General features: G+C 54.6%; 220 protein-coding genes, 7 tRNA genes, 2 pseudogenes and 1 other annotated feature (2 of these 230 running past the window's edge). Of the genes and pseudogenes, 136 read left to right on the top strand and 93 right to left on the bottom strand.

Translation table 11 applies throughout. The features are described 5' to 3' along the window. The 23 genes from fcl to ugd form a co-directional block, all read left to right on the top strand. Window positions 1-930 carry the 3' portion of a GDP-L-fucose synthase gene (gene fcl / locus SP99_RS14790; RefSeq protein WP_047959053.1) on the top strand. Its footprint begins 36 nt before the window's first position, so 930 of the gene's 966 nt are visible here — the last part of the coding sequence; its start codon lies off the left edge, out of view; its stop codon occupies window positions 928-930. A 2-nt stretch (window positions 931-932) separates the two neighbouring features. Beyond that, a complete protein-coding gene (locus tag SP99_RS14785; protein ID WP_095441738.1) occupies window positions 933-1,412 on the top strand; it encodes a GDP-mannose mannosyl hydrolase in 480 nt (159 codons plus the stop codon). Further along, window positions 1,409-2,632: a colanic acid biosynthesis fucosyltransferase WcaI gene (wcaI, locus tag SP99_RS14780; protein ID WP_047959052.1), complete on the top strand. Its 1,224-nt coding sequence runs from the start codon at window positions 1,409-1,411 to the stop codon at window positions 2,630-2,632. The genes SP99_RS14785 and wcaI overlap by 4 nt, the downstream gene beginning before the upstream one ends. Before the next feature lie 3 nt (window positions 2,633-2,635). Then, window positions 2,636-4,072, top strand: a complete 1,437-nt coding sequence (gene cpsB / locus SP99_RS14775) for a mannose-1-phosphate guanyltransferase (protein WP_025758735.1) — start codon at window positions 2,636-2,638, stop codon at window positions 4,070-4,072. 109 nt (window positions 4,073-4,181) lie between these two features. Next, window positions 4,182-5,552 (top strand): colanic acid biosynthesis phosphomannomutase CpsG, encoded by a 1,371-nt coding sequence (gene cpsG / locus SP99_RS14770; RefSeq protein WP_045285624.1) that lies wholly within the window; start codon window positions 4,182-4,184, stop codon window positions 5,550-5,552. A gap of 123 nt (window positions 5,553-5,675) precedes the next feature. Next, a complete protein-coding gene (gene wcaJ / locus SP99_RS14765; RefSeq protein WP_025758738.1) occupies window positions 5,676-7,070 on the top strand; it encodes an undecaprenyl-phosphate glucose phosphotransferase in 1,395 nt (464 codons plus the stop codon). Between the two features lies 1 nt (window position 7,071). Beyond that, on the top strand, window positions 7,072-8,550 hold the full coding sequence (gene wzxC / locus SP99_RS14760) for a colanic acid undecaprenyl disphosphate flippase WzxC (RefSeq protein WP_047959051.1): 1,479 nt from the start codon (window positions 7,072-7,074) through the stop codon (window positions 8,548-8,550). A gap of 17 nt (window positions 8,551-8,567) precedes the next feature. After that, window positions 8,568-9,848, top strand: a complete 1,281-nt coding sequence (gene wcaK, locus SP99_RS14755) for a colanic acid biosynthesis pyruvyl transferase WcaK (RefSeq protein WP_047959050.1) — start codon at window positions 8,568-8,570, stop codon at window positions 9,846-9,848. Beyond that, entirely contained in the window at window positions 9,845-11,065 is a 1,221-nt protein-coding gene (gene wcaL, locus SP99_RS14750; protein WP_047959049.1) for a colanic acid biosynthesis glycosyltransferase WcaL, read from the top strand. The genes wcaK and wcaL overlap by 4 nt, the downstream gene beginning before the upstream one ends. A 12-nt stretch (window positions 11,066-11,077) precedes the next feature. Continuing rightward, window positions 11,078-12,469, top strand: coding sequence for a colanic acid biosynthesis protein WcaM (gene wcaM / locus SP99_RS14745; protein WP_047959048.1), 1,392 nt, complete (start codon window positions 11,078-11,080; stop codon window positions 12,467-12,469). Between the two features lie 176 nt (window positions 12,470-12,645). Further along, entirely contained in the window at window positions 12,646-13,542 is an 897-nt protein-coding gene (gene galF / locus SP99_RS14740; RefSeq protein WP_013097865.1) for a GalU regulator GalF, read from the top strand. Between the two features lie 350 nt (window positions 13,543-13,892). Continuing rightward, window positions 13,893-14,966: a dTDP-glucose 4,6-dehydratase gene (rfbB, locus tag SP99_RS14735; RefSeq protein WP_047959047.1), complete on the top strand. Its 1,074-nt coding sequence runs from the start codon at window positions 13,893-13,895 to the stop codon at window positions 14,964-14,966. Further along, on the top strand, window positions 14,967-15,833 hold the full coding sequence (gene rfbA, locus SP99_RS14730) for a glucose-1-phosphate thymidylyltransferase RfbA (RefSeq protein WP_047959046.1): 867 nt from the start codon (window positions 14,967-14,969) through the stop codon (window positions 15,831-15,833). Window positions 15,834-15,839: 6 nt separating this feature from the next. After that, a complete protein-coding gene (locus SP99_RS14725; protein ID WP_047959045.1) occupies window positions 15,840-17,267 on the top strand; it encodes a lipopolysaccharide biosynthesis protein in 1,428 nt (475 codons plus the stop codon). Between the two features lie 10 nt (window positions 17,268-17,277). Continuing rightward, window positions 17,278-18,378 carry a dTDP-4-amino-4,6-dideoxy-D-glucose aminotransferase VioA gene (gene vioA, locus SP99_RS14720; RefSeq protein WP_047959044.1) on the top strand — a complete coding sequence of 367 codons (1,101 nt, stop codon included), beginning with the start codon at window positions 17,278-17,280 and terminating at the stop codon, window positions 18,376-18,378. Between the two features lie 2 nt (window positions 18,379-18,380). Continuing rightward, window positions 18,381-18,944 carry an acyltransferase gene (locus tag SP99_RS14715; protein ID WP_047959043.1) on the top strand — a complete coding sequence of 188 codons (564 nt, stop codon included), beginning with the start codon at window positions 18,381-18,383 and terminating at the stop codon, window positions 18,942-18,944. 18 nt (window positions 18,945-18,962) lie between these two features. After that, window positions 18,963-19,970 (top strand): glycosyltransferase family 2 protein, encoded by a 1,008-nt coding sequence (locus tag SP99_RS23200; protein WP_082137915.1) that lies wholly within the window; start codon window positions 18,963-18,965, stop codon window positions 19,968-19,970. A 14-nt stretch (window positions 19,971-19,984) separates the two neighbouring features. Beyond that, a complete protein-coding gene (locus SP99_RS14705; protein WP_047959042.1) occupies window positions 19,985-21,070 on the top strand; it encodes a glycosyltransferase in 1,086 nt (361 codons plus the stop codon). Between the two features lie 5 nt (window positions 21,071-21,075). Next, window positions 21,076-22,347 carry an oligosaccharide repeat unit polymerase gene (gene wzy, locus SP99_RS14700; protein WP_047959041.1) on the top strand — a complete coding sequence of 424 codons (1,272 nt, stop codon included), beginning with the start codon at window positions 21,076-21,078 and terminating at the stop codon, window positions 22,345-22,347. 4 nt (window positions 22,348-22,351) lie between these two features. Further along, window positions 22,352-23,164 carry a glycosyltransferase gene (locus tag SP99_RS14695; RefSeq protein ID WP_047959040.1) on the top strand — a complete coding sequence of 271 codons (813 nt, stop codon included), beginning with the start codon at window positions 22,352-22,354 and terminating at the stop codon, window positions 23,162-23,164. A gap of 35 nt (window positions 23,165-23,199) precedes the next feature. After that, a complete protein-coding gene (locus SP99_RS14690; RefSeq protein ID WP_047959039.1) occupies window positions 23,200-24,081 on the top strand; it encodes a glycosyltransferase family 2 protein in 882 nt (293 codons plus the stop codon). A gap of 136 nt (window positions 24,082-24,217) precedes the next feature. Next, on the top strand, window positions 24,218-25,624 hold the full coding sequence (gene gndA, locus SP99_RS14685) for an NADP-dependent phosphogluconate dehydrogenase (RefSeq protein WP_025759323.1): 1,407 nt from the start codon (window positions 24,218-24,220) through the stop codon (window positions 25,622-25,624). Between the two features lie 253 nt (window positions 25,625-25,877). Further along, entirely contained in the window at window positions 25,878-27,044 is a 1,167-nt protein-coding gene (gene ugd, locus SP99_RS14680; RefSeq protein ID WP_047959038.1) for a UDP-glucose 6-dehydrogenase, read from the top strand. Between the two features lie 51 nt (window positions 27,045-27,095). Here ugd and SP99_RS14675 read toward each other — a convergent pair whose 3' ends face one another. Beyond that, a complete protein-coding gene (locus SP99_RS14675; protein ID WP_047959037.1) occupies window positions 27,096-28,100 on the bottom strand; it encodes an NAD-dependent epimerase in 1,005 nt (334 codons plus the stop codon). A 193-nt stretch (window positions 28,101-28,293) separates the two neighbouring features. Between SP99_RS14675 and wzzB the strand changes: the two genes are divergently transcribed. Then, entirely contained in the window at window positions 28,294-29,265 is a 972-nt protein-coding gene (wzzB, locus tag SP99_RS14670) for an LPS O-antigen chain length determinant protein WzzB (RefSeq protein ID WP_047959036.1), read from the top strand. A 53-nt stretch (window positions 29,266-29,318) separates the two neighbouring features. Here the strand turns inward: wzzB and hisIE are convergent, their stop codons facing one another. The 9 genes from hisIE to hisL form a co-directional block, all read right to left on the bottom strand. After that, window positions 29,319-29,930: a bifunctional phosphoribosyl-AMP cyclohydrolase/phosphoribosyl-ATP diphosphatase HisIE gene (hisIE, locus tag SP99_RS14665; RefSeq protein WP_047959035.1), complete on the bottom strand. Its 612-nt coding sequence runs from the start codon at window positions 29,928-29,930 to the stop codon at window positions 29,319-29,321. Beyond that, a complete protein-coding gene (gene hisF, locus SP99_RS14660) occupies window positions 29,924-30,700 on the bottom strand; it encodes an imidazole glycerol phosphate synthase subunit HisF (protein ID WP_023330862.1) in 777 nt (258 codons plus the stop codon). Before hisF ends, hisIE begins: the two co-directional genes overlap by 7 nt. Next, the gene (hisA, locus tag SP99_RS14655) at window positions 30,682-31,419 is read right to left on the bottom strand and encodes a 1-(5-phosphoribosyl)-5-[(5-phosphoribosylamino)methylideneamino]imidazole-4-carboxamide isomerase (protein WP_047959034.1); all 738 of its coding nucleotides are present in this window, start codon (window positions 31,417-31,419) and stop codon (window positions 30,682-30,684) included. Before hisA ends, hisF begins: the two co-directional genes overlap by 19 nt. Next, entirely contained in the window at window positions 31,419-32,009 is a 591-nt protein-coding gene (hisH, locus tag SP99_RS14650) for an imidazole glycerol phosphate synthase subunit HisH (RefSeq protein WP_047959033.1), read from the bottom strand. Before hisH ends, hisA begins: the two co-directional genes overlap by 1 nt. Continuing rightward, window positions 32,009-33,076 (bottom strand): bifunctional histidinol-phosphatase/imidazoleglycerol-phosphate dehydratase HisB, encoded by a 1,068-nt coding sequence (gene hisB, locus SP99_RS14645; protein ID WP_047959032.1) that lies wholly within the window; start codon window positions 33,074-33,076, stop codon window positions 32,009-32,011. Before hisB ends, hisH begins: the two co-directional genes overlap by 1 nt. Further along, the gene (gene hisC / locus SP99_RS14640; protein ID WP_025759309.1) at window positions 33,073-34,134 is read right to left on the bottom strand and encodes a histidinol-phosphate transaminase; all 1,062 of its coding nucleotides are present in this window, start codon (window positions 34,132-34,134) and stop codon (window positions 33,073-33,075) included. The genes hisB and hisC overlap by 4 nt, the downstream gene beginning before the upstream one ends. After that, window positions 34,131-35,435: a histidinol dehydrogenase gene (gene hisD / locus SP99_RS14635; protein WP_025759308.1), complete on the bottom strand. Its 1,305-nt coding sequence runs from the start codon at window positions 35,433-35,435 to the stop codon at window positions 34,131-34,133. Before hisD ends, hisC begins: the two co-directional genes overlap by 4 nt. 5 nt (window positions 35,436-35,440) lie before the next feature. Then, window positions 35,441-36,340: an ATP phosphoribosyltransferase gene (gene hisG, locus SP99_RS14630; protein WP_000886595.1), complete on the bottom strand. Its 900-nt coding sequence runs from the start codon at window positions 36,338-36,340 to the stop codon at window positions 35,441-35,443. Between the two features lie 45 nt (window positions 36,341-36,385). After that, window positions 36,386-36,509: a sequence feature (His leader region), on the bottom strand. Beyond that, entirely contained in the window at window positions 36,485-36,535 is a 51-nt protein-coding gene (hisL, locus tag SP99_RS24715; RefSeq protein WP_001364200.1) for a his operon leader peptide, read from the bottom strand. (Overlaps the previous feature by 25 nt.) A gap of 175 nt (window positions 36,536-36,710) precedes the next feature. On the opposite strand from hisL, the gene SP99_RS14625 reads away from it, so the two are divergent. From SP99_RS14625 to plaP, 4 genes are all read left to right on the top strand, one after another. Beyond that, complete coding sequence (locus tag SP99_RS14625; RefSeq protein WP_047959031.1) at window positions 36,711-37,535, top strand: SDR family oxidoreductase; 825 nt, start codon at window positions 36,711-36,713, stop codon at window positions 37,533-37,535. A gap of 41 nt (window positions 37,536-37,576) precedes the next feature. Then, window positions 37,577-38,506, top strand: a complete 930-nt coding sequence (locus SP99_RS14620) for a LysR substrate-binding domain-containing protein (protein ID WP_047959030.1) — start codon at window positions 37,577-37,579, stop codon at window positions 38,504-38,506. Window positions 38,507-38,725: 219 nt separating this feature from the next. Further along, window positions 38,726-38,788 (top strand): membrane protein YoeI, encoded by a 63-nt coding sequence (gene yoeI / locus SP99_RS24710; RefSeq protein ID WP_099458931.1) that lies wholly within the window; start codon window positions 38,726-38,728, stop codon window positions 38,786-38,788. Next, on the top strand, window positions 38,778-40,136 hold the full coding sequence (gene plaP, locus SP99_RS14615; RefSeq protein ID WP_014832589.1) for a putrescine/proton symporter PlaP: 1,359 nt from the start codon (window positions 38,778-38,780) through the stop codon (window positions 40,134-40,136). Before yoeI ends, plaP begins: the two co-directional genes overlap by 11 nt. 123 nt (window positions 40,137-40,259) lie before the next feature. On the opposite strand, the gene sbcB is transcribed toward plaP, so the two are convergent. Further along, entirely contained in the window at window positions 40,260-41,696 is a 1,437-nt protein-coding gene (gene sbcB, locus SP99_RS14610) for an exodeoxyribonuclease I (RefSeq protein ID WP_442855372.1), read from the bottom strand. A gap of 198 nt (window positions 41,697-41,894) precedes the next feature. On the opposite strand from sbcB, the gene dacD reads away from it, so the two are divergent. From dacD to SP99_RS14590, 4 genes are all read left to right on the top strand, one after another. Next, window positions 41,895-43,061, top strand: a complete 1,167-nt coding sequence (dacD, locus tag SP99_RS14605; RefSeq protein WP_025759302.1) for a serine-type D-Ala-D-Ala carboxypeptidase DacD — start codon at window positions 41,895-41,897, stop codon at window positions 43,059-43,061. A 119-nt stretch (window positions 43,062-43,180) separates the two neighbouring features. Further along, on the top strand, window positions 43,181-43,654 hold the full coding sequence (sbmC, locus tag SP99_RS14600; RefSeq protein WP_025759300.1) for a DNA gyrase inhibitor SbmC: 474 nt from the start codon (window positions 43,181-43,183) through the stop codon (window positions 43,652-43,654). 92 nt (window positions 43,655-43,746) lie between these two features. Beyond that, complete coding sequence (locus tag SP99_RS14595) at window positions 43,747-44,805, top strand: FUSC family protein (RefSeq protein ID WP_025759299.1); 1,059 nt, start codon at window positions 43,747-43,749, stop codon at window positions 44,803-44,805. Between the two features lie 158 nt (window positions 44,806-44,963). After that, entirely contained in the window at window positions 44,964-45,299 is a 336-nt protein-coding gene (locus SP99_RS14590; protein WP_008499467.1) for a DUF496 family protein, read from the top strand. A gap of 47 nt (window positions 45,300-45,346) precedes the next feature. Here SP99_RS14590 and SP99_RS14585 read toward each other — a convergent pair whose 3' ends face one another. Together SP99_RS14585 and SP99_RS14580 are read right to left on the bottom strand one after the other, a co-directional pair. Continuing rightward, on the bottom strand, window positions 45,347-45,682 hold the full coding sequence (locus tag SP99_RS14585) for a gamma-glutamylcyclotransferase family protein (protein WP_047959028.1): 336 nt from the start codon (window positions 45,680-45,682) through the stop codon (window positions 45,347-45,349). 53 nt (window positions 45,683-45,735) lie between these two features. Beyond that, window positions 45,736-45,811 (bottom strand) — tRNA-Asn (locus SP99_RS14580). A 161-nt stretch (window positions 45,812-45,972) separates the two neighbouring features. On the opposite strand from SP99_RS14580, the gene emmdR reads away from it, so the two are divergent. Then, window positions 45,973-47,427 carry a multidrug efflux MATE transporter EmmdR gene (gene emmdR / locus SP99_RS14575; protein WP_120262340.1) on the top strand — a complete coding sequence of 485 codons (1,455 nt, stop codon included), beginning with the start codon at window positions 45,973-45,975 and terminating at the stop codon, window positions 47,425-47,427. Between the two features lie 103 nt (window positions 47,428-47,530). After that, window positions 47,531-47,606, top strand: a tRNA-Asn gene (locus SP99_RS14570). 142 nt (window positions 47,607-47,748) lie between these two features. Here SP99_RS14570 and SP99_RS14565 read toward each other — a convergent pair. From SP99_RS14565 to shiA, 3 genes are all read right to left on the bottom strand, one after another. Then, window positions 47,749-49,515: an aminopeptidase P family protein gene (locus SP99_RS14565; protein ID WP_047959027.1), complete on the bottom strand. Its 1,767-nt coding sequence runs from the start codon at window positions 49,513-49,515 to the stop codon at window positions 47,749-47,751. Between the two features lie 18 nt (window positions 49,516-49,533). Next, entirely contained in the window at window positions 49,534-50,988 is a 1,455-nt protein-coding gene (locus SP99_RS14560; RefSeq protein WP_047959026.1) for an AMP nucleosidase, read from the bottom strand. A 73-nt stretch (window positions 50,989-51,061) separates the two neighbouring features. After that, on the bottom strand, window positions 51,062-52,375 hold the full coding sequence (gene shiA / locus SP99_RS14555) for a shikimate transporter (protein WP_047959025.1): 1,314 nt from the start codon (window positions 52,373-52,375) through the stop codon (window positions 51,062-51,064). A 191-nt stretch (window positions 52,376-52,566) separates the two neighbouring features. On the opposite strand from shiA, the gene ldtA reads away from it, so the two are divergent. Further along, window positions 52,567-53,466, top strand: a complete 900-nt coding sequence (ldtA, locus tag SP99_RS14550; protein WP_047959024.1) for a L,D-transpeptidase — start codon at window positions 52,567-52,569, stop codon at window positions 53,464-53,466. A gap of 145 nt (window positions 53,467-53,611) precedes the next feature. Here the strand turns inward: ldtA and SP99_RS14545 are convergent. After that, window positions 53,612-53,687, bottom strand: a tRNA-Asn gene (locus tag SP99_RS14545). A 320-nt stretch (window positions 53,688-54,007) separates the two neighbouring features. Here SP99_RS14545 and nac point away from each other — a divergent pair. From nac to SP99_RS14480, 13 genes are all read left to right on the top strand, one after another. Then, a complete protein-coding gene (gene nac, locus SP99_RS14540) occupies window positions 54,008-54,925 on the top strand; it encodes a nitrogen assimilation transcriptional regulator NAC (protein WP_045286298.1) in 918 nt (305 codons plus the stop codon). A 96-nt stretch (window positions 54,926-55,021) separates the two neighbouring features. Further along, window positions 55,022-55,972, top strand: coding sequence for an HTH-type transcriptional regulator Cbl (gene cbl / locus SP99_RS14535; protein WP_025759285.1), 951 nt, complete (start codon window positions 55,022-55,024; stop codon window positions 55,970-55,972). Window positions 55,973-56,446: 474 nt separating this feature from the next. Continuing rightward, the gene (locus SP99_RS14530; RefSeq protein WP_047959023.1) at window positions 56,447-56,887 is read left to right on the top strand and encodes a RidA family protein; all 441 of its coding nucleotides are present in this window, start codon (window positions 56,447-56,449) and stop codon (window positions 56,885-56,887) included. After that, on the top strand, window positions 56,880-58,070 hold the full coding sequence (locus SP99_RS14525) for an MFS transporter (RefSeq protein ID WP_047959022.1): 1,191 nt from the start codon (window positions 56,880-56,882) through the stop codon (window positions 58,068-58,070). The genes SP99_RS14530 and SP99_RS14525 overlap by 8 nt, the downstream gene beginning before the upstream one ends. 48 nt (window positions 58,071-58,118) lie before the next feature. Next, window positions 58,119-59,369 carry a cation:proton antiporter gene (locus SP99_RS14520; protein WP_053060158.1) on the top strand — a complete coding sequence of 417 codons (1,251 nt, stop codon included), beginning with the start codon at window positions 58,119-58,121 and terminating at the stop codon, window positions 59,367-59,369. A 4-nt stretch (window positions 59,370-59,373) separates the two neighbouring features. Next, window positions 59,374-59,637 carry an acyl carrier protein gene (locus tag SP99_RS14515; RefSeq protein WP_014884442.1) on the top strand — a complete coding sequence of 88 codons (264 nt, stop codon included), beginning with the start codon at window positions 59,374-59,376 and terminating at the stop codon, window positions 59,635-59,637. 2 nt (window positions 59,638-59,639) lie between these two features. Continuing rightward, window positions 59,640-61,085 carry a class I adenylate-forming enzyme family protein gene (locus tag SP99_RS14510; protein ID WP_053060157.1) on the top strand — a complete coding sequence of 482 codons (1,446 nt, stop codon included), beginning with the start codon at window positions 59,640-59,642 and terminating at the stop codon, window positions 61,083-61,085. 9 nt (window positions 61,086-61,094) lie between these two features. Beyond that, on the top strand, window positions 61,095-61,778 hold the full coding sequence (locus SP99_RS14505) for a hypothetical protein (protein WP_047959021.1): 684 nt from the start codon (window positions 61,095-61,097) through the stop codon (window positions 61,776-61,778). Between the two features lie 57 nt (window positions 61,779-61,835). Further along, window positions 61,836-62,951, top strand: a complete 1,116-nt coding sequence (locus tag SP99_RS14500; protein WP_047959020.1) for a beta-ketoacyl synthase N-terminal-like domain-containing protein — start codon at window positions 61,836-61,838, stop codon at window positions 62,949-62,951. A gap of 15 nt (window positions 62,952-62,966) precedes the next feature. Continuing rightward, on the top strand, window positions 62,967-63,455 hold the full coding sequence (locus SP99_RS14495; RefSeq protein WP_047959019.1) for a hypothetical protein: 489 nt from the start codon (window positions 62,967-62,969) through the stop codon (window positions 63,453-63,455). 19 nt (window positions 63,456-63,474) lie between these two features. Next, entirely contained in the window at window positions 63,475-65,166 is a 1,692-nt protein-coding gene (locus SP99_RS14490; protein ID WP_047959018.1) for an NAD(P)/FAD-dependent oxidoreductase, read from the top strand. A 42-nt stretch (window positions 65,167-65,208) separates the two neighbouring features. Continuing rightward, complete coding sequence (locus SP99_RS14485) at window positions 65,209-66,534, top strand: aminotransferase class III-fold pyridoxal phosphate-dependent enzyme (protein WP_047959017.1); 1,326 nt, start codon at window positions 65,209-65,211, stop codon at window positions 66,532-66,534. Beyond that, complete coding sequence (locus tag SP99_RS14480; protein ID WP_047959016.1) at window positions 66,521-67,015, top strand: flavin reductase family protein; 495 nt, start codon at window positions 66,521-66,523, stop codon at window positions 67,013-67,015. Before SP99_RS14485 ends, SP99_RS14480 begins: the two co-directional genes overlap by 14 nt. Before the next feature lie 42 nt (window positions 67,016-67,057). On the opposite strand, the gene SP99_RS14475 is transcribed toward SP99_RS14480, so the two are convergent. Further along, on the bottom strand, window positions 67,058-67,666 hold the full coding sequence (locus SP99_RS14475; RefSeq protein ID WP_047959015.1) for a glutathione S-transferase family protein: 609 nt from the start codon (window positions 67,664-67,666) through the stop codon (window positions 67,058-67,060). Between the two features lie 170 nt (window positions 67,667-67,836). Between SP99_RS14475 and SP99_RS14470 the strand changes: the two genes are divergently transcribed. Further along, window positions 67,837-68,730, top strand: coding sequence for a LysR substrate-binding domain-containing protein (locus SP99_RS14470; protein ID WP_047959014.1), 894 nt, complete (start codon window positions 67,837-67,839; stop codon window positions 68,728-68,730). Window positions 68,731-68,801: 71 nt separating this feature from the next. Here SP99_RS14470 and SP99_RS14465 read toward each other — a convergent pair whose 3' ends face one another. After that, window positions 68,802-69,734 carry a LysR family transcriptional regulator gene (locus SP99_RS14465; RefSeq protein ID WP_047959013.1) on the bottom strand — a complete coding sequence of 311 codons (933 nt, stop codon included), beginning with the start codon at window positions 69,732-69,734 and terminating at the stop codon, window positions 68,802-68,804. A 141-nt stretch (window positions 69,735-69,875) separates the two neighbouring features. Here SP99_RS14465 and SP99_RS14460 point away from each other — a divergent pair, with 141 nt between their 5' ends. Continuing rightward, a complete protein-coding gene (locus SP99_RS14460) occupies window positions 69,876-70,265 on the top strand; it encodes a RidA family protein (protein ID WP_047959012.1) in 390 nt (129 codons plus the stop codon). A gap of 83 nt (window positions 70,266-70,348) precedes the next feature. On the opposite strand, the gene SP99_RS14455 is transcribed toward SP99_RS14460, so the two are convergent. The 6 genes from SP99_RS14455 to SP99_RS14430 form a co-directional block, all read right to left on the bottom strand. Beyond that, window positions 70,349-70,424: transfer RNA gene (locus SP99_RS14455), tRNA-Asn, on the bottom strand. A gap of 167 nt (window positions 70,425-70,591) precedes the next feature. Next, window positions 70,592-72,781 carry a TonB-dependent siderophore receptor gene (locus tag SP99_RS14450; RefSeq protein WP_047959011.1) on the bottom strand — a complete coding sequence of 730 codons (2,190 nt, stop codon included), beginning with the start codon at window positions 72,779-72,781 and terminating at the stop codon, window positions 70,592-70,594. 26 nt (window positions 72,782-72,807) lie between these two features. Continuing rightward, window positions 72,808-74,133 (bottom strand): lysine N(6)-hydroxylase/L-ornithine N(5)-oxygenase family protein, encoded by a 1,326-nt coding sequence (locus tag SP99_RS14445; RefSeq protein WP_047959010.1) that lies wholly within the window; start codon window positions 74,131-74,133, stop codon window positions 72,808-72,810. Beyond that, the gene (gene iucC / locus SP99_RS14440; RefSeq protein WP_082137913.1) at window positions 74,130-75,872 is read right to left on the bottom strand and encodes an IucA/IucC family protein; all 1,743 of its coding nucleotides are present in this window, start codon (window positions 75,870-75,872) and stop codon (window positions 74,130-74,132) included. The genes SP99_RS14445 and iucC overlap by 4 nt, the downstream gene beginning before the upstream one ends. Beyond that, the gene (locus SP99_RS14435; protein WP_047959009.1) at window positions 75,869-76,816 is read right to left on the bottom strand and encodes a GNAT family N-acetyltransferase; all 948 of its coding nucleotides are present in this window, start codon (window positions 76,814-76,816) and stop codon (window positions 75,869-75,871) included. Before SP99_RS14435 ends, iucC begins: the two co-directional genes overlap by 4 nt. Then, a complete protein-coding gene (locus tag SP99_RS14430; protein WP_047959008.1) occupies window positions 76,816-78,558 on the bottom strand; it encodes an IucA/IucC family protein in 1,743 nt (580 codons plus the stop codon). Before SP99_RS14430 ends, SP99_RS14435 begins: the two co-directional genes overlap by 1 nt. Before the next feature lie 138 nt (window positions 78,559-78,696). Between SP99_RS14430 and SP99_RS14425 the strand changes: the two genes are divergently transcribed. Further along, the gene (locus SP99_RS14425; protein ID WP_047959007.1) at window positions 78,697-79,908 is read left to right on the top strand and encodes an MFS transporter; all 1,212 of its coding nucleotides are present in this window, start codon (window positions 78,697-78,699) and stop codon (window positions 79,906-79,908) included. Here SP99_RS14425 and mtfA read toward each other — a convergent pair. Both mtfA and SP99_RS14415 read right to left on the bottom strand, forming a co-directional pair. Then, window positions 79,905-80,702, bottom strand: a complete 798-nt coding sequence (gene mtfA, locus SP99_RS14420; RefSeq protein ID WP_047959006.1) for a DgsA anti-repressor MtfA — start codon at window positions 80,700-80,702, stop codon at window positions 79,905-79,907. The two genes, SP99_RS14425 and mtfA, sit on opposite strands and share 4 nt — an antisense overlap. Before the next feature lie 212 nt (window positions 80,703-80,914). Next, window positions 80,915-81,097, bottom strand: coding sequence for a hypothetical protein (locus SP99_RS14415; RefSeq protein WP_141237563.1), 183 nt, complete (start codon window positions 81,095-81,097; stop codon window positions 80,915-80,917). Between the two features lie 124 nt (window positions 81,098-81,221). Between SP99_RS14415 and SP99_RS14410 the strand changes: the two genes are divergently transcribed. Then, window positions 81,222-82,121 (top strand): L-proline-binding transcription factor PsrA, encoded by a 900-nt coding sequence (locus SP99_RS14410; protein WP_047959004.1) that lies wholly within the window; start codon window positions 81,222-81,224, stop codon window positions 82,119-82,121. Here the strand turns inward: SP99_RS14410 and SP99_RS14405 are convergent. The 4 genes from SP99_RS14405 to SP99_RS14390 form a co-directional block, all read right to left on the bottom strand. Next, the gene (locus SP99_RS14405) at window positions 82,096-82,887 is read right to left on the bottom strand and encodes a substrate-binding domain-containing protein (protein ID WP_047959003.1); all 792 of its coding nucleotides are present in this window, start codon (window positions 82,885-82,887) and stop codon (window positions 82,096-82,098) included. The genes SP99_RS14410 and SP99_RS14405 overlap by 26 nt on opposite strands. Window position 82,888: 1 nt before the next feature. Then, window positions 82,889-84,187, bottom strand: coding sequence for an MFS transporter (locus SP99_RS14400; protein ID WP_047959002.1), 1,299 nt, complete (start codon window positions 84,185-84,187; stop codon window positions 82,889-82,891). A 272-nt stretch (window positions 84,188-84,459) separates the two neighbouring features. After that, window positions 84,460-86,109, bottom strand: a complete 1,650-nt coding sequence (gene fumA, locus SP99_RS14395; RefSeq protein ID WP_047959001.1) for a class I fumarate hydratase FumA — start codon at window positions 86,107-86,109, stop codon at window positions 84,460-84,462. A 53-nt stretch (window positions 86,110-86,162) separates the two neighbouring features. After that, the gene (locus SP99_RS14390; RefSeq protein WP_014884418.1) at window positions 86,163-87,671 is read right to left on the bottom strand and encodes an anion permease; all 1,509 of its coding nucleotides are present in this window, start codon (window positions 87,669-87,671) and stop codon (window positions 86,163-86,165) included. Window positions 87,672-88,281: 610 nt separating this feature from the next. On the opposite strand from SP99_RS14390, the gene SP99_RS14385 reads away from it, so the two are divergent. Both SP99_RS14385 and SP99_RS14380 read left to right on the top strand, forming a co-directional pair. Next, entirely contained in the window at window positions 88,282-91,062 is a 2,781-nt protein-coding gene (locus SP99_RS14385; protein ID WP_047959000.1) for a flavocytochrome c, read from the top strand. An 88-nt stretch (window positions 91,063-91,150) separates the two neighbouring features. Then, complete coding sequence (locus tag SP99_RS14380; RefSeq protein WP_047958999.1) at window positions 91,151-92,113, top strand: FAD:protein FMN transferase; 963 nt, start codon at window positions 91,151-91,153, stop codon at window positions 92,111-92,113. Here the strand turns inward: SP99_RS14380 and dcuR are convergent. Both dcuR and SP99_RS14370 read right to left on the bottom strand, forming a co-directional pair. Continuing rightward, window positions 92,094-92,813, bottom strand: a complete 720-nt coding sequence (dcuR, locus tag SP99_RS14375) for a two-component system response regulator DcuR (RefSeq protein ID WP_025759484.1) — start codon at window positions 92,811-92,813, stop codon at window positions 92,094-92,096. The genes SP99_RS14380 and dcuR overlap by 20 nt on opposite strands. Then, window positions 92,810-94,426, bottom strand: a complete 1,617-nt coding sequence (locus tag SP99_RS14370; RefSeq protein ID WP_047958998.1) for a sensor histidine kinase — start codon at window positions 94,424-94,426, stop codon at window positions 92,810-92,812. Before SP99_RS14370 ends, dcuR begins: the two co-directional genes overlap by 4 nt. Window positions 94,427-94,591: 165 nt before the next feature. Between SP99_RS14370 and SP99_RS14365 the strand changes: the two genes are divergently transcribed. Next, complete coding sequence (locus SP99_RS14365; protein WP_047958997.1) at window positions 94,592-95,455, top strand: N-acetylmuramic acid 6-phosphate etherase; 864 nt, start codon at window positions 94,592-94,594, stop codon at window positions 95,453-95,455. A 52-nt stretch (window positions 95,456-95,507) separates the two neighbouring features. Here SP99_RS14365 and ompC read toward each other — a convergent pair whose 3' ends face one another. Then, the gene (gene ompC, locus SP99_RS14360; RefSeq protein WP_047958996.1) at window positions 95,508-96,662 is read right to left on the bottom strand and encodes a porin OmpC; all 1,155 of its coding nucleotides are present in this window, start codon (window positions 96,660-96,662) and stop codon (window positions 95,508-95,510) included. Between the two features lie 285 nt (window positions 96,663-96,947). On the opposite strand from ompC, the gene SP99_RS14355 reads away from it, so the two are divergent. The 3 genes from SP99_RS14355 (at window position 96,948) to SP99_RS14345 (ending at window position 99,598) form a co-directional block, all read left to right on the top strand. Then, complete coding sequence (locus SP99_RS14355; RefSeq protein WP_047958995.1) at window positions 96,948-97,649, top strand: phosphohydrolase; 702 nt, start codon at window positions 96,948-96,950, stop codon at window positions 97,647-97,649. Window positions 97,650-97,710: 61 nt separating this feature from the next. Next, window positions 97,711-99,126: a DNA cytosine methyltransferase gene (locus SP99_RS14350; RefSeq protein WP_047958994.1), complete on the top strand. Its 1,416-nt coding sequence runs from the start codon at window positions 97,711-97,713 to the stop codon at window positions 99,124-99,126. After that, window positions 99,107-99,598 carry a very short patch repair endonuclease gene (locus SP99_RS14345; protein WP_047958993.1) on the top strand — a complete coding sequence of 164 codons (492 nt, stop codon included), beginning with the start codon at window positions 99,107-99,109 and terminating at the stop codon, window positions 99,596-99,598. Before SP99_RS14350 ends, SP99_RS14345 begins: the two co-directional genes overlap by 20 nt. Here the strand turns inward: SP99_RS14345 and yedA are convergent. After that, complete coding sequence (gene yedA, locus SP99_RS14340; protein ID WP_025759478.1) at window positions 99,570-100,484, bottom strand: drug/metabolite exporter YedA; 915 nt, start codon at window positions 100,482-100,484, stop codon at window positions 99,570-99,572. The genes SP99_RS14345 and yedA overlap by 29 nt on opposite strands. A 178-nt stretch (window positions 100,485-100,662) precedes the next feature. Here yedA and SP99_RS14335 point away from each other — a divergent pair, with 178 nt between their 5' ends. The 3 genes from SP99_RS14335 to dgcQ all read left to right on the top strand — a co-directional run bounded on the left by SP99_RS14335 (window position 100,663) and on the right by dgcQ (window position 103,603). Then, window positions 100,663-101,574 (top strand): DUF808 domain-containing protein, encoded by a 912-nt coding sequence (locus tag SP99_RS14335; RefSeq protein ID WP_025759476.1) that lies wholly within the window; start codon window positions 100,663-100,665, stop codon window positions 101,572-101,574. A gap of 78 nt (window positions 101,575-101,652) precedes the next feature. After that, window positions 101,653-101,835 carry a YodC family protein gene (locus SP99_RS14330; RefSeq protein ID WP_025759475.1) on the top strand — a complete coding sequence of 61 codons (183 nt, stop codon included), beginning with the start codon at window positions 101,653-101,655 and terminating at the stop codon, window positions 101,833-101,835. A gap of 67 nt (window positions 101,836-101,902) precedes the next feature. Further along, window positions 101,903-103,603 (top strand): cellulose biosynthesis regulator diguanylate cyclase DgcQ, encoded by a 1,701-nt coding sequence (gene dgcQ, locus SP99_RS14325; protein WP_047958992.1) that lies wholly within the window; start codon window positions 101,903-101,905, stop codon window positions 103,601-103,603. Here the strand turns inward: dgcQ and SP99_RS14320 are convergent. Together SP99_RS14320 and yodD are read right to left on the bottom strand one after the other, a co-directional pair. Further along, a complete protein-coding gene (locus SP99_RS14320; protein WP_047958991.1) occupies window positions 103,588-104,388 on the bottom strand; it encodes a mannosyl-3-phosphoglycerate phosphatase-related protein in 801 nt (266 codons plus the stop codon). The genes dgcQ and SP99_RS14320 overlap by 16 nt on opposite strands. A gap of 301 nt (window positions 104,389-104,689) precedes the next feature. Beyond that, window positions 104,690-104,917: a YodD family peroxide/acid resistance protein gene (yodD, locus tag SP99_RS14315; protein WP_013097742.1), complete on the bottom strand. Its 228-nt coding sequence runs from the start codon at window positions 104,915-104,917 to the stop codon at window positions 104,690-104,692. 136 nt (window positions 104,918-105,053) lie between these two features. Here yodD and dsrB point away from each other — a divergent pair, with 136 nt between their 5' ends. After that, window positions 105,054-105,242 (top strand): protein DsrB, encoded by a 189-nt coding sequence (gene dsrB, locus SP99_RS24920; protein ID WP_008500312.1) that lies wholly within the window; start codon window positions 105,054-105,056, stop codon window positions 105,240-105,242. A 107-nt stretch (window positions 105,243-105,349) separates the two neighbouring features. On the opposite strand, the gene rcsA is transcribed toward dsrB, so the two are convergent. The 14 genes and pseudogenes from rcsA to fliF form a co-directional block, all read right to left on the bottom strand. Then, on the bottom strand, window positions 105,350-105,973 hold the full coding sequence (gene rcsA / locus SP99_RS14305) for a transcriptional regulator RcsA (RefSeq protein ID WP_013097740.1): 624 nt from the start codon (window positions 105,971-105,973) through the stop codon (window positions 105,350-105,352). Window positions 105,974-106,260: 287 nt separating this feature from the next. Further along, window positions 106,261-107,053, bottom strand: a pseudogene (gene fliR, locus SP99_RS14300) (flagellar biosynthetic protein FliR); the annotation flags it as partial. A 7-nt stretch (window positions 107,054-107,060) separates the two neighbouring features. After that, window positions 107,061-107,330, bottom strand: a complete 270-nt coding sequence (gene fliQ, locus SP99_RS14295) for a flagellar biosynthesis protein FliQ (protein WP_008500315.1) — start codon at window positions 107,328-107,330, stop codon at window positions 107,061-107,063. Window positions 107,331-107,339: 9 nt separating this feature from the next. Further along, window positions 107,340-108,077: a flagellar type III secretion system pore protein FliP gene (gene fliP, locus SP99_RS14290; RefSeq protein WP_008500316.1), complete on the bottom strand. Its 738-nt coding sequence runs from the start codon at window positions 108,075-108,077 to the stop codon at window positions 107,340-107,342. Next, the gene (gene fliO, locus SP99_RS14285) at window positions 108,077-108,451 is read right to left on the bottom strand and encodes a flagellar biosynthetic protein FliO (protein ID WP_025913352.1); all 375 of its coding nucleotides are present in this window, start codon (window positions 108,449-108,451) and stop codon (window positions 108,077-108,079) included. Before fliO ends, fliP begins: the two co-directional genes overlap by 1 nt. Window positions 108,452-108,453: 2 nt before the next feature. Beyond that, window positions 108,454-108,867 (bottom strand): flagellar motor switch protein FliN, encoded by a 414-nt coding sequence (fliN, locus tag SP99_RS14280; protein ID WP_025759467.1) that lies wholly within the window; start codon window positions 108,865-108,867, stop codon window positions 108,454-108,456. Continuing rightward, window positions 108,864-109,868 carry a flagellar motor switch protein FliM gene (fliM, locus tag SP99_RS14275; protein ID WP_008500320.1) on the bottom strand — a complete coding sequence of 335 codons (1,005 nt, stop codon included), beginning with the start codon at window positions 109,866-109,868 and terminating at the stop codon, window positions 108,864-108,866. The genes fliN and fliM overlap by 4 nt, the downstream gene beginning before the upstream one ends. Before the next feature lie 4 nt (window positions 109,869-109,872). After that, window positions 109,873-110,343: a flagellar basal body-associated protein FliL gene (fliL, locus tag SP99_RS14270; RefSeq protein WP_021241388.1), complete on the bottom strand. Its 471-nt coding sequence runs from the start codon at window positions 110,341-110,343 to the stop codon at window positions 109,873-109,875. Between the two features lie 106 nt (window positions 110,344-110,449). After that, window positions 110,450-111,682, bottom strand: coding sequence for a flagellar hook length control protein FliK (gene fliK, locus SP99_RS14265; protein ID WP_047958990.1), 1,233 nt, complete (start codon window positions 111,680-111,682; stop codon window positions 110,450-110,452). After that, entirely contained in the window at window positions 111,679-112,122 is a 444-nt protein-coding gene (gene fliJ / locus SP99_RS14260; protein ID WP_014170734.1) for a flagellar export protein FliJ, read from the bottom strand. Before fliJ ends, fliK begins: the two co-directional genes overlap by 4 nt. A 21-nt stretch (window positions 112,123-112,143) precedes the next feature. Continuing rightward, the gene (gene fliI / locus SP99_RS14255) at window positions 112,144-113,514 is read right to left on the bottom strand and encodes a flagellar protein export ATPase FliI (RefSeq protein ID WP_045285403.1); all 1,371 of its coding nucleotides are present in this window, start codon (window positions 113,512-113,514) and stop codon (window positions 112,144-112,146) included. Continuing rightward, entirely contained in the window at window positions 113,514-114,221 is a 708-nt protein-coding gene (gene fliH / locus SP99_RS14250) for a flagellar assembly protein FliH (RefSeq protein ID WP_025759464.1), read from the bottom strand. The genes fliI and fliH overlap by 1 nt, the downstream gene beginning before the upstream one ends. Next, a complete protein-coding gene (gene fliG, locus SP99_RS14245) occupies window positions 114,214-115,212 on the bottom strand; it encodes a flagellar motor switch protein FliG (RefSeq protein ID WP_008500327.1) in 999 nt (332 codons plus the stop codon). The genes fliH and fliG overlap by 8 nt, the downstream gene beginning before the upstream one ends. Then, window positions 115,205-116,881: a flagellar basal-body MS-ring/collar protein FliF gene (gene fliF, locus SP99_RS14240; RefSeq protein ID WP_047958989.1), complete on the bottom strand. Its 1,677-nt coding sequence runs from the start codon at window positions 116,879-116,881 to the stop codon at window positions 115,205-115,207. Before fliF ends, fliG begins: the two co-directional genes overlap by 8 nt. Window positions 116,882-117,109: 228 nt before the next feature. Between fliF and fliE the strand changes: the two genes are divergently transcribed. After that, a complete protein-coding gene (fliE, locus tag SP99_RS14235) occupies window positions 117,110-117,424 on the top strand; it encodes a flagellar hook-basal body complex protein FliE (RefSeq protein WP_028019587.1) in 315 nt (104 codons plus the stop codon). 74 nt (window positions 117,425-117,498) lie between these two features. Beyond that, window positions 117,499-117,912: a lipoprotein YedD gene (gene yedD, locus SP99_RS14230; protein ID WP_047958988.1), complete on the top strand. Its 414-nt coding sequence runs from the start codon at window positions 117,499-117,501 to the stop codon at window positions 117,910-117,912. Window positions 117,913-118,523: 611 nt separating this feature from the next. Here yedD and amyA read toward each other — a convergent pair. The 4 genes from amyA to fliD are packed head-to-tail and all read right to left on the bottom strand — an operon-like array spanning window position 118,524 to window position 122,294. After that, entirely contained in the window at window positions 118,524-120,011 is a 1,488-nt protein-coding gene (gene amyA / locus SP99_RS14225) for an alpha-amylase (RefSeq protein ID WP_047959830.1), read from the bottom strand. A 52-nt stretch (window positions 120,012-120,063) separates the two neighbouring features. Continuing rightward, window positions 120,064-120,438: a flagella biosynthesis regulatory protein FliT gene (gene fliT, locus SP99_RS14220; protein WP_045285399.1), complete on the bottom strand. Its 375-nt coding sequence runs from the start codon at window positions 120,436-120,438 to the stop codon at window positions 120,064-120,066. Between the two features lie 5 nt (window positions 120,439-120,443). Beyond that, a complete protein-coding gene (fliS, locus tag SP99_RS14215; protein ID WP_045285398.1) occupies window positions 120,444-120,848 on the bottom strand; it encodes a flagellar export chaperone FliS in 405 nt (134 codons plus the stop codon). 21 nt (window positions 120,849-120,869) lie between these two features. Beyond that, window positions 120,870-122,294, bottom strand: a complete 1,425-nt coding sequence (fliD, locus tag SP99_RS14210) for a flagellar filament capping protein FliD (RefSeq protein WP_045285397.1) — start codon at window positions 122,292-122,294, stop codon at window positions 120,870-120,872. Between the two features lie 401 nt (window positions 122,295-122,695). Here fliD and SP99_RS14200 point away from each other — a divergent pair, with 401 nt between their 5' ends. The 9 genes from SP99_RS14200 (at window position 122,696) to sdiA (ending at window position 130,606) form a co-directional block, all read left to right on the top strand. Then, the gene (locus tag SP99_RS14200) at window positions 122,696-123,520 is read left to right on the top strand and encodes a flagellin N-terminal helical domain-containing protein (RefSeq protein WP_047362882.1); all 825 of its coding nucleotides are present in this window, start codon (window positions 122,696-122,698) and stop codon (window positions 123,518-123,520) included. A 62-nt stretch (window positions 123,521-123,582) separates the two neighbouring features. After that, on the top strand, window positions 123,583-124,788 hold the full coding sequence (gene fliB / locus SP99_RS14195) for a flagellin lysine-N-methylase (protein ID WP_047958986.1): 1,206 nt from the start codon (window positions 123,583-123,585) through the stop codon (window positions 124,786-124,788). A 129-nt stretch (window positions 124,789-124,917) separates the two neighbouring features. Then, window positions 124,918-125,637, top strand: coding sequence for an RNA polymerase sigma factor FliA (locus tag SP99_RS14190; protein ID WP_025759917.1), 720 nt, complete (start codon window positions 124,918-124,920; stop codon window positions 125,635-125,637). A 54-nt stretch (window positions 125,638-125,691) separates the two neighbouring features. Next, the gene (gene fliZ, locus SP99_RS14185) at window positions 125,692-126,243 is read left to right on the top strand and encodes a flagella biosynthesis regulatory protein FliZ (protein WP_025759916.1); all 552 of its coding nucleotides are present in this window, start codon (window positions 125,692-125,694) and stop codon (window positions 126,241-126,243) included. An 86-nt stretch (window positions 126,244-126,329) separates the two neighbouring features. Next, window positions 126,330-127,130 carry a cystine ABC transporter substrate-binding protein gene (gene tcyJ / locus SP99_RS14180; RefSeq protein ID WP_023336163.1) on the top strand — a complete coding sequence of 267 codons (801 nt, stop codon included), beginning with the start codon at window positions 126,330-126,332 and terminating at the stop codon, window positions 127,128-127,130. A gap of 106 nt (window positions 127,131-127,236) precedes the next feature. After that, window positions 127,237-128,223: a D-cysteine desulfhydrase gene (gene dcyD, locus SP99_RS14175; protein ID WP_047958985.1), complete on the top strand. Its 987-nt coding sequence runs from the start codon at window positions 127,237-127,239 to the stop codon at window positions 128,221-128,223. Window positions 128,224-128,244: 21 nt separating this feature from the next. Next, window positions 128,245-128,913 (top strand): cystine ABC transporter permease, encoded by a 669-nt coding sequence (gene tcyL, locus SP99_RS14170; protein WP_025759914.1) that lies wholly within the window; start codon window positions 128,245-128,247, stop codon window positions 128,911-128,913. Continuing rightward, complete coding sequence (gene tcyN / locus SP99_RS14165; RefSeq protein WP_045285389.1) at window positions 128,910-129,662, top strand: L-cystine ABC transporter ATP-binding protein TcyN; 753 nt, start codon at window positions 128,910-128,912, stop codon at window positions 129,660-129,662. The genes tcyL and tcyN overlap by 4 nt, the downstream gene beginning before the upstream one ends. Before the next feature lie 221 nt (window positions 129,663-129,883). Then, a complete protein-coding gene (gene sdiA, locus SP99_RS14160) occupies window positions 129,884-130,606 on the top strand; it encodes a quorum-sensing transcriptional regulator SdiA (RefSeq protein ID WP_025759910.1) in 723 nt (240 codons plus the stop codon). 66 nt (window positions 130,607-130,672) lie between these two features. Here the strand turns inward: sdiA and SP99_RS14155 are convergent, their stop codons facing one another. Together SP99_RS14155 and SP99_RS25375 are read right to left on the bottom strand one after the other, a co-directional pair. Continuing rightward, window positions 130,673-130,897, bottom strand: coding sequence for a DUF2594 family protein (locus SP99_RS14155; protein ID WP_008500345.1), 225 nt, complete (start codon window positions 130,895-130,897; stop codon window positions 130,673-130,675). 25 nt (window positions 130,898-130,922) lie between these two features. Beyond that, window positions 130,923-130,991 (bottom strand): annotated as a pseudogene (locus SP99_RS25375) (hypothetical protein); the annotation flags it as partial. Between the two features lie 372 nt (window positions 130,992-131,363). On the opposite strand from SP99_RS25375, the gene uvrY reads away from it, so the two are divergent. The 6 genes from uvrY (at window position 131,364) to SP99_RS14125 (ending at window position 134,901) form a co-directional block, all read left to right on the top strand. After that, window positions 131,364-132,020 carry a UvrY/SirA/GacA family response regulator transcription factor gene (gene uvrY, locus SP99_RS14150; RefSeq protein ID WP_013096026.1) on the top strand — a complete coding sequence of 219 codons (657 nt, stop codon included), beginning with the start codon at window positions 131,364-131,366 and terminating at the stop codon, window positions 132,018-132,020. Beyond that, window positions 132,017-133,849 (top strand): excinuclease ABC subunit UvrC, encoded by a 1,833-nt coding sequence (gene uvrC, locus SP99_RS14145; protein WP_047958984.1) that lies wholly within the window; start codon window positions 132,017-132,019, stop codon window positions 133,847-133,849. Before uvrY ends, uvrC begins: the two co-directional genes overlap by 4 nt. Window positions 133,850-133,905: 56 nt before the next feature. Beyond that, on the top strand, window positions 133,906-134,454 hold the full coding sequence (pgsA, locus tag SP99_RS14140; RefSeq protein ID WP_008500348.1) for a CDP-diacylglycerol--glycerol-3-phosphate 3-phosphatidyltransferase: 549 nt from the start codon (window positions 133,906-133,908) through the stop codon (window positions 134,452-134,454). Window positions 134,455-134,606: 152 nt separating this feature from the next. Then, window positions 134,607-134,682 (top strand) — tRNA-Gly (locus SP99_RS14135). A gap of 46 nt (window positions 134,683-134,728) precedes the next feature. Beyond that, window positions 134,729-134,802: transfer RNA gene (locus SP99_RS14130), tRNA-Cys, on the top strand. A 12-nt stretch (window positions 134,803-134,814) separates the two neighbouring features. After that, window positions 134,815-134,901, top strand: a tRNA-Leu gene (locus SP99_RS14125). A gap of 233 nt (window positions 134,902-135,134) precedes the next feature. Here the strand turns inward: SP99_RS14125 and SP99_RS14120 are convergent. The 5 genes from SP99_RS14120 to SP99_RS14100 all read right to left on the bottom strand — a co-directional run bounded on the left by SP99_RS14120 (window position 135,135) and on the right by SP99_RS14100 (window position 140,141). After that, entirely contained in the window at window positions 135,135-135,851 is a 717-nt protein-coding gene (locus SP99_RS14120) for an ABC transporter ATP-binding protein (protein WP_045285642.1), read from the bottom strand. Continuing rightward, window positions 135,848-136,723: an ABC transporter ATP-binding protein gene (locus SP99_RS14115; RefSeq protein WP_047958983.1), complete on the bottom strand. Its 876-nt coding sequence runs from the start codon at window positions 136,721-136,723 to the stop codon at window positions 135,848-135,850. The genes SP99_RS14120 and SP99_RS14115 overlap by 4 nt, the downstream gene beginning before the upstream one ends. Next, window positions 136,720-137,994 carry a high-affinity branched-chain amino acid ABC transporter permease LivM gene (gene livM, locus SP99_RS14110; RefSeq protein ID WP_059385032.1) on the bottom strand — a complete coding sequence of 425 codons (1,275 nt, stop codon included), beginning with the start codon at window positions 137,992-137,994 and terminating at the stop codon, window positions 136,720-136,722. The genes SP99_RS14115 and livM overlap by 4 nt, the downstream gene beginning before the upstream one ends. Before the next feature lie 11 nt (window positions 137,995-138,005). Beyond that, the gene (locus tag SP99_RS14105) at window positions 138,006-138,920 is read right to left on the bottom strand and encodes an ABC transporter permease subunit (RefSeq protein WP_047958981.1); all 915 of its coding nucleotides are present in this window, start codon (window positions 138,918-138,920) and stop codon (window positions 138,006-138,008) included. Between the two features lie 99 nt (window positions 138,921-139,019). Beyond that, window positions 139,020-140,141, bottom strand: a complete 1,122-nt coding sequence (locus SP99_RS14100) for a branched-chain amino acid ABC transporter substrate-binding protein (RefSeq protein WP_023312277.1) — start codon at window positions 140,139-140,141, stop codon at window positions 139,020-139,022. 425 nt (window positions 140,142-140,566) lie between these two features. Here SP99_RS14100 and SP99_RS14095 point away from each other — a divergent pair, with 425 nt between their 5' ends. Further along, a complete protein-coding gene (locus SP99_RS14095; RefSeq protein ID WP_047958980.1) occupies window positions 140,567-141,235 on the top strand; it encodes a YecA/YgfB family protein in 669 nt (222 codons plus the stop codon). A 32-nt stretch (window positions 141,236-141,267) separates the two neighbouring features. Here the strand turns inward: SP99_RS14095 and tyrP are convergent, their stop codons facing one another. After that, a complete protein-coding gene (gene tyrP, locus SP99_RS14090) occupies window positions 141,268-142,419 on the bottom strand; it encodes a tyrosine transporter TyrP (RefSeq protein WP_263575168.1) in 1,152 nt (383 codons plus the stop codon). A gap of 289 nt (window positions 142,420-142,708) precedes the next feature. On the opposite strand from tyrP, the gene SP99_RS14085 reads away from it, so the two are divergent. After that, complete coding sequence (locus SP99_RS14085) at window positions 142,709-143,050, top strand: hypothetical protein (protein ID WP_047958978.1); 342 nt, start codon at window positions 142,709-142,711, stop codon at window positions 143,048-143,050. Between the two features lie 36 nt (window positions 143,051-143,086). On the opposite strand, the gene ftnA is transcribed toward SP99_RS14085, so the two are convergent. Then, entirely contained in the window at window positions 143,087-143,584 is a 498-nt protein-coding gene (gene ftnA / locus SP99_RS14080; RefSeq protein ID WP_025760175.1) for a non-heme ferritin, read from the bottom strand. A 202-nt stretch (window positions 143,585-143,786) separates the two neighbouring features. Next, window positions 143,787-144,125 (bottom strand): YecR family lipoprotein, encoded by a 339-nt coding sequence (yecR, locus tag SP99_RS14075; protein WP_025760176.1) that lies wholly within the window; start codon window positions 144,123-144,125, stop codon window positions 143,787-143,789. A 225-nt stretch (window positions 144,126-144,350) separates the two neighbouring features. Between yecR and azuC the strand changes: the two genes are divergently transcribed. Further along, entirely contained in the window at window positions 144,351-144,434 is an 84-nt protein-coding gene (azuC, locus tag SP99_RS24705; RefSeq protein WP_088244265.1) for a stress response protein AzuC, read from the top strand. 97 nt (window positions 144,435-144,531) lie between these two features. Continuing rightward, window positions 144,532-144,783 carry a DUF2766 family protein gene (locus SP99_RS14070; RefSeq protein WP_014832436.1) on the top strand — a complete coding sequence of 84 codons (252 nt, stop codon included), beginning with the start codon at window positions 144,532-144,534 and terminating at the stop codon, window positions 144,781-144,783. Window positions 144,784-144,824: 41 nt separating this feature from the next. On the opposite strand, the gene SP99_RS14065 is transcribed toward SP99_RS14070, so the two are convergent. Together SP99_RS14065 and SP99_RS14060 are read right to left on the bottom strand one after the other, a co-directional pair. Continuing rightward, window positions 144,825-146,168 carry an anaerobic C4-dicarboxylate transporter gene (locus SP99_RS14065; protein ID WP_025760177.1) on the bottom strand — a complete coding sequence of 448 codons (1,344 nt, stop codon included), beginning with the start codon at window positions 146,166-146,168 and terminating at the stop codon, window positions 144,825-144,827. 156 nt (window positions 146,169-146,324) lie between these two features. Continuing rightward, on the bottom strand, window positions 146,325-146,828 hold the full coding sequence (locus SP99_RS14060) for a non-heme ferritin-like protein (RefSeq protein ID WP_047958977.1): 504 nt from the start codon (window positions 146,826-146,828) through the stop codon (window positions 146,325-146,327). Between the two features lie 787 nt (window positions 146,829-147,615). Between SP99_RS14060 and araF the strand changes: the two genes are divergently transcribed. The 5 genes from araF (at window position 147,616) to otsA (ending at window position 153,571) form a co-directional block, all read left to right on the top strand. Next, window positions 147,616-148,605, top strand: coding sequence for an arabinose ABC transporter substrate-binding protein AraF (gene araF, locus SP99_RS14055; protein ID WP_047958976.1), 990 nt, complete (start codon window positions 147,616-147,618; stop codon window positions 148,603-148,605). A 71-nt stretch (window positions 148,606-148,676) separates the two neighbouring features. Then, window positions 148,677-150,191 (top strand): L-arabinose ABC transporter ATP-binding protein AraG, encoded by a 1,515-nt coding sequence (gene araG, locus SP99_RS14050; protein WP_025760331.1) that lies wholly within the window; start codon window positions 148,677-148,679, stop codon window positions 150,189-150,191. An 11-nt stretch (window positions 150,192-150,202) separates the two neighbouring features. After that, the gene (araH, locus tag SP99_RS14045; RefSeq protein WP_173651692.1) at window positions 150,203-151,192 is read left to right on the top strand and encodes an L-arabinose ABC transporter permease AraH; all 990 of its coding nucleotides are present in this window, start codon (window positions 150,203-150,205) and stop codon (window positions 151,190-151,192) included. Window positions 151,193-151,368: 176 nt separating this feature from the next. Next, on the top strand, window positions 151,369-152,172 hold the full coding sequence (gene otsB / locus SP99_RS14040; RefSeq protein ID WP_045285648.1) for a trehalose-phosphatase: 804 nt from the start codon (window positions 151,369-151,371) through the stop codon (window positions 152,170-152,172). Continuing rightward, on the top strand, window positions 152,147-153,571 hold the full coding sequence (gene otsA, locus SP99_RS14035) for an alpha,alpha-trehalose-phosphate synthase (protein WP_047958975.1): 1,425 nt from the start codon (window positions 152,147-152,149) through the stop codon (window positions 153,569-153,571). Before otsB ends, otsA begins: the two co-directional genes overlap by 26 nt. A 15-nt stretch (window positions 153,572-153,586) precedes the next feature. On the opposite strand, the gene uspC is transcribed toward otsA, so the two are convergent. Then, window positions 153,587-154,015 carry a universal stress protein UspC gene (gene uspC, locus SP99_RS14030; RefSeq protein WP_025760335.1) on the bottom strand — a complete coding sequence of 143 codons (429 nt, stop codon included), beginning with the start codon at window positions 154,013-154,015 and terminating at the stop codon, window positions 153,587-153,589. A gap of 795 nt (window positions 154,016-154,810) precedes the next feature. Between uspC and flhD the strand changes: the two genes are divergently transcribed. The 6 genes from flhD (at window position 154,811) to cheW (ending at window position 160,243) form a co-directional block, all read left to right on the top strand. Then, window positions 154,811-155,161: a flagellar transcriptional regulator FlhD gene (gene flhD / locus SP99_RS14025; protein ID WP_025760368.1), complete on the top strand. Its 351-nt coding sequence runs from the start codon at window positions 154,811-154,813 to the stop codon at window positions 155,159-155,161. Window positions 155,162-155,163: 2 nt separating this feature from the next. Next, window positions 155,164-155,742, top strand: coding sequence for a flagellar transcriptional regulator FlhC (gene flhC / locus SP99_RS14020; protein WP_013096051.1), 579 nt, complete (start codon window positions 155,164-155,166; stop codon window positions 155,740-155,742). Between the two features lie 123 nt (window positions 155,743-155,865). Beyond that, the gene (gene motA, locus SP99_RS14015; RefSeq protein ID WP_008500417.1) at window positions 155,866-156,753 is read left to right on the top strand and encodes a flagellar motor stator protein MotA; all 888 of its coding nucleotides are present in this window, start codon (window positions 155,866-155,868) and stop codon (window positions 156,751-156,753) included. Continuing rightward, window positions 156,750-157,679, top strand: a complete 930-nt coding sequence (motB, locus tag SP99_RS14010) for a flagellar motor protein MotB (protein ID WP_025760369.1) — start codon at window positions 156,750-156,752, stop codon at window positions 157,677-157,679. The genes motA and motB overlap by 4 nt, the downstream gene beginning before the upstream one ends. A gap of 4 nt (window positions 157,680-157,683) precedes the next feature. Next, complete coding sequence (gene cheA, locus SP99_RS14005) at window positions 157,684-159,720, top strand: chemotaxis protein CheA (protein ID WP_047958974.1); 2,037 nt, start codon at window positions 157,684-157,686, stop codon at window positions 159,718-159,720. A gap of 19 nt (window positions 159,721-159,739) precedes the next feature. Next, the gene (gene cheW, locus SP99_RS14000) at window positions 159,740-160,243 is read left to right on the top strand and encodes a chemotaxis protein CheW (protein WP_014884351.1); all 504 of its coding nucleotides are present in this window, start codon (window positions 159,740-159,742) and stop codon (window positions 160,241-160,243) included. Between the two features lie 539 nt (window positions 160,244-160,782). On the opposite strand, the gene SP99_RS13995 is transcribed toward cheW, so the two are convergent. Then, window positions 160,783-162,042 carry a dicarboxylate/amino acid:cation symporter gene (locus tag SP99_RS13995; protein ID WP_047958973.1) on the bottom strand — a complete coding sequence of 420 codons (1,260 nt, stop codon included), beginning with the start codon at window positions 162,040-162,042 and terminating at the stop codon, window positions 160,783-160,785. Between the two features lie 429 nt (window positions 162,043-162,471). On the opposite strand from SP99_RS13995, the gene SP99_RS13990 reads away from it, so the two are divergent. The 14 genes from SP99_RS13990 (at window position 162,472) to flhE (ending at window position 177,851) form a co-directional block, all read left to right on the top strand. Continuing rightward, window positions 162,472-163,044, top strand: a complete 573-nt coding sequence (locus SP99_RS13990) for a Csu type fimbrial protein (protein ID WP_025756944.1) — start codon at window positions 162,472-162,474, stop codon at window positions 163,042-163,044. A 12-nt stretch (window positions 163,045-163,056) separates the two neighbouring features. Continuing rightward, on the top strand, window positions 163,057-163,605 hold the full coding sequence (locus SP99_RS13985; protein ID WP_047958972.1) for a Csu type fimbrial protein: 549 nt from the start codon (window positions 163,057-163,059) through the stop codon (window positions 163,603-163,605). 16 nt (window positions 163,606-163,621) lie between these two features. Then, window positions 163,622-164,377 carry a fimbrial biogenesis chaperone gene (locus SP99_RS13980; protein ID WP_047958971.1) on the top strand — a complete coding sequence of 252 codons (756 nt, stop codon included), beginning with the start codon at window positions 163,622-163,624 and terminating at the stop codon, window positions 164,375-164,377. After that, window positions 164,353-166,737, top strand: coding sequence for a fimbria/pilus outer membrane usher protein (locus SP99_RS13975; RefSeq protein WP_047958970.1), 2,385 nt, complete (start codon window positions 164,353-164,355; stop codon window positions 166,735-166,737). The genes SP99_RS13980 and SP99_RS13975 overlap by 25 nt, the downstream gene beginning before the upstream one ends. After that, window positions 166,734-167,699 (top strand): Csu type fimbrial protein, encoded by a 966-nt coding sequence (locus SP99_RS13970; protein ID WP_047958969.1) that lies wholly within the window; start codon window positions 166,734-166,736, stop codon window positions 167,697-167,699. The genes SP99_RS13975 and SP99_RS13970 overlap by 4 nt, the downstream gene beginning before the upstream one ends. An 85-nt stretch (window positions 167,700-167,784) precedes the next feature. Further along, window positions 167,785-169,452: a methyl-accepting chemotaxis protein II gene (tar, locus tag SP99_RS13965; RefSeq protein WP_025756939.1), complete on the top strand. Its 1,668-nt coding sequence runs from the start codon at window positions 167,785-167,787 to the stop codon at window positions 169,450-169,452. Between the two features lie 44 nt (window positions 169,453-169,496). Continuing rightward, a complete protein-coding gene (tap, locus tag SP99_RS13960; protein ID WP_047958968.1) occupies window positions 169,497-171,098 on the top strand; it encodes a methyl-accepting chemotaxis protein IV in 1,602 nt (533 codons plus the stop codon). A 19-nt stretch (window positions 171,099-171,117) separates the two neighbouring features. Beyond that, window positions 171,118-171,984 (top strand): protein-glutamate O-methyltransferase CheR, encoded by an 867-nt coding sequence (gene cheR / locus SP99_RS13955; protein WP_008500429.1) that lies wholly within the window; start codon window positions 171,118-171,120, stop codon window positions 171,982-171,984. Continuing rightward, window positions 171,981-173,030: a protein-glutamate methylesterase/protein-glutamine glutaminase gene (locus SP99_RS13950; RefSeq protein ID WP_014884341.1), complete on the top strand. Its 1,050-nt coding sequence runs from the start codon at window positions 171,981-171,983 to the stop codon at window positions 173,028-173,030. The genes cheR and SP99_RS13950 overlap by 4 nt, the downstream gene beginning before the upstream one ends. A gap of 17 nt (window positions 173,031-173,047) precedes the next feature. After that, a complete protein-coding gene (gene cheY, locus SP99_RS13945; RefSeq protein ID WP_008500431.1) occupies window positions 173,048-173,437 on the top strand; it encodes a chemotaxis response regulator CheY in 390 nt (129 codons plus the stop codon). 10 nt (window positions 173,438-173,447) lie between these two features. Next, entirely contained in the window at window positions 173,448-174,092 is a 645-nt protein-coding gene (gene cheZ / locus SP99_RS13940) for a protein phosphatase CheZ (RefSeq protein WP_008500432.1), read from the top strand. Window positions 174,093-174,239: 147 nt separating this feature from the next. Then, window positions 174,240-175,388, top strand: a complete 1,149-nt coding sequence (gene flhB / locus SP99_RS13935; RefSeq protein WP_025756937.1) for a flagellar biosynthesis protein FlhB — start codon at window positions 174,240-174,242, stop codon at window positions 175,386-175,388. Further along, window positions 175,381-177,459, top strand: a complete 2,079-nt coding sequence (gene flhA / locus SP99_RS13930) for a flagellar biosynthesis protein FlhA (RefSeq protein WP_045285655.1) — start codon at window positions 175,381-175,383, stop codon at window positions 177,457-177,459. The genes flhB and flhA overlap by 8 nt, the downstream gene beginning before the upstream one ends. Then, a complete protein-coding gene (gene flhE / locus SP99_RS13925) occupies window positions 177,459-177,851 on the top strand; it encodes a flagellar protein FlhE (protein ID WP_047958967.1) in 393 nt (130 codons plus the stop codon). Before flhA ends, flhE begins: the two co-directional genes overlap by 1 nt. A 54-nt stretch (window positions 177,852-177,905) precedes the next feature. Here the strand turns inward: flhE and argS are convergent, their stop codons facing one another. Beyond that, window positions 177,906-179,639 (bottom strand): arginine--tRNA ligase, encoded by a 1,734-nt coding sequence (argS, locus tag SP99_RS13920; RefSeq protein WP_047958966.1) that lies wholly within the window; start codon window positions 179,637-179,639, stop codon window positions 177,906-177,908. Between the two features lie 239 nt (window positions 179,640-179,878). On the opposite strand from argS, the gene SP99_RS13915 reads away from it, so the two are divergent. Both SP99_RS13915 and cutC read left to right on the top strand, forming a co-directional pair. Then, complete coding sequence (locus SP99_RS13915; protein WP_047958965.1) at window positions 179,879-180,439, top strand: VOC family protein; 561 nt, start codon at window positions 179,879-179,881, stop codon at window positions 180,437-180,439. A 78-nt stretch (window positions 180,440-180,517) separates the two neighbouring features. Beyond that, entirely contained in the window at window positions 180,518-181,261 is a 744-nt protein-coding gene (gene cutC, locus SP99_RS13910) for a copper homeostasis protein CutC (protein WP_047958964.1), read from the top strand. Between the two features lie 145 nt (window positions 181,262-181,406). Here the strand turns inward: cutC and cmoB are convergent, their stop codons facing one another. From cmoB to SP99_RS13885, 5 genes are read right to left on the bottom strand one after another with little or no spacing between them, the layout of a single operon-like run. Further along, entirely contained in the window at window positions 181,407-182,378 is a 972-nt protein-coding gene (gene cmoB, locus SP99_RS13905; protein WP_025756932.1) for a tRNA 5-methoxyuridine(34)/uridine 5-oxyacetic acid(34) synthase CmoB, read from the bottom strand. After that, the gene (gene cmoA, locus SP99_RS13900) at window positions 182,375-183,118 is read right to left on the bottom strand and encodes a carboxy-S-adenosyl-L-methionine synthase CmoA (RefSeq protein ID WP_025756931.1); all 744 of its coding nucleotides are present in this window, start codon (window positions 183,116-183,118) and stop codon (window positions 182,375-182,377) included. The genes cmoB and cmoA overlap by 4 nt, the downstream gene beginning before the upstream one ends. A 40-nt stretch (window positions 183,119-183,158) precedes the next feature. Next, window positions 183,159-183,554, bottom strand: coding sequence for an MAPEG family protein (locus SP99_RS13895; protein ID WP_025756930.1), 396 nt, complete (start codon window positions 183,552-183,554; stop codon window positions 183,159-183,161). A gap of 51 nt (window positions 183,555-183,605) precedes the next feature. After that, window positions 183,606-184,424, bottom strand: a complete 819-nt coding sequence (locus tag SP99_RS13890) for a DUF72 domain-containing protein (RefSeq protein ID WP_047958963.1) — start codon at window positions 184,422-184,424, stop codon at window positions 183,606-183,608. Continuing rightward, the gene (locus SP99_RS13885; protein ID WP_047958962.1) at window positions 184,421-184,987 is read right to left on the bottom strand and encodes a hydrolase; all 567 of its coding nucleotides are present in this window, start codon (window positions 184,985-184,987) and stop codon (window positions 184,421-184,423) included. The genes SP99_RS13890 and SP99_RS13885 overlap by 4 nt, the downstream gene beginning before the upstream one ends. A 263-nt stretch (window positions 184,988-185,250) precedes the next feature. Between SP99_RS13885 and aspS the strand changes: the two genes are divergently transcribed. The 6 genes from aspS (at window position 185,251) to ruvB (ending at window position 190,506) form a co-directional block, all read left to right on the top strand. Then, entirely contained in the window at window positions 185,251-187,023 is a 1,773-nt protein-coding gene (aspS, locus tag SP99_RS13880; protein ID WP_045286368.1) for an aspartate--tRNA ligase, read from the top strand. Between the two features lies 1 nt (window position 187,024). After that, the gene (gene nudB / locus SP99_RS13875; RefSeq protein WP_025756926.1) at window positions 187,025-187,468 is read left to right on the top strand and encodes a dihydroneopterin triphosphate diphosphatase; all 444 of its coding nucleotides are present in this window, start codon (window positions 187,025-187,027) and stop codon (window positions 187,466-187,468) included. Between the two features lie 27 nt (window positions 187,469-187,495). Next, a complete protein-coding gene (locus tag SP99_RS13870) occupies window positions 187,496-188,236 on the top strand; it encodes a YebC/PmpR family DNA-binding transcriptional regulator (RefSeq protein WP_045286369.1) in 741 nt (246 codons plus the stop codon). A gap of 34 nt (window positions 188,237-188,270) precedes the next feature. Next, window positions 188,271-188,792 carry a crossover junction endodeoxyribonuclease RuvC gene (gene ruvC / locus SP99_RS13865; protein WP_014832404.1) on the top strand — a complete coding sequence of 174 codons (522 nt, stop codon included), beginning with the start codon at window positions 188,271-188,273 and terminating at the stop codon, window positions 188,790-188,792. 80 nt (window positions 188,793-188,872) lie between these two features. Continuing rightward, entirely contained in the window at window positions 188,873-189,487 is a 615-nt protein-coding gene (gene ruvA, locus SP99_RS13860; protein WP_025756925.1) for a Holliday junction branch migration protein RuvA, read from the top strand. 8 nt (window positions 189,488-189,495) lie between these two features. After that, window positions 189,496-190,506, top strand: coding sequence for a Holliday junction branch migration DNA helicase RuvB (gene ruvB / locus SP99_RS13855; RefSeq protein ID WP_025756924.1), 1,011 nt, complete (start codon window positions 189,496-189,498; stop codon window positions 190,504-190,506). Window positions 190,507-190,565: 59 nt separating this feature from the next. Here ruvB and znuB read toward each other — a convergent pair whose 3' ends face one another. Then, complete coding sequence (gene znuB, locus SP99_RS13850; protein WP_047958961.1) at window positions 190,566-191,351, bottom strand: zinc ABC transporter permease subunit ZnuB; 786 nt, start codon at window positions 191,349-191,351, stop codon at window positions 190,566-190,568. Beyond that, window positions 191,348-192,103 carry a zinc ABC transporter ATP-binding protein ZnuC gene (gene znuC, locus SP99_RS13845; protein ID WP_047958960.1) on the bottom strand — a complete coding sequence of 252 codons (756 nt, stop codon included), beginning with the start codon at window positions 192,101-192,103 and terminating at the stop codon, window positions 191,348-191,350. Before znuC ends, znuB begins: the two co-directional genes overlap by 4 nt. 77 nt (window positions 192,104-192,180) lie before the next feature. Here znuC and znuA point away from each other — a divergent pair, with 77 nt between their 5' ends. From znuA to lpxM, 3 genes are all read left to right on the top strand, one after another. Next, window positions 192,181-193,125, top strand: coding sequence for a zinc ABC transporter substrate-binding protein ZnuA (znuA, locus tag SP99_RS13840; RefSeq protein WP_047959829.1), 945 nt, complete (start codon window positions 192,181-192,183; stop codon window positions 193,123-193,125). Window positions 193,126-193,140: 15 nt separating this feature from the next. Continuing rightward, the gene (mepM, locus tag SP99_RS13835) at window positions 193,141-194,460 is read left to right on the top strand and encodes a murein DD-endopeptidase MepM (RefSeq protein WP_025756921.1); all 1,320 of its coding nucleotides are present in this window, start codon (window positions 193,141-193,143) and stop codon (window positions 194,458-194,460) included. Window positions 194,461-194,581: 121 nt separating this feature from the next. After that, window positions 194,582-195,553: a lauroyl-Kdo(2)-lipid IV(A) myristoyltransferase gene (gene lpxM / locus SP99_RS13830; RefSeq protein ID WP_047958959.1), complete on the top strand. Its 972-nt coding sequence runs from the start codon at window positions 194,582-194,584 to the stop codon at window positions 195,551-195,553. 84 nt (window positions 195,554-195,637) lie between these two features. On the opposite strand, the gene SP99_RS13825 is transcribed toward lpxM, so the two are convergent. The 3 genes from SP99_RS13825 to SP99_RS13815 form a co-directional block, all read right to left on the bottom strand. Then, window positions 195,638-196,780 carry an IS481 family transposase gene (locus tag SP99_RS13825; RefSeq protein ID WP_047958958.1) on the bottom strand — a complete coding sequence of 381 codons (1,143 nt, stop codon included), beginning with the start codon at window positions 196,778-196,780 and terminating at the stop codon, window positions 195,638-195,640. Between the two features lie 124 nt (window positions 196,781-196,904). Then, window positions 196,905-198,347, bottom strand: a complete 1,443-nt coding sequence (gene pyk, locus SP99_RS13820; RefSeq protein ID WP_020883399.1) for a pyruvate kinase — start codon at window positions 198,345-198,347, stop codon at window positions 196,905-196,907. A gap of 137 nt (window positions 198,348-198,484) precedes the next feature. Then, entirely contained in the window at window positions 198,485-199,354 is an 870-nt protein-coding gene (locus tag SP99_RS13815; protein ID WP_025756918.1) for a MurR/RpiR family transcriptional regulator, read from the bottom strand. Between the two features lie 356 nt (window positions 199,355-199,710). Here SP99_RS13815 and zwf point away from each other — a divergent pair, with 356 nt between their 5' ends. The 3 genes from zwf to SP99_RS13800 all read left to right on the top strand — a co-directional run bounded on the left by zwf (window position 199,711) and on the right by SP99_RS13800 (window position 203,913). Next, window positions 199,711-201,186 carry a glucose-6-phosphate dehydrogenase gene (gene zwf / locus SP99_RS13810; protein ID WP_028013613.1) on the top strand — a complete coding sequence of 492 codons (1,476 nt, stop codon included), beginning with the start codon at window positions 199,711-199,713 and terminating at the stop codon, window positions 201,184-201,186. Between the two features lie 234 nt (window positions 201,187-201,420). Next, entirely contained in the window at window positions 201,421-203,232 is a 1,812-nt protein-coding gene (gene edd / locus SP99_RS13805; RefSeq protein WP_047958957.1) for a phosphogluconate dehydratase, read from the top strand. 39 nt (window positions 203,233-203,271) lie between these two features. Further along, window positions 203,272-203,913: a bifunctional 4-hydroxy-2-oxoglutarate aldolase/2-dehydro-3-deoxy-phosphogluconate aldolase gene (locus SP99_RS13800; RefSeq protein WP_025756915.1), complete on the top strand. Its 642-nt coding sequence runs from the start codon at window positions 203,272-203,274 to the stop codon at window positions 203,911-203,913. A gap of 42 nt (window positions 203,914-203,955) precedes the next feature. On the opposite strand, the gene purT is transcribed toward SP99_RS13800, so the two are convergent. Then, window positions 203,956-205,134 (bottom strand): formate-dependent phosphoribosylglycinamide formyltransferase, encoded by a 1,179-nt coding sequence (purT, locus tag SP99_RS13795; RefSeq protein WP_047958956.1) that lies wholly within the window; start codon window positions 205,132-205,134, stop codon window positions 203,956-203,958. Window positions 205,135-205,305: 171 nt separating this feature from the next. On the opposite strand from purT, the gene SP99_RS13790 reads away from it, so the two are divergent. Together SP99_RS13790 and ptrB are read left to right on the top strand one after the other, a co-directional pair. Then, window positions 205,306-205,956 carry a tellurite resistance TerB family protein gene (locus tag SP99_RS13790; protein ID WP_047958955.1) on the top strand — a complete coding sequence of 217 codons (651 nt, stop codon included), beginning with the start codon at window positions 205,306-205,308 and terminating at the stop codon, window positions 205,954-205,956. An 84-nt stretch (window positions 205,957-206,040) separates the two neighbouring features. Continuing rightward, window positions 206,041-208,101 (top strand): oligopeptidase B, encoded by a 2,061-nt coding sequence (ptrB, locus tag SP99_RS13785; RefSeq protein ID WP_047958954.1) that lies wholly within the window; start codon window positions 206,041-206,043, stop codon window positions 208,099-208,101. Here the strand turns inward: ptrB and exoX are convergent. From exoX to SP99_RS13770, 3 genes are all read right to left on the bottom strand, one after another. Then, window positions 208,098-208,760, bottom strand: coding sequence for an exodeoxyribonuclease X (gene exoX, locus SP99_RS13780; protein WP_025756911.1), 663 nt, complete (start codon window positions 208,758-208,760; stop codon window positions 208,098-208,100). The two genes, ptrB and exoX, sit on opposite strands and share 4 nt — an antisense overlap. Before the next feature lie 24 nt (window positions 208,761-208,784). Further along, a complete protein-coding gene (locus tag SP99_RS13775) occupies window positions 208,785-209,435 on the bottom strand; it encodes a carbon-nitrogen hydrolase family protein (protein WP_047958953.1) in 651 nt (216 codons plus the stop codon). A gap of 110 nt (window positions 209,436-209,545) precedes the next feature. Beyond that, entirely contained in the window at window positions 209,546-209,776 is a 231-nt protein-coding gene (locus tag SP99_RS13770; protein WP_013096102.1) for a DNA polymerase III subunit theta, read from the bottom strand. A 137-nt stretch (window positions 209,777-209,913) separates the two neighbouring features. On the opposite strand from SP99_RS13770, the gene yobA reads away from it, so the two are divergent. The 3 genes from yobA to SP99_RS13755 are packed head-to-tail and all read left to right on the top strand — an operon-like array spanning window position 209,914 to window position 211,511. Then, window positions 209,914-210,285: a CopC domain-containing protein YobA gene (gene yobA / locus SP99_RS13765; protein WP_025756909.1), complete on the top strand. Its 372-nt coding sequence runs from the start codon at window positions 209,914-209,916 to the stop codon at window positions 210,283-210,285. 1 nt (window position 210,286) lies between these two features. Continuing rightward, the gene (gene copD, locus SP99_RS13760; RefSeq protein WP_047958952.1) at window positions 210,287-211,156 is read left to right on the top strand and encodes a copper homeostasis membrane protein CopD; all 870 of its coding nucleotides are present in this window, start codon (window positions 210,287-210,289) and stop codon (window positions 211,154-211,156) included. Window positions 211,157-211,172: 16 nt separating this feature from the next. Continuing rightward, on the top strand, window positions 211,173-211,511 hold the full coding sequence (locus tag SP99_RS13755) for a YebY family protein (protein ID WP_047958951.1): 339 nt from the start codon (window positions 211,173-211,175) through the stop codon (window positions 211,509-211,511). Window positions 211,512-211,660: 149 nt separating this feature from the next. Here SP99_RS13755 and SP99_RS24700 read toward each other — a convergent pair whose 3' ends face one another. The 3 genes from SP99_RS24700 to SP99_RS13745 form a co-directional block, all read right to left on the bottom strand. Continuing rightward, window positions 211,661-211,819 carry a hypothetical protein gene (locus SP99_RS24700; protein ID WP_156167801.1) on the bottom strand — a complete coding sequence of 53 codons (159 nt, stop codon included), beginning with the start codon at window positions 211,817-211,819 and terminating at the stop codon, window positions 211,661-211,663. 343 nt (window positions 211,820-212,162) lie between these two features. Further along, the gene (locus SP99_RS13750) at window positions 212,163-213,170 is read right to left on the bottom strand and encodes an acyltransferase family protein (RefSeq protein WP_047958950.1); all 1,008 of its coding nucleotides are present in this window, start codon (window positions 213,168-213,170) and stop codon (window positions 212,163-212,165) included. Between the two features lie 297 nt (window positions 213,171-213,467). After that, window positions 213,468-214,409, bottom strand: a complete 942-nt coding sequence (locus SP99_RS13745) for a VirK/YbjX family protein (protein ID WP_047958949.1) — start codon at window positions 214,407-214,409, stop codon at window positions 213,468-213,470. 167 nt (window positions 214,410-214,576) lie between these two features. Here SP99_RS13745 and pphA point away from each other — a divergent pair, with 167 nt between their 5' ends. After that, the gene (gene pphA, locus SP99_RS13740) at window positions 214,577-215,221 is read left to right on the top strand and encodes a protein-serine/threonine phosphatase (protein WP_047958948.1); all 645 of its coding nucleotides are present in this window, start codon (window positions 214,577-214,579) and stop codon (window positions 215,219-215,221) included. A 34-nt stretch (window positions 215,222-215,255) separates the two neighbouring features. Here pphA and SP99_RS13735 read toward each other — a convergent pair whose 3' ends face one another. The 4 genes from SP99_RS13735 to yebS all read right to left on the bottom strand — a co-directional run bounded on the left by SP99_RS13735 (window position 215,256) and on the right by yebS (window position 221,006). Next, window positions 215,256-215,495, bottom strand: coding sequence for a YebV family protein (locus SP99_RS13735; RefSeq protein WP_008500472.1), 240 nt, complete (start codon window positions 215,493-215,495; stop codon window positions 215,256-215,258). A gap of 105 nt (window positions 215,496-215,600) precedes the next feature. After that, complete coding sequence (gene rsmF / locus SP99_RS13730; protein WP_047958947.1) at window positions 215,601-217,043, bottom strand: 16S rRNA (cytosine(1407)-C(5))-methyltransferase RsmF; 1,443 nt, start codon at window positions 217,041-217,043, stop codon at window positions 215,601-215,603. Between the two features lie 77 nt (window positions 217,044-217,120). Further along, a complete protein-coding gene (locus tag SP99_RS13725) occupies window positions 217,121-219,754 on the bottom strand; it encodes a PqiB family protein (protein WP_047958946.1) in 2,634 nt (877 codons plus the stop codon). Then, a complete protein-coding gene (yebS, locus tag SP99_RS13720) occupies window positions 219,723-221,006 on the bottom strand; it encodes a membrane integrity lipid transport subunit YebS (RefSeq protein ID WP_047958945.1) in 1,284 nt (427 codons plus the stop codon). Before yebS ends, SP99_RS13725 begins: the two co-directional genes overlap by 32 nt. 132 nt (window positions 221,007-221,138) lie before the next feature. Between yebS and SP99_RS13715 the strand changes: the two genes are divergently transcribed. From SP99_RS13715 to htpX, 4 genes are all read left to right on the top strand, one after another. Continuing rightward, window positions 221,139-221,636 (top strand): GAF domain-containing protein, encoded by a 498-nt coding sequence (locus SP99_RS13715; protein ID WP_008500476.1) that lies wholly within the window; start codon window positions 221,139-221,141, stop codon window positions 221,634-221,636. 96 nt (window positions 221,637-221,732) lie between these two features. Next, window positions 221,733-222,419 (top strand): RNA chaperone ProQ, encoded by a 687-nt coding sequence (gene proQ / locus SP99_RS13710; RefSeq protein WP_025756901.1) that lies wholly within the window; start codon window positions 221,733-221,735, stop codon window positions 222,417-222,419. Window positions 222,420-222,438: 19 nt separating this feature from the next. Further along, window positions 222,439-224,487, top strand: a complete 2,049-nt coding sequence (prc, locus tag SP99_RS13705) for a carboxy terminal-processing peptidase (RefSeq protein ID WP_047958944.1) — start codon at window positions 222,439-222,441, stop codon at window positions 224,485-224,487. A gap of 193 nt (window positions 224,488-224,680) precedes the next feature. Next, window positions 224,681-225,562, top strand: a complete 882-nt coding sequence (htpX, locus tag SP99_RS13700; RefSeq protein WP_014884290.1) for a protease HtpX — start codon at window positions 224,681-224,683, stop codon at window positions 225,560-225,562. 49 nt (window positions 225,563-225,611) lie between these two features. On the opposite strand, the gene SP99_RS13695 is transcribed toward htpX, so the two are convergent. Beyond that, the gene (locus tag SP99_RS13695; RefSeq protein ID WP_047958943.1) at window positions 225,612-226,985 is read right to left on the bottom strand and encodes an MFS transporter; all 1,374 of its coding nucleotides are present in this window, start codon (window positions 226,983-226,985) and stop codon (window positions 225,612-225,614) included. Between the two features lie 178 nt (window positions 226,986-227,163). Between SP99_RS13695 and kdgR the strand changes: the two genes are divergently transcribed. After that, window positions 227,164-227,955: a DNA-binding transcriptional regulator KdgR gene (kdgR, locus tag SP99_RS13690; protein WP_025756898.1), complete on the top strand. Its 792-nt coding sequence runs from the start codon at window positions 227,164-227,166 to the stop codon at window positions 227,953-227,955. Between the two features lie 67 nt (window positions 227,956-228,022). Here the strand turns inward: kdgR and SP99_RS13685 are convergent, their stop codons facing one another. After that, window positions 228,023-228,262 carry a YobH family protein gene (locus SP99_RS13685; RefSeq protein WP_025756897.1) on the bottom strand — a complete coding sequence of 80 codons (240 nt, stop codon included), beginning with the start codon at window positions 228,260-228,262 and terminating at the stop codon, window positions 228,023-228,025. 160 nt (window positions 228,263-228,422) lie between these two features. Here SP99_RS13685 and mgrB point away from each other — a divergent pair, with 160 nt between their 5' ends. The 3 genes from mgrB to SP99_RS13670 form a co-directional block, all read left to right on the top strand. Continuing rightward, the gene (gene mgrB / locus SP99_RS13680; protein ID WP_006175995.1) at window positions 228,423-228,566 is read left to right on the top strand and encodes a PhoP/PhoQ regulatory lipoprotein MgrB; all 144 of its coding nucleotides are present in this window, start codon (window positions 228,423-228,425) and stop codon (window positions 228,564-228,566) included. 74 nt (window positions 228,567-228,640) lie between these two features. After that, on the top strand, window positions 228,641-228,931 hold the full coding sequence (locus tag SP99_RS13675; protein WP_047958942.1) for a YebO family protein: 291 nt from the start codon (window positions 228,641-228,643) through the stop codon (window positions 228,929-228,931). Window positions 228,932-228,954: 23 nt separating this feature from the next. After that, window positions 228,955-229,500, top strand: the 5' portion of a protein-coding gene (locus SP99_RS13670; protein ID WP_047959828.1) for an MBL fold hydrolase. Its footprint extends 444 nt past the window's final position; 546 of the gene's 990 nt are visible here — the first part of the coding sequence; the start codon lies at window positions 228,955-228,957; its stop codon lies beyond the right edge, outside the window.

Here is a 229,500-nt window from a genome sequence, read left to right as displayed (position 1 = left end):
GGAATGGTGGGTTCCGCGATTGTTCGACAGCTGGAGCAGCGCGGTGACGTCGAGGTGATTGTCCGCACGCGTGACGAGCTGAACCTGCTCGACAGCCGTGCGGTACAGGACTTCTTTGCCAGCGAACGCATTGACCAGGTGTATCTGGCGGCGGCGAAGGTGGGCGGCATTGTTGCCAACAACACCTACCCGGCGGATTTCATCTACGAAAACATGATGATTGAGAGCAACATCATTCACGCGGCGCATCTGCACAACGTGAATAAGCTGCTGTTCCTCGGCTCATCCTGTATTTACCCGAAAATGGCGAAGCAGCCGATCGCCGAAAGCGAGCTGCTGCAGGGCACACTGGAAGCGACCAACGAGCCGTACGCGATTGCCAAGATTGCCGGGATCAAGCTGTGCGAGTCCTACAACCGTCAGTACAACCGTGACTATCGTTCGGTGATGCCGACCAACCTGTACGGACCACACGACAACTTCCACCCGAGCAACTCGCATGTGATCCCGGCGCTGCTGCGTCGTTTCCACGAGGCGACTGCCGAGAACGCACCGGACGTGGTGGTGTGGGGCAGCGGCACGCCGATGCGTGAATTCCTGCACGTGGACGACATGGCTGCCGCCAGCATTCACGTGATGGAGCTGGATCGCGAAGTGTGGCAGGAGAACACCGAGCCGATGCTGTCGCACATCAACGTGGGCACCGGCGTGGACTGCACCATTCGCGAGCTGGCGCAAACCATCGCGCAGGTGGTGGGCTACAAAGGCCGCGTGGTGTTTGACGCCACCAAGCCGGACGGCACGCCGCGCAAACTGCTGGACGTGACGCGACTGCATCAGCTGGGCTGGTATCACGAGGAGTCACTGGAGCAGGGGCTGGCCAGTACCTACCAGTGGTTCCTGGAAAACCAGCATCGCTTCCGGGGGTAATGATGTTTTTAAGTCAGGAAGATTTTGCCACGGTGGTGCGTTCCACTCCGCTCATCTCAATTGATTTGATCGTGGAGAACGAACGCGGCGAGTTCTTGCTGGGGAAACGAACCAACCGTCCTGCACAGGGCTTCTGGTTCGTGCCCGGCGGGCGCGTGCAGAAGGATGAGACGTTGAGCGATGCGTTTGAGCGTCTCACTCTGGCGGAACTGGGCCTGCAGCTGCCGATGGCAGCGGGCCAGTTTTACGGGGTCTGGCAGCACTTCTATGACGATAACTTTTCAGGTACCGGGTTCTCCACGCACTACATCGTGCTGGGGTTCCGCCTGAAGGTGAGTGAGGCAGACCTGCGTCTGCCTGATTCTCAGCATGACGACTACCGCTGGCAGACGCCAGAGGCGCTGCTGGCGAGCGACAATGTGCACGACAACAGCCGTGCCTATTTCCTTGCCGATCGTCAGTCTGAGGTGCCGGGCTTATGAAAATTTTGGTGTATGGAATCAACTACTCGCCGGAACTGACCGGTATCGGGAAATATACCGGCGAGATGGTCGAGTGGATGGCGAGCCAGGGACATGACGTGCGGGTCATTACCGCGCCGCCGTACTACCCGGAATGGAAAGTGGGGGAGCGCTACTCAAGCTGGCGCTACCGTCGCGAAGAGGGCGCGGCGACCGTCTGGCGCTGCCCGCTGTATGTGCCGAAGCAGCCCTCGACGCTGAAACGGCTGATTCACCTCGGCAGCTTTGCGCTGAGCAGCTTCTTCCCGCTGATGGCGCAGCGTCGCTGGAAGCCGGATCGCATCATCGGCGTGGTGCCGACGCTGTTTTGCACGCCGGGCATGCGCCTGCTGGGCAAACTCTCCGGCGCACGCACCCTGCTGCACATTCAGGATTATGAAGTCGACGCCATGCTGGGCCTGGGGATGGCAGGCAAAAGCAAAGGCGGCAAGGTGGCGAAGCTCGCCAGCGCGTTTGAGCGCAGCGGTCTGCATAACGTGGATTATGTCTCGACCATTTCGCGCTCAATGATGAACAAGGCGCAGGAGAAGGGCGTCCCGGCCCAGAAGGTGATCTTCTTCCCGAACTGGTCCGAAGTGGCGCGTTTTCGCGACGTGACTGAGCAAGACGCCCAGACGTTACGTGCAGAGCTCGGTCTGCCTGATGATCAAAAAATCATTCTTTACTCAGGCAACATCGGCGAAAAGCAGGGGCTGGAGAACGTGATTGAAGCCGCTCAGCAGCTGAGCCAGCATCCATGGATGTTTGTGATTGTCGGGCAGGGCGGTGGGAAAGCGCGGCTGGAGAAGATGGCAAGCGAGCGCGGCCTGACCAACGTGAAGTTCTTCCCGCTTCAGTCTTACGAGGCATTGCCTGCGCTGCTGAAGATGGGCGACTGCCATCTGGTGGTGCAAAAACGCGGCGCGGCGGATGCGGTGCTGCCGTCCAAGCTGACCAACATTCTGGCAGTGGGCGGTAACGCGGTGATTACGGCCGAAGCCGAAACCGAATTAGGCCAGCTGTGTGACAGCTACCCGGGGATTGCGGTGTGCGTGGAGCCGGAATCGGTCCCGGCGCTGGTCTCCGGCATTGAACAGGCACTTGCCATGCCAAAAGTAAACACGGTGGCACGTGAATATGCCGAACGCACGCTCGATAAAGAGAACGTGCTGAGCCAATTTATTGCAGATATACGGGGATAAATCATGAGTCAAACCACTTTGTATCCGGTTGTGATGGCTGGTGGCTCTGGTAGCCGGTTGTGGCCGCTGTCCCGCGTGCTCTATCCAAAACAGTTCCTCTGCCTGAAAGGGGATCTCACCATGCTGCAGACGACGGTAAACCGTCTGCAGGGCGTGGAGTGTGAAAGCCCGGTGGTGATTTGTAACGAACAGCACCGTTTTATTGTTGCCGAGCAGCTGCGCCAGCTGAACAAACTCACAGAAAATATCATTCTGGAGCCTGCCGGACGCAACACCGCACCAGCGATCGCTCTGGCGGCGCTGGCGGCAAAACGCAGCAGCCCGGATTGTGACCCGCTGATGCTGGTGCTGGCGGCAGACCACGTTATCCAGCAGGAAGAGGCCTTCCGCGACGCGGTTCGCGCGGCCATTCCTTACGCGGAAAGCGGCAAGCTGGTGACCTTCGGCATCGTGCCGGATCTGCCGGAAACCGGCTATGGCTATATTCGTCGCGGTAACGTAACGCCGGGCGAAGGTGACAGCGTGGCGTTCGACGTGGCGCAGTTCGTTGAGAAACCGAATCTTGAAACCGCGCAGGCCTACGTCGCCAGCGGGGAATATTACTGGAACAGCGGCATGTTCCTGTTCCGCGCCGGTCGCTATCTGGAGGAGTTGCAGAAATACCGTCCGGATATCCTGAGCGCCTGCGAAAAAGCCATGAACGTGGTGGATCCGGATCTTGATTTTATCCGCGTCGACGAAGCGGCTTTCCTCGCCTGTCCGGAAGAGTCCATTGACTACGCGGTCATGGAGCGCACGGCAGACGCCGTGGTGGTGCCGATGGATGCGGGCTGGAGCGATGTGGGCTCCTGGTCCTCTCTGTGGGAGATCAGCGCCCATACCCCGGAGGGTAACGTCCATCACGGTGATGTGATTAGCCACAAAACCGAGAACAGCTACGTCTACGCCGAATCCGGCCTGGTCACCACGGTCGGGGTGAAAGATCTGGTGGTAGTCCAGACTAAAGACGCCGTGCTGATTGCCGACCGTAACGCCGTGCAGGACGTTAAAAAAGTGGTGGAGAAGATCAAAGCCGACGGTCGCCACGAGCATCACATTCACCGCGAAGTGTACCGTCCGTGGGGCAAATACGACTCCATCGATGCGGGCGAGCGTTATCAGGTGAAACGCATCACCGTGAAACCGGGCGAGGGGTTGTCGGTGCAGATGCACCACCACCGCGCGGAGCACTGGGTGGTGGTGGCAGGTACGGCGAAAGTCACCATCGACGGTGAAGTGAAACTGCTGGGCGAAAATGAGTCCATCTATATTCCGCTGGGGGCGACGCACTGTCTGGAGAACCCGGGGAAAATTCCTCTCGACTTAATTGAGGTGCGCTCCGGCTCGTATCTGGAAGAGGACGATATCGTGCGCTTCCAGGACCGCTACGGCCGGGTCTAGCACCGTCTTTAACGCCGGATGGCGCTTCGCTTATCCGGCCTACGAATGAATAAAAACAATTTTGCCTGTTAATCGGGCGGGCCAACTGTTGCCTGAAAAAGGGGTCATCATGGAAAAGTTAACCTGTTTTAAAGCCTACGATATTCGCGGCAAGCTGGGCGAAGAGCTGAATGAAGACATTGCGTGGCGCATTGGTCGCGCGTACGGCGAATATCTGAAGCCAAAAACCATCGTGCTGGGCGGCGACGTGCGTTTGACCAGTGAATCCCTGAAGCTGGCCCTGGCGAAAGGGCTGCAGGACGCGGGCGTGGACGTGCTGGACATCGGCCTCTCCGGGACCGAAGAGATCTATTTTGCCACCTTCCACCTCGGCGTGGACGGCGGGATCGAAGTCACCGCCAGCCATAACCCGATGGATTACAATGGTATGAAGCTGGTGCGCAAGGGTGCGCGTCCCATCAGCGGCGACACCGGACTGCGCGACGTGCAGCGTCTGGCGGAAGCCAACGATTTCCCGCCGGTGAACGAGGCGAAGCGCGGTAGCTACAAAAAAATCAACCTGCAGAAAGAGTACATCGACCACCTGCTGGGCTACATCAACGTGGCAAACCTGAAGCCGCTGAAGCTGGTGATTAACTCCGGTAACGGCGCGGCCGGCCCGGTGGTGGATGCCCTGGAAGCCCGCTTTAAAGCACTTAACGTGCCGGTGACGTTCGTCAAAGTGCACAACACCCCGGACGGCAACTTCCCGAACGGTATTCCTAACCCGCTGCTGCCGGAGTGCCGCGACGACACCCGTAACGCCGTCATTGAGCATGGCGCAGATATGGGTATCGCCTTTGACGGCGATTTCGACCGCTGCTTCCTGTTCGACGAGAAAGGCCAGTTCATCGAAGGCTACTACATTGTCGGCCTGCTGGCGGAAGCGTTCCTTGAGAAAAACCCTGGCGCGAAAATCATTCATGACCCGCGTCTGTCCTGGAACACCGTTGACGTGGTGTCTGCCGCAGGCGGCACGCCTGTGATGTCCAAAACCGGGCACGCCTTTATTAAAGAACGCATGCGCGAAGAAGACGCCATCTATGGCGGCGAGATGAGCGCCCACCACTACTTCCGTGATTTCGCCTACTGCGACAGCGGGATGATCCCGTGGCTGCTGGTGACCGAGCTGCTGTGCCTGAAGGGGAAAACCCTCGGCGAGCTGGTACGCGACCGTATGGCGGCGTTCCCGGCGAGCGGAGAGATCAACAGCAAGCTGGCGCAACCTGCCGAGGCCATTGCCCGCGTGGAGCAGCACTTTGCCATTCACGCGCTGGAAATTGATCGCACTGACGGCATCAGCATGGCGTTCCCGCAGTGGCGCTTTAACCTGCGCTCGTCCAATACCGAGCCGGTGGTGCGCCTGAACGTGGAATCCCGCGCCGACACCGCGCTGATGGAAGCCCGAACGAAGGACATTCTGGCGCTGTTGAATCAGTAATACGAAACCTTACCCCTCACCCTAACCCTCTCCCCAAAGGGGAGAGGGAACTTGAACACCCTCTCCCCTTTGGGGAGAGGGCCGGGGTGAGGGGTGAGGTGTGGGTTGAATAAAGGAACAACGATGACGAATCTAAAAAAACGCGAACGAGCGAGAACGAATGCATCGTTAATCTCTATGGTGCAGCGTTTTTCTGATATCACCATCATGGTCGGTGGATTGTGGGCGGTGTGTCGGATCAGCGGGCAATCGTTCTTATACATGCATCTGCTGATGGCACTGATTGCGCTGGTTGTGTTTCAGATGATCGGCGGGATGACGGATTTCTATCGTTCGTGGCGTGGCGTCAAAATGACCACCGAACTGATGCTGTTGCTGCAGAACTGGACCTTAAGCCTGATCTTCAGCGCGGGCCTGGTGGCGTTCAGCCATGATTTTGATAATCGTCTGGTGACCTATCTCTGCTGGTATCTGGTGACCAGCGTCGGCATGGTGGTTTGTCGCTCCCTGATCCGCTTCGGCGCGGGCTGGCTGCGTAACCGGGGCTATAACCGTCGCTTCGTTGCCGTAGCAGGGGATTTGCCGGTCGGGCAGGTGCTGCTCGACAGCTTCCGCAAAGAGCCGTGGTTAGGGTTTGAAGTGGTCGGGATTTATCACGACGCGAAGCCAGGCGGCGTGCCTGCGGACTGGGCGGGCAACTACGAACAGCTGATTGACGATGCCAAAGCGGGCAAAATTCACAACGTTTACATCGCCATGCAGATGAAAGACGAATCCCGCATTAAGCAACTGATGCGCGAGCTGGCGGATACCACCTGCTCGGTGATCCTGATCCCGGACGTGTTTACCTTCAACATCCTTCACTCCCGCATTGAAGAGGTGAACGGCGTGCCGGTGGTACCGCTGTACGACACGCCGCTGTCAGGGATTAACCGCGTGCTGAAGCGTCTGGAAGATATCGTGCTCTCTTCACTGATCCTTCTGCTGATCTCCCCGGTGCTGTGCTGCATTGCCCTGGCGGTGAAGCTGAGCTCTCCCGGGCCGGTTATCTTCCGCCAGACCCGCTACGGCATGGACGGTAAGCCCATTATGGTGTGGAAATTCCGCTCCATGAAGGTGATGGAAAACGACAAAGTGGTGACCCAGGCCACGCAGAACGATCCGCGCGTGACCCGCGTGGGGAACTTCCTGCGCCGTACCTCGCTGGATGAACTCCCGCAGTTTATCAACGTCTTTACCGGCGGCATGTCGATTGTCGGACCTCGTCCCCATGCGGTTGCCCACAACGAACAGTACCGCTCGCTGATTGAAGGCTACATGCTGCGCCATAAAGTGAAGCCAGGCATCACCGGCTGGGCGCAGATCAACGGCTGGCGCGGTGAAACCGACACGCTGGAAAAAATGGAAAAACGCATTGAATTCGACCTGGAGTACATCCGTGAGTGGAGCCTCTGGTTTGATATCAAGATTGTTTTTCTGACCATCTTCAAAGGTTTCGTGAACAAAGCGGCGTACTAAGATGAGCTTACGTGAAAAAACCATCAGCGGCGCCAAGTGGTCAGCGATGGCGACCATCGTCATCATTGGCCTCGGCCTGGTGCAGATGACCGTGCTGGCGCGCATTATCGATAACCACCAGTTCGGCCTGCTGACCGTTTCGCTGGTGATTATCGCGCTGGCCGATACGCTGTCTGATTTTGGTATCGCCAACTCGATTATCCAGCGCAAAGAGATTAGCCATCTGGAGCTGACCACGCTCTACTGGCTGAACGTCGGGCTGGGGATTTTCGTGTTTGTGCTGGTGTTCCTGCTGAGCGATACCATCGCCAGCGTGCTGCACAACCCGGATCTGGCACCGCTGATGCGTACGCTGTCGTTTGCTTTCGTGGTGATCCCCCACGGGCAGCAGTTCCGCGCGCTGATGCAGAAAGAGCTGGAGTTCAACAAGATCGGCATGATCGAGACCAGCGCCGTGCTGGCGGGCTTTACCTTCACCGTGGTGAGCGCCCATTTCTGGCCGCTGGCCATGACCGCCATTCTGGGGTATCTGGTTAACTCTGCCGTGCGCACGCTGCTGTTCGGCTATTTTGGCCGCAAGATCTACCGTCCGGGGCTGCATTTCTCGCTGGCGTCCGTCTCCTCCAACCTGCGTTTTGGCGCATGGCTGACGGCGGACGGCATCATCAACTATGTGAACACCAATCTCTCCACGCTGGTGCTGGCACGTATTCTCGGGGCGAGCGTCGCCGGGGGCTACAACCTGGCCTATAACGTTGCGGTCGTCCCGCCGATGAAGCTGAACCCGATTATTACCCGCGTGCTGTTCCCGGCGTTCGCCAAGATTCAGGACGACACCGAGAAGCTGCGGGTCAATTTCTACAAGCTGCTTTCCGTGGTGGGGATTATCAACTTCCCGGTTCTGCTGGGGCTGATGGTGGTTTCCAGCAATTTCGTGCCTCTGGTGTTTGGTGAAAAATGGAACGGCATTATCCCGATCCTGCAGCTGCTGTGCGTGGTGGGGCTGCTGCGCTCCGTGGGGAATCCGATCGGGTCTCTGCTGATGGCAAAAGCGCGCGTGGATATCAGCTTTAAGTTCAACGTCTTTAAAACCTTCCTGTTTATTCCGGCAATCATCGTCGGTGGACACATGGCGGGCGCCATCGGCGTCACGCTTGGCTTCCTGCTGGTGCAGGTCGTCAACACCGTGCTGAGCTACTTCATCATGATCAAGCCGGTGCTGGGCTCCAGCTACCGTCAGTACATCCTGAGCCTGTGGCTGCCGTTCTATCTCTCCCTGCCGACCCTGGCGGTGAGCTACGGCCTGGGCATGATCCTGACCGGTCATCTGCCGCTGGCGGCGCTGCTGGCGGTGCAGGTTGCCGCGGGCGCGCTGGCATTCGTCGTGATGATTGTGCTGTCACGCAATGCGCTGGTGGTGGAGATGAAGCGTCAGTTTTGCCGTAACGAAAAAATGAAAACGCTGCTTCGCGCAGGCTAGTTATTTAAGAGGCCATTATGAAATTATTAATTCTTGGCAACCATACCTGCGGCAACCGTGGCGACAGCGCCATCCTGCGCGGTTTACTGGATGCGATTAACACCCTTAAGCCTGAGACCGAAGTGGACGTGATGAGCCGTTATCCGGTCAGCTCATCCTGGTTACTCAATCGCCCGGTGATGGGCGACCCGCTCTACAGCCAGATGAAACAGCATAACAACGCCGCAGGCGTGATGGGGCGCGTGAAGAAAGTGCTGCGTCGTCGCTACCAGCACCAGGTGCTGCTTTCCCGGGTGACCGATACCGGCAAGCTGCGCAACATCGCTATCGCCCAGGGCTTTACCGATTTCGTTCGTCTGCTGTCGGGCTATGACGCGATTATTCAGGTCGGGGGGTCGTTCTTCGTCGATCTGTACGGTGTACCGCAGTTTGAACATGCGCTGTGTACGTTCATGGCAAAAAAGCCGCTGTTTATGATTGGTCACAGCGTGGGGCCGTTCCAGGATCCGCAATTTAACCAGCTGGCAAACTACGTTTTCGGCCACTGCGATGCCCTGATCCTGCGCGAGTCAGTCAGTCTTGAAATGATGAAGCGCAGCGAGATCGACACCTCCAGAGTGGAGCACGGCGTGGACACCGCCTGGCTGGTGGATCATCAGGAGGAGAGCTTCCAGGCAAGCTACGCGGTGCAGCACTGGCTGGACGTGGCGGCGCAACAGAAAACCGTCGCGATTACCCTGCGCGAGCTGGCCCCCTTCGATAAACGTTTAGGTACCACGCAGGCGGCGTATGAGAAAGCGTTCGCTGACGTGGTGAACCGCGTACTGGACAGCGGATATCAGGTGCTGGCGCTCTCCACCTGCACCGGTATCGACAGCTATAACAAAGACGACCGTATGGTGGCGCTCAACCTGCGCAGCCTGGTCAATGACCCGTCCCGCTATCACGTGGTGATGGACGAACTGAATGACCTCGAGATGGGCAAGCTGCTTTCCGCCTGCGACCTGACGGTGGGCACTCGTCTGCACTCGGCGATTATCTCCATGAACTTCGGTACGCCGGCGATTGCCATTAACTATGAGCACAAGTCCGCCGGGATCATGCAGCAACTCGGTATGCCGGAAATGGCCGTGGATATCCGTCATCTGCTGGATGGTTCGCTCGGCGCGATGGTCGGGGACACGCTGGGTCAGTTGCCTGCCATCAATGAACGCCTGGCCGTGGCGGTGAAAGCCGAGCGCGAGAAGGGGATGGGGATGGTGAAATCGGTACTCGACCGCGTCCGGGAGGGGAAATGAAGGTTGGTTTCTTCTTACTGAAATTTCCGCTGTCGTCTGAAACCTTTGTTCTGAACCAAATCACCGCGTTTATCGATATGGGATATGACGTGGAGATCATCGCCCTGCAAAAGGGCGATACCCAAAACACCCATGCGGCGTATACCCAGTACGAGCTGGAGGCGAAAACCCGCTGGCTGCAGGATGAGCCGTCCGGGAAGCTGAGCAAACTGCGCCACCGGGCCAGCCAGACCTTACGCGGGATCCATCGCCCGTCGACCTGGCGAGCGCTGAATATTTCCCGCTATGGCGCGGAGTCGCGCAATCTGATCCTGTCGGCCATCTGCGGGCAAACGGCACAGCCCTATCGTGCGGATGTGTTTATCGCCCACTTTGGCCCGGCGGGGGTCACCGCCGCGAAACTGCGCGAACTGGGGGTGATCGACGGGAAAATCGCGACCATTTTCCACGGCATTGACATCTCCAGCCGTGAAGTGCTGAACCACTACACCCCGGAGTATCAGCAGCTTTTCCGCCGCGGCGACATGATGCTGCCTATCAGCGAACTGTGGGCCGGACGCCTTAAAAACATGGGCTGCCCGGGAGAGAAAATTACCGTTTCGCGCATGGGCGTGGATCTCACGCGCTTTACCCGCCGTCCGGTGAAGGTGCCGGGCAAACCGCTGCAAATTATCTCCGTTGCTCGCCTGACCGAGAAGAAAGGGCTGCATGTGGCGATTGAAGCCTGCCGCCAGCTGAAGGCGCGCGGGGTAGATTTCCACTATCGCATTCTCGGGATTGGCCCGTGGGAGCGTCGTCTGCGCACGCTTATCGAACAATATCAGCTGGAAGATGTTGTCGAGATGCCGGGCTTTAAGCCGAGCCACGAGGTCAAGGCGATGCTCGATGAGGCGGACGTCTTCCTGCTGCCGTCCGTAACGGGCACTGATGGCGACATGGAAGGCATCCCGGTGGCGCTGATGGAGGCGATGGCCGTCGGCATCCCGGTGGTATCGACCCTGCACAGTGGGATCCCGGAGCTTATCCAGTCTGACTATTCCGGCTGGCTGGTGCCGGAAAATAACGCCATGGCGCTGGCCGACCGCTTAGCCGCTTTCAGCGACATCGACCAGCAGGCGCTGGAGCCCGTGCTCCACAATGCCCGACAAAAAGTCGAGGCAGATTTTAACCAGCAGGTGATTAATCGTCAGTTAGCGAGCCTGCTGCAAACGTTGTAACGCCGAGGTTGTATGCTGAAAAAGATTACCCGACGCACTTTTGTCTCTTCTCTCTCCGCGCTGGCGGCCACGCCGCTGCTGACCTCCCGCCTCGCGCGGGCGGCAGGCGGAAGAACGGTTTCTGTTAATCAGTACAATAACAACGACTGGATCGCCGCTTTTAAGCAGGCGTTTACCGAAGGGGATACGGTTGTGGTCCCCGCGGGACTGACCTGCGAAAACATCAATACCGGCATTTTCATTCCTGACGGGAAAACGCTGCTGATCCGCGGGGCGTTAACCGGCAACGGACGGGGCCGCTTTGTCCTGCAGGAGGGCAGTAAGGTCATTGGCGAGGGCGAGGGACGCACGGAAAATATCACCCTGGACGTTCGCGGCTCTGACTGTGCAATCAAAGGACTCGCGATGAGCGGGTTTGGTCCGGTGACGCAGATCTACATCGGCGGTAAGAAGCCCAGCGTGATGCGCAATCTGGTGATTGATAACATCCGTGTGAGCCAGGCCAACTATGCCATTCTGCGCCAGGGTTTCCATAACCAGGTGGACGGCGCCCGCATCACCAACAGCAAATTTAGCCACCTGCAGGGCGATGCGATCGAGTGGAACGTCGCCATCAATGACCGTAATATCCTGATTTCCGACCATGTGATCGACAACATCAACTGCACCAACGGCAAGATCAACTGGGGCATTGGCATTGGTCTTGCCGGGAGCACCTACGATAACGACTATCCTGAGAAGCAAACCGTTAAAAACTTCGTGGTGGCCAACATCACTGGCAGTAACTGTCGTCAGCTGGTGCACGTCGAAAACGGAAAACATTTTGTTATCCGCAATATAAAGGCCAAAAATATTACCCCTGACTTCAGTAAAAAGGCGGGAATTGATAACGCCACGGTAGCGATTTATGGCTGTGATAATTTCATTATTGATAATGTCGACATGGTCAATAGCGCCGGCATGTTAATCGGTTATGGGGTGATAAAGGGCGATTATTTGTCCATTCCGCAGAACTTCAAACTCAACAATATCCATCTCGATAATCGCCAGCTTGCGTATAAGCTGCGCGGAATACAAATTTCATCCGGTAACGCGACGTCGTTTGTGGCGATTACCAACGTTGAGATGCAGCGCGCTACTCTGGAGCTGCACAATAAGCCCCAGCATCTTTTTATGCGCAATATCAATGTGATGCAGGAAGCCGCAGTGGGCCCGGCCCTGAAGATCAATTTCGACCTGCGTAAGGACGTGCGGGGGAAATTCATGGCGAGAGACGAGACGCTGCTGTCACTGGCGAACATTAAAGCAGTGAATGAGAAAGGACAAAGTTCGGTGGATATTGACCGGGTCGATCAGCAGGTGGTGAATACTGAACGGCTGAATTTTGCGCTTCCGCACAGATAATCGACAAGCGTCAGTTTTGAGACTATTCCTGGTACGAATTTGTGATCGAATCAGATTACAACTACAGAAATTAGTGTGGTCAGGGCGTAACATTACCCGAGAATTACGGCAAATCATGCTGGCGAAAACAGGTTTAAGAGCTATAATTCGTCAACCATTTTAAGGTGGAAGATATAATGATTAATTTGAAAGCAGTCATTCCGGTAGCAGGCTTGGGCATGCATATGCTGCCAGCCACAAAAGCCATTCCAAAAGAGATGCTGCCGATCGTCGACAAGCCAATGATTCAGTACATTGTCGACGAGATTGTTGCTGCAGGGATCAAAGAAATCGTCCTGGTTACCCATTCTTCAAAGAATGCGGTAGAAAACCATTTCGACACCTCTTACGAACTCGAAGCGTTGCTTGAGCAGCGAGTCAAACGCCAGCTGCTGGCGGAAGTACAATCTATTTGTCCTCCAGGCGTGACCATCATGAACGTGCGCCAGGCACAGCCGCTGGGTCTGGGTCACTCTATTCTCTGTGCCCGTCCGGTTGTGGGTGATAACCCGTTCATCGTGGTGCTGCCGGATATCATTATTGATACCGCTTCTGCGGATCCGCTGCGTTACAACCTGGCGGCCATGGTGGCACGTTTCAATGAAACGGGTCGTAGCCAGGTGCTGGCGAAACGCATGAAAGGCGATCTCTCCGAGTACTCTGTTATCCAGACCAAAGAAGCGCTGGAGACGGAAGGGCAGGTGAGCCGCATTGTGGAATTCATCGAAAAACCGGATCAGCCACAGACGCTGGACTCAGACCTGATGGCGGTTGGCCGTTATGTTCTGAACGCGGATATCTGGGCCGAGCTGGAGAAAACCGAGCCAGGTGCCTGGGACCGTATTCAGCTCACCGACGCGATTGCCGAGCTGGCGAAGAAGCAGTCTGTTGACGCGATGCTGATGACCGGTGAGAGCTACGACTGCGGTAAGAAGCTGGGCTATATGCAGGCGTTTGTGAACTACGGGCTGCGTAACCTGAAGGAAGGGGCGAAGTTCAGAAGCCGGATTGAGAAACTGCTGGCAAACGACTGATATTTTCGTAACTGATTTGAGTAAGCGGCAGTTATCATTGGGTATGTGACAGCATAACCAAAATGATAACTGCCGTTTTTTGTTATTAATTCTAATAATAACATGGATTTATCTGATTCAAATCTCTCCAGATTTGTAACGATTTGTGCTTGTTTCTGAGGTCGTTTAGGACGACAATTAACGCCAGTTTTTGTCTGATTCCAGACAAAATACCCAATTTCAAATTTCGCTCAGTGCACTGGTAGCTGTTAAGCCAGGGGCGGTAGCGTGCATAATTTCTGCGATCGCAATTAAACAGACGGTTTCAGAGCGCCAGTATCTCGACATATTTAATAGACGGAACAGATAACGTGAAAATTCTTGTGACGGGCGGGGCCGGCTTTATCGGCTCAGCAGTTGTGCGGCATATTATTAAAAATACCCAGGACGAAGTCGTCAACGTGGATAAACTGACGTATGCCGGAAACCTCGAGTCGCTTACCGAAGTCAGCGATAGCGATCGATATGCTTTTGAGCATGCGGATATCTGTGACAAGACGGCTATGGATCGTATTTTTGCTGAGCACAAACCCGATGCGGTAATGCACCTGGCAGCGGAAAGCCATGTTGATCGTTCCATTACCGGCCCTGCTGCGTTTATTGAAACCAATATCGTGGGCACCTATGTGCTTCTGGAAGCGGCTCGCGCGTACTGGTCAACTCTGGATGATAACGCGAAGAAAGCATTCCGTTTCCATCATATCTCGACCGATGAAGTTTACGGTGATTTGCCTCATCCTGATGAACATCCGGCTGGAAGCGATTTGCCGCTGTTTACTGAAACGACGGCCTATGCGCCAAGTAGCCCGTACTCTGCTTCGAAGGCCTCCAGCGATCATCTGGTTCGTGCCTGGCTGCGTACTTATGGCTTCCCGACCATCGTCACTAACTGCTCTAATAACTACGGCCCGTACCATTTCCCTGAGAAACTGATTCCGCTGGTGATCCTGAATGCGCTCGAAGGTAAAGCCTTACCTATCTACGGCAAAGGCGACCAGATCCGAGACTGGCTGTATGTGGAAGATCACGCGCGTGCGTTGTACACCGTTGTTACCCAGGGTAAACCGGGGGAGACCTATAACATCGGTGGTCATAACGAGAAGAAAAACCTCGAGGTGGTTCATACCATATGCGATCTTCTGGATGAAATTGTCCCTAAAGAGGGTTCTTATCGCGACCAGATAACGTATGTTGCGGATCGTCCAGGCCACGATCGCCGCTATGCTATTGACGCACATAAGATTGCCGCTGAGCTGGGTTGGAAGCCTGTTGAAACTTTTGAAAGTGGTATTCGTAAGACTGTGGAATGGTATCTGAATAATAAAAAATGGTGTAATCGAGTGCAGGATGGAAGTTATCAACGTGAGCGTCTGGGGTTAGTATAAATGAAAGGTATTATTTTAGCGGGTGGATCCGGAACCAGACTCTATCCTATTACGATGGGTGTCTCGAAGCAGTTATTACCTATTTATGATAAACCGATGATCTATTATCCATTATCGGTTTTAATGCTTGCAGGTATAAGAGATATTTTAATAATTACCACCCCGGAAGATCAGGAAGGATTTATCCGTCTTCTCGGCGATGGTTCAAATCTCGGTTTGAACCTGCAGTATGCTATTCAACCTTCTCCTGATGGGCTTGCTCAGGCGTTTATTATTGGCGAAGAGTTCATCGGCAACGATTCTGTTTGTCTGGTTTTGGGAGACAACATTTTCTATGGTCAGGGGTTCTCGCCAAAATTAAAAGAGGCAGCTGTTCGGGCAACGACAAAAGCAACAGTTTTTGGTTATCAGGTAAAAGACCCAGAGCGATTTGGCGTTGTCGAATTTGATGAAAATCGTAATGTCCTCTCGATAGAAGAAAAACCAGCTAAACCTAAAAGTAATTATGCCGTGACGGGTCTGTATTTTTATACAAATGAAGTCGTGGAATTTGCAAAAAAAGTTAAACCCTCTGAACGAGGTGAGCTGGAAATCACTTCTATCAACCAAATGTACCTTGAGAAGGGCGATCTGGTTGTTGAGATGCTGGGTCGTGGCTTTGCCTGGCTGGATACCGGCACTCATGAAAGCCTTTTGCAGGCAGCACAGTTTGTTGAAACTATCGAAGTCCGACAGGGCTTTAAAGTCGCATGTCTGGAAGAGATTGCGTATAACAACGGGTGGCTGGCAAAAGAAGACGTGCTGAAGCAGGCGGCCTTAATGTCAAAAAATGGTTATGGTCAGTATCTTTCTCAACTTATTAAGTAATACATAGTGTCTGAACTTAAAAGTAAGACCGTCAATGGTCTAAAATGGAGCGCTCTCGAAAGAATTCTTTCACAGGGTGTTCAGCTCATTCTGATGCTGATATTGGCGCGTCTTTTAGGACCAAAAGCTTTCGGTCTCATCGGGATGTTAGCTATCTTTATTGCGATAGGTCAGGTCTTTATTGATAGCGGATTTAGCTCAGCACTGATAAGAAAGACCGATCGGACTGATGTAGATTATTCTACGGCATTCTATTTTAATATCATTGTCGCCTTTTGCTTCTATGTCTTACTTTATATAAGCTCAGGTTACATCGCTGAGTTCTATCAGCAACCAGAATTAGCCTTATTGACAAAAGTGATAGGTCTGACACTGATGGCGAACAGCTTTTCAGTGGTTCCCAGAACAATTTTGACGGTCTCGATGAATTTTAAAGCGCAAGCAAAAGCATCGATCTGCTCTGTTGTTCTGGGGGGAGTCGTTGCTTTGATTATGGCGTGGAATGGCTTTGGCGTTTGGGCTCTGGTAGCACAAACGCTAACCGCAGCCGTGTTCAGCGCTGTTTTTCTTAATCTCATCACTCGCTGGGTTCCAGTCTTTTGCTTTTCAAAAAAATCGTTTGATTATCTGTTTGGTTTTGGTGGGAAATTATTAATTTCTGGCCTGTTAGATACGGCTTATAATAATCTTTATCAAATTATTATTGGTAAAAGATTTAACGCAGAAAATGTTGGGCAGTTCACTCAGGCTAACCAAATATCCAGCATACCTGCTATGACCATGACCAACATTATTCAACGCGTCACCTATCCTATGTTTAGTCATATGCAAAGTGATCAACATAAGATGGATGAGTATTATTTGTTGACCATGAAAGTGGCTGCATTATTTATTTTCCCGCTAATGGCTGGGGTTGCTATTCTGGCTCAGCCATTATTGCAATTAGTTTTAGGCATACAATGGAAAGAGGCTGCGGAACTTGTCGCTGTGCTGGCTTTGGCATATATGCTTTATCCCATTCATGCAATTAACCTGAATGTGTTACAGGTCAAAGGTCGTAGCGACCTTTTCCTGAAGTTAGAAATTATCAAAAAAGTCATAGGTATTTGTATCATAGCAGTAACAATGAATTATAGTATTTACCTCATGTGTGTCGGCTTGTTAATTCATTCTTACTTAGCTCTTCTGTTAAATACTTATTATACGGGAAAATTAACCGGATTAACGATATGGCGTCAGTTCAAAGAAATTTCGCCTATCTGGTTGATTACAATGGTCTCTTGTTTAATAGCCAAAGTTATTGCGGTCTATCTCACGGCGCATGATGTTTGGCAGATCGTTACAATGTTAACTTTAGCGCCTGGTATATATGTAGTCTTGATTTACCTCACGCAAAGAAAATTATTTAAGATTGTGTTGTCTATCAAAGAATAGAGAAAACTAAATGAAAAATATACCAGTGACTCAACCTTTTCTTCCTGAACTAAGCGAGTTTATTCCTTATCTTGAACAGATTTGGGATAATAAATGGTTGACTAATAATGGTCCCTTCCATCAGCAACTCGAAAAAGAACTGTGTGAGTATTTGGGTGTCGAGTACATATCTCTTTTTAATAATGCAACCATCGCACTCATTACCGCTCTTCAGGCACTTCGTATTTCTGGTGAAGTGATCACGACGCCATATTCCTTCATTGCGACTAGTCATTCGATTTTATGGAATGGATTGAAGCCAGTATTCGTTGATATTGATCCTAAGACCTTTAATATCGATCCAAAGAAAATCGAAGCTGCTATTACGCCAAATACAACCGCTATCATGCCTGTACACTGTTATTCCAGTCCTTGTGATGTTGAAGCTATTCAGGAGATTGCGGACAATTACGGACTGCGCGTGATTTACGACGCAGCCCATGCTTTTGGGGTCAATTACAAAGGCCAAAGCATTTTAAGATTTGGTGATATGTCAATCCTCAGTTTCCATGCAACCAAAGTATTCAATACATTTGAAGGCGGAGCGATTATTTGTCAGGATGCCAAGACTAAACAGCGGATTGACAGATTAAAGAATTTTGGTATTGCGGATGAACTCACCGTAACGGCGCCTGGAATTAACGGCAAAATGAGTGAAATCAACGCTGCCTTTGGTCTGGTTCAGCTCAAGCATATCAACAGCGCCATTGAGCAGCGTAAAAAAATTGACCTGGCCTACCGTGAAGTGCTGTCGAGTATCAAAGGTATTACTGTTCCTGCACCATCAGAACATTCAAACAGTAACTATTCTTATTTCCCAGTACTGATTGAACCTGAATTCCGTGTTTCGAGGGATGAGCTTTATCTTGAACTAAAACGAAATGACATTCTTTCCCGTCGTTATTTCTATCCGTTGATTAGTAACATGCCAATGTACAGAGGAATTGAATCCGCAGCCGTTGAGAATCTTCCTTTATCAAATGCTATCTCTGATAAGGTACTGTGCTTACCTATTTTCAACGAATTAAGTGAAGATGATTTCTCGCGTATTATAAATGTTATTCGAGGGTAGAAATGGCTATCTTAACCCGTGAAGAAATTGAACAGATGGGATTTGCCTCCGTTGGAAATAATGTTTTTATCTCAACGAAAGCGTCTTTCTATGGTACATCAAAAATCCATATCGGAAACAATGTTCGGATAGATGATTTCTGCGTCATTTCTGCAGGTGAGGGGGGCGTGTATATCGGGAATTATATTCATATCGCCGTGTATTCTTCTCTGATTGGCTCAGGCCGAATCACATTGATGGACTATTCAAATATTTCTTCGCGGGTTTCGATTTATTCAAGTAATGATGACTACTCAGGTAATTATATGAGTAACCCGATGGTGCCGTCAGATTTTACAAACGTTACTCATGATGCGGTTGTTGTGGGTAAACATGTGATCGTTGGTAGCGGGAGTATCGTTTTACCTGGTGTGATTCTCGATGAGGGTTGTGCAATTGGTGCGCATTCATTAGTAAAACATAGCTGTGAAAAGTTATCGATTTACGCCGGAAATCCTGCCCGCAAAATTCGAGACCGGAACGACAAGCTCCTTGAGCTTGAGAAACAATTACGCAAAAACAATTAACGCGTTATACAGGTAAAAATGATGTTTAAAGAGAGTCAGGACGCTATTCAAAAGAAATGGAAAGATCCAGAAATAAAAGTGTCTATCTGTTGCATTACATATAATCATGAAAAATATATTGCAGAAGCACTGGACAGTTTCCTGGCTCAACAAACAAACTTTGCATTTGAGATACTGATTGGCGAAGATAAGGGGACTGATAATACTCTTTCTATCATTAATGAATATAAAAATAAATTCCCTGGAATAATTAATGTTATTACGAGTGAAACGAATCTGGGCGCTAATGGTAATATCAGAAATGTGATTGCAAATGCGAAAGGCGACTATATTGCCTTTTGTGAAGGAGACGATTATTGGTTAGATAGGGATAAAATACAAAAGCAATACGATTTGTTAATGAAAAATCCAGATTGTAAATTCGCTTTTCATCCTGCTTATGCTCTTCGCCCTGATAATAGTCGTGTAAAACGTTTTTTCAAAGGTGAAAATGTTCAACGGTTTTCTGTAGTAGACGTTCTAAATACCAATGGACAATTTTCACCCACCTCATCCTATATGTTTAAAAAGGAGGTCGTGACAACGCTACCCAGTTGGTTTGAAGACGCGCCTGTTGGCGATCTATTTATTGAATTATACGCGATGAAAGATAGTGATGGGATTTATTTACCATCAACTATGTCAGTTTATCGCCTGTTTGCTGATAATTCATGGTCAAGTGAGCTAAAAAAAGATTTCACTAAAAACATAGAAACACAAAAAAAAATCATAAAGTATACAGAAATATGTCTTTCAGACTTTGTAAAATATGAAGATATTTTCAAACTTCGTATCTCGAGAATATATTGTGATATCGCCACAAAATTCTTGTTAAGAAAAGAATATATACAATTTAAGCGGTTTTTAGAACAATCATATCTTTATCATCGCTCTTCATCTTCTAAGCAGAAGCTTTATTCGAAACTAAAACATGTACCTCATATTCTTTACTACTTTCACAAGATAAAGTCATTACTAAATAAATAATGTCGGATGGGTAAATGAAAAAAATATGTTTTTATCTGACTGATGCTTCTGACGAAGGTGGTATTCAACGAGTTATCACTGAATTATCCAACTATTTCGTAGAAGACCATGAAGTATGGATTGTAAGTGTTTTTTATAAAGATGATCAGGATATAAAATCATTGCCTTATGCACTTAATGATAAAGTTAAATTTAAGGCGTTTATAAACAAGAATGAAACAAAAAACAAATTACTGAAAAAAGTAAATACTTTTTTAGCAATTTATAGCCTTTATCTTTTTATGAAAAAAGAGAAGTTTGATATATTTATTGCTAATGGTATGGAAAGTGTAATATGGTCTTTTTTGCCGGTCTATTTCAACAGAATCAAATACATTTGCTGCGATCACACCAGTTTCGATAGAAAACCTCTTTGGGCACGCTTAGGTAGAAGTCTATCAAGATTGTTTGCTGATGCAATTGTCGTTTTAACCTCTACTGATGCTCGAGCTTGGAATAATACAAAAGTAAATATAATCCCTAATCCATCTCCATACTCAGAAGAGATCACAACTTGTCCTTATAATGAACGGCGTCAGCGAATCATTGCTGTCGGAAGGTTAGTGCAAGTTAAGGGGTTCGATAGACTTTTAGATATCTGGGAAAAATTTGTTAAGAAAAATCCTCATACCCCTTTTTCTCTTGAAATTATTGGAAATGGACCACTTAAAGATACTTTAAATACCAGGATTACTAATACACAATTAAAAAATGTCACAATATCAGATTTTACATCTGACATTAGTACTATTTATAATGATAGCCAACTTATATTAATGACATCTTACCATGAAGGGCTGGCTATGGTTCTCATTGAAGCCCAAGCGTTTGGAATTCCTGCTTTGGCATATGATGTTAGTGGCCCCGCTGAAGTCATCGTGGATGGTCAGACTGGCTATTTAGTTAATGATGGAGATGAAGAACAGTTTATCAGTAAATTGTCTCTACTTTTAGATAATGAATCACTAAGGGAAGATATGTCTGATAAATGTTCAGAATATTTAAATCGCTTCAAAATTGAAATGATTGCTGAAAAATGGAAACGCTTATTTGAGGCTTAACCAATATGTTTTATCATGAGCAAGAACGAGCCTCATTAATCAGAAGGTATTTTTTGACGATCTATCTTTTTTTTAATGTTGTTTGTGGGTTTTATTTTATTTATGATGGTAATTTAGGTGGTGATTTCCAGGGGGAGTATCCAACCGAACCTGCTTTAATGATTATCGCCATATTACTAGTTTTTGTCATTTTCTACATGATCCAGTCCCTCATTTTTCCTTTTTTTGAAAGGGTAAGAGTGAGAGAAATATCATATTGCAAAAATAAAACATTGGACTACTTTGTTGTTCTACTGCTGTGTTTATCTATACATGCAGCGATAAACTTAAATGTCGGGATCTCAGGATTAAAACTTGATGAACCTGATGGAAGTTCAAAAATTTATTTTTTCCTAATTTCAATATTTCAACCAGTGAATTTTGCACTGATCTATCTGTTCTATCGAGTAATCGGTTCCAGACTAAATAAGGTAGTTTTGTTAAACGTCTTATTATATGTTGTGTATGTTATTGTTAGCGCTCAAACAATTAATATTTTAACATTATTTGCATTGTTTATAATCTCGCTCCAGTTAAAAAACATTAGAGTGACAGCGAAAAAATTATTCACATTAACTGCCCTCGGATTGTTGATCTACCCAATTATTCGATTTTTAAAATATGCAATTGTAAGTAGCGGAAGACAAAACGTTGCCTTAGTAAGTACTTTCCAAAATAATCTTGGTGATGGTGCGACGGCGATGTATTTTGATTTCTTCTTTAAAAGTATTGAACGCTTTCAAATGGTTGCCAATATTCAATTTATTATGGAACAGTGGGATTCTTTAACTTACTCTTACAGCAGTGCTGTTAATGGTGGTTATAGTTTTCTCTCTTCATATTGGTTTATCGATGCGGTGCTTAGACGTGTTTTTGGAGAGAATCTATTTGCCGGTGGGTTATCCCCCCAAGATTTTATGGCTACTGCTATAAATGGGCAAGACACCTGGTCTTCACATATTAGTTTTCTGGGATATATACCTTTCTTTGGGTTTTATAGTGTTCTTGTATACACATTAATGCTCGTTTTTGTTTTCTTAAGTATTTTCCTTTCCCGAAAATTGATGGCAAATCGTTATTTCTTAACATTGACATGGTTAATGTGTCTATTTTTGGTGTGCCATGGCTGGTTTATACCATTTATAAATTATATCCAATCTTTATTAGTTTTTATTTTCGTCATTATGACATTGCAAGTTTTTAATGTGGGACGAAAACAGATACAACCTATCAGGTAATAGAATGGCCGGTAAACTTGCAGTAATTATGTCTATTTATAAATCTGATGACCCGGAAGCATTAAGAGTGGCATTAGATAGTCTGATTAATCAGACCTATCCATGCGATATTTTTGTTTATCAGGATGGTGAAATACCTTTAGCATTGACGAGTGTTATACAAGATTATGTTGATAATCGTCAGATCAAATTAACATCCTGTCTCGTTAACAAAGGTCTTGCACATGGGCTTAATACGCTTATTAACGAGGTTTTGCAGGGCGATTATATTTATATTGCCAGGATGGATAGTGATGATATTTCTCGTCCAGAGAGAATGTCTGAACAAGTCTCGTATCTGGAGAAAAATCCGCAGATCGATATATGTGGAACTTTTTGTCAGGAGTTTGGGAGTACTTACGCTTTAACTGAGAAACGTCTGCCTAAGGCCCATGAAGATCTGGTGAAATTCAGTATTGCCAGGTGTCCTTTCATTCACCCTACAGTTATGTTTCGCCGCCGCGTGTTCGAAAATGGCCACCGCTATCCAACTCATACCACTTACACCGAAGATATGGCACTGTGGTTTGCATTAATCGACGCTGGCTTTAAACTTGGTAACGTAGACAAAGTTTTGCTGGATTACAGATTAACTGAAGATACAATTCTTCGACGTCGCGGTTTCAAAAAATCAATCAGTGAAGTTAAGTTGCGTGTTAAATATATGATGCTTTTGAAAATGCTCACATTGAAAAATGTTATGTTGATAACATCCAGGGTCATTTTCCATTTATTGCCAGTTTCATTTATGCGATTTATGTATCGTAATATGCGCTAACCCTACTACTTTATTGCTGTAAATGAGGAAGGCTAATGTTTTCAGTAGTCATTACAACAAAAAACAGATTGGATTTTTTACGAAGAGCAGTTGAAAGCATTGTCAAATCATCATTGCTGCCAAACGAGATTATTATTGTCAATGATGGCGGGGAAAAACCAGAACTGACCGATATTTCTTTTGGTAAGATTAATGTGGTCATAGAGAATAATCCTTCGAGTTTAGGAGCGAATTATTCCCGTAATCGTGGTATTGAACTGACTTCAACGGAAAATATCTTTCTTCTGGATGACGATGATGCCGTGGAGGTTGATTCATTTCAAAATCGATTGGATATTTTGTTAGCGGATGATGAGGTTGGTCTTGTTTTTACTGGGATAAAAATTGTCCTGAGCACCGAGCTCAATAGGGTTCGCAGAACAGTCTATCCGCGTGAATATTCTGACTTTACTGAGGCTTTATTTACCAAAGGTAATGTTATCGGCTCTACATCACGTGTTTTACTACGCAAGAAATTTTTTACTGCTGCAGGTAAATTTGATGAGGCATTATCCTGTATGCAGGATTATGATCTCTGGATAAGAATGTCGCAACTTTGTAAGATTCAGCATGACAGCAGCGCAACTGTTATTTACACAGTGCATAGCAATAAAAACCAAATTAGCTCCAATTTCAGGAAATATCTTGAAACGGGGCAGATTTTGCTGAATAAGTACAGCAGCTTAATAAATAATGATGCGCGCAGACATTTTATGGCGAATCTCTATTTTCGCGTTGCGTTATCTTCCGCATCAACCTCTTTTGTGCATCGTATGCGCTATGCTTTTCTCTCGCTGGCTTCAGTATTTTCACTAAAAGGGCTCATATTGCTATTGACTCCTTATAGTATATTAAAAAGAACATATCTATTTGCTTAATGACTACGGCGTATTGAATGATTATCTTCTATCAATGACACCTTCCACTACACATTGGCCAGTAACCTGAGTTAACATTGATCAAACATTCAAGCCGCGCATAAGTCGCGGTGACCACACCTGACAGGAGTATGTAATGTCCAAGCAACAGATCGGCGTTGTCGGTATGGCAGTGATGGGGCGCAACCTGGCGCTCAACATCGAAAGCCGTGGTTATACCGTCTCCGTTTTCAACCGCTCCCGTGATAAGACCGAAGAAGTCATCGCTGAGAACCCAGGTAAGAAACTGGTTCCTTTCTATACGGTTAAAGAGTTTGTTGAGTCCCTGGAAACGCCTCGTCGTATCCTGTTAATGGTGAAAGCGGGTGCAGGTACCGATGCTGCTATCGACTCCCTGAAACCTTACCTGGACAAAGGCGACATCATTATTGATGGCGGTAACACCTTCTTCCAGGACACCATCCGTCGTAACCGTGAACTGTCTGCCGAGGGCTTCAACTTCATCGGTACCGGTGTTTCCGGTGGTGAAGAGGGTGCGCTGAAAGGCCCATCCATCATGCCTGGTGGCCAGAAAGAAGCGTACGAGCTGGTCGCACCTATCCTGACTAAAATCGCCGCTGTCGCGGAAGATGGCGAGCCGTGTGTGACCTATATCGGCGCAGACGGTGCAGGCCATTACGTGAAGATGGTTCACAACGGTATCGAATACGGCGACATGCAGCTGATCGCTGAAGCGTATTCGCTGCTGAAAGGCGGCCTGAACCTCTCCAACGAAGAACTTGCCGAGACCTTCAGCGAGTGGAACAAAGGCGAGCTGAACAGCTACCTGATCGACATCACCAAAGATATCTTCACCAAGAAAGATGAAGAAGGTAAATACCTGGTTGATGTGATTCTGGATGAAGCAGCAAACAAAGGTACCGGTAAATGGACCAGCCAGAGCTCTCTGGATCTGGGTGAACCGCTGTCTCTGATCACCGAATCCGTATTCGCGCGTTATATCTCTTCTCTGAAAGAGCAGCGTGTGGCGGCATCCAAAGTGCTGTCTGGCCCGCAGGCCAAACCAGCCGGCGACAAAGCTGAGTTCGTTGAGAAAGTGCGTCGCGCACTGTACCTGGGCAAAATCGTTTCTTACGCACAGGGCTTCTCTCAGCTGCGTGCGGCATCAGACGAAAACAACTGGGATCTGAACTACGGCGAAATCGCGAAGATTTTCCGTGCGGGCTGCATCATTCGTGCGCAGTTCCTGCAGAAAATCACTGATGCCTATGCGGAAAACGCAGGTATCGCGAACCTGCTGCTGGCACCATACTTCAAGAAAATTGCAGACGAATACCAGCAGGCGCTGCGTGACGTGGTTGCTTACGCTGTACAGAACGGTATTCCGGTTCCAACCTTCTCCGCTGCAGTGGCCTATTACGACAGCTACCGTGCTGCCGTTCTGCCTGCCAACCTGATTCAGGCTCAGCGTGACTACTTCGGTGCGCATACCTACAAACGCACTGATAAAGAAGGTGTGTTCCACACCGAATGGCTGGATTAATCTGATTTAACGTCGTCAGAAAGCAGGGCCCGGTGAATCTCACCGGGCTTTTTTTATCGCGCTTTTGCCCATGTGGACTCGCTTTGCCGGACAAGAGCCTTTTAATCCCTTCTAAACCACTGCATTTTCTCAATTCCCTGGCCGGGCGTTTGCCTTGACAGCCGCTCAACATAAGAGGTAAAAACCTCAACAGTTGTTTATTGCGGTGGTGTACTGACGCCTCCTGAAACTCAAACTTGAAGAAGTTGAACGAATGAAAATAACCATCTCCGGAACAGGCTATGTCGGTCTCTCAAACGGCATACTGATTGCTCAAAACCACGAAGTGGTTGCGCTGGATATCGTGCAGGCCAAAGTGGACATGCTTAACCAGAAGAAGTCCCCGATCGTCGATAAAGAGATCCAGGAGTATCTGGCGAACAAGCCGCTGAATTTCCGTGCAACCACCGATAAAGAAGACGCCTATCGTGATGCGGATTTCGTTATCATCGCGACACCAACGGACTACGATCCAAAAACCAACTACTTCAACACCTCTACGGTGGAAGCGGTGATCAAAGACGTTATCGCGATTAATCCAAAAGCGGTGATGGTTATTAAATCGACTATTCCGGTAGGTTTCACAAAATCTGTTAAAGAGAAGTTCGGTATTGATAATATCTTCTTCTCGCCAGAGTTCCTGCGTGAGGGAAGGGCGCTGTACGATAACCTGCATCCTTCTCGTATCGTTATTGGCGAGCGTTCAGCGCGCGCAGAGCGTTTTGCCGCACTGCTTCAGGAAGGTGCCGTTAAGAAGGATATTCCGGTACTGTTCACCGACTCCACTGAAGCAGAAGCGATTAAGCTCTTTGCCAACACCTACCTTGCCATGCGCGTTGCCTACTTTAACGAGCTGGACAGCTACGCAGAAAGCCTTGGTCTGAACAGCCGTCAGATTATTGAAGGCGTTTGTCTCGATCCGCGTATCGGTAACCACTATAACAACCCGTCATTTGGCTATGGCGGTTATTGCCTGCCAAAAGACACGAAGCAATTGCTGGCCAACTATCAGGCTGTACCGAACAACCTGATTTCGGCGATCGTTGACGCTAACCGTACGCGTAAAGATTTCATCTCAGATTCTATTCTTGCGCGTCAGCCTAAAGTCGTCGGCGTGTATCGTCTGATCATGAAGAGCGGTTCCGATAACTTCCGTGCCTCTTCTATTCAGGGCATCATGAAGCGTATTAAGGCGAAAGGGGTTCAGGTTATTATTTATGAACCAGCGATGCAGGAAGATGAGTTCTTCCACTCCCGCGTGATTCGCGATCTGGATGCATTCAAGCAGGAAGCGGACGTGATCATTTCTAACCGCATGGCGGAAGAGCTGGCGGACGTGGCGGATAAAGTCTATACCCGTGATCTGTTCGGAAGCGATTGATAGCTTCTAACGCGCAAATAACACCCGGCCATGTTGCCGGGTTTTTTATTTTCAGACCTTGTAGAAAGCGCGATACCAGTCGACAAAGCTTTTCACCCCGTCTTTGACTGAGGTCTGCGGTTTAAAGCCAATAACGTCATATAACGCTTTCGTGTCCGCGCTGGTTTCCAGCACGTCACCCGGTTGAATCGGCATCATGTTTTTCTCTGCTTCTTTGCCGAGTGCTTCTTCCAGCGCCGTAATGTAATCCATGAGCTCGACCGGAGAGCTGTTACCAATGTTGTAAACGCGATAAGGCGCGGAGCTGGTTGCCGGGGAACCGGTCTCGACGGTCCAGTCTGCATCGGCCTGTGGAATAACATCCTGCAGACGAATAATGGCTTCAGCGATGTCGTCAATGTAAGTGAAGTCACGCTTCATCTTACCGTAGTTGTAAACATCGATGCTTTTGCCTTCAATCATCGCTTTGGTGAACTTAAACAGCGCCATATCCGGACGGCCCCACGGGCCATATACGGTAAAGAAACGCAGACCTGTAGTCGGCAGGTTATACAGATGGGAATAGGTATGCGACATCAGCTCATTGGCTTTTTTGGTCGCCGCGTACAGTGACACCGGGTGGTCTACGGAGTCGTCAGTGGAGAACGGCATCTTGCGGTTCAGACCATAAACGGAGCTTGATGAGGCATACAGCAGGTGCTGTACCTTGTTATGACGACACCCTTCCAGCACGTTGAGGTGACCCACCAGGTTGGCGTCCGCATAGGCGTGTGGGTTTTCAAGAGAATAACGAACCCCTGCCTGTGCAGCCAGATGGATAACGCGATCAAACTTCTCGCTGGCAAATAGCGTCGCCATCCCTTCACGATCGGCTAACTCCATCTTATGGAAGGAGAAATTCCTGGATTTGAGCAAGTCCAGACGTGCCAGCTTAAGGTTCACATCATAGTAGTCATTGAGATTATCAATCCCGACGACCTGGTGTCCGGCGTCCAGTAAGCGTTTGCTGACATGAGAACCGATAAACCCTGCCGCGCCCGTAACCAAAAATTTCATATCTTCCCTCATTACTTTTTGTAACTTGTCGATGCCTGAGGCATCAGAATTGCTATATGATAGCGCGTTGACCGCGAGTTAGATAACCCATCTTTCCGATATAACTCATCGGATTCTGATAGAAAAATCGCTGGCAACAGATACACTATGTGAACATGTTTGTTTTTGCCCTTTTTCATCTGTTAGGGATTGTATGACGCAATACAACAATACGCCGGCTGATAGCAGCAATGTCCCGGAGCAATTTGATTTAATAGATTTAATGCTACAGCTGTGGCGCGGTAAATGGGTAATCGGCGCTTTTATCGCCTTGTCTATCGTTCTCGCAGGCTCTTACCTTTTTGTCGCTAAAGAGAAATGGACCTCTTCAGCCGTCATTGCTCAGCCGGATGCAGCCCAAATAGCAACCTACTCTAGTGCATTGAACATTCTTTATGGTGGAGCGGCACCATCAATTCTTGATGTTCAGATGCGTGCAATAAACCGCTTCAACTCTTCTTTCTCTGCATTATCTCAGGCACTTGAAAACCAGCAAATTCCTGAAAAATTGACTATTGAACCAACAGTGAAAGGTCAACCTTTGCCACTAAGTGTTTCATATACTGGGGAATCTGCAGAAGCCGCGCAAAAACAGTTGGCGCAGTATATCCAGCAGGTAGATGAGCAAACGGCGAAAGAGCTCTCTATTGACCTCAAGGACAACATCAAGCAGCAGATCACAACAATAAACGATTCACTTGAAAACCAGGAGAAGGTTGCTCAGGAGCAAAAAGATCTTCGTATCAAGCAGATCGCAGAGGCGTTAAAAAATGCGGAGGCGGCGAAAATCAACTCACCGCAGATACAGCAAACCCAGGATGTGACCCAGGAAACGATGTTCCTGCTAGGAAGCGAAGCGCTGAAATCGATGATTGATAACGAAGCGTCTCGTCCGCTGGTCTTCTCTCCTGCTTACTATCAGACCAAGCAGAACTTACTGGATATTGAAAAGCTGAACGTGAATCCTGATACGGTGCATGTTTATCGATATGTAATGAAGCCTAATCTCCCCGTCCATCGTGACAGCCCGAAAAAGGGAATAACTCTCTTTCTTGCTGTGCTACTGGGTGGGATCCTCGGGGCTGGCGTTGTTCTAGGACGTAATGCACTTCGCTCCTATAAGTGAAAAGCCTGACGGTCTGTCACATTATAAAAAAACCGGGGAAATTCCCCGGTTTTTTATTTATGCCGCTTACGAAGATTTTCTATCACCGCCGTTAAATCCAGCTCCTGATCCTGCAGCAGCACCAGCAGGTGATACATCAAATCCGACGCTTCATTGGTCAGCTCTTCGCGGTCATGCACCGTGGCGGCCAGCGCGGTTTCAACGCCTTCTTCACCCACCTTCTGCGCAATACGCTTGGTGCCGCTGGCGTACAGCTTCGCGGTATAAGAGCTTTCAGGATCCGCCGTTTTACGCTCAGCCAGTAACTGTTCCAGTTGATACAGGAACAACCACTGGTGGCTTGCCTCACCGAAGCAACTGCTGGTGCCTTTATGGCAGGTCGGACCAATCGGATTGGCCAGTACCAGCAGGGTGTCGTTATCGCAGTCAGGCGTAATGCTGACCACATTCAGGAAATGGCCCGAGGTTTCACCCTTGGTCCACAGACGCTGTTTCGTGCGGGAGTAAAAGGTCACTTTGCCACTGTCGAGAGTTTTTGCCAGCGCGTCCTGGTTCATATACCCCAGCATCAGCACTTCGCCTGAAACCGCATGCTGCACAACCACCGGCAGTAATCCGTCGGTTTTTTCCCAGTCCAGCAGTGCCTGTTGTTGCTCTGTTAACATACCCTGATCTCCACGCCCTGGTCGGCCAGGTACGTTTTTAACTCACCAATATTGATAATCTGCTTGTGGAACACGGAGGCGGCCAGCGCGCCATCCACGTTCGCGTCGCGGAAGGCTTCCAGGAAGTGCTCCATGGTGCCCGCGCCGCCGGAGGCAATCAGCGGTACGTGGCAGACCGCGCGGACTTTTTTCAGTTGCTCAAGGTCATACCCGTTACGCACGCCGTCCTGGTTCATCATGTTCAACACGATTTCGCCCGCGCCGCGCTTCTGCACTTCCTGCACCCAGTCGAGCGTCTCCCACTGCGTCACACGCGTCCGGCTCTCATCGCCGGTATACTGGTTGACGTGATATTTACCCGTAGCGGCGTCATACCAGGTGTCGATTCCCACGACAATACACTGCACGCCAAAGCGATCGGCGAGGCGGGTAATGAGCTCCGGGTCGGCCAGGGCAGGGGAGTTGATGGAGATCTTGTCTGCACCAAACGAGAGAATTTTGGCGGCGTCGTCAGCGGACTTAATCCCGCCCGCCACGCAGAAGGGGATATCAATCACTTCCGCCACGCGCGCGACCCAGCTTTTGTCCACCACGCGGCCATCGCTGGAAGCGGTGATATCGTAAAACACCAGCTCATCTGCGCCTTCATCGGCATAGCGTTTTGCCAGCGGGACGATATCGCCGATGATCTCGTGGTTGCGGAACTGCACGCCTTTTACCACCTGGCCGTCACGTACGTCCAGGCAAGGGATTATCCGTTTTGCCAGCATTGAATCGCCTCCGTCACAGTAAATTTTCCTTCCAGCAGGGCCCGGCCCACAATTACACCCTTTACACCGGTCCCGCGCAGCGCGGCGATATCGGCTAAGTCACCGATGCCGCCAGATGACTGGAACGCCACCTGCGGATAACGGGCGCAGACTTCTTCGTATAACGAAACGTTGGAGCCTGCCAGCGTGCCGTCGCGGGAGATATCCGTGCACAGCACGTGCTTCAGGCCAACGGGCAAATACATCTCGACCAGCGCTTCCAGCGTCACGCCGGAGTTTTCCTGCCAGCCGCTGACCGCCACCTGTTTATTACCCTGTGCATCAATGCGCACGTCCAGCGCCAGTACCAGCGCGTCGGCACCAAAACGACGGAACCAGCCTTTTACGGTCTCAGGATCTTTCACCGCGGTTGAACCGACCACCACGCGCGCCACGCCCGCCTCCAGTAGTGCCGCGACGTCGTCTTCCGTACGTACGCCGCCGCCAACCTGGACGGGCACATCAACACCGGCAACCAGATTTTTCAGCAGGGGGATCTGGCGTTTCGCCGGATCTTTCGCGCCAGTCAAATCCACAAGATGCAGGACCTGCGCACCCTGGGCGGCATACTCCTGCAGGCGCGGCAGCGGGTCGTTCCCGTAGTCACGCTGCTGACCATAATCACCCTGATGGAGACGGACAACCGTGCCGTCAATTAAATCTAAAGCGGGAATAATCATCACATCTCCAGGAAATTTTTCAGCAGCTGCGCGCCCGCTGCGCCAGAGCGCTCCGGGTGAAACTGTACGCCGAAGAAATTGTCTTTCTGCACGGCCGCAGTGAACGCCTCGCCGTAGTTGCACTGGGCGATCGTATTCGCGTTCACCGGCATGGCGTAGCTGTGCACGAAGTAAAAATATGCCCCGTCTTCAATGCCGCGGAACAGGCGATCGCCCGCTTTGGCGTAGACGCGGTTCCAGCCCATGTGCGGCAGAGGCAGGCCGTGGTCGGTCATTTTCGGCACGTCTTCGTCGATAATACCCAGCAGGTCAACGCCGTTACTCTCTTCGCTGCGACGTCCCAGAAGCTGCATGCCTAAGCAAATCCCCAGCACCGGCTGAGTACAGGCCTTGATCAGATCGACCAGCTCGCGCGCGTGGATCTGGTCCATTGCCGCCTGCGCGGTGCCAACCCCCGGAAGGAATAACTTATCGGCGCGCAGCACCACGTCCGGGTCACGGCTCACCACCGGCTCGTAGCCGTGGCGGGTGATGGCCGACTTTACGGAGTTCAGGTTGGCGCATCCGGTATCCAGAATCACCACATTCATTACAGCACTCCTTTCGATGAAGGCAGGGCGTCACCTTCCACGCGGATCGCCTGGCGAAGGGTACGGCCGAAGGCCTTGAAGAGACTCTCTACGCGGTGGTGGTCGTTCTTGCCCTTGGTCTTCAGGTGCAGCGTCAGGCCCATGGTGTAGGACAGTGAGCGGAAGAAGTGCTCCACCATTTCGGTGCTCAGATCGCCCACGCGCTGGTAGTTGAAGTCTGCTTTATATTCCAGGTGCGGACGTCCGGAGATATCCATGGCGCAGCGTGCCAGGCATTCGTCCATCGGCAGAACGAAGCCAAAACGGTTAATACCGCGCTTATCGCCGAGCGCCAGCTTCAGCGCTTCACCCAGCGCCAGGCCGGTATCTTCTACGGTGTGGTGATCGTCAATGTACAGGTCGCCTTTGACCGCGATCTCCATGCGGAAACCGCCGTGGGTGGCAATCTGGTCCAGCATGTGGTCGAAGAAACCGACGCCGGTGTGGATCTTGCTGCCGCCTTCACGGTCCAGCCAGACCTTCACGTCAATCTGCGTCTCTTTGGTGTTGCGCTCAACGTGGGAATAGCGGTCACGTTTGGTCAGTTGCTCGCCAATCATCGCCCAGTTAAGGTTGTTGCGGTCATAACGCAGCCCCGTGATGCCCATGTTTTCCGCCAGCGTGATATCGGTGATGCGATCGCCGATGACGTAGCTGTTGGTTTTATCCAGCACATCTTCCGCCAGATAGCGCTCTACCAGCTTCACTTTTGGCTTACGGCAGTCGCACTCATCGGCTGGCATGTGCGGGCAAATCAGCACCTCATCAAAGACCACGCCCTGAGAGGTGAGCACCTGCATCATCAGATTATGCGGGCCGTCAAAATCCGCCTGCGGGAAGCTGTCGGTACCCAGACCGTCCTGGTTGGTGATCATCACCAGCTTAAAGCCTGCTTTTTGCAGCTTCAGCAGCACCGGGATCACGTCGGGTTCAAAAGCCAGCTTGTCGAAACGATCGACCTGAAAATCGGCTGGTGGCTCCGAAATAAGGGTGCCGTCACGATCGATAAAAAGGATCTTCTGGGTCATACTTTCTCCGCTTTCAGGGCGTCAATCACGCGCTGGCTCTCTGCGCGAGTGCCTACGGTAATGCGCAGGCAACCGCTCAGGGAAGGTTGTTTATTCTGGTCTCGTAAGATAATGCCCTGATCCCATAAAGATTTAAATACGGCGCTGGAAGCGGTGAAGCGCACCAGGATGTAGTTGGTTTCCGAGTCGAAGACCTGCTCCACGCAAGGAATCTCTTTCAGGGCGGTCACCAGATACTGACGCTCCTCCAGGATCTGCGCCACACGTTCGCGCATCGCGTTGATCCCCTGCGGGGTCAGCGCCTGGGCCGCAATGTCGGCAACCGGCGTGGAGAGCGGGTACGGGGCGATCACTTTCAGCAGCAGGTCGATGACTTCTTTATTCGCCAGGGTGAATCCGCAGCGCAGACCCGCGAGGGCGAAGGCTTTCGACAGCGTACGCAGTACCACCAGGTGTGGATACTCTTCCAGCCAGCCTGCCAGCGTCGCCTGCGGGCAGAACTCGATGTAGGCTTCGTCGGCCACCACCAGAGCTTTACCGCGGGTCATCTCCAGCAGGGTACGGATATCCTGCGGGTTAATAATCTGCCCGGTCGGGTTGTTTGGGCTGCAGACAAACACCACTTTTACGCCGTCGAGATTGTCGGCAATGCCCTGCAGATCCAGCTGCCAGTTCTCCAGAGAGAGCACGTTACGGCACGCCACGCCGAAGGTTTCTGCGCTGACGCTGTACATGCCGTAGGTCGGCTGGCAGTACATCACCGCATCTTTACCCGGCTCGCAGAACGCGCGGATCAGCAGTTCAATACCCTCGTCGGCTCCGCGGCTGACCAGCACCTGCTCTGGCTTCACCCCTGCGTACTGCGCGTAGTTCTCAATGACCGCTTTCGGCTGACACTCCGGATAACGGTTAAGCGTCTGCTGCGACAGCTCAAACTGCACCGCGGTCGGGAATTCGTTGGCGTTCAGCCAGACATCCCCTTTGCCCCCCAGACGGCGTGCAGACTGGTAAGGCGTCAGGCGACGGACATTTTCGCGGGCTAATTCTTCAATGTTCATGCTTGCTCCTTCAGGGCTGCAACGCGCAGCGTAACGGCGTTTTTGTGAGCGGTCAGGCGCTCGGCGGCGGCCAGCGTCTCAATGGTGGATGCCAGTGAGGCAAACCCTTCGCGGGAGAGTTCCTGCACGGTCATGCGTTTCTGGAAATCCGCCAGGCCCAGGCTGGAACAGGTTGAGGTATAGCCATACGTCGGCAGAACGTGGTTGGTGCCGGAGGCGTAGTCGCCCGCGGATTCCGGTGACCAGTCGCCGAGGAATACCGAGCCTGCGCTGGTGATGCTGTCGACCAGCTCGCGCGCGTTACGGGTCTGAATAATCAGGTGCTCCGGGCCGTACTGGTTGGAGATGGCAATGCACTGCGCCAGATCGCGCGCCACAATCAGGCGGCTGGCCGCTAACGCCTGGCGTGCCGTATCGGCGCGGGGCAGGTCGGCAAGCTGGCGCTCGACGGCTTCGCCAACGCGCGTGGCCATATCGGCATCCGGAGTCAGGAGGATCACCTGCGAGTCCGGGCCGTGTTCCGCCTGGGAAAGCAGGTCAGACGCCACGAAATCTGGCGTTGCGCCGCTGTCAGCAATCACCAGTACTTCAGACGGGCCGGCAGGCATGTCAATGGCCGCGCCGTCCAGACGCTGGCTGACCTGGCGCTTGGCTTCGGTCACGAAGGCATTACCCGGGCCAAAAATTTTGTCGACCTTCGGAATGGATTCGGTGCCAAACGCCAGAGCAGAAATCGCCTGCGCGCCGCCCACTTTATAAACCGCCTGCACACCGCACAGTTTTGCCGCGTAGAGAATTTCATCGGCAATGGGCGGTGGGGAGCAGAGCACCACTTTCTGGCAACCGGCGATGCGCGCCGGGGTGGCCAGCATCAGGACGGTGGAGAACAGAGGAGCCGAACCGCCGGGAATATAGAGCCCCACAGACGCGACCGGACGGGTTACCTGCTGACAACGCACGCCGGGCAGGGTTTCAACATCCACGGTCTGCAGCTTCTGCGCGGTGTGGAAGGTATCGATGTTTTTCACCGCGACGGCCATCGCCTGCTTAATGTCATCCCCCAGACGATTGCTGGCATCCAGGATTTCCTGCTCGGTTACCCTCAATGCGCCGACGTCCGTCTTATCAAATTTTGCGCTGTATTCACGCAGCGCGTCATCGCCACGGGCTTTGACGTTATCCAGGATCTCCGCCACGGTGCGTGAGATGCTCTCGGAAGCGGAAATCGCCGGGCGCATCAGCAGCTCGCGCTGTTGCGCGTCGCTACAGGTATTCCAGTCGATGATTGTGTTAAAGCTCATGGCAATTACTCCATCATCTTCTCAATTGGCAGCACCAGGATGGAGCTTGCCCCCAGCGCCTTCAGTTTTTCCATGGTTTCCCAGAACAGGGTTTCGCTGCTCACCATGTGCATCGCGACGCGCTGCTGATCGCCCGCCAGCGGAAGGATGGTCGGGCGCTCAGCGCCTGGCAGCAGGGCAATCACCTCATCCAGACGCTCGGTCGGAGCGTGCATCATGATGTATTTGGATTCACGCGCCTGAATCACGCCCTGAATACGGGTCAGGAGTTTGTCGATCAGCTGTTGCTTGGCGTCGGCCATCTCGCCGTCACGCTGGATCAGGCATGCTTTGGAGCGGTAGATCACTTCCACTTCGCGCAGGCCGTTCGCTTCCAGCGTCGCGCCGGTGGAGACCAGGTCACAGATGGCGTCCGCCAGACCCGCGCGCGGAGCCACTTCAACTGAGCCGTTCAGCAGACAGGATTTAAACTGCACGCCTTTCTGGTCCAGGTAACGCTTTAACAGGTGAGGATAGGAGGTGGCGATACGTTTGCCGTTCAGCGCCGCCGGGCCGTCCCAGGCTTCATCAACCGGCGTCGCCAGCGACAGGCGGCAACCGCCGAAATCCAGACGACGCAGGGTGAAGTAACGCGGATCTTCACCCTGCGCACGGCGGGTCAGCAGCTCTTCTTCCAGCACGTTTTCACCGATGATGCCGAGGTCAACGACGCCATCCATGACCAGGCCGGGAATATCGTCATCACGCACGCGCAAAATGTCGATGGGCATGTTTTCAGCCAGAGCAATCAGGCGCTGGGTGTGCAGGTTGATTTTAATCCCGCAGCGGGCCAGCAGTTCGCGTGAATCGTCACTTAAACGGCCTGATTTTTGAATAGCTATGCGTAAGCGTGAGTTATCTAACATTCTTTATTCCTCGTTAACCTGTTTAAACCTGTCTGAATTCGGTCCAAAAAAAAGCCCCCGGAAGAAGATCTTCCGGGGGCTTTCTCATGCGTTCATGCACCACTGGAAGATCCAAGCGTCTTCCAGCACACATCGCCTGAAAGACTAGTCAGGATGATGGTGATGATGGTGGTGTTTAAATTGAACGCGTGTCATATAAATTCTCGATGAATGCTTATTCATTTGATGTCTTTTAACCTAAACCAGTTGTGCGACATATTGCAAGGGCTTTTTTTTATCATTAATTCATTTCATATTGATGCTATGAATTGTGTGTTCTGCCGGGCTGGCGTAGCCTTATGAAAGAAGAGTGAGAGTCAGGAGAATTCGCATGAAAAAGGTCGCGATTGTCGGTTTAGGGTGGCTGGGAATGCCGCTGGCGATGTCATTAGCTGCAAAAGGCTGGCAGGTGACCGGAAGCAAAACCACAGCGGATGGGGTCGAGGCAGCGCGCATGTGCGGTATTGATGGCGTTGAGTTGCGTCTTGAGCCGGAGCTGATATGTGATGCTGACGATCTGGACACGCTGATGAACGTCGATGCGCTGGTGATCACCTTACCCGCCCGGCGTAGCGGGCCGGGTGAGTCATTTTATCTGCAGGCGATGCAGGAGATTGTCGACAGCGCGCTGGCGCACCATGTTCCCCGCATTATTTTTACCAGTTCGACCTCTGTCTATGGCGAGGTGGAAGGCGTCGTAAAAGAGACTTCCGAGCGCCGTCCCGTGACTGTGAGCGGGCAGGTTCTGAAAGAGCTGGAAGACTGGCTGCATAATCTGCCCGGTACGCAGGTTGATATTGTGCGTCTGGCGGGACTGGTTGGACCCGGGCGCCATCCGGGACGTTTTTTTGCCGGTAAGTCTGCGCCAGACGGTCAGCATGTCGTCAATCTGGTGCATTTAGACGATGTGATTGCCGCGATTGAACTGCTCTTACAGGCTCCAAAAGGTGGACACATCTATAATATATGTGCACCGTCTCATCCGACGCGCAGCACGTTTTACCCGCTGATGGCACGTCAACTGGGTCTGGCTCCGCCGGTTTTTGGTGAAGCAAAGGATGGTGGTAAAGGCAAAGTTGTTGATGGCAATCGCATTTGTCATGAACTGGGGTTTGAGTATCAGTATCCCGATCCGCTGGTGATGCCCATGGAATAAGTCCCGCAGCGGAGACGATCGCACACCAGAAGGGGGCGAGTATGAAACCGCTGCTGGATGTTCTAATTATTCTGGATGCACTGGAAAAAGAGGGGAGCTTTGCGGCTGCGTCGGCAAAGCTCTTCAAAACCCCTTCCGCGCTGAGCTACACCGTTCAAAAGCTGGAAAGCGATCTCAATATTCAGATCCTCGATCGCTCCGGGCATCGCGCGCGGTTCACCCGTACCGGACAAATGCTGCTGGAAAAAGGACGTGAAGTCCTCCATACCGTGCGTGAACTGGAAAAACAGGCCATTAAGCTTCACCAGGGGTGGGAAAACGAGCTGGTGATTGGCGTGGATGACACTTTTCCCTTTTCTCTTCTGACGCCGCTGATTGAGGCCTTCTACCAACACCACAGCGTGACCCGGCTTATTTTCATCAATGGCGTGCTGGGCGGATCATGGGATGCCTTAACCCAGGGCAGGGCGGACATTTTTGTTGGCGCACTCCATGAGCCTCCCCAGTTGAGTGATTTTGGTTTTGCCCGCCTGGGCGTGCTGGAGCAGGTCTTCGCCGTGGCGCCCCATCATCCGCTGGCGCAGGAGCCTGAACCTATAAATCGGCGCGTGATTAAGGGTTACCGCGCAATAGTGGTTGGGGACAGTTCGCGTCCGGAATGTGCGGTTTCCTCGCAACTGCTTGATGAACAGGAAGCAATTACCGTTTTTGACTTTAAAACCAAGCTGGAGCTGCAGATAAGTGGTCTGGGTTGCGGCTATTTACCCCGCTATCTGGCGCAGCGCTTTATCGATAGCGGTGCGCTTGTTGAAAAACAGGTACTTGCTCAAAACAGCAACGAATCGGTGTGGGTGGGCTGGAATGAACAGACCGCCGGGCTGGCCAGTGCCTGGTGGCGGGACGAAATTTTAGCAAATAGTGCTATTGCTGCTGTTTATGCGCAGGGCAGTGTCGAGAAATCAGCCAGTTAGCAAAAAGAAAATTCCCCGCTGCGTTGCAAAGTATTGCCTTTTGTATCCGATGTGGGGCAAAATGCCGCCGCTGCAACCAAATGAATAATCGACGATATAAAAGGCGTCGGTTATTTTTTTTTGCATGTACGAAACGAAACTAAAAACCAAGAGGCCGGGCTTCGTACCGGATAGATATTTACTAAAATCCGACAGTTGTTGTCGCTGAGGAAGAAAGAAATGGGGCAATTTTTCGCTTACGTGGCGGTTATCACCGTAAAGGAGAATAACTATGTCGCATAACGCAACTCCAAACACCTCTCGCGTGGAATTACGTAAAACGCTTACGTTGATTCCGGTTGTCATGATGGGTCTGGCCTATATGCAACCAATGACGCTGTTTGATACATTCGGTATCGTATCAGGCCTCACTGACGGTCATGTGCCGACGGCTTACGCCTTCGCGCTGGTGGCGATCCTCTTTACCGCGCTGAGCTACGGTAAACTGGTGCGTCGCTATCCGTCTGCGGGTTCCGCCTACACCTATGCCCAGAAATCCATCAGTCCGACAGTGGGCTTTATGGTGGGCTGGTCTTCGCTGCTCGACTATCTGTTCGCGCCGATGATCAACATTCTGCTGGCAAAAATCTATTTTGAAGCGCTGGTGCCGTCGATTCCATCCTGGATGTTCGTCGTGGCGCTGGTGGCCTTTATGACCGCCTTTAACCTGCGCAGCATTAAGTCTGTCGCCAACTTTAACTCCGTTATTGTTGTGCTTCAGGTTGTGCTGATTGCCGTTATTCTTGGCATGGTGATCTACGGTGTGTTCCACGGCGAAGGCGCGGGTACGCTGGCGAGCAGCAAGCCGTTCTGGTCTGGTGATGCGCATGTGATCCCGATGATTACCGGGGCGACCATTCTCTGCTTCTCCTTTACCGGTTTTGACGGGATCAGCAACCTGTCTGAAGAAACCAAAGATGCAGAGCGCGTGATCCCGCGAGCTATCTTCCTGACGGCGCTGATTGGTGGTCTGATCTTTATTTTCTCGACCTATTTCCTGCAGCTGTACTTCCCGGATATCTCCCGCTTCAAGGATCCGGATGCGTCTCAGCCGGAAATTATGCTCTATGTGGCGGGTAAGGCGTTCCAGGTTGGCGCGCTGATCTTCTCCACCATCACTGTACTGGCGTCCGGTATGGCCGCCCATGCAGGCGTTGCGCGTCTGATGTACGTTATGGGTCGTGATGGCGTATTCCCGAAAAGCTTCTTCGGCTACGTTCACCCAACCTGGCGTACCCCGGCGATGAACATCATCCTGGTGGGTGCTATTGCGCTTCTGGCAATCAACTTTGACCTGGTGATGGCAACGGCGCTGATTAACTTCGGTGCGCTGGTGGCGTTCACCTTTGTTAACCTGTCGGTTATCTCTCAGTTCTGGATCCGTGAAAAGCGTAACAAAACGCTGAAAGATCACTTCCAGTATCTGTTCCTGCCGATGTGTGGTGCGCTGACCGTAGGCGCGCTGTGGGTTAACCTGGAAGAGAGCTCAATGGTGCTTGGCCTGATCTGGGCGGGTATCGGCCTGGTTTATCTGGCCTGCGTCACGAAGAGCTTCCGTAACCCGGTTCCGCAATACGAAGATGTCGCGTAATACTGTTTCGGGTGGCGGCTACGCCTTACCCGACCTACAAAACCCGTAGGCCCGCGTAAGCGCAGCGCCAACGGGCAAAAAAAAGCCGGAGACATCGCCTCCGGCTTTTTTTATACCCATCGATCAAACTATCTCTTGCGCGTACAGGAACAGAGACTTCAACAGTGCCTGTTTCTCAGCATTCCCTTCATACTGGCCGTAAAGCATCTCCAGCTCCTGTGCATAGCTGTGCAGATACTCTGGCGTAAACACGTTGCGACGATGCTGCAGCCAGCGTTCCTGTTCCGCTTCATCCAGCGTGCCGGGGAAGTTACGCGCCCGGTAATTAAACATCAGTTTTTCGATGCGTTTATCGGCGAAAGTGATATCCAGCGCCGGTAAGTTACGCGGCTCGGTTTGCAGAACGATGTTCATGGCCGCGCGATCGGCATCGCTGAAGAACCCATTGTACAGCTGAGCATCCACGTTTTCAGACGGCACGAACGGCTCGGCTTCTGCAAAAATGGCCACCACTTTCTCCCGCACCTGCGGATTTTCACGCAGCACTTTCAGGTTATCGAGGCAGTGCTGGCGGTTAATGCCCAGCCTGTCCGCATCTTCCGGTCGCAGCGTATTCGCCTGCGCCAGGACCGGACATTTATTAATATGCACCAGTTTGACCGGTACTGCAGGCAGATCGCCGAGCTCATTTTTCGGCGTGTACAGCTGTTCGCGCAGGGTATCGCTGTCGAGCTCCAGCAGCGGTGAAATATCACCGGCTAAATCCACCATGATGACCGCATTACGGTTGTCCGGATGCCACGCCAGCGGGGCAACCCAGCTGGTATTGCCGCGCCAGGCACCAAACATGCCGGAAATATGCACCAGGGGTTTCATCTGCGGTACGTCGATAAGGGTCATGAGCTTCTGCTTGCTGCGATGGCTCAACAGATACTCAAACAGCCGGGGCTGCGCAGTTTTCACCAGTTTCGCCATGGCAATGGTGGCATAGACGTCCGCCATCGCGTCGTGGGCATTGCTGTGCTCAATGCCGTTGGCACGCGTCAGGTGCTCCAGTCGGAAGCTGGGGAGTCCTTCTTCATTTTCTGGCCAGTTGATGCCTTCAGGACGCAGCGCGTAGCAGGCGCGCATGATGTCGAGCAAATCCCAGCGCGAATTGCGGTTCTGCCAGCTCCAGGCATAGGGATCGTAGAAGTTGCGATAGAAGATGTTGCGCGTCACTTCATCATCGAAACGGATGTTGTTGTAACCCACCACGCAGGTATGGGGAACGGTAAACAGATCGTGGATGCGGCGGGCGAACTCTGCCTCGTTAACGCCTTTCTCCCGCGCTTCCTGAGGGGTGATCCCGGTGACCATCACCGCGCCGGGCTGAGGCAGATAGTCATCCGCGGGTTTGCAGTAAAAAACCTCAGGCTCGCCAATGATATTGAATTCGTCGTCGGTGCGGATGGCGGCAAACTGCGCCGGTCGGTCCAGCGCCGGGTGTGTGCCAAAGGTTTCGTAGTCGTGGAATAAAAAAGTCGGGCGTGCGGCAGAGTCAGACACCAGTAATACCATCCTGTTAAAAATTGACGTCACTATGGTAAACGATCGTGCGGGTCAGACCGAATAAAAAGCACCGCCGTGTCGCAAATTTGCGCGTCGTCTTCAGAGAAAAATATGCGTTCTGTCACATTTTTTTGCAATTAAGCCAGGTAACGACAGCGGAACTCCCGTAAAAAGGTCATCGATTTTTAATGACCTGAGGATATACCGTTGAAACGCCGTCTGTTTATTGCTGTTTCTTTACTCGCTTCGAGTGTCTCATCTGCCTTTGCGGCCGAACCACTGGATTTTTCGCCGCAGCCTCCGGCCATTCAGGCGGGCTCCTGGGTGCTGATGGATTACACGACTGGTCAGATCTTAACGGCGGGCAACGAACATCAACAACGTAATCCGGCGAGCCTGACCAAGCTGATGACGGGCTATGTGGTGGATCGGGCCATTGACAGCCATCGTATCTCGCCGGACGACATTGTCACCGTCGGGCGTGATGCGTGGGCCAAAGGGAACCCGGTTTTTGACGGATCATCACTCATGTTCCTGAAAGAGGGCGATCGTGTCTCCGTACGCGATCTGAGCCGCGGTCTGATTGTTGATTCCGGGAACGACGCCTGCGTGGCGCTGGCCGATCACGTGGCGGGCGGCCAGCCGCAGTTTGTGAAGATGATGAATGACTATGTGCAAAAGCTGAATCTGCGCGACACGCACTTTGAAACCGTCCACGGGCTGGACGCGCCGGGCCAGCACAGTTCGGCCTACGATTTGGCCGTCCTCTCCCGGGCCATCATCCACGGCGAGCCTGAGTTTTACCATATGTACAGTGAAAAGAGCCTTACCTGGAACGGGATCACTCAGCAAAACCGCAACGGTCTGCTGTGGGATAAAACCATGAACGTGGACGGGCTGAAAACGGGGCATACCTCGGGAGCAGGCTTTAACCTGATTGCGTCTGCCGTTGACGGTCAGCGTCGTTTGATTGCTGTGGTCATGGGCGCGGACAGCCCGAAAGGGCGTGAGGACCAGGCCCGGAAACTCCTGCACTGGGGGCAGCAGAATTTCGATACCGTCCAGATCCTGCATAACGGTAAAAAGGTGGGGACAGAGCGAATCTGGTACGGCGATAAAGAACAGGTGAAACTGGGCACCGACCAGGACTTCTGGCTGGCCCTGCCGAAAGCGGAAGTGCCAAACATCAAAGCTAAGTACGTGCTGGACAAAAAAGAGCTGGAAGCACCGATTGCCGCGCATCAGCGGGTCGGGGAGATCCAGCTCTATGATCGCGACAAAGTGGTGGCGCACTGGCCGCTGGTGACGCTAGAAGCCGTTGATAAAGGCGGCATGTTCTCCCGCCTGAGCGATTATCTGCATCACGCGCTTTAAGTGCCGTTGAGCAGACTGGCAGGGTTGCGAGTCTGCTCACATAATAAACACTTCACGTTTGCTGAACCCGCACAATCCGCTTTATAGTGTATAAATATACAGTAATAAATGGAGGCAGCATGGACTACAGCATTAAGCAGCAACAGAAACGTAAGATTGCCGGTTTTCATTTGGTCGGGCCGTGGGAACATACGGTAAAACAGGGCTTTGAACAGCTGGTGATGTGGGTGGACGGGCGTCACATTCAGCCGCTGGAGTGGGTTGCGGTCTACTACGACAACCCGGATGAGGTCCCGGCAGAAAAATTGCGCTGTGATACGGCCGTCACGGTGCCGGACGATTTCATCATTCCGGAAAACAGTGAAGGCGTCATGATGACGGAAATCGCGGGTGGGGACTATGCTGTGGCAACGGCCCGCGTGGAAAACTACGACTTCGCGACGCCGTGGTATCAGTTCTTCAATTCCCTGTTGCAGGACAATAAATACCAGATGGCGCTCAAACCCTGCTTCGAGCGCTATCTCAATGACGGCAATGCAGACGGCTACTGGGATATTGAGATGTTTATCGCGGTGGAGCACAAACCCGTTTAAGCTTGTTAAATGAAGGGTTTTTCAGCCGGGAGCGATCCGCCCGGCTGAAAACACAGTACAATTGTGATTTGCCGTGTAGCTGGAGAGCGGGTGTGCGTCCCGACAAATCATTAACCCCTTTTGAAATTCGGTTATACAAACACTACCGCGTGGTGCATGGGTGTCGCATTGCGCTGGCGTTCGTATTGACGTTTGTACTGGTCCGTTTGCTGGATATCCCGGAAGGGACGTGGCCGCTGATCACGCTGGTGGTGGTGATGGGGCCTATCTCGTTTTGGGGAAACGTTGTCCCGCGTGCTTTCGAGCGAATTGGCGGGACCGTGTCAGGCTCGGCACTTGGGCTTATCGCCCTGAAGCTGGAGCTTATTTCGTTTCCGGTCATGCTGGCATGGTGCGGTGCCGCCATGTTCCTGTGCGGCTGGCTGGCGCTGGGCAAAAAGCCATATCAGGCATTGCTGATTGGTATTACTCTTGCAGTGGTGGTCGGCGCCCCTGCCGGGGATATGACTACCGCGCTCTGGCGAAGCGGGGATGTTATCCTCGGTTCACTGCTGGCGATGCTCTTCACCGGTATCTGGCCCCAGCGCGCTTTCTTGCACTGGCGTATTCAGATGGCCAACTATGTGACCGCATTTAACCGCGTTTATCAGGCCGGTTTTTCTCCAAACCTGGTTGAACGTCCCCGGCTGGAAAAGCATCTGCAAACAATCCTCAACGACGTGGTCAAAATGCGCGGTCTGATCACGCCTGCCAGCAAAGAAACCCATATTCAGAAAGCGATTTTCGAAGCCATCCAGACGGTAAGCCGCAATCTGGTGTGCATGCTTGAGCTGCAAATCAATGCGCACTGGGCCTCGCGCCCCAGCCACCTGTTGATGCTTAACGCGCAGACCCTCAAAGAGACTCAGATGATGACGCAGCAAACGCTGTTGACCATCGCCCATGCGCTCTACGAAGGCAACCCGCAGCCGATCCTTGCGAACAGCGAACGTCTCAACGAAATCGTGGCGGAGCTGAAGCTGCTGATCAACGAGCGTCAGAGCGATAACGTGGCAGAAACGCCGATTCACGGTTATGTCTGGCTGAGCATGGAGCTGGCGCGACAGCTCGAGCTGTTATCGCACCTGATTTGCCGGGCGCTGCGCAAATAAAAGGCGTATGTGACGCCTGCTGCTTCGATTCAGCAGCAATTGGGGTTATGATAGCTTTAAACGATATAGCCATTGTCATTCGCAGCCGCTGTCAGTAAGGTTATTGTTACAACGGTTGCTTTAACGAATCCGAATCTCACATTATCAGGGGTGTAAAAATGGAAACTACCAAGCCTTCGTTCCAGGATGTTCTGGAATTCGTCCGCCTGTTCCGCCGCAAAAACAAGCTGCAGCGTGAAATCCAGGACGTTGAGAAGAAGATCCGTGACAACCAGAAACGTGTTCTGCTTCTCGACAACCTGAGCGACTACATCAAGCCGGGTATGAGCGTTGAAGCTATTCAGGGCATCATCGCCAGCATGAAGAGCGACTATGAAGACCGCGTTGATGACTACATCATCAAAAACGCTGAGCTGTCCAAAGAGCGCCGTGACATCTCTAAGAAGCTGAAAGTGATGGGCGAAATCAAAAACGGCGAAGCAAAAAGCGAGTAATCGCAACGAATCGTGAAAAAGGCTCTCTGGTGACAGAGAGCCTTTTTTTATGATTCAGAACGCGGCTGAAGCTGATAAATCCAGGCATTTACCCGTTTACCTTCATGGGTTGTCACCGTCACCTCAACCCGATCGTAGCCGTCTTCAAATTCATCCAGCATTGGCCAGTGTGCGGCAAGGTTATCAGAGATAAACAGATAGCCTTCAACGCGGGGGCCATCGGGGTGGAGCACGATGCCCGGGAAATCAGCTGCAGCGCCCCAGCCGCGTTCGTAAAACGTGCCGGATACAAAGCCGGGCAGCCATTCGCCGCCGATGTTTTCCAGAATATGCGCATTAGAGTGGCCCGGGCGCAGCGTGCCGTAGACAAACAGAGCGTTCATTTTCCCTCATCCGCAAAGCAAAAAGCCTGCTTTAAAAGCAGGCTTTTTAAATTTGGCTCCTCTGACTGGACTCGAACCAGTGACATACGGATTAACAGTCCGCCGTTCTACCGACTGAACTACAGAGGAATCGTTGTGGAGGCTTATCTTAGCGGCGAAAAAAGTTTTGTCAAACCTGATCTTAGAGAAAAACGACTGATTGCTGATTCTGTCATCAGTTTGTTGTAAATCCACACATCTTTTTAAGGAAAATACTTTGCAGGATTAGCATTTGTCCCCCATCATTTGAAATGGAGTTTCAACTTTTCTCGCTAAGGTCCATTTTGAACGTCACTGCCTCCTTACGCCAGGCGATAACGCGCACGCCATGGTATGCAAAACGTAAAAGCTATCGTGTTCTGTTCTGGCGTGAAATCACCCCGCTTGCTGTGCCTATCTTTCTGGAAAACACCTGCGTTCTGTTAATGGGCGTGCTGAGCACCTTCCTGGTGAGCTGGCTGGGGAAAGAGGCGATGGCCGGGGTAGGGCTGGCGGACAGCTTTAACATGGTGGTGATCTCGTTCTTTGCCGCTATAGACCTCGGAACGACGGTGGTGGTGGCCTTTAGCCTTGGCAAGCTTGACCCCAAACGTGCCCGCGAGGCGGCCCGCCAGTCGCTGATGATTATGACTATTTTTTCGATCGTTCTGGCGGCGCTGATCCACTATTTCGGTAAAGAGATTATCGACTTTGTCGCCGGGGAGGCCACCAGTGAGGTAAAAGACCTGGCGCTGACCTATCTCGAGATGACCGTCATAAGCTACCCGGCGGCAGCCATTGCGCTGATTGGCAGCGGCGCGCTACGTGGGGCGGGTAATACCAAAATCCCGCTGCTGATCAACGGCGGAATGAATATCCTGAATATCATGATCAGCAGCGTGCTGATCTACGGCGTGTTCTCATGGGATGGACTGGGGTTCATCGGCGCCGGGCTGGGGTTAACCATTTCACGCTATATCGGTGCGGCGGCCATTATTGGGGTGCTGATGGCGGGGATCACGCCTTCGCTGCGTCTTACACTGAAAAGCTATTTCCGCCCCTTTAATTTCGCCATTATCTGGGAAGTCATGGGGATTGGTATTCCCGCGAGCATTGAATCGGTGTTGTTTAACGGCGGGAAACTGCTGACGCAGATGTTTGTCGCCGGGATGGGCACCGACGTTATCGCCGGTAACTTCATTGCCTTTTCCATTGCCTCGCTGATTAACCTGCCGGGTAACGCGCTGGGGTCGGCATCGACCATTATCACCGGCAAACGGCTCGGGAAAGGGCAGATAGGCCAGGCGGAGCGACAGTTGCGTCACGTGTTCTGGCTGTCGACGATTGGGCTGACGCTGATTGCCTGGGGCACCGCGCCGTTTGCCGGGCTGATGGCTTCGTTCTATACCCACGAAGATGACGTGAAAGAGGTCGTTAAAATTCTCATCTGGCTCAACGCGGCCTTTATGCCCATCTGGGCGGCCTCATGGGTACTGCCCGCCGGTCTGAAAGGCGCGCGGGACGCCCGTTTTGCGATGTGGGTTTCAATGCTTGGCATGTGGGGATGTCGCGTCGTTGCCGGGTATACGCTCGGGGTGATGCTCGGATGGGGCGTGATCGGCGTCTGGCTGGGGATGTTCCTCGATTGGGCCGTGCGCGGTGCGCTGTTCTACTGGCGCATGGTCAGCGGGCGCTGGCTGTGGAAATACCCGCGACAGAATGCCTGACAATTGCGCGAAATGGAGAATAATTCGGCAAACGATCGGAAATATGCATTCTGCCTTTGACATCATGGGGGAGCATCGATAATATGCGCCCCGTTCACACGATTCCTCTGTAGTTCAGTCGGTAGAACGGCGGACTGTTAATCCGTATGTCACTGGTTCGAGTCCAGTCAGAGGAGCCAAATTTGAAAAGCCTGCTTTTAAAGCAGGCTTTTTGCTTTTCTGCGCAAGGTAAATGCAAAACGGCAACCCGGTTGCCGTTTTTAGTGTGTGCACCCTCTCCCGTGGGAGAGGGTTGGGGTGAGGGCACCAGACCGCACGAAATTACACGCTAATCGGCGCCGTCGCCGCTTCCAGCCACGAACGCGCTTCGCTGTTCACCAGGGGTAACAGCGCCTCACGTACCTGCTGGTGATATGCATCCAGCCACGCTTTTTCCTGCTCGCTTAACAGATCCAGCTCGACCTGACTCAGGTCGATGGGGATCAGCGTCAGCGAAGCAAATTTGCAGAATCCCGGACGGCTCTCAACGATTTCTACCTGGTTTTCGATGCGGATGCCGTGGCTATCGCCCAGATAATATCCCGGTTCGATAGTCATGATATTACCCGCCACCAGCGGCCACGGATTGACCTTTTTGGCAATACGATGCGGGTTTTCATGGATCAGAAGCTGATGCCCCACGCCATGCCCCGTACCGTGATCGTAATCCAGCCCCATCTCCCACAATGGACGACGCGCGAAAGCATCCAGCTGATGTCCCTGAGTGCCGGAAGGAAACTGCAGGGTAATCAGCGACAGGAAGCCTCTCAACACGGCAGTGTAGTGCAGGCGCTGCTGCGGGTCGACCTGACCCCAGGCCAGCGTGCGCGTGGCATCGGTAGTGCCATTAGCATACTGACCGCCGGAATCGTTCAGGTAAAACTGGTCATGAACAATGGGCTTGTTGCTGGCCTCGCTCGAATGGTAATGGCACATCGCCGCATTGCTGGAGGAGGCGGAGATGGTGGCAAAGCTTTGCTCGATAAACCCGGGCTGCTGTTTACGGAACGCAAGCTGTTGCGCCTGAACCTCCAGCTCGGTTAGCGGGTTTCCTGCCGCCTCGCGCAGCGGCACTTCACGGCTCAGCCAGGCAAGGAAGTTGACCCATGCGGCACCGTCCTGGTGATGACACTCGCGGTAACCCGCCAGTTCGACCGGGTTTTTGGTGGCCTTAATCAGGGTTATAGGGTCAGTCCGCCAGACAATCTCTCCCTGTGGCTCAATAGCGAAGCGCAGGGCTACCGGCGCGGAATCGGCATCTACCATTACCCGTTTACCGGCAGCAAGCCGCTGGCAGCGCTCGATAAAGGCGTCCTGCGGCGCAATAGTGAACGCATTGCGCACGGCGTCTGGCAGGGCGCTGAGCTTATTGTCGTTAACAAACCACTCAACGTGACCGTCTCGACCCAGCAGGACAAAAGAGAGCGGTACCGGGCTGTAAGGGATATCTGCTCCCCGCACGTTCAGGAGCCAGGCGATATTGTCCGGCAGGGTAACGGCCAGATAATCGGCATTGCTGGCGGCCAGCACAGCGGCAACGCGCTGACGTTTGTCTGCGCTGCTTTTACCGCTGAGTTCAACCGGCATGCTACGAATAAGCCCCGCCGGTGCGGCAGGGCGGTCAGTCCACAGAGTATCAAAAGGCGATTCACCCAATGGCACCAGTTCGCACGCTGTGGCGGACAACTGCTCAAACTCTGTATTGGTCATCAGCAGCGGGTCAAAACCGATGCGCGTGCCTGCCCCCACGTTTTCCGCCAGCCATTGCGACAGCGGCTCGTTATGCAGGTGGTGGATCTCAATCTCATCCGTGTTGACCTGCACGCGCGCCTGAACCTGATAGCGGCCATCGACGAACAGCAGTGCTTTGTCCTGCAGCACCAGCGCCACACCGGCCGAACCGTCAAAGCCCGTCAGCCAGGCCAGCTTTTCATCGTAGGGCGCGCAGTATTCACTCTGCCAGGCATCGGCGCGCGGGACAATCATCCCGTCGAGATGGCTGGCTTCAAGCCACTGGCGCAGGGCAGAGAGAGGTGATGTGCTGTACATTATTTATCCTTGTCGTAATTAGCGGAACGGCGGCTCGTTGAAGGTGCGCAGCTTGCGGGAATGGAGTCTGTCCCCTTCCGCTCGCAGCAGGTCAATGGCGCGGATGCCAATCTGCAGATGTTCGGATATCGCCCCTTCATAGAAACGGTTTGCCTGGCCCGGCAGCTTAATTTCGCCGTGCAGTGGTTTATCGGAGACGCACAGCAGCGTGCCGTAGGGGACGCGGAAGCGATAGCCCTGCGCGGCGATGGTGGCGCTTTCCATATCAATCGCTACCGCGCGGCTCAGGTTAAACCGCAGCGCGGAGGCGGAGTAGCGCAGCTCCCAGTTGCGATCGTCCGTGGTGACGACCGTGCCGGTGCGCAGGCGCTGCTTAACTTCTTCGCCCGGCATGCCGCTCACCTCTTTGGTGGCGTCATACAGCGCACGCTGGACCTCGGCGATGCTTGGGATGGGAATATCCGGCGGCAGTACGGCATCAAGCACATGGTCATCACGCAGATAGGCGTGGGCAAGCACGTAATCGCCAATCAGCTGGCTTTCGCGCAGGCCGCCGCAGTGGCCAATCATTAGCCACACGTCCGGGCGCAGAACCGCCAGATGGTCGCAGATGGTTTTCGCATTCGACGGGCCGACGCCAATGTTAATCAACGTAATACCCTGACCGTCGGCGGTGATCAGGTGCCAGGCCGGCATCTGATGCTTTTTCCACGCCAGGTCGGAAATCAGCTGCTCGGGGGCTTCGGTCTCCGCGGTGATCCAGATCCCCCCCGCACAGGAGAGCGCGATGTAAGGGCTCTCCGGGGCGAGGATCTGGCTGCAGCCCCAGCGGACAAATTCGTCGACGTAGCGGGTGTAGTTGGTAAAGAGCACGAAGGGCTGAAAATGCTCGGCTGGCGTACCGGTGTAGTGACGCAGGCGCGCCAGGGAGAAATCGACCCGGCGGGCATCAAAATGTGACAGAGGAGAAAACTCTGCCGGGTGGTAAATGCCGTCAGCCGTCTCATCGCCAATCTGCGAAAGTTCCGTCGTCGGGAAATGGCGGGTCAGGCCCGCGCTCATGGAGCGATCCAGCGTTAACGCCGAGCCGTCAATCACGTACGGATAGGGGATCTCGTGCTGGGAAGGCTCAACGGCGATGTGCGCACCGTAGTCCTGGTACAGCAGCGTGAGCTGCTCTTCAAGGTAAGGGCGGAACAGTGCAGGGCGGGTGACGGTGGTGCTGTAGCAGCCGGAGTGGGTGAAACGGGCATAGGCGCGGGTTTTCGGCGTGGTGCTGGCGCTGCCGTCCCAGGTCACAGAGAGCGACGGATAAACAAAAAGACCCTCGCTTCTGGCCTTTTCGTCGGGGAGTTTCCCTGTGTCGATATACTCGCTAATGGCGCTGCGCAGCGCGTTGACGGACTGTTCATACAGTGCGTCGAGTTTTTCCAGCGCCTGAGCCGGGGTCAGGCTGGAGCCCTTATTATTCATCTCTGTCTCCTTGTTCCACAGGTGTGCGACTCTACCCGATAGTATGTCACACGCCTGTGAAACAAAAGTGAGATCAGCGGTGGTGCGTCTCTTTCATCAGAAGCGCCGTCGCCGCAGAGAGCAGGCAGCCGGCCAGCAGATAAATCGCCACGCTGTGCCAGTTTCCGCCTGAGAAGGTCACCAGCGCGGCGGCAATAAAGGGGGTAAACCCGCCGCCGACGACGCTTGCAACCTGGTAACCCACGCCAGCTCCGCTGTAGCGGTAGCTGGCGCCGAACAGTTCGGTAAACATCGGCTGCTGGACGCAGACCACCATATCGTGAGCGATATTCGCGAGCATAATGGCAAAGAAGACAATCCAGAAGATCGACTGTGCCTCCAGCGCCATAAAGAAGGGCCAGGCGCTGAGGGTTCCCACCAGCGCCCCGGTGATATAAACGCGACGTCGACCAAAGCGGTCCGCCAGCCAGGCGAAGCAGGGGATGGTCAGGCAGCTGATCCCGCCGACCACCAGGCCGATATTCAGAAACAGCTCACGCGGCAGACCGAGATTCTGCGTTGAGTAGTTCAGCGCAAACGCGGTGACGATATACATCGTCAACAGTTCGCACAGGCGCAGGGCGATAATTTTCAGAAAAGCGCCAGGGTGCTGCACCAGGGCTTCCATCACCGGCAGCCGCTTTTTGACGGCAGGTATTTCCTGCTGCTGTTCGAATTCAGCGGACTCTTCCATCCCGTTACGGATCCACAGCGCGGCGATGACCAGCACGATGCTGAAGATGAACGGAATGCGCCAGCCCCAGCTCAGGAACTGTTCGTCGGTGGTGAGCTGGCTGATTAAGGAGACCAGCCCGGTGGAAAGGAGCAGACCCACGCCATACCCGACCTGTACGCCGCTGCTGTAAAACGCTTTCTTATTTCTTGGCGCGCTCTCAACCGATAACAGCGCCGCGCCGCCCCATTCACCGCCCACGGCGAACCCCTGAATGGCGCGCAGGGTAACCAGCAGTACCGGTGCCCACCAGCCAATGGTGGAAAACGAAGGGAGGATGCCAATCAGCGCGGTGGCGATCCCCATCATCCAGACGGTGAGCATCAGCATACGTTTGCGACCGAGGCGGTCGCCGAAGTGGCCGAAGATCACGCCACCCAGCGGGCGAAACAGAAAGCCGACGCCGAAGGTGGCAAACGCGGCGAGGGTGCCCATCGCGGGGCTGACCTGCGGAAAGAACTCGCGGTTAAAGACCAGGGCGGCGGTAATGCCGTAGAGCAGAAAATCATACCAGTCGACGACGGCACCCGCGAAGCTGCCGAGGGCGGCGCGGCGGGCACGATTGAGCGAAGGTGTCTCCTCGGTGGGATGTGTGGAGGTGAGAGTGGAATCCATAGTTGTCCTGTCTGCACTGATTTTTAATTATTGGTATAAGAAAAAGTCACTCACAAAGCGGCCGTCACGTAAACGGAACTTATGAGACTACCGCGACAGGGAGCCTGTGCAAACTGATTTTATTTCCTGATGGGTAATGCAAAACGGCTACGCTATGCTTAGTGAAGAACGAAGCGACGGAGGAAGGGACGATGTGTCGTAAAGAGGTGTTGGGGTGTCTTGCTGCGTTGCTTATCAGCCAGAGCGTGCAGGCGGTGAGCTATCCGTTGCCGCCGACGGGCAGCCGACTGGTGGGAAGCGCGCAGGTCATCACCGTGCCGGATCGCAATACGTTACCGCTCGAGGCGTTTGCCGCACAGTACGGGCAGGGGCTAAGCAATATGCTGGAAGCGAACCCGGGCGTGGATCCTTTTTTGCCCAAATCCGGTACCCGGCTGGTCATTCCCCAGCAGCTGATTCTGCCTGACACCGTCCGGGAAGGCATTATCGTGAATGCGGCAGAAATGCGCCTCTACTATTATCCGCCCGGCGGCACTACCGTAGAAGTCCTGCCCATTGGCATCGGTCAGGCCGGGCGCGAAACGCCGCGTAACTGGGTGACGGCGGTTGAGCGTAAGCAGGAGGGACCGACATGGTCTCCGACGCCCAATACGCGCCGCGCCTATGCGGCAGAAGGCAAAACGCTGCCTGCATTCGTGCCTGCCGGGCCGGATAACCCGATGGGGCTGTATGCCATTTATATTGGCAGGCTGTACGCCATTCACGGTACCAACTCGAATTTTGGCATCGGGCTGCGGGTGAGCCAGGGCTGTATTCGTCTGCGCAATAACGACATCAAATACCTGTTCGATAACGTTCCGGTCGGAACCCGGGTACAGCTTATCGATCAGCCCGTTAAAGTCACCACCGAGCCGGACGGTAGCCGCTGGGTGGAAGTGCATGAGCCGTTGTCACGTAACCGTGCGGAATTTGAATCGACCCGGAAAGTGCCGCTGCCGATATCGGCAGCGCTGCGGACAGAGTTGATCAACGAGGGGGCAGGTGCTGAGCTGGAACGGCGGTCAGGGATGCCGGTGAAGCTCGGCATGTAAAGGCATTGTGCGGTCTGGTGCCCTCACCCCAACCCTCTCCCACGGGAGAGGGTGCACACACTAAAAACGGCAACCGGGTTGCCGTTTTGCATTTACCTTGCGCAGAAAAGCAAAAAGCCTGCTTTAAAAGCAGGCTTTTCAAATTTGGCTCCTCTGACTGGACTCGAACCAGTGACATACGGATTAACAGTCCGCCGTTCTACCGACTGAACTACAGAGGAATCGTGTGAACGGGGCGCATATTATCGACCTGCGTCTCCCTTGTCAAAGGGTGGATCAACGCCTTTTGATCGTTTGCTGACAAAATCGGCAAAGTGGCGTTTTTGACAGCGGAATGCACTGCTTTGGTGCGGATATACCCCTAATGGGGCAGATCATAAACTGCTGTTTCAGTAATAAAAGCCCCCTCCATGATTAGGATTCCTTATTTTCAGGTGGTTAGCGAGTAATTCAGACCGCCTGGTAAAACTGGCATTCATATTGCAAAACCTGTTCAACAACGACAGCCGGTTCCGGCACAGCATTTCGAACAGGGGGCAAAATGAACTTAAGACGACTGAAATACTTCGTAAAAATCGTCGATATCGGCAGCCTGACTCAAGCGGCGGAAGTGCTGCATATCGCGCAGCCTGCGCTGAGCCAGCAGGTGGCTACTCTGGAAGGCGAGATGGATCAGCAGTTGTTGATCCGCACCAAACGCGGCGTTACGCCAACGGAAGCCGGTAAAATCCTTTATACCCACGCGCGCACCATCCTTCGCCAGTGTGAACAGGCGCAACTGGCGGTTCATAACGTTGGCCAGACGTTGAGCGGGCATGTTTCTATCGGTCTGGCGCCGGGAACGGCCGCATCATCTATTACCATGCCATTGCTGCAGGCGGTTCGCGCTGAGCTGCCAGAAGTGCTGGTGTACCTGCACGAAAACAGTGGGTCCGTACTGAATGACAAACTGCTCAGCGGCCAGCTGGATATGGCGGTGCTTTACGATCGCTCCCCGGTCGCCGGGATCACCAGCCAGCCGCTGCTGAAAGAAGATCTTTATCTTGTGGGCACCCGCGACTGTCCGGGCCAGAGCGTTGACCTTACCGCGGTGGCAGAGATGAACCTCTATCTGCCGCGCGATTACAGCGCCGTGCGCGTGCGCGTGGACGAAGCCTTCTCCCTGCGCCGCCTGACGGCAAAAATCATCGGCGAGATCGACTCGATCTCCACGCTGACCGCAGCCATTGCCAGCGGAATGGGGGTCACGGTGCTGCCGGAATCTGCCGCGCGTTCGCTGTGCAGCGCGGCAAACGCCTGGATGGCGCGCATCACCACGCCTTCAATGAGCCTGCCGCTGTCGCTGAATATGTCCGCACGCGGCTCGCTGTCGCCGCAGGCGCAGGCGGTGAAAGAGATTTTGATGTCGCTGGTCAGCAAGCCATCGCTTGAGAACCGCGAACTTCAGCTCGTGAGCTGATATTCCATAAAAGCATAAGATGCTGGTTTTTATTATTTGTTCTGCAGCTCAGCTGACTCTAACAATAGAGCTATGTCAGATGCGCCGGAGTGAATCGTGAATTTCCAGCAACTTAAAATTATCCGTGAGGCGGCCAGGCGGGATTACAACCTGACCGAGGTCGCCAATATGCTTTATACCTCTCAGTCCGGCGTCAGCCGCCATATCCGCGAGCTGGAAGAGGAGCTGGGGATAGAGATCTTTATCCGCCGCGGTAAGCGCCTGCTCGGCATGACAGAGCCTGGTAAGGCATTGCTCACTATCGCGGAGCGGATCCTCAACGAGGCCAGCAACGTGCGTCGTCTGGCCGATCTCTTTACCAATGATGCCTCCGGCGTGCTCACCATCGCCACCACCCATACCCAGGCGCGCTACAGCCTGCCGCCGGTGATTAAAGCCTTCCGCGAACTCTTCCCGGAGGTGCGTCTGGAGCTTATCCAGGGCACGCCGCAGGAGATTGAAGTGCTGCTGCAAAACGGTGGGGCGGATATCGGCATCGCCAGTGAACGCCTGAGCAACGACCCGCTGCTGGTGGCCTTCCCGTGGTTCCGCTGGTATCACAGTCTGTTACTTCCGGTCGATCATCCCCTGAATCAGGTCTCTCCGCTGACGCTGGAGGAGATCGCAAAATGGCCACTGATTACCTACCGCCAGGGCATTACCGGACGTTCACGCATTGATGAAGCCTTCAACCGTAAAGGGTTAACGCCGGATGTGGTGCTCAGCGCGCAGGATTCCGATGTGATTAAAACTTACGTCGAGCTGGGGCTGGGCATTGGTCTGGTGGCGGAACAGTCCGGAGGCGAGCGCGAAGCCGGGAACCTGGTGCGTCTGGATACACGTCATCTGTTTGACGCCAATACCGTATGGCTGGGTCTCAAGCGCGGACAGCTCCAGCGCAACTATGTGTGGCGCTTTATCGAGCTCTGCAACGCCGGCTTGTCGGTGGATGAGATTAAACGCCAGGTAATGGAGCCGGAAGAAGTAGCGATTGATTATCAGATTTAAGCCCTTCATAGCACGACTCTCTCGTAAACAAGAAGCAAAAGCCTGCCCTTAAAAGCAGGCTTTTCTCTATTGAGATCATTTAAAACTCTGCCCGCTGGATTATTAAAACCTTTCAACAATAACGATTACGTGTAACGTCATAAGCTTGTCTTATATTAAAACATTTCTCATATTTTCCATTGGGTTACCTATAAGAATAAATGACGAAATACTGTTCTTTTTGCGTGCTGTATTATTTGTACGTAATAAACATATCCGCTTAAATAAAAAAAGAAGTTTTTTAAATTTTATTTCTTTTAGTTGGTGTTGGTGTTTGGATATTTCATTGATTATTTATTTCTTAATCTATTTAATTTAATTGTTGATTGGTTAGCTGCGCTTACAGCTTATCCAGGAAATGCTTACTTAATTGCCGCAAAGATTTCAGAACAATTTTTTGTTATTTTTTCTGGACAAATTTGATCGGGTTGTAATATGTTTGTTTCACCCAATGATGAAAGGCATGACATTGTGGAATCAAAAAAACTTATTACTTCCGGCAGCAGCTGGGAGGAGGCTTTCGGTTTCTCGCGAGCGGTAGAAGCTGACGGTTGGCTATATATTTCAAAAACGGGACCTCTTAATTCTGGTGGCGAGATTGAATCTGATGATATCGCACTGCAAACGGAATGTGTTCTTAATAAGATCAAGGGGATACTCGAATCGAATGGTTATGCGATAGACGATGTAATACAAAGCAGGATGTATCTGACTGAAATTGAACAATGGCAGCAGGTGGCTCGTATTCATGGGGACTATTTCCGTGATTCCAGACCTGCATTTACGTTATTGCATGTATTACCTTTTCCCGAGAAAAAAATGAAAGTGGCAATTGATATTGTGGCAAAAAAAAGACAGGGGGTAATTAATGAGTGATATCGCACAAGAAAATGCGGTTTCGCCGTTGTTTATCTGGTTTGCCAGCATTGCGGCCGGTACCGCCATGGCAAATAACTATATTCTCCAGCCCGTATTACCTGCTATCGCGACATCTTTGCAGTTGCCCCTGTTTTATACCGGCTTCATTGCAGCGAGCATGCAAATAGGTTATATGCTGGGAATACTCTTTCTTGTTCCGCTGGGAGACAGCGTTAACCGTAAAAAACTGATCGTTTGTCAGTTTTTCCTCCTCTCGCTTGCGCTGTTCACTGCTTCCCTGACCCGTCAACCGTTGCTCCTTTTTAGCGCGGGAATCGTGACGGGCGCGATGGCGACAAGCGCAGTGCAGCTGAATGCGCTTGGATTTCATATTACGCCAAAAGGCGCCACGGTCGGTCTGATCACGATGGGGATTTCGGCAGGGATCCTGCTTGCAAGGCTAGTGGGCGGCAGTCTGGCCGATGCGCTTGGCTGGCGAGGGATGTTGGCTATCTTCGCCACCGTTATGGCCTCCATGGCGTTGCTGGCCATCAGATGTCTGCCCGATGTTAAGCCCGCAAGGGATACGGGGTATCTGAGCGTCATGGCGAAATTGCCGGGTTTACTGCGTAACGCGCGGCTGATTGAGTCTGCTGTAACCGGAGGCGCATGGTTTTTTGTCTTTAGCCTGTTATGGGTGACCATCATGCTTCATCTGCAAAGACCGCCTTTGCATCTGCCTGCGGGAACCGCCGGATTATTTGGCCTGGCGGGTATCGTCGGTCTTGTACTGGCGAATTATGCGGGGAAACTGGCTGACCGCTTCGGGTGTCGCAGCGTGATTTTTAGCGGAATGGTACTCGTGGTTGCGGGAATAACCGTCCTGTTTCTCTTTCCTGCGTCCTTACCGGGGCTAACGCTGGGTATTATCTTATTCGATTTAGGGTGTTTTGCCGCGCAGGTGGCTAACCAGACGCGAGTACTCGGACTACACCCGGATAAAAGAAGCAGCCTCTATGCGCTTTATATGTTCTTTTATTATGCAATGGGAGCAGCAGGGTCCGTTACCGGTCCGTGGGTGTATGAAAGATGGGACTGGCAGGGCATCTGTTTAGTGAGCGTCGTGATGGTAATTATTGCGATGATGACCACCGCAATAGGCCATTTTAACGAAAATAGCGTCGCCCACGTTTCGAACTGAACGTTTTTAATATCAATAAACTCAACGCTAGCTATGGCGGGGATACTCATGTTTATTATTCAGCTTTCCGTTATTGTTTTTGCCTGCTATGTCGTGGGCAAACTTATGGAGCAGATAGGTCAGGCGCAGGTCATTGGCCATATTGCTGCAGGCGTTTTATTGGGACCGACCTTCTTTCCCGGAATAATGTCGCTGTTCTCATTTCAAACATCTTTATTTAGCCAGGAGTCGCTGACCACCATTGATAAGCTGGCGAATTTGGGCATGATTTTGCTCATGTTTGACATTGGGTTGTCGCATTTTCATGGTAATAACCATGGCCGCCGTAAGCAAACTATCGCTGCGTTAAAAATAGCGGTATTAGGCATGCTGCTCCCTTTTATCGGTGGCGTGTTAGCGGGGAATTCGGTACATGCCGAACTGGCGCCACAAACCGATCGTCTTTTATTTAATATCTTTATGGGAACGGCACTGGCGGTATCCGCTCTGCCGGTGATTGTGAGGATCATTGAAGACTTAAAGATGCTTCACCTGGCTATCATTCCTCCCGTCATCACAGCTGCCATTCTTACCGATGTGACAGGCTGGGGGATTTTGGCTTTGGACAGCGTATTTGCTGCGGTTGAAGGAAAATCCGATTCGCTGTGGTCTTATTTATCGGTCGTGACGGTAACCCTGGTACTGTATTGGCTGGTGACCTGCAAAGTCGTGGTGCCACTTCTCATTCGGTATGCGCACAAACCTGAGATGAGATTTCCGTCGATTATTTTTTGGATTTTGATCAGCGCGTGGGGAGCGGATTATCTTCACCTGCACAGTGGTTTCGGTGCGTTGCTGGCGGGCAGTATGCTCGCGCGGATCCCCGGGTTAGCAAAGCAATGGCACGCGAGTATGAACGGCTTCATGCACTATGTTTTACTGCCCGTGTTGTTTGTCAGTGCCGGTCTGAAAACGCATTTCGACTTCAGTATGGCATCGCAGGATATTGCCTGGATAATCGGGTTCACCTTACTGGCATTTATGACCAAGTTCAGTGGTGCTCTGCTTGGGGCGCGTATTTCAGGCTATTCACTACGTGACGCTTCCATGATTGGCGCGCTCATGAATACGCGTGGTCTGATGGAACTGGTCGTGCTGTCCATTGGGCTCGAATTGCACCTTATTTCGCAACGTGTCTACTCGATTATGGTCATCGTGGCGCTCGTGGTGACGGCAACGACGCCGCCAATATTACGTTGGTTAAATAAAGAATCCTCTTCCGCTGTAGTAAATAAAACGCTTGAAAACATTAAAGGGTAAAATTATGAAACTGGATATGCCTGTGATTGTCGATCGTATTAAAGAAATCATCGCTGAACGTATTGGTCTGGACGTCGAGCGCGAAGATATTGCTGACGAAACCGGTCTCGCCTCAATGGTTGGAATGGATTCTATTGGATTTGTCGAATTACGCTTCCAGTGCGAGGAAGAATTTAATATTAAAGTTGAGGATAAAGAGTTTTCACCCGCGAATTTCTATTCATGCCAAACCCTTTCGCGTTTCATTATGAATAAGCTTGGAGCCTGAGAATGCTAACGCGAGCAGAAGAACGTGCCGCTTTTGTTCCCTATGAGCCTGCCGGTTTATTTTCTCCGGTGCTGGCAACGTCTGCGGTGGGGACCAGCGGCGCTGAAGGAGAGAGTTATCAATATTATGTCGATTACTGGCAGCGGCAGAGTTTAGAACCCGGTCAGGTCGTACTGATAGCGATGCCGAACTGCCCGGACTTGATGTACATGTTCTTTGCCGTCCTCAACAGCGGCTTTGTGCCGGCGCTGATCCCGCCGCTCACGCCAGCAGAACGCATTCTGCAGATGCTTGAGGACTTTGCAGCAGGGGCGCTGGTGCGAACGCCGGTTCAGCAAGGGCGTTGGCAGGAACTGGGGGTGAGCGCAACTGAAAGCTTAGGTCGCTGGCAGGTGGGAAAATGCCGTCATGGCGGCCCCGTACAGACACAGCCGGGGCAGGTCGTGATTGCCACGTCCGGGACGTCATCGTCGTTCAGCAGCGGGTGTGTTCATCATTTTGATTCTCTGCGCCGTAACGCGCTGCGCCACGCCAAAAGTATCGGTATGAGCGCCAGTGACAGGGTATTGATCAGTTTGCCGATGTGCTACTCCACCGCGCTGGTTGCACAGATGGTTGCTGCCCTGGAGACCGGCTGTGAAATGATTATCAGTGGGCCTCCGTTCTCTGTACCCCATTATCTGGATGATTTACAGCGATACGGCGTTACCCTCAGCTCGCTTACTCCCGTATTACTGCGACAGCTGAACGCCTGGGAAACCACGCTTCCGCCGGGTTTGAAAAAACTGACGATTGGAGGCGATCTGGCTGCGCCGAAAGAGGTGGAAGCCTTCTTACTCCGGCAGCCATGGCTTGAGCTATATCTGACTTATGGCATCAGCGAGGCCGGACCCCGAGTGTCGACGTGCCCGGCTCATCTGCTGGGGAGAGGATATTATGCTTCTGCCGGACGTCCTATTGACCAGACGGAAGTTCGCATCCTGCCAGGTGCAGACGGGCAGGACGGGCAGGGGGAGTTGCTGATTTGTTCTGATACCTTGCTTGTAAAGCGTATCGGGCGGGGTAACCGACAAACGTTTATTGAGCTTGATGGCAAACGCTGGCTTCGCACTGGAGATATCTTCTTCCAGGACGCTGATGGGTTCCTTTTTTTCAAAGGCAGAATCAGTGATTTCATTGTCATTAGGGATGAGAAGGTCAATATCGGTGCCGTGAAACAGCTGTGCCGGGAAATTAAAGGGGTAATGACCTGCAAAACCCAAATCGTCAGTGAGGGTGACCAAATAGCGGGGTTCGATATTTTTTTGACCTGCGACGAATCATTGATCAATGAAACCAATTGCCAGCAGCACAGTGCCCTCCTGCTGAAAAAACTCAAACGCCACGAACGGCCGCGAAATATAAACTTTGTTTATTGTGGCGCGGCCTCATTAACACAATATAAATAAGGTGATGTCATGAATGATGAACTTCGGGAACTGGCACGGGCGGTCATTGAAAAATATCACTTGACGAATCTTGAGGATATTTTGCGTGAAGTGCCAAAAACAATGTGTCATGTCCTCCAGGAATCAGATGTGTTTGAAACATGGCCGGCGGACATCGTTCGCCTCAAGTTCCCTGAGGAACACTGGGATTATTATATTTCACGTTATGAGCATTTTCGCGACGAGGTCATACGTAACCTGACGCCTCAGGATTATCTTCGCGAAATGCTGAAGCAAACACAGCGCTTACCCTGTTTCTGCTCGGAAATGGCCGATGTCGCGGCGATACTGTATAGCCAGATTATCAATAAGACCGTGTATTCATTACGAAATATTTTTGTGAATTATCTTTATTTACCCCGCCCATGGCATTGTATTAATGCGGTGGTGGAGAATGAGCGGATTCGGTATTTTGATATTTCTGCTTATGCCCAGGTGCTGGACCGTAAAAGAAGGAAAGTGGTTAAGCCTGCCGAGCTGGATGGGTTTGATGCGACAGATATCACATTTGATTTCATTGAAGGTCCACGCTGGCTACAAAAAGAGCCTTATCAACGGAAAATAGAATTAACTGCAGGCGAGATCAAAGATAATTTTTATCCTTCTCCGCTTGAGGATAAGCCACTTAACGAATTTTTACGCACTTTCAACTGATATATCGTTAATTCAATTTAACCAGCTTACCGTATTATTTTCGGTAAAGGAAAAATGATGACTACTACAACGTATGTCGCAAATGTTGTCGGCATGGGATGGACAACTGCGTCTGGCGATCGCATCGAGGATGTTTTTCAGACCTTACTGGAAAGCCAGACCGGTATTGCGCCAGCGCCATCGGAGCGAAGCTTGCGAACTGAACTGGCCGCTATGCTGCCGGGCGAGTGGCCAGCAGAAATGCGTGAAAAACTGATCGCGTTGACAAAACGTACTGCCCTCCGGGCGCTTGAAGATGCGGGTGCAGGGGAACCCGTGCCGGAGGAGCGGCGCTTTTTGATTGTGGGCACCAGTCTTGGATTCCGTCTCGACAGCGAGGCATTTTCCCGGGAGCCTCTCGACGGTTGGGTTAACGAGGTGGCGGCGTCGCTGGGGATGGAAGGGATCGCCCTCTCTACCGCCTGCTCATCGGGCTCAGATGCCCTTCTTCTGGGGGCGCATTTAATTGCGACGGGGCAAGCAGACCTGTGCGTGTGCGGCGGGGCGGATATTCTTACTGATTCAAAACGTCTGGCCCATAGCGCGCTGGGTACGCTTTCCCTTTCTACCCTGAAATCGTTCGATGCCACACACGAGGGTACGATTCTCGGAGAAGGGGCCGGTTTTCTGGTATTGCAACGGGAAGGCGGGTCTGCGCCACGCGTGCTGGCCAGGCTTGTCGGCGCGGGGGCGTCTAACGATGCGGCGGGACTGACCGCACCGGATGAGCAAGGCAATGGCATCCGCCTGGCATTGCAGCGGGCCCTGACGCAGGCAGGACTTGAGCCTGGCGACATTGCGCTTATTAATGCGCACGGTTCGGGTACCTTGACCAACGATCGGGTTGAAAGCAATGCCTATAACCAGTTTTTCACGCATCGTCCCTGGGTCTTCGCCACAAAGGGTAATTTTGGCCATACGCTAGGGGCTACAGGGGCGCTGGAAGCCATCGCGCTCATTCACAGCCTCAATACGGGCACGATCCCCCCGGTCTATGAGCTGAAAAAACCAATTGATGGCCTGCGCTTTAATTTACCCGCGACACAGCCTCAGCCTTTAAAGGGAAAAACGGGTTTGAGCATGACGATTGGGTTTGGTGGTTTTAACACCTGCCTGATATTTACCGTAATGTAAAAAGTGGGGCAGCGAATGAAAATCGTTTCATCAAGTACCGCAAGCTCATTAATCTGGTCAGATTTAGATGAGACCTTACGCCGGGGGTTAAAAACAGCAGACCCGTTGTCATTAAATGTGCTGTTTACTGTCAATAAAATTTATCAACAGCATCAGGCATTGCTGGATAAGCATCATGAGAGTGTCGGGTTTATTCAGTTTGGTACGGCATTCCCTGTAAATACCAGTGAGAAAATTATTAATGATATGGCAATAAAATCGCGCGTCTCGCCGGTCGATTTTATTAATGCCAATGTGGGGGCGCCCGTTTCCATTTGCTGTACGCGCTTTCGCTTTCAGGGTCCTACTATGGTACTGACGATGCCGCAGCGCACCGGCAAAAATATTGCCATGTCTCTGGCGAGGGAATGGTTAACGCAACAAGCGACATATCTTTTTCTGATTCAGGCCGATCACGCGCGTGATAATGAAATCGAAATAACAACACAGTTAGTCTCTCAGTAATATTATTAAGGGTAAAGCAATGAAACAAAGTCATTATGATGTGGCCATCATCGGGAGTGGTATTGCTGGAACCATGCTCGGCGCTATTCTGGCAAAACAGAAATTGAACGTGGTGATTATTGATGCAGGTACCCATCCTCGCTTTGCAGTGGGGGAATCGATGGTACCGGAAAGTGCTGTGCTTTTGAAAATACTTGCCCGCCGGTACAATATTCCTGAGTTGGCATGGCCGGGGGAAATTCATGCACTGATGGAGAATATTGGCACGTCGAGCGCAGGAATTAAACTGGCATTCAGCTTTGCATGGAACGGTAAGAATAAAGCGCATAATCCGCAGGACGTTGTGTCGACACCGGTACTGTCTCCGGAAGCGCATCTGTTCCGCCAGGATATTGATGCCTATTACCTGGCGCTGGCCGCGCGTCTGGGTGCAGACATTCGCCAGCAAACCCGCATTCAGTCTATTGAAGAAACCGGCGACGGGATGCTGCTGGATCTGGGTAAAGAACAGATCCAGGTCAAATACGTCGTGGATGCTGCAGGCTTTCGCTCACCGGTTGCCGATAAGTTCGGCCTGCGCGAAGGTGCGCGCGAGATGCAGAGCCGTACCCGTTCGTTGTTCACCCATATGACAGGCGTCAAACTGTATGAAGACGTCATCGCCTCAACGGATGTGACCGGTTCGCCGACTCCGCTCTCACAGAGTACGCTGCATCACATGTTTGAAGGAGGCTGGCTCTGGATTATTCCTTTCAACAATCACCCCTATTCGACCAATACCTTATGCAGCGTTGGCCTGCAGTTCGATATCGATAAACATGGTCCTGCAGGAGACCCGGAAGAAGAGTTTACCCGTTTTCTTGATGAGCACCCCTCCGTTGCCCGCCACTTTGAAAGCGCAGCCCGGGTACGTGAATGGACCGTTGCACCTCGCCTGAATTACACCAGCCGCGAAAGCGTAGGCGAGCGTTACTGTCTTTTAGGCCATGCGGTGGGCTTTGTCGATCCGCTGTTCTCGCGCGGGTTAGTCAATACGTTCGAATCGATTCTGCGCGTCGCGCCTAAAATTGTTCATGCCGTCAGACAGGATGACTGGTCAAAAGAGCGTTTCTCCAGCTATCAGGATTACAGCCTGGAAGTGGTAAAAGTTAACGACAGGCTGGTGGCAAATTCATTCACCGCATTTGATAGCTTCCCGCTGTGGAATGCGTGGTTCCGTATCTGGATTAGCGGCAGCTACATTGGCGTTTTGCGTCTGCGCAAAATCCTGAGCGACTACCAGCAGCACGGGGATGACGAGCGGCTCGAGAAGGAATTTGAAAGCGCCACCTGGCCCGGCCACCTTTCCATTGAAAGCCCGTACTATGAGGCTATTTTCGATAAAGCCTGCGAAACAATGGAAGCCTATCGCGCCGGCAATCTTCCTGAAAAAGAGGTGATTGCTACGCTTCATGCGCTTTTTGCTGACAACCGGGAGCATTTCCCGATCGATTTTTCAGATTTCACCAATCGCTACCTCTCCCGGGCAACGGAAGAATTCGCCGATTCCCTGTTCTACTGGGCTCATAACGCGCCTGGCGGCATTGGCCACTTGTTCGATCGCGGAGATAAGCCGGTCCGATTCGATTTCCTCGATCCTTACCGCTATGGCGATCGTCAGCAGTTAAACCAGCATGCTGATGCCATGTTGCAACAGGTGCGTCATCAATAACCTGACGGGCGGCTGTCCGGGCCGCCCCCTGAGGAGAGCGTTATGGATACGGTAGTCGAACAACTTTTACAGCGACGGGAGGGTGCCGTTGCCCGTGGCATAAACCAGATGCATCCGGTGTATATTCAGCGAGCAGAGAATGCGGTGATATATGACGTCAACAATCGACGCTTCATCGATTTTTCCGGCGGCATTGCCGCGCTGAATACCGGGCATCTCCATCCTAAAGTCATCGCGGCTGTGGAGCGCCAGCTGCATCAGTTTACCCACAGCTGTTTTGCCGCCACCCCTTATGAATCGTATATCGCGGTGTGTGAACGTATTAACGCCCTCATGCCCGGAGATTTTGACCGGCGCAGTTTTCTCCTGACGACGGGGTCTGAAGCGGTGGAAGGCGCGCTTAAGGTTGCCCGTGCAGCCACCGGGCGCAGCGGGGTAATTGTCTTCAGCGGCGCCTATCACGGGCGTACGTTTATGACGCTTGCGATGAATGGCAAAATTGCGCCCTATAGCCAGGGGATGGGTGTCATGCCTGGCCCGGTCTTTCGGGCTCCCTTTCCGCAGGGAGAGACGGAACGTGATATTGCGCAGGCGCTGGCTGGCCTCAGGGCGATATTAACGAGCGATATTGCGCCGCAGGATGTGGCCGCCATTGTCATCGAACCCGTTCAGGGAGAGGGCGGGTTTTACGTCGTGCCGCCTGCGTTTATGCGTGGTCTGCGTGAACTCTGCGACCGGGAAGGTATCGTGTTAATCGCTGATGAAGTCCAGTCTGGCGCGGGACGCACGGGGACGTTCTTTGCTATTGAACAAACCGGTGTTGACGCCGATTTAATCGTGTTCGGTAAATCTGTTGCTGGCGGACTTCCGCTGTCCGGCGTTGTCGGTCGCGAGTCGCTTATCAACCAGGTGGCACCGGGCGGTCTTGGAGGAACCTGGGCAGGCAATCCGCTTTCCTGCGCGGCAGCGCTGGCGGTACTTGACCTCTTTGAGGAGAAGGACCTGCTGGGCGCAGCCCGCCGTCTGGGTCAGCGTTTGCGCAAAGCCTTAGAGTCCATTGTCAGCCCGCTGGCGATTGACTATGAGATACGCGGAGTCGGGGCCATGATTGCGCTGGAGCTTTTTTCTCTGGAGAACGGAGAGCGAACGCCGGCGACCGGGCTTATCGATCGGTTAGTCAAAAGCTGTACCCGTGACGGCCTAATTCTTCTTAAATGTGGCAAACAGGCGAATGCCATCCGCTTTTTAATGCCCTTGACGATTGAAGACAGCGTTCTGGATGAAGGGCTGACAATATTTGCTGGCGCGCTGCAACAGCAGATCGCGTCTACAGGTTTAGCAGAGGTGAAACGATATGGCGCAGTTTGATAGCCGAACCTTACGCAACGTATTTGGTCAATTCGCCACTGGCGTGTGTGTCGTGACCATGATGGATAAAGATAACCATTTCCATGGGTTAACCATCAGTAGCTTTAACACCGTTTCCCTGGAACCCCCACTGGTACTCTGGAGCCTGCGTAAGCAATCCTGGTACGCTCAGCATTTTCTGAAGACGGAAGCCTTTGCGATAAATGTCCTGTCGGGTCATCAGCATCAGGTTAGCGATATTTTTGCCAGCGCAGGCAGCGATAAATTTCATCGTGTAGACCACCGGGTCAGTAGTTATAGACTGCCTTTAATTGACGGCGCACTTGCGCACCTTGAATGCAAAATGTGGCGTCAGGTAGACGGTGGCGATCACTGGATCTTTATCGGTGAAGTGGTGGATTCGTTACATACTGAAGGTGAGCCGCTCATCTTCTTCAACGGTCGCTATGCGACCACCGCCGGTCTGTCGATTTCAGCCTAAAAAAAAGGGGCTGAAAAGCCCCATAACACGCCGAGCGAAGCGTTAACTGAAAGGGTACTTCTTAAATGCCGCCTGGTTTTCGAAAACGTCGGCAACCGCCTGAATCTTTTTAAAATCACCGGCGTTAACGACGTGAGGGATCATTGACTGAATAAATGTCCAGATAACCGTACTGGTGACCGCAACCTGATCGGCCACCGCATTATCCGGACGCCGTTCCAGCAGGGTGTTCCATTCCCGGCAGGCAGCCAGCAACTGGTGGGTGATGCGTTCTATCCATGGATTGTGCTGCTTCTCCGCCGGGCGCAGGTGGTGTTCATACACATTTTGGACCGCTTTCTCCGCGGCGGCGAGGATAAAGCCCAGCGTCTGCAGATCGTTTGCCAGCGCATCCGGTGCCACGGGCAGCAATCTCCGTTCAGGGGCAGCCTGGGCCTCAAAATAATTCAGTATCAGCGATGAGTCCATCAGACGTGTTCCATTATCCAGAACCAGTGTGGGCGCTTTTACCACAGGGTTGATCCGGGAAAATTCCTCAAATGTGCTGAATACCGACAGCGGCTGGCTTTCAAACGCAACGCCATAAAGTTCCAGGGAGACCGCCACGCGGCGTACATAAGGAGAATCCATCATGCCAATCAGCTTTATCATGATTCCTGTTTTCCTGTCTGTGTGAAAAAACGCTTCATTGAAGATGATAAACAGACATTACAATAAATTCGTTATGGCGAATATCATCAGTATCTTACGGCCTGAGTTAGTATTACTGACATATTGGTCGGTTGCCGTTTATCTGATTCAGCATATGAGGGAGTGGTTTCATGTCGGATTTTCCACCTATCGCAAGTTTGCGTAGTTTTGAAGCGGTGGCTCGCCTTGGCAGCGTAACGCTCGCGGCGAAAGAGCTTCATGTGACCCATTCCGCCATCAGCCAGCAGATTAAAGTGCTTGAGGAAATGGTGGGAGTGAAGCTGTTTATCCGTCATGGCCGAGGGGTGCAGATCAACGAAGAGGGGCGGCTCTACGCGTTACAGGTGCGCGAGGCGCTGAACCATATCGCAGATGCCACCCGGCTCGTGCAGGTGAAACCGAGAATACTGGAACTGACGCTGGCGATGGTGCCGTCTTTTGGTTGTCACTGGCTGTTGCCGCGTCTGGAACGGTTTCGGGAAAAATATCCGCACATCACGCTGCGACTCCAGGCCAGCCTGACGATCACCAGCATGCAGCAGGAAGGGATAGATATTGCGATACGCATGGGGAAAGGGAACTGGGAAGGAAGCGACTGCCATTATCTTTTTTCTGATGAGCTGATTGTTGTGGCGGCGCCCGGTTATAACGGCGGTGTCCTCCCGGCGACGCCGGCTGAGGTGGCGAAGAGCCAGATCATATTCTCCATGGAGTCGTGGAAAACCTGGTGTTTTAATGCGGGGCTGGAAAAAGAAATTGTGCCCGGCGGCTTATGCATTAACGATTCAAACTTAGTCCTTGAGGCTGTCAGACTCGGCAAAGGTATCGCGCTGGAGCGCCGTTCTCTGGTTCAGGATGCCATCACCCGGGGTGAACTGGTCCAGCTCACCCCTTTCACTGCGCCGTATCCCTGGCCTTACTGGCTGGTAACATCGCAATTAACGGAGGCGAAACCGGAAGTGGCTCTCTTCGTCGAATGGCTGGATGAGGAAGTTGCGGCCTGGCGTCAGCTCACGGAGTTCTGAACTTTTTTACGATGAGATCCTTCTGGTGGCTGACCGGGATCGCCATAGTTAATAACGGGCGAATAAATATGCTAAATTTCCTTTCCCTTTCGGTTGGTGTTGGGGACATGCTGCTGCATCAATTCAACGATCCAGTCAATAAAAACGCGCAGTCTGGCGTTGACATGGCGGTTCGGCGGGAACGCCAGATGCAGGGGCATTGGACTGATACGCCATTGTGTAAACAACGGAATCAAAGAGCCAGCCGCCTGATGCGCTGCCGCCATATAGACCGGCAGCGCAATCACGCCTAACCCGGCTAACCCGGCTTCGAGGTAAGCATTGCCATCATCCACGGCAAGTACATAGCTGCCCGTGATTTCAATATGTTCATTCTCACTGCGCAGTACAAGAGGATCAATCTTACCGGTGCGTGAGGACAAGAACCCTACAATGCGATGGTCGGTGTTTTCCAGCTCTTGCGGGTGCGCCGGGGTGCCAAGGCGTTCAACATAACTGGGGGCGGCGTAGACGCCGATGTGCAAATCTCCGACGTGGCGAGCGATGAGGGACTGGTCGTTGATTTCGCCACCGCGCAGGACGCAATCCACGCTGTCGCCGATCAGATCCACCACCCGGTCGCTCACGCCCATGTCGAACTGGATGTCAGGGTAGCGTGCATGGAAAGCCGGTAGCGCCGGCACCAGGATGAGGCGGGCCAGCGGACTGGGCACATCTACCCGTAGCCGTCCCGTGGGCGTAATCGCCGCGCTGGACAGGCTGTTTTCAGCATCTTCCATGTCCGCCAGCAGTCGGATGACGCGTTCGTAGTAGACCGCGCCATCGGGGGTCACACCGAGCTTGCGGGTGGTGCGATGGAGCAATCTGACGCGCAGGCGCGCTTCCAGCTGCTGAATGAGCTGCGTCACCGTAGTTTTGCTCATATGAAGCGTTTGGGCAGCCTTTGTGAAGCTACCGGCCTCCACCACGCGGGCAAAGGCGCGCATCGCGTCGAAACGATCCATTCCTTATCCTCTCTTTTTGCCGATTGTTTGGATATTACAAACAATGATGGACAAAGTCGCTTGTTTATCCGCCCGATCCTGCACCTGTAAAGTGTCTTCATGTTCAACGGGCTGACTTCGCCCTATTGCAAAGGTACAAACATGACAGCACGCGAAGTAGTTTTCCCCTCCGGTCGACAGGCGCTCTATGAGCGTAATCGCTATTCACCGGCCATCAAATCCAACGGCTTCCTGTTTGTTTCGGGGCAGGTTGGTAGCCGCGAGGATGGTTCGCCTGAGCCCGATCTGAAAGCGCAGGTCAGGCTGGCATTCAGGAATCTTAATGCTGTTCTCGCGGCTGCGGGCTGCACGTTCGGTGATGTGGTTGACGTGACCCTCTTTGTCGTCGATCCCGAGACAAACCTCGACGCTATCTGGAGTATCCTGCCAGAATATTGGGGGGAAGCGCCTTACCCTACGTTGACCGGGATCGGCGTGACGTGGCTTTACGGATTCCAGTTTGAGATTAAGGTGATTGCCAGGCTGCCCTGAGTGTTAGGGGCTTTCCGCCACCCGGCTAATTTTCCGAACGCAGAAAAGCAAAAAGCCTGCTTCAAAAGCAGGCTTTTCAAATTTGGCTCCTCTGACTGGACTCGAACCAGTGACATACGGATTAACAGTCCGCCGTTCTACCGACTGAACTACAGAGGAATCGTGTGAACGAGGCGCATAGTAACGACCTCAGTACGCCTTGTCAAAGGGGGAAAACACCCTTTTTGATCGTTTGCCGACAATTTCAGCAAATCGCTGATTTTATAGCAAAATCGCGTTGAAATTACACAGGAAGTGCGCCGCCCGCAGGCAGGCGGCGCGATGACTTAGAACAGAACGGAGTAGTTCAGACCAAACGTGCGGCCACGGCCTTTATAAGTATACAGACCCGGTGCGCCATACGTTGGGCTATACAGCCCCGGTGCGCGCTGGCCCCAGGCGGTGGTGTAGTCTTTGTCCAGCAGGTTTTCCACGCTGAAGCTGACTTTGCCCACCGGCAGGGCGTAGCTGCCAAGGAAGTCGACGGTGTTATAGCCGTCGATCTTCTTGCCGTCGGCATCAGAGACGTCAAAGGTCTGCGTACTCTGCACGCGCAGGGTCCAGTCGCCCGGTGCCCAGTTGACCCAGGCGCTGGCTTTCGACGGGCTGGCGCTGTCAACCGTCAGCTTCTCCCATTTGCCGTTTTCACGGGTTTCGGACTTAATGGCGTTGAAGTTTGCGCCCGTGCTCCAGTCGCTGTCGGTGAAGAAATAGTCCACCTGACCTTCCACCCCGTAGATACGACGCTTATCGTCTTCGAGGTTAATCGTCATGTCCGTCTTGTTGATGGTGATGGTTTTATCCGAGAGCGAGTAATAGGCCGCGACCTGCGTACGCAGGTTATCCCCGGTATAACGCCAGCCCAGCTCATACGCGTTGACCTTGATGCCATCCAGTTTCGAATCGTTCACGTTCACGCTGTTAACCAGACGATAGTGCCCGTCGACAAGCTGATAGGTGCCGGAGCCGTAATATTTCGCCAGGTCAGGAATTTCGAAGCCCTGAGAGAAGTTAAACCACAGCTGCTGCTGTTCGGTCAGGCGGCCAAGGATCCCGGCGTTAAACAGGAAGTTGTTGTAATCCGTTTTCCCACCCGGTACCGCATCGGCAGAGGTGGCCTTGCCGGTGGCGATGGCCTGCTGCTGGGCGTAACCGACAAAATCATCCACCTTGTTTTCGGTGTACTGGTAGCGCACGCCGCCGCTCAGGGTAATGGCGTCAATGTCGTAGCTCGCCTGCAGGAACGGGGCGAGGTTGGTGATGCTGTAACCCGGATAACGGCCCACGTTATAGGCGTTGTCGAGCTTCATGCCGCCGCTCGCCGCCGCTTTGCTCAGGTCGAAGAACTGCTGGTTGGCATCGAAGGTTTCGTGATCGGCATCCACACCCCAGGTCAGCGTCAGGTCATCCACCGGTTTGCTGTTCAGCGTCAGCTTGCCGCCGTAAAAATCGGTTTTCTGCTGGGAGGCGCCAATGCTGGTCACCGCCCCTTTGCTCAGGGTCGGGAACGGGTAGTAGGTCAGGCTCTCATCACGATAGTAGATCTGCGCAACCAGGTCCTGACCCCAGAAATCGGTATTGGAGTACTGCAGGTTAATCAGATGGCGCTCGGTGCCGGGAATACGGTCAGAGTCCAGGTTGTTTTTGTTATACGCCGTGGCATCACCCGTTACCGCCGAGAAGTTCTTCCCGAGATACAGGCCGTGCTTGCCGTCGGATTCGCTCTTGTAGTACTGCGTGGTTAACTGCAGCTGCTGGTGATCGTCAATGTTGATGGTGCCCGTGCCCATCACATCAATACGGTCGGAATATTGTAAGCCGGTCTGGGTGTTATCGATAATCACCTCGTCGCCCTTGCCGTCATACCAGCCGCCGTAGCGCTGATAGGAGACCGACAGACGGCCGGACGCGTTATCATTCCCGCCGCTGACCGCCGCCGACACGTTCTCATCGTGATCGTTATGGCTGTTAAAGCCGCTTTTGGCACCGGTCTGGAACTCAACCTCAGTCTCCGGCTGGCCTTTTTTGGTGACGATGTTCACCAGACCCCCGGTACTGCCGCCGCCGTAGAGCGAGGTGGCGCCGGAGATCACTTCGATACGGTCGATGTTGAACGGATCGATCGAGTCAAGCTGACGGCTGTCGCTGCGGGACGAGTTCAGACGTACGCCGTCCACCATCACCATCATAGAACGGCCGCGCAGGTTCATACCGTAGTTGGTACGCCCCTGGCTGCTGACGTCCATGCCCGGTATCAGCTGCGCCAGCACGTCTTTAATCTCTTTTCCCCCCTGAACCTGCTGCTCAATTTCAGCCCGCTCAATAACCCAGGTGGTCTGCGCCATCTCCGCCACGCTGCGGTGCGCGCGGCTGGCGGAGACAACGATATTTTCTTCCTTTTGTTCTTCTGCCCACGCAGAGGTAGAAAGCATTGCAAGCAAGCACGGATTTAAAACCCAAAGATGAGAACGTTTCATTGTTATGTTGATCCTGAATGTGTGTGTCAGTACTCAGTCGTTTTGGCTAACGATTTAAAAACCTGGCTGCTCTCCGGGCTGGCGGTGCTACGCCAGTGGATCACGCCGGGGGTAGTGGCCAGCTCAAACGGCTCGTCGCCGTGCGCGCGATTCAGAATTCGCGCTGCACGCCAGGCCATCAGGCTGAGCTGGGGTTCGGCAATGCCGAGACGGTGCATCCCGGCATTCACGGCAAACAGGCGATTGCTCTGCGGGCCGTCCCATTCAAGGGTGAAGTCGTTGTTGATACAGAAGGCGTCGTCCGTATCCAGCTGGAGGCGGTGAGCCAGCGGCGCGAGGAACGCCGGCTGTACGGCACGGTAGCCGGTGGCAAAAATCACCACGTCGCTCTCCAGCTGCTCGCTACCGCCGTCGAGATGATGCTGTATGCTCAGGCGCTGCCCGTTTTGCAGCCGCGTCAGCGCGGTTACCGAGCGGGACGGCATCAGGTGCGCCCAGGGTTTTTCACGCAGCACTTCAAAGCGGTGATACATGGCGCGGTAAATGGCCAGCAGGGACTCGGTGGTGATCCCGTCGGAGGTCATCTTCTGCTCGTGCAGCATCTGGCGACGGGCCTCTTCATCGAGCGTGGAGAAGCTGTCCACGTACTCCGGCGTGAAGTACTCGTTGGCAAATGCGGCCTCATCCAGCGCGTTGTAATTGTTGCGGCGTGACACCCAGTTCAGGCTCAGCGGCTGGCCCCATTCCCCGCGGAAGATATTTAAAAACAGGTCGGCGCCGCTCTGCCCGCCGCCGACAATAGTCACGCGCTTGCCCGCAAGATCCGGCGTGCGCAGCATCATCTCGCTGGCGTGGAAGCAGGTATCGTCCTGCACGGTGACGCAGTCGGGCAGATTGATCTGTTTGCCAATCCCTACGCAGACGTGGCGTGCCAGAAAGCGATCCCGCTGGGTTACCACCTCAAACAGGCCGCTGTTCTCATCAAAACTGACCTGCTGCACCTGCTGGCTGAAGGCGAGGTTGGTGAGGTTTTCCGCCGCCCAGCACAGGTAATCGGCAAACTCTTCGCGAGAGACGGTGCGCTGCTCGGTGGTCAGAAAGCGGTAGAACTTTTTACGCTGCACCAGGTAGTTGAGGAAGCTGTGGCGGTTGGTAGGCTCCACGGCGCTGACCAGATCCTTCAGGAAGCTGGTCTGCATGTGGCAGTCCGGCACCATCATTCCCGGGTGCCAGGAAAAATGCGGTTTACGCTCAAGAAACAGCGAGCTAAAGCCGTCCAGCCCCTCTGCGAGGGCGGCGATGCTGAGGTTAAACGGGCCAATACCAATGCCGATGAAATCATAGGTTTTCATTGCGCTGACTCCCGGGAGACCAGAAAAAGAGGGTTATCAAGATCGGAGACATAGTTCGGCAGCATACGGCTGCCGCCGTCGTGTTCGGAGAAGGTCAGTTTGACCGGGTTGAGGATCACGCGAATGATCTGCGGTCTGAAGAGATCGAATATGGCGAAGCGCTCCGCCAGATCCGGGTGCGCAGCCATATAGCGCTGCAGCACGCCGGCGAGGATCTGGTAGAAACGCGTTTCGCTGACCCCGCTTTGCTGGGTAAGACGCGAGATAAACCGCAGCACCGTCACAAAGTTGCCGGTTTGCAGGTCGTGAATGATGTAATCCGCGCTCAGGCGCGCCGTGACGGCTTTCACCTGCTCCGGCAGGCTCTGCGCCTGCGGGAAATCCTCATCCACCAGGCGCATATCACCCTGGAAATCCTTCAGCAGGATGCGCTGTGGGACGTAATCTTTCATCACCAGCGTCACGTTCTGCCCGTGGGCGATGAGCGCCACCCCGTAGCGGCACAGCAGGTGATAGAACGGGATCACCGTCGCCTCAAACAGCGTTTCCAGCCACGCTTCGGCGCTTAACCCCGAGTGTGTGATCCACGCGTCAATCAGCGGACGCCCGGCGTTATCGGTCTCCATCAGCGCCGCCATCAGCACCGCCTGTTCACCGTCCTGCAGATAGCAGGAGGGGTTTTCCCGCCAGATCACGCCCAGCATCTCCTGGTAGCGATAGGGCGCTTTCGGCAATGCGGCATAACCCGGATGCGAGAGATACCCCGCCGCAGGTTCGCCAAGCACCTGCGCGCCAGAGCGGATGAGGGTGGCGTCGCTGGTAAACTGCTGCTGTAACCAGCGCGACGCCAGCGGCCCGGCAGCAATGTACTTGCCCGGAATACCGCGATAGCAGGAGGTGTTGTAGATGGTCAGCGGCAGCTTGATGTCATATTTCGTGCGGCGGCTGGCGTTGGTCAGCGTGCGCAGGGACTGCTGCGCCAGGTACTCATCGCCAAACTCGCCCAGATCCACCATCTCACCGCGCGCCAGCTGTGCCAGGAAATGAATGGTGATCTTCTGCTGCCACTGCCACGGGTGCAGCGGCACCGGCAGCCAGCTGTCGTCGAGCCCCAGCGCCTGCCAGCGGGTGTCGAAGCGGGCGCGCTCGGCGTTGTCCATCGCGCTGGCCAGCAGATTGTGAATGTCGCAATCGGCGTCGCTGCTCCAGACCAGTTGCTCGCGCTTAACGGCGACCCAGTGCAGGCGAAAACGCCCGCAGTATTCCGGCGCGTACTGGCGCAGCGCATCCAGCCCCCAGCCGCGGCGTCCCTTGTTAAAAATAAACTTCGGATGGCCGCTCATCAGACACTGTAGTTCGTCCGGGTCGAGGTGGATAAGCGCGTCGGCATCCAGCGCTTCACGCGCCTGCAGCAACTGAATATCGCCCCGCAGCGTGGCGTAGAGATCTTCCAGATGCTCTGCCGTTTGCGCATCGCTCATCTCCAGCACCGTGGCCAGCTGTAGCAGCGCGCTTTCGGCTTCAATGGTCGCGCCGCTCACGGCAGTCAGGCTGTTCGGGTCGATATGCAGCCAGCCCCAGATCCCGCGCGTGGCGTGAAACTGCCAGGTTTCGCTGCCCATGGTGATTTGCCAGCGGTCCGCGTCCAGGGACTCGGCGCGCAGGGTGCGCTCGTATTCCAGCTCGGCGAGGATCTTCGCCACCATCTCACGGTTCACTTTTTGCCAGAGTGCGTTCACAGGCCCACCTCGCTGAAGAAGCGGTGACGCTCGCTCATGATGAGGCGCGAACGCTTGTGCGGGAAATCGAACTCTTTGACGGTGTCGAAACCGGCGGTAGCCAGATGGCGGAACAGGCGCTGGTTGTCGAAACGTGGCTCGGCGACAATCCGCGTGGTGCGCGGTTCATCCATAAACAGATAGTGGCTCAGGCCGCGCAGCCAGCTGCGGATATACTGCGCGCCGCGCCAGTTCTCTTCCCCGACCAGCATATGCAGCCCGCGGTCAAACGGCTGCCAGCGATAGTGGCGACCAATGCGATCTTCCGGCGCCCAGTAAAGCTCAAAATAGCCGAACGGCTGGTCGTCGAAGCAGCCGATAACCGGATAGCAGTACGTCGAGTCGAGCTGACGGCGCAGGTAGTTCTCCTGCTCGGCCTGCGGGCCGGCCATCTCCCAGAAGGCGTTGACGCGAGGATTGTTCATCCATTGGGTAAAACGTTCGCCGTCCAGCGCCACGTCCGCCACGCGGAAGCTCAGGGTGCGTTTAATCTGCGGATCGTAACGGCGATAGACTTCGCCCTGCGGGCGGTGAGGGCGCAGCGGGAAGTAGAGCTGACGGCTCTCATCGAACTGCATACCACCGCTGGCCTGCGGACGTTCGCCTTTAAGCCACAGCGGCAGCTGCCAGAAGGACGCACGGGCCAGATAATCCCCGTGAGCCTGGCGAAACAGCGCCTGCGCCTGGGGTTCATCCTGCCAGACTGCCCACGGCAGCGTGATGCCGGTCAGCGACGGTGCGGCGACGAACAGCTGATCCAGCGCCTCGACCAGCCAGCCGTCCGGAATGTCATTCATACGCTCAAGCACCGCGCTGCCGTCGAGACCCAGGCTCAGCGGAAGAGATTTATCAGTTGTGGTGCAGCGAAAGCCGTAGCCGGAATGGACGATATTCGCGTTAGCCATCACGCCTTCTCCTTGTAAAACGGGTTGCTAAAGTCGAAATAGATCACCGCCGGGTCGGCAATGGTGTTTTCGTTGCGATCGTGCAGGTAGCAGAAGAAATTGCCTTTGCAGTTCCAGGTCGGGCTGTCGAGCACGTAGTCAAGACAGCGGGTCTGCTTCGCGGTCTGGCGCAGTCCGGCCAGTGCATCACGCACCCGGGTCATCAGGCTCTCTTCGCTGTCGAAACCGGCAGCGGCGAGGGCGGCGGTGACGGCGAGTGTGGAGTTGAGCAGCAGGTAATAGGGGAAGTAGCGCAGCAGCTGGCTCTCGCCGAAGCGGTTTTCCACCTCGCTTTCACCCGCCTCCTGCAGCCACGCGTCGGCCCCTTCGGTCCAGGCGCTGCCCTGGCAGTCACGGTAGATGAGCCCGACGGGGAAATCCTGCTGCATCTCAACGAGGATATTTTGCTGGTGTGCCAGCAGCACCAGACCGTAGTCCGCCTCGGCGCTGAACAGCGGGAGGAGCACGCGGTCGCAATAGGCGTCCAGCCAGCAGCGCGCGGCCTGGGCTAGCGGTAAATCCAGCCGCTGACTGAGACGGCGCACCGCCGCGGCCAACAGGCTATCACCGCCGTCCGGCGCGGCCTGCGTCAGGCTCACCAGCACGTTGGTTTGCGTAGCCGGGGCATCAAACAGCAGGTTGACGCGTAGCGCCATCAGGCTCTCTTCCTGAATGGTGCCGCTTTCGTCACGCAGACCCGCCCAGCCGTCTTCCTGCATGACGCGCATGGTGGGGTAGCGCGCCTGGAGTTCCTGCCAGCGCGCCGTCTTCGCCAGACGCGCCAGGCGCATCCCGCGCTTAACTTCTTTCACCGACAGTGTGCGCACCGAGTTGGTCAGGCGCACGCTGAGGGAAAACTTAATCATGTCGCTGTTGGTTTCGCTGTACAGCGAGCGGGAAGAGCTTGTCGGCAGCCATTGCGCGCCCGCTTCGCCCAGATCCTGCAGAGCACCCTTCGTCACCAGCCGCTGGCACCATGCCTGCTCCAGCAGATACTCCGCCTGCCACGGATGCATCGGCAGCAGCCAGCGGGTGTCGGTGAAGTGGCCGAGCAGCTCAGGCGCGCTCTGGGCGGCGAATCGCAGCAGGCGTTCGCGCAGGGAGACGTTCAGGCTGTCGCCGGCAATCAGTTCGCTCTCAACGGCAAACCAGCGCAGCGGGAAGCGGGAGGCGAAATCGGGCAAATAGCGACGCGCTTCGGCTTCGTTAAACGGCTCGTGCGATTTCGGGGCCGGGTGAAACGCATGCCCCACCAGCAGCGCCTGTTCCGCCTCGGCGAACGTCAGCGGCGTGTCGCGCAGGGTTGCCCAGCGGTGACGCAGGTCGATCGCCTGCCAGGTGTGGGCATGGCTTTCGAGGACGCGCTGTTTAAAACGCGCCAGCGTATCGGCATCCAGTGAGCCTTTTACAGAGGGTTTTTCAAGAATTAAATCAACCAGTTGAGGGAAAGTGACGGCGTCACCATGGTCGCTGTCGCTCTGGATAAGCGTTGCCGGGAAACGGTACTGATGATGCTGGGTTGGGGAAAAATAGTGTACTGAAACCCGAATGGCCTGGGTTGGCGAGAGCGGGATATGGATCTGCGATAACGCATCCGCGCAGGTCGCGGGGAGATAGCGCCAGTCCTTCGTTTCGCGCAACAGGGCGTTTAAAAAACACTGGGCCGCAACGTCTGTACCGGCAGAGCGGGGCAGAGTACGCATAGGTGTACCTCATTCCATGACTGATAATAATTCTCGTTATGATATTCATTCTGTTTACAGTCGCAACTATTTTTGCAATATTTGTTTTCATAAAGTTCATGATTTCCACACATTTATTGACACTATGTTCACAATTCTATGCGCTCACTTTCTGACACTCTGACGGACAATCTCACCCCGAAAGCGAACTGGCCCCTGGCATTGTGTGCAGGTTTATTAGGGATCGGACAAAACGGTTTGCTGGTGATGCTGCCGCAGCTGGTCACTCTGACCGGACTCTCCCTCTCCGTCTGGGCGGGTCTGTTGATGTTCGGATCGATGCTCTTTTTACCGGCTTCGCCCTGGTGGGGACGTCAGAGCGAGCGGCACGGCTGTAAAAGCGTGATGCTGGCCGCACTCAGCGGCTATCTGGCCAGTTTTGTCGTCATGGCGCTGGTGGTCTGGGCGATGGCCGCCGGGAGGCTGGATACCGTGTGGGGGCTGGCGGGGCTGGTCCTCTCACGAACGCTGTATGGCCTGACGGTCTCCGGGCTGGTGCCTGCGGCCCAGACGTGGGCGATTCAGCGTGCGGGGCTGGAGAAAAGAATGGCCGCGCTGGCGACAATCAGCTCCGGTCTCAGCTGCGGGCGTCTGCTCGGCCCGCCGCTGGCGGCGATGATGCTCAGCGTTAACCCGGTGGCGCCGCTGTGGCTGATGGCGATCGCGCCGTTAATCGCTCTGCTGCTGGTACTGCGCGAAGTCGCCGATCCGCCTCTGCCCCCGGTGGCGCACCAGTCGACCCGGCTAACCGCAGCAATGTTGCCGTTCCTGCTGCTGGCGCTGCTGCTGGCGGCGCTGGTGAGTCTGATGCAGCTTGGCCTGTCACCGCATCTTAGCCCGTTGCTGAACGGTAACGCCCGGGAGATTAGCCATCATGTCGCGGTCCTGCTGAGCCTGGCCGCGCTGGCCACGCTCGCGGCGCAGTTTCTGGTGGTTCGCCCGCAGCATTTCAGCCCGGTCACCTTGCTCTGCCTGGCGGCGGGGCTGATGGTTGTCGGCCTTGGGGTGATGTGTATTGCGGGTGTCGCGCTGTTCTACGTGGGGATTGTCATCACCTCGCTGGGGGCGGCCATGGCGACGCCCGGCTATCAGCTACTGTTGAACGACAGGTTGACGACAGGGAAAGGAGCGGGGGTGATTGCCACCAGCCATACGTTAGGCTACGGCGTCAGCGCGCTGCTGGTCCCTCTGGTAACGCGCGTATCCGGTGAGTCGTCGTTAATCGTGGCCGCCTGGGGAATGGCGCTGCTGTTTTTGGCCCTGAGCGTAGGGGTATGGTCAGCTGAGCGTACCCCGGCCGGCAGGCGCTAGTGGACCTGGCGGACAGACGCGCCGCCAGACTCCTCATGCTGCCTTAGACGCTTAAGCGGATCCTGCTGATAAAAGTGGCAGAAACGCTGCCACAGCGCCGGGAAACGTGGCGCGAAGAGCTCGGGTGCGCTGAAGAAATACTCTGACAGCACCGCAAAACACTCGGCGGGATCGGTCGCCGCATAGGCATCGATGCTGGCCGCGCTTTCACCCACCAGGTCAATTTCGTCCTGGATGTTATCCATCGCCGCGTGCAGATCGTGCTCCCACCCCGCGACGTCGCGAAGCGGGATCAGCGGCACGCCGCTGGCGCGATCGCCGTTGCGGGTATCCAGCTTATGCGCCACCTCATGAATAATCAGATTAAAACCGGACGCGTCGAACGAGTCCTGAATATCGAGCCAGTTGAGGATAATCGGCCCTTGCTGCCAGCTTTGCCCGGACTGCACCACGCGCTGGTTATGCACCAGCCCGATATCATCTTCCCACTCGTCATCCACCACGAACGGCGCAGGGTAGATCAGCACTTCGTGGAAACCGTCCAGCCACTCAATACCGAGTTCAAGCACCGGCAGGCAGAACAGCAGGGCGATGCGCGCACTTTTATGGGCATCCAGCTCAAACCCCTGCAGCGGGACCAGCCGCTTTTGCTGCAAAAAGCGATCCGCCAGCTGAATCAGCTTTGACTGTTCATCCGGCTGGAGACTGGCCAGCACGGGGATCGCCAGCGCGTCATCCCACGGCAGCGCCGCATGTTGACCAGCATCATTTGATTTCCAGGGCCACTTAATCATCGCTTTGCTCGCAAACTCGTCACGTGAACAAAATTGAAAGGTCAGGTTAACATGCCAAAGAAACCGGCATGAAGGCAACTACAAAACGTTGAGATGTCGGAATGGCAGAAGAGGCCAGCCTCTCCGCCATTATTCAACCATTTATCCCGTTTCCTTTCAGTGACAAAACTCCCATTGAGAACATCAGGTGAGGAAAGTCTGTAGCCCGGCGGTTAGTGGCTATTTTCCAAAACAAATACGTTTTGCTCTCCGTTAACATACGTCACCTGCAGCCAGGTGTGATGCTCATCATTTGCGGGTCGGAGATCGCTGATTAACGTTCCGCCGCCAGGCGAGAGCAGATGCTGCTGAGCCGCGAAGAGATGGCGCTGGTGGATGCGGTGGCGTCGTCGCATAGCGAGGTCCACAGCCTCGTGTAGCGCTTTGCGGACACACATCAGCGGCAGAGGTTGCCGCTGATTCATAAGTCGCTATTATGAATGTCCGAGTTTCCAGAAAGCGCTAAGGATTGCCAGAAAAATGCCCGTCAATTTCGACCTCAACGATCTTTACGCCTTCAGAGCCCTGGTGGAGTACGGTAACTTTCGCATCGCCGCAGAGTCTATCTGCCTCTCCCAGTCCGCCCTGAGCCGCCGCATTGAGAAGCTGGAGGCGGCCGTCGGCGCGAAGCTGTTCGACAGAACCACCCGGCGCGTAACGCTGACCCTGTTCGGGCAAACCTTTGCCGATCGCTGCGGGCAACTTCTGGAAAATGTGGAGTCTATGCTGGCGGATATCGACAAGGTGAGCGAGGAGCGCACCGGGCTTGTCACCGTCGCCACCGTGCCTTCGGCGGCCTGCCATTTTATGCCGGAGGTGATCCGTCAGTTTCACAGCCGCTATCCGCGCGTGCGCATCAGGCTTATCGACAGCAGCGCGGGTAACGTCATTGAGGCAGTGGCCAGCGGCCAGGCGGACTTTGGCATCTGCTTTGCCAGAAGCCTGCAGCCGGATATCACCTTTATGCCGCTGGTGGAGGATGTGTATGTCGCCGCGTGCCGTCGCGATCATCCGCTTGCAGGGCGCAAGAGTCTGACCTGGGAGGCATTTTATCAGCAGGATTACATCAGCCTGGATATCACGTCGGGGAACCGCAATTTGCTCGATCAGATGCTCGGCCATATTAAGCCCGAGCGTCCGGGCATTTGCGAGACGCGCCACGTGACAACCATGCTGGGAATGGTCGAGGCGGGGATAGGCATTGCTGCCGTCCCCGCCATGTCAATGCCTCACTCTGAGCATGCTGTACTGACCTCTGTCCCGCTGACCGAGCCCGAAGTCAAACGCACTGTCGGGCTGATTCGGCGCAGCGGGCGGATTCAGTCGTGGATTGCCGCCGAGCTGGAAACGCTGATTATTGCCCGTTACCGCGCGGCGTAGCGACGGGGAGCATCCCGGTGGCGGTGATGGTCTCCTGCGCCTGCGGCGACGCGAGGTAATCCAGCAGGGCTTTCCCCGCGGCAGGGTGCTCCGCGTGGGCGGTGACCGCTCCGGCAAAACGGGTGATGTACTGCAGGTTATCCGGCAGTTTGCCGACAAAGGTCACGCCGGGCACGGGCAACAGTTCGCTGACCTGCTGGAACCCCACGGCGTATTTCCCTTTCGCCACTTCAGAGGCAACCGGGATCCGCTCTACCTTGTGCGCTTTTCCCGCCACCTGGGCGTCAATCCCCAGCTTTTTGAACAGCTGACTTTGCACATACCGGCCGCTGGCGCTGTCTGAGTAGGCGATGGCGCTGGCCGCAAGCAGGGTCTGTTTTAGCGCACTGTCCGTGGCGATATCCGGCACGGGTGACCCGGCTTTCACCACCATGCCGATGGGCGAATCCGCCAGCTCCACCCGTGAATCGGCGTTGACCATCCGGTCTTTCGCCAGATGCTCCAGCGCATCGCCGACCATGATCACCACGTCCGCTTTTTCACCGCGTGCCAGCCGGTTGGGGATCGCCTGCGGCGTCTGTCCCATCGACGGCCCCGGGATCAGCACGATATGGTCACCCGTCCGGGCTTCATACCCGGGGGCGAGTTTTTCCAGCGCGGCCTTAAAACCGCCCGAAATCATAACCGTCACCTCCTGAGCCAGCGCGCCTGCGCTGGTGGCCAGCAATACCAGCCCGGTCAGTCCTGAACGTAAGAATGTGCGCATATTATCCTCGCTGAACTTGCAGGCTCATGGCGCTGCGACGGTAGAGATAAAGCGTTGCCAGCAGCGCGCAAATCGCCGCGAAGCTCATCCAGTAGCCCGGTGAGGCTTTATCGCCGGTGTACTCAATCAGGGCCGTCGAAATGACCGGGGTAAAGCCGCCGAAGATCGCCGTAGCAAGGCTGTACGCCAGTGAGAAACCGGCGACACGCACCTCGACCGGCATGATCTCCGTCAGCGCCGGGATCATCGCGCCGTTGTAGAGGCCATAAAGGAAGGAGAGCCACAGCAGCACGCTCAGCATCATGGAGAAGCTCGGGGCCTGCGCCAGCAGCGTCAGGGCCGGATAGCTGGTCGCCAGCGCCAGCAGGGTCATGGCAATCAGTACTGGTTTGCGGCCGAAGCGGTCCGACAGCGCACCGCCCACCGGCAGCCAGATAAAGTTCGAGATCGCCACCAGCAGCGTCACCAGCAGGCTGTCTGAGGCGCTGAGCATTAACACTTTTTTACCGAAGGTGGGCGCGTAGACGGTGATCAGGTAGAACGCGGTGGTGGTCATGGCCACCATCAGCATGCCCGCGACCACGACCGGCCAGTTCGCCAGCAGGGTGGTAAAGACCTGACGCATCGCCAGCGTGTGACGGCGCGCGCGGAACTCCTCGGTCTCTTCCAGCTTGCGGCGCAGGAAGAAGATAAACGGCACGATCAGGCAGCCGAACAGGAACGGGATGCGCCAGCCCCATTCGCGAATGGCGCTCTCTTCCAGTACCGCGTTCAGCGCAAAGCCCATTGCGGCGGCCACCATAATTGCCACCTGCTGACTGCCGGATTGCCAGCTGGTAAAGAAGCCCTTGCGGCCCGGCGTGGCAATTTCCGCCAGATAGACCGACACCCCGCCAAGCTCCGCCCCGGCGGAAAAGCCCTGCAGCAGACGTCCCACCAGCACCAGCAGCGGCGCCCACAGGCCGATACTTTCATAAGAGGGGATCAGCACAATCAGGAAGGTGCCGGCCGCCATAATCGACAGGGTGGTGATCAACCCTTTGCGGCGACCAACCTTGTCGATGTAAGCCCCGAGGACAATCGCGCCGATGGGGCGCATTAAGAAGCCCGCGCCGAAGACGGCGAAGGTCATCATCAGCGACGCGAATTCACTGCTCGCCGGGAAAAAGGTATGGGCGATATAGGTGGCGTAGAACCCAAACAGGAAGAAGTCGAATTGCTCGAGGAAATTGCCCGAGGTGACGCGAAGTATCGCGCCCGCTCGTGCACGAACGGTTGCAGGTGGGGTTGAGGAAATCATGGTCGTCTCCAGTTTATTATTGACGTGTTGTCCGTCTGTTTCTGAAAACTGGATCAGTGAGGGGAATTTTATAAGCGCAATAAACACATCATCTGATGCGTTTGCTGCATTAATCAGGATGGGGGCAGCGAGTGTTATTGATTTAACAATGACTTAACATTGTATTGATGATTTATTCACCTGGCACGGCTGACGCCGTCGGTTCTCTGTTTTGTGAACAGACGCAAGCCTGAAAAAGCCCGGCGGCGAGGCGCCTGCCGGGCTGATGCGACTCAGCGCTGTGTACAGCCTTTGCACTGTTTATTCTGGATCTGCTGGAAGAAATCGTTGCCTTTGTCATCCACCAGGATAAACGCCGGGAAGTTTTCCACTTCGATTTTCCAGATGGCTTCCATGCCCAGCTCCGGATACGCGACGCATTCCAGACGCTTGATGCTGTTTTGCGCCAGCACCGCCGCCGGGCCACCGATGCTGCCCAGGTAGAAGCCGCCATGTTTATGACAGGCATCGGTCACCTGCTGGCTGCGGTTACCTTTCGCCAGCATGATCATGCTCGCTCCGTGGGACTGCAGTAAATCGACATACGAGTCCATACGCCCTGCGGTGGTCGGGCCGAGTGAGCCGGAGGCGTAACCTTCCGGCGTTTTGGCCGGGCCCGCGTAGTAAATCGGATGATCCTTGACGTACTGCGGCAGTTCTTCGCCGTTGTCGAGCAGCTCTTTCAGCTTCGCGTGTGCAATGTCGCGCGCCACGATGATGGTGCCGTTCAGCGACAGGCGGGTAGAGACCGGGTGCGCGGAAAGCTGCGCCAGGATCTCGTTCATCGGCTTGTTCAGGTTGATGCTGACCACGTCGCCTTCGCCCTGCTGGCGCAGTGATTCAGGAATATACTGGCCCGGGTTGTGTTCCAGTTTTTCAATCCAGATCCCGTCGCGGTTGATTTTGGCTTTGATGTTGCGGTCTGCCGAGCAGGAGACGCCCATGCCGATTGGGCAGGAGGCACCGTGGCGCGGCAGGCGGATCACGCGGATATCGTGGGCGAAGTACTTACCGCCAAACTGCGCGCCGAGGCCGAGATTTTGCGCTTCCTGCAGCAGTTCCTGTTCGAGCTGCACGTCGCGGAATGCCTGTCCGTGTTCGTTCCCTTCGGTGGGCAGTGCATCGTAGTAGCGGGTGGAAGCCAGCTTGACGGTTTTCAGCGTTGCTTCCGCCGAGGTACCGCCGATCACAAACGCGATATGGTACGGCGGACAGGCTGCGGTACCGAGGGTACGCATTTTTTCCACCAGATAGTTTTTCAGCTTCGCCGGGGTGATCAGCGCTTTGGTTTCCTGATAGAGGTAGGTTTTGTTGGCCGAGCCGCCGCCTTTTGCCATGCAGAGGAATTTGTACTCGTCGCCGTCGACGCTGTAGAGATCGATCTGTGCCGGCAGGTTGGTGCCGGTGTTGACCTCTTTATACATATCCAGCGCGGCGTTCTGGGAGTAACGCAGGTTATCTTCGATGTAGGTGTTGTACACGCCCTGGCTCAGCGCAGCTTCATCGCCGCCGCCGGTCCAGACGCGCTGGCCTTTTTTACCCATGATGATTGCCGTGCCGGTATCCTGACAGGTTGGCAGCGCGCCTTTGGCCGCGATTTCAGAGTTGCGCAGGAATTGCAGGGCGACGTATTTATCGTTCTGGCTCGCTTCCGGGTCGTTGAGAATAGCGGCAACCTGCTTCTGGTGCGATGGGCGCAGCATAAAGGCCGCATCGTGGAATGCCTGCTGTGCCAGCAGGGTCAGCGCTTCAGGCTCGACCTTCAGGACCTCCTGACCGTCGAACTCGGCAACGGAGACGTGCTCTTTGGTCAACAGATAGTATTCGGTGTCGTCATGGGAGAGAGGGAAGGGGTTCTGATAAATAAACGGTTTATTCGACATAGTATTGCTCCACAAAAATAAAACCGCCGGAGGAAACGTCCGGCGGTCAGGAATCAGAACATCATGGACATCCACGGATAACCAATCAGCAGCAGGGCCGCCAGGAAGATGGCACCGAAGATCGTGCCGAGGCGCCAGTAGTCTTTGGTTGGCAGGTAGCCGCTACCGTAGTAAATCGGGCTTGGACCCGTACCGTACGGGGTGATGATCCCCATCACGCCCAGTGAGGTCACCATCAGCAGAACGAAGACTTCCATATTCATCCCCGGAATGGTGGAAGCGATGGTCAGCATCGCTGGCAGCAGCGCCGTGGTATGCGCGGTGGTGCTGGCAAACAGGTAGTGCAGCAGGTAGAACGCCAGCAGCAGCACGATGGTGGCAACCCCCGGCGAGATACCGCTCATCAGCAGACCGCCTTCTTTACCCAGCCAGCTGATAAAGCCGGTAGAGGAGAGGCCGTCCGCCAGCGCCACCAGGGTGGCGAACCAGACGAAGGTGTTCCACGCGGCTTTATTACCGGTGATATCGTTCCACTCCAGCACGCCGGTCCATAGCATCAGACCTACGATCAGCAGGGCGGCCATCGCCGGTTCAATCCACGCGGCAGCGAAGATCCACATCAGCAGGGCACAGCACACGAATACCAGCAGCAGAATTTCATTGCGGGACAGTTTGCCCAGTTTTTCCAGCTCGCGGGTCGCCCACAGCGGCACTTCATTATTCACTTTGACTTCAGGTGGGTAGAACCAGTAGGCCAGCAGCGGCATGGTCAGAATCAGCAGGATGCCCAGCGGCAGGAAGGCCAGGAACCAGGTACCCCAGGAGATATCAATCCCCACTGTACTTTTCACCAGCGCCAGCGCCAGCAGGTTCGGCGCAAGGGCGGAGAGGAACATTGAACTGGTGATACAGGCCGCGGTGATGGCTACCCACATCAGGTACGAACCAATTTTACGCGCGCTTGGGTCGTTCGGTTTTGAACCGTACAGCGGCGGCAGGTTAGCGATGATCGGGTAGATGGTCCCGCCGCTGCGCGCGGTGTTGGACGGGGTAAACGGTGCCAGCAGCAGGTCCGCGAAGGTAATGGCGTAACCGAGCGTCAGGCTGCGACGGCCGAGATACTTCACCAGAATCAGCGCCAGACGGCGACCGAAGCGGGTTTTGTCGTAGCCTGCGGCAAACATAAAGGCACCGAAAATCAGCCAGACGGTCGAGTTACCAAACCCGCTCACCGCCCATTTAAAGGAGGCGCCAGCCAGCTTGAATTTCGGGTCGGCCAGCTGATCGGGGCTGAACAGCACCCACTGGCTGCAGAGCGCAATCGCCACGACGCCGGTCAGGCCGATCACCGCGCCCGGCAGGGGTTCGAAGATCAGGCCGACGATCACGCCAACAAAGATAGCGAAGTAGTGCCACGCGTAAGGCGGCAGTCCTTCCGGTACCGGAACAAACAGCAGCAGTACGGCGACAATGACGGGCAGTGCCATCATCAGCAGTCGTTTTGCTTTTCCATTTGATGCCTGGTTCGCCACAGGGGGCGTTACAGCAGTTTTTGTATTCATAGTTTCACGTCTTAAGTTGTCAAGAATTCGGTCGCAGTGAAAAGACAAATTCGCTTTCTTAAGTTTCTTTGCTTTTTTTAGTTATTAAAGGTGCGGTTTTGTATTTTCAGTAATAGCGATTTAACGCATTTTTGATTGCGCTAAATTAAAAATTGATGATGTTTTTATATTGCGCTTTTGGATGCCATAACTATTGATCGCGATCAAAAAAAGAGAATTGCAGCGTTATTTTTGTGCTTTTATTAATAACCACTCAGGCGTATGTGGGTATTAGGTAATTTCTTAAGTGCTTTTATCAAGCTTGTAACAATTGCGCAGTGGGTAATTTGGTATTTAGTTGAAAAATATAGATTTTTGTTGTTTCTGGTGAAAGGGTCTTACCTTTAAAAATTTAACGGATTTTAAATTAATGTGAATGCCTGAATCACAATCGCTAACACCAATGTGTTATTAATGTTATCGAAGGGATTAAATAGTTTATTAACTAACGTTATAGCTTTAGAAACTAAAAAAATCATTATATTAATATCATGACATCGGCAAATAACGACGAAATAAAAAACCAATCCGATAACGAATTCTTAATTTTTAAAAGTTTGGAGTTTCTATTATGAGCACTAACGAACGCATTCTGACTCCCTTCACATTACCGAATGGTACTGAACTGAAAAACCGTTTGTTAATGGCACCAATGACCACCTGTACCGGCTATTACGACGGCACGGTCACCAGCGAGCTGGTGGAGTACTACCGGGCCCGTTCCGGAAGCATTGGGACCATCATTGTGGAGTGCTGCTTCGTCGACGATCTCGGTCTCGCTTTCCCGGGCGCGATTGGCATCGATAACGACGAGAAAATCGCCGGGCTGGCGAAAATCGCCGAGGCGATTAAATCCAAAGGTTCGAAAGCCCTGCTGCAGATCTACCACGGCGGCCGTATGGTTGACCCGAAACTGATCGGTGGCCGCACGCCGGTGGGCCCAAGCGCCGTCGCTGCGCCGCGTGACGGTGCGGCCACACCGGTTGCGCTGACCACTGAAGAAGTGGAAGGCATGATCGGCAAGTTTGGTGAAGCAGTGCGCCGCGCCATCCAGGCCGGTTTCGACGGCGTGGAAATTCACGGGGCAAACACCTATCTGATTCAGCAGTTCTACTCGCCAAACTCTAACCAGCGCGACGACGAGTGGGGCGGCAGCCGCGACAACCGCGCCAGATTCCCGCTGGCGGTACTGGACATTACCCACAAAATGGTGCGCCAGTATGCAGACGACGCGTTCATTATTGGCTACCGTTTCTCCCCGGAAGAGCTGGAAGTCCCGGGCATCCGCTTTGAAGACACCATGTACCTGCTGGAAAAACTGGCGGCGCGCGGTGTGGACTACCTGCACTTCTCCGTGGGCGCCACCCTGCGTCCTTCCATCGTAGATACCCAGGACCCGACGCCGCTTATCGAAAAATACTGCGCCATGCGTTCTGAAACCCTGGCGCAGATCCCGGTCATGGGCGTGGGCGGCTTGGTGAATGCTGCCGATGCCTGTGAAGCGCTGGACCACGGTTACGATCTGATCGCCGTTGGCCGCGCCACCATTGCTTACCCGGACTGGACTGACCGCATCGCGGCCGGGGAAACCCTGGAGCTGTTTATGGACAGCACCAAACGCGAGGCGCTGAGCATTCCTGAACCGCTGTGGCGTTTCTCGCTGGTGGAAGCGATGATCCGCGACATGAGCATGGGCGAATCGAAATTCAAACCGGGCACGTTCACCGAGAAGGTGCAGGACGAGGCGAACGAACTGGTGATAAACGTCAGCCTGGAAACCGATCGCATCGCCGATATTGAGCTGGCCTCTGGCCCGGGTGACGACGTTGAGTTTGTCACCAGCTTTGAAGAGATCCGTTCCCGCATTCTGGATGCCAATACCCCGCATGTGGACGCCATCACCGGTGCCACCAGCCAGAGCGAGGCGGTGAAAAAAGCGGTCTCAAAAGCGATGCTGAAATCCAGCAAAGCGCGGGCCGCAGAAGAGGGCGCTGACCCGAACGCAACCCGCAGCGTTGATGTGGTGGTGGTTGGGAGCGGCGGTGCCGGTCTGGCCGCAGCCATCCAGGCCCATGACGAAGGGGCGAGCGTGCTGATCGTCGAGAAAATGCCCACCATCGGCGGGAACACCATTAAAGCCTCTGCCGGGATGAACGCCGCAGAGACGCGCTTCCAGCGGGTGAAAGGCATTCAGGACAGCAAAGAGCTGTTCTACCAGGAGAGCCTGAAAGGGGGCGGTAACAAGAACAACCCTGAACTGCTGCGTCGCTTCGTGGAGAATGCGCCACAGGCGATTGAGTGGCTGGCAACCCGCGGCATTATGCTCAACGACATCACCACCACCGGTGGGATGAGCATTGACCGTACTCACCGTCCAAAAGACGGTTCTGCGGTCGGCGGCTACCTGATCAGCGGCCTGGTGCGTAACGTCAACAAACGCAACATCGAAGTGATGCTCGATACCTCCGTCAGCGACATTATTTTCGAGAACGGCGAAGTGACCGGCGTGCGTCTGACCACCGAAGAGAACGAAACGATCACCGTGGCTACCAAAAGCGTGATTGTCGCCACCGGCGGCTTCAGCGCCAACAGCCAGATGGTGGTGAAATACCGTCCGGACCTCGAAGGTTTCGTGACCACCAACCACAAAGGGGCGACCGGTGGCGGTATCGCGCTGCTGGAGCGTATCGGTGCCGGCACGGTGGATATGGGCGAGATCCAGATCCACCCGACCGTTGAGCAGAAAACCTCGTATCTGATTTCCGAATCCATCCGCGGGGGCGGGGCGATTCTGGTGAACCAGCAGGGGAACCGTTTCTTCAATGAGATGGAAACCCGCGATAAAGTCTCGGCGCAGATCATCGCGCTGCCGGAGAAATACGCTTACATAGTCTTTGACGAGCATGTTCGTGCCAAAAACAAAGCCGCGGATGAGTACATTGCCAAAGGTTTCGTGACCAGCGCCAGCTCGCCAAAAGCCCTGGCAGAGGCGCTGGGAATGGATTACCACGCGTTCCTGGCCACTCTGGAGCGTTACAACGGCTTCGTGGAAAAACAGCACGATGACGACTTTGGCCGTACCACCGCGCTGCGTGCGCCGATCAACGAAGGGCCGTTCTACGCCATTCAGATTGCGCCGGGCGTGCACCACACCATGGGCGGCGTGACCATCAACACCGATACCTGCGTGCTGGACAGCAACCACAACGTGCTGCCAGGGGCGTTTGCCGCCGGTGAAGTGGTTGGCGGGATCCACGGCGGTAACCGTATCGGCGGTAACGCGGTGGCAGATATCATTATTTTTGGTACCCTTGCCGGACATCAGGCGGCGATGCGTTCGAAAAGAATGTAAGGCTCCTGTTCTGTAAGCCGGATGCGCGCATCCGGCACTCTCCCCGGCGGCGCGGTGCTGGCCGGGGCGATATCTGAGGAGACATGCCATGCCTGATGACACCCGCGTCTACAGTTACTCCGCCGTCCAGATGGGCTCTCCCATCCTCCTGAAACTCTTCTCCCATGACGAAGCCCTCGCATCCCGCGTGTTTCGCCTGATCAAACAGTACGAAGACCTGCTCACCGTCAACCGTGCCCACTCGCAGGTGATGGATATCAACCATGCTGCGGGGCAGCATCCGGTCAGCGTCAGCCGTCCGGTGTTTGAGCTGATTCGCTGCGCGAAAGCGGCAAGCCTCCTTAAAGACAGTGCGTTTAACCTGGCCATCGGCCCGCTGGTGAAGCGCTGGAAAATCGGGTTTCGCGGCGACAGCGTACCGCCAGCCGATGAGATTGCGACCCTGCTTACGATTACCCGTCCTGAGGATGTGGTACTGGATGACGCCAGCAGCAGCGTGTTCCTGACCCGGGTAGGCATGGAGATCGACCTCGGGGCCATCGCCAAAGGCTATATCGCCGACAGGGTGCGGGATTACCTGCGCAAAGAGGGCGCTGAACTCGGGCTGATCAACCTCGGGGGGAATATCCAGACGTTAGGCTCGCCGGAAGGGGGCTGGAGCGTAGGGCTCAAAAAACCGTTTGCCGGTGATGAACTGATCGGCGCCATGACGGTAGAGAACCGCTCCGTGGTGACGTCCGGCACTTATGAACGCTACTTTGAACAAAACGGCAAACGCTATCACCACATTCTCGATCCGCGCAGCGGATACCCGCTGGATAACGAACTGGACAGTGTGACCATCATTTCGACAGATTCCATTGATGGCGATATCTGGACCACGCTAATGTATGGCATGGGCGTGGAGAAGGGCTGTGCGGTCCTGCGCTCGCGCCCCGATATTGAAGCTATTTTTGTGACCAAAACAAAAGAAGTGGTGCTCTCTTCAGCGCACCACTTCCGTTTTACCCTGCTGGATAACGACTACCGCGTTACTGACAATACTGCTTGAGCAGGCCCGTCTGCTCAGGCTGGAGACGATAACGATACACCGGACGCCCGGTGGCGCCGTAGTGAATGCTGGTGAACAGGATATTGATCTGCGCCAGCCAGATCAGGTATTTACGGCAGGAGACGCGGGAGATATTCACGGCGCTTGCCAGGTCATCGGTGGAAAACTCGGTTTCCGGATGGGCGTCAATCCACTGGCAGATCGTCCGCAGCGTCTGCGGCGTTAACCCTTTCGGCAGCTTTTTGTTATCCGCCAGTTCCGGCGCCCCGCCGTGGATCAGCCGGTCAACGTCCGCCTGCTCATAATACTGGTGTGAGCCCATCAGGCTGTGCTTTGCCTTCCAGCTGTTCAGCGCCTCTTCAAAGCGCGGGAACTGGAACGGTTTAATCAGATAATCCACCACGCCGTAGTGGATAGAGGTCTGAATGGTCGCGGCATCGGCAGCCGAGGAGATCATGATGACATCAATCGGACGACCGGATGCGCGGATAACCGGCAGCAGGTCCAGCCCGTTGTCCTGCTGCATATAGACATCCAGCAGCACCAGATCCACCGGCTGATTCGGGTCGTTAATCACGGCCTCGGCCTGGTTCAGCGTGGAGGCGACGCCGCAGCAGCTAAAGCCTTCAACACGGTTGACGTACAGACGGTTGAGGTCGGCTACCATGGCGTCATCATCGACAATTAATACATTTATCACGCGATATTCCTCTCGCTATCCCAGGGGATGTGAACAAAAAATTGGGTAAATACGCCAGGTTCAGATTCGACGGTAATGTCCCCGCCGAGGTTCTGAATTTGCTGACGGGCAAGGAACAGCCCAACGCCGCGGTTTTCACCTTTTGTTGAGAAGCCTTTAGTAAAAATAGTCTCCAGCTGGTCGGGATCAATACCCGGACCGTCATCGCTGACTTCGCAGCTGAGCCAGCCGTTCTGATAGTGCAGCAGCAGGGTGATCTCACCTTCCGGCTGCCCTTCCATCGCGTCCAGCGCGTTTTCAATTAAGTTGCCGAGCACGGTGACCAGCACCGCGACCTGCTCTTCACTGGCGGTATCCGGGATCTGGCATTCATCTGCAAGGGTGAGGGTGATCCCGGCCTCTTTCGCCCGGTTGATTTTACCCAGCAGGAACCCGGCGATCACCGGGGATTTCACCTTGCTCTGGATGGTGCCAATGTCGGTCTGATAATTATGCGCCGTCTGCAGGATGTACTCTTCAAGCTTGTCGTAGCGCTTAATGTTCAGCAGACCCAGGATCACATGCAGCTTGTTCATAAACTCGTGCGTATGGGCGCGCAGGGCGTCGACGTAATTAACCATACCGTCGATACGCTGCATCAGCTGGCTGATCTCGGTTTTATCGCGGAAGGTGGTGATGGCGCCTATCACCCGATCCTGGCTTTTCACCGGCACCATGTTGCACAGCAGCAGCCGCCCGTTGCAGCTGATCTCCTGATCCTGTCGCGCAACGCCCGTTTTTGACACGTCCCGCAGGCTGGCCAGCAGGGGAGCGCTGGCGTTTTCGCTCTGCTTGCCGGAGGGCAGGAGGAGTATCTCTCTGGCGGCGTGGTTGATCATCGTCACGCGCCCGTGAATATCGACCGCCAGCACCCCTTCCCGCAGCGACTGCAGCATCGCCTGGCGCTGTTCAAACAGGGCGGATATTTCGTAAGGTTCGAGTCCGAACAGGATGCGTTTCAGGACCCGCACCAGGCCCCAAATCGCCATAGAACTCATAAAAATACTGAACAAAATGGTCCAGACGGCGTTGAGCCGCCCACGGGCAATCTGATCTTCCACTTTTTTGAGGGAGATACCGACCACGACCACTCCGATCTGTTCGTGCTGGCTGTCGTAAACCGGGGTGAAAACGCGAAGCGCTTCGGCGAGGGCGCCACGGTTAACGGAGACGTTCTCTTTGCCTTCCAGAGCCGGGTTCAAATCATCGCCGATAAAATGCAGCCCCAGCAGCGCCTCGTTCGGGTGTGAATAGCGGATCCCACGCATATCGGTGACCACGGTGAACAGCAGATCGTTTCGTTTCGTCACCGCCTGGGCGATGGGCTGAATAATATTCTCCTGCGGTGCCTGCATCAGGCCGCGCTGTATCTCGGGGCTATCGGCGAGGGTGCGGGCAATGCCGAGCGCGGTGTCTTTGACATCATCGCGTGTTGCCCGGGTGATCTGCACCGAATAGAGCGCAAAGACCACCAGCAGGACTGAACCGATAATCGCGCACACCATCAGCGTGACCAGCGTATTGAGTTTCATGGGGCGCTTGCGCGTCGGAAGGAAAGGCTGCAAATCGCTCATCAACACTCCGCGATGATAAAGAAAGGGGGTAATTATCGCCGATGACGCGCTTTTCTTAAAGCCATGTAAAGGCGAGGATTGGGTCCTCTTTTCGTGACCCCCCTCGCAGGTCATCTATATAAAACACTTTATAGTGTGTGGGTACTCATAATAAGGAGGCTGTTTATGAGCATTATGCTTACCGGTTCGGTCAAGGAAAGACGGCACGCCAGCACGATGAATATTGATAGATTGTCCACGCTGGACATGCTGAAAGTCATTCACCAGGATGATGCACTTATCTCCGCTGCAATCACCCCTTTTTTACCCATTATTGCCCGTGTGGTGGATAACGCCGCCGCGACCCTGAGCCATGGGGGGCGTCTGGTGATTGTCGGCGCGGGGCCGTCGGGCTGCGTCGCGCAACAGGTCGCCGATGACTATGCGCCGGGAAAAACCCCGGTGATTGCCGTGACGCCGCAAGAGGGGGAAGGGAGTTACGAGCGCGGTGTGGCTGACCTGCAGGCCATCAACTTTGGTGAACACGATATGATGCTGGCGGTGAGCGTCAGCGGAAAAACACCGTGGGTCTGGGGCGCCATGCGGCATGCCTGGTCGCTGGGTTCGCCGGTGGCCATCATTACAGATGATGCGCAAAGTGAAGCCGCTCAGCTGGCGAGCATGGTCATCGCGCCAGAGTTGGGGGCGGACGTAGTCGCAGGTTATCTCAACACCAAAGCCGGGATTGCGCAAAAAATGATCCTCTCGATGATCGCCACCGGGCTGGCCGTTCGTACCGGGCGCGTCTACAGCAACCTGCGCGTGGATCTTGAGGCAAGCAATACTCACTGGGCGGAACGGCAAATCGCCATTGTGATGGAAGCGGGGGGATGCACCCGGGCGCAGGCAAAAGCGGCGCTGGAAGCCTGTAACCACCACTGTAAAACGGCGGTACTGATGGTGCTGACAGGGCTGGATGCATGGAAAGCCCATGAGCTGCTGGCGCAGAATAACGGGTTTATTCGCGTGGCGCTGCAGGAAGCGCCGTAAGATCTTCAGAAAGAAAAAAGGCCGCGATTGCGGCCTTTGGTGTTTTTGGGGGTTAGAACTGGTAGGTCATGCCTACGCCAACGATGTCATCGGTGGAGATGCCATTGGCTTCATAGAAGTATTCATCGTTATCCAGCAGGTTGATTTTGTAATCAACGTATGTGGAGAAGTTTTTATTGAAGCTGTAGGTCATGCCAAGATCGATATAGTTCACCAGATCCATATCACCGTGCTGACCCTGTGGGTGGCTGTGGTTACCCGGATAAGTCATGTCTTTACCTTTGGAGTAAACCCATGCCAGGGAAGGACGCAGACCGAAGTCGAACTGATACTGTGCAACGGCTTCGAAGTTTTGCGTCTCATCAGCAATCCCATAATCGCCATATGGCGTCATGTTACGAGTTTGCGCATACATCATCGCCAGATAGATGTTGTTAGCATCGTATTTAGCGCCAATAGTCCACACGTCTGCTTTTTCACCGCCAGCGATAAGCGCGCTGTTATGACCTAATCCTTCTTGTTCATTGGTGCGATCAGAAGAGGAGTACGCTGCGCCAAGGCTCAGACCGAAGTCAAAGTCATAAGAGGAAGAAATACCGAAGCCATCACCGTTCTGGAAGCGCACGTCGTTGTGACCGTTTTTGGTGCCTTCCTGATCTTCATCAGCGTTGGAACCTTCATTATTACCCTGATACTGCAGCGCAAAATTCAGACCTTCCACCAGACCGAAGAAATCTGTATTACGGTAGGTTGCCAGACCGTTAGCACGGCCGTTCATGAAGTTATCGGTCCAGGTGTAAGAATCACCACCAAATACCGGCAGCATATCGGTCCAGGCTTCGACGTCATACACGACACCGTAATTACGGCCATAATCGAATGAACCGTATTCGCCATATTTCAGGCCTGCATACGCCAGACGGTTAAATGATTTATCGCCTGCAGATTCGGTATTATTCGCGTAGGTTTTATATTCCCACTGGCCGTAACCGATCAGATCGTGGGTGATCTGGGTTTCGCCTTTGAAACCAATCTGTACATAGGTTTCATCGCCGTCGTCGCCCGGGTTGTCAGAGAAGGTATGACGCGCATCGACTTTGCCGTACAGGTCTACTTTGTTGCCATTTTTGTTATACATTTCAGCCGCATTTGCTGCGCCAGCCATTAATAACGCGGGTACAAGAATAGCCAGAACTTTTCTTTTCATTATATATTCCCTTGAAAGATAATTTATATGAATATATGTAATCACTCTCCGCAATTACAGCGTCGATACTATTCCAGCTATTGATTTTTAGTTTCAAAAATAAATGTAATTAAATCCATTTAAATATTGCAAAATATTTCTATCAATCTCTTTATTTTTCTTGTGAATTAATTGTTTGATTTAATATGGTGTAATTATTATTAAGTATTTCGAGCTTCTATTTATTAATTCATTCAATTAGGTTGTGTTATAGTTCAGGCTCATATTTCACGACAGGGCACAACGATGGAACTGACGCAGTGGCAGCAGCGTTTTGAGCGCTGGCTCGACGAAAACCACACCTCTGACGATGCTGCGCATGATATTTCGCACCTTCGTCGCGTCTGGAAAACGGCGCAAAAAATCATGTCTCGCCAGACCGCCGATCCGTTGGTGGTCCTGACCGCCTGCTATTTCCACGATATCGTTAGCCTGCCGAAAAACCACCCCGAACGCAGCCAGTCATCGCAACTGGCCGCGCGCAAAACCCGCGACATTCTGCAGCGCGATTTCCCGGACTTCCCCTCGGAGCACTATGCAGGCGTTGCACATGCCATTGAGGCGCACAGCTTCAGCGCCGGGATCGCGCCGCAGAGCGTGGAAGCGAAAATAGTCCAGGATGCTGACCGGCTGGAAGCACTAGGGGCTATCGGCCTCGCGCGCGTCTTTGCCGTCTCGGGCGCACTGGGCGTGGCGCTGTTTGACGCAGACGATCCCTTTGCCGATGCGCGTACGCTTGATGATCGGGCATTTGCTCTCGACCATTTTCAGACCAAACTGCTGCGACTGCCTGATACCATGCAAACGGAAATGGGCCACGAGCTGGCACGGCACAACGCTGATTTCCTGATCCAGTTTATGGCGAAACTCAGCGCCGAATTGCACGGCGACTGCATCGGGCTGGATAGCCATGTGATGAACCGCTTCCGTCGCAGTTTGCATGAATGAACTGTGGTAATCTGTCTCCAGTCTTTATTCTCCGGTTAAAAGAATGCAGGAAAAACGATCAGTGACTGAGCCCGCGCCTGAGCAGGCTGAGAAATCAACGGCAACGGTGCAGGCGTTACTGCGTCAGCTGTTGGATATCTATGATGCTAAAACGCTGGCCAATCTGCTGGTGGCGCACGGTGAGAACCACTGGAGCCCGGCCATTCTTAAACGGCTGGTGACCAGCGAGCGGGCAGGGCGACGCCTGAGTGAAGGCGAGTTTCGTTATCTGCAAAACCTGCTTCCACGTCCTTCCGCTGCGCACCCGAACTATGCCTTCCGCTTTATCGATCTGTTCGCCGGTATTGGCGGCATCCGACACGGCTTTGAAGCTATCGGGGGTCAGTGCGTGTTTACCAGCGAGTGGAACAAACATGCCGTGCGGACCTACAAGGCCAACTGGTATTGCGATCCGCAGGCGCATCATTTCAACGCTGACATCCGCGATGTCACCCTGAGCCATAAAAGCGGTGTCAGCGATGAACAGGCCGCCGAACATATTCGCCAGACCATCCCGGCGCATGATGTGCTGCTGGCTGGCTTTCCGTGCCAGCCTTTCTCGCTGGCCGGCGTCTCAAAAAAGAACGCACTCGGACGCGCCCACGGTTTCGCCTGCGATACCCAGGGAACGCTTTTTTTTGACGTAGCCCGTATCATTGACGCCCGTCGCCCGGCCATTTTCGTGCTGGAAAACGTTAAGAATTTAAAAAGCCACGACGGCGGGAAAACCTTCCGCATTATCATGCAAACGCTGGATGAGCTGGGTTATGACGTGGCCGATGCCCAGGACATGGGCGCAGATGACCCAAAAATCATTGATGGTAAACATTTCCTGCCCCAGCATCGCGAACGCATCGTGCTGGTGGGTTTCCGCCGCGATCTCAATCTGAAGGGCGATTTCACCCTGCGGGATATCCCGTCTCTCTACCCCGAGCGCCGTCCCACCGTGGCCGACCTGCTGGAGCCTGTCGTTGATGCGAAGTTCATCCTCACCCCGGTGCTGTGGAAATACCTCTACCGCTATGCCAAGAAACATCAGGCGAAGGGCAACGGCTTCGGCTTCGGGATGGTAGATCCGAACGATCCGCACAGCGTGACGCGCACGCTCTCCGCGCGTTACTACAAAGACGGCGCGGAAATCCTTATCGACAGAGGCTGGGACAAGGCGCTGGGCGAAAAAGATTTCGACGATCCGCTCAACCAGCGTCACCGTCCGCGACGCTTAACGCCGCGGGAGTGCGCCCGGTTGATGGGCTTTGAGACGCCACAGGGTTATCGCTTCCGCATTCCGGTTTCGGACACCCAGGCGTACCGTCAGTTTGGCAACTCGGTAGTGGTGCCGGCGTTCGCGGCCGTGGCAAAACTGCTGGCCTCGCGCATCAGACAGGCGGTGGCACTTCGTCAGGGTGAGGCCGTCAATGACGGATGTTCACAATAAGGCGACGCGCAGTAAAAACATGCGTGCCATCGGCACGCGTGACACCGCCATAGAAAAGCGCGTGGCCGCGCTGCTGACGCAGGCGGGGTTTGATTTCCGCGTGCAGGATGCCGCCCTCGCAGGGCGCCCCGATTTCGTCATCGATGCCTGGCGGTGCATCATCTTTACCCACGGCTGTTTCTGGCATCATCACGACTGCTACCTGTTTAAAGTCCCGGCGACGCGCACCGACTTCTGGCTGGATAAGATTGGCAAGAACGTTGAACGCGACAGGCGGGATCTGACCACACTGATGGCGCAGGGCTGGCGGGTGCTGATCGTCTGGGAGTGTGCACTGAGAGGCAGATTAAAGCTGAACGACGTTGAACTGTCGGAACGGCTGGAAGAGTGGATCTGCGGCGGCGGTCAGACCGCGCAGATCGACACGCAGGGGATTCACCTGCTCACGGTTTCTCCGCCTCGCAAGGCGTAACGACCGGTTTTGCTGGCAGCAAATATTTGCCCAGGGTGACCAGCACGACGGCAAACACAATGATCCCCAACGCCAGCCATTCAACGGCAGAGAGCGTTTCCCCGCCTAATCCTGTGCCGAGCAGTACGGCCACCACCGGGTTAACGTAGGCGTAGCTGGTGGCAACCGCCGGGGAGACGTTGCGGATCAGGAACATGTAGGCGTTAATGGCGATGATTGAGCCAAACAGCGCCAGATACCCTACCGCGAGAAAGCCCGACAGGTCCGGCAGCGTGGTCAGCTTTTCTCCCGTCAACGCCGAGGCGAGCAGCAGAACAATCCCCGCGGCGAGCATCTCAATTGCGCCCGCCATCATGCCGGTGGGGAGCGTGATACGTGAACCGTATACCGAGCCAAACGCCCAGCTCATGGAGCCTATCAGGATAATCACTGCGCCCCACGGATTCCCGCTCAGGTTCCCGCCACTGTTGAGCAGAATAATACCGGCGAGTCCGATACCAATCCCCAGCCATTCCAGCTTGCGGGTGCGGATGCCGAAAAGGCGGCTGAAGCAGAGGGTAAAGAGCGGCACGGTGGCAACGACCACGGCGGCGATCCCGGACGGCACGTTCTGGTGCTCGGCAATCGTTACAAACCCATTTCCCACCGCCAGCAGCAGCAGGCCGATTAGCGCGGCATTCAGCAGCGGACGCAGCGGGGGAAGCTTGTGGCCGCGCAGCAGCAGGAACGCGAGCAGCAGGACGCCTGCCGAAAGGAAGCGAATGCCCGCCATCATCAGGGGGGGCCAGCTTTCCACGCCGATGCGAATGACAAAGTAGGTTGAACCCCAGATGATATACAGCGAAAAGAGTGCCCCGATGAGCGGTAGCAATTGCCGGAAACGCATAATCCCTCACGACGAAATAAAAAGGTCGCTGATAGTAAACGCGAAAACTATCGCGCTGGCGAGCCCTTTAATTGTGTAGTTGATGTGAATTTTTTGTTGACGTGAGGAGCCTGTTTCCGGCTTTGTACTTTTGCTCCATACTATTCACTTAATTACCAAAAAATGAAGGATTAAGATTTTGGCAGGAAGTAGCTTATTAACATTGCTGGATGATATTGCCACCTTACTGGATGACATTTCGGTGATGGGGAAACTGGCGGCGAAGAAAACCGCTGGCGTGCTGGGAGATGATCTGTCGCTGAACGCCCAGCAAGTGAGTGGGGTGAGGGCCAACCGTGAACTGCCGGTGGTGTGGGGGGTAGCAAAAGGCTCCTTCCTCAATAAGGTGATTCTGGTGCCGCTGGCGCTGCTTATCAGCGCGTTCATTCCGTGGGCGATCACGCCGCTATTAATGATTGGCGGGGCATTTCTCTGCTTTGAGGGCGTCGAGAAGGTCCTGCACTCCTTTAGCGCGCGTAAGGAGAGCGATACCCCGGAGATGCGTCAGCAGCGTCTTGAAGCGCTGGCCGCTCAGGATCCGAAGACCTTCGAACGTGATAAAGTTAAAGGCGCCATCCGCACCGACTTTATTCTGTCCGCTGAAATTGTCGCCATTACGCTGGGCATTGTCTCTGACGCGCCGCTCCTGAATCAGGTGCTGATCCTCTCCGGCATTGCCCTTCTGGTGACAGTAGGCGTCTACGGCCTGGTGGGATTGATCGTGAAGCTGGATGACATCGGCTACTGGCTGGAGACGAAATCGAGCGCGGTGGCGAAAGGCATCGGCAAGAGCTTACTGGTGCTGGCCCCCTGGCTGATGAAGAGTTTGTCCGTGGTGGGCACGCTGGCGATGTTCCTCGTCGGCGGCGGGATTGTGGTTCACGGCATTGCCCCGCTGCACCATGCTATCGAACATTTCTCCGCCACGCAGGGGGCGGTTGTCGCGGCGATGCTGCCCACGCTGCTGAATCTGGTGCTGGGCTTTATCATTGGCGCCATCGTGGTTGCGGCGGTAAAAGGGGTTGAGAAACTCCGCGGTACGTCGCACTAATTGTTACCCGGTGCGGGATGCAAAAAGACCATTCCTCGTCTAAATTGAAACAGTTTCACCCTGATACAGGAGGCAGGTATGGTCTTTTTGGTCAGTGATGAAGTTAAGCCGAAGAAGGGCGGTCCACGTATGATTGTGACCGGATATTCCAGCGGAATGGTGGAATGTCGGTGGCACGATGGCTACGGCATCAAGCGGGAAGCATTCCGTGAAGATGAGCTTCAGCCGGGTGACGGACAGCACAAGCGGGACAAGGCTTAATCACGTAACGCCCGGCTTTGCCGGGCGTTTTTATCTCAGGGTGTAGGGCAGTGATCAGGGAGTGTGTGTGCAGCGCGATACCTTTGTTGTGAGACAATCTTTTTTGCAATGGCTGCATAAACGTAGCAATCCGGGGCTGATTGTTAATCTCTGTTTTATTGTCGTTCTGGTGTTTTCCACCCTCCTGACCTGGCGCGAAGTGGTGGTGCTGGAAGACGCCTACGTCTCCAGCCAGCGTAACCATCTGGATACGGTGGCCAGTTCGCTGGACAGACAGCTACAGAACAGCGTGGACAGGATGCTGTTGTTCCGCCAGGGCATGCGCGATGCCATCCAGACGCCGCTGGCCTTTGACGCTTTACAGAATGCGGTGTCACGCTTCAGTACTCTGCGCGTACTCCCCACCTGGCAGCTTGCCGTGGATAAAAAACGCACCCTGCCGATAAACGGGGTATCCGATGCGTTCGTCGAAAAAACCACGCTTCTCAATCGCGACGCGGAGCGCATCAGCAATGAAATTACTGCCGCGCTGGAAGTGGGGTATCTGCTCCGGCTGGCTTCATCGAGAGCGCAGACGGAATCGCGGGTGAACTACGTCTCCCGCGCCGGGTTTTATCTCTCTACCGACACGCCGGAGCAGGCGGGTGACATTACCTCCCGCTATTATCATCTGGTCACGCAAGCCTGGTTCACCGAGCAGTCAGAACGTAACAACCGCGCACGCGCGGTGCGCTGGTTTATCTCCACGCCCTCCGCATGGACCGGCGATGAACGCGCGATCACCGCCAGCGTCCCCATCTATTTTGATCATTACTGGTATGGCGTGGTGGCGATGGATTTCACACTGGGCACGATGCAACGTCTGCTGGCTGACGCGACGGAAGACAGAACGGAAGGGGAGTATCAGCTGTACGACACCCGGCTCAATTTGATTGCCACCTCTGCTCATGCGGGTAACCCGGTTAACCACTTTGACGAGCGCGAAACGGCGCAGATTGCCCAGGCAATTGAACATGATACCGGCGGCGGCATCCGCCTCGGAAGCCGTTTTATTAGCTGGGAGCGGCTCGATCACTTCGATGGCGTCGTTCTGCGGATCCACACCCTGCATGAAGGGGTGCAGGACGACTTCGGCAGTATCAGTATTGTGCTGGCGCTGCTGTGGGCGCTGTTTACCGCCATGCTATTGATCTCGTGGCTGGTGATCCGTCGGATGGTAAGCAACATGTATACGCTTCAGCATTCGCTGCAGTGGCAGGCCTGGCACGATCCACTCACCCGGCTGAATAATCGCGGCGCGCTGTTCGACCGCGCGAAAATGCTGGCGGAAACCTGTCGCCAGCAGTCGCTGCCCTTCTCGGTGATTCAGATCGATCTCGACCATTTTAAAAGCATCAACGACCGTTTCGGCCATCAGGCCGGTGATAAGGTGCTGTCCCATACGGCGGGGCTGATTGCCACCGGATTACGCAAAAACGATGTCGCAGGGCGTGTCGGCGGGGAAGAGTTTTGTGTCGCCCTGCCGGGGATTAGCCTTGAGGAGGCGAGAGGGGTTGCGGAGCGTATTCGTTGCCGCATCAACAGCAAGGAGATTCTGGTGAAGAAGAGCACGACCCTGCGCATCAGCGCCTCGCTGGGGGTCAGCAGCGCGGATGAAAAGGGGAATTACGATTTTGAACAACTGCAGTCCGTGGCGGACGCCCGCTTATACCAGGCTAAACAGACCGGGCGTAACCGCGTTGTCTGGCGGGATCAGGAGAGGAAGTGATCCAGCCCTTCGTGCCAGCCCACGGGACCGGGTTGTTGGGTGTGATAAACCCGCGCGGGATTATCGTCCCGTAGCGTGATGCCCTGACGGTTAATGCCTTTAATCACTATCGCGTAATCCATGCTGTCCAGCAGCGGCGCATCATTGGGGCCATCACCGAGTCCCAGCGTCGTGGGTTCGATCGCTTCCTGCTCACGGTATTGCTCAATCAGCCAGTTAACCGCCACGTCTTTACCGCAGCGGGCGTCAAGAATATGCCAGAACCGCGCCCCCTGCAGACATTGCAGACCGCTACGCGCCAGCGCCTCTTCAAACTGGACCATTTTCTCGTCGCTGTCGCGCCAGATGAGCGTGACCGAGGCTTCCTGCCTGCGGGCCAGCGCAGAGCGATAGCGCGTCAGGCCGGTCCACTCGCTGATAATGCGATCGTCCACGTCGTCAAAGGTGGTGAACTTAACGCCCGTCTCGAGGCGGATTTGCTCGATCCGCGGGCGAATATCCCGGTGTGACATTCCTCTAATCTGACGCGGCACCTTTTCCCACCGCACGTCAGGCTGAATAACCGCGCCGTTCTCGGCAATAAACGGCAGGCCTTCCAGACCCAGATCCTGCTGGATGTCCAGCATCTCGGCCGCCGTTTTGCTGCTACAGAGAATGAGCGGAACCTGGTTATCCAGCAGCCTGTCCAGCCAGGGCAGCGCGGGCTGCCACTCGTAGGTATGGATATCGAGCAACGAGCCGTCCAGATCGGAAAAAATCAGCAAGGGATCCCGCAGTGAAGGCATACAGACTCCTGGTAACGGTGGCGTCGCTTTCTAAGAAAATTCCTAAAAAATAGCCGGGATAAAAACCGGAACAATGAGAACGGACCCTGGCAAACCCGCATTCGGCGTATGTTGCTGCTCATAACCAAATTCATAATGCTGAAAATAGTATATTCATCATAAGAATATATGCTTGTCAGACAAATTCGTTGGGGATAGTGTGGCATGTACATCAGATTTCCTGGTGTAACGAATTTTCAAGTGCTTCTTGCAAAAGCAAGTTTTGATCCCGGCCATCCCCATGACCGGGATTTTTTTCGCCCTACCGATTGGCTTCAGACACGCTAAAGTCGTGTATATCCAGCTCGAAGGCCTCCGCCAGCTCACGATAGGTGTGATAGTCCCTTCCGTTGACAATGACGCGGTCTGAATTGTCGTCCGTCCGGCGGACTTCTGACTCACTGATCTCATTGATGGCGGCCAGCAGGGCATCGACATCCACCTCGACTTCGCGCTTGATGGTGTCGCTGTACTCTTTATCGGTCTTCATTACGGGGCTCCTCATTCAACCTTCAACGCGGTCCAACGGTAAGTATAGCCTGTGTATAAAAACGCCATTCACACCGGGCAGCGATGTGCGTTTTTGCGTTTTGTTCTACACTGGCTCAAAACCAGAGGAGGAATGTATGAAGGTCAACGATCGGGTCACCGTTAAAACGGACGGTGGGCCGCGCCGCCCGGGTGTGGTGCTGGCAATTGAAGAGTTTAGTGAAGGGACAATGTACCTGGTCTCACTGGAAGACTACCCGCTCGGCATCTGGTTTTTTAACGAACTGGGGCATCCGGATGGGATTTTTGTCGAGAAAGCCGACTAATACGGCGTCGGGTCGCGATTCGCGTGCCCGACCGCCTGTACAAAAGCAAAAATCTCTGGCCAGGCCAGAGATCAAAGGTAGGGTGCACAGGGTCTTTTCTTAAGCGACTAACGCATGTTGACGAAAATCCCGTTCGTCACATTATCGGTCAGGCGTACCACGTGGTAGATCACTTGCTTATTATGCGTTTTAATTTTCCTTTTAATATTTCCTTTGTGTGACGAAACGGTTTTAGCTTTAATATTCATCTGGTCGGAGATCTGAATAGTTCCCTGACCCGCCATCCACATTCGCAGCATACTTGATTCAGTCCTGCTTAATGATAGGGTGGGTAAGTTAACCGCTCCTACATTTTTAACTTCTTTATTCAAATAATCACCCAGAATGTCATCCAGCGACTCGGGTTTAATCGATTTAGAACTGATCAATAAATTTTTACGGACCAACAAATACTCATCGAAATGGATATTTGCGATCGCCATAAAAACAATAAACAGGGTTTTTGGATGCTGATTAATGATTTGCTTAATGTGCTGACTGTTGGCTGGATCGTGAATGAAACAGTCCTCATTAATAAACACCACGCCTGGTTTGAGTTCGTCACAAGCGGCCGCGAGCTCTTCAACGGTGTGTGCATCGTTGATGTCTCTCTTTCTTACCCCTCTGCTTGCCAGGTACCCGGTTAACCCTAGCCGGGTGTAGCTGCATAAATCCATAATGATCGTTGACATGGCATACCCTCACTCAATGCGTAACGATAATTCACCATCTGCCTGAGAGCTCAAAACAGCCATACGGGATGGAAAAAAATAATAAACCTGTGAGCATGACAAAGACTTTCAGGCGGACTCACTATCCCGTAAAGTTACGTATAATTTGCCAGGAATCTTCTTAAAGTAAAGTAAATATTAAGTATTGTGAGGTGGTTAGAAACAATTAAACCGCGTCAGATATATCCTGGAAGATGTTTTTCAGGTTTTATTTTAGGAATATCCTCAGAAAGACAATAGCAACAGTGAGGGCTATTATTTACGAGGCAGCTCGCTGACAATATCCGCTAAGAGGTTGAATATCTCGCCGAATAAATGTTCACAGAAGGGAGCGATAAGGGGCATCAGTAATGACATTAATAAAATTCCGACCGTCAGCGTCAGTGGAAAACCAATGACAAACACCGAAAGCTGCGGTGCCATTCTGTTCAGTAAACCTAACGCCAGGTTGACGGTCAGCAGCAGGGTGATGATCGGCAGCGCCAGCATCAGCCCGTTGAGGAAAATCAGCCCCGCGGCGCGGGTTAGCGCCAGAAACGCATTGCTGTTCACCGGATTTTCCCCAATCGGTAGCGTATGGAAGGTGTCCACCAGCATGGAGATGAGCCACAGATGACCGTTGAACGACAGAAACAGCAGCATGGCGAGCAGGTCGATAATGCGCGCCAGCACGGGCATGTTGAGATGACTGCCGGGATCGACAAACGTGGCGAACGATAACCCCATCTGCAGGCCAATCAGCTCTCCCGCGGTACGCACGGCGGCAAACGCGAGCTGCATGGTAAAGCCGACGGCAACGCCAATCATCACCTGCTGCAGAGCCACCCACACCGCGTTCGCCGAGAAAATCGGGATCTCCACCGGGGGAAGGGACGGGGCGACGATAATCGAGATGATAATGCCCAGCCCCACTTTGACACGCTTGGGGATCGATTTCTCACTGAGGATCGGGGCAGTGGAGACCAGCGCCATAATGCGCAGCATCGGCCAGAAATAGACGCCGAGCCACTGAACCCACTGGTCGCTGGTGAAGTGCAGCATCGTCAGATCAGCCGATGATGTACGGCAGGTTGGTAAACAGGTTGCGCATATAGTCCAGCAACAGGTTCAGCATCCACGGCCCGGCGACGATAATCGCCACGAACACGGCGATGATTTTCGGAATGAACGACAGCGTCATTTCGTTAATCTGCGTGGCGGCCTGAAGAATACTGATAATCAGACCCGTCACCAGCGCGACAAGCAGCAGCGGTGCGGCAACGGCAATGGCGATTTTCATCGCTTCCGTGCCCATCATCATGACCGATTCGGGTGTCATTGCCGTTCCTTAACTGTAGAAGCTCTGCGCCAGCGAACTGACCAGCAGCTGCCAGCCGTCGACCAGCACAAAGAGCATGATCTTAAAGGGCAGGGCGATGGTCGCGGGCGGCACCATCATCATCCCGAGCGCCATCAGAACGCTGGCGATCACCAGATCGATAATCAGGAACGGAATAAAAATGGTAAAGCCAATCTGGAACGCGGTTTTCAGCTCGCTGGTGACATAGGCGGGCAGAAGAATACGCATGGGTACCGCTTCCGGCCCCTGCAGCTCGCCGGTATTGGACAGACGGGCAAAGAGGGCGAGATCCGCTTCGCGCGTCTGGCGCAGCATAAATTCCCGCAGCGGCTGCGCGCCTTTATCCAGCGCCTCCTGCATGGAGATTTTATCTTCGCTGAACGGCTGATAAGCGTCGGTATAAATCTTATCGATCACCGGCGACATAATGAAAAAGGTTAAAAACAACGCCAGCCCAAGCAGAACCTGGTTTGGCGGGGCGGACGGGGTGCCCAGCGCGTTTCGCAGCAGACCAAAGACGATAATGATGCGGGTGAAGCTGGTCATCATCAGCAGAATGGCCGGAATAAACGTCAGCGAGGTGATGAAAACCAGCGTCTGAACCGGAAGTGACCAGCTTTGGCCACCGCCCGCGAGCGGGGTAGATACCAGACCGGGCAGTTGCGCATAAACCGCGGGAGCAAACAGGCCAACGCCCGCAAGCGTCAGGGATAACAAACGGCGCATCAGGATCTCCCGGAACGCTTAAGCAAACTCTTCATGACGGACTGAAAATCCGCAGGGGCCTCTGCGCGCGCGTCCACCTCAACAGGGGCGGGCGGCAGTTTATGTAATACGTTGATGCTGGAGGCCGTGACGCCCAGGACCAGACGCGCGTCTTCCACCTCGACAATGACCACGCGTTCACGTGGCCCCAGCGTGCTGCTGGCACTGACTTTCAGGCCGCGGGTGCCGGCGGTTTTACCCGCCAGACCAAAGCGCTTCGCCAGCCAGGCGGCGATAAGAATAAAGGCAATAATACCGAACAACGCCCCGCTCACCTGGAGCAGAGGTGAACCGGGGACGGCAGAAGGTTGCGATAGTGTTGCCTGGGTTTTCATGCTTAACGGCTCAGACGACGCATACGTTCAGACGGGGTAATGATATCGGTGATACGTACGCCGTATTTATCGGCAACCACCACTACCTCACCCTGGGCAATCAGATAACCGTTGATCAGAATATCCAGCGGTTCACCGGCCAGACCGTCAAGGGCGACCACAGAACCCTGCGTCAGGCGCAGCAGCTCTTTAATGGTCATCCGGGTGCGGCCCAGTTCAACGGTCAGCTTAACCGGGATGTCCATAATCAGGTCGATGTCCTGCAGCGTGCCGCTGACGTCACCGCCGCCAAGCTGCTGGAAGACGGCATCCGCCGCACTTTTGCTCGGGGTCGCTTTTTGCTCGTTTAACGCGTCAGCCCACAGATCGTCCAGTGCTCCGCTGTTTTCATCGGACGGATTGTTCATGTCACTCATTTGGGCTGTTCCTCATTCAGCGAATTCAAAATCGGGTTGATCAAGTGCTCTACGCGTAACGCATACTGACCGTTAATCGTGCCGTACTGGCTTGTCAGCACGGGGACACCATCCACATGGGCAATAATGCGGTCGGGTTTTTCTATCGGCAAAACATCACCGGGTTGTAATTTCAGGATCTGTGATAACCGCAGCGGGATATCGGCGAAGCTCGCCACCAGCTCAAGCTGTGAATGCTGGACCTGGCGGACCAGGTTTTCACGCCAGTTCTGGTCTTCGTTGCGGGAGTTCTCCAGCGGCGGGTTGACCAGCAGCTCGCGCAGCGGTTCGATCATGCTGAACGGCAGGCAGATGTTGAACTCACCGGTCAGGTTACCGATCTCCACGTGGAACGGGGTGTTCACGACGATATCGTTCGGGGAGGTGGTGATATTGGTAAATTTCACCTGCATCTCAGAACGGACGTACTCCACTTCCAGCGGGTTGATCGCTTTCCACGCGTCGCTGTATGACTCCAGCGCCAGCTTCAGCATGCGGTTAATGACGCGCTGTTCGGTGTGGGTGAATTCGCGACCTTCTACTTTGGTCGGGAAACGCCCGTCGCCGCCGAACAGGTTATCCACCGCGATGAACACCAGGCTTGGGGAAAACACCACCAGACCGGTGCCGCGCAGCGGCTTCAGATGAATCAGGTTAAGGTTGGTTGGCACCGGCAGATTGCGGGCAAACTCATGATACGGCTGAATGCGGATCGCACCGACCGTGATATCCGGGCTACGACGCAGCAGGTTAAACAGCCCCATACGGAACTGACGTGCAAAACGTTCGTTAATGATCTCCAGCGCCTGCAGACGTTCACGTACCACGCGACGCTGGGTATTCGGGTCATAGGGGCGAATATCGCTATCGCCGCCAATACCCGGTTGCGGATCGTCACTCTTATCGCTGTCGCCGTTGAGCAGCGCATCGATTTCTGCCTGAGAAAGAATACTGTCGCCCATGTCGTTACCGCAGAATGAAAGCTGTGTACAGAACGTCAGTGACTTCCTGCTTAGGTTGACCATTTACCAGCGGGGTCGCCAGCGTTTGTTTAATGGCATCGACCAGCTTTTGCTTGCCAACATCGGTGGCCAGCGCCGAAGCGTCCTGACGAGAGAACAGCAGCAGAAGGCGGCTGCGCACCTCCGGGAGATAATCATTCAGACGCGCGCGGGTGGCTTCATCCTTCAGGCGCAGCGTAATACCGACATACAGCACACGGTCCGCATCACCGAGATTCACGGTGAAGGTGTCCAGAGGGAAAAATACCGGCGCCGGCGGCGGTGCAGGTTCGGCCTTGGCCGCAGCGGTTGAAGGTTCCTGCTGCATACGCCAGTAACTATAGCCCGCGGTAGCGCAGGCGGCGAGCGTGATCAACACCAGCAGCGGGATCCAGATGGAACGCTTACTTTTTTTGGTGATAGCGGAGTCAGTCATCTGATACGAGCTTCCTGTTTCGGTACAGCTTAATAAGGTGATTATCCCGTGTCCTGCTGTCGTCAAAGCGTGGAAAAGACGGGGATAATCACGCTACCTCTGGCGTTTAGGCGAAGATGTCTACGGCACCGTTACCGCGTGCGGCGGATTGCAGGGCCGCAGGGACAGGCAGAAGCTCATCGCTCTCTTCATTAAAACCGCCGGTGTTGCCGGAACGCGAAGCCTGGTGCTGCTGGGAGGAGGACTGCTGCTGCCCGGCAAAGCTCTCGCTGCTGACGCTGCTTTGCGACAGCTGAATGCCGTTCTCCGCAAGCGAGGTCCGCAGAACCGGCAGGGCCGCCTCCAGTGCCGCACGGACATGGCTGTGGGCAGAAACCATCTGCAGCTGCGCCTGGTTATCATCCAGTTTAAGTGAAATCTGCACCTGCCCCAGATCTTCCGGGTGCAGACGCAGCTCCGCGGTCTGCTGGCCCTGCTTAGTGAACAGCGTGATGTGCTGGCTCAGGGATTGTTGCCATTCGTGGGTACCCAGCGGCTGACTTAACACCGGCGCGGTGGCAACGGTAGCGGCAGGCTGGCTGGTCGCATGGCTGGAGACGATCGGTGCCAGGGTGGCCGTCGGCGACGAGGAGGATGAACTGGCGAGATCCTGCTTCTCTGCGCTGGCGGCCACAACCTGTGCTGCCGGCGCGTTGGCAGGCAGCGCCGGATCGCTGTTTGTCATCTGCGTCTGGCTTTGATAAGGCGTCGTTATCGGCGCTTTTTCATGGCCGCCCTGCGCCGCGTTCAGCAACGGCTGGGTCGCACCGTTTTGGGCACGCGTCGCGGAACCCAGCGCCGACGGTGCGGTAATATCGTTACGCTCTGTCGCCTGGACGGTGCGGGTCTGCTGGTGCGGCAGCATGGCCATCAGCGCGCTTAATCCGGCCAGCTCTTCTTCGCTCAGCTCGCTTTTGCCGTCATCTTTGCTGTTGACCGCATTGAGCGCTTTCAGGGCATCGCCCTTCGATACCGGCACCAGCCCGGAAACCAGCGTCTCAGGCGAGATGACAGGCGTGGCTTCCTCGCCATTCAGTGCCGGCTGACGCGCGAGCAGGTCGGCAATTTTAGCCTGCAGAGCGGTATCGCCTTTGGCGTCCTGAGCCACTTTAGAGAGCTTGCTGCCGGCAGCTTTCAGATCCGCCAGGGTCAGCGGCGCATCGTTGCCCTTGCCCGTTGCCTCCGTCAGGGCGCCCGCCAGCAGAGAGAGAAAGTCTTGCGCACCCTCGGTGCCTTTCCCTGTCTGCGTGCCGCCTGCGAGCTCGCTGTCGCTCATCAGCAGTTGTTGCAGTGTGATCATTCCGGTTTCCTCATTGATGCGCGCTGGGCAAACTCATCCATTTTCTTCTGATCCAGACGGTTTTCCGCCAGGGTCGTTGCCGCGATCTGCCGGTCCTGTAAGGTCTGCCAGGCCTGCAGTCGCTGCTTCTTCTCACGCCAGAAATTCAGCGCGGTATCGACTTTTTGGGTCCACTGGTTCAGCTGCTGGCGATGCTGTTCTATCGCCTTCTCCAGCGTCTGGATAAACTGCTGATAGTTAATCCAGCGCTGGCTGCCAATGCCCTGTGTCATATCGGTATTGAGGTTGGTGCGATATTCATGCTGATAGTCGATTAACATCTTCAACTGTTCTTCAGCCTGCTGGCACCCGCGTCGCATTGCGCCAAGCTGCAATGCGGCATCATCAACTTCTTTTTCTGCCAGATCTTTCAGCGTTGATAACGCGCTGTTTTGCGCCATGACCTTCGCCCTCCACCTGTGTTACACCTGCGGGAAAATTAGCTCCAGTGCCTGAATGGAATCTTCCCAGTCGGCGCGTTCAAAAATGCCTTGTTGTAAAAATGCCTCCAGCTGCGGCCACAGGTTAATCGCTTTGTCGAGCATCGGGTCGCTGCCTTTGGCATACGCCCCCACGCTGACCAGATCGCGGTTACGCTGGAAGCTGGAGAGGAGTTGTTTGAAGTTACGCACGCGGGCGTAGTGCTGCTCGGTTATCAGCGCCGTCATTGCGCGGCTGATAGAAGCCTCAATATCAATGGCCGGATAGTGCCCGGCTTCGGCCAGACGACGCGACAGCACAATATGACCGTCAAGGATCGCACGCGCGGAGTCGGCAATCGGATCCTGCTGGTCATCGCCTTCCGTCAGCACCGTGTAAAACGCGGTGATAGAGCCGCCGCCGCTGATGCCGTTCCCCGCACGCTCAACCAGGGCAGGGAGTTTGGCAAAGACCGAAGGCGGGTAGCCTTTGGTGGCCGGTGGCTCACCGATGGCCAGCGCGATTTCACGCTGCGCCATCGCGTAACGGGTCAGGGAGTCCATGATCAGCAGCACGTGTTTGCCGCGGTCCCGGAAATCTTCGGCGATACGGGTGGCGTACGCGGCACCCTGCATGCGCAGCAGCGGGGAAACATCCGCCGGTGCGGCGATAACCACCGAACGGGCGCGGCCTTCCGCACCCAGAATGTTTTCAATAAAGTCTTTTACTTCACGACCACGCTCGCCGATCAGCCCCACGACGATCACATCGGCCTGGGTGTAACGCGCCATCATGCCGAGCAGGACCGATTTACCTACCCCTGAGCCGGCGAACAGACCCATACGTTGCCCACGACCAACGGTCAGCAGGGCGTTAATCGGGCGTACGCCGGTATCCAGCACATGCTCGATAGGGGTACGCTGCAGGGGGTTAAACGGTTGGGTGATCAACGCGCCGGTTTCGGTGGTGTCCGGGGAGGGCAGTCCGTCGAGCGGTTTACCGCTGCCATCCAGCACGCGACCCAGCAGGGCCGGACCCAGTGGCAGCTGTTTCCCGCTCTGCAGTCCATCGCCGGTGATGTTTTTGGCATACACGCGCGCGCCGGGCAGGATGCCTTCCACCTCTTCAAGCGGCATCAGAAACAGGCGCTGGCCGTTAAATCCGACCACTTCGCTTTCCACTTCACGCGTTTCCTGGCCATCCTGACGCTCAATCACACAGGTCGCGCCCAGCGGCAGCTGCAGGCCGGTGGCTTCAAGCACCAGACCGGTGGCGCGGGTCAGTCGGCCATAACGACGAACAGATGGCAGCTGCGCCATCTTCGTCTCAAAGTTGTCGAGGGTATTGAGCCAGCGGGTGAGGCGTGCGGTCATCAGACGACTCCCGGTGCCGCCAGGCGACACAGTTCCTGCCAGCGGGTGGCGACGCTGGCATCCAGGTCACCCTCATCGGCAGAGACTTTACATCCGCCGTGATGTAGCGTCGGGTCACCGCGCAGGCGCCAGCCGTGCAGGCTTAGCGTGGCACCCAGACTCTCTTCCACGCGCTGCAGGTCGTCCGGATGGACGCGCAGCTGCGGCTTCCCGCTAAACAGCGGCTCCTGCTGCAGCAGGCCCTGAATTTGTTTAATCAGCGCCGTGTTATCTACCACCGGCGTCTGGCCGATCACCTGACGGGCGGCTTCCAGCGCCATCTGCATCAGGCGCGAGGCAATGACGCTGTCCAGCGCGTCCAGCGTATGCTGAAACTCGCTGACCAGCTGCTGCATACGGGCATGGAGCGGCGCCTGCTGCTGGCGCGCCTGATCGATGCCGTGCTCTAACCCTTTCGCCAGACCTTCCTGGTATCCCTGCTCGTGGCCTTTCTGCCGGCCTTCGTTCAGACCGGCGTTATAGCCCTGCTCATGCGCCTGCATTTGCAGCTGAGCCAGCATCTGTGCCTGCTGTTCTTCTTCACTCAGCTCGGGCTGTTCGACGTCCGGGTCACTCTCCTCGGTCTGAATCACGGCTGGCGTGAACTCGGAGAGGGGAGGGGCCAGATCGTCCGGCGTCCAGCGCTTCCACGGCAGCTCATTAGACATAGGTGTCGTCTCCGCTGCCAATCACCATCTCGCCGGTTTCTGCCAGACGACGAACAATAAGCAGGATAGCTTTCTGTTCGTTTTCCACCTGAGACAGACGAACCGGGCCGCGGTTGGCAAGGTCGTCGCGCAGGATATCCGCCGCACGCTGGGACATGTTGCGCAGGAACTTCTCGCGCAGCGGCTGCTCGGCACCTTTGAGGGCGATAAGCAGCGACTCGGAATCCACTTCCTGGAGCAGGCGCTGGATGCTGCGGTCGTCCACTTCGACCAGGTTTTCGAACAGGAACATCTCGTCGATGATTTTCTGCGCCAGCTCGCCGTCGAATTCGCGAACCGCGGTAATAACCGCCTCTTCCTGCTGGGTTTTCATCAGGTTGATGATCTCTGCCGCCGTTCTCACGCCGCCCATTTTGCTGCGCTTGAGGTTCTGGCCGTCGAGCAGGTTGTTCAGCACTTCGGTCAGCTCCGCCAGCGCGGCCGGCTGGACACCGCCGAAGGTCGCGATACGCAGCATCACGTCGTGACGCAGACGCTCTTCGAACAGCGCCAGAATATCGGCCGCCTGGCCACGTTTGAGGTGGACAAGGATGGTCGCGATAATCTGTGGGTGCTCGTCGCGAATAAGGTCGGCGGCGCTCTGCGGCTCCATAAAGTTGAGCGTTTCGATACCGCTGGCGGTATCGCGCGTTTCCAGAATATCTTCCAGCAGGCTGGCGGCACGCTCTTCGCCCAGGGCCTTGACCAGCACGGAGCGCAGGTAGTCGTTGGCATTGACGTTGAGAGCGGCAAACTGTTCTGCTTCCTGCTCAAACTCCGACAGCACTTCGGTCAGCTGTTTGTTGGAGATCTGACGCACGTTGGCCATTGCCGCACTCAGAATTTGCACTTCCCGCTGGGAGAGGTGCTTAAACACCTCTGCCGCGCGATCTTCGCCAATGGTCATCAGCAGGATGACGCTTTTATCGGTGCCCGTAAGCGTATTACTCATGTTCGTTACCCATCCACTGGCGGATGACCAGCGCCACGACGCGCGGATCGTTATCTGACATTTCGCGAATGCGCTGGCTCATCACCTCAGCGCCCATGCGCTGGTTAGCACGGCGCTGCTGCATCTGCTCGTCTTTGCTGAGACGAACTTCAACCGCTTCTTCCACTTCCTGACGTGCGTTCATCTGTTCGCGAGCCGCTTTCTCGGCTTCTGCACGACGCTGGAGCTGAGGACGAACGCCCTTACGCCACAGCAGCCACGCGACAATCAGTACCAGCAGCCAGCGACCTGCGGACATCAGCTGGTCGATAAACGCCTGCTGTTGCCAGAACGGCAGTTCACCACCGGTCTCTTCAACCGAGTTGAACGGTGAGTTCACCACGTTGAGGCTGTCGCCACGCTTCTCGGAGTAACCCATCGCTTCACGGGTCAGGTCTTCGATCTGCTTCATCTGCTCGGCGGTCAGCGGCAGCGGTTTGCCATTCGGCAGCGTTTTGTAGTTCACCACCACGGCGACGGACAGGCGCTGGATATCACCCACGTTCAGTTTGGTATGGCGAATCGTGCGGTCCACTTCATAGTTCGTGGTTTCGTTACGGCTGCTGGAACGCGGACCGGCGTTACTGGTTGTAGAGGTTGTCTGCTGATTCTGCTGACCGTTCTGCTGATTGGCCGGCGGGGTAGAGATTGGCGCCGCGTTTGCCGGGGCAGGCTGGTTAGAGAGCGCACCCGGCACCCCGCCAGGATAAGCACCACCAATCTGTTCGTTAGAGTTGATCTGGCGCGAACGCATGACCGCCTGAGAGGCATCGCCGTTCGGGCTGTACTGCTCTTCGGTCTGTTCTTTATTAGAGAAGTCGATCTGCGCGGTGACCTGCGCATGCACGTTGCTGTTGCCCACCACCGGGCCGAGGATCGCTTCGATACGACGCTGGAGACGGCTTTCCACATCGGCGGCATATTTCAGCTGCGCGTCATTCAGATCGCGACCGGCGGTATTGGATTGCGTCAGCAGATGGCCACTCTGGTCGACCAGCGTCACGTTACCCGGCGGCAGACCGGCGACGGCGCTGGAGACGAGATGCGTCACCGCGCTGATTTGCCCTTCGTCCAGCGCGCGGCCAGGTTCAAGGTTCACGGTCACGGAAGCGGAAGGCGATTTCTGCTCGCGGACAAATAAGGAGGGTTTAGGCATCGCCAGGTGCACACGGGCACTCTTCACCGGGCCTAAGGTTTCAATGGTGCGGGCCAGTTCACCTTCCAGCGCACGCTGGTAGTTCACCTGCTCGCTGAACTGGCTGATACCGAATTTTTCCTGATCCAGCAGCTCAAAGCCCACCGCGCCGCCTTTCGGCAGCCCCTGCTGAGCCAGACGCAGACGGAGTTCGTGTACCTTATCCGCAGGCACTTCCAGCGCGCCCCCGTTATCGGCGAAGCGATAAGGGATGTTCATCTGGGTCAACTGGGTGACGATGGCGCCGCCATCCTGATCGGAAAGGTTACTGTAGAGCGTCCGGTAGTCAGGGCTCTTCGCCCACAGGACCATCGCTACAAGGATCGCAATTGCGGCAGCGCCTGCCACGATCAACGGGATTTTAGGATTCGCGCGAAGGCGGTTCATCCACTCGAGTGATTTATTTTGCGGCGCTGTCGATGCTGTAGCACTCATTGCGCACCTCTTAAATCCTGGTGGTTTACGTTATTCGTGTAGAGAAACAAAACTGACTCCCGGGTCGGCAAACACGACAAAAGTTCCATATTGATGGCACAGCCATTATTTGATGATTCGTGATTTTCTATGCGTCAAATAACCTGGTTTTTTAACGCTATTTACCGCCATTATCTTATTGACAAGCTGTTAGTCTTGACCGCGTAAAAAACCATCCAGGGGAGAGTCATGGCTATTCAGGGTATTGAAGGGGTTATCAGTCAGCTGCAGGCAACCGCGATGACGGCCCGTAATCAGAATGTGGCAGAACAGCAGCCGAGTATTAGCTTTGCCGGGCAACTGCACGCCGCGCTTGACCGTATCAGCGATACCCAGACCGCCGCGCGCACCCAGGCCGAGAAGTTCACCCTCGGCGAGCCGGGCGTGGCGCTAAACGATGTGATGACCGATTTGCAAAAAGCCTCGGTCTCCCTGCAGATGGGGATCCAGGTGCGTAACAAGCTGGTTTCCGCCTATCAAGAGGTGATGGGGATGCAGGTCTAAGACCTGGCGATCTTCGCTGGCAGCCTTAGCGCTTTAATGCCACAATATTTTTTTCTTCGAATGCAGGAAAGATGATGAAAAAAATAGCAATTGCTGGCGCGCTGCTGGCACTGACCGGATGCGTTCAGATAGATAACTATCAGGACGTGATTAAGCATCCGGTCCCGGCACATCTGGCGGGATACTGGCAGTCAAAAGGGCCGCAGAGCAAAATGGTCAGCCCGGAGGCGATTGCCACGTTAGTGGTGACGGAGGAGGGCGATACGCTGGACTGCCGTCAATGGCAGCGCGTGATTGCCGTGCCGGGTAAAATCATGCTGCGTTCAGACAGCTATTACAACGTGACCCGCAAGCTGGATATCTATCCGCTGGAGCGTGATGGCTCGGTGCTGGAGTACGACGGCATGGAGCTGCAGAAGGTCGACCGCCCAACGGTGGAGTGTGCCGATTACCTGAGCAAAAATCCGCTGGAGAGTAAGCTGCCCTAAGGGTAAAAGCAAAACGGCAACCTCGTTGCCGTTTTTGGTATTTGCGCCCTCTCCCTGTGGGGTGAGGAATCCCCAGTAATTTTTTACCGGAAGCGACGAAGGTCGTTTCAGGAAAATGAATGAATTACAGCGATGCCCTGGTCCGGCTGTAAATCGCCGAGGCGTTTCCGTAAGGCCGGGGCGAGGCGCAGGGATGCGCCGAGAGGGTGTGGCCTGCAGGGAAGCAGGCTCATGCCCGACCCGATAGCCTGGAGGAATAAGCTGAGGACAAAATTGCCGGGAGCAATTTTGGACAGCGCCTGCGCTGGCCCTGAAAGGGTGAGCCCCAAGGATGGGGCGAGCAATCCGCGAAGCGGCGATTTACCGCCGGGAGCCCGGGTCGCCAGGGCGGTGGCGATTGAGCCGCCCTGGCTCTTTCACTGGTCATGTTGTTACAGAGTAGCAATGAACATAAAGTGAACGGAACGTCCACCAGAGCCGTATGTTCCCCCTCACCCCAGCCCTCTCCCTCAAGGGAGAGGGGGTCGTCGGAGCAGACATTATTTTGTGGGGATTCCTCAGCCCTGTGGGAGAGGGGCGGAGCGAGGGCATCAGGCCGCACGTTTCCCGTTCTACAACGCATCCTCAATCACCCACACGCTCACGCTCCCGCCTTTGCACGTAAACGTCCCTTCGCCGTCCGCCGCCGTGGTGACCGTTTCTTCGCGATTGCCGAGAAAATCACGCCAGGTTTTATTACCGTAGTTTTCCCCCAGGCAAATCACCTTCTCGCCGTCGTCGCCGTTCGACATCACCACCACACAACCGGGATCGTCATCCGTGCCGCTGCGGCTGAAGGCGATACAGTTAGGATGGTCAAAAAAGAGCGTCTGCACGCCGTGGGCAAAACGCTGGCGAGCGAGGATCAGCTCATGAAGCTGTTCAATCACTGGCATATCAATATGGTACGTTTCACCGTCTCCCCCGGTATCGTCATAGCTGGCGCCGAAGAGATCGGGATAGAAGACGCTCGGTACACCGTTTTCCCGCAGCAGGATCAACGCGTAGGCCAGCGGTTTAAACCAGGCCTCGACCGGTGCTTCCAGCGCCTGCAACGGCTGGGTGTCATGGTTGGCAACCAGCGTCACCGCATGGAACGGATCAGCTTCCACCAGCGTGCCGGTGAAAATCTGGCTCATGTCGTAATCCCGCCCCTGACGTGACGCTTCGTGGAATTTCATCTGCAAGGGGGCATCAAAGAGCATGGTTTTGCCCTCGACCTGATCGATATAGGCCTGAAGCTTATCCACCTCGTGGGACCAGTATTCCGCCACGATAAATAACGGCTGGGCGGCGACTTCCTGAACGTGTTCAATCCACTCTTTGTAGAACCAGGCAGGGATGTGTTTCACGGCATCCAGACGAAAACCGTCGCAGCCGGTCTGTTCCATCACCCAGCGGGCCCAGTATTTGATCTCCTCGGTCACGGCGTGATTGCGAAAATCGATATTCTCGCCCATCAGATAATCGAAGTTACCCATCTCATCATCAACCTGATCGTTCCAGCCGTCGCCGGTGTAGTCGTTGACGATTTTAAAGATGCCGTCTTCATCGGGGTTTTCTATATGGTCGACGCCGCTGAAGCATTTGTAATCCCAGATGAACTGCGAATATTGCCCGGCGCGGGCAGGGAAGGTGTAGCGGGTCCAGGCTTCGCACTCGATAATCTCGTCATCAATCTGCGTGCGGTCCTGCTCATTGACGCGCTGAACGCGAACAGGCTCTTTTTCGTCGGCCCCCATTTTGTGATTCACCACCACATCCAGCAGGACGGCAATGTTATTGCTTTTGAGGGCGTCGATGGCCTCCAGCAGCTGCGCTTTGTCGCCGTATTTGGTGGCAACGCTGCCTTTCTGGTCAAACTCGCCAAGATCGAACAGGTCATACGAATCATAACCCACTGAATAACCCCCGGACGCGCCTTTATAAGCGGGGGGCAGCCAGATCATGTTGATGCCGATTTCGTTAAGGTTGGGGGCTAATGCCGTGACTTCTCGCCACAATTCACCGCCTGCGGGGTAATACCAGTGAAAGCATTGTAACAGGGTGGGGTTTTTCATCATCCTTGCTCCAGAAGCCGGTTAGCTGACTTCTGGAGTATGGATGAAGAAATCATAATTGTGTGTCGCGGGTCAAACTTTCTGGATAAAGAATATTCCCTGACAGCTTTCCATAGGTAGACGTGATGGATTGCTGTTTACCGGTTTGATCAATCAGGCTGCGCAGCTCGTCCATGCGGACTTTCAGCAACGCCTTTAGCGCATTCTCATTTTCGAGGATCATTTCCAGCAGCGCACGCGCTTGCTCAACCTGAGCCGGAGGGCATGACATGATGGGCGTTTGAGAAATCCTTTCCACCAGTTGTACGTAATGCATTTCCTGCTCGATAAGCGCATCCCATTGACCAGAATGTGCAAGATTTAGCATAGCAATGCTCTGAGCATGTAACGCCTGCCAGTGGCTAAGCGCTGCGCTGGGAGTATTCATCAAAATTATCCTGAAATAGAGGACGCATTGGGGCCGATTTGCTTCCATGCATCCGCAATGTTGTTTAATAAACCCTCGACTTCAACAATTGCGTCAACGTCGTTACTGACATTCGCCAGCAACAAACGTCGAACCATATATTCGTACAAGGAGGCAAGATTACCCGACAACTCGCTCTCAACCTCCATGTTCAGTCCTGCTTTTAAACCGTTGTCGATGATGTTGATGGCTTTGGATAACGCTTCGCCTTTTTCACGAATTTGTCCGGCTTCCATGAACAAACGCGCGCGGACAAGGGCGCTATGCGCCCCGTCGAACAACATGACAATCAGCTGGTGTGGACTGGCATTCATAACTGCGCTTTCGACTCCTATCTGCTGATAGGATTGAACACCAGAGGTGTTATACATATCCACTCCTCAATGCGACGACTATTTCTGTGAGAACTGTTGGGTCAGGTAGTTGGCCGTACTGGTCATTTTGGTGACTAATACGTCCAGGCTGGTGAACTGCGTTTTGTAACGCGCCATGGTCGCTTCAATTTGGGCATCCATGGCATCGTAACGTTCACCCAGCGTTTTCAGCGTTTTGTTGATCCCGTCTTTCGCGTTCTGGATCACCCCGGCGCTGCCGGTACTGGTGCTGAGCATGGAGGTCAGCGTGTTATTCATCTGGGTCGCCATGCCGGTTTTCTTTCCGTCACCGACGAAATACTGCTGTACGGCGTTCGGGTTGTCGGTCAGCGCTTTTTTCAGCTTATCGGTATCCACTTTCAGGTTACCGACAGTGCCGTCCGCGCCTTTCACCGGATCCTGGGTAATCCCCAGCTGGGCCATGATCTGAACCGAGCCAGCCTGGACTTCGGTCAGCAGACCGCGCAGCTGAGACTGGATCCCACGCACGTTAGCATCCCCGACCAGCGCGCCGTTGCTGGTGGACTGGCTGCCCGAACCGGCATCAACCGGAACGTACTTCGTCAGGCTGTTAATCGTGGACTGCAGCGAGTTGTACGCCGTAACCCAGTCGGTGATCGCTTTCTGGTTGGCATCCGTTGCGCGTGTAATCTCAAGGGTTTCATCCGCTTTGCTTTCGGCCTTCACCGAGAAGGTGATCCCAGGCAGCGCATCGGTAATGGTATTCGACTGACGCTCGATCGAAATGTCGTTCACCACCACAATGGCGTTCTGTGCGGCGGTGTTCACCGTCAGGGCACCCGTTTTGGTGGTTGAATCGTAGCCAATTGCGCTTTGCAGCTTGTCATCGCCGGTCACGGTGATGGTCATCGCCCCATCCGTACCGGTGGTTTTTGATGACAGCATCAGGCGGTAATCACCGTCTTTCGCTTTAATCACGCTGGCGGTGACGTTGCCGTTTGCTTTATTAATCGCACTCGCGATCCCTGCCAGGGAGGTATCGCCATCTGCCAGGGTCACCTCTAAAGGTGTCTTGGTACCCGGCTGGGTGATGGTGATTTTACGCGTCGTCCCTGTCGTATCGCCCAGCAGATCCGTGTTGTTGGCATAGGAGCCCGTCGTGAGCGCCTGTGCTTTTGCCACCTGGTTGACGTTGACAACATAGGAACCTACGGACGCGTCCGCCGTGGTTGTGGCAGTAAAGGCCGTGTTAGTGCTGGAAACGGACGTTGAGTTCCAGGTGGTTGCTTTACCCAGCGCAGCCGTCGCAGTCTGCAGCGAAGTCATGGCGCTCTGCAGTTTGCCGTAAGCGCTTAACTGTGCGTTATACGTTGATTGCTGGGAAGTAATCGTCGTCAGCTTGGTTTTCTCTGCTGCTTCCAACTGATTATATAAATCCCCGAGTCCTGCAGAACCTATCCCGAGGTTGCTGATAGTAGCCATGCATATTTTCCTTAAAATACGAAAGTAGTTCAGGACTCTTATCGGCCTCTTAACGCAAAAGTTTACGCTGGTGAGAAAAAAATAATCCACAGAATAGACACGTCCTGGCGGGGTTAATGAAAGGATTGCACTTTAGGCACGCGATACGCGTATTAAAAACGGGGATAAACAAGCGTCCTGTTGATCATCTTTTTATGCATTTAAAAAGCGTAAATAATATTCCCCTGGCGGGCCTTAATGGCTTTTTTAAAAATAAAATCATTGTAAAACAGTGCGTTACAATTTTTTCAAAATTGGTTCTAAAGTCTTTTGGGGACCCGTCGATAACCTTGTTGACGGTGAGAGACGCTGTGAGTGTTAGGCACCGGACCTAAAACCCAATTTTTGAAGGAAAGAAAATTATGGCAGTTATCAATACTAACCTGTTGTCCCTGACTACTCAGAACAACCTGAACAAATCTCAGTCTTCTCTGGGCACTGCTATTGAGCGTCTGTCTTCAGGTCTGCGTATCAACAGCGCGAAAGACGATGCCGCTGGCCAGGCGATTGCAAACCGCATGACCGCTCAGATCAAAGGTATGACTCAGGCAGCACGTAACGCCAACGACGGTATCTCCATGGCGCAGACTGCTGAAGGTTCCCTGAACGAAATCAACAACAACCTGCAGCGCGTTCGTGAACTGGCTGTTCAGGCAAGCAACGGCACCAACAGCACGTCTGACCTGGCTTCTCTGCAGGATGAAGTTACCGCTCGTCTGGCTGAAATCAACCGTGTTGCAAGCAAAACTGACTTCAACGGCATCAAACTGCTGGACGGTTCTGCAGGTACTGCTGGTGTGGTTAAAATTCAGGTTGGCGTGAACGACGGCGACACCATCGATCTGGACCTGAGCGGCGCTAAAGCTGACACCACCACCCTGGGCGTGAACGCTATCGACCTGAAAGCAATGACCGCTACCGATCTGGACACCATTGACAAAGCTATCGCTAAAGTTGATACCGCTCGTTCCGGTCTGGGTGCTGTGCAGAACCGCTTCACTTCTGCTATCAACAACCTGAACAACACCTCTAACAACCTGTCTGCTGCTCAGTCCCGTATCCAGGACGCTGACTACGCAACTGAAGTTTCTAACATGTCCCGCGCACAGATCCTGCAGCAGGCTGGTACTTCTGTTCTGTCTCAGGCAAACCAGGTTCCACAGACTGTTCTGTCTCTGCTGCGTTAATTTTACGCACGAAACCCCGCTTCGGCGGGGTTTTTTTATCTCTGCTATTTGAGAATCCACCTGTGAAACAAATCAGTGTCACTCAACCAAAGCTGGTCGCAGATTTTTCATGTGTCGGTGGGGAATGCCGTGAACATTGTTGTCAGGGCTGGACCATCGCATTTGATAAATCCTCCGTTAACCGCTATCTGAACAGTAAAAATGCCGCGATTCGTCAGACGGCGAAAACGGCGATAAAAGTCACCAAAAAACACTATGGCCACTGGGGCGAAGTGATTTTCCGTACGGAAAGCAAAAATTGTCCGTTTATGGATACCGAAAAGCTCTGTTCTATTCACAGCGCGATGGGTGCCCAGGCCTTAAGCCCGACCTGTTCGTCATTTCCACGAACAAACCGGGTCTATAAAAATGACATCGAAAAGTCGCTCAATCTCTCGTGTCCGGAAGTGGCCCGACTGCTGTTGAATGACCGGGACGCCATGTCGATGATGGAATCCATCAGCGTCCAGCAGGATGTCAATAATGCGCCGACGATTGATCTCCAGGCAAAAGTCATCAATCTCTTCTGTCAGAATATATTCAGCGTAGAAACGGTTTCCGTTGAAGAGCAGGTATACGCCGTTGTGAAATTCCTGATGGTAGCCGAAAAGCTCGACAATCTATCGGAGAATATCGGCACGCTCGAAACGGTTTATTTTTCACTGGTGAACGAACTGGTGAGCGGTAAAATCAAAACGGAGTTAAGCGGTTTTAATCAGAACTACAGTCTGAAATTCGCCTTAATCTCGCTGATTCAGAGTTACTTTACGAAGAAAGCAGGCGCCCGCGGCGGCGCGGTATTGAACCGTTATTTTACCCAGCTGTATCAACAATTTGAGTCTGTCGGTGATAGCGTACCGGCAGAGCAGGTGATGGAAAACATCGAGTCCGTCTGGCGCGATGCGGCGGGCAGCTACCTGGCCACCCATGACTATGTATTTAAGAACTTTTTTAAATATAAACTCTGGGAGCAGGGCTTCCCGCAAAACAATGGCCGCAGCATGTTGAATAATCTTTATTTAATCGTGGCGGAGTTCTATTTCCTTAAATCGTTAATGGCCGGGCAGGCCATCGTGGCGGGGAAAATTGAACAAGATAATATTATTGATGTTATTTACAGTTTTCACTCCCTGAGCCAGCATAATCAGGAAGCGGGAAAGCTCTTTCATCAACATATAGATAGCGTCAAACTGGGCGACGATCTTTCATTGTTACAACTGTTAATTTAGTGAAAAAAGTTGCCCCTGTTGTGGGCAACCTCAGAATAACCTCACTTTATCCCCCTTTTTCATCCAATTGAACGCCCTGCAGAATCGGATAATCATGCCGATAACTCAACTAACGCAGGGCTGTTTATCGTGAATTCACTCTATACCGCTGAAGGTGTAATGGATAAACACTCGCTGTGGCAGCGTTATGTCCCGTTGGTGCGTCACGAAGCATTGCGCCTCCAGGTGCGCTTGCCGGCGAGCGTGGAACTCGACGATCTGCTACAGGCGGGCGGTATCGGGTTATTGAATGCAGTTGACCGATACGACGCTCTGCAAGGAACGGCATTTACGACTTACGCAGTTCAGCGTATTCGTGGTGCGATGCTGGACGAGCTGCGCAGCCGTGACTGGGTACCGCGCAGTGTTCGCCGTAACGCACGCGAAGTGGCGCATGCGATGGGGCAGCTGGAACAGGAACTGGGACGCAACGCAACGGAAACCGAAGTGGCGGAACGTCTTGGTATTGCTGTTGAAGAGTATCGTCAGATGTTGCTCGATACCAATAATAGCCAACTCTTCTCCTATGACGAGTGGCGCGAAGAGCATGGCGATAGCATCGAGCTGGTGACGGATGAGCATCAGCAAGAGAACCCGTTACACCACTTAATGGAAGGGAATTTACGCCAGCGCGTGATGGAAGCGATTGACGCTCTGCCGGAACGCGAACAGCTGGTGTTGACCCTTTATTACCAGGAAGAGCTTAACCTCAAAGAGATTGGCGCTGTTCTGGAGGTGGGAGAGTCGCGGGTGAGCCAGCTGCACAGCCAGGCCATTAAACGCTTACGAACCAAACTGGGTAAGTTATAGGTGATTGATTCACCTGAAAAATGCCGCACAACGTATTGACAACCAGGAGTTATCATGACGGTGCAGCAATCTAAAAGACGGCCTTTAAGCCGCTACCTGAAAGACTTTAAACACAGCCAGACGCATTGCGCCCACTGTAACAAGTTACTCGATCGTATCACGCTGGTTCGCCGTGGCGAAATCGTCAATAAGATCGCGATTTCGCGCCTCGACACGTTGATGGACGAAGCAGCATGGCTCGAAGAGCAAAAAGAGTGGGTGGCGCTTTGCCGTTTCTGTGGCGATCTCCACTGCAAAGAGCAAAGCGACTTCTTCGACATTATCGGCTTCAAACAATTCCTGTTTGAACAAACGGAGATGAGCCACGGCACCGTTCGCGAATATGTGGTTCGCCTGCGCCGCCTCGGCCAGCATCTGACCGTAAACAACATTTCCCGCGATCTGCTCAAGACCGGCTATCTGGATGAGAATCTGGAGCCGTGGTTGCCGGCGACCAGCACCAACAACTACCGAATTGCGCTGCGCAAGTACGCGCAATATAAGGTGCAAATGCCGGGAGCGGTGAAGCAGAAAGCCCACGCCGGAACAACTTCTGATATATATTAAAAAAGAATAAGATGTAGCGCAGTCGCCTTTGACGTTGCAGGCGATTTCTCTACACTACGTAAAAATTCCACTATATCGGGGTATTTATGAAATTTGCACTTCTGGGTCGTCAGGCGCTGATGGGTGTTATGGCCGTTGCGCTGGTTGCGGGCATGAGCGTGAAAACGTTCGCCGCAGAAAACCTGCTGAATAAGGTGAAAGAGCGCGGTACGCTGCTGGTTGGGCTGGAAGGGACGTATCCTCCGTTCAGCTTCCAGGGAGATGACGGTAAGCTGACCGGTTTCGAAGTAGAGTTTGCTGAAGAGCTGGCGAAGCACCTCGGCGTGAAAGCGTCCCTGAAACCGACCAAATGGGACGGTATGCTGGCGTCGCTGGATTCGAAACGTATTGACGTGGTTATTAACCAGGTCACCATTTCTGACGAGCGTAAGAAGAAGTATGACTTCTCCACCCCGTATACCGTGTCCGGTATTCAGGCGCTGGTGAAAAAAGGCAACGAAGGTGGGATCAAAACGGCTGCGGACCTGAAAGGGAAGAAAGTCGGTGTCGGTCTGGGAACCAACTACGAAGAGTGGCTGCGCCAGAACGTGCAGGGCGTGGATATTCGTACCTATGATGATGACCCGACCAAATACCAGGATCTGCGCGTAGGCCGTATTGACGCCATTCTGGTTGACCGCCTGGCCGCACTGGATCTGGTGAAGAAAACCAACAACACGCTGGCGGTGGCCGGTGATGCGTTCTCTCGTCAGGAATCTGGCGTCGCGGTACGTAAAGGCAACGAAGACCTGGTTAAGGCGATCGACTCCGCAATTGCTGACATGCAAAAAGACGGCAGCCTGAAGGCGCTCTCCGAGAAGTGGTTCGGCGCAGACGTCACCAAATAAGTCTTTGACGTAAAAAAAGGCGCTTTTAAAAGCGCCTTTTTTATTTCTTACGCGTCTACGTGCATAATGAAAAATATCACATTTTGTCTGAGTTACCGGAGAACCCATGCCACTACAGAATTTAACGCGCTTTCCTCGTCTCGAGTTTATCGGCGCGCCAACGCCGCTGGAGTACCTGCCGCGATTTTCTGATTATTTAGGGCGCGATATTTTTATTAAGCGTGACGACGTGACGCCGATGGCGATGGGGGGCAACAAGCTGCGCAAGCTGGAGTTTCTGGCGGCGGACGCCCTGCGCGAAGGGGCGGATACGCTGGTCACTGCCGGGGCGATTCAGTCTAACCACGTTCGTCAGACGGCGGCCGTGGCGGCAAAACTCGGGCTGCATTGCGTGGCATTGCTGGAAAACCCGATTGGCACGCAGGCAGAAAACTATCTGACCAACGGTAACCGCCTGCTGCTGGATCTGTTTAACGTGCAGGTTGAGATGGTCGATGCGTTGACCGACCCCACCGCGCAGCTCGATGAACTGGCGACGCGTCTCGAAGCTCAGGGCTTCCGTCCCTACGTCATCCCCGTCGGCGGTTCGAATGCGCTGGGCGCGCTGGGGTATGTGGAAAGTGCGCTGGAAATTGCGCAGCAGTGTGAGGGAGCGGTTAGCCTCTCATCGGTAGTGGTCGCGTCCGGCAGTGCGGGCACGCATGCCGGGCTGGCGGTAGGGCTGGAACAACTGCTGCCGGAGGTGGAGTTGATTGGCGTCACGGTGTCCCGCAGTGTCGCGGATCAGAAGCCCAAAGTGGTGGCTTTGCAACAGGCGGTGGCTGAGCAACTGGATCTGCAGGCAAAGGCCGAGATCCTGCTCTGGGATGACTATTTTGCCCCGGGTTACGGCACGCCTAACGAAGAGGGAATGGAAGCGGTTAAGCTGCTGGCGCGTCTCGAAGGCATACTGCTTGATCCTGTCTATACGGGCAAAGCGATGGCCGGACTGATTGATGGCATTGCGCAGAAACGCTTTAAGGATGAAGGGCCGATTTTATTTGTTCATACCGGCGGGGCGCCTGCGCTGTTTGCCTATCATCCTCATGTCTAAAAATCAGGTCGAAAAATAATAATGCAAGAAAGTATTCAACTGGTTATTGATTCGCTGCCTTATCTGCTGAAAGGCGCGGTATTTACATTACAACTCAGTATTGGCGGGATGTTCTTCGGGCTGGTGCTGGGCTTTGTGCTGGCCTTAATGCGCATGTCGCCCCTCCTGCCGGTACGCTGGCTGGCGCGCTTTTATATCTCCGTATTTCGCGGTACGCCGCTCATCGCCCAGCTCTTCATGATCTACTACGGCTTACCGCAGTTTGGTATCGAGCTGGATCCGATCCCGGCAGCGATGATTGGGCTGTCGCTCAATACCGCGGCGTACACCTCCGAAACCCTGCGTGCGGCTATCTCCTCCATTGATAAAGGGCAGTGGGAGGCCGCGGCCAGTATCGGTATGACCCCCTGGCAGACCCTGCGCCGCGCGATCCTGCCGCAGGCGGCCCGGGTGGCGCTTCCGCCGCTCAGCAACAGCTTCATTAGCCTGGTGAAAGATACTTCACTCGCGGCAACCATTCAGGTGCCGGAGCTGTTCCGTCAGGCGCAGCTGATTACCTCCCGCACGCTTGAAGTTTTCACCATGTATCTGGCCGCCTCGCTGATTTACTGGGTGATGGCGACGGTGCTGTCTGCGCTGCAAAACTACTTCGAAAACCAGCTTAACCGCCAGGAGCGTGATCCAAAATGAGTGCTATCGATGTCAAAAACCTGGTGAAAAAATTCCACGGTCAAACAGTACTTCACGGGATCGATCTGGAAGTCGAGCAGGGCGAAGTGGTGGCGATTATCGGACCGAGCGGGTCAGGAAAGACTACGCTCCTGCGCAGCATTAACCTGCTGGAACAGCCGGAAGGCGGCACTATCCGGGTCGGGGAGATAACGATTGATACCGGCAAATCCATCAGCCAGCAGAAAGGACTGATTCGTCGCCTGCGCCAGCATGTCGGCTTCGTTTTCCAGAACTTCAACCTTTTCCCACACCGGACAGTGCTGGAGAACATTATTGAAGGGCCGGTCATTGTAAAAGGTGAACCGAAAGAGGAAGCGACGGCGCGCGCACGCGAACTGCTCGCCAAAGTTGGCCTGGCGGGTAAAGAGACCAGCTATCCGCGACGACTGTCAGGGGGACAACAGCAGCGTGTGGCGATAGCGCGCGCGCTGGCTATGCGCCCGGACGTGATCCTGTTTGATGAACCCACCTCAGCGCTCGACCCGGAACTGGTGGGCGAAGTGCTGAACACCATTCGCCAGCTGGCGCAGGAAAAACGGACGATGGTGATCGTGACCCATGAAATGAGCTTTGCACGCGACGTTGCTGACCGTGCCATCTTTATGGACCAGGGACGCATTGTGGAGCAGGGGCCGGCGAAGCGCCTGTTTGCCGATCCTCAGCAGCCGCGAACCCGTCAGTTCCTTGAAAAATTCCTGATGCAGTAGCATTTTCGCACTAATTTGCTCCATAAATTTACTCTGGGGCAAATTATTCTCCCCCTTCGCCCAATCCGATGTTTTTTTATTCCAACCAGCTCGGATAAACCTTATCAATAGTAAAGTTAATTGTGCTATTGCCGATATTTTGTAGTTAGAAATAAGTTTTATGTGTTAGGTTATATTCACCATAATAATGATTATCTTTTCAGAGGCTTCATTTAGTAAGTATGAAGGATTCAGACTTTTTCACCTGGCGACGGGATTGCTTCCTCCGGTTTCAGGAATTGACCTGTGCCGACGAGGTATATCAGGAACTTCAGCGACAAACGCAGGCGCTGGAATTCGATTATTACGCGCTCTGCGTGCGTCATCCCGTGCCATTTACGCGACCGAAGATCTCGTTGCAAACCACTTATCCGAAACAGTGGATGGCGCAATATCATTCTGCGAACTATTTCGCGATTGATCCGGTTTTAAAGGCGGAGAATTTCATTCAGGGTCATCTCCCCTGGACAGACGCATTATTCGCTGATGCGCAGGAATTATGGCATAGCGCGCAGGACCACGGTTTACGCACGGGAATAACGCAGTGTCTGATGCTGCCTAATCACGCGCTCGGTTTCTTGTCAGTTTCCCGTACTAGTGTGCAGGATGTGCCGTTCAGGCAGGAAGAAATAGAACTGCGGCTGCAGATGCTGGTGCAAATGGCCTTAACCTCTCTGATGCGTTTTGCAGATGGGATGGTGATGCCACCCGAAATGAAATTCAGTAAACGTGAGCGGGAAATTCTGAAATGGACCGCGGAAGGGAAGACGTCAGCAGAAATAGCGATCATTCTCTCTATCTCGGAGAATACCGTTAACTTCCATCAGAAAAATATGCAGAAGAAATTCAACGCGCCGAACAAGACGCAAATCGCGTGCTACGCGGCGGCAACAGGACTGATCTGATTAGACACTACGTTCTGCGTGACAGACGAACGAACGGCTGAATGCACTGCACTCAGCCGTTTTTTGTTACTGGCGGTAGGCTTGTTTGATTTGCTTAACGGTGTTCGCAAATACCGCTGATTCAGCCTGGTCTTCCATCTCCGCGATTTGTTTTTCCATTTTAATGATCACACGGCCAGCGTCAGCCTGGCCCATCGCCTGCAGCATCAAGGTCAGCAGTGCTTTCAGGCAGTTTACTTCCTGTGCCAGTTCCTGGTTATTCTCCGCAGTGGCAAATTCAGGTGTGCTCATTTATTTTCCTCATTATTAAACGGCGCTAAAGCGCGACGACGAAAGTCAAGGCGGCGGAGTATACCACAAGCTGAAGCAAAAAATGCAGCGGTTGTTTTTCGTACTTTTACGCGGGTGTTTAATTGCGTAAACAGAACGTACCGGTAAACTGAGCCGCTGTTAATGGCGATTAATTGTATATGCCCGGTTCGTTTGTCGTTAATTATTGTTACAAAAATTTGAGAACTGTTTTTTGGCGGCTAAAGGGTGCAGATTTTTCGTAACTTTTTGAATACAGATGCTTAAAAAAAGGCGCAAAAGCCCTGAATGCACGGACTCGCTTTCCAGGGACTGTACAGGCTAATTTCCAAAAACGAGAGCAGAATCCAATAGCTGGTTTTTTAACGTTTTAATCTTGTGAGGAAAACCGTTAATATAAACCAAATTATCACTCAGTAGCGTTATCCCTATTCTGGAGACATTTCCTTTGATCAACGTCCTTCTTGTTGATGACCACGAACTGGTGCGCGCAGGGATACGACGCATTCTTGAAGATATTAAAGGTATTAAAGTTGCCGGCGAGGCGTGCTGCGGCGAAGACGCGGTAAAATGGTGCCGCACAAATTCCGCCGATGTGGTGTTAATGGATATGAACATGCCCGGTATCGGTGGTCTTGAAGCCACACGCAAAATCGCGCGTACCTTTGTTGATACGAAAGTCATCATGCTGACCGTGCATACCGAAAATCCACTGCCTGCGAAAGTAATGCAGGCGGGTGCCGCAGGTTACCTGAGTAAAGGGGCTGCGCCGCAGGAGGTGGTAAATGCTATCCGTTCCGTGTTTGCCGGACAGCGCTACATTGCGTCCGACATCGCTCAGCAGATGGCGCTGAGTCAGATCGAACCTGAGAAAACCGAATCACCGTTTGCCAGTTTGTCTGAGCGTGAATTGCAGATTATGCTGATGATCACCAAAGGTCAGAAGGTGAATGAGATTTCGGAACAGCTGAATCTCAGCCCGAAAACGGTGAACAGCTATCGTTATCGCATGTTCAGTAAACTGAACATTCATGGTGATGTTGAACTGACGCATCTGGCCATCCGACATGGTTTGTGTAATGCAGAGACGTTGTTAAGTCAGTGAGTGATGTGTTCGATTCAAAAGCATTTCTGAAAACCGTTACCAGCCAGCCTGGCGTCTATCGCATGTATGACGCTGGCGGTACGGTTATCTACGTGGGGAAGGCGAAAGATCTCAAAAAACGCCTCTCCAGCTATTTTCGCAGCAACCTTGCCTCCCGTAAGACCGAAGCGCTGGTCTCACTTATTCATAATATTGATGTTACCGTCACGCACACTGAGACCGAAGCGCTGCTGCTTGAGCACAACTATATTAAGCTCTACCAGCCGCGTTATAACGTGCTGCTGCGTGATGATAAGTCCTACCCGTTCATTTTCCTGAGCGGCGACACCCATCCTCGCCTCGCCATGCACCGCGGTGCAAAACATGCGAAGGGTGAATATTTTGGGCCGTTCCCGAACGGCTATGCCGTGCGTGAAACGCTGGCGCTGCTGCAAAAAATCTTCCCGATCCGCCAGTGTGAAAACAGTGTCTACCGTAACCGCTCGCGGCCGTGCCTGCAGTACCAGATTGGGCGCTGCCTTGGGCCCTGCGTGGCCGGGCTGGTGAGCGAAGAAGAGTATGCCCAGCAGGTGGAGTATGTGCGCCTGTTTTTAGCCGGAAAAGACGATCAGGTGTTAACCCAGCTGATTGAACGGATGGAAAAGGCCAGCGCTGCGCTGGAATTCGAAGAGGCCGCGCGCATCCGCGACCAGATCCAGGCGGTACGCAGGGTCACGGAAAAACAGTTTGTTTCCAATACCGGGGACGATCTCGACGTCATCGGCGTGGCCTTTGACGCCGGAATGGCCTGCGTGCACGTTCTCTTTATTCGCCAGGGCAAAGTGCTTGGCAGCCGCAGCTATTTCCCGAAAGTGCCTGGCGGCACCGAACTGGGTGAAGTCGTGGAAACCTTTGTCGGCCAGTTCTATCTGCAGGGGAGCCAGATGCGCACGCTGCCGTCTGAGATCCTGCTTGATTTCAGCCTTGATGATAAAACCCTGCTGGCCGATTCGCTTTCCGAACTTGCCGGCCGTCGGGTCAATGTACAGACCAAACCGCGCGGCGACAGGGCGCGTTATCTGAAGCTGGCGCGCACCAACGCGGCGACGGCACTGACGACGAAATTGTCCCAGCAATCGACGGTAAGCCAGCGTTTAACGGCGCTGGCCACACTGCTGAAGCTGCCGGAAGTGAAGCGTATGGAGTGTTTCGACATCAGCCATACGATGGGTGAACAGACGGTAGCGTCCTGCGTGGTGTTTGATGCCAATGGCCCACTGCGCGCGGAATACCGTCGCTATAACATCACCGGCATTACGCCGGGAGATGACTATGCGGCGATGAATCAGGTGCTGCGCCGTCGGTATGGTAAAGCGATTGAAGAGAGCAAGATCCCGGATGTGATCCTGATTGACGGTGGGAAAGGGCAGCTCGGCCAGGCGAAAGCGGTCTTTGAATCGCTTGATGTCAGCTGGGATAAAAACCATCCGCTGCTGCTGGGTGTGGCAAAAGGGGCCGATCGTAAAGCCGGTCTGGAGACCCTGTTCTTCGAGCCGGAAGGTGAGGGCTTCAGCCTGCCGCCGGACTCCCCGGCGCTGCACGTCATTCAGCATATTCGCGACGAGTCCCACGACCATGCCATCAGCGGTCATCGCAAAAAACGCGCGAAGGTGAAAAATACCAGTACCCTGGAAACGATCGAGGGCGTGGGGCCGAAACGTCGCCAGATGCTGCTGAAATATATGGGCGGATTGCAAGGATTACTCAACGCCAGTATGGAAGAAATTGCAAAAGTGCCGGGTATTTCGCAAGGGCTGGCAGAAAAGATCTACTACTCGTTGAAACATTGAGGGCTCTGTAGCAACATAGAGCTAAATTTTACTGACAACAAATAGTTACCGTCACTATGCAATATAATATCCCTACGTTGCTCACTCTCTTTCGTGTCGTACTCATTCCATTCTTTGTGCTGGCGTTTTACCTGCCGGTTGTCTGGGCGCCTTTCGCCTGCGCACTGATCTTCCTGATTGCGGCGGTTACCGACTGGTTTGATGGCTATCTGGCCCGTCGCTGGAATCAAAGCACCCGTTTCGGTGCCTTCCTCGATCCGGTAGCGGATAAAGTGATGGTGGCTATCGCGATGGTGCTGGTGGCCGAGCACTATCACACCTGGTGGGTAACATTGCCAGCGGCAACCATGATCGGCCGTGAGATCATTATCTCCGCGCTGCGCGAGTGGATGGCGGAACTGGGGAAACGCAGCAGCGTGGCGGTCTCCTGGATCGGTAAAGTAAAAACGACCGCGCAGATGGCGGCGCTGGTCTGGATGCTCTGGCGCCCGAACGCCTGGGTTGAATGGGCGGGCATTGGTCTGCTGTGGGTGGCGGCAGTGCTGACGTTGTGGTCAATGCTGCAATATTTGAACGCCGCGCGCGGGGATTTGCTTGATCAGTGATCGTTTCGCCGTAATTTTCAGCAAACGATCCGGGGATGCAAAAAATAACGTTGACTCATAACGTCATATCAGTAGAATGCAACGCATCGAACGGCGGCACAGCAAGCCGGACGATAATGAAATCAAGTAGTTAGATGTTTACTTGATGACATGCGGGAATAGCTCAGTTGGTAGAGCACGACCTTGCCAAGGTCGGGGTCGCGAGTTCGAGTCTCGTTTCCCGCTCCAGATTAAAGACATGCGCACTAGCGGGTGTCAGTTTGAAAAGTTTTACGGCGCGTTAGCAAAGCGGTTATGTAGCGGATTGCAAATCCGTCTAGTCCGGTTCGACTCCGGAACGCGCCTCCACTTTCTTCCCGAGCCCGGATGGTGGAATCGGTAGACACAAGGGATTTAAAATCCCTCGGCGTTCGCGCTGTGTGGGTTCAAGTCCCACTCCGGGTACCATGGGAATAAGCAGAATAATCAAAGCAATAAGCAGTGTCGTGAAACCACCGAAAGGTGGTTTTTTTGTGCCTGAATTCTACCTTTCCGCTTTCAAGTCAATGATCCGGCGCGGTCGCTTTAAAACAGTGGGCGGATTAACCGCCCGAGGTGAAGGCTGGGATAAAGGAAAATTCAGCAGATAAACAGTGGTGGGCTTTCTGTCGGGGCTGATGTCGAAAACCAGCATCCGCCAGTCACACCCCACCCAGATACGCCTTCCTCACCTCCTGATTCCCCAACAGCTCCTCGCCGCTGCCGCTCAGGCGGATCTGGCCGTTAACCATCACATACCCACGGTCAGACAGCTTCAACGCGTGATGCGCATTCTGCTCCACCAGAAAAATGGTCATCCCGCTTTGGGCCAGCTCGCGCAGCGTCTGGAAAATCTGCTTCACGACAATGGGCGCTAAGCCCAGGCTGGGTTCATCCAGCAGCAGCAGTTTCGGACGGCTCATCAGCGCCCGGGCAATGGCTAACATCTGCTGTTCTCCGCCGGACATCGTCATCGCGCGCTGTTTACGCCGCTCTTTAAGACGAGGGAAGAGGTCAAACATGGTTTGCATATCGTCCACAGCAAACTGGCTGCCGATGGGGATGGTACCCATCAGCAGATTCTCTTCCACGGTCATATCGGGAAAGATACGTCGCCCCTCAGGTGCCTGGGCAATGCCGCCGGAGGCGACGTAGTGGGTGGATTTATGGCTGATATCTTCACCACCGAACAGGATCTGCCCGCTGCGGACGCGGGGCTGGCCAAAGATGGACATCAGCAGTGTCGATTTTCCGGCGCCATTTGCGCCAATCAGCGCCACGGTTTCCCCTTTATTTACCTCCAGGGAAACCTGTTTCAGCGCCTGAATGACGCCGTAAAAAACATCCACCTCGCGAAAGGCGAGCAGCGGTTCGCTCATAGGGTGACCTCGCTTTCATCCGTGCCCAGATAGGCGGCAATCACCTTTTCGTCATGCTGGATCTGCGCGGGTTTTCCTCTCGCAATCACATCGCCGTGGTCGAGCACAATAATGTCGTCTGAAATCTCCATCACCATCCCCATATCATGCTCAATCAGTAAAACCGTGATGTCATGGCGATCCCGCAGAAAACGAATAATGCTGCTCAGCTTATGCGTTTCAACCGGGTTAAGCCCGGCGGCGGGTTCATCCAGACAGATCATTTCCGGCCCGGTGCACATGGCGCGCGCAATTTCCAGACGGCGCTGCTGGCCGTACGACATCTCTCCCGCCAGGCGATTGGCGCACTCCACCAGATCCACCACTTCCAGCCAGTAGAAGGCCCTCTCCAGGGCGTCGTTTTCCGCCCGGCGGTAGGCGGGGGTATTTAAGATCCCGGCAAGCAGATTGCGGTTGACGCGCATATGCTGCGCGACCAGCAGATTTTCGACGACCGACATCTCGCGAAAAAGGCGAATGTTTTGAAACGTGCGCGCAAGCCCTGCGCGGTTGACCAGGTGGGTTCCGCCAAACATTTTGTAGAAAAGACGTTGCCCGAACCGGGCAGGGTTAATCCAGTCGCCTGGCTGGAATTTCTGTCCGAGTACCTGAATGACGTTGGTCGTTTTGCTGCGGGTATTAAATAAAATGTTGCCGCCTGAGGCTCTGTAGAAGCCCGTCAGGCAGTTAAACACGGTGGTTTTTCCCGCCCCGTTGGGCCCAATAAGGGCGGTGATTGATCCGCGCTGAACGTCCAGATTAACGTCATTTAACGCCTTAATCCCGCCGAAGTGCATCATCAGATGTTCAACGCGTAATATCGTTTCGTTCATGGCGCGACGCCCTTACGCACGGTATACCCGCTGCGGTTAATGCGGATTAACCCGCGAGGACGCCAGATCATCATCACTACCATCAGCATGCCAAACAGCAGGACGCGGTACTCAGCGAAACTGCGCAGCAGCTCTGGCGTCACCGTGAGCACAAAAGCGGCCAGCACTACGCCCAGCGTCGAGCCCATCCCGCCCAGCACGACGATGGCGAGGATCAGCGCGGATTCAAAAAACGTAAATGAGGTCGGATTCACGAACCCCTGGTAGGTGGCGAAGAACACCCCGGCAATGCCCGCGGTCGATGCGCCCAGCGTAAAGGCCGACAGCTTGACCAGCACATGATTCAGCCCCATTGAGCGACAGGCAATTTCGTCTTCCCGCAGCGCTTCCCACGCCCGGCCGATCGGCATTCGCGTCAGGCGGTGCTTGATATAGAGCACCAGCATCACCACCAGAAAGAGCACCGCGTAGATAAAGATAAACTTCATATTCGGGTTGTAGGTCAGGTGGAAAAACTCATGGAAGGGCACGCCCCCTTCTTTTGCCCGCCGACCAAATTCCAGACCGAAGAAGGTGGGGGGAGGGGCCGATACGCCGTTGGGCCCACCGGTGAACGTCAGCCAGTTGTTCAGTATCAGGCGGATGATCTCCCCGAACCCAAGGGTGACGATGGCCAGATAATCCCCGTGCATGCGCAGCACCGGGAAACCGAGCAGGGCGCCAGCGGCGGCGGCCATGATTGCCGCCAGCGGCAGCATGCTCCAGAAGCCTAAGCCGAGATACTGGTACCCCAGCGCCAGACCGTACGCCCCAATTGCATAGAACGCGACATATCCCAGGTCCAGCAGACCGGCCAGACCCACGACGATGTTCAGCCCCAGACCGAGAAGAACGTAGATCAGCCCGAGAATGGCGACGGTCAGCACATATTTGGTGGCGACAAACGGGAAGCAAATCGCAAGGGTAATGACCAGGGGAATAATCCAGCGCAGGCGGCTTTTGTACTCTGGCGGCCGGACATACACCCCCGCACTGTCGGCCTCGAAGCGAGACTGGAAACGGGTGCCAGCAGGGGTAGCTAAAAACGCGCTTAACAGAAAACGCCCCAGCATCACGATGCCGACCATCCAGGCCAGACGCTGCCCGTCGAAGTTAAAGCTATATCCGTCCAGCACCACGCCCGCAATGGGACCGAAGATAATCAGCGCAATCAGCCCGGAAAAAATTGCGTCCAGAATGCAGCGTTTAAGAGAAAAAGCGTGCGATTCCATTTTATTCTCCCTCATACTTTGGCCACAATCGGGCGGCCAAGCAGCCCCTGGGGACGGAAAATCAGGATCATCACCAGCAGCCCAAACGAGAACACATCCTTATAGTCCGAGTTCACCATGCCGGAGAATTGCGCTTCCGCCACGCCGAGGATCAGGCCGCCGAGCATCGCGCCGGGCAGGGAACCGATGCCGCCCAGTACCGCCGCCGTAAAGGCTTTAATGCCAATCACAAACCCGACGTAAAAATCAAAGGTGCCGTAATTCATGGTGATCAGCACGCCTGCCAGGCCAGCCATCGCCGCGCCGATAACAAAGACCAGCGAAATGATCCGGTCGGTATTAATGCCCAGAATGGAGGCCATTTTACGATCCTGCTGCACTGCCCGGCACATTCGCCCAAGCCGGGTATGGTTGATTACCCAGGTGAGTACCAGCATGCCGGTAAACGAGGCGAGCAGAATAAATACCTTGGTGTAGGTTATCTGAACGAACCCATCGCCCAGATGCAGACGAATAACGCCGTCCAGCATGGTAGGAACCCCTTGCTGGCGCGGGCCCTGGCTTAGCTGGGCGTAGTTTTGCAGGATAAGCGACATCCCGATGGCGGAGATCAGCGGGGCCAGGCGCGTGGAGTTGCGTAGCGGTTTATAGGCAATGCGCTCGATAGTCCAGCCATATACGCCGGTGACCACAATGGTGAACACCAGCGTCCCGAGGATCAGCAGCGGGAACGACTGCAGACCGAAGAAGGAGAGCAGCGCCAGACCAATGGCGCAGAGATAAGCGGAAATCATATACACTTCGCCGTGGGCGAAATTAATCATGCCGATAATGCCGTACACCATGGTGTAACCGATGGCGATTAAGCCGTAGACGGAACCCAGCGTTAAGCCATTGATTAACTGTTGCAGGAAGAATGTACTCATTTTAGCGCGCTCGTTTTATAGGCTGCGCGAGCCGCGCAGCCTGATGTTTATTACGCGCCGGCAGGCGTTCCCGCCGGCGTTGAGCGTGACTCCGTCCCGTTACTGCACTTCCTTATATTTTCCTTTGTCGTCCCACTGGTAAACCACATAGTCAGAGACCTTCAGGTCGCCTTTGCTGTCCCAGGCTTTTTTGCCCATCACCGTGTCGACGGAATTGGCTTTCAGCCACTCGCTGGCTTTCGCGGAGTCTTTGCCGCCGGTGGCCTTGAAGGCCGCCGCGATCGCCTGTACGGAGGCATAAGAGTAAAGGGTGTAACCTTCCGGCTCGAATTTACCGGCGCGGAATTTCTCGATAACCGCTTTACCGTCCGGGATCAGGCGCGGATCTTTCCCGAAAGTCATGTAAATGCCATTGGTGTACTGCGGGCCACCCGCCGCGGTCACCATCTCTTCGTTTACAATACAGTCCCCGGAGAAGAATTTGGCCTGTACGCCCTGTTCGCGCATCTGGCGAACCAGCGGGCCGGCTTCCGGGTGACAGCCCCCGAAGAACACCACATCCGGTTTTTGCGCGCCAATCTTGGTCACCAGCGCGTTAAAGTCTTTCTCGCCGCGCGAAAGCCCCTCGTACATCACATCCTGAACCCCGCGTTTCGCCAGCGCCGCTTTGGTGGCGTCTGCCAGACCTTGTCCGTAGGTGTCTTTATCGTGAATGATCACCACCCGTTTCGCTTTCAGCTTGTCGATAATGAAGTCGCTGGCTACCTGACCCTGCTGGTCATCGCGGCCGCACATGCGGAACATGTCGCTCATGCCGCGTTCGGTAATCAACGGGTTAGTCGAGCCCGGGGTGATGGCGATGATCCCCGCATCGCTGTAAACCTCGGAGGCGGGCATCGTGGAGGAGGAGCAGAAATGGCCGACCACGGCGTTGACTTTATCCTGGTCAACTAAACGGTTGGCGACGGCCACGGCCTGCTTAGGCTCGCAGGCGTCATCTCCCTGAACCAGTTTGATCTTCTCACCGTTGATACCGCCTGCAGCGTTAATGTCTTCAGCGGCCTGCGTTGCGCCGTGCCAGTACTGATCGCCGTAGGTGGCATTGGGGCCCGTGAACGGCCCGGCCACGCCAATCACGATATCTGCCCTGGCGGAAAACGCCGTCACCAGGCAACCGGCCAACACGAGAGAAAGCGGAGTTCTGATAAATTTCAGCGACATTATTATGTTCCTTAGCAAAGAGGTTTTTGCACCACGGCGTAAACCCGAACGCCCGACGGCGCAGCCAATCCAAAACACGAGCAAGAACAAAATGCACTAAACGAACGAGATACAGACGGCATCCTGCAGAGTACGGCGAGGTTTCCCTGCGCAGCATCGCGCGAAGAACACTAAGCAAAAACGTTGCCAGAATGGTTAACCCATTGACGGGCTTGTGACATGTTTGAGTATAGAGCGCCGCGTTATGCCGCCTTGCGGGACGAGAAGAAATTACAGCGGAGATCACATATCGTTAACAATAAAGCCCATAAGTTGTGCAAAGGTCACGATTTGCACGTTTATGCGGCAATAAAGACCTAAACTTCAGCCCGGAGAGGGGTGAGAGATGTGTTAGGATCGTTTTCTTTTTATCAGGAGTGTCAGCGATGACTGAAGGCCCATTAAATGAAAGCGAAATGGCGTGGCTTGAAGAGACATTAATGTCTTACGGTCATGATGATGCGTCCGTACTTGACGTGTCTGAACTGGACGGCATGCTTACCGCAGTGCTTTCCGGTCCTGTTGTCGTTGAGCCAGATACCTGGCTGGTGGCGGTATGGGGTGGCGAGAAGTACATTCCGCGCTGGAAAAACGACCGCGAGATGAATCGTTTTATCGATCTTTGCTTTAAGCATATGAACGATATTGCCGAGCGCCTGAGCGAATATCCGGACCAGTTCGAACCGATGTTTGGCTATAACGACGTTGACGGTGAGACCTATACCGTGGTGGAAGAGTGGTGCTACGGCTACATGCGCGGCGTGGCGCTGACGGACTGGTCAGCCTTGCCGGACGAGCTAAAGGCCGATCTGGATGTGATTGCGCTGCACGGTAGCGAAGAGATCGGCGGCGAGCTGAATGAGCTGACCGAAGAAGAATATGCAGCCAGCATTGAACGTATCCAGCCAGCTGCGCTGCGCTTGTATAACTACTGGGTGAACAACCCGCAGCAGCCGGAAGTGAAGAAGCCGATGGTAAATGGCACGAAGGTTGGGCGTAACGATCCGTGTCCTTGCGGCAGCGGGAAGAAGTTTAAGAGCTGCTGTCTGCACTGACAAAAAAGGGGCTAATGATAGCCCCTTTATCGTTAACCCACTTCCGGCAGCATTCCCGCTGCAATCAACACCTGCACCAGAATAATCACCACCCCACAGCCAAACACAACGCACAGCAGCGGTTTCCCCCCAGCTACACGGTAACCCTGTTGAGGATGCTGCTGGCGACTCTTCCATGCCAGCAGGGAAGGGAGGAGCAGGGCCAGAACCGACAGTGCCACCCCCGCGTACCCCAGCGCCATCACAAACCCGCGAGGATAGAAGAGGGCGAAGGCCAGCGGCGGCAGGAAGGTGATTGCCCCGGTCTGTAAGCGTCCGGCTGCGGTATTGCGGCGCTGGAACAGGTCGGCCAGATAGTCGAACAGGCCGAGCGCCACGCCGAGGAACGAGGTCGCCAGCGCCAGGTCGGCAAACAGGTGTACCGCCAGCTCAACGTGCGGGGAGGTGACGACCTCCCGCAGCGCCAGCAGAAAACCGTTCAGACCCGCATGCTGTGCCATCAGCCCAATAAAGGTTGAAGAGTCAATGCTGCCCAGCGTAACCAGTTGCCAGAAAATGTAGGCAATAAGCGGGATCGCGCTTCCGATAACAAAGACGCGGCGCAGCTTGCGAATATCGCCGTTCATATAGCTCACGATGCTTGGCACGCTGCCGTGGAAGCCAAACGAGGTGAAAATCACCGGGATTGCGGAAAGCGCCAGCCCTTTTTCCAGCGGCAGCGTCAGCAGATTGACCTTATGAACATGCGGTGCCAGCAGGGCCAGCATGACAACCAGAAACAGAATTTTTGCGCTGAACAGGAAACGGTTAAACAGATCGACCAGCGATGTCCCCACGCAGACCACGCCGCCGCCGATGAGGGCAAAGAAGATAGCCCCCGTCGCCGGGGTAATGTCAGAGCCGAACCAGTCGTTAACGCTGGACGCGATCAATTCCCCGGCTCCGCTGATGTAAGCGGCAGTCAGGGCGTACATCAGGAACATCATGCTAAAGCCGGTTATCCACTGGCCGTAACGTCCCAGGTAGCGCGACGCAAGAGAACCCAGGCCGGTATCGGCGGGCACGTGCTGGTAAACCTCAAGCAGCAGCAGGGCGGTATAACACATTAACGCCCACAGGGTGCCCAGTAGCAGCAGGGTCATGCCAAATCCCACGCCAGCGGCGGCCAGTGGCATGGCCAGCATTCCTGCGCCAATTGTCGTTCCGGCGACGATAAAAATACTTCCCAGGGTTCTGTTTTTCACGCTTTCCTCTACAACGACTCTTATTCGCGAATAAATCTGCGGCGCAGAGTAAGGGAAAAGCCGTAACTCGTCAAACCACCGTTACAAGGGGTGTAATGAAAGATTTACGAACTGCCGGCCCTCTGATCCTTTTTAGGCGCAGGTCTACTTCATAAGGGCAATGTTGCTGCGCGACATTCCGGCGTAACGTAAATAATAAATATAAATTATCAAATTAAGTGAGGGTTTTATGGCTGGGGAGAATCCCTTTACTGCGGCATGGAGCCGGGGAGGCAACCTGTTGTGCCATGGCCACTGGATAATTAGCTGGCAGAACCAGCCCCTGATACTTCCCGAGTCCCGCCGCGAAAAGGATATGGGCACCTGGGCAATCTATTCGATTATCGATCCTGAAGATGAAACCTTTGCGCAAGGCTTACAGGAAGATGAGTGGATCATCGAGAATGTCGACTGGTTAACGGATATGTTCTTCGAGGTGGGTATTCCGCTGGAGACGGCCAGTTACCGCTATTTTTACCAGGCCGTGAATCCCCACGACTGGCGCTGCACCAGCTGTGCGGGGTGTATGTAAATTAACGCGGTGCAGGGAACCCGCACCGCGCTGAAATTAATTCTGCGTATCAAGCGTGGAAAGTTCTTTATCAATAAAGTAGAGACCTTCACCGGATTTACCCACCAGAGATAATTTATCCAGTACGGATTTAAACAGCTTCTCTTCTTCGTGCTGTTCTGCAACATACCACTGCAGGAAATTAAAGGTTGGGTAATCCTGGCTGGTCATTGCCGCATGCACCAGTTCGTTAATTTTCTGCGTGATCAGCTGTTCATGTTCGTAAGTGGCGCGGAACAGTTCATCGAGAGAATTATATTCAGCAAAAGGGGACGTCACGCTTTCAATGCGTGGCAGGCTGCCTGTATCGGTCAGATAATCAAACAGACGCTGCATGTGGGTCATCTCTTCCTGCGCGTGACGACGCAGAAATGCGGCTGCGCCTTCGAAACTGTGGTAGCTGCACCAGGCGCTCATCTGCTGGTAGAGCAGGGACGAAAACAGCTCAAGGTTCATTTGTGCGTTGAGCTTGTCGATCATTTCAGTTTTCAGCATGGTGGCGCTCCGGGTTATTATTTCTGGTTCACAATGAGCGACACTATAATTTGTTATTTAATTATTTGCAAAATGTAAAATTATTATTTCTTTATTCAAAATACGAATGGGAATAAAACGCATTGACGATTTTGACATTTATTAATGAGAATTGTTTTTGTTCTTAATAAAATAAGCTGCCAGCAGACGCTGGCAACGTTGATTAATACCAGGGATTGTTTGACTGAGGGTTAACGGCATAACCCATACATTTATACTGAATTGTCACGCTCTCATTCAGACACAGCGAGCCGCTGATGAGGGTGCAGGTTTTAATGGGCTGACCATAGGCTGAGGCGGTGGCATACCCCATGCGCTGACACGCTTTCGCCGCCGTACCGTTATTCACATACTCATCAGAATACGCATTTTGCAGTGCTGCCTGGCCGTAGTCGAGGCGGACGATGCCGTTTGGTGCGTCGAGGCTACTGACTTCAGCCTGGCGAGGGACCGTACACCCCGCGAGCAGCAGGATTGCACCAGCTACAATGACTCTTTTCATGGTTCGCTCTGAGTGGATGGAAATACGTTATCGTACCCGCAGATGTCAGCTGCAATGGCTGGAATAGCCGGACAATCTGCCCTCTCTCTTTGCAACGGGTCAGGGATGAATGCATATGCGCACAAAATCGTGATGCGAATCACAAAAACATTGATTTTTGTGATGGTGGTCATATTATAAGCACGTTGACAATAAAGTTGTATAACAAGTTAATGGAGCATCATCGTGAAACTGCGCAAAATCCTGAAAAGTATGTGGACCAATTATTGCCGCACGTTTAAAGACGTGCCGCCGGGTGCCATGTTCTGATAAAAAAACCTGCTTCGGCAGGTTTTTTTATCTCTGCGGGAGATGAAAGGGGCCACGTTTTGTTACTATGGCGGCCTTTCAATAAGGAGAAAACCCCATGTCTCAAAACCTGAGCGCCGATCAGGAACTGGTGTCTGACGTTGTCGCGTGCCAGCTGGTTATCAAACAAATTCTCGATGTTCTGGACGTGATTGCGCCGGTTGAAGTGCGCGAGAAGATGTCAACGCAGCTGAAAAATATCGATTTCACCAGCCATCCTGCTGCCGCTGATCCGGTTACGCTTCGGGCGATCCAGAAAGCCATCGCGCTGATTGAACTGCGATTCACTCCGCAGGGTGAGTCTCACTAAAGCGGGGAAGGGGCGACGGAACCTGTCGCCCGTTGATACCGTTAAAAGAAGGTCTGAACCAGCAGGTAGCTCGCCGCACACGCGCAGCTCACTCCAATCAGCCCTGGCAGAATAAAGCTGTGGTTGATGATAAATTTACCGATACGGGTGGTGCCTGACCGGTCAAAACCGATGCAGGCCAAATCGCTTGGATAGGTCGGCAGGACAAAATAGCCGTATGAGGCCGGGAAGAAGGCGATCAGCATCTTCGGATCGATACCCAGCATCAGGCCCATAGGCGCCACCGCCGTCAGCGCCGCCGCCTGGCTGTTCACCAGTTTTGACACCAAAAACAGCACAATGGCATAGGTCCACGGGTGGCTTTTCACCACCCCTTCCAGCGCCAGTTTTAACTCGTCGAGATGTGCCTGGAAAAAGGTATCACTCATCCATGCCACGCCGAACACCGAAAAGATCGCGACCATACCCGCCTTGAATACCGCGCCGTTAGATATGGCAGAGGCATTAACTTTGCAGGCCATCAGCATCACCGCGCCTGCAATAAGCATCATCATCTGGATGACCAGGTTCATCGACAGCGCCGTCATTTTGCCTTTCAGTTCAAAGGCGGGGCGTAATTCAGGGAATGCCCCCAGCAAAACGACCACGGCAATACCGGCAAAGAAAATCCACGTCGACCAGTAGGCTTGTTTGGGGAAACGTTGATTCAGTAACGTCTCCGTTCCGCCATAGATAAACTCGCGCTGCTTTGGATCCTTTAGTTTTTCCTGAAACTCCGCGTCATCAGCCAGCTCTTTCCCGCGGCGTAAACTCCACAGGGCCGCAATGGCCACGCCGAACAGTGACGCGGGAACCGACACGGCGAGGATCTCTAGGATGCCCCACGCGTGGCCGAGCCCATGCTGCGCCGCCAGGATGGAGACCAGCGACACCACGGCAACGGAAACGGGGGAGGCCGTAATCGCCATCTGTGAGGCGACCGATGCCACGGCCATTGGGCGCTCCGGGCGGATCCCTTTTTTCAGGGCGATATCCGCGATAATGGGGAACATGGTGTACACCACGTGCCCGGTACCGCACAGAAAGGTCAGCATCCAGGTGGTAAACGGGGCGAGGAGAGTGATGTGTTGCGGGTGTTTGCGCAGCAAACGTTCAGCAAACTGCATCATAACGTTGAGGCCGCCCGCCGTCTGCAGGGTGGCCGCGCAACCAATCACCGCAAGAATGGTTAGCATCACGTCAACCGGTGGCTTACCCGGCTGCAGACCAAAGACAAAACATAAAATGAATAGACCAATACCGCTTATTAACCCCAGCCCCATCCCGCCGTAACGTGTACCTGTCAGCAGGCAGAGGAGAATGACAACAAACTCAATGGTGATCATACTGCTCCCTCGTCGATGATTATGTAATTAAATAAATCATTACACGTTGTGTGGTTAATCATTGGGAGCGAGATCTGATTTGTTAAATTTCAGCAAAAAGAGGAGGTTGGGGATAAGAAGGGAAACCTGCCCCCGGACGGGAGCAGGTTAAAAGACTCAGTGATGCTGCACCGTCACAATATCGAGCAGATGACGGTCGGTTTGCTCGGGGCATAACCCTGCCTGCTGCGCGTTATGGATCTCATCCGCCAGCGTCTTCAGCAGCATGCCATCCTGCTGTTGCTCTCTGTCCATATCGCGTAAAAATTTAAGCGTAGTAATGTCCTGCTGGGCTTTGGCTTCATCGGCCAGCTTGCTGAGCGTACTGCAGCGCTGTTCATACTCGTCGAGCGTTTTCTGGAACAGTTCTTCCAGACAAGAGTAATTTTCGTTGATCCCATCAAGGGCTTTTACGACAGGATTTGCCCCTGCGGCTTTCAGGTAGTTAAAAACACGCATCATGTGCGTGACGTTACTTTGCGCCTGAGAGCGAAAGAATGTGGCAGAGCCCGTGAGACTGTTCTCGGCACACCATGCACTCAGGTGCAGGTGCAGATTAGAGGCATAGAACTCAAGGTTCATCTGCGCGTTAAGTTTTTGCATCATCGTTTGGGTAGCCATACTCATATCCTTATTGACTGTGGGACGTGATGTCCGTTGCTTAACCTGTGTGCCAGGCAAATACGAAGAAAAAAACAGAAATAGTCTTTCTGCAGTGACTAAAGTCGACCGAATTCACTTCCTGTGTTCGATAAAAATAAGCATACCCTTGTCTTTGGTCTAAGAAAACTCTTAATTGGGCTGTGTTTACCATACATTACAAAGTTTAATATAGTACAGAAAGTCAATTAGCTCGCCATGAAATAACTTATAGTTAAGTTTCTGATAATGATTGTTTTTTGTTCGTGTTATGCATTGTTACTCTTCCGGAAATAATTAACTGGAATAATGCTCGGTGAAAAATACAAATACAGCTTAATTATTTTTAATTTATGCTGGTGACGTAAAATTGAGTTAAATCAAATTTTGCAGAATAACGGTATTTCAGCTTCTCAGTTCTTCATGATCTTAAACCGGTTATCCCTTCGTTAACACGCCATGCGATTTTGCCTTCTTAAGGGCATCAGGGATTTCTTAGCTAATCTTATGGATAATCCTGCTTAACCCTTATTCAATTGTCAGACAAATATGCCCTTTTTTATGTCATTTTTCGCTGAATTTATGTACGCAATTACTGTAATTCTGCGGTGTGATGGGGCTCTCTTATGGATGATTAATTTCCCGCTAAAACTATCACCAGCAATAACGCTTATGACGAGGTAAGCGCTAATGCCTTGTTTTAAGTCCGATTAAATTAGAAGCACGCAAATATTCCCTACAGAAAAGAATGCTAAAGCTGGAGTTTACCATGCACAAATTTACTAAAGCGCTCGCGGCCATCGGTCTGGCTGCCGTTATGTCACAATCCGCTATCGCTGAGAATTTAAAACTCGGTTTTTTGGTAAAACAGCCCGAAGAACCCTGGTTCCAGACCGAGTGGAAATTCGCTGATAAGGCTGGGAAAGATTTAGGTTTTGAGGTGATTAAAATCGCCGTGCCAGACGGTGAGAAAACCCTGAACGCCATCGACAGCCTGGCGGCCAGCGGTGCGAAAGGTTTCGTTATCTGTACGCCGGATCCAAAGCTCGGTTCGGCCATTGCGGCGAAAGCTCGCGGTTACGACATGAAAGTCATTGCCGTTGACGATCAGTTCGTGAACGCCAAAGGCAAGCCGATGGACAGCGTCCCGCTGGTGATGATGGCGGCGACCAAAATTGGCGAGCGTCAGGGCCAGGAACTCTATAAAGAGATGCAAAAGCGTGGCTGGGATGTGAAAGAAACGGCGGTAATGGCGATCACTGCGGATGAACTGGACACGGCGCGTCGTCGTACCAGCGGTTCAATGGATGCCCTGAAAGCGGCCGGCTTCCCGGAAAAACAGATCTACAAAGTCCCCACCAAATCCAACGATATCCCGGGTGCTTTCGACGCCGCCAACTCCATGCTGGTTCAGCATCCGGAGGTGAAACACTGGCTGGTGGTCGGCATGAACGACAATACCGTGCTGGGCGGGGTACGCGCGACGGAAGGCCAGGGGTTCAAAGCACCTGATGTGATCGGGATTGGCATCAACGGCGTTGACGCGGTGAGTGAACTCTCTAAAGCGCAGGCCACGGGTTTCTACGGCTCTCTGCTGCCAAGCCCGGACGTTCATGGCTATAAGTCCAGCGAAATGCTCTACAACTGGGTAACCAAAGGGGTTGAGCCGCCGAAATTTACGGAAGTAACCGACGTGGTGTTGATCACCCGCGACAACTTCAAAGAGGAGCTGGCGAAAAAAGGACTGGGCGGTAAGTAATACGCGGTGATTGTGCCCCTCGCGCAGGGTGAGGGGCCTGACGTACACACTACAGGAATCACGGAGACGTTATGCGACAGTCTGATCCGTATCTCTCTTTTCGCGGCATCGGGAAAACATTCCCCGGTGTTAACGCGCTGACCGATATCAGCTTCGACTGCTATGCCGGCCAGGTTCATGCCCTGATGGGGGAAAACGGTGCGGGAAAATCCACACTGCTGAAAATCCTCAGCGGCAACTACACGCCAACGACCGGCACGCTGGCGATTCGCGGTGAAGAGGTGGCGTTTGCCGATACCACTGCGGCGCTAAACGCCGGGGTGGCCATTATCTATCAGGAGCTGCACCTCATCCCCGAGATGACCGTGGCGGAAAATATCTATTTAGGACAGCTTCCGCATAAAGGCGGCGTGGTGAATCGTTCGCTACTTAATTATGAAGCGGGGCTGCAGCTTAAACACCTGGGTTTGGATGTTGATCCCCAGACGCCGCTGAAATATCTCTCCATCGGCCAGTGGCAGATGGTTGAAATTGCCAAGGCACTGGCGCGTAACGCCAGAATTATTGCCTTTGATGAACCCACCAGTTCGCTCTCTGCGCGTGAAATCGACAATCTGTTTCGGGTGATCCGCGAACTGCGTCAGGAAGGGCGCACAATTTTGTACGTTTCACACCGTATGGAAGAGATTTTTGCCCTGAGCGATGCCATCACCGTGTTTAAAGATGGGCGCTATGTGCGCACCTTTACCGACATGGAGCAGGTTAACCATGACCAGCTTGTTCAGGCGATGGTCGGACGCGAGCTGGGTGATATTTATCACTGGAAGCCACGCGAGTACGGGCCTGAACGCCTGCGCCTGGACAATGTGAAAGCGCCGGGCGTGAGAACGCCGGTTTCGTTATCCGTACGCAGCGGTGAAATTGTCGGACTGTTTGGTCTGGTTGGGGCAGGGCGCAGCGAATTAATGAAAGGCTTGTTCGGCGGAACCCGTATCACCGATGGACAGGTTTCCATTGATGGTGAGCGGGTGGATATCCAGAAACCGGCCCATGCAATAAAAGCGGGGATGATGCTCTGTCCGGAAGACCGTAAGGCGGAGGGGATCATTCCGGTGCATTCGGTGCGCGACAACATCAATATCTCCGCCCGCCGTAAGTTTATTCGCGCAGGTTGCCTGATAAACGATAGTTGGGAGTCGAGCAACGCCGACCACCATATTCGCTCACTGAATATCAAAACGCCGGGACCCCAGCAGCTGATCATGAATCTTTCTGGCGGTAACCAGCAGAAGGCCATTTTAGGCCGCTGGCTGTCAGAGGATATGAAGGTCATTTTACTGGATGAGCCGACCCGCGGGATCGATGTGGGGGCAAAACACGAGATATATAACGTGATCTATGAACTGGCAAAACGCGGCGTGGCGGTACTCTTCGCCTCCAGCGATCTGCCGGAGGTGCTTGGCGTGGCCGACCGCATTGTGGTGATGCGTGAAGGCGAAATTGCCGGTGAATTACTTCATGAACAGGCGAATGAACAACAGGCGTTGAATCTCGCCATGCCTAAAGTCAGCCAGGCTGTCGCCTGAGTAAGGAGTTAATGATGTCCTCTGTTACTACATCCGGAGTGCCGAAGTCGAAGTCGGCGTTGAGTGTGGGGCGTATCTGGGATCAATACGGCATGCTGGTGGTTTTTGCCGCGCTCTTCCTGGCCTGTGCGATCTTCGTTCCTAATTTTGCCACCTTCATTAATATGAAGGGGCTGGGGCTGGCCATTTCAATGTCCGGAATGGTGGCCTGCGGGATGCTGTTCTGTCTGGCCTCCGGCGATTTTGACCTCTCGGTGGCGTCGGTGATTGCCTGTGCTGGCGTCACCACGGCCGTGGTGATCAACATGACGGAGAGTTTGTGGATTGGCGTGCTGGCCGGTCTGTTACTTGGCGTTATCAGTGGTCTGGTGAACGGTTTTGTTATCGCACGTCTGAAGATTAACGCCCTGATCACCACCCTTGCGACGATGCAAATTGTCCGCGGGCTGGCCTATATCATCTCCGACGGTAAAGCGGTGGGGATTGAAGACGAGCGCTTCTTTACCCTGGGTTATGCGAACTGGCTGGGTCTGCCTGCGCCTATCTGGCTGACCGTCGCCTGCTTGATCCTGTTCGGCTTCCTGCTTAACCGGACCACCTTTGGCCGTAACACCCTGGCAATTGGCGGTAATGAAGAAGCGGCTCGTCTGGCTGGGGTGCCGGTGGTACGCACCAAGATTATTATCTTTGTGCTCTCAGGGCTGGTTTCTGCCGCCGCGGGGATTATCCTGGCGTCGCGTATGACCAGCGGCCAGCCAATGACCTCCATCGGTTATGAGCTGATCGTCATCTCCGCCTGCGTTTTAGGGGGCGTTTCCCTCAAAGGCGGCATCGGAAAAATCTCATATGTGGTGGCCGGTATCCTGATTCTGGGGACGGTAGAGAACGCCATGAACCTGCTGAATATTTCGCCGTTCTCTCAGTACGTGGTGCGGGGTCTGATCCTGCTGGCAGCCGTGATTTTCGACCGTTACAAGCAAAAAGCGAAGCGAACTGTCTGACCCTTTTTCTTCTCTTTCATTGCTCAACTAATAACCATAGTTGACCCCTTCACCGCCCCGCCAGTAAAACTGGCGGGGCGGTTGTCAAATGGCGAGCGACGTCACACTGTCTATACTTACATGGCTATGAAAGAGGTAAAGGCGTTTACCTCTCGTAAACCGTAAGGAGGAAAAGGGTGGCTGACTTGTTAACCGCACCGCCTGTACTGCCCGGACATTATGCTTTCTTTTTCGATCTCGACGGCACGCTCGCCGGGATAAAACCGCACCCCGATCAGGTGTCTATTCCGGAGGCGGTGTTACAGGATTTGCATCAGCTCTCGCGTATGAATGAGGGAGCACTGGCATTGATATCAGGGCGCTCAATGGCCGAGCTGGACATGCTCGCCAGTCCATACCACTTTCCGCTGGCCGGTGTACACGGAGCGGAGCGCCGCGACATCCATGATCAAACGCATATCGTTTCACTCCCCGACGCACTCACGCAAACGCTCCAGAAGCAGCTCTCTGCTGCGCTGGCCGACCTGCCAGGCACCGAGCTGGAAGCCAAAGGCATGGCCTTCGCCCTGCATTATCGCCAGGCACCGCAGCATGAAGAGGCTGTACTGGCCCTGGCTCAGTCGGTTGCGGATGCGCATCCGCAGCTGGCACTGCAGCCCGGTAAATGCGTCGTGGAGTTAAAACCGAAAGGGATCAATAAAGGTGCGGCCATTGCCGCGTTTATGGCGACACCGCCTTTCAAAGGGCGGACGCCCGTTTTCATAGGGGATGACCTGACCGACGAGGCCGGGTTTCGTGTGGTAAATCAGGCCGGAGGGATCGCCGTCAAGGTGGGGCCTGGTGACACTGTCGCCGAATGGCGGCTGGCGGATGTCGCCAGCGTCTGGCAGTGGATATCTGACATCGCTAACCAGCAACAACAACAAATAGCGCAAAACAAAGGGGGAAACCATTATGGGTCGCTTAGTCGTCGTCTCTAACCGAATTGCACCGCCTGATGATAAAAAAGCCAGTGCAGGTGGCCTGGCGGTAGGGGTATTAGGTGCCTTAAAAGCTGCTGGCGGGCTGTGGTTTGGCTGGAGTGGTGAAATCAGTGAAGAAGAGAAACCGCTAAAAAAGGTCACGCGCGGAAACATCACGTGGGCTTCATTCGCCCTGAAAGAGAAAGATTACGACGAGTACTACTCGCAGTTCTCCAATGCCGTTCTGTGGCCTGCGTTTCACTATCGCCTTGACCTGGTGAAATTCCAGCGTGAATCCTTTGAAGGCTATGCGCGGGTGAATGCGCTGCTGGCGGATAAACTGCTGCCTTTAATCGAAGAAGACGATATTTTATGGATCCACGATTATCACCTGCTGCCCTTCGCCAGAGAGCTGCGCAAGAGGGGAGTCAATAACCGGATCGGCTTCTTCCTGCACATTCCGTTCCCGACGCCGGAGATCTTTACCGCGCTGCCGCCGCATGAAGAATTGCTGGAGGCGCTGTGTGATTATGATTTACTGGGCTTCCAGACTGAAAATGACCGCCTGGCGTTCCTTGACTCGGTGTCAGGTAAAGCGCGTCTGGTGACCAAAGGGGGCAAGACCCATACGGCGTGGGGGAAAACCTTCCATACCGAAGTCTATCCGATAGGGATTGAACCTGACGAAATCGCTGAGCAGGCCGCCGGTCCGCTGCCGCCTAAGCTGGCGCAGCTTAAGAATGAACTCAAGCACGTCAAAAATATCTTCTCGGTCGAGCGTCTTGATTATTCCAAAGGGCTGCCGGAACGTTTCCTGGCGTATGAAACGCTGCTGGATAAATACCCGCAGCATCACGGTAAAATTCGCTATACCCAGATAGCGCCGACCTCGCGCGGTGAGGTTCAGGCCTACCAGGACATTCGTCATCAGCTGGAAACTGAAGCAGGGCGCATTAATGGTCGCTACGGCCAGCTGGGCTGGACGCCGCTCTTTTATCTGAATCAGCATTTTGACCGCAAGATCCTGATGAAGGTCTTCCGCTATGCGGATGTCGGCCTCGTCACGCCGCTGCGGGATGGGATGAACCTGGTCGCGAAGGAGTATGTGGCGGCTCAGGACCCTGCCGACCCTGGGGTGCTGGTGCTTTCCCAGTTTGCCGGGGCCGCAAATGAACTCACCTCAGCGCTTATTGTAAACCCTTACGATCGCGATGATGTGGCAAACGCGCTGAATCGAGCCCTGACGATGCCGCTCACGGAGCGTATTTCCCGCCATGCTGAAATGATGGAGACGATCCGTAAGAACGATATTAATCACTGGCAGGCGCGCTTTATTCAGGATCTGCGTGATATCGCCCCGCAAAGCCATGAAGGCTACCTGCAAAAAAAGATCGCGACTTTCCCTAAACTCGCCTGATTTTATACTGGGGGGTTAACGCCCCCCAAGCGGCACTAACAGCACATCAACCTGGCTTGAGGCGACAATAGATTTTGCCGCGCAGGCCGCGCGCGATAAAAAGCTATGGTTGTGATTTCCGCATATCACTAAATCAATATTCTGTTTACGACACATATCCAGAATATGGGCATTAAGTTCGCCTGTCGCTATTACGGTTTCATAAACAGGATATTGTGCCTTTTCGACCAGCTCACGCAGAAATTGCTGCGTTTCCTCCTGCAGGACCTCACGAATATCCTCCAGCATCGGGGCTGCCAGCTGATTATACATCTCGGGTTCGGCCGCCAGTGTTATAAGACTGATACGCGCATTGTGGGGTCTGGCAATCGAAACGGCCCGGGCGAGGAGTTGATGGCTTTCGGGAGAAACAGCAACAGAAACAAGAAGATGGGAGTAACTCATGGCGCACTCCTTAGATGTCTGACAGACAGCGTGTGATCACCATTACCGCGATTTGCCTGGATCTGCAAGAGCGGATTACGACATTAGTGTGAAGCTTATCATAATTATTCATTAATTATTCTTATAAGAAGAATAACTGAAAAATGGCTCTAAATGAAAAAAATTAACAACTTAACGTAAATCACACAAATGCACCTTTTCCCTGTTTAATCGTTCCTGGTCGTTACAAAATCATTTCGAATAGTTTCTTTATGAAACAGTGTTTTTAGGCTGTTTGTATAACTCTATGTTTTTTCAAGGTAAGAAAAATGTGTCACGCAGAGGCGTCTGGCGAGAATGTTTCTGACAGTCGCCCGGGACAGAGTAAGCACGTTACGTGCCAGTTCTTTTAAGCCATCTGCATGAGTATTCGTCATTAAAGAATACAAAATAGTCCTGATTGGTCAATAAATGTACAAATTACAAGTCATACTGATGGATTTATGGGGCAAATTCACTTAAATTGTGTGACGTAGATCACATTTTTTTTAAATTTGAGGGTGGCTGGATTGTATGTGGCAAAACTGACGAGTAGAGTTTGCGTCGAATTAGGAAAAATCTTAGTTATTTGTAAGAAATGATAAAACACGTAAGGGACGCATTCGCGATTTCTCTCTTACGCGTTTCAGTGAATACAAACCTAAATTCAACTATGCATTTAGCCTTTTCTTTTTTATACCGGGTGATTTCCCGGCGACATCACGGGGTGCGGTCTTTCCGCATAAAAATAATAGTTGGTTATTCGGGATGGGAACAATGCATACATCCGAGTTGCTAAAACATATCTATGACATCAATTTGTCGTATTTACTGCTCGCGCAGCGTTTGATTAGTCAGGACAAAGCGTCCGCGATGTTTCGTCTGGGTATTAACGAAGAAATGGCAACCATGCTGGGTGGTTTAACCCTCCCACAGATGGTTAAACTGGCTGAAACGAATCAACTGGTTTGCCAGTTCCGTTTCGACGATGCGCAGACCATCACGCGTCTGACCCAGGAGTCCCGCGTTGACGATCTTCAGCAGATCCATACCGGTATTCTTCTTTCCACGCGCTTGCTTAACGAAATCAGCCAGCCTGATGACGTAGCCCGTAAGAAAAGGGCCTAGCAATGAGCGAGAAAAGCATTGTTCAGGAAGCGCGTGACATACAGCTGGCGATGGAGCTGATTACACTGGGTGCTCGTTTACAAATGCTTGAAAGCGAGACTCAGCTCAGCCGTGGTCGTCTCATCAAGCTGTACAAAGAGTTACGTGGTAGTCCCCCGCCAAAAGGCATGCTGCCGTTTTCTACCGACTGGTTTATGACATGGGAGCAGAATATTCACGCGTCCATGTTCTGTAATGCCTGGCAGTATCTTCTCAAAACCGGTTTGTGTAGCGGCGTAGATGCCGTGATCAAAGCGTACAAACTTTACCTTGAACAATGCCCACAGCAGGAAGAAGGCCCTCTGCTGGCGCTGACCCGCGCATGGACGCTGGTGCGTTTTGTTGAGAGCGGAATGCTTGAACTGTCGCGCTGCAATTGCTGCGATGGCAATTTTATTACCCATGCTCATCAGCCTGCAGGCAGCTTCGCCTGTAGTTTATGTCAGCCTCCATCCCGTGCAGTAAAAAGACGTAAACTTTCCCGGGATGCTGCCGATATTATTCCACAACTGCTGGATGAACAGATCGAACAAGCTGTTTAACCCGAACGTGTGGGAAAGATTCCAGCAGCGGTAAGCAATTACCGCTGCTTTTTTTTACTCCGCAAACGGTAAACGCTGCGAGCTGGACGTCCTTGCCATAGTCACTAGCGGAAGGATGATGTCGTGCTTATCTTATTAGGTTACCTGGTAGTTCTCGGTACAGTTTTCGGCGGTTACATGATGACCGGCGGGCACCTTGGAGCACTCTATCAACCGGCTGAACTTATTATCATCGGCGGTGCAGGGGTAGGGGCTTTTATCGTTGGTAACAACGGTAAATCGATCAAGGGGACGCTGAAAGCTATTCCATTGCTGTTCCGTCGTTCGAAATACACCAAAAGCATGTATATGGACCTGCTGGCACTGCTCTATCGCCTGATGGCGAAGTCGCGTCAGCAGGGGATGTTCTCGCTTGAACGGGATATCGAAAACCCGAAAGAGAGCGAAATTTTTGCCAGCTATCCGCGTATTCTTGCTGACGCCATGATGCTGGATTTCATCGTCGATTATCTGCGACTCATCATCAGCGGCAACATGAACACCTTCGAAATCGAAGCGCTGATGGATGAAGAGATTGAAACCCACGAAAGTGAATCTGAAGTACCGGCCAACAGTCTGGCGCTGGTGGGTGACTCCCTGCCGGCATTCGGTATCGTTGCTGCGGTCATGGGGGTGGTTCACGCCCTGGCGTCGGCAGACCGCCCGGCAGCCGAACTGGGTGCGCTGATTGCCCACGCGATGGTGGGCACCTTCCTCGGTATCTTGCTGGCGTACGGCTTTATCTCTCCTCTGGCCAGCGTCCTGCGCCAGAAGAGCGCGGAAACCACCAAAATGATGCAGTGTGTGAAGATCACGCTGCTCTCTAACCTCAACGGTTATGCGCCACCGATCGCGGTTGAATTTGGCCGTAAAACGCTTTATTCCAGCGAGCGTCCGTCGTTTATCGAGCTTGAAGAACACGTGCGTGCGGTGAAAAACCCAAACCAACAGACGACAACTGAGGACGCATGAAAAACCAGTCCCATCCGATCGTCATCGTAAAAAAACGCAAGCACAAGGGCGGGGGTCATGGCGCACACGGCTCCTGGAAAATCGCGTACGCTGACTTTATGACCGCAATGATGGCGTTCTTTCTGGTGATGTGGCTGATCTCCATCTCCAGTCCGAAAGAACTGATCCAGATTGCCGAATATTTCCGAACGCCGCTGGCGACGGCGGTGACCGGTGGGCCGCGTATCTCTAACAGCGAAAGCCCAATCCCCGGTGGGGGCGATGATTACACCCAGCAAAAGGGTGAGGTGAAAAAAGAGCCGAACATCGACGAGCTGAAAAGAAAGATGGAGCAGGCGCGGCTGAAGAAACTGCGTGGCGATCTCGATCAGTTGATTGAAGCGGATCCGAAGCTGCGCGCATTGCGCCCGCACCTGAAAATCGACCTGGTGCAGGAAGGGCTGCGTATTCAGATTATTGATAGCCAGAACCGCCCGATGTTCAAAACCGGGAGCGCGGAAGTTGAACCGTACATGCGCGATATTCTGCGCGCCATTGCTCCGGTGCTGAACGGCATTCCTAACCGCATCAGCCTGTCAGGACACACGGATGATTTCCCGTACGCCAGTGGGGAGAAGGGATACAGCAACTGGGAGCTTTCTGCCGATCGTGCCAACGCCTCGCGTCGCGAGCTGGTGGCCGGTGGGCTTGATGATGGCAAGGTACTGCGCGTGGTCGGCATGGCAGCAACCATGCGCGTTTCCGACCGCGGGCCGGATGACGCCATCAACCGTCGTATCAGTCTTTTAGTGCTGAACCAGCAGGCGGAGCAGGCCATCCTGCATGAAAACGCCGAAAGTCAGAATGAGTCACTGGACGATTTAAAACAGCCTGGGGCCGTTCCTTCGGCTGCCGTTCCAACATCGCCACCAGCCAATCCGAGGTGATAGCGTGAGCATGGATATTAGCGATTTTTACCAGACATTCTTTGATGAAGCCGACGAATTGTTGGCCGATATGGAGCAACACTTACTCGATCTGGTGCCCGAAGCACCGGATTCCGAGCAGCTCAATGCCATCTTCCGTGCGGCGCATTCCATTAAAGGCGGAGCCGGAACGTTTGGATTTACCATCCTGCAGGAGACTACCCATTTAATGGAGAACCTGCTTGATGAAGCACGACGCGGTGAGATGCAGCTCAATACCGACATTATCAACCTGTTTTTGGAAACCAAAGATATTATGCAGGAACAGCTCGACGCCTATAAAAGTTCGGCAGAGCCTGATGCCGCCAGCTTTGAATACATCTGCAATGCGCTGCGCCAGCTCGCGCTCGAAGCGAAAGGTGAGGTTGCCGCAGCCGTGGTTCCGGCCGCAAAGCTGAGCGTTGTCGATGCGGTTGCCGCACCGGCGTCTGCCCCTGTCGACGCACCGGCGGGCAAACTGCGCGTGGTGCTGTCACGCCTGAAAGAAAATGAAGTCAACCTGCTGGAAGAAGAGCTGGGTAACCTGGCGAAATTAAGCAACGTAGTAAAAGGCAAAGACAGCCTGGCTGCAACGCTGGATGACGGTATCAGTCAGGACGACATCGTGGCGGTGCTGTGCTTTGTGATTGAAGCCGACCAGATTGCCTTTGAAACCGAAACCGTCGCGGTTGAAGCCCCAGCTGCAACGGAAGAGGTGGCAGTCGTCCCTCAGGCGGCGGCCCCGGCTGTTGCGCCTGCGGCCCCGGCATTAAAAGCGGTGCCAAAAGAGACTGCCGCGCCGGGCCGTGGTGAAAAACCTGCCGCGCGCGCCAGCGAGTCAACCAGTATCCGCGTTGCGGTTGAGAAGGTCGATCAGCTGATTAACCTGGTGGGCGAGCTGGTCATCACGCAGTCGATGCTGGCGCAGCGTTCCAACGAACTGGACCCGGTTACGCACGGCGACCTGATTACCAGCATGGGTCAGCTGCAGCGTAACGCCCGCGATCTGCAGGAATCAGTGATGTCCATCCGTATGATGCCAATGGAATATGTCTTCAGCCGCTTCCCGCGTCTGGTCCGCGATCTGGCCAGCAAGCTGAATAAACAGATTGAACTGACCCTGATGGGTAGCTCAACCGAACTCGATAAGAGCCTGATCGAACGCATCATTGACCCGTTAACCCACCTGGTGCGTAACAGCCTCGACCACGGTATTGAACTGCCGGAAAACCGCATTGCTGCCGGGAAATCCCCGGTCGGGAATCTGATCCTCTCTGCGGAGCATCAGGGCGGAAACATCTGCATTGAAGTGACCGATGACGGCGCGGGCCTTAATCGCGAGCGCATCCTGGCAAAAGCGATTTCGCAGGGGATGGCGGTTAGCGAGAACATGACTGATGAAGAAGTGGGGATGCTGATCTTTGCTCCGGGCTTCTCTACCGCAGAGCAGGTGACCGACGTCTCCGGGCGCGGCGTCGGCATGGACGTGGTGAAACGTAACATCCAGGAGATGGGCGGCCACGTTGAGATCCAGTCTAAACAGGGTTCCGGCACCACCATTCGCATCCTGCTGCCGCTGACGCTGGCGATCCTGGACGGCATGTCAGTCAAAGTGGCGGACGAAGTCTTTATCCTGCCGCTGAACGCCGTAATGGAATCCCTGCAGCCGCGTGAGGAAGATCTGCATCCGCTGGCGGGCGGCGAGCGCGTTCTCGAAGTGCGCGGGGAGTATCTGCCGCTGGTGGAACTGTGGAAAGTATTTGAAGTGGACGGGGCGAAGACAGAGGCCACGCAGGGTATCGTTGTGATCCTGCAAAGTGCGGGCCGCCGCTACGCGCTGCTGGTTGATCAGCTGATTGGTCAGCACCAGGTGGTGGTGAAGAACCTCGAAAGCAACTACCGCAAAGTGCCGGGTATTTCTGCCGCCACCATTCTGGGTGATGGTAGCGTGGCGCTGATCGTCGATGTGTCGGCGCTTCAGGGATTAAATCGTGAACAACGTGTGGCGTACACAGCCGCCTGATTAAGTAGAAGGTAATAACATGACCGGTATGAGTAATGTAACGAAACTGGCGGGCGAGCCATCAGGGCAGGAATTCTTGGTATTCACTTTAGGCGATGAGGAGTACGGCATCGATATCCTGAAAGTGCAGGAAATCCGTGGTTATGATCAGGTTACCCGCATCGCTAACACGCCTGCTTTTATTAAAGGTGTTACCAACCTGCGCGGCGTGATTGTGCCTATCGTTGATCTGCGCGTGAAGTTCAGCCAGGGCGACGTTGACTACAACGACAACACCGTGGTGATCGTCCTGAACCTTGGGCAGCGCGTGGTGGGTATTGTGGTGGACGGCGTCTCTGATGTGCTCTCCCTGACGTCGGACCAAATCCGCCCTGCGCCGGAGTTTGCAGTCACGCTGTCGACCGAATATCTGACCGGTCTGGGTGCGCTGGGTGAGCGTATGCTGATTCTGGTCAATATTGAAAAGCTGCTGAACAGTGAAGAGATGGCGCTGCTGGATATCGCGGCGAACCATGTAGCGTAGGTCAATGCAAAACGGCAACCCAGGTTGCCGTTTTTTGTGTTTGCTCCCTCTCCCTTCGGGGTGAGGGAGCAAACACAAAATAATGTCTGCTCCGACGACCCCCTCTCCCTTGAGGGAGAGGGCTGGGGTGAGGGGGAACATACGGCTCTGGTGGACATTCCGTTCACTTTATGTTCAATGCTACTCTGTAACAACATGACCAGTGAACGTGCCAGGGCGGCTCAATCGCCACCGCCCTGGCGACCCGGGCTCCCGGCGGTAAATCGCCGCTTCGCGGTACCCTCAGCTTATTCCTCCAGGCTATCGGGTCGGGCATGAGCCTGCATCCCTGCAGGCCACGCCCTCTCGGCGCATCCCTGCGCCTCGCCCCGGCCTTACGGAAACGCCTCGGCGATTTACAGCCGGACCAGGGCATCGCTGTAATTCATTCATTTCCCTGAAACAACCTTCGTCGCTTCAGGTAAAAAATTACTGGGGATTCCTCAGCCCTTCGGGAGAGGCTGGGGTGAGGGCATCAGGCCTCACCCTTTTTTATGTCATTACGCTTCCTGCTCCACCAGCTCAGCTTCCGCGTCCCGCGCGCCTTCATTCTGCGACAGCATCGCGGTCGCAATACCATTCCCCAGCACGTTAATCGCCGAACGGCCCATATCCAGGAAGTGGTCAATCCCCATCAGCAGCAGAATACCAGCCACCGGAATGTTAAAGCTTGGGATCGTCGCGGCCAGCACCACCAGCGAAGAGCGCGGTACGCCCGCAATCCCTTTTGAAGCCAGCATCAGGGTCAACATCAGAACGGTAACTTCCGAGAAGCTCAGGTGAATATTGTACGCCTGCGCGATAAACATCGAGGCGAACGAGCAGTACACCATCGAACCCACCAGATTGAAGGAGTAGCCAATCGGCAGCACGAAAGAGGCAATGTTGCGTGAACAGCCAAAACGCTCCAGCTGTTCCAGCGTTTTTGGATAGGCGGCTTCAGAACTGCTGGTGGTAAACGCCACCAGTACCGGGTCTTTCAGCATGCTGACCAGACGGAACACCTCTTTTTTCAACACCATGTAACCCACGGCCAGCAGCACCATGCAGGTGAGAAGAATGGCAACATAATAGCCGCCAATAAAGGAGGCATAATTCAACAGAATGCCAAGACCCTGCGTGGCAATTACGGAAGAAATCGCCGCGAAAATTGCCAGCGGGGCAACGTACATCACGTAGCCCGTCACCTTCAGCATGATATGGGAAACCACATCCAGCGCGGCCACCAGCGGTGCGTTGAATTTCTGCCCCAGCGACGCGCCGCCAATGCCGAAGAACATTGAAAACACCACAATCTGCAGGATCTCGTTGTTCGACATCGCCCCAGCGATACTGGTCGGAATGGTGTGAGAGAGGAACGCCTTCAGCGTCATGCCGCCCACGGCCAGGCCAGTATCAACCGCCTCGGTAGGGATAGTCAGGTTCAGGCCGCTTCCCGGATGCTCCAGGGTGACGATAAACAGGCCGACCAGAATCGAGAGCACGGATGAGCTGATAAACCACACCATCGCTTTGCCCCCAACGCGACCAATCGTGGAGGTTTCGCCCAGTTTCATGATGCCGACGGTCAGCGTGCTGAAGACCAGGGGGGCAATGACCATTTTGATCAGACGAAGGAAGATATCGGTCAGAAGGGTAATGTTATCCGACCAGGCTTTGATGGCATCCGCAGATGCATACTCATGAATTGCTGCCCCTGAAAGAATACCCGCCAGCATGAATATCACGATGAAGAGTGTGAGTTTGTTTGCACTTGCCACGAAAAAAGACCCTCTATGCGCTTCTGATGGAGCCCGCGTCGATACATATAAATTTTTTATTACAACGCGGGAAATTATTCGGCACATAAATTGACGCAAACGGTAGGGGGTTACAACTCCTTTTTAAGTTTTATTAATTTTGTTGTTAATGTGCCGACGATATATTGTGACGCTTATCACATTTTTGCGGATATATCCTCCGTAAAAGCGGCAAAATATTTCTGCTTTTCAATTTAACGTTCTGTTTTTTATAAATAAACTGTGTCAATAAGACATTGGTGTGTCCTGCCATGCGCCGGGTGGTCGAAGCGATATCCGTAAACTAAATTCTCAATAACCCCCTCAGAGGAACGTTAAGCGGGGCTAACATCTTGAACACTCGAAATAAAAAGTGGCATGGGAACGGAAATGTCTTCTGGAGGGTGGTAAATGAAAAGAAAACGCCTTTTGATCTGCGCTGGCACTTTACTGATGGCGACAACCATCCACCAGGCGTTGGCCGTGACCAGCAGCGGCACCATCGGGGCCACGCTGACGCTGACAAATGGTTGTCTGATCAACGGATCGCCCACGCAAAATGGGATTAATTTCGGTACGCTGGATTTCGGCACCCATCCTGCAACGTTTTCCACCCTGACCACACAATTAACCGGCGCCAGCGGCGGAAACACCTTCACCATCCAGTGCACCACCGCCAGCTATTCGGTGGCGATCACCGGCAACGCCAACTCCACCGCACCCGGTACCGTGGTCGGGACTCCGGGCACCCCTGCGCGTTATCTGGTCAATACGGCCAATGCGGCGCAGGGCGTGGCGTACAGCCTGTATAGCGACAGCGGATTTAACTCCGTAATTGCCAATAACACCGCGTTGTCGGCCGCCTCTACGGCGGGTGGCGTCGACAGTTACACTCTTTACGGGCGTATTACCGGCGGCGGTAACAGCGTAACGGTCGTACCGGGCACGTACACCGACACGATAAACGTCAGCGTAACCTATTAGTTCAGCACGGCCATGACGGCATCTCTTAGAGGTCTGCGCAAATGCGCAGAGGGACACGTGCAGCCATTTTTCGCGCTGATGGTCGGATTGCTCATGCTGCCCACGGCGGAGGCGGTGACATCACAGTCCTTTAAGGTCAGCGCCACCATTGTACCGGGCTGCGCGGTGGCCACCGGCAGCGGAGGCCTTCTCGGTACGCTGGATTTTGGCAGCCATAACGGTGTCGAGAGCGCGCCGGTAAGCACCAGCTTTGTACCAAACGGCGCATTGTCCATTGCCTGTACGCCTGGCGTGGCGCTGAGCATGAGCATCAATGGCGGTCAAAATTACGCCTCCCTTCGCCGTATGAAACGGACCAATGGCCCGGAAATGGTGGGATACCGGCTCTACAGCAGCAGTTCACTGGCTGCCAACAGCGAAATAGGCGTCAACCAGGCGATACCAGTGACCTATAGCAATAGCAATAATATCGCGCTGCCGCTTTTTGGCGTGGCGCTACTGACCGGGTTCAGCCCGGCAGGAACCTATTCCGATCAGCTCACCGTGACCTTGTCATGGTAATAAAGGGAGAGTGTCGATGAAGCCATTTTTCAGACGTTTTGGTCTGGCGGGGGCCTTGTTTCTGGCGGCAACAGGCCAGGTACAGGCGGCCGCCACCATACTGTTATGGCCTATCGATCCGTGGCTTGCGGCAGACGCTAAGGCCACGGAGCTGTGGATCCAGAACCAGGGAAACAGCGCGACGACGATGCAGGTGCGCATTGTGCGCTGGAAGCAGGAGAACGGGCACGAACGTTATACCGCGCAGCAGGATGTGGTCGCCAGCCCGCCGATCGTTACGATTGCCGCCGGCAGTAAACAGCTTATTCGCCTGATCAAACAGGCCTCCGTTCCTGCGGGCGTCGAGCAAGCCTACCGCATTATTGTGGATGAAATCCCTCAGGCTGACGTTAAAGCCGAACCCGCCATCGGCCTCAAGTTACAGATGCGTTATTCCATTCCGCTGTTTGTTTATGGCCTGGGGATCCCGACCATAAAAGAGGGCGCGCATCACGCGGTGGTGGAGACCCGAAATCTGAGCTGGCGGGTCACGCAGGCGGGCGGACAACCGGCCCTGGAGGTGCAGAATCGGGGGGATGTCCATGTCAGGCTGAGTCAGGTCGCGCTGGAGCAGGGAGGGCAGAAACGCACGATTGCGGAGGGATTACTGGGTTATGTCCTGCCAGGCAGCAGCCGCAGCTGGCCGATACCCGCAGGCGTACGTCAGCCAGAGCGGATGAGCGCGCAGATTAATGCCAGGGACGCACAATGGCAGTCGACGCCCGTCAACTGACGCCGGTCATGATGATTCTGCTTTGCGTCAGTTCCGCGACCTGGGCTGAGCCCGGCGACGATGCTCTCCCGCCACCTCCCCAGGCGCAGGCGATCAATGATGAGGCCGTCTTTCAGCTTGCCCTCGTCCTGAACCATTACGATACCGGCCTGGTTGTGCCGGTGACGCAACGTAAAGGCGCGTTCTTTATCTCCAGCGCCGATTTGCTGCGCGCAGGGCTGCCCCCGGAGCATGTCCCCACCGGCGAGGTGAATCTCTCCTCGCTTTCCCGGGTGAGGGTGGAGTACGACAGTGCCGCCCAGCGCCTGCTGCTGACCGTTCCCCGCGACTGGGTTACTGCCCGCGTGACCCCCTTCGGTGCGCAAACGGCGCAGACCAAACCGCACTTTGGCCGCGGTGCGCTGCTCAATTACAATCTCTACACCAACCACACGGAACATATCGGCGGTCAGGCCTCGCTCTGGCATGAGTTTCGCTACTTCAACGAGAACGGTTCGTTTTCCTCCACCGGCTACGCGCGGGAAAATTTCACCGGTAACGACGGCCAGCAGGAAGGGTATGTCCGCTATGACACGACCCTGCTGTTCACAAACGAAGACGATGCCATAAGCTGGAGCGTGGGCGATGTGATCAGCGACGCCCTGACCTGGAGCTCCAGCGTGCGGATGGGCGGGATCAGCGTCGGGCGGGATTTCTCCCTGCGCCCTGATCTGGTGACATGGCCGCTGCCCGAGTTCTCGGGGGACGCCGCGGTACCCACCTCGGTCGATCTCTTTATCAATGGCTATCGCTCCGGCTCAACCCAGCTTCAGCCGGGTCCCTTCACGCTGACCAATCTGCCCTATATAAACGGCGCCGGGGATGCGGTGCTGGTCACCACCGATGCGCTGGGGCGCCAGGTGAGCACCACGCTACCGTTTTATGTCACCAGCGATCTGCTGAAACAAGGGCTAAGCGACGGCGCCGTGACCCTGGGCAGCCTGCGTCGCAATTACGGCATTAAGAATTTCGACTACGGCTCTGCGGCAGGCAGCGGCTCGTATCGCTATGGGGTAACGGACTGGCTGACGCTGGAAGGCCACGCGGAAGGGGCGCAGGCGCTGGGGCTGGGTGGGGTGGGGACGGTGCTTAAGCTCGGCCAGTTTGGCGTGGTGAATACCGCTTACACGCAAAGCCGCATGGGCGGGGATGCCGGCGGGCAGGTCAACTGGGGTTACCAGTACAGCACCAGCGAGTTTAGCGTGGCCACCCAGCACTCGCGCCGCGACCGTGGCTTTGGCAATCTCGCCCTCTACGACCAGCCGACGGTCTATGACGAAAACGACAGACCCATCGCCAGCTTTAGTCGTAATACGGACCAGTACTCGCTGACCTTCAATCTGGGACAGTACGGCAACATTGGGGCGGCCTGGATCGGTGTGGAGAGCTTTGACAGTCAAAAAACGGAGCTGCTGAACCTCTCCTGGAGCCGTAATTTGTGGGGGGCGAGTAGTATTTATCTCGCCGCGAGCCGGGACCAGCAGCAGGGAGACTGGACGGTCGCACTGTCGCTGCAGGTGCCGCTGGGCGCCCTCGACAGCGCCGCCGTCACCGTTGAACATACCCCGCAAGCAGGGAGCACCCAGCGCATTAACTACAACCACTCCATGCCCTCCGACGGCGGGTTTAGCTGGAACATGGCGTGGGCCAACCAGTCGAAAGCCAGTGATTACCAGCAGGGCACGCTGGGCTGGCGCAACAACACGATTGAACTGCAGGGCGGCGGCTATGGCGAAAGGGAGATGATGACCTGGTGGGGCGAGGCGATGGGCGCGATTGTCCTGATGGACGGCGAGCTGTTTGCGGCGAACAAGATCAACGACGCGTTTGTGGTCATCAGCACTGACGGCCACCCGGATGTTCCCGTCAGCTATGAGAACCAGCCCGTCGGGAAAACCAATCGCAACGGTTACCTGCTGGTCAGCGGGGTGTCGGCCTATTACCCGGCAAGCTACCGCATTGATACCCTGAATCTGCCGGCAGATACCCGACTAAAAGAGACCGAGCGGCGGATCGCTATCCGGCGTCACAGTGGCTATCTGGTGAATTTCCCCATGGAGCAGGAGCGGGTGGCGAGCGTGATCCTGCACGACGCGCACGGGCAGGCGCTCCCGGTGGGCAGTCAGGTCAGACGTGCCTCGCGCAGCAATGCGGTGGTGGGGTATGACGGCATCGCCTGGCTGGAAAACCTTAACGATGTGAACCCGCTGGAGGTGATCGCGCCTGACGGAAAACGCTGCACAACAACCCTGACCATGGGGGCGAATCCCGAGCATAAGCTGCAAACCTACGGCCCGCTGATTTGTCGGGAGGGGCCATGAAGCGCCTGCTATTTATGCTTCTGCTGCTGGTGACCAGCGGCAGTTGGGCTGACTGTCGGGTCAGTACGGTCAACGCCGCGTTTGGGAGTGTGACCTCATTCGCGCTGAGTGGATCTGGCGAAGTGGCCACTACCGGTACGCTGGTCGTGGCCTGTGATGCGCTGTTGAACTTGCTGACCGGGGACACCATCACGCTGAATTTTGTCTCAGCAACCGTTTCGGCCAATGGTCGGGCGACCATGAAGCGTACCGATAACGCGGCCATCACGGATGTCATCCCGACGCGTCTGTGCGGGCAGTCGGGCTGCGCTAACAACAGCGAAGTGCAAACCAGTAAAACCTATACCTGGGACAGCAGTACCTTGTTAAACCTGATAGGCGGCAAACAATACAATATCCCTCTCTATTTCCGGACGGTCCCGGGGCAAAATGTGTCCGCCGGTCCTTATCAGGTGACGCTTAACTTCGATATCACCTATAGCGTCTGCTCGGTGGGCGTGCTCAACGCCTGTTTGTCGGGGCTTCAGACCGGAACGAAAGGGACCAGCATCACGTTGGATATGACCGTCACCAACGACTGCAGCGCCATGACCACGCCGGATGTCAACTTTAACAGCGCGCCGCTGGTGCAAAGTTTCCCGACCGTCTCGCAGGCGATTGCCGTGACCTGTACCAAAGGCAGTACGTATACCATCGGCATTAACAATGGTGCCAACGCGCTGAATAACGTGCGCCGGATGGTGAGCGGCAGTAACTACCTGAGTTATGACATCTATAAAGAAGCCACGACTAACCGCTGGGGCAGCAGCGGCAGCGAGCGCTGGACCAGCGCGACCTCATCGCAGGTCAGCGCTGACGGTTTACTGCGCACCTATAACTACACCGCCAAAGTCCTGACCAGTCAGACCACGCCACCCGCCGGAACCTACACCGACACGCTGATTGTCGACGTGGCGTTTTAACCCCCGCGCTTTTCCCTTTCGCAAATGTAAAGTTCCTGTGGGCTGTGCCGATAACACCGTTAATAAATCTATGAGAAGGTGTTGTATGTTGAACCGTATCCGCGTTGTCACAATGCTCATGATGGTGCTGGTCATTTTCGCACTTCTTCAGCTCATCTCCGGCGGGCTTTTTTTCTCGTCATTAAAACAGAACCAGGACAGCTTTGCGGCCTCGAACGATCTCCGCCTGCAGCAGAGTGAACTCACCTCCACGTGGGATCTGATGCTGCAAACGCGTATTAACCTGAGCCGCTCGTCCGCGCGCATGATGATGGATCCCAACAATCAGCAGAGCAGCGCGAAAACCGATCTGTTAAAGAATGCCCGCGCCACGCTTGCTGACGCCGCTAAACACTACGACGCCTTCAAAAAGATCACCCCGCAGCCTGCAATGGAGCAGGTGAGCCAGAATATTGATGAAAAATACAACGCCTACTATGCCGGTCTGACGGAGCTGATTCAGTTCCTGGAGAGCGGCAACATGGACGCCTATTTCGCGCAGCCTACGCAAGGGATGCAAAACGCGCTCGGTGCGGCGCTGGGAGAGTATGCCAAAGCCAGCGGGGATCTCTATCACTCGGCCTTTACTGAAAGCCAGAATGACTACCGCTTTGCAAAATGGCAGATGGCGGTGATGGCGCTGGCACTGGTCATTGTGCTGGTCGCGGTCTGGTACGGCATTCGTCATATCCTGCTGAACCCGCTCGGTCGCGTTATTGCTCACATTCGTGAGATTGCCGGCGGCGATCTGACCAAAACGCTGACCGTGTCCGGGCGCAATGAGATCACCGAACTGGCCAACAGCGTTGACCATATGCAGCGTTCACTTATCGATACCGTTGCCAACGTGCGTAGCGGCACCGATGCCATCTATACCGGCACCAGCGAAATTGCGATGGGAAATAACGACCTCTCTTCCCGCACTGAACAGCAGGCATCGGCGCTGGAAGAGACGGCGGCCAGCATGGAGCAGCTCACCGCGACCGTGAAGCAGAACGCCGATAACGCCCGCCAGGCGTCTCAGCTGGCTGAAAGTGCCTCCGAGACCGCGCAGCGCGGCGGTCGCGTGGTGGACGGCGTGGTGAAGACCATGCATGAAATCGCCGACAGCTCGAAGAAAATTGCCGACATCATCAGCGTAATTGACGGTATCGCCTTCCAGACCAACATCCTGGCCCTGAACGCCGCCGTGGAAGCCGCGCGTGCGGGCGAGCAGGGGCGCGGGTTTGCCGTGGTGGCCGGGGAAGTACGCAACCTGGCCAGCCGCAGCGCCAATGCGGCAAAAGAGATCAAATCGCTGATTGAAGATTCCGTTTCCCGCGTGGATACCGGCTCCGTGCTGGTGGAGAGCGCCGGGGAGACCATGAATGACATCGTGAATGCCGTTACCCGCGTGACGGACATCATGGGTGAAATCGCCTCTGCGTCTGATGAGCAGAGTCGTGGTATCGACCAGGTCGCCCTGGCGGTATCGGAAATGGATCGCGTGACACAACAAAACGCCGCGCTGGTGCAGGAGTCCGCTGCGGCGGCCGCTGCTCTGGAAGACCAGGCGAGCCGTCTGAAGATGGCCGTCTCGGCGTTTCGTCTCGCTTCACTGGCTGGAAATACGGTCACCCCGCAGGCGACGTATCGCGCACCCGCCGCTGTATCGGCGGCAAACCGTACGCGTTCTGCAACGACCGGACAAGATGAAAACTGGGAAACATTTTGACTGACATTTAAACCGCGGCTGCTTGCCGCTTATTGGGAGCGTGGATGTTAAATCGTATTCGTATCTCGACCACACTGTTTTTGATTCTGATCCTTTGCGGTGTGTTGCAGGTTGGCAGTAACGGGTTGTCTTTTTGGGCGTTTCGCGATGGCTATCAGAATTTGCAGGATGTTGAGGCGAGTAATCAGCAGCGCTCCGCACTGGCACAAACCCGTGCCGTGCTGTTGCAGGCAAGCACTGCGCTGAACAAGGCGGGAACCTTAACCGCGCTGAGTTATCCGCCGGATGATATCAAAGCGCTGATGGCCACCGCGCGCGACAGCCTGAAGCAGGCTGACGCACAGTTTAAAACCTTTACGGCACAGGCCGCCGATAGCGAAAAAGCGAAAGCGCTGAAGGCCGCCATGAAGAAGAACTTTGAACAGTGGTACAGCGATCTGGACCACCAGGCGACCTGGCTTGAAAACAACCAGCTGTCGGACTTTATGACCGCGCCGGTCCAGGCCTCTCAGGCGGCGTTTGACAACAGCTTTAACGCCTGGCAGCAGGATATCAACCAGTTTGTTCAGCGTGCCGGCGAAGAGAGCCGTAAAAGCTATCACATGTCGGGCGTGATCTTTGCCGTGGTGGTGATTCTGGCAGGGTTGCTGACCGGCGCCGCGCTGCTCTGGTCGCGCAAAATGATTGTGCAGCCGCTGGCGATCATCAGCAGCCACTTCGACAGCATTGCGAAGGGGGATCTGGCGCGCCCGGTGGCGGTGTTCGGTAAGAACGAAATTTCGGCGATCTTTGCCAGCCTGAAGGCGATGCAGGGCGCTCTGCGGGAAACGGTATCCGATGTACGTCAGGGCAGTTATGCCATGCACACCGGCATCTCAGAGATTGCGGCAGGCAATAACGATCTCTCCTCCCGTACCGAGCAGCAGGCGGCCTCCCTGGCGCAGACGGCGGCCAGTATGGAGCAACTGACCGCGACGGTAAGCCAGAACGCCGATAACGCGCGTCAGGCGTCTGACCTGTCAAAACAGGCGGCCATGACGGCGAAGAAGGGCGGCGATCAGGCCTCTCATGTCGCCAGCACCATGCAGGAGATTGCCGCCAGCTCGCAGAAAATTGGTGACATCATCAGCGTAATTGACGGTATCGCGTTCCAGACCAACATACTGGCGCTGAATGCCGCGGTGGAAGCGGCGCGTGCCGGTGAGCAGGGACGCGGGTTTGCAGTGGTGGCGGGAGAAGTGCGTAACCTGGCGAGCCGCAGCGCCAACGCGGCGAAAGAAATTAAGGGCCTGATTGAAGAGTCGGTGTCACGCGTTCAGCAAGGCTCCGCCCTGGTGGATACGGCGGCGCAAACCATGCATGAGATCGTCACCTCCGTCACGCGGGTAAACGACATCATGGGTGAAATTGCCTCTGCGTCGGATGAACAGCGTCGCGGCATTGAACAGGTCGCACAGGCGGTCAGCCAGATGGATCAGGTGACGCAACAGAACGCCTCGTTAGTTGAGGAAGCGGCAGCGGCAACCGATCAGCTCGCCAGTCAGGCGGATCACCTGACCGGGCTGGTCGCAGTATTTAATGTCAAAGAGCACGTTGAAGCAGTAACAGAAGTTGGGCGGTCGCAGGCCGTGCCAGTTGTATCCTGAATGTAATTAAGAAGGCGCTATGACATCACCAATGCCTCCTGGGCAAACGTCATTATTGTTGCAGATGACACAGCGCCTCGCGCTGTCCGACGCGCATTTTCGTCGGATATGTCAGTTAATCTACCAGCGTGCGGGGATCGTGCTTGCGGATCATAAGCGAGACATGGTCTACAACCGACTGGTGCGGCGCTTGCGTACGCTGGGGCTGGATGATTTTGGTCGCTATCTGAGCATGCTCGAAGCGAACCAGAACAGCGCTGAGTGGCAGGCTTTTATTAACTCCTTAACCACTAACCTGACGGCGTTTTTCCGCGAAGCTCACCACTTCCCGGTACTGGCCGAGCACGCACGCCGTCGCACCGGGGAGTATCGCGTCTGGAGTGCGGCCGCTTCGACGGGGGAAGAGCCTTATTCGCTGGCGATCACTCTTGCCGACACGCTGGGAATGGCCCCCGGACGCTGGAAAGTCTACGCCAGCGATATCGATACCGAGGTGCTGGAGAAGGCGCGTAACGGGGTTTATCGCCAGGATGAACTGAAAACACTCTCTCCGCAGCAGCTGCAGCGGTATTTCATGCGCGGCACCGGCCCGCATGAAGGCCTGGTACGCGTACGCCAGGAGCTGGCGAACTGCGTCGAATTCGCGCCCGTTAACCTGCTGGATAAGCAGTACAACGTGCCGGGGCCGTTCGACGCCATTTTTTGCCGTAACGTCATGATCTATTTTGATAAAACGACGCAACAGGACATATTGCGTCGGTTTGTTCCGTTGCTCAAGCCTGACGGTTTACTGTTTGCCGGGCACTCGGAAAACTTCAGCAACCTCGTGCGTGAGTTTAGCCTGCGTGGGCAAACGGTATATGCGCTGAGTAAGGAAAAAGCATGAGTAAAATCAGGGTATTGTCTGTCGATGATTCAGCGCTGATGCGTCAGATCATGACTGAAATTATCAATAGCCACAGCGACATGGAGATGGTGGCTACTGCGCCTGACCCACTGGTAGCGCGGGATTTAATTAAAAAATATAACCCCGACGTGCTCACGCTGGATGTCGAGATGCCGCGCATGGATGGCATAGATTTCCTCGAAAAATTAATGCGACTGCGGCCAATGCCGGTGGTGATGGTCTCTTCCCTGACCGGGAAAGGATCGGAAATCACCCTGCGTGCGCTGGAGCTGGGGGCGGTGGATTTTGTCACCAAACCGCAGCTTGGCATTCGTGAGGGGATGCTGGCGTACAGCGAAATGATTGCCGAGAAGATCCGCACCGCGTCGCGGGCGAAGCTTGCCGCGCATAAGCCGATGGCCGCACCGGCGACCTTAAAAGCCGGTCCGTTACTCAGCTCGGAAAAATTGCTGGTCATTGGCGCGTCAACCGGAGGAACAGAGGCAATTCGTCATGTACTCCAGCCATTGCCGCTGTCGAGTCCGGGTATTCTGATCACTCAGCATATGCCGCCAGGCTTTACCCGTTCGTTCGCCGAGCGTCTCAACAAGCTGTGCCAGATCAGCGTGAAAGAGGCGGAAGACGGCGAGCGCGTGCTGCCGGGACATGCGTATATCGCCCCGGGCGACAAGCATATGGAGCTGGCGCGCAGCGGCGCTAACTATCAGATCAAAATTCATGACGGACCGCCGGTTAACCGGCACCGTCCGTCGGTGGATGTGCTGTTTCATTCGGTGGCGAAACATGCGGGGCGCAACGCCGTTGGGGTGATCCTGACGGGGATGGGCAACGATGGTGCCGCCGGAATGCTTGCAATGCACCAGGCTGGCGCCTGGACGATTGCGCAGAATGAAGCAAGTTGTGTGGTGTTCGGCATGCCGCGCGAGGCCATCAATATGGGTGGCGTGAGCGAAGTGGTCGATCTTAGCCAGGTAAGCCAGCAGATGCTGGCGAAAATCAGTGCCGGACAGGCAATACGTATTTGACTCAGGAGTATTATTTTATGGCGGATAAAGAGCTTAAGTTTTTGGTTGTGGATGACTTTTCCACCATGCGTCGCATCGTGCGCAACCTGCTGAAAGAGCTGGGTTTCAACAACGTTGAAGAAGCAGAAGACGGCGTTGACGCGCTGAACAAACTGCAGGCGGGCGGGTTTGGTTTTGTTATCTCCGACTGGAACATGCCAAACATGGACGGTCTGGAACTGCTCAAAACCATTCGTGCGGACGCGGGAATGGCCTCTATGCCGGTTCTGATGGTCACTGCAGAAGCGAAAAAAGAGAACATCATTGCCGCTGCACAGGCGGGCGCAAGCGGCTACGTGGTGAAGCCATTCACCGCGGCGACCCTGGAAGAGAAGCTCGGTAAGATCTTCGAGAAACTCGGCATGTGAGGTGTTGGTCATGATGCAACCTGCTATGAAACCCGTTGAAGAACACTCGCCGAGCGACATCATCGTACGCATCGGCAGCCTGACGCGCATGCTGCGTGACAGCCTGCGTGAGCTGGGACTGGATCAGGCAATTGCCGAAGCGGCGGAAGCGATCCCTGATGCCCGCGACCGCCTGGACTACGTCGTTCAGATGACCGCGCAAGCCGCGGAACGTGCGCTGAACAGCGTTGAAGCGTCACAACCGCACCAGGATGCGATGGAAAAGGGGGCGAAAGCGCTGACCAAACGCTGGGATGAGTGGTTTGAGAACCCGATTGAGCTGGCGGATGCCCGCGAACTGGTGACCGATACCCGCCAGTTCCTGGGGGATGTGCCGGGCCACACCAGCTTCACCAACGCCCAGTTGCTCGACATCATGATGGCGCAGGATTTCCAGGACCTCACCGGTCAGGTGATCAAGCGCATGATGGATGTGATCCAGGAGATTGAGCGTCAGCTGCTGATGGTGCTGCTGGAGAACATTCCGGAACCGGCTGCCCGTCCAAAACGCGAGAACGAAAGCCTGCTTAATGGTCCACAGCTCGACGCCAGCAAGGCGGGCGTGGTGGCAAGCCAGGATCAGGTCGACGATCTGCTGGACAGCCTGGGCTTCTGATAGTTCGTTCCGCCTCAGGAGGTCACGCCGCCTGAGGCGGTTTACGCCAGAATCACCGAAAAGAGCCCGAATAAACGGGCTTTTCCCGCCATTGGATTTCCGCTGCGCTGGCATGATACCCGTGACGTAATGGGCTGAGCATGCACTGTGGCAGAAGAGAACGACGACAAAACGGAAGCCCCCACACCCCACCGACTAGAAAAGGCGCGTGAGGAAGGGCAGATCCCCCGATCCCGAGAATTAACGTCCCTGCTGATCCTTATCGTAGGGGTGTGCATCATCTGGTGGGGTGGGGAGTCGCTCGCCCGCAAGCTGGCGGGAATGCTCTCAACCGGCTTACGTTTTGACCACAGTATGGTCAACGACCCGAACCTGATCCTCAGCCAGATTATTCAGCTGATAAAAGGGGCGATGGTCGCGTTGCTGCCGCTGATTACCGGGGTCGTGCTGGTTGCGCTGGTCTCTCCGGTCATGCTCGGCGGTCTGGTCTTTAGCGCCAAATCGCTGCAACCGAAATTTTCCAAGCTGAACCCGCTGCCGGGCATTGCGAAAATGTTCTCTGCGCAAACCGGGGCTGAGCTGCTTAAAGCCATTCTCAAATCGGTACTGATGGGCAGTTCCGCGGGGTTTTACCTCTGGTACCACTGGCCGGAAATGATGCGCCTTATCAGCGAATCGCCTCTCACCGCGATGAGCAATGCGCTGAACCTGGTTGGACTCTGCGCGCTACTGGTGGTGCTCAGCATTATCCCGATGGTGGGTTTTGACGTGATTTTCCAGCTGTATAGCCACTTCAAGAAACTGCGGATGTCACGTCAGGATATCCGTGACGAATACAAGCAGATGGAAGGTGACCCGCACGTGAAAGGGCGTATCCGCCAGATGCAACGTGCCGCCGCCCGTCGCCGGATGATGGACGACGTGCCGAAGGCCGACGTCATCGTCACCAACCCGACACACTACTCCGTTGCGCTGCGCTATGACGAAAACAAAATGAGCGCGCCGAAAGTGGTGGCGAAAGGGGCGGGTCTGATCGCGCTGCGTATCCGTGAAATTGGCACTGAACACCGTGTGCCGATCCTCGAAGCCCCACCGCTGGCGCGTGCCCTGTACCGTCATGCGGATATTGGACAACAGATCCCGGGACAACTCTACGCCGCCGTGGCGGAAGTGCTGGCCTGGGTATGGCAGTTGAAGCGCTGGCGTCTGGCCGGTGGTCAACGGCCTGTGAAACCTGAGAACCTTCCGGTGCCTGCCGCGCTGGATTTTATGAACGAGAAGGACACTGATGGCTAATCTGGTGGCAATGTTGCGCCTGCCCGGCAACCTGAAATCGACCCAATGGCAGATCCTTGCCGGGCCGATTTTGATCCTGCTAATTCTGTCGATGATGGTATTGCCTCTCCCGGCGTTCATCCTCGATCTGCTTTTCACTTTCAATATTGCGCTGTCCATTATGGTGCTGCTGGTGGCGATGTTCACCCAGCGTACCCTGGAGTTCGCCGCGTTCCCGACCATTCTGCTATTTACCACCTTGCTCCGCCTGGCGCTCAACGTGGCGTCCACGCGTATCATCCTGATGGAAGGTCATACCGGTGCGGCAGCGGCAGGTAAAGTGGTGGAAGCGTTCGGCCACTTCCTGGTGGGCGGTAATTTCGCAATCGGGATCGTGGTGTTCGTTATCCTCGTTATCATCAACTTTATGGTTATCACCAAAGGTGCGGGGCGTATCGCGGAAGTGGGCGCGCGTTTCGTGCTGGACGGAATGCCGGGCAAGCAGATGGCGATCGACGCCGACCTGAACGCCGGGCTTATCGCCGAAGATGAAGCCAAAAAACGCCGTGCGGAAGTGACCCAGGAGGCGGACTTCTACGGCTCGATGGACGGTGCGAGTAAGTTTGTGCGCGGTGACGCCATCGCCGGCATTCTGATCATGGTGATTAACGTGGTCGGCGGCCTGCTGGTGGGGGTACTGCAGCACGGGATGGACATGGGCCACGCGGCGGAAAGCTATACGCTGCTGACCATTGGTGATGGTCTGGTCGCCCAGATCCCGGCGCTGGTGATCTCCACGGCCGCGGGTGTGATTGTCACCCGCGTGAGTACCGATCAGGACGTTGGCGAGCAAATGGTGGGCCAGCTGTTCAGCAACCCGCGCGTCATGCTGCTGGCTGCGGCGGTTCTCGGGTTACTCGGTCTGGTGCCGGGGATGCCAAACCTCGTTTTCCTGCTGTTTACGGCGGCTCTGCTGGGGCTTGCCTGGTGGATGCGCGGCCGTGAAACCAAACCGTCGGCGGAACCTGTTCCGGTCAAGATGCCGGAGAACACCCAGGCCGTCGAAGCCACCTGGAACGATGTGCAGCTGGAAGATTCCCTGGGCATGGAGGTGGGGTATCGCCTGATCCCGATGGTCGATTTCCAGCAGGATGGCGAGCTGCTTGGCCGAATTCGCAGTATCCGTAAAAAATTCGCCCAGGATATGGGCTTCCTGCCGCCGGTGGTACACATCCGGGACAATATGGATCTTCCGCCTGCGCGCTACCGCATTCTGATGAAAGGTGTCGAAATTGGCAGCGGCGATGCCTATCCAGGCCGCTGGCTGGCGATTAACCCGGGCACTGCCGCAGGCACGCTGCCGGGGGAACAAACTACCGATCCGGCCTTTGGCCTGGCCGCTATCTGGATTGAAAGCGCCCTGAAAGAGCAGGCGCAGATCCAGGGGTATACGGTAGTAGAAGCCAGTACCGTGGTGGCGACCCATCTTAACCACCTGATTGGACAATTCTCGGCGGAGCTGTTTGGCCGTCAGGAAGCGCAGCAGCTGCTGGACCGCGTGACCCAGGAGATGCCGAAGCTGACCGAAGATCTGGTCCCGGGCGTGCTGACGTTAACCACGCTGCACAAGGTGCTGCAAAATCTGCTCGACGAAAAAGTACCGATCCGCGATATGCGTACCATTCTGGAAACCCTGGCCGAGCATGCGCCGTTACAAAGCGATCCGCACGAGCTGACGGCGGTGGTGCGTGTGGCGCTGGGCCGGGCAATCACCCAGCAGTGGTTCCCCGGAACCGGGGAAGTGCAGGTTATTGGCCTCGATACGCCGCTTGAGCGTCTGCTGCTGCAGGCCCTGCAGGGCGGCGGCGGGCTGGAGCCGGGTCTGGCGGATCGTCTGCTGGCGCAAACGCAGGAGGCGCTGGCGCGTCAGGAGATGCTGGGAGCGCCACCGGTGCTGCTGGTGAATCATGCGCTGCGTCCGCTGCTGTCGCGCTTCCTGCGTCGTAGCCTGAATCAGCTGGTGGTGCTGTCGAATCTGGAACTGTCGGATAACCGTCATATCCGCATGACAGCCACGATTGGAGGAAAATAATGCGTAAATGGTTATGGATTTTGTTCTTCCCACTGGCGGTACAGGCTGCCGGGGGAGGCACCTGGCAGGCAAGCAGCATGGGCGTGACGCTCAGCAACCGGGGCGTCGCCATGTCGTCTAACCCGCTGTCGCCGTCTGAAGCGGTTTCCGGTCTGATGGGGCTGGTGGTCTGGAACTACAGGCTGATTGGCCCCACACCTGCCGGACTGCAGGTCCGTCTCTGCTCTCAGACGCGCTGTACGGAAATCGATGGCGAAAGTGGTACGACCCAGGCGTTTAACGGCGTGCCGGCAATCGAGCCTTTACGTTTTATCTGGGAAGTACCGGGCGGTGGACGTTTGATCCCGGCGCTGAAAGTGCAGAGTAATTCCGTTATCGTGAACTACCGCTGACGGTCGCACCGTCAGCGCATAAAAGAAAACCCGGCGATTGCCGGGTTTCTTTTTTTACATACGCTCTACGGTTTCGATACCCAGAGTATCCAGACCCAGCTTCAGGGTCTTCGCCGTCAGCTGCGCCAGCTTCAGGCGGCTGTTACGGACCGCTTCATTTTCCGCAGACAGAATAGGGCAGTGCTCGTAGAAGCCGGAGAACAGGCCCGCCAGATCGTACAGGTAAGCACACATCACGTGCGGTGTACCGTCACGCGCGACAACCGTCAGCGTCTCTTCGAACTGCAGCAGACGCGCCGCCAGCTGCGCTTCACGATCTTCGCTGAGGGTCACCGTCGCATTCGCCAGCACGCTTTCGTCAATATTGGCTTTACGGAATACGGACAGCACGCGGGTGTAAGCATACTGCATGTATGGCGCGGTATTGCCTTCAAAGGCCAGCATGTTATCCCAGTCGAAGATATAGTCGGTGGTACGGTTCTTGGAAAGATCCGCGTATTTCACCGCACCGATACCCACGGCGTTGGCCAGTTTTTCCAGCTCATCGGCAGGCATATCCGGGTTCTTCTCGGCCACCAGACGGCGGGCGCGTTCCAGCGCTTCGTCCAGCAGATCGGAGAGTTTCACGGTACCGCCCGCGCGGGTTTTGAACGGCTTGCCGTCTTTACCCAGCATCATGCCGAACATGTGGTGTTCCAGCGGCACGCTATCCGGTACGTAACCGGCTTTACGCACAATCGTCCACGCTTGCATCAGGTGCTGGTGCTGACGGGAGTCGATGTAGTACAGCACGCGGTCGGCGTGCAGCGTTTCGTAACGGTATTTCGCGCAGGCGATGTCGGTAGTGGTGTAGAGATAGCCGCCATCCTTTTTCTGGATGATCACGCCCATCGGTTCGCCTTCCTTGTTTTTGTACTCATCAAGGAACACAACCGTTGCGCCTTCGCTCTCAACCGCCAGGTTCTTCGCTTTCAGATCAGCCACAATACCCGGCAGCATTGGGTTGTACAGGCTTTCACCCATCACGTCGTCACGGGTCAGGGTGACGTTAAGACGGTTATAGGTGAGCTGGTTCTGAGACATGGTAATGTCAACCAGCTTGCGCCACATCTCGAGGAAGTATTGATCGCCGCCCTGCAGTTTTACCACGTAGCTGCGCGCGCGTTCGGCAAAGGCTTCGTCTTCGTCGTAGTGTTTTTTGGCTTCGCGATAGAACCCTTCCAGGTCCGCCAGCGCCATTTCACCCGCGTTTTCCTGCTGCTGTTTTTCCAGGTAAGCAATCAGCATACCGAACTGGGTACCCCAGTCGCCCACGTGGTTCGCACGAATCACCTTGTGACCAAGGAATTCGAGCGTACGCACCGCGGCATCACCGATGATGGTGGAGCGCAGGTGGCCAACGTGCATCTCTTTCGCCACGTTCGGAGCGGAGTAGTCGATTACCACGGTCTGCGCTTGTGGCCGGGAAACACCCAGACGGTCAGATTTCAGTGCCGCCTCAACGTGGCTTGCCAGGAACGCAGGATCCAGGAAGATATTAATAAAGCCCGGACCGGCAATTTCAGTTTTGCTGGCAATGCCGGAGAGATCCAGATGCGTCAGTACCTGCTCAGCGAGTTGTCGCGGCGGCATGCCCAGTTTTTTAGCCACTGCCATCACGCCATTAGCCTGATAGTCGCCAAACTGTACTTTTGCTGACTGACGAACCTGCGGTTCGCAATCCGCAGGCGCGCCTGCGGCAATCAGTGCCTGACTGACTTTTTCGGAGAGAAGAGCCTGAATATTCACCTGGATACCTTACGTTTTTGATGCGGGCCTACAACCGCCCGCGCCAGTTAAAGAATTTAGGGCGGGAGTATACTGCAAATGCCTTCTGGCGTCAGCATCGCGGGGGCCGAAGATTGCTCAGAATCCAGGCTAAGAAGGTGTGCATAATCATGCAGTCATAAAAAGCCGTATTCAGCGGTTGGTCAAAACAGGGCAACAGAGTAAATTAGCGGCTTTGCGACACGATAAGAGACTGACTTATGGCGAACTGGCAATCCATTGACGAACTGCATGATATTTCCGCAGATTTACCGCGCTTCACCCAGGCGTTCACAGAACTTGCCACCCGTCTTGGTCTGGATATCGCGCCGCTTGAGGCCGATCACATCTCTTTGCGCTGCCATCAGAATGCGACCGCCGAGCGCTGGCGTCGCGGGTTCGAACAGTGTGGCGAGTTACTCTCTGAGAACATCATTAATAGCCGTCCGATTTGCCTGTTCAAACTGCACCAGCCGGTCTGCGTGGCGCACTGGCAATTTACCGTGGTTGAACTGCCGTGGCCGGGCGAGAAACGCTATCCGCACGAAGGCTGGGAACACATCGAAATTGTCCTGCCGGGTGAGCCTGAAACACTGAACGCGCGCGCGCTGGCGCTGTTATCTGACGAAGGCTTAAGCCAGCCGGGGATTTATGTGAAAACGAGCTCACCCAAAGGCGAACGCGAGCGGTTACCTAACCCGACGCTTGCCGTCACTGACGGACAGGTCACGGTGAAGTTTCATCCGTGGACCATTGAGCAGATTGTTGCCAGTGAAGCGTAAGAGATGTGAGTTCACGCCGGGACTGAAAACGGCCGGCGTGTCATGATGATTCGTTAAGTGGGATTTCAGGAGGATTAAATGGCGCTGCTGGAGATTTGTTGTTACAGCGTGGAGTGTGCCGTGACCGCGCAAAAACACGGAGCTGACCGCATCGAACTGTGTGCGGCACCCAAAGAGGGCGGGCTGACGCCCTCGTACGGCGTGTTGAAGTCTGCCCGTGAGGCCATCACCGTTCCCGTTCACCCGATTATTCGTCCTCGCGGCGGCGATTTTTGTTACACGCCGGGTGAGTTCGGCGCCATGCTTGAAGATATCGCCCTCGTGCGCGATATGGGGTTCCCCGGTCTGGTCATTGGTCTGCTTAATGAAGACGGTGAAATCGATCTGCCGCGTATGCGTCAGGTCATGGACGCCGCGAAAGGAATGGCCGTCACGTTTCATCGTGCGTTTGATATGTGTAAAAACCCCCTGCAAGCCTTTGATACGCTGGGCGAACTGGGCGTGGCGCGCATTCTGACATCCGGGCAGCAGGCGTCTGCTGAAAAAGGACTGCAATTAATTACGGAACTAAAAGCCCATTCCGGTGTTCCAATAATAATGGCGGGTGCGGGAGTCCGTGCCAGCAATCTGGAACGGTTTTTAAACGCCGGGGTTGAAGAGCTGCACAGCTCGGCAGGCAAATGGATGCCGTCGCCCATGCGTTATCGCAATACAGGATTGTCAATGTCGACGGATGCTGAAGCGGATGAGTACTCACGCTACGGTGTAGAGGGAGAGTCGGTTGCGGAAATGAAGTCGCTGATTGAGCGCCATCACGTGTAGCAACGTACCGATTTTTACCGCGCATCATGTCGCCCAATATGATGCTTGCTTGTACCAGGCCCCTGCAATTTCAACAGGGGCCTTTTTTTATTCGCCATTCGCCCCTCTCCCCTGTGGGGAGAGGGTTAGGGTGAGGGGATAAATACTACGGCTTCGTGGCAATCAGCACCGCACGCATCGGGGCCGGATAGCCTTCAATGGTTTTGCTGCGATCGGCCGGGTCGAGGAACTGCTCCAGCGATTCGGTGACCATCCAGTCGGTGCGGCGCTGTTCCTCGATGGAGGTCACGCTGACGTCGGCAATCCGTACATCCACAAACCCGCACTTCTCCAGCCAGTTCTTCAGCGCCAGCGCGGAAGGGATGAAGTAGACGTTGCGCATCTGCGCGTAGCGGTCACCCGGCACCAGAACGGTATTTTCGTCACCTTCCACCACCAGCGTTTCCAGCACCAGTTCACCGCCGCTGACCAGCTGATCCTTAAGCTGCCATAAATGCTCCAGCGGAGAGCGGCGATGGTAAAGCACGCCCATGGAGAACACGGTATCAAAGGCTTTCAGAGCCGGGAGCTGCTCAATGCCCAGCGGCAGCAGGTGCGCGCGCTGGTCGTTACCCAGCAGTTTACGCACCGCTTCAAACTGGCACAGGAAGAGCTGCATCGGGTCAATACCCACTGCCAGATGCGCCCCTGCGCCAATCATGCGCCACATGTGGTAACCGCTGCCGCACCCGACGTCCAGAATGGTGCGCCCGGTCAGGTCGGAAAGATGCGGCAGAACGCGATCCCATTTCCAGTCAGAGCGCCATTCGGTATTGATGTTCACGCCGTAAAGGGAAAATGGCCCTTTACGCCACGGCATCAGGTTACGCATCAGCGTTTCGATGCGGTTGACCTGACCTGCCGGAAGCGGTTCTGCGCTCTCGGCAGTCACACTGTGCAGGAGATCCAGACGATGCGGGGTCAGCTCGGGCAGGTATTCCACCGCATTCGACCACTGTTTTAACAGGCCGTGCTGCTGGTCCCGCTGCCAGGCGGCAATTTGCGCAGGCAGCGTCTCCAGCCAGTGGGAGAGCGGGCTTTTGGCAATCAGCTGATAAAAGTTGCTGAACTCAATCATGCCGCATTCCCCGCTTTCAGCGCCACCAGAGAGCCAAAGTTGAAGCACTGGAACCACAGTTCACTGTGCTCAAAACCGGCCTGACGCAGGCGCGCTTTGTGGGTTTCCACGGAGTCCGTCAGCATCACGTTTTCGAGCATGCTGCGTTTCTGGCTGATCTCCAGCTCGCTGTAGCCGTTCGCACGCTTGAAATCGTGGTGCATATTGAACAGCAGCTCGCCAACCTCGGCATCTTCAAAGCTGAATTTCTCTGAGAGCACCAGCGCGCCGCCAGGATTCAGCCCCTGATAAATTTTGTCCAGCAGACGCTGGCGGTCTTCAGGCACCAGGAACTGCAGGGTGAAATTCAGCACCACCATCGACGCGTTATTGATCTCGATATCACGGATATCGCCTTCCACCACGTCCACCGGAACAGGGGCTTTGTACGCGTCAATATGGCGACGGCAGCGTTCCACCATGGCCGGGGAATTATCGACGGCGATGATCCGACAGCCTTCGTGGTGAACATTACGACGAACCGACAGCGTTGCCGCGCCGAGCGAGCAGCCCAGGTCATAGACCTGCGTGCCGGGTTGAACGAAGCGCTCAGCCAGCATGCCGATCATAGAGATAATATTGGAATAACCGGGAACAGAGCGCTGGATCATATCCGGGAAGACTTCAGCTACCCGTTCATCGAAGGTCCAGTCGCCCAGGCTGGCGATAGGCGCGGAAAAAAGCGTGTCGCGATCTGACATAACGTAAAAATCCGGGAAAAATAAAGTGGCGTATTGTGCGCTAATGGAGGGAGAAAACCAACTCCCACGGCATATACCACAGGTTAGCCAGCACCATCAGCAAAAGTGAACACCAGGTCGCACTCATGCCGGAACGACGCCAGCGGAACAGGCGATGGTGAAAGCCATAATAATGCATTAACCGGCCAGCAATCAGCAGCAGGCCACAGATGTGTACCATCCAGGTTTCTGCGCCATTCATCTCCATAAAAAGCAACAGGATTAATCCCGCGGGGATATATTCAACCGCATTGCCGTGAATGCGGATAGCGCTTTGTAGCTCAGAAAATCCGCCGTCGCCGTAAGAGACGCGGTACTGCGTTCTGAGGCGCACAACATCAAATGAAAACTTAATCAGCAGTAATGCACCTAACACCGCATACAGCGCGCTGACCATACAAACTCCCTGTTTTTGGCAGATGGCACTTCCCTATGATAGGGGGTGATATCAGAAAAGAGAAGATTGTTGTGGAATGGAAGGGGCGCTTCCTACGGCCGGGACCGCAGCCTGCAAGGCCTGCCACAGAGCATCGACCAGTTCGGGTGCCTGGGCGATATCCGGCGTGTGCAAAAAGAGATACGGCGTGGTGGTCTGTTCCCACTTCGCTAATGTCTGCAGCCAGACGGCGAACATCGCCTGGTTTTGCTGCATATTATCGCTGCCGATAAACCTCACCATCGGGTTCTGCGCGGTCACAATGGCGTGAACCGGCACTTTCGGTTTTTTGCGCTGGGCATCCACAATCGCTTCACTGTGCGGGATGGCGCTGTGGACGGGGCGGCTGTCGAGGATCACCCGGTTAACGGAACGCTCAAGCAGGCCGCGATTGAGGGCTTTTTCCGCTTCGCCCTTCGCAAAGAATTGCGGGTGTCGGACTTCGACGCCGTAGGTGAAGTCACGGGGCAGGGCATCCAGGAACTGCCAGAGCGCAGGCAGGTCGCGCGGGGCAAACGTGGCGGGAAGCTGGAGCCAGTACTGACCAATGCGGTTCGCCAGCGGTGACATGCGCGTAAAAAATTCTTCGGTCAACTCTCCGCAGTTGCGCAGCGCGGCCTGGTGGGAAATGGTGGCCGGAAACTTGAAGCAGAAGCGGAAGTCATCCGTCGTTTGTTCCCGCCAGCGCGCAACAACCTCTGCTTTGGGGAGCGCATACAGGGTGGTGTTACCCTCGACACAGTTGAAGTGTCGGGCATACTCCTCAAGGCTGGTGATGCCAAGGCGCACCCATTTCGGGTGCGACCACTGGGGCAAACCCACATACATCATAGCGCGCGTAAAATCTCATCCGTGCTGCGCACGCGGCCAATGCGCGGGAAGATATGGGTCATGCTGCCCTGGTGCTGTTCCGCGGTGGCGGCGCTGCAGGCATCCTCGGCGATCACCAGATTAAAGCCCAGCTCCCATGCGTTACGGGCGGTAGATTCCACGCCGATGTTGGTGGAAATGCCGCACAGAATAACGGTGTCGATGCCGCGACGGCGTAGCTGTAGCTCGAGATCGGTGCCGTAAAATGCGCCCCACTGACGTTTAGTCACTTCAATGTCGCTGTCGCGTTTGCCGAGTGAGGCCGGGTACGTCCACCAGTTTTCCGGCAGGGCACGCGCAGGAGCCTGTGCGTCAACGGGCTGTTTTAACGCTTCGGCGTAATCGGCTGACCAGCCGACACGGACCATAACCACCGGGGCACCGCTGGCGCGGCATTTTTCCGCCAGGCGAGCGGCGCGGCTTACCACGTCGTCCGCGCTGTGCGGGCCACCGGCAAAGGGCAGTATGCCTTCCTGTAAATCAATCACCACAAGCGCGGTTTTGCTGGCATCAAATGTTAACATCGTTACTCCCGTTAAATTAACCACTTCCAGACACCATACGACGTGATGGCCTGTTATCGGTCGGATAATTTTGTTAATTTTTGTGAGAATAGACAATAAGCGTGCAGCAAACGACCGTCTGGCCGTGGTTCGCTCTTATCGTCCGGCGGAATTTCCAGTATAATAGCCGCCTTTTTTCATCCAGTTGTGACATACAGAAAGCTGCGACATAGTAGCCTGCACGCCAGGCGACATTTAGCCTGCGGCTAATTAAGGGATATCTCATGCGTACAGAATATTGCGGGCAGCTGCGTCAGTCCCACGTCGGACAGCAGGTAACCCTGTGTGGTTGGGTCAACCGTCGTCGTGATCTTGGTAGCCTTATCTTCATCGATATGCGCGACCGCGAAGGTATCGTTCAGGTGTTCTTCGATCCGGATCGTGCGGACGCGTTGAAGCTGGCTTCTGAGCTGCGTAATGAGTTCTGCATTCAGGTCACCGGCACCGTACGTGCGCGTGACGAGAAAAACGTCAACGCGGACATGGCGACCGGTGCCATTGAAGTGCTGGCGTCCGATCTGACGATCATCAACCGTGCTGAAGCGCTGCCGCTGGACTCCAACCACGTCAACACTGAAGAAGCGCGTCTGAAATACCGCTATCTGGATCTGCGTCGCCCGGAAATGGCTCAGCGCCTGAAAACCCGTGCGAAAATCACCAGCCTGGTGCGCCGTTTTATGGATGACCACGGTTTCCTCGACATCGAAACCCCGATGCTGACCAAAGCCACGCCGGAAGGCGCGCGCGATTACCTGGTGCCATCCCGCGTTCATAAAGGCAAATTCTACGCGCTGCCACAGTCTCCACAGCTGTTCAAACAGCTGCTGATGATGTCCGGCTTCGATCGCTATTATCAGATCGTGAAATGCTTCCGTGACGAAGACCTGCGTGCTGACCGCCAGCCAGAATTTACCCAGATCGATGTGGAAACCTCCTTCATGACCGCCGAACAGGTGCGTGAAGTGATGGAAGCGCTGGTGCGTAGCCTGTGGAACGACGTGAAAGGCGTTGAACTGGGCGACTTCCCGATCATGACCTTCGCTGAAGCCGAGCGTCGCTACGGCTCTGATAAACCGGACCTGCGTAACCCGATGGAGCTGGTGGACGTGGCGGACCTGGTAAAATCCGTAGAATTTGCGGTCTTTGCCGGCCCGGCTAACGACGCCAAAGGCCGTGTCGCTGCGCTGCGCGTACCGGGCGGTGCGGCACTGAGCCGTAAGCAGATTGACGACTACGGCAACTTCATCAAGATCTACGGCGCGAAAGGTCTGGCTTATATTAAAGTCACCGAGCGCGCGAAAGGCCTGGAAGGGATCACCAGCCCGGTCGCGAAATTCCTGAACGCGGAGATCGTGGAAGCGATCCTTGAGCGCACCGGCGCGCAAGATGGCGATATGATCTTCTTCGGCGCAGATAACAAGAAAATCGTAGCGGATGCGATGGGCGCGCTGCGTCTGAAGCTGGGTAAAGATCTGAACCTGACCGACGAGTCCAAATGGGCGCCGCTGTGGGTGATTGACTTCCCAATGTTCGAAGATGACGGCGAAGGCGGTCTGACCGCGATGCACCACCCGTTCACCTCGCCGAAAGACATGACGGCTGCAGAGCTGAAAGCGGCGCCGGAAGATGCGGTCGCTAACGCTTATGACATGGTTATCAACGGCTACGAAGTGGGCGGCGGTTCCGTGCGTATTCACAGCGGTGAAATGCAGCAGACCGTGTTCGGTATCCTGGGCATCAACGAGCAGGAGCAGCGCGAGAAATTCGGCTTCCTGCTGGACGCGCTGAAATACGGTACGCCTCCGCATGCGGGTCTGGCCTTCGGTCTTGACCGTCTGACCATGCTGCTGACCGGCACCGATAACATCCGTGATGTTATTGCCTTCCCGAAAACCACCGCAGCAGCGTGTCTGATGACCGAAGCGCCAAGCTTTGCCAACCCGGCCGCGCTGGCTGAGCTGGGCATTGACGTGGTGAAGAAGGAAGAGAAAAACTGATATGACATATAAGCTTCCCGTTTCGGTCCTGGTGGTCATCTATGCAGAAGACACGAAGCGGGTGCTGATGTTGCAGCGGCGCGATGACCCTGATTTCTGGCAGTCGGTTACCGGCAGTCTGGAAGAGGGGGAAACCGCGTTGCAGGCCGCCGCGCGCGAAGTAAAGGAAGAGGTCGCCATTGATGTTGCCCGCGAGCAACTGACCCTGAAGGACTGTCAGCGTACGGTGGAGTTTGAAATTTTTAGCCATTTACGTCATCGCTACGCGCCGGGTACCGAGCGCAATACGGAGTCGTGGTTCTGTCTCGCGCTTCCCCATGAGCGGGAGATCGTGTTTACCGAACACCTGACCTACCGCTGGGTGAATGCGGCGGATGCCGCCGCACTGACCAAGTCGTGGAGCAACCGGCAGGCGATTGAAGAATTTGTAATTAACGCAGCCTGAGAAGGCGCGATTTTTGGAGAACTTTTTATGGCAGGTCATAGTAAGTGGGCCAACACCAAACACCGCAAAGCGGCACAGGATGCCAAGCGCGGTAAGATCTTTACTAAAATTATTCGCGAGCTGGTGACTGCAGCACGTCTGGGCGGCGGCGATCCAGCTTCTAACCCGCGTCTGCGCGCGGCGGTGGATAAGGCGCTGTCTAACAACATGACGCGTGACACCCTGAACCGTGCTATCGCACGTGGCGTGGGCGGTGATGAAGACGCGAACATGGAAACCATCATTTATGAAGGTTACGGCCCTGGCGGTACCGCGGTGATGGTTGAATGTCTGTCTGACAACCGTAACCGTACTGTTGCAGAAGTGCGTCATGCCTTCAGCAAATGCGGTGGTAACCTGGGGACTGACGGTTCCGTGGCATACCTGTTCAGCAAAAAAGGCGTCATCTCCTTCGAGAAAGGCGACGAAGATGTGATCATGGAAGCGGCGCTGGAAGCCGGTGCGGAAGACGTCGTGACCTACGATGATGGCGCAATCGATGTTTACACCGCGTGGGAAGAGATGGGTGCGGTGCGTGATGCGCTGGAAGCGGCGGGTCTGAAAGCGGACAACGCTGAAGTCTCCATGATCCCTTCTACCAAAGCAGACATGGATGCGGAAACCGCGCCGAAACTGCTGCGTCTGATCGACATGCTGGAAGACTGTGACGACGTGCAGGAAGTGTATCACAACGGTGAAATCTCTGATGAGGTTGCAGCGACTCTCTGATGAGAGCGTGTAAATCCGTTACAGGAGACGCGTGATGTCGATTATCCTCGGGATTGACCCTGGCTCACGCGTCACCGGTTATGGCGTCATCCGTCAGGTAGGACGCCAGCTAACCTACCTTGGCAGCGGGTGTATTCGCACCAAAGTGGACGATCTGCCGTCACGCCTGAAGCTTATCTATGCAGGCGTAACGGAGATCATCACCCAGTTTCAGCCAGATTATTTCGCCATCGAGCAGGTCTTTATGGCGAAAAACGCCGATTCGGCGTTAAAGCTCGGTCAGGCGCGGGGGGTGGCCATTGTGGCGGCGGTGAACCAGGATTTGCCGGTATTCGAATACGCGGCAAGACAGGTCAAGCAGACGGTGGTGGGGATTGGTAGCGCGGAGAAAAGCCAGGTGCAGCACATGGTGCGGACCTTGCTGAAGCTTCCCGCGAACCCGCAGGCCGACGCCGCGGATGCGCTGGCTATCGCGATTACCCACTGCCACGTCAGCCAGAACGCGATGCAAATGAGCGAGTCGCGGCTCAATCTGGCGCGAGGCAGGTTACGATAATGACAAATCAGGCTGGATGTTTATCCAGCCTTTTTTTATTATGTCGGCAGTTAATTTCTTCCAGAACGCAGGAGCGTCACGTGATAGGCAGACTCAGAGGCATCATCATTGAAAAACAACCCCCGTTAGTGCTGCTGGAAGTGGGTGGCGTGGGCTATGAAGTCCATATGCCGATGACCTGTTTCTACGAGCTGCCGGACGCGGGCAAAGAGGCGATTGTCTTTACCCAGTTTGTGGTGCGTGAAGATGCGCAACTGCTGTACGGTTTCAATAACAAACAGGAACGCACCCTGTTCCGCGAGTTGATTAAAACTAATGGGGTGGGGCCGAAACTGGCGCTGGCAATTTTATCCGGTATGTCAGCTCAGCAGTTTGTGAATGCCGTTGAGCGTGAAGATCCTGCGGCGCTGATTAAACTTCCTGGCATCGGCAAAAAAACCGCCGAGCGCCTGATTGTCGAGATGAAAGACCGCTTTAAAGGACTGCATGGCGATCTCTTCACCCCGGCTGCCGATCTGGTACTGACGTCTCCTGGCGCGCCTGCGACGGATGATGACGCCGAGCAAGAAGCGGTTGCTGCGCTGGTGGCGCTGGGCTATAAACCTCAGGAGGCCAGCCGTATGGTGAGCAAAATTGCCAAACCGGATGCCAGCAGTGAAACCCTGATTCGTGAAGCGCTGCGCGCTGCATTGTGAGGTAAAGGATGATTGAAGCAGATCGCCTGGTATCGGCAGGCACCCTTCAGGCAGAAGATGTGGTGGATCGCGCGATCCGCCCGAAACTGCTTGATGAGTATATCGGCCAGCCGCAGGTCCGTTCCCAGATGGAAATTTTCATCCAGGCGGCAAAACTGCGCGGCGATGCGCTCGATCACCTGCTGATCTTTGGCCCTCCGGGGTTGGGGAAAACCACGCTGGCGAATATCGTCGCCAATGAGATGGGCGTCAACCTGCGTACCACCTCCGGCCCGGTGCTGGAGAAGGCGGGCGATCTGGCGGCGATGCTGACCAACCTCGAACCGCATGACGTGCTGTTTATTGATGAGATCCACCGCCTGTCACCGGTCGTGGAAGAGGTGCTCTATCCGGCGATGGAAGATTACCAGCTGGATATCATGATCGGTGAAGGGCCGGCTGCGCGCTCCATCAAAATCGACCTCCCGCCGTTTACCCTGATTGGTGCCACCACCCGTGCCGGGTCGTTAACCTCTCCGCTGCGTGACCGCTTTGGTATCGTGCAGCGCCTGGAGTTTTATCAGGTGCCGGACCTGCAACATATTGTGGGACGCAGCGCGCGCTACATGGGGCTGGATATGAGCGAAGAAGGGGCGTTTGAAGTGGCGAAGCGCTCCCGTGGCACGCCGCGTATCGCTAACCGTCTGCTGCGCCGCGTGCGCGACTTTGCTGAAGTAAAGCATGATGGCACGATTTCAGCCGAGATTGCCGCGCAGGCGCTGGATATGCTGAACGTTGATGCTGAAGGTTTTGACTATATGGACCGCAAGCTGCTGCTGGCGGTGCTGGACAAGTTCTTTGGCGGTCCGGTCGGGCTGGATAACCTGGCGGCGGCGATCGGTGAAGAGCGCGAAACGATCGAAGATGTGCTTGAGCCGTATCTCATTCAGCAGGGGTTCCTGCAGCGCACCCCGCGTGGACGCATGGCAACAGTGCGGGCGTGGAATCATTTCGGTATTACGCCACCGGCAATGCCGTAATGCGTAATTCCCTCTCCCCATGGGAGAGGGTCAGGGTGAGGGCATCAGCGCCCTCGATGTTAACTTGCCGTCTTCTTCATCATACTGAAGATAAACAACACCGCCGCACTCAGTACTACGGACGGCCCCGCAGGCGTATCATAGAACGCCGAGAAGGTTAATCCCCCCGTCACGGCAATCATGCCGACGACAACCGCCACGCCGGCCATCTGTTCCGGCGTACGCGCAAAACGACGTGCCGTGGCGGCCGGAATAATCAGCAGTGAGGTGATAATCAGCGCACCAACGAATTTCATCGCCACGCCTATGGTTAACGCCGTCACCAGCATCAGCAGCAGTTTTACACGCTGCAGCTTCACGCCGTCGACAAACGCCAGATCGGGGCTGACGGTCATCGCCAGCAGATTACGCCACTGCCAGAGCAAAATCCCCAGGACCACGATCACGCCAATGGCGATAGCGATCAGATCCTCCGGCGTCACGGCCAGCAGGTCGCCGAACAGGTAGGCCATCAGATCGACACGGATATTCGACATCAGACTGACCACCACCAGACCCAGGGACAGGGCGCTGTGCGCCATGATGCCCAGCAGCGTGTCGATGGCAAGGTGAGGACGTTTTTCCAGCCAGACCAGACCGGCCGCGAGCAGCAGCGTGACGACAATCACCGCATAGAAGGGATTTACATCCAGCAGCAGGCCAAAGGCAACGCCCAACAGAGACGCATGCGCCAGAGTATCACCGAAATAGGACATTCTGCGCCACACCACAAACGAGCCCAGCGGCCCCGCGGCGCAGGCAAGCATAATCCCGGCCAGCCAGCCGGGCAGTAATAATTCAATCATGAGTGTCCATTTCCCCGACGCAGAACGATTCGTCCCTGTAAATCATGGCGATGATTATGATGATGGCGATAAATGCCCAGCTGTTCAGCGCCGCGAGGGCCGAACATGGAGATAAATTCCGGATGCATTGATACCACTTCAGGCGTGCCGGAACAGCAGATATGATGGTTGAGGCACAGCACTTCATCGGTTTTCGCCATCACCAGATGTAAATCGTGGGAGACCATCAGCACCGCGCAGTTCAGTTCCCGGCGCAGCTGGTCGATGAGGTCGTACAGCGCGACCTGGCCGTTAACATCCACCCCCTGGGTGGGCTCATCCAGGACCAGCAGCTGTGGGCTGCTCAACAGCGCGCGGGCAAGTAAAACACGTTGCGTTTCGCCGCCGGAAAGTTTTTGCAGCGGCGCATCGATAAGATGACCCGCCTGCACGCGTTTCAGTGCCGGGAGAATATCCGCTTTCCGCGTGCCGGGACGCAAACGCAGGAAACGGCTGACCGTCAGGGGCAGCGTGGCATCGAGGTGAAGTTTTTGCGGCACATAGCCGATTCGCAATTTTTCCTCTCGCGCGATCACGCCTTCATCGGGGACGACCAGACCCAGCACCACGCGCACCAGGGTCGATTTACCTGCGCCATTGGGGCCGAGCAGCGTTAGAATTTTACCGGGCTTCAGATCCAGCGACACGTCAGAGAGGACGCGGCGCTGACCAAATGAGACCGAAATATTTTCAAGAGAAACCAATGTCGTCATGTCATTTTAAGCTTGAAGAAGTCAACGAATGTTATAATATCACATTTCACGCATTCACTACGATGATTAGTCGCATTATGTTACATAAAAATACGCTTCTTTTCGCAGCATTATCCGCTGCCCTTTGGGGTACAACCGCACAAGATGTTAACGCTGCCGTTGTCGCTTCGCTTAAACCGCTCGGGTTCATCGCGTCGGCCATTGCTGATGGGGTGACACAGACTGAGGTTTTACTCCCGGATGGGGCATCTGAGCATGACTATTCCCTGCGCCCTTCGGATGTAAAACGCTTACAAAACGCAGACTTAGTGGTCTGGATTGGACCAGAAATGGAAGCGTTTATGCAGAAGTCGGCCAAACAGATCGCGGGTGAAAAACAGGTCGCAATTGCCACACTTCCCGGAGTGAAACCGCTGCTCATGAAAGGCGCGGATGACGACGGTGACGAACATGACCATCATCATGCTGACAGTGAAAAAGGTGATGAGGATCACCATCACGGCGAGTACAACATGCATCTTTGGCTTTCCCCAGAGATAGCGCGGCTTTCGGCGGTTGCAATCCATGACAAATTAGTGGAACTTATGCCGCAAAGTCGAGCCAAACTTGACGCCAACCTGAAGGATTTTGAGGCACAATTAGCCGCAACCGATAAGCAGGTAGGTAATGAGCTCGCACCGTTGAAAGGAAAAGGGTATTTCGTTTTTCATGACGCCTACGGCTATTACGAAAAACACTACGGCCTGACCCCGCTGGGTCACTTCACCGTCAACCCTGAAATTCAGCCTGGTGCGCAGCGTTTACATGAAATCAGAACACAGCTGGTTGAGCAAAAAGCAACATGCGTTTTTGCTGAGCCACAGTTCAGGCCAGCGGTCGTAGAAGCCGTGGCCAGGGGGACATCCGTGCGCATGGGGACCCTTGACCCGCTAGGAACGAATATCCAGTTGAGCAAAGCGAGCTATTCGCAGTTCCTCAGCCAACTGGCGAACCAGTATGCGAGCTGCCTGAAAGGAGATTAACGAGGAAGTGAATACGTGCAACAGATAGCCCGCTCTGTCGCTCTGGCATTTAACAATCTGCCTCGACCCCACCGCGTTATGCTGGGGTCGCTTACAGTTCTCACCTTAGCGGTCGCCGTCTGGCGGCCCTATGTTTACCACCCGAGTTCTGCCCCTATCATCAAAACCATAGAGCTTGAGAAGAGCGAAATCCGTTCTTTGCTGCCTGAAGCCAGTGAACCGATTGACCAGGCGGCCCAGGAAGATGAAGCCATCCCGCAGGATGAGCTGGACGATAAAACCGAAAACGAAGCGGGTATCCACGAATACGTTGTTTCAACCGGGGACACGCTCAGCAGCGTGCTGAACCAGTACGGCATCGACATGGGCAATATCAGCCAGCTGGCGGCTGCTGATAAAGATCTTCGCAACCTGAAAATTGGGCAACAGCTCTCCTGGACATTAACCGCGGACGGGGATTTGCAACGCCTGACCTGGGAAATGTCCCGCCGTGAAACCCGCACCTACGATCGCACTGCAAACGGTTTCAAGATGACCAGCGAAATGCAGAAGGGCGACTGGGTTAACAGCGTACTGAAAGGTACCGTGGGCGCGAGCTTTGTCTCCAGCGCGCGCGATGCAGGATTGACCAGCGCTGAAATCAGTTCGGTGATTAAAGCCATGCAGTGGCAAATGGATTTCCGCAAACTGAAGAAGGGCGATGAGTTTTCCGTCCTGATGTCCCGCGAAATGCTGGATGGCAAGCGCGAACAAAGCCAGCTGCTGGGGGTACGTCTGCGCTCCGAGGGCAAAGATTACTACGCGATCCGCGCCGAAGACGGTAAGTTCTATGACCGCACCGGTACGGGACTTGCGAAAGGTTTCCTGCGCTTCCCGACAGCCAAACAGTTCCGTGTCTCCTCTAACTTTAACCCGCGTCGCCTGAACCCGGTCACCGGACGCGTCGCGCCGCACCGTGGCGTTGACTTCGCTATGCCGCAGGGTACGCCGGTACTGGCGGTAGGGGATGGTGAAGTGGTGGTCGCCAAACGTAGCGGTGCAGCCGGTTATTATGTCGCGGTGCGTCATGGCCGTACGTATACCACTCGCTATATGCACCTGCGTAAGCTGCTGGTCAAACCGGGCCAGAAAGTGAAGCGTGGCGACCGTATCGCCATCTCCGGCAATACCGGACGTTCCACCGGCCCGCACCTGCACTATGAAGTGTGGATCAACCAGCAAGCGGTGAACCCGCTGACGGCGAAACTGCCGCGCACTGAAGGCCTGACGGGTAAAGATCGTACTGATTACCTGGCGCAGGTAAAAGAGGTGGTGCCGCAGCTGAGCTTAAACTAAGCTTCCTGTTTTTGTTAAAAAAGCCGGCGTCAGTATGCGCCGGCTTTTTCTTTTGTGCGTGGGCGACTGCCTCGCTACACTATCTGCATTAAATTTTGCGTCATCAGACCCTGGATCCAGCATGGAAACCCAAAAAAACAATATTGAATACATTCCTGAGTTTGAAAAATCCTTTCGTCATCCGCGCAACTGGGGCGCCTGGCTTGGCGTTTACGCCTTTGCGGGCATCGCGATGCTGCCGGCCTCCGTTCGCGATCCTGTGCTGGGCAAAATAGGCCGACTGGCCGGACGCTTAGGCAAAAGCGCCCGTCGCCGCGCGCAAATTAACCTCTATTACTGCTTCCCGGAAAAGAGCGATGCCGAGCGCGAGGCCATTATTGACGCAATGTATACCACCGCCCCGCAGGCAATGGCGATGATGGCTGAGCTGGCGCTGAAAGGGCCGGAGAAAGTCATGGAGCGCGTTGACTGGAAAGGGCTGGAGATTATCGACGAGATGCGACGCAACGAGGAGAAAGTCATTTTTCTCGTTCCGCACGGCTGGGGCGTGGATATTCCTGCCATGCTGATGGCCTCTCAGGGTCAGAAGATGGCGGCAATGTTCCACAACCAGGGCAACAAGATCTTCGATTACGTCTGGAATACCGTACGTCGTCGTTTTGGTGGCCGCCTGCATGCGCGAAATGACGGTATTAAACCGTTTATTCAGTCTGTGCGTCAGGGATACTGGGGCTACTATTTGCCGGATCAGGACCACGGCCCGGAGCACAGTGAGTTTGTGGAGTTCTTCGGAACCTATAAGGCGACTCTGCCCGCGATTGGCCGCCTGATGAAAGTGTGCCGCGCCCGCGTGATACCGCTTTTCCCGACCTACGATGGCAATACCCATCGCCTGAGCATTGAGGTGCGTCCGCCGATGGACGATCTGCTCACCGCGGACGATCGCACCATCGCCCGTCGCATGAATGAAGAGGTGGAGATTCTGGTGGGACCGCATGCTGAGCAGTACACGTGGATCCTGAAGTTGCTCAAAACGCGTAAGCCAGGTGAAAAAGAGCCGTATAAACGCAAAGAGCTGTATCCAAAGAAATAAAAAACACCCCTCACCCTGTCCCTCTCCCCACTGTACAGTCCGGGGACATGGTAGACAGGTGTTCGGGGACATGGTGAACACTTTTTAACATCCTTTACCCATGGTGATCGACTTTTTCTTCAGGTCGATCACCCCCACTTTCGTGCTGTACCACCACACTTCATAGCAGCCATCCTCCTGCGTCTCCTTCAGTCCGACCCGTTCTCCCCTGAACGCTTTACCCGCGCTCAGACTTACCCCTTTCACGCTCAGCTTTCCGCTGATATCCACTTTCCTGACCATCACGCCCTCGTCGTATTCCGGGGGCGTTGTGTTGCCGCTGTACCGTCGCGATGACGGCTGATACCGCGAGCCCGGTACCGCCATATCCAGCGCCTCATGCGGGCGTTCAAGGTTATAGACCGTCCGCCAGTGGTCGAAGGCGCGCTGCAGTTCACCGCTGTCCGCGAACCACTTCCCCTGAAGCATTTCCGCCTTCAGGCTGCGGTGAAAACGCTCCAGCTTGCCCTGCGTCTGCGGATGATACGGCCGGGAGTGCCCCACCCGGATACCCTGGCGCATCAGCCACAGCTCCAGCGCCGTCCAGGTGCCGGTGGTGTCTCCCCACGGTGAGCCGTTATCCATCGTCATCCTGTCCGGCAGGCCGTAGCGTTCAAACACGCTGACCAGCTGCTGCTGCACGGTCTCTCGACGTTCATCGTTACAGTGCACCAGGCACAGGGAAAAACGGGAGTGGTCGTCCAGCAAAGTGAGCGGATGGCAGCGGCCACCGCCAAAGGGAAAGTGGCCCTTAAAATCCATCTGCCAGAGCCGGTTGGGCGCGTCATGTTCGAACCGTCCCGTGGCGGGAATGCCCGGTGAAGTGCCCGGCAGCAGGCCGTGACGGGCCATCAGGGTATGAACGGTGCTGAAGGCGGGCATGGTGTGCCCCTGGTCTTCCAGCCAGCGTTTAATCTTGCGGGCTCCCCAGCGTTGATGACGGTCATGGGCCATGCGCAGCAGGGCAGTGATGTCGTCAGATGAGCGGTTCGGGGAATGGTGCGGTATGCGCGGGCGGTCCTGAAGGCCGGAGGCCCCTTCCTCCGCCCAGCGACGAAGCCACTTGTAGCCGGTGGCAGGTGAAATGCCGAAGCGACGGCAGAGGGAACGGATGTTCGCCCCGTCCTGCGAGGCGAACAAAACAAACTCGGTACGTAATGACATGGTATCTCTCGCATCCCAGGGCATAAGCGACTCCATAAACGGGTTCTTATGCCTTAGTTGTAAGTGTCTACCATGTCCCCGAACAAGCGTTCACTATGTCCCCGGACCGTACACCCCACAGGGGAGAGGGGATCGCACATTTCCGTTATTATTCGACTGTGAGTACGCGCGTGGTGTTGGTTGAGCCGATAGTGCTCATCACATCACCCTGGGTCACGATAACGATATCACCAGAGACCAGATAACCTTTGTCGCGCAGCAGGTTTACGGCATCGTGCGCCGCGGCCACGCCGTCATTGGTGCTGTCGAAGTGTACCGGCGTCACACCGCGGTACAGCGCCGTCAGGTTCAGCGTACGTTCGTGACGAGACATGGCGAAGATCGGCAGGCCGGAGCTGATACGCGAGGTCATCAGCGCAGTACGGCCGGATTCGGTCATGGTGATGATCGCCGTTACGCCTTTAAGGTGGTTCGCGGCATACATGGCGGACATGGCAATCGCTTCTTCCACGTTGTCGAACTGCACGTCCAGACGGTGTTTAGAGACGTTGATGCTCGGGATCTTTTCAGCGCCCAGGCAGACGCGCGCCATGGCGGCCACGGTCTCTGCAGGGTACTGACCCGCAGCGGTTTCCGCCGAGAGCATCACCGCATCGGTACCGTCCAGCACGGCGTTGGCCACGTCCATAACTTCCGCACGGGTTGGCATCGGGTTGGTGATCATGGATTCCATCATCTGAGTGGCGGTGATCACCGCGCGGTTCAGCTGACGTGCGCGACGGATCAGCGCTTTCTGGATCCCGACCAGCTCAGGGTCACCGATTTCCACACCCAGGTCGCCGCGCGCAACCATCACTACGTCAGACGCGAGGATCACATCGTCCATGGCATCCTGATCGCAAACGGCTTCCGCACGCTCAACTTTCGCAACGATTTTGGCATCACAACCAGCATCACGTGCCAGACGACGCGCATAGTTCAGGTCTTCGCCGCAGCGCGGGAAGGAGACCGCCAGGTAGTCAACGCCAATCAGCGCCGCGGTCACGATGTCTGCTTTGTCTTTGTCGGTCAGCGCTTCCGCAGAGAGACCACCGCCCAGTTTGTTGATGCCTTTATTGTTGGAGAGTGGACCGCCGACGGTGACTTCGGTGAACACCTTCATGCCCTGAACTTCCAGCACCTTCAGCTGTACGCGACCGTCGTCGAGCAGCAGGATATCGCCCGGTACCACGTCCGCTGGCAGGCCTTTATAGTCGATACCGACTTTCTCTTTATCGCCTTCGCCTTTGCCCAGGTTGGCATCAAGCAGGAACTTATCACCAATATTGAGGAAAACTTTCCCCTCTTTAAAGGTTGAAACACGAATCTTAGGACCCTGCAAATCGCCAAGGATAGCGACGTGGCGGCCCAGTTTTGCTGCGATTTCACGCACTTTATCGGCACGTAATTTATGGTCTTCTGGCGTACCGTGAGAGAAGTTCATACGCACCACGTTGGCGCCAGCGGCGATAATTTTCTCGAGATTATTATCACGATCGGTGGCCGGGCCTAAGGTGGTTACGATCTTGGTTCTGCGAAGCCTTCTGGACATGTAATACTCCGTTGACTGAAACAACTTTGGTGTTGCGTGAACATTGAATCGGCCATCATCTGCCGCAAGGCAGCAGCGAGTGGACCGAATGCCGTAAATCGTTACATCGTAATTATTCGTTACGTCTTCGTTATCAACTATCGAACATCGCTCTTTATAAGCAATTCTTTATCAAAACGCGATTCCTTAAGCGCTTCCTTGACCCGCTTCAAGTTATCCCGGAATTTTGCCCCCCGACGTAAGGTAAAACCGGTCGCCAGCACGTCAATCACCGTGAGCTGCGCCAGGCGGGAGACCATCGGCATATAAATATCGGTGTCTTCCGGTACGTCGAGCGTGATCGCCAGCGTCGCCTCACGGGCCAGCGGCGTGCCCGCCGTGGTAAGCGCGATAACCATGGCATCGTTTTCACGGGCCAGCTGCGCCAGCTCGACCTGACTCTTGGTGCGGCCGGTATGCGAAATCAGTACCACGACGTCATCTTCACTGCAATTCATACAGCTCATGCGTTGCAGCACAATGTCATCGGAATAAATCACCGGGACGTTAAAGCGGAAAAATTTGTTCATGGCGTCATGCGCCACGGCCGCCGACGACCCAAGACCAAAGAACGCAATCCGCTTGGCCTGGGTAAGGAGATCCACCGCGCGATTCACGGCGCTCATATCCAGAGACTGGCGGACGTGGTCAAGCGAGGCCATGGCTGATTCAAATATTTTCGCGGTATAGGCATCAACACTGTCGTCTTCATCCACATTGCGATTAACATAGGGGGTGCCATTAGCCAGACTTTGTGCCAGATGCAGTTTAAAATCAGGGAAGCCGCGTGTTTCCAGGCTGCGGCAAAAGCGGTTGACCGTCGGTTCGCTCACACCCGCTTCCTGTGCCAGAGCGGCAATGCTTGAATGGATCGCCTGCGCGGGAGAAGCCAGAATGACCTCGGCCACTTTACGCTCGGATTTGCTAAGGTGTTCCAGTTGAAACTGGATTTTTTCCAGCATGTTCATGTTAACAGGACGCTCATGGGTGTAAACGATTTCATAAATTGATGAAACCGTAATTCGATTTAGCCGATATTACCCCTGTGACTTCCAGAAAGGGTAACAATCGACAAGATAATGTTGTTGTTTTTTTTCATAACTTGATCGGTGTCGGGTTTTGCTGCGGCCCTGTTGCGCAAAGAATCGACGGTTGTTGCGTCATTACGCCATCGTAATCGTCTGAAGGGTGAAAAATCGCGGTATCGCACGCGACGATAAGCGCTAATGGTTTCGGGAATGACGTAAAAGCAGTACAGTGCATTGTAATAAAATTACAACGATACCTGGCGGAAGTACCAGGTGATCCAACTGAGGAGAATGACATGGCGGTAACGCAAACAGCCCAGGCATGTGACCTGGTCATTTTCGGCGCGAAAGGCGATCTTGCACGCCGAAAATTGCTGCCTTCCCTGTATCAACTGGAGAAAGCGGGCCAAATTCATCCGGATACCCGTATCCTGGGGGTTGGGCGCGCCGACTGGGACAAGGACGCTTACACCAAAGTCGTCCGCGAGGCGCTCGAAACTTTCATGAAAGAAAAGATTGATGAAAGTTTGTGGGATACCCTGAGTGGCCGTCTCGATTTCTGCAATCTGGACGTGAATGACGTCAGCGCGTTTAGCCGTTTAGGCGCGATGCTGGATCAGAAAAACCGTGTCACCATTAACTATTTCGCCATGCCGCCAAGCACCTTCGGCGCCATTTGCAAAGGGCTGGGCGAAGCCAAACTGAACGCCAAGCCGGCTCGCGTCGTGATGGAAAAACCGCTGGGCACGTCGCTGGCCACCTCGCGTGAAATCAACGACCAGGTGGGCGAGTTCTTTGAAGAGTGCCAGGTTTACCGTATTGACCACTACCTCGGTAAAGAGACGGTTCTGAACCTGCTGGCGCTGCGTTTCGCTAACTCCCTGTTTGTGAATAACTGGGACAACCGCACCATCGACCACGTGGAAATCACCGTGGCGGAAGAGGTGGGCATTGAAGGTCGCTGGGGTTACTTTGACCAGGCCGGTCAGATGCGCGACATGATCCAGAACCACCTGCTGCAAATCCTGTGCATGATTGCCATGTCGCCACCGTCCGATCTGACGGCGGACAGCATTCGTGACGCCAAAGTGAAAGTACTGAAATCACTACGCCGCATCGACCGCTCCAACGTGCGTGAGAAGACCGTGCGTGGGCAGTACACCGCCGGGTTTGCGCAAGGCAAAAAAGTGCCAGGCTACCTGGAAGAAGAGGGCGCGAACAAGTCCAGCAACACCGAGACGTTTGTGGCGATCCGCGTGGACATCGACGACTGGCGCTGGGCGGGGGTACCGTTCTACCTGCGCACCGGTAAACGTCTGCCGACCAAGTGCTCCGAAGTGGTGGTCTACTTTAAAAACCCGGAACTGAACCTGTTCAAAGAGTCCTGGCAGGAGCTGCCGCAGAACAAGCTGACCATTCGTCTGCAGCCGGACGAAGGGGTTGATATCCAGATCCTGAACAAAGTGCCGGGCCTGGATCATAAACACAACCTGCAGACCACCAAGCTGGACCTGAGCTACTCCGAAACCTTCAACCAGACGCACCTGGCGGATGCTTACGAGCGTCTGCTGCTGGAAACCATGCGCGGTATCCAGGCGCTGTTCGTGCGTCGCGATGAAGTGGAAGAGGCATGGAAATGGGTCGACTCCATTACCGAAGCCTGGGCTGCCGATCAGGATGCACCAAAACCGTATCAGGCAGGCACCTGGGGACCTGTTGCGTCAGTGGCGATGATCACCCGCGATGGTCGCTCCTGGAACGAGTTTGAGTAAGATAATCCGCTAGCCCGAAAGTGTTATTTTACCGGTAACATGATCTAACACAGCTCGCGGCATAATTTTTGACTTTTAAGCTCCGTGTGGATTCACCCGCGGAGCTTTTTTTATTACACTGCCGGAAGTGATTTTGCCCCTGAGCTCCGGACAGCAAGCGTTTCAGCGTTGTTAACAACTGCCAGCGACTTTGTAAACTCCCGAGCCCGGACAGATAAAATGAGAGGAGCTTTTATGAATCCGACATTGTTACGCGTAACACAACGCATTATCGAGCGCTCGAAAGAGACCCGTTCGGCCTACCTCGCCCGGATTGAACAGGCAAAGAGCAACACCGTCCACCGCTCGCAGCTGGCCTGCGGTAACCTGGCTCACGGCTTCGCCGCCTGCCAGCCTGAAGATAAAGCGTCGCTGAAAAGCATGTTGCGTAACAATATCGCCATCATCACCGCCTATAACGACATGCTTTCCGCGCACCAGCCGTATGAGGTCTATCCTGACATCATCCGTAAAGCGCTGCACAGCGTGAATGCCGTTGGTCAGGTAGCGGGCGGGGTGCCTGCCATGTGCGACGGCGTGACGCAGGGGCAGGACGGTATGGAGCTGTCGCTGCTGAGCCGTGAGGTGATTGCGATGTCTGCGGCGATTGGGCTGTCACACAACATGTTTGATGGGGCGCTGTATCTCGGCGTATGCGACAAGATTGTCCCGGGGCTGGTCATGGCTGCGCTGTCGTTTGGTCATCTGCCTGCGATCTTTGTGCCATCCGGCCCGATGGCAAGCGGTCTGCCTAACAAAGAAAAAGTGCGTATCCGCCAGCTGTATGCTGAAGGGAAAGCCGATCGCCAGGCGCTGCTGGAGGCGGAAGCCGCGTCTTACCATGCGCCGGGCACCTGTACGTTTTACGGTACCGCGAACACGAACCAGATGGTGGTGGAGTTTATGGGGATGCAGCTTCCGGGCTCGTCCTTTATCCAGCCGGATGCCCCGTTGCGCAAAGCGCTGACCGAGGCAGCGGCACGTCAGGTCACGCGTCTGACCGGAAACGGCAACGAATGGATGCCGATGGGCAAAATGGTTGATGAAAAAGTCATCGTCAACGGTATCGTCGCGCTGCTGGCAACCGGGGGGTCAACTAACCACACCATGCACCTGGTGGCCATGGCGCGTGCGGCGGGTATTCTGATTAACTGGGATGACTTCTCCGAGATCTCATCCGTGGTGCCGCTGATGGCGCGCCTGTACCCGAACGGTCCGGCGGACATTAACCACTTCCAGGCCGCAGGCGGCGTACCGCTGCTGATGCGCGAGCTGCTGAAGGGCGGTCTGCTGCATGAAGATGTAAACACCGTGGCGGGCTTTGGCCTGAAGCGCTACACCCAGGAGCCTTGGCTGAATAACGGCGAACTGGACTGGCGCGATGGCGCGAGCGCCTCTCTTGACCCACAGGTAATTGCCACCATCGACAAACCGTTCTCTCCTCACGGTGGCACCAAAGTGCTGAGCGGTAACCTTGGGCGCGCGGTGATGAAAACCTCTGCCGTACCGGAAGAGAATCAGGTTATCGAAGCGCCTGCGGTGGTGTTCGAAAGCCAGCATGACGTATTACCTGCCTTTGACGCCGGGCTTCTCGACAAAGACTGCGTGGTGGTGGTGCGTCATCAGGGGCCGAAAGCCAACGGGATGCCAGAATTACATAAACTTATGCCACCACTTGGTGTATTATTGGACCGCCGTTTCAAAATTGCACTGGTGACCGATGGACGCCTCTCAGGCGCATCCGGTAAAGTGCCTTCCGCCATCCACGTGACGCCGGAAGCTTATGACGGCGGGTTGCTGGCGAAAGTGCGTGACGGCGACATGATCCGCGTAAACGGACAGACAGGCGAGTTAACCCTGCTGGTCGATGATGCAGAGCTGGCGGCACGTAACCCCCATATTCCTGACCTGAGCGCCTCGCGCGTGGGGACAGGGCGTGAAATGTTTGGTGCGCTGCGTGAGAAACTCTCCGGTGCTGAGCAGGGCGCAACCTGTATTACGTTTTAAGACGACTTGATTTTAACGATCTGGCGAGAGAAGACTCTGATGAAAAACTGGAAAACAAGTGCAGAAGCAATCCTGACCACTGGCCCTGTCGTGCCGGTTATCGTGGTAAACAAGCTGGAGCACGCTGTACCGATGGCGAAAGCGCTGGTTGCGGGCGGCGTTCGCGTTCTGGAAGTGACCCTGCGCACCGCCTGCGCGATGGATGCCATTCGCGCTATCGCTAAAGAAGTACCGGACGCCATCATTGGTGCGGGTACCGTGACGAACGCAAAACAGCTGGCTGAAGTGACCGAAGCGGGTGCACAGTTCGCCATCAGCCCGGGTCTGACCGAGTCGCTGCTGAAAGCCGCCACCGAAGGCACGATTCCACTGATCCCGGGTATCAGCACCGTATCTGAACTGATGCTGGGCATGGACTACGGTCTGAAAGAGTTCAAATTCTTCCCGGCAGAAGCCAACGGCGGCACCAAAGCGCTGCAGGCCATTGCGGGTCCATTCTCCCAGGTGCGTTTCTGCCCGACGGGCGGTATCTCTCCGGCCAACTACCGTGACTACCTGGCGCTGAAAAGCGTGCTGTGCATCGGTGGCTCATGGCTGGTGCCGGCAGATGCGCTGGAAGCTGGCGACTGGGACCGCATTACCCGACTGGCTCGTGAAGCGGTTGAAGGCGCGAAGCAGTAAGTTATTCGCCGTATGAAAAACGGGCCCCGGGGCCCGTTTTTTTTATCCTGCTACCTTAACGCCTGCGGCGGCCGCTTTCGCTCTCGTCACGGCGTCGTCCACGTTCTCCCCGGTGGCTAATGCCACGCCAAGACGACGGGAGCCGTCGATCTCCGGCTTGCCGAACAAACGCACCTGCAGACCTGCGCCCACCGCCGCGTCGACGTTATCAAAGGTGACGTTCTGGCTGGTTAATTGCGGCAGGATCACCGCCGAGGCGGCCGGACCGTACTGACGGATACCGCCGACGGGCAGGCCGAGGAAGGCGCGCACGTGCAGGGCGAATTCGGAGAGGTCCTGCGAGATGAGCGTGACCATACCGGTGTCATGCGGGCGAGGGGAGACTTCGCTGAAAATCACCTCGTCACCGCAAACAAACAGCTCCACGCCGAAGAGGCCATAGCCGCCCAGCGCCAGGACGGTCTTACGAGCTATTGCCTGCGCGCGTTCCAGCGCCAGGGGACTCATCTGCTGCGGCTGCCAGGATTCGCGGTAATCGCCATCTTCCTGACGGTGGCCAATCGGGTCACAGAAATGAACGCCGTCCACGGCGCTGACGGTCAGCAGGGTGATCTCGAAATCAAACTTCACCACACCTTCAACGATCACGCGACCGGCTCCGGCGCGACCACCCTGTTGGGCATAATCCCACGCCTTGTCCAGCGTGCTGCTGTCGCGGATAAAGCTCTGCCCTTTACCGGAGGAGCTCATTACCGGCTTAATGATGCACGGGTAGCCGATCTCCTCGACGGCCCGCAGGAATGCGGCTTTATCGCCAGCAAAACGGTAGCCCGACGTAGGCAACCCGAGCTCCTCCGCCGCCAGGCGACGGATCCCTTCGCGGTTCATGGTCAGCTTTGCGGCTTTTGCACAGGGCACCACGCGCTGGCCTTCCTGCTCAAGGGCGATCAGCGTATCGGTAGCGATGGCTTCAATTTCCGGCACCACAAAATCCGGTTTTTCACGCGTAATCAGTTCGCGAAGGGCATCGCCATCCAGCATGTTAATCACATAAGAACGATGGGCGACGTGCATGGCGGGTGCATCAGCGTAGCGGTCAACGGCAATGACTTCCACGCCTAAACGTTGACACTCAATGGCGACTTCTTTTCCCAGCTCGCCCGATCCCAACAGCATCACTCGCGTCGCCGATGGCCGCAGCGCGGTTCCTAAACGAATCATAACAATCCCCCTGAAAAAGTTGCGGGCAGTATAAACGAAAACGTTTGCGTCTGTCTCGCGCACGGCTCAGTGCGGCAGGAAGAAATTTGCGCTTCTTTAGTCCGGCCAGACATTTCCTGACGCCTGCTCGCTTACGCTGTGGAACATGTTCACCGTTAAGTGAGGGAAACCATGTCAGGCTGGCTGAATCAATTGCAATCACTGTTAGGGCAGAAAACGGCATCGTCCGGCGAGCAGGGGCTCAGTAACCTGCTGGTACCTGGCGCACTCGGCGGGCTGGCGGGCCTGCTGGTGGCGAATAAGTCCTCGCGCAAGCTGTTGACAAAGTATGGCACCGGCGCGTTGCTGGCAGGTGGCGGAGCCATCGCGGGGACCGTTCTGTGGAATAAATACAAAGACAGGGTACGCACTGCGCACAGGGATGAACCGCAGTATGGTGAACACACCTCGCCGCTGGATCTGCGTACCGAACGGCTTATCATTGCGCTGGTCTTTGCCGCGAAAAGCGACGGGCACATCGACGATAAAGAACGATCGGCGATTGAGCAGCAACTGCGTGAAGCCGGTGTCGAAGAGAAGGGCAGAGCCCTGGTGGCGCAGGCGATTGAACAGCCGCTTGACCCGCAGCGTCTTGCGCAGAGTGTGAAAAATGAGGAAGAGGCGCTTGAACTCTATTTCCTCAGCTGTGCCGCTATCGATATCGATCACTTTATGGAACGCAGCTACCTGAACGCGCTTGGCGACGCGCTGAAGATCCCTCTGGATGTGCGCGAAGGCATTGAACAGGATATCCGGGAGCAAAAACAGGCGTTACAGGGATAACGTCGCGGCGGGGTCACGGTTTCGCTTGCATCATGCGTGGGTTTTGCCAACCTTATAGGGTGTAAAACTAAAAAGAATGATGACATGCCACCGAAAGCCCGACGTATACCTTATGCAATCACCACGCATGGCGATACGCGCATAGACAACTATTACTGGCTACGGGACGATTCGCGTTCCCGGCCAGAGGTACTCGATTACCTGCACGAGGAAAACGACTATGGCCGCAATGTCATGTCCAGCCAGCAGACGCTTCAGGACCAGCTGCTGAATGAAATGGTACAGCGTATTCCTCAGCGTGATATCTCCGCGCCCTGGACCAAAAACGGCTACCGCTATCGCCATATCTACGAGCCCGGCAACGAGTACCCCATCTACCAGCGTCAGTCGGTGCTGAGCGCCGAGTGGGACGAGTGGGATATTCTGCTGGACGCCAACCAGCGCGCGGCCCACAGCGAATTTTATACCCTGGGCGGCATGTCCATTTCACCGGATAACGCGGTGATGGCGCTGGCGGAGGATTATCTCTCCCGTCGCCAGTACGGCCTGCGTTTTCGCAATCTCGACACTGGCAACTGGTATCCGGAAATGCTGGAAAACGTCTCCCCGGATTTTGTCTGGGCAAATGACTCCGAAACGGTTTACTACGTCAAAAAACACGCCTCCACGCTGCTGCCTTACCAGGTTTGGCGACACACCGTGGGGACCGACTCCGCGGACGACGAGCTGGTCTATGAAGAGCAGGACGAAACCTTTTATGTCAGCCTGCATAAAACCTCCTCACGCCACTATGTCATTATCTTCCTGTCCAGCGCGACGACATCCGAAGTTCTGCTGCTGGATGCCGAACTGCCTGATGCTCAGCCGCTCTGCTTTCTGCCGCGCCGCAAGGACCACGAGTACAGCCTGGATCACTTCCAGCACAGTTTTTATGTGCGTTCGAATCGCGAGGGCAAAAACTTCGGTCTTTATAAAACCAAAGTGCGCGATGAGCGCAAGTGGGAAGTGCTGATCCCCGCGCGGGATCAGGTAATGCTGGAAGGCTTCACCCTGTTTACCGACTGGCTGGTGGTGGAAGAGCGCCAGCGGGGGCTGACCAGTATCCGACAAATCAACCGTAAAACCCGGGAAGTGGTGGGGATTGCGTTTGACGACCCGGCCTATGTGACGTGGATTGGATTCAACCCGGAACCGGAATCCTCACGGCTGCGCTACGGCTACTCGTCCATGACCACACCGGACACTCTGTTTGAACTGGATATGGACACCGGACAGCGTCAGGTGATTAAACAGACCGAGGTTAAAGGGTTCGAATCCGAAAACTACCGAAGCGAACACCTGTGGGTCACCGCCCGGGATGGCGTTGAGGTTCCCGTCTCGCTCGTCTATCACAAAGCGCATTTTCAGAAAGGGAAAAACCCGATCCTCGTCTACGGCTACGGCTCCTACGGCTCAAGCATGGACGCCGATTTCAGCAGCAGCAGATTAAGCCTGCTCGATCGCGGCTTTGTTTTCGCCATCGCCCATATTCGCGGCGGCGGCGAACTGGGGCAGCACTGGTATGAAGATGGGAAATTCCTCAAAAAGAAAAACACCTTTAATGACTACCTTGACGTCTGCGACGCGCTGATTGAACAGGGCTATGGCGATCCGCAGCTCTGCTTTGGCATGGGCGGCAGCGCGGGCGGCATGCTGATGGGGGCGGTTATTAACCAGCGTCCCGACCGCTTCAAAGGCATCGTCGCGCAGGTGCCGTTTGTTGATGTGGTCACCACCATGCTCGATGAATCCATTCCTCTCACCACCGGGGAGTTTGAGGAGTGGGGCAATCCGCAGGATGAGATTTACTACCGCTATATGAAAGAGTACAGCCCGTACGATAACGTCGAGGCGAAAGCCTACCCTCACATGCTGGTGACCACCGGTTTGCATGACTCTCAGGTGCAATACTGGGAGCCGGCAAAATGGGTGGCAAAACTGCGGGAGCTGAAAACCGACGATAATCTGTTGCTGCTCTGTACCGATATGGATTCCGGACACGGCGGGAAATCGGGACGGTTTAAATCGTATGAAGGGGTGGCCCTGGAGTACGCCTTTTTGATTGGCCTGGCGCAGGAGACGCTGCCAGGCCGTGCAGAGCGTTAAGCTTCGCCCAGATAATGTTTCAGCGTCAGACGCAGTTCCGGGCTCATTTTGTCGAGGTTGTTATACAGCCAGCGCAAATAGCCCGGGTCTTTATCGGCAATATCCGACACCGCTCTGCCCCGGTACTTACCAAAGGTAAACGTGGTCAGCAGCGCGGGGCGTCCGGTAATGGTCGCCATATCATCCGGCGTCCAGCCGGAGGTGTTCATAATATCGATGAGTAACGCGGCGGTGATATAGCAGTCATACAGGGCGCGGTGATGATGCAGCCCCTCAGGCGTGCGGACGCTGAGCTTACGGGACTTGTACAGCGCCATGTTACTGTACTTGATCCCCGGCCAGAGGCGACGCGCCAGCTTCATGGTACAAATCCATTCCCCGGGCATCTCCGGCAGCACGCGACGGTCAAAGCTGGCGTTATGCGCGACGTACCACGGGCTACCGTAATAGTGGGGAATCACGTCTTCGATCCACGGTTTATCCGCCACCATCGATTCGGTAATGCGATGGATAGCCATCGCCTGAGGGCTGATGGGGCGATCGGGACGCACCAGATGGCTCATTGGGTTGACGATTTTTCCGTCAACCACGTCGACAGAGGCCACTTCCACTATTCCGCCCTGAAGATCGCAAGTTTCGGTATCGATGACGCGCAGCATTGAACACTCCTGAGCTTAAAACGCCTAGCCTAAAGGAATGATATCGCCTTGCCAACCCTGTCTGCCGAGCGAGCCCGTCAACAGTAACTCACCGTTATCCGCGCGGACAATCAGCTGGCCTTTATCATCCCACAGCGCGCTGCCGCTACCGGCATTCGCCATGAGCACAGCAATGGCATATTTATGCGCGAAGCGCTGAAGGGTGCTGATGGACTGTCGCCAGCGGTAATCCCTCACCGACTGACAGCTGGTGAAGAGTGTTGCCCTGGGGTCGAGATTCGGCGAATCGGCGTGGGCATCCATGATGCTCAGGTGTTTATCCCCCGGCATCAGGCTGGCACCGCTGCCTTGCGGATAGCGCAAAACGCGCTGGCGAGAGGGGGTAAACAGCGCGAGGCCTTTCTGGCGCAGACCATTGCGCTCAACGGGGAGCCCTGCAATCACCGTAATCCGGTAAAAATGGGCCGCGTCAAGCAGGGGATCCAGCTGGGCGTCGCCGGGTGGGGGAGGTAACGTCGACGTCCCGGATCCCGTTAATGAGAGTTCAGGGAAGACCAGCAAATCACACCGTTGCCGTGCGGCTTCCGCAATGAAGCGAAGGTGGTGCGTAACATGGTCATCTATACTCTGGTGCTGCCCGCCATACTGGGCTGCCGCTATATTCCAATGTGACATCGTGACTTCCTTATACACTGAGTCGCAGGGATTTAAGAATACACCTAATTTAATCAGGGTTTTCTTATCCTGCCAGATTCAGCGTAAGGAAGTGTAACGAGTCGTTAAGCTTATTTAACTTTAGGCTCGTACGGCAAACGGGAGAGATTGACCGAGGCGAGACGGTGGGCGATTAATCTTTCACGGAACCAGTCCCGCAGATGGGCAGGTTGTTCACGTTCAACAACTTCCGCCACGATGGGCATGTTGTAACGCTCTTTGAAAGCGACGCCAGCGGCAGCGAGATCGACATTCACTTTATCCATCTCGTCCTGAGGAAGGGCGGCCAGATTGATCTTCATTACCTTCTCCTTATTATGCGGCGGCAACGTTACCGCGATTGCGCGACGATGACAAGCGGAGGCGGGATGATCCTCGACTCGTTTATTATACAGCGTTATTCTTTAGCATACAGACATAACGAAAAGGAATGATTGCGATGGGTTTCTCCGCTTCCCGCGCGGCATGCGCACTGGTTTTTCTCGCCTCTACAGTGATTTCTCCCTCGGTGCTTGCGCATGCGCATCTTCAACAGACTATCCCGGCGGCAGACAGCCAGGTGAGCGCACCGCAGAGCCTGACGCTGAATTTTTCGGAAGGTATCGAACCCGGTTTTAGCGGTGTAGTGGTAACGGATGCGCAAAAACAGGTCATCAGGGCCGGTACCGCTACGCGAGACGAAAAGAATAAAACTCAGCTTACCGTACCGCTGGAACAACCGCTGACGCCAGGGACTTACCAGGTCGACTGGCATGTGGTCTCGGTTGATGGCCATAAAACCAAAGGCAGCTATCACTTTAGCGTGAAATAGTATGCTGTCGCTGATTTACATCGGGTTGCGCTTTATCCACTTTGGGGCGCTGATGCTGGTTTTTGGCAATGCGCTTTACAGCGTCTGGTTTGCACCTTCTTCTCTCCAGCGTCTGATGTCACGGCGTTTTCAGGCGCAGCAGAAAGTGGCCTCCCTAATCAGCCTGGCGGCCGCACTTCTCATGTTTATGCTTCAGGGCGGATTGATGGGAAGCGGCTGGGGAGATGTGTTTGCCCCGCAGGTCTGGCAAAGCGTGTTGGGTACGCAGTTTGGTAGCGTCTGGCTGTGGCAGATTATTCTCGCGGCGATCGCGGTCGGTGCCGCATGGCTCGCGCCACTGAAAGGGTCGCGACTGCTGCTGCTGGCAATGGGGCAGCTTATCCTGCTAGCCGGGGTAGGACACGCGGCGATGCTGGAGGGGGCGATGGGGGCTTTACAGCGTCTTAATCATGCTGTTCACCTGATCTGTGCCGCCACCTGGCTGGGGGGATTGCTGCCGCTGCTGTTCTGCATGCGTCTGGCCAAAGGGCGCTGGCACACTGCCGCCATCTACACCATGATGCGCTTCTCACGCGTGGGCCATTACGCCGTCGCCGGCGTGCTGCTCACCGGGGTGGTTAACGCGCTAATGATACTCGGCCTCCAGATTCCCTGGGAGGCTGGTTATGTACAGTTATTGTTGTTCAAATGTGCGCTGGTGGCGTTGATGGTGGTAATTGCGCTGGCAAATCGGTATTTTCTGGTGCCACGGTTCCGTCCGGAAACCGGACGGGCACAACAGATTTTTATCAGGATGACACAGGCAGAAGTGGTGCTGGGGGCGCTGGTACTGGCAACGGTAAGCCTGTTCGCCACCTGGGAACCCTTCTGACAAGGTTAAATATCATATGAAAAAGACAGTACTTTCTCTTGTATTGCTGGCCTGCGCGGGGAGCGCGCTTGCTGCACCACAGGTTATCACCGTCAGCCGTTTCGAAGTGGGTAAGGACAAATGGGCGTTTAATCGCGAAGAGGTGATGCTGACCTGCCGTCCGGGCCATGCGCTGTATGCCATCAACCCGAGTACGCTGGTGCAATACCCGCTGAATGATACCGCCGAGCAGCAGGTGGCCAGCGGGAAGAGCAGCGGGCAGCCCATCAGCGTGATCCAGATTGACGATCCTTCCCACCCGGGGCAGAAGATGAGCCTGGCACCGTTTATTGAGCGCGCGGATAAGCTCTGCTAACGTTCAGGTTTCCAATAAAAAACCGCAGATGCTTGCGAAAGCACTGCGGTTTTTTTCGTTTAATGATGCTCTGACGCTTTTTTTCCAGCCGCTTTAACTGTTGACTGGAAAACCTGGCGTCGTCATCTATTCTTAAAAGGCAAGGCGACTTAGCCTGCATTAATGCCAACTTTTAGCGCACGGCTCTCTCCCAAGAGCCATTTCCCTGGACCGAATACAGGAATCGTATTCGGTCTCTTTTTATCTATTTGTTTTTCAAAGGGTTTTTCTGTCTTAACACTAAATCCCTCCGAAAATTGCTCGAACATCCCATATCCTGTCTAAACCATAACATACCCAGGACCGCGTGCGTCCAGGGTTTTTTTGGATTTTTGTTAAATTTTTGTGGCTGAGAAATCGCTTCGAAAACTCATCGACAGGCCGTTTTCATAGCGTCTGTTCGGCTGTCTTCTGATCGCATCTTTCGGGGCACACAAGAGCTTAACTTTGGCATGGTCGAATCTCCAGTCTCTACAAGCCCCGTGTTAATTCCATCGGATGTTAACGAACCCGGCCTACATCACCCGCGATGCCTCGTTGCACACCCAGCGGTAGCGGCAATTAGCAGCCTATTTTTTTCCTGCCTGGCTCCTATCGTGCCTACTTATACTTTTATGCTGGCTGTTGAATTCTGCTTTTTGAATATTGTTTTAGGCGCCTAATAATCGGTTTTTCTACTTTATAATGTATGAAAACCCCAACAATAATAGATATGGTAATAAGCAAGAATGACATCGCAATAGATATATTTTTATCATTGTTATTCTTTATTACTACATCATTCATAAGATGAGCAAAATAGATATGAGAGACATATATACTGTAAGACGCATCTCCTAACGTATGCATGAAGTTGCTAATAATACCTTTGCCACTGACTGAGAGTGTCGCAATGATTATAATGACAAATGCTGGTAAACCAAATGATATTATTCTTGGGTTACCAGATAACGAGAAAAGACCTATGTAAAGAAGTGCGAATGTTGTTATATAAAACAAAGGTGTCTTGATAGAGATTAATGCCCTCAGTTTAGGATAGATAAGAGCATAAAGGCACCCCGCAGCAAAATTTAACATCAATGGATCCTGAAGGATAAACCCAAGATTTACCCACCCTCGTCGGTCATCATTGATTCCCAATGAACCACTGGTTGTTATTGAAGCAATAATTAAAGTGGAAACAAACATAGCCGCGAAGTTTTTACTTCTGCTAAAAGTTAATGTAAATGAGAACATTACATAAAATATCATTTCATAAACAAGAGTCCATGTTGGTGCATTAGCCATGCGAGCGCGGAAATCATTTATTTCTGGAAGCAGTAGGAAATTGGCTACAAAGTTGTAATGCTGTGCAACAGGAATGTTCGCAAGAATGAGGGGGATGGACACTATTATGTAAAGCGGGTAAATCCTTTTTACTCGATCGCAGAAAAACCGCAACGGTCCCTTGCTATCGTTCTGAGTGTACACCATAAGAAAACCTGAAAGCACAAAGAAAATATCAACACCCATTCCTCCGATGCCCTTAAATACCCACCCAAAAACGGGCCCCCAAAAGTGATTTAGCACAACCATCATTGCGGCGATAGCTCTAATCACCTGTAAATTTCTTAGCTCCATAAGCACCTGTTAAAAGTAATATTTTATAAAAAAAGCTCAGAAGTTTAGCATTAGATGGTCAGTTGATCGACTACCTTAATGAAGAGCTTAGTAGGTGAGCACAGCGATTGTTTTTAAGTTTTACATTCTACGCACAGCGTACTTACTCGCCGCTTTTGTTGCTAAGTCGTAACAGAGTCGGCGGGCTTGCGTGTAATTCTTCATACAAAGCATACTTCCAGCTTAAACACAGCATGCGGAAGCCCGCTTGCTGTGTTTAAGCTGGAAGTGTGTTGTCAGTAAATGGCAATGCCGGGCTTAAAAGCGCGATTTAACGGACGCCTCAATTTCATCAAGCAGTTCAAAGCGACGGCGGTATTCGGCACGCTTTTTACTGGCAATGTCCTCGAGGGATTTGCGCTCCATCTGCAGGGGGAGTTGCCAGCAGAAGGCGGACAGTTTTTTACCGTCCAGCGATCCCCAGAACTCATCATAGCTGGCGTGGAAGTGGCGGCCTTTACTGAGACGATAGCGCAAGGCGCGGAAAACGTGTCCTTCATCGCTGACGGCAAAAATTGCCCGCACTGATGATTGTGCCGCCAGCTGGAAAATCACCTCCATCAGCAGCCGTTTTGGGAACAGACCGTGGCAGGCGCGGGTGGCCTGCTTAATGACATCCCGCGAGACGTTGCGGCGGGGGCCCTGAAGTCCACCTATCACGATGACCCGCTGGCCATTGCTGCGCGCAACGCTGAAGGTGAGGCTGGCAAGTAGCGTATTCTCGCTATCGCGCAGCCACAGCGTGCTTTCGCCTTCGCGCTCGGCTTTTCCGGCACAAGAGGCATTGACGGTATAGATCGCGTCGTTTTTGGCCCTGAACTGGACAATCACTTGCTCATGCGGGCTGGTCAGCGCCTGGGCCAGGCCCTTCTCTTTCAGGCTATCAATCCAGTGATAGTGGTGAATGATAGCGTCAGCGCGATCGTTCGCCGTCAGGCCGCGCATCAGGTACTGCCGATGGGTCTTGCTCGGTAAGGTCACCTGAGAGGCCAGCAGTCTGTCGAAATCGTCGCGACCTGCAAGGCTTTCCAGCATGCGATGGGTGGAGGACCAGAACAGAAGCGAACGCAGAAGGAACTTGAGGCGATATTCGCGTTTCTGCCAGATTGGCCCAGGAGTCCGTTTGCCTTTCACCAGCGCAGAAATAATATGTGTGCGATGTGGATAGAAAACATCGTTATGCAGTTCTGTATTAGACACGTGAAGGCCCTCGTTTTTATCTCCCCTTATTCTAAAGAGCCAGTAAAAAGGGATTAATAGTGCGCGGACCTTTATTTCCGTTTGGTTTAGCGTTTGTTTGGTTTTGCGAGAGCCCTGGCGATCTTCGGTCATTTCTGCTGCGGCTATACTGTTAACAGGAGGGCCTTATGTACCAGCGAATAGAGGGGCGGATGTGGCGTCACGTCTGGGTTGTTAGCGATATTCACGGTTGTTATCAGCGGCTTTTAGACGAGCTCAAATGCCGTCATTTTAACCCGTATGAGGATTTACTGATTTCTGTTGGCGATCTGATCGATCGTGGTCCAGACAGTGTTAAATCATTACAGCTTATCAATGAAAAATGGTTTCGTGCCGTGCGTGGCAACCACGAGCAAATGGCTCTCGACAGTCTGGATAATAACGATTTTTCTCTCTGGACGATGAATGGCGGAATGTGGTTTGCGCAACTTGAACGCGACCAGCAACAGCTCGCGCTGTCGTTACTCGATGCCTGCCGCGATTTACCGCACATTATTGAGATAACCTGTGCTAACGGCCTGAATGTTATTGCCCATGCCGATTATCCGGCAGCGGAATACCGCTGGCAAAAACCGGTCAGCGTCCAGCGCGTTTTATGGGACCGCGATCGGCTGATGGGCTTTATGGTGGGCAAAGGGCAGGGTATCAGCGGCGCGGATCATTTCTGGTTCGGCCATACGCCCGTCGACAGACGGTATGATTTTAATAATCTTCACTACATTGATACGGGGGCCGTTTTTGACGGTTACTTTACGCTGGCGCAACTGCAGTAATAAATAACCCGCCTTCGGGCGGGTTCTCTTTAGGTCAGGCAAGGCGCATGACCCAGGCATCGGTTTTGCTATCGTAATGCTCACGGTAAAGGACAGAATGTTCGCCATCAAGTATTGCCGGGACGCTGGTGTCGGCATCCCACGCATCAAGCTGCATGCACAAATCCGGGTCGGATTTGCAGGGAATACTTAACGTTCGATCGCCTTGTGCTTCGCCGCGCAGTTCTGCGTCGTCGATCTCGAAAGCGCCAATACGCACGCTGGTTTTCGTCATAGTGCTCTCCGGGTCGGTTGTCAAAATCTGGTATGACCAGTACGGTCACCCATTTTTTATCGTAGACAAGGAGAGCAAAATCGCCAGTAAAAAAGTGCGCTTTTTTTAGTCGGTGCGATCGTTACCGGTAAACAGACGACCATCGCGGACCAGTTCGCGCGGATAACTGTTTTTTAGTCTGGAGCCAACCTTTTTTGCCAGTCCCAGCGGGTACCCCTGATACGTCACGATTGCTTCATCGCCTGCCGGGGTGCTCGCCGGGTAGACATCGCGACCGCGGTACCACTCTTCGGCTTCCTGATGCGTGAGGGCAAAAGTATTCTCGCACCCGGCAAGTGCGATGACGGCCTCGTGCTGCCAGCGATAGCCTTTGTTATGCACTTCCGCCAGGCGGATCCCGATGCGCGAAAAACGCACTTTACCAATCAGCGGTTCGATATTCGCCGGGAAAAGCCAAACTTCTTTATCACGCTGCCAGAGGTGCAGACTTTCATCCCAGACCAGCCCAACCTGGCTGGCGGCCGCGATAAGCTGCGCGGCATCGCGACCTTTAAGAGGCGCAAACGGGAAAGTACCAACCTTGAATTTAGGTGCAGGGAGGGGAGCCACCGCCTGCGTTTTACGCAGACGCGCCACAAAGAACCCTTCACAGTCGTAAATCTGCGGGAAGACGTGAAGAAAACCTTCGGGGGTGACCGCTTCACCGGCTGAGGCAAACAGATCGTTCAGCGGCAAAAAGTCGACCGCATCCGGGTATTGCGCTTTCAGCCACAGACAGACGTCTTCGTTTTCATCGCGGTTGAGGGTGCAGGTGGAGTAAACCAGCGTGCCACCCGGGCGCAGGGCGTGAAAGGCGCTGTCGATCAGCTCGCGCTGTGTGGCGGCGATCTCAAGGTTGCTTTCCACCGACCAGTTCTTTAACGCATCGGGATCTTTACGCACCACCCCTTCGCCGGAGCAGGGGGCGTCCAGCAGAATGGCATCGAAAGCTTCCGGTAAGGCGGCGCCAAAGACGCGTCCGTCGAAGTGGGTGAGGGCAACATTATGAATACCGCAGCGGCTGATGTTGGCATGCAATACTTTCACCCGGCTGGCGGAAAACTCGTTGGCGAGGATCGCCCCCTGATTGCCCATACGGGCTGCAATTTGCGTGGTTTTCGAGCCAGGAGCCGCGGCAACATCCATTACGCGTTCAGGCGCATTGCCATCCGCGAACAGGGCGGCAACCGGCAGCATCGAACTGGCTTCCTGAATATAGAACAGACCGCTCAGATGTTCAGCGGTACTGCCCAGCGGCACGTCATCTTCATCATCGCGTTCGATCCAGAACCCCTCAGCACACCACGGGACTGGCGTAAGCTGCCAGCGGTAGGGCGCGACCAGCGTCAGAAAATCATCGACGCTGATTTTCAGCGTGTTGACGCGGATACTGCGGCGCAGCGGACGCTGGCAGGCGGCAATAAAGTCGTCTAAGGAGAGATGAGAGGGAAGCGCCTCGCGCATCTGCGCCAGGAATTGTTCAGGAAGAAATACGGAGTTTTGAGCCACGGGCACACCACAGGGAAAAGTTCAGGTGCGCAGTGTAACATAAAGGCTCCGGCGCGTTGACACCGGAGCCTTTCAGATTAACGCGGCAGGGCCGTTCCCCACTCACGCCACTCTTTTGGTTCACTTTCAAGCAGCAGGAAGTGTTTACCCGGCTGCGCTTTCGGCGCCAGCGGCGTTCCCGGCGGCGTGGCAAAGGCAATACCACCGCGGATGAACTGATTGAAGGTGCCGGTTTTCACCACCCCTCCTGTCAGGCCGAAGTCCAGTGAATAGCCGGATGCCAGCCAGAATACCGAGTTATTGCGGACAAGGTGCTGGTAACGTTCGCTGATGCGTAACGCCACCATCACGCGGTCGGAGAGTGTACCGAGCGTCAGACCCGTAACCGTCCCCACTTCAATGCCGCGGAACAGGACCGGCGTACCGATGCTCAGCGATCCGGCTTCCGGCACTTCCACCACAATGCTCAGACCCCCCAGGTAGCGCGAGTCAGTGATTGTGGCTTCCTGCAGTTCAAAATCACGACGCGCATTGCCCTGGCCGGGCTCAACGTTGATATACGGCTGCAGGATGGTGTCGAGATGTTCCACGCCCGCGGCCGAAATCTGCGGCGTGACCACCGAGAAGCGCGAACCCGTGCGCGCAAAGGTCTGCACATATTCCGGATACAGTACGGCGGTGGCCTGCACCTCGTTGCGCGAGGTGATCAGCGTCAGCTTCTGGATCTGCCCGATATCAATGCCCAGATAGCGGATTGGCATGCCTTCCGCCAGCTTACCGGCATCAAATGCGTGCAGGGTAATTTGCCCCCCCACGGCACGCGCGGCGGTTTCCGACGGGAAGAGAATACGCTTATCGCCTTTACGCAGATTGGCACCCGCACCGCTGAGATTATCGAAACTAATCGCGCCGCGCAGCGCGCGTGAGAGCGGGGAAGCCTGCACGGTCAGCCCGTTACCGTTGAGCTGAACTTTCGCGCCACCTTCGGCCCAGAAGACGCTGTTTGGCGTCAGCAGCTTGCGGTACTCGGGCTTGATATGCAGCTCGATATCAAACGCGTCCGCACGTGGGCGAACGGTGATCACTTCCCCGACTTCAAACTTGCGGTAGAGCACAACGGAACCTGCCTGTACGTCTGGCAGCGTCTCGGCGCTTAATGTCAGCGTGGTGGTAGGCAGATCGCTCAGGCTGTTCTCAATCGCTTTTTCGAGATTCGCATATAGCGGGTAGCTGTCGCGCACGGGGCCTTTATCGCCCGGCAAAATGCGGATGCCGCCGTTAACCCATTCGCTGGCGCTGGCACCGAGGAACTCCACACCGTCCAGACCTACCTTGACGTCGACGCGGCTGTTCACCACGAATTTACTGTCGCCGTGCACCAGGTCGCTGTATTGCGGATCGATGGCGACCGAGAAGCTCACGCCACTCGCTGAGAGCGTACGCTCCAGCACCTGACCCACCTGCACGCCATGCAAAATCAACGGCTGACCGGCTTCTATACCGTAACTTTCCGGGGCATTGAGCGTGAGCGTTATCACCCCCGGTTTTTGCAGCAGGGCTTTATCCGCCGGGGCAACGACGAAGCTGTTGCTGGGTTGACCTTCACCGGGGATCAGCTCAAACGTATTGCCGGTGAGCAGGGTGCTGATGTTGGCGTCGTTCAGGGAGAGCTTCGGACTGCGCATTTCGATACGTGTCTTCTCGCGCAGGAGATCGACCACGCTCGGATCGACCGTCATCTCGCCGGTGACCGAGCCGCCCGGGTTGAGGGTCATTTTGGTGAGCTGACCCACCTGCAGCCCCTGATACATCAACGGTGTTGAGCCGGCTTTTAGCCCTTTCGCATCGGGCAGGGCCAGTTTAACAATCACCCCGCGCTGGCTGTGCGCCAGGTCAGCGTACAACCCGAACGTGTCGTCGGCGGTAGCCGGGCTTGAGTTTTCCGGGGAATCAAAGGCAATGGCGCCATTCACCAGTGCCGCCAGACTTTCCAGCTTCACCTTCGCACCGCTCAGGCTGAGGTCAGCATCCACGCCGGAGACGTTCCAGAAGCGGCTGCCTTTTTTTACCAGGTTGGTGAAGCGACGTTCGATCAGCACATCAATGGTGACGCCCTGTTTATTCGGGTTAATCGCGTAGTCGTACACGCGGCCAACCGGGATTTTACGGAAATAGACCAGGGAGCCACTGTTCAGCGAACCGAGATCCGGCGCCTGCAGATGGATCATCAAATCGCCGTTATTGAGACGGTATTTGGGCTGGGTATCCAGCGCAACAAAGTGATCCTGGGGCTCACCTTTTCCCGGCATCATGCCGATATAGTTACCGCCCACCAGCGCATCCAGCCCGGAGACACCGGCCAGCGAGGCTTTCGGCGTCACCAGCCAGAACTGCGTTTCGCTGCGCAGGGCATCCTGCATGTCAGATTTGATACTGACCCGCACCTGGATCTTGTTCAGCCCTTTTCCAAGGGAGATGTCCTGAACCGTACCGACTTCAACCCCCTGGAAGCGAACAGGGGTTCGCCCGGCAACGATGCCGTCAGCGGTCTGGAAATCGATGGTCACAGTGCTTCCGCGATCTTCATAGCTCGTCCAGATAAGCCAGCCTGCAATCATCAGCGCGATGACAGGCAGCAACCAGAATGGCGAAATGCGGCGTTTAGTTTTAATTCTCGCTTCAGTCGGCGAAGCGGGGGTTTCCTGACTCATGTGCATCCCAAAGTAAGCGGCTATCCAGCCATTCCACAGCAAGAATAGTCAATATCACCGCAGAGCCGAAATAAAAAGCCGCGGGTCCCATTGTAAAAGCAAGTAGCTGGTCGCGATTGATGAGCGACATCATCAGCGAAATCACAAACAGATCCAACATTGACCAGCGGCCAATCCAGGTCACGAATCGCAGAAGCAGAATACGGGTGCGCAAACCTTGCTCACATTTAAAATGAATACTGATGAGCAGGGTAAACATCACGATCACTTTCGTAAACGGCACCAGAATACTGGCGATAAAGACAATTGCCGCCACGCCGACGTTGCTGTGTGCAAGTGAGATGATCCCCGAGAGGATGGTATCTTCCTGACGTCCGCCATTCACATAGATGATGGAGATGGGCAGCATATTGGCCGGGATCAGGAAGATCAGAGAGGCAATCAGCGCGGCCCAACATTTCTGCAGACTGTTGTTGCGCCGCAGCCGCAACGGGATGTGGCACCGTGGGCAGCGGCCGCGCGCGTCGGGAAATCCGGTATAGTGGCAGCCCAGACAAACCCGAAGACTCTCATCGGGGCGGGTCGCGGGGCGCTGAGGGTAAAAGCGCTCCCAGAGCTGCTCCACATTCAGGTGGATCAGCGTCAGGATACTGAGCAAGACCAGACAAATGAAGGCAAACAGCCCGACGCCCGGCTGCAGAAACGCATAGTCCTGTACCTTTATTGACGCCACGCCCACGCCCACCAGGTAGATATCCAGCATCACCCACTCTTTCAGCTTTTCCAGCATCAGCAGCACCGGACGCAGGTTCATGCCCAGAATGTTGCCAAACCAGAGATAAGCAATGGCGGCGACCAGCACCAGCGGTGCGCCAACGGTGCAGAACAGCACCATGGCCGCGGTCAGTGGATCGCCCTGACGCGTCATCTGCCAGATCCCCTGCAGCACGTTGGCGTCGATACGCACGCCGAGCAGGTAAAGTTTGAGCAGCGGCTCGCTCCAGGCAAACGGCATCAGCAACAGCATGGTGACCGCCATGGCGGCGAGGCGGGTTAACGACCAGTCGCGGCCGTCACGGATTTTGGCGTCGCAGCGGGGACAAAAGGCACTTTGGTGCGATTTCATCTTCGGCAACATAAAAAGCGTATCGCACTGAGGGCAACGCTGATAATGTGCACGGGGCAAAGCCTGGCTTACCGTATGGACAGTTATCTTTTTTTTCGGCGTAATTTTGGTTGTTTTTAAGGCCATCAGCTGCGCACAAATAAGTATTGTTGAAAGTTATAATAACTCATGAACGGATTCATCTTGAGCATGAGCGCATTTAATGCTTATTTTAATAGGCTATGCGGTAATTTTGTAAGACAACTAAGTGATTGAATAATGAACAAAACAGAATTCTACGCGGATCTGAACCGCGATTTTAAGGCATTGATGGCGGGTGAGACCAGCTTCTTAGCCACTCTGGCAAATACTAGCGCATTGCTGTTTGAACGTCTCTCCGACGTGAACTGGGCTGGCTTTTACCTCCTGGAAGGGGAAACGCTGGTGCTTGGTCCGTTCCAGGGCAAACTGGCCTGCGTGCGCATTCCAGTTGGTCGTGGTGTCTGCGGTACCGCGGTGGCTGAGAATCAGGTACAGCGTGTGGAAGATGTGCATGCGTTTGACGGTCACATTGCCTGTGATGCCGCCAGTAATTCTGAAATCGTTCTGCCGCTGGTGGTAAAAAATCAGATTATTGGCGTTCTGGACATCGACAGTACGGTCTTCAGTCGCTTTACAACCGAGGACGAACAGGGGCTGCGCGAGCTGGTGGCGAATCTGGAAAACGTACTCGCAGCAACCGATTATCAAAAATTCTTTGCGAGCGTCGCAGGATAATCAACGGATAACGTAGCATTTACGGATAGCGTCATTATAATGACGCCTGTTCATGCCTGCGCTTGTTGGCAACGTCCGTTGTAATCAGGAAATTTCATGGAAAATCAACCTAAGTTGAATAGCAGTAAAGAAGTTATCGCATTTCTGGCCGAGCGTTTCCCACAGTGCTTCAGCGCTGAAGGCGAAGCTCGTCCCCTGAAAGTCGGTATTTTTCAGGATCTGGTAGCGCGCGTTGAGGGGGAAATGAACCTCAGCAAAACTCAGCTGCGTTCCGCCTTACGTCTTTATACTTCGAGCTGGCGTTACCTGTACGGTATCAAACCGGGCGCGACCCGTGTGGATCTCGACGGCAATCCTTGTGGTGAGCTGGACGAGCAGCACGTAGAGCACGCGCGTAAACAGCTGGAAGAAGCCAAAGCACGCGTTCAGGCACAACGTGCTGAACAGCAAGCGAAAAAACGTGAAGCCGCAGCGGCTAATGGTCAGGAAGACGCGCCTCGTCGCGAGCGTAAACCTCGTCCTGCGCCACGTCGCAACGACAACAACGATCGCAAACCGCGTGCTGACAAACCAGCAGCTAAAGCCCCGCGCGCCCCTCGTGAAGAGCCGCGCCACACTCCAGTTTCTGACATTAACGCTCTGAGCGTAGGTCAGGCTCTGAAGGTAAAAGCGGGTAACAATGCTATGGACGCCACCGTACTGGAAATCACCAAAGATGGCGTTCGTGTACAGCTGACTTCTGGTATGTCAATGATTGTACGCGCAGAACACTTGTTGTTCTGAAACGGAGGCCAAGCCTGGCATGAACACTTTTTTTAAGCTCACCGCGCTGGCGGGCCTGTTTGCCATAACAGGTCATGCTTTTGCAGTGGACGATATCACCCGTGTTGATCAAATTCCGGTACTCAAGGAAGAGACGCAGCACGCGACGGTGAGCGAGCGCGTGACCTCACGTTTTACCCGTTCGCACTATCGTCAGTTCGATCTCGATCAGGCCTTCTCGGCCAAAATCTTTGACCGCTATCTGAACTTGCTGGATTACAGCCATAACGTTTTGCTCGCCAGTGATGTCGAGCAGTTCGCTAAGCGCAAATCCGAGGTGGGTGATGAGTTGCGTTCAGGCAAGCTGGATCTGTTCTACGATCTTTACAACCTGTCGCAAAAGCGCCGCTTCGAACGCTATCAGTATGCGCTAAAAGTGCTGGAACGTCCGATGGACTTCACCGGCAACGACACCTTTAATCTGGACCGCAGTAAAGCGCCCTGGCCGAAAGATGAAGCCGAGCTGAATGCGCTGTGGGACAGTAAAGTGAAATACGACGAACTGAGCCTTAAGCTCACGGGCAAAGATGAAAAAGAGATCCGTGACACGCTGACGCGCCGTTACAAATTTGCCATTCGTCGTCTGGCGCAGACCAACAGTGAGGACGTCTTCTCGCTGGCCATGACGGCCTTTGCGCACGAAATCGATCCGCACACCAACTATCTCTCTCCACGCAACACCGAACAGTTCAATACTGAAATGAGCCTGTCTCTGGAAGGTATCGGCGCGGTGCTGCAGATGGATGATGATTACACGGTGATCAATTCGATGGTCGCAGGTGGTCCGGCATCCAAGAGTAAAGCGATCAGCGTCGGCGATCGTATTGTCGGTGTGGGTCAAACCGGCCAGAACATGGTTGATGTGATCGGCTGGCGTCTTGATGACGTGGTTGCGCTGATCAAAGGCCCGAAAGGCAGCAAGGTTCGTCTGGAAATTCTGCCAGCCGGAAAAGGCACCAAAACCCGTATCGTTACCCTGACCCGCGAGCGTATCCGTCTGGAAGACCGCGCGGTGAAAATGTCGGTGAAAACCGTGGGTAAAGAGAAGGTGGGAGTCCTGGATATTCCGGGCTTCTATGTGGGGCTGACCGACGATGTGAAAGTGCAGCTGCAGAAGCTTGAAAAGCAGAACGTCAGCAGCGTAATTATCGACCTGCGCAGTAACGGCGGCGGTGCGCTGACGGAAGCGGTTTCACTCTCTGGACTGTTCATTCCTTCTGGTCCGGTGGTTCAGGTCCGCGATAATAACGGTAAAGTCCGTGAAGATGCCGACAACGACGGCGTGGTTTACTACAAAGGCCCGCTGGTGGTCCTGGTTGACCGCTTCAGTGCGTCCGCGTCTGAGATCTTTGCCGCTGCCATGCAGGATTATGGCCGTGCGCTGATTGTGGGCGAACCGACATTCGGTAAAGGGACCGTTCAGCAGTACCGTTCCCTGAACCGTATTTACGATCAGATGCTGCGTCCGGAATGGCCAGCGCTGGGGTCGGTTCAGTACACCATTCAGAAATTCTACCGTGTGAATGGCGGCAGTACGCAGCGTAAAGGCGTGACGCCAGACATCATCATGCCGACAGGCACGGAAGAGACGGAAACCGGCGAGAAGTTTGAAGATAACGCCTTGCCGTGGGACAGCATCAATGCCGCGACCTATGTCAAAGCCGGTGATATGACCCAGTTTGGTCCGGAATTGCTGAAAGACCATAACGAACGCATCGCGAAAGATCCTGAGTTCCAGTACATCATGAAGGACATTGCTCGCTTCAATGCCATGAAAGATAAACGGAATATTGTTTCTCTGAACTACGCTCAGCGTGAGAAAGAGAACAACGAGGATGACGCAACCCGTCTGGCGCGTATCAACGACCGCTTCAAACGCGAAGGCAAGCCGTTGCTCAAGAAACTGGACGATCTGCCTAAAGATTACCAGGAGCCGGATCCGTATCTGGACGAGACGGTGCATATCGCACTTGACCTGGCGAATCTGGAAAAAGAAAAGCCTGCCGAGCAGCCCGCTCCGGCAAAATAATCTCCCAACAGGCACAAGACATTGTGCCTGTTTCTTTTTGTTCTGCATCCTTCCGTCAGCCAGCTTTCCAATTGTGTAAAGTTGTGTCTTTCTGGTGACTTACGCCCGCCGGATGCTTGAAAATAGCCGCAATACCCATACGATGTGGGTAATCGCATAGTGCGTTTTGTTAAACTGAGGTAAAAAGAAAATTATGATGCGAATCGCGCTCTTCCTGCTCACCAACCTGGCGGTGATGGTGGTTTTCGGGCTCGTGCTAAGCCTGACAGGAATTCAGTCGAGCAGCGTTCAGGGTCTGTTGATTATGGCGCTGCTGTTTGGTTTTGGTGGCTCTTTCATTTCCCTGCTGATGTCGAAGTGGATGGCACTAAAATCGGTAGGCGGTGAGGTCATTGAGCAACCGCGTAACGATATGGAACAGTGGCTGATGAATACGGTGGCGCAGCAATCCCGTCAGGCCGGGATCGCCATGCCACAGGTCGCCATTTACCATGCTCCGGATATTAACGCTTTCGCCACGGGTGCCCGTCGTGATGCGTCACTGGTTGCCGTGAGCACCGGTCTGCTGCAGAACATGAGCCGTGACGAAGCCGAAGCGGTTATTGCCCACGAGATCAGCCATATTGCCAACGGCGACATGGTGACCATGACCCTGATTCAGGGCGTGGTGAACACCTTCGTTATCTTTATCTCCCGTATTCTGGCGCAGATTGCGGCAGGTTTTATGGGTGGGAACCGCGACGAAGGCGAAGAGAGCAACGGTAACCCGCTGATCTACTTTGCCGTCTCAATGGTGCTGGAACTGGTATTCGGTATTCTGGCCAGCATCATCACCATGTGGTTCTCACGTCACCGTGAATTCCACGCGGATGCTGGCTCTGCGAAGCTGGTTGGTCGTGAGAAGATGATTGCTGCCCTGCAGCGTCTGAAAACCAGCTACGAGCCTCAGGAAGCGAACAGCATGATGGCCTTCTGCATCAACGGTAAATCAAAATCGCTGAGCGAGCTGTTTATGTCTCACCCGCCGCTGGATAAGCGTATTGAAGCGCTGCGCAGTGGGGAATACCTGAAGTAAGTAAAGCAGCGTACAGAGCCGGGCAGGAGACCACTCCGCCCGGCTTTTTTTATGCCTGAACCCTGGGCTGGGTCACCCGCAGGCCGCTGACGATAGCCGCAAGGGTGGCAAGTACACCGGCGGTGAGAAGTGCAACATGGTTGCCGTTCTGGCCAGCGAGGTTAAACATCAGGGCGACCAGCGCTGCACCGGTGCTTTGTCCCAACAGACGCGCGGTCCCCAGCATACCGCTGGCCCCACCGCTGCGATGACGCGGCGCCGAAGTAATAATGGTGTGGTTATTAGGAGACTGGAACAGGCCAAACCCCGCTCCGCACAGCACCATGCGCCAGATGATATCCAGGTCTGAAGGCGACGACGGCAGCAGTGCCAGCGCGAATAGCCCCGTCGCCATCACCGCCAGCCCCAGCGCACCCAACAAACCGGCGTGAACGCGTTCGATCAGATAGCCCGCCAGCGGGGCCATCACCATTGTTGCCAGTGGCCACGGGGTTAACAGCAGCCCGGTCTCTACTTCTGAACGTCCGACCACACTCTGCAGGAAGAACGGCAGCGAAACCAGGGCCAGCATCTGCGCGCAGAACGAACAGACGGAGGTGCAAATGGAGAGTGAAAAGAGGGGGATCCGCAGCAGATCAACCGGCAGTAAAGGCACCGGCAGAGCAAGCTGGCGGCGAACAAAGAAGAAGCCTGTCACCAGCAGCGCGAGGAGTTCCACCCCGGTAAGCATCAACGATTGCCCCTGCGCAAAACCGCTCAGGGCGGTGATCAGCAGACCAAAGGTGAGGGCATTCATCACCGCGCTCGCCACGTCGAAGCGCGGCATGGTGCTTTTCGGGCCGTTCGCGGGAAGAAAACGCAGGGCAAAGAAGATGGCCACCATTCCCAAAGGCACGTTTATGGCAAACAGCCATTGCCAGGACGCAACGGACAGGATCGCCGCCGCGATGGTTGGCCCGGCAGCGGAAGATACGGCGACAATAAACGAGTTTATCCCCATCCCGCGGCCCAGATGGCGCTGCGGATAAATTAAGCGGATCAGCGCCGTGTTGACGCTCATGAGCGCCGCGCCGCCAAAACCTTGCGCAATGCGCGCCAGCGTCAGGGTATGCAGTGAATCCGACAGGGCGCATAACAATGAGGTGAGAGTGAAAACCACCAGACCGCACTGATACACCCGACGGTAACCGAACATATCGCCGAGGAATGAGAACGAAAGCAGCGAAACCACAATCGCAATCTGGTAGGCGTTAACAATCCATATCGAACTGGCCGGGGAGGCATGCAGGTCGCTGGCGATGGTTGGCAGGGCAACGTTTGCAATGGCGCCGTCAAGGACGGCCATTGAGATACCAATAATGATGGTTGCTATCGCGCCATAGCGCTGGGGTAAAGGCAGACCATCGGAAAGATTCTTTTCCATCAGGAGTAAAAAACTCAGCGTGAAATTATTCTCAGGGTAACTATTTTAGCACTGTTACTGGCGCGATATGTCGCAGATTTGTAACGAAGTAAACGGGGACTGATTGCAGGTGACATGACGGGAACTTATAATAAAAACCGGTTCTGATTTTTATAAAACACTCTCTATGAGGTGGTAAATGGCTATTGCGGATTTGGATAAACAGCCAGATTCTGTTTCTTCCGTGCTGAAGGTGTTTGGCATCTTACAGGCGCTCGGGGAAGAGCGTGAGATTGGTATTACAGAGTTGTCGCAGCGTGTGATGATGTCGAAAAGCACCGTTTATCGCTTTTTGCAAACCATGAAGTCACTGGGGTACGTTGCCCAGGAAGGCGAGTCTGAAAAATACTCTCTGACGCTGAAACTGTTCGAGCTGGGCGCCCGTGCATTGCAAAATGTTGACCTGATCCGCAGCGCTGATATTCAGATGCGTGAAATCTCGCGTCTGACCAAAGAGACCATCCATCTCGGCGCGCTGGATGAAGACAGCATTGTTTACATCCATAAAATCGACTCAATGTATAACCTGCGTATGTATTCACGCATTGGACGTCGCAACCCGCTTTACAGTACCGCTATCGGTAAAGTTCTGCTGGCGTGGCGCGATCGCGATGAGGTGAAGCAGATCCTCGAGGGCGTGGAGTACAAACGCAGCACTGAACGAACCATAACCAATACGGATGCACTGTTAACGGTGCTCGATCAGGTGCGTGAGCAGGGGTATGGCGAGGATAACGAAGAACAGGAAGAAGGGCTGCGTTGCATCGGCGTGCCGGTGTTTGACCGCTTTGGTGTGGTGATTGCGGGCCTGAGTATCTCTTTCCCGACCCTCCGCTTCTCCGAAGAGCGTTTGCACGAGTACGTGGCGATTCTGCACACGGCCGCGCGTAAAATTTCTGAACAGATGGGTTATCACGACTACCCGTTTTAATTGTTGTTAGCATAAAAAAACGCCGCATCTGTTGCGGCGTTTTTGTGTCTGAGGCAAAGGAGAGGGATTAGCCATTATCAATGACAACGGACGTTTTACGCAGCACAGGGCAGTTGGTTAAACCAATAATCCCGCTGTCAGTATGCAGATATTGCGCCGTGCTCAGTCCTTGCGCGGTTAAGTATTTACATTGAATGCCGAGTCCGGCTGCATTTTCGTTGCTTCCCGCGAGCACGCCATAACCCGTTAACAGAAGACCCGTCCAGACGACGGCCAGTGCAATAATTGTTCGAATGATTAATCGCATCATTACCTCTTTTATCGTTGTTATCATACATTCAGCCTAAACGGTTTACGCTCTGAAACAAGTGCAGAATTCTTAAAAAGGGGTGATGGCGGTACAGTTAGTCCTTGTTTAAGATAAGCGTGTTAACCTGGTGGCATCAGGTCTTTAAACGGAGTGTGGAGTGAAAAAAATACGCTGGGTGATTCTGATTATCGTGCTGATAGCGTGCGTGGTGTTATGGACGCAGACTATCAATGTGATGTGCGATCAGGATGTACAGTTTTTTAGCGGCGTTTGCGCAATCAATAAGTTTATTCCGTGGTAATACGCATTTTTTCTCAAGGTGATTTCCTTCCTTCGCGCCAGTGGTAAAATAGACGTTTTTATTGAGGTGGTGAAATGGGTGAGTTACTGAATTCAGGGCTGCTGAATATGGCATCCCTGATGATGTCTTTGGTGGTGCTGCTTGTGGGCCTGGTTGTTTGGTTTTTCGTGAACCGCGCCAGTTCGCGTACGAACGAGCAGATCGAACTGCTGGAAGCGCTGCTCGATCAGCAAAAGCGTCAGAATGCGTTGCTTCGCCGTTTGTGTGAAGCGAACGAACCGGAAGAGAAAGACGCGCCGAAAGACGCGGTTGCTGAAGACAAGAAAGACGAAGACGACTTTATCCGCCTGGTGGCTGAGCGTTAATCTTTTTGCGTTGGGAGGTGGCCGTGGTCTGGAAAAATCCCTGGTATGACCCCTCCCTGAACCATCACACCCCAAACGGTTTTCGTAATACCCATCCTGCTGGACATCAACCCGGCGACCTGGACCGCTGGCGTAAAGCGCGTAAAGAGGCCGGTTTACCGAAACCGCCCGCACTGGGCTATGACAATTTTATTCGCCAGTGGTGGCAACCCGCTGTGCTGACGCAACCGCATGAAGATGGCGTATGGTGGCTGGGGCATGCGAGCGTGTTGCTGCAGATGGACGGCAATATCCTCCTGACCGACCCGGTATTTTCACGGCGTGCTTCTCCGCTTCCTTTTCTCGGACCACAGCGCAGGACGCCTCCCGCACTGTCTGTCGACAAACTTCAGCAACTTGATGCGGTCATCATCTCCCATAATCACTACGATCATCTTGATGACGCGACCATTCGCCGTATTCTCAGGCGTTTTCCCAATGTGCAGCTCTTTGTTCCTCTTGGCCTGGCTGCCTGGTTTCGCCGTCGGGGAGCAAAACAGGTGGTTGAACTCGACTGGTGGCAAAGTTTC

It is taken from the genome of Enterobacter sp. BIDMC92 (genome assembly GCF_001030225.1).
GTDB classification, from domain to species: Bacteria; Pseudomonadota; Gammaproteobacteria; order Enterobacterales; family Enterobacteriaceae; genus Enterobacter; species Enterobacter sichuanensis.
The sequence above is the reverse complement of the archived record's forward strand: the minus strand, read 5'-3'. Positions and strand labels throughout refer to the sequence as shown.

What these genes read in the sequence shown, in the direction of transcription:
- SP99_RS14785 (WP_095441738.1), top strand. Translation starts at nt 933, where the DNA reads ATGTTTTTAAGTCAGGAAGATTTTGCCACGGTGGTGCGTTCCACTCCG.
- wcaI (WP_047959052.1), top strand. Translation starts at nt 1,409, where the DNA reads ATGAAAATTTTGGTGTATGGAATCAACTACTCGCCGGAACTGACCGGT.
- cpsB (WP_025758735.1), top strand. Translation starts at nt 2,636, where the DNA reads ATGAGTCAAACCACTTTGTATCCGGTTGTGATGGCTGGTGGCTCTGGT.
- cpsG (WP_045285624.1), top strand. Translation starts at nt 4,182, where the DNA reads ATGGAAAAGTTAACCTGTTTTAAAGCCTACGATATTCGCGGCAAGCTG.
- wcaJ (WP_025758738.1), top strand. Translation starts at nt 5,676, where the DNA reads ATGACGAATCTAAAAAAACGCGAACGAGCGAGAACGAATGCATCGTTA.
- wzxC (WP_047959051.1), top strand. Translation starts at nt 7,072, where the DNA reads ATGAGCTTACGTGAAAAAACCATCAGCGGCGCCAAGTGGTCAGCGATG.
- wcaK (WP_047959050.1), top strand. Translation starts at nt 8,568, where the DNA reads ATGAAATTATTAATTCTTGGCAACCATACCTGCGGCAACCGTGGCGAC.
- wcaL (WP_047959049.1), top strand. Translation starts at nt 9,845, where the DNA reads ATGAAGGTTGGTTTCTTCTTACTGAAATTTCCGCTGTCGTCTGAAACC.
- wcaM (WP_047959048.1), top strand. Translation starts at nt 11,078, where the DNA reads ATGCTGAAAAAGATTACCCGACGCACTTTTGTCTCTTCTCTCTCCGCG.
- galF (WP_013097865.1), top strand. Translation starts at nt 12,646, where the DNA reads ATGATTAATTTGAAAGCAGTCATTCCGGTAGCAGGCTTGGGCATGCAT.
- rfbA (WP_047959046.1), top strand. Translation starts at nt 14,967, where the DNA reads ATGAAAGGTATTATTTTAGCGGGTGGATCCGGAACCAGACTCTATCCT.
- vioA (WP_047959044.1), top strand. Translation starts at nt 17,278, where the DNA reads ATGAAAAATATACCAGTGACTCAACCTTTTCTTCCTGAACTAAGCGAG.
- SP99_RS14715 (WP_047959043.1), top strand. Translation starts at nt 18,381, where the DNA reads ATGGCTATCTTAACCCGTGAAGAAATTGAACAGATGGGATTTGCCTCC.
- SP99_RS23200 (WP_082137915.1), top strand. Translation starts at nt 18,963, where the DNA reads ATGATGTTTAAAGAGAGTCAGGACGCTATTCAAAAGAAATGGAAAGAT.
- SP99_RS14705 (WP_047959042.1), top strand. Translation starts at nt 19,985, where the DNA reads ATGAAAAAAATATGTTTTTATCTGACTGATGCTTCTGACGAAGGTGGT.
- wzy (WP_047959041.1), top strand. Translation starts at nt 21,076, where the DNA reads ATGTTTTATCATGAGCAAGAACGAGCCTCATTAATCAGAAGGTATTTT.
- SP99_RS14695 (WP_047959040.1), top strand. Translation starts at nt 22,352, where the DNA reads ATGGCCGGTAAACTTGCAGTAATTATGTCTATTTATAAATCTGATGAC.
- SP99_RS14690 (WP_047959039.1), top strand. Translation starts at nt 23,200, where the DNA reads ATGTTTTCAGTAGTCATTACAACAAAAAACAGATTGGATTTTTTACGA.
- gndA (WP_025759323.1), top strand. Translation starts at nt 24,218, where the DNA reads ATGTCCAAGCAACAGATCGGCGTTGTCGGTATGGCAGTGATGGGGCGC.
- ugd (WP_047959038.1), top strand. Translation starts at nt 25,878, where the DNA reads ATGAAAATAACCATCTCCGGAACAGGCTATGTCGGTCTCTCAAACGGC.
- SP99_RS14675 (WP_047959037.1), bottom strand. Translation starts at nt 28,100, where the DNA reads ATGAAATTTTTGGTTACGGGCGCGGCAGGGTTTATCGGTTCTCATGTC.
- wzzB (WP_047959036.1), top strand. Translation starts at nt 28,294, where the DNA reads ATGACGCAATACAACAATACGCCGGCTGATAGCAGCAATGTCCCGGAG.
- hisIE (WP_047959035.1), bottom strand. Translation starts at nt 29,930, where the DNA reads ATGTTAACAGAGCAACAACAGGCACTGCTGGACTGGGAAAAAACCGAC.
- hisF (WP_023330862.1), bottom strand. Translation starts at nt 30,700, where the DNA reads ATGCTGGCAAAACGGATAATCCCTTGCCTGGACGTACGTGACGGCCAG.
- hisA (WP_047959034.1), bottom strand. Translation starts at nt 31,419, where the DNA reads ATGATTATTCCCGCTTTAGATTTAATTGACGGCACGGTTGTCCGTCTC.
- hisH (WP_047959033.1), bottom strand. Translation starts at nt 32,009, where the DNA reads ATGAATGTGGTGATTCTGGATACCGGATGCGCCAACCTGAACTCCGTA.
- hisB (WP_047959032.1), bottom strand. Translation starts at nt 33,076, where the DNA reads ATGACCCAGAAGATCCTTTTTATCGATCGTGACGGCACCCTTATTTCG.
- hisC (WP_025759309.1), bottom strand. Translation starts at nt 34,134, where the DNA reads ATGAACATTGAAGAATTAGCCCGCGAAAATGTCCGTCGCCTGACGCCT.
- hisD (WP_025759308.1), bottom strand. Translation starts at nt 35,435, where the DNA reads ATGAGCTTTAACACAATCATCGACTGGAATACCTGTAGCGACGCGCAA.
- hisG (WP_000886595.1), bottom strand. Translation starts at nt 36,340, where the DNA reads ATGTTAGATAACTCACGCTTACGCATAGCTATTCAAAAATCAGGCCGT.
- SP99_RS14625 (WP_047959031.1), top strand. Translation starts at nt 36,711, where the DNA reads ATGAAAAAGGTCGCGATTGTCGGTTTAGGGTGGCTGGGAATGCCGCTG.
- SP99_RS14620 (WP_047959030.1), top strand. Translation starts at nt 37,577, where the DNA reads ATGAAACCGCTGCTGGATGTTCTAATTATTCTGGATGCACTGGAAAAA.
- plaP (WP_014832589.1), top strand. Translation starts at nt 38,778, where the DNA reads ATGTCGCATAACGCAACTCCAAACACCTCTCGCGTGGAATTACGTAAA.
- sbcB (WP_442855372.1), bottom strand. Translation starts at nt 41,696, where the DNA reads ATGGTATTACTGGTGTCTGACTCTGCCGCACGCCCGACTTTTTTATTC.
- sbmC (WP_025759300.1), top strand. Translation starts at nt 43,181, where the DNA reads ATGGACTACAGCATTAAGCAGCAACAGAAACGTAAGATTGCCGGTTTT.
- SP99_RS14590 (WP_008499467.1), top strand. Translation starts at nt 44,964, where the DNA reads ATGGAAACTACCAAGCCTTCGTTCCAGGATGTTCTGGAATTCGTCCGC.
- SP99_RS14585 (WP_047959028.1), bottom strand. Translation starts at nt 45,682, where the DNA reads ATGAACGCTCTGTTTGTCTACGGCACGCTGCGCCCGGGCCACTCTAAT.
- emmdR (WP_120262340.1), top strand. Translation starts at nt 45,973, where the DNA reads ATGGAGTTTCAACTTTTCTCGCTAAGGTCCATTTTGAACGTCACTGCC.
- SP99_RS14565 (WP_047959027.1), bottom strand. Translation starts at nt 49,515, where the DNA reads ATGTACAGCACATCACCTCTCTCTGCCCTGCGCCAGTGGCTTGAAGCC.
- SP99_RS14560 (WP_047959026.1), bottom strand. Translation starts at nt 50,988, where the DNA reads ATGAATAATAAGGGCTCCAGCCTGACCCCGGCTCAGGCGCTGGAAAAA.
- shiA (WP_047959025.1), bottom strand. Translation starts at nt 52,375, where the DNA reads ATGGATTCCACTCTCACCTCCACACATCCCACCGAGGAGACACCTTCG.
- ldtA (WP_047959024.1), top strand. Translation starts at nt 52,567, where the DNA reads ATGTGTCGTAAAGAGGTGTTGGGGTGTCTTGCTGCGTTGCTTATCAGC.
- nac (WP_045286298.1), top strand. Translation starts at nt 54,008, where the DNA reads ATGAACTTAAGACGACTGAAATACTTCGTAAAAATCGTCGATATCGGC.
- SP99_RS14530 (WP_047959023.1), top strand. Translation starts at nt 56,447, where the DNA reads ATGTTTGTTTCACCCAATGATGAAAGGCATGACATTGTGGAATCAAAA.
- SP99_RS14525 (WP_047959022.1), top strand. Translation starts at nt 56,880, where the DNA reads ATGAGTGATATCGCACAAGAAAATGCGGTTTCGCCGTTGTTTATCTGG.
- SP99_RS14520 (WP_053060158.1), top strand. Translation starts at nt 58,119, where the DNA reads ATGTTTATTATTCAGCTTTCCGTTATTGTTTTTGCCTGCTATGTCGTG.
- SP99_RS14515 (WP_014884442.1), top strand. Translation starts at nt 59,374, where the DNA reads ATGAAACTGGATATGCCTGTGATTGTCGATCGTATTAAAGAAATCATC.
- SP99_RS14510 (WP_053060157.1), top strand. Translation starts at nt 59,640, where the DNA reads ATGCTAACGCGAGCAGAAGAACGTGCCGCTTTTGTTCCCTATGAGCCT.
- SP99_RS14505 (WP_047959021.1), top strand. Translation starts at nt 61,095, where the DNA reads ATGAATGATGAACTTCGGGAACTGGCACGGGCGGTCATTGAAAAATAT.
- SP99_RS14500 (WP_047959020.1), top strand. Translation starts at nt 61,836, where the DNA reads ATGACTACTACAACGTATGTCGCAAATGTTGTCGGCATGGGATGGACA.
- SP99_RS14495 (WP_047959019.1), top strand. Translation starts at nt 62,967, where the DNA reads ATGAAAATCGTTTCATCAAGTACCGCAAGCTCATTAATCTGGTCAGAT.
- SP99_RS14490 (WP_047959018.1), top strand. Translation starts at nt 63,475, where the DNA reads ATGAAACAAAGTCATTATGATGTGGCCATCATCGGGAGTGGTATTGCT.
- SP99_RS14485 (WP_047959017.1), top strand. Translation starts at nt 65,209, where the DNA reads ATGGATACGGTAGTCGAACAACTTTTACAGCGACGGGAGGGTGCCGTT.
- SP99_RS14480 (WP_047959016.1), top strand. Translation starts at nt 66,521, where the DNA reads ATGGCGCAGTTTGATAGCCGAACCTTACGCAACGTATTTGGTCAATTC.
- SP99_RS14475 (WP_047959015.1), bottom strand. Translation starts at nt 67,666, where the DNA reads ATGATAAAGCTGATTGGCATGATGGATTCTCCTTATGTACGCCGCGTG.
- SP99_RS14470 (WP_047959014.1), top strand. Translation starts at nt 67,837, where the DNA reads ATGTCGGATTTTCCACCTATCGCAAGTTTGCGTAGTTTTGAAGCGGTG.
- SP99_RS14465 (WP_047959013.1), bottom strand. Translation starts at nt 69,734, where the DNA reads ATGGATCGTTTCGACGCGATGCGCGCCTTTGCCCGCGTGGTGGAGGCC.
- SP99_RS14460 (WP_047959012.1), top strand. Translation starts at nt 69,876, where the DNA reads ATGACAGCACGCGAAGTAGTTTTCCCCTCCGGTCGACAGGCGCTCTAT.
- SP99_RS14450 (WP_047959011.1), bottom strand. Translation starts at nt 72,781, where the DNA reads ATGAAACGTTCTCATCTTTGGGTTTTAAATCCGTGCTTGCTTGCAATG.
- SP99_RS14445 (WP_047959010.1), bottom strand. Translation starts at nt 74,133, where the DNA reads ATGAAAACCTATGATTTCATCGGCATTGGTATTGGCCCGTTTAACCTC.
- SP99_RS14435 (WP_047959009.1), bottom strand. Translation starts at nt 76,816, where the DNA reads ATGGCTAACGCGAATATCGTCCATTCCGGCTACGGCTTTCGCTGCACC.
- SP99_RS14430 (WP_047959008.1), bottom strand. Translation starts at nt 78,558, where the DNA reads ATGCGTACTCTGCCCCGCTCTGCCGGTACAGACGTTGCGGCCCAGTGT.
- SP99_RS14425 (WP_047959007.1), top strand. Translation starts at nt 78,697, where the DNA reads ATGCGCTCACTTTCTGACACTCTGACGGACAATCTCACCCCGAAAGCG.
- mtfA (WP_047959006.1), bottom strand. Translation starts at nt 80,702, where the DNA reads ATGATTAAGTGGCCCTGGAAATCAAATGATGCTGGTCAACATGCGGCG.
- SP99_RS14415 (WP_141237563.1), bottom strand. Translation starts at nt 81,097, where the DNA reads ATGCGACGACGCCACCGCATCCACCAGCGCCATCTCTTCGCGGCTCAG.
- SP99_RS14410 (WP_047959004.1), top strand. Translation starts at nt 81,222, where the DNA reads ATGCCCGTCAATTTCGACCTCAACGATCTTTACGCCTTCAGAGCCCTG.
- SP99_RS14405 (WP_047959003.1), bottom strand. Translation starts at nt 82,887, where the DNA reads ATGCGCACATTCTTACGTTCAGGACTGACCGGGCTGGTATTGCTGGCC.
- SP99_RS14400 (WP_047959002.1), bottom strand. Translation starts at nt 84,187, where the DNA reads ATGATTTCCTCAACCCCACCTGCAACCGTTCGTGCACGAGCGGGCGCG.
- fumA (WP_047959001.1), bottom strand. Translation starts at nt 86,109, where the DNA reads ATGTCGAATAAACCGTTTATTTATCAGAACCCCTTCCCTCTCTCCCAT.
- SP99_RS14390 (WP_014884418.1), bottom strand. Translation starts at nt 87,671, where the DNA reads ATGAATACAAAAACTGCTGTAACGCCCCCTGTGGCGAACCAGGCATCA.
- SP99_RS14385 (WP_047959000.1), top strand. Translation starts at nt 88,282, where the DNA reads ATGAGCACTAACGAACGCATTCTGACTCCCTTCACATTACCGAATGGT.
- SP99_RS14380 (WP_047958999.1), top strand. Translation starts at nt 91,151, where the DNA reads ATGCCTGATGACACCCGCGTCTACAGTTACTCCGCCGTCCAGATGGGC.
- SP99_RS14370 (WP_047958998.1), bottom strand. Translation starts at nt 94,426, where the DNA reads ATGAGCGATTTGCAGCCTTTCCTTCCGACGCGCAAGCGCCCCATGAAA.
- SP99_RS14365 (WP_047958997.1), top strand. Translation starts at nt 94,592, where the DNA reads ATGAGCATTATGCTTACCGGTTCGGTCAAGGAAAGACGGCACGCCAGC.
- ompC (WP_047958996.1), bottom strand. Translation starts at nt 96,662, where the DNA reads ATGAAAAGAAAAGTTCTGGCTATTCTTGTACCCGCGTTATTAATGGCT.
- SP99_RS14355 (WP_047958995.1), top strand. Translation starts at nt 96,948, where the DNA reads ATGGAACTGACGCAGTGGCAGCAGCGTTTTGAGCGCTGGCTCGACGAA.
- SP99_RS14345 (WP_047958993.1), top strand. Translation starts at nt 99,107, where the DNA reads ATGACGGATGTTCACAATAAGGCGACGCGCAGTAAAAACATGCGTGCC.
- yedA (WP_025759478.1), bottom strand. Translation starts at nt 100,484, where the DNA reads ATGCGTTTCCGGCAATTGCTACCGCTCATCGGGGCACTCTTTTCGCTG.
- SP99_RS14330 (WP_025759475.1), top strand. Translation starts at nt 101,653, where the DNA reads ATGGTCTTTTTGGTCAGTGATGAAGTTAAGCCGAAGAAGGGCGGTCCA.
- SP99_RS14320 (WP_047958991.1), bottom strand. Translation starts at nt 104,388, where the DNA reads ATGCCTTCACTGCGGGATCCCTTGCTGATTTTTTCCGATCTGGACGGC.
- yodD (WP_013097742.1), bottom strand. Translation starts at nt 104,917, where the DNA reads ATGAAGACCGATAAAGAGTACAGCGACACCATCAAGCGCGAAGTCGAG.
- dsrB (WP_008500312.1), top strand. Translation starts at nt 105,054, where the DNA reads ATGAAGGTCAACGATCGGGTCACCGTTAAAACGGACGGTGGGCCGCGC.
- rcsA (WP_013097740.1), bottom strand. Translation starts at nt 105,973, where the DNA reads ATGTCAACGATCATTATGGATTTATGCAGCTACACCCGGCTAGGGTTA.
- fliQ (WP_008500315.1), bottom strand. Translation starts at nt 107,330, where the DNA reads ATGACACCCGAATCGGTCATGATGATGGGCACGGAAGCGATGAAAATC.
- fliP (WP_008500316.1), bottom strand. Translation starts at nt 108,077, where the DNA reads ATGCGCCGTTTGTTATCCCTGACGCTTGCGGGCGTTGGCCTGTTTGCT.
- fliO (WP_025913352.1), bottom strand. Translation starts at nt 108,451, where the DNA reads ATGAAAACCCAGGCAACACTATCGCAACCTTCTGCCGTCCCCGGTTCA.
- fliN (WP_025759467.1), bottom strand. Translation starts at nt 108,867, where the DNA reads ATGAGTGACATGAACAATCCGTCCGATGAAAACAGCGGAGCACTGGAC.
- fliM (WP_008500320.1), bottom strand. Translation starts at nt 109,868, where the DNA reads ATGGGCGACAGTATTCTTTCTCAGGCAGAAATCGATGCGCTGCTCAAC.
- fliL (WP_021241388.1), bottom strand. Translation starts at nt 110,343, where the DNA reads ATGACTGACTCCGCTATCACCAAAAAAAGTAAGCGTTCCATCTGGATC.
- fliK (WP_047958990.1), bottom strand. Translation starts at nt 111,682, where the DNA reads ATGATCACACTGCAACAACTGCTGATGAGCGACAGCGAGCTCGCAGGC.
- fliJ (WP_014170734.1), bottom strand. Translation starts at nt 112,122, where the DNA reads ATGGCGCAAAACAGCGCGTTATCAACGCTGAAAGATCTGGCAGAAAAA.
- fliI (WP_045285403.1), bottom strand. Translation starts at nt 113,514, where the DNA reads ATGACCGCACGCCTCACCCGCTGGCTCAATACCCTCGACAACTTTGAG.
- fliH (WP_025759464.1), bottom strand. Translation starts at nt 114,221, where the DNA reads ATGTCTAATGAGCTGCCGTGGAAGCGCTGGACGCCGGACGATCTGGCC.
- fliG (WP_008500327.1), bottom strand. Translation starts at nt 115,212, where the DNA reads ATGAGTAATACGCTTACGGGCACCGATAAAAGCGTCATCCTGCTGATG.
- fliF (WP_047958989.1), bottom strand. Translation starts at nt 116,881, where the DNA reads ATGAGTGCTACAGCATCGACAGCGCCGCAAAATAAATCACTCGAGTGG.
- fliE (WP_028019587.1), top strand. Translation starts at nt 117,110, where the DNA reads ATGGCTATTCAGGGTATTGAAGGGGTTATCAGTCAGCTGCAGGCAACC.
- yedD (WP_047958988.1), top strand. Translation starts at nt 117,499, where the DNA reads ATGAAAAAAATAGCAATTGCTGGCGCGCTGCTGGCACTGACCGGATGC.
- amyA (WP_047959830.1), bottom strand. Translation starts at nt 120,011, where the DNA reads ATGAAAAACCCCACCCTGTTACAATGCTTTCACTGGTATTACCCCGCA.
- fliT (WP_045285399.1), bottom strand. Translation starts at nt 120,438, where the DNA reads ATGAATACTCCCAGCGCAGCGCTTAGCCACTGGCAGGCGTTACATGCT.
- fliS (WP_045285398.1), bottom strand. Translation starts at nt 120,848, where the DNA reads ATGTATAACACCTCTGGTGTTCAATCCTATCAGCAGATAGGAGTCGAA.
- fliD (WP_045285397.1), bottom strand. Translation starts at nt 122,294, where the DNA reads ATGGCTACTATCAGCAACCTCGGGATAGGTTCTGCAGGACTCGGGGAT.
- SP99_RS14200 (WP_047362882.1), top strand. Translation starts at nt 122,696, where the DNA reads ATGGCAGTTATCAATACTAACCTGTTGTCCCTGACTACTCAGAACAAC.
- fliZ (WP_025759916.1), top strand. Translation starts at nt 125,692, where the DNA reads ATGACGGTGCAGCAATCTAAAAGACGGCCTTTAAGCCGCTACCTGAAA.
- tcyJ (WP_023336163.1), top strand. Translation starts at nt 126,330, where the DNA reads ATGAAATTTGCACTTCTGGGTCGTCAGGCGCTGATGGGTGTTATGGCC.
- dcyD (WP_047958985.1), top strand. Translation starts at nt 127,237, where the DNA reads ATGCCACTACAGAATTTAACGCGCTTTCCTCGTCTCGAGTTTATCGGC.
- tcyL (WP_025759914.1), top strand. Translation starts at nt 128,245, where the DNA reads ATGCAAGAAAGTATTCAACTGGTTATTGATTCGCTGCCTTATCTGCTG.
- tcyN (WP_045285389.1), top strand. Translation starts at nt 128,910, where the DNA reads ATGAGTGCTATCGATGTCAAAAACCTGGTGAAAAAATTCCACGGTCAA.
- sdiA (WP_025759910.1), top strand. Translation starts at nt 129,884, where the DNA reads ATGAAGGATTCAGACTTTTTCACCTGGCGACGGGATTGCTTCCTCCGG.
- SP99_RS14155 (WP_008500345.1), bottom strand. Translation starts at nt 130,897, where the DNA reads ATGAGCACACCTGAATTTGCCACTGCGGAGAATAACCAGGAACTGGCA.
- pgsA (WP_008500348.1), top strand. Translation starts at nt 133,906, where the DNA reads ATGCAATATAATATCCCTACGTTGCTCACTCTCTTTCGTGTCGTACTC.
- SP99_RS14120 (WP_045285642.1), bottom strand. Translation starts at nt 135,851, where the DNA reads ATGAGCGAACCGCTGCTCGCCTTTCGCGAGGTGGATGTTTTTTACGGC.
- SP99_RS14115 (WP_047958983.1), bottom strand. Translation starts at nt 136,723, where the DNA reads ATGAACGAAACGATATTACGCGTTGAACATCTGATGATGCACTTCGGC.
- livM (WP_059385032.1), bottom strand. Translation starts at nt 137,994, where the DNA reads ATGGAATCGCACGCTTTTTCTCTTAAACGCTGCATTCTGGACGCAATT.
- SP99_RS14105 (WP_047958981.1), bottom strand. Translation starts at nt 138,920, where the DNA reads ATGAGTACATTCTTCCTGCAACAGTTAATCAATGGCTTAACGCTGGGT.
- SP99_RS14100 (WP_023312277.1), bottom strand. Translation starts at nt 140,141, where the DNA reads ATGTCGCTGAAATTTATCAGAACTCCGCTTTCTCTCGTGTTGGCCGGT.
- SP99_RS14095 (WP_047958980.1), top strand. Translation starts at nt 140,567, where the DNA reads ATGACTGAAGGCCCATTAAATGAAAGCGAAATGGCGTGGCTTGAAGAG.
- tyrP (WP_263575168.1), bottom strand. Translation starts at nt 142,419, where the DNA reads ATGCTGGCCATGCCACTGGCCGCCGCTGGCGTGGGATTTGGCATGACC.
- SP99_RS14085 (WP_047958978.1), top strand. Translation starts at nt 142,709, where the DNA reads ATGGCTGGGGAGAATCCCTTTACTGCGGCATGGAGCCGGGGAGGCAAC.
- ftnA (WP_025760175.1), bottom strand. Translation starts at nt 143,584, where the DNA reads ATGCTGAAAACTGAAATGATCGACAAGCTCAACGCACAAATGAACCTT.
- yecR (WP_025760176.1), bottom strand. Translation starts at nt 144,125, where the DNA reads ATGAAAAGAGTCATTGTAGCTGGTGCAATCCTGCTGCTCGCGGGGTGT.
- SP99_RS14070 (WP_014832436.1), top strand. Translation starts at nt 144,532, where the DNA reads ATGTCTCAAAACCTGAGCGCCGATCAGGAACTGGTGTCTGACGTTGTC.
- SP99_RS14065 (WP_025760177.1), bottom strand. Translation starts at nt 146,168, where the DNA reads ATGATCACCATTGAGTTTGTTGTCATTCTCCTCTGCCTGCTGACAGGT.
- SP99_RS14060 (WP_047958977.1), bottom strand. Translation starts at nt 146,828, where the DNA reads ATGGCTACCCAAACGATGATGCAAAAACTTAACGCGCAGATGAACCTT.
- araF (WP_047958976.1), top strand. Translation starts at nt 147,616, where the DNA reads ATGCACAAATTTACTAAAGCGCTCGCGGCCATCGGTCTGGCTGCCGTT.
- araG (WP_025760331.1), top strand. Translation starts at nt 148,677, where the DNA reads ATGCGACAGTCTGATCCGTATCTCTCTTTTCGCGGCATCGGGAAAACA.
- araH (WP_173651692.1), top strand. Translation starts at nt 150,203, where the DNA reads ATGATGTCCTCTGTTACTACATCCGGAGTGCCGAAGTCGAAGTCGGCG.
- otsA (WP_047958975.1), top strand. Translation starts at nt 152,147, where the DNA reads ATGGGTCGCTTAGTCGTCGTCTCTAACCGAATTGCACCGCCTGATGAT.
- uspC (WP_025760335.1), bottom strand. Translation starts at nt 154,015, where the DNA reads ATGAGTTACTCCCATCTTCTTGTTTCTGTTGCTGTTTCTCCCGAAAGC.
- flhD (WP_025760368.1), top strand. Translation starts at nt 154,811, where the DNA reads ATGCATACATCCGAGTTGCTAAAACATATCTATGACATCAATTTGTCG.
- flhC (WP_013096051.1), top strand. Translation starts at nt 155,164, where the DNA reads ATGAGCGAGAAAAGCATTGTTCAGGAAGCGCGTGACATACAGCTGGCG.
- motB (WP_025760369.1), top strand. Translation starts at nt 156,750, where the DNA reads ATGAAAAACCAGTCCCATCCGATCGTCATCGTAAAAAAACGCAAGCAC.
- cheW (WP_014884351.1), top strand. Translation starts at nt 159,740, where the DNA reads ATGACCGGTATGAGTAATGTAACGAAACTGGCGGGCGAGCCATCAGGG.
- SP99_RS13990 (WP_025756944.1), top strand. Translation starts at nt 162,472, where the DNA reads ATGAAAAGAAAACGCCTTTTGATCTGCGCTGGCACTTTACTGATGGCG.
- SP99_RS13985 (WP_047958972.1), top strand. Translation starts at nt 163,057, where the DNA reads ATGACGGCATCTCTTAGAGGTCTGCGCAAATGCGCAGAGGGACACGTG.
- SP99_RS13980 (WP_047958971.1), top strand. Translation starts at nt 163,622, where the DNA reads ATGAAGCCATTTTTCAGACGTTTTGGTCTGGCGGGGGCCTTGTTTCTG.
- SP99_RS13975 (WP_047958970.1), top strand. Translation starts at nt 164,353, where the DNA reads ATGGCAGTCGACGCCCGTCAACTGACGCCGGTCATGATGATTCTGCTT.
- SP99_RS13970 (WP_047958969.1), top strand. Translation starts at nt 166,734, where the DNA reads ATGAAGCGCCTGCTATTTATGCTTCTGCTGCTGGTGACCAGCGGCAGT.
- tar (WP_025756939.1), top strand. Translation starts at nt 167,785, where the DNA reads ATGTTGAACCGTATCCGCGTTGTCACAATGCTCATGATGGTGCTGGTC.
- tap (WP_047958968.1), top strand. Translation starts at nt 169,497, where the DNA reads ATGTTAAATCGTATTCGTATCTCGACCACACTGTTTTTGATTCTGATC.
- cheR (WP_008500429.1), top strand. Translation starts at nt 171,118, where the DNA reads ATGACATCACCAATGCCTCCTGGGCAAACGTCATTATTGTTGCAGATG.
- SP99_RS13950 (WP_014884341.1), top strand. Translation starts at nt 171,981, where the DNA reads ATGAGTAAAATCAGGGTATTGTCTGTCGATGATTCAGCGCTGATGCGT.
- cheY (WP_008500431.1), top strand. Translation starts at nt 173,048, where the DNA reads ATGGCGGATAAAGAGCTTAAGTTTTTGGTTGTGGATGACTTTTCCACC.
- cheZ (WP_008500432.1), top strand. Translation starts at nt 173,448, where the DNA reads ATGATGCAACCTGCTATGAAACCCGTTGAAGAACACTCGCCGAGCGAC.
- flhA (WP_045285655.1), top strand. Translation starts at nt 175,381, where the DNA reads ATGGCTAATCTGGTGGCAATGTTGCGCCTGCCCGGCAACCTGAAATCG.
- flhE (WP_047958967.1), top strand. Translation starts at nt 177,459, where the DNA reads ATGCGTAAATGGTTATGGATTTTGTTCTTCCCACTGGCGGTACAGGCT.
- SP99_RS13915 (WP_047958965.1), top strand. Translation starts at nt 179,879, where the DNA reads ATGGCGAACTGGCAATCCATTGACGAACTGCATGATATTTCCGCAGAT.
- cutC (WP_047958964.1), top strand. Translation starts at nt 180,518, where the DNA reads ATGGCGCTGCTGGAGATTTGTTGTTACAGCGTGGAGTGTGCCGTGACC.
- cmoB (WP_025756932.1), bottom strand. Translation starts at nt 182,378, where the DNA reads ATGATTGAGTTCAGCAACTTTTATCAGCTGATTGCCAAAAGCCCGCTC.
- cmoA (WP_025756931.1), bottom strand. Translation starts at nt 183,118, where the DNA reads ATGTCAGATCGCGACACGCTTTTTTCCGCGCCTATCGCCAGCCTGGGC.
- SP99_RS13895 (WP_025756930.1), bottom strand. Translation starts at nt 183,554, where the DNA reads ATGGTCAGCGCGCTGTATGCGGTGTTAGGTGCATTACTGCTGATTAAG.
- SP99_RS13890 (WP_047958963.1), bottom strand. Translation starts at nt 184,424, where the DNA reads ATGATGTATGTGGGTTTGCCCCAGTGGTCGCACCCGAAATGGGTGCGC.
- SP99_RS13885 (WP_047958962.1), bottom strand. Translation starts at nt 184,987, where the DNA reads ATGTTAACATTTGATGCCAGCAAAACCGCGCTTGTGGTGATTGATTTA.
- aspS (WP_045286368.1), top strand. Translation starts at nt 185,251, where the DNA reads ATGCGTACAGAATATTGCGGGCAGCTGCGTCAGTCCCACGTCGGACAG.
- nudB (WP_025756926.1), top strand. Translation starts at nt 187,025, where the DNA reads ATGACATATAAGCTTCCCGTTTCGGTCCTGGTGGTCATCTATGCAGAA.
- SP99_RS13870 (WP_045286369.1), top strand. Translation starts at nt 187,496, where the DNA reads ATGGCAGGTCATAGTAAGTGGGCCAACACCAAACACCGCAAAGCGGCA.
- ruvC (WP_014832404.1), top strand. Translation starts at nt 188,271, where the DNA reads ATGTCGATTATCCTCGGGATTGACCCTGGCTCACGCGTCACCGGTTAT.
- ruvB (WP_025756924.1), top strand. Translation starts at nt 189,496, where the DNA reads ATGATTGAAGCAGATCGCCTGGTATCGGCAGGCACCCTTCAGGCAGAA.
- znuB (WP_047958961.1), bottom strand. Translation starts at nt 191,351, where the DNA reads ATGATTGAATTATTACTGCCCGGCTGGCTGGCCGGGATTATGCTTGCC.
- znuC (WP_047958960.1), bottom strand. Translation starts at nt 192,103, where the DNA reads ATGACGACATTGGTTTCTCTTGAAAATATTTCGGTCTCATTTGGTCAG.
- znuA (WP_047959829.1), top strand. Translation starts at nt 192,181, where the DNA reads ATGTTACATAAAAATACGCTTCTTTTCGCAGCATTATCCGCTGCCCTT.
- lpxM (WP_047958959.1), top strand. Translation starts at nt 194,582, where the DNA reads ATGGAAACCCAAAAAAACAATATTGAATACATTCCTGAGTTTGAAAAA.
- SP99_RS13825 (WP_047958958.1), bottom strand. Translation starts at nt 196,780, where the DNA reads ATGCCCTGGGATGCGAGAGATACCATGTCATTACGTACCGAGTTTGTT.
- pyk (WP_020883399.1), bottom strand. Translation starts at nt 198,347, where the DNA reads ATGTCCAGAAGGCTTCGCAGAACCAAGATCGTAACCACCTTAGGCCCG.
- SP99_RS13815 (WP_025756918.1), bottom strand. Translation starts at nt 199,354, where the DNA reads ATGAACATGCTGGAAAAAATCCAGTTTCAACTGGAACACCTTAGCAAA.
- zwf (WP_028013613.1), top strand. Translation starts at nt 199,711, where the DNA reads ATGGCGGTAACGCAAACAGCCCAGGCATGTGACCTGGTCATTTTCGGC.
- edd (WP_047958957.1), top strand. Translation starts at nt 201,421, where the DNA reads ATGAATCCGACATTGTTACGCGTAACACAACGCATTATCGAGCGCTCG.
- SP99_RS13800 (WP_025756915.1), top strand. Translation starts at nt 203,272, where the DNA reads ATGAAAAACTGGAAAACAAGTGCAGAAGCAATCCTGACCACTGGCCCT.
- purT (WP_047958956.1), bottom strand. Translation starts at nt 205,134, where the DNA reads ATGATTCGTTTAGGAACCGCGCTGCGGCCATCGGCGACGCGAGTGATG.
- SP99_RS13790 (WP_047958955.1), top strand. Translation starts at nt 205,306, where the DNA reads ATGTCAGGCTGGCTGAATCAATTGCAATCACTGTTAGGGCAGAAAACG.
- ptrB (WP_047958954.1), top strand. Translation starts at nt 206,041, where the DNA reads ATGCCACCGAAAGCCCGACGTATACCTTATGCAATCACCACGCATGGC.
- exoX (WP_025756911.1), bottom strand. Translation starts at nt 208,760, where the DNA reads ATGCTGCGCGTCATCGATACCGAAACTTGCGATCTTCAGGGCGGAATA.
- SP99_RS13775 (WP_047958953.1), bottom strand. Translation starts at nt 209,435, where the DNA reads ATGTCACATTGGAATATAGCGGCAGCCCAGTATGGCGGGCAGCACCAG.
- SP99_RS13770 (WP_013096102.1), bottom strand. Translation starts at nt 209,776, where the DNA reads ATGAAGATCAATCTGGCCGCCCTTCCTCAGGACGAGATGGATAAAGTG.
- yobA (WP_025756909.1), top strand. Translation starts at nt 209,914, where the DNA reads ATGGGTTTCTCCGCTTCCCGCGCGGCATGCGCACTGGTTTTTCTCGCC.
- copD (WP_047958952.1), top strand. Translation starts at nt 210,287, where the DNA reads ATGCTGTCGCTGATTTACATCGGGTTGCGCTTTATCCACTTTGGGGCG.
- SP99_RS13755 (WP_047958951.1), top strand. Translation starts at nt 211,173, where the DNA reads ATGAAAAAGACAGTACTTTCTCTTGTATTGCTGGCCTGCGCGGGGAGC.
- SP99_RS24700 (WP_156167801.1), bottom strand. Translation starts at nt 211,819, where the DNA reads ATGTTCGAGCAATTTTCGGAGGGATTTAGTGTTAAGACAGAAAAACCC.
- SP99_RS13750 (WP_047958950.1), bottom strand. Translation starts at nt 213,170, where the DNA reads ATGGAGCTAAGAAATTTACAGGTGATTAGAGCTATCGCCGCAATGATG.
- pphA (WP_047958948.1), top strand. Translation starts at nt 214,577, where the DNA reads ATGTACCAGCGAATAGAGGGGCGGATGTGGCGTCACGTCTGGGTTGTT.
- SP99_RS13735 (WP_008500472.1), bottom strand. Translation starts at nt 215,495, where the DNA reads ATGACGAAAACCAGCGTGCGTATTGGCGCTTTCGAGATCGACGACGCA.
- SP99_RS13725 (WP_047958946.1), bottom strand. Translation starts at nt 219,754, where the DNA reads ATGAGTCAGGAAACCCCCGCTTCGCCGACTGAAGCGAGAATTAAAACT.
- yebS (WP_047958945.1), bottom strand. Translation starts at nt 221,006, where the DNA reads ATGGCCTTAAAAACAACCAAAATTACGCCGAAAAAAAAGATAACTGTC.
- SP99_RS13715 (WP_008500476.1), top strand. Translation starts at nt 221,139, where the DNA reads ATGAACAAAACAGAATTCTACGCGGATCTGAACCGCGATTTTAAGGCA.
- proQ (WP_025756901.1), top strand. Translation starts at nt 221,733, where the DNA reads ATGGAAAATCAACCTAAGTTGAATAGCAGTAAAGAAGTTATCGCATTT.
- prc (WP_047958944.1), top strand. Translation starts at nt 222,439, where the DNA reads ATGAACACTTTTTTTAAGCTCACCGCGCTGGCGGGCCTGTTTGCCATA.
- htpX (WP_014884290.1), top strand. Translation starts at nt 224,681, where the DNA reads ATGATGCGAATCGCGCTCTTCCTGCTCACCAACCTGGCGGTGATGGTG.
- SP99_RS13695 (WP_047958943.1), bottom strand. Translation starts at nt 226,985, where the DNA reads ATGGAAAAGAATCTTTCCGATGGTCTGCCTTTACCCCAGCGCTATGGC.
- kdgR (WP_025756898.1), top strand. Translation starts at nt 227,164, where the DNA reads ATGGCTATTGCGGATTTGGATAAACAGCCAGATTCTGTTTCTTCCGTG.
- SP99_RS13685 (WP_025756897.1), bottom strand. Translation starts at nt 228,262, where the DNA reads ATGCGATTAATCATTCGAACAATTATTGCACTGGCCGTCGTCTGGACG.
- SP99_RS13675 (WP_047958942.1), top strand. Translation starts at nt 228,641, where the DNA reads ATGGGTGAGTTACTGAATTCAGGGCTGCTGAATATGGCATCCCTGATG.